Origin of the sequence: Absicoccus porci (assembly GCF_003725415.1) — a bacterium.
Taxonomy (GTDB): domain Bacteria; phylum Bacillota_I; class Bacilli_A; order Erysipelotrichales; family Erysipelotrichaceae; genus Absicoccus; species Absicoccus porci.
The window spans coordinates 551,759-782,444 of the sequence record NZ_RJQC01000001.1; the positions used below are offsets into that span (position 1 = coordinate 551,759).

236 protein-coding genes, 2 pseudogenes and 5 other annotated features (2 of these 243 cut by a window edge) are annotated in these 230,686 nt (G+C 39.5%); of the genes and pseudogenes, 148 read left to right on the forward strand and 90 right to left on the reverse strand.

Features of this window, described 5'->3' with window-relative positions; all coding sequences use genetic code 11:
• The 10 genes from EDX97_RS02800 to EDX97_RS02845 form a co-directional block, all read left to right on the forward strand.
• Positions 1-638, forward strand: the 3' portion of a protein-coding gene (locus EDX97_RS02800) for a DUF4438 domain-containing protein (protein ID WP_128519665.1). 226 nt of this gene lie to the left of the window's left edge; the window shows 638 of its 864 coding nt (coding positions 227-864); its start codon lies off the left edge, out of view; it ends in the stop codon at positions 636-638.
• Between the two features lie 73 nt (positions 639-711).
• On the forward strand, positions 712-2,817 hold the full coding sequence (gene priA, locus EDX97_RS02805; RefSeq protein ID WP_128519666.1) for a replication restart helicase PriA: 2,106 nt from the start codon (positions 712-714) through the stop codon (positions 2,815-2,817).
• 1 nt (position 2,818) lies between these two features.
• A complete protein-coding gene (rsmB, locus tag EDX97_RS02810; RefSeq protein WP_128519667.1) occupies positions 2,819-4,021 on the forward strand; it encodes a 16S rRNA (cytosine(967)-C(5))-methyltransferase RsmB in 1,203 nt (400 codons plus the stop codon).
• A gap of 26 nt (positions 4,022-4,047) precedes the next feature.
• Positions 4,048-5,094: a dual-specificity RNA methyltransferase RlmN gene (gene rlmN, locus EDX97_RS02815; protein WP_128519668.1), complete on the forward strand. Its 1,047-nt coding sequence runs from the start codon at positions 4,048-4,050 to the stop codon at positions 5,092-5,094.
• Entirely contained in the window at positions 5,091-5,828 is a 738-nt protein-coding gene (locus EDX97_RS02820) for a Stp1/IreP family PP2C-type Ser/Thr phosphatase (protein WP_128519669.1), read from the forward strand. Before rlmN ends, EDX97_RS02820 begins: the two co-directional genes overlap by 4 nt.
• Before the next feature lie 2 nt (positions 5,829-5,830).
• Positions 5,831-7,492: a Stk1 family PASTA domain-containing Ser/Thr kinase gene (gene pknB / locus EDX97_RS02825; RefSeq protein ID WP_128519670.1), complete on the forward strand. Its 1,662-nt coding sequence runs from the start codon at positions 5,831-5,833 to the stop codon at positions 7,490-7,492.
• A 1-nt stretch (position 7,493) separates the two neighbouring features.
• Complete coding sequence (gene rsgA / locus EDX97_RS02830; RefSeq protein ID WP_128519671.1) at positions 7,494-8,345, forward strand: ribosome small subunit-dependent GTPase A; 852 nt, start codon at positions 7,494-7,496, stop codon at positions 8,343-8,345.
• Positions 8,335-8,997 (forward strand): ribulose-phosphate 3-epimerase, encoded by a 663-nt coding sequence (gene rpe, locus EDX97_RS02835; protein WP_128519672.1) that lies wholly within the window; start codon positions 8,335-8,337, stop codon positions 8,995-8,997. Before rsgA ends, rpe begins: the two co-directional genes overlap by 11 nt.
• Positions 8,994-9,599, forward strand: coding sequence for a thiamine diphosphokinase (locus EDX97_RS02840; RefSeq protein ID WP_128519673.1), 606 nt, complete (start codon positions 8,994-8,996; stop codon positions 9,597-9,599). The genes rpe and EDX97_RS02840 overlap by 4 nt, the downstream gene beginning before the upstream one ends.
• 13 nt (positions 9,600-9,612) lie before the next feature.
• Positions 9,613-10,836 (forward strand): DUF308 domain-containing protein, encoded by a 1,224-nt coding sequence (locus EDX97_RS02845; RefSeq protein WP_183164241.1) that lies wholly within the window; start codon positions 9,613-9,615, stop codon positions 10,834-10,836.
• Positions 10,837-10,876: 40 nt separating this feature from the next.
• On the opposite strand, the gene rpmB is transcribed toward EDX97_RS02845, so the two are convergent.
• Positions 10,877-11,068 (reverse strand): 50S ribosomal protein L28, encoded by a 192-nt coding sequence (gene rpmB / locus EDX97_RS02850; RefSeq protein ID WP_128519675.1) that lies wholly within the window; start codon positions 11,066-11,068, stop codon positions 10,877-10,879.
• A 147-nt stretch (positions 11,069-11,215) separates the two neighbouring features.
• On the opposite strand from rpmB, the gene mraY reads away from it, so the two are divergent.
• Genes mraY through EDX97_RS02865 form a run of 3 tightly spaced genes read left to right on the forward strand, consistent with a single transcriptional unit; the run spans position 11,216 to position 14,342 of the window.
• The gene (gene mraY, locus EDX97_RS02855) at positions 11,216-12,196 is read left to right on the forward strand and encodes a phospho-N-acetylmuramoyl-pentapeptide-transferase (RefSeq protein ID WP_128519676.1); all 981 of its coding nucleotides are present in this window, start codon (positions 11,216-11,218) and stop codon (positions 12,194-12,196) included.
• A 1-nt stretch (position 12,197) separates the two neighbouring features.
• Entirely contained in the window at positions 12,198-13,514 is a 1,317-nt protein-coding gene (gene murD / locus EDX97_RS02860; RefSeq protein WP_128519677.1) for a UDP-N-acetylmuramoyl-L-alanine--D-glutamate ligase, read from the forward strand.
• 3 nt (positions 13,515-13,517) lie between these two features.
• Positions 13,518-14,342 carry an undecaprenyl-diphosphate phosphatase gene (locus EDX97_RS02865; protein WP_128519678.1) on the forward strand — a complete coding sequence of 275 codons (825 nt, stop codon included), beginning with the start codon at positions 13,518-13,520 and terminating at the stop codon, positions 14,340-14,342.
• 76 nt (positions 14,343-14,418) lie between these two features.
• Here the strand turns inward: EDX97_RS02865 and trpS are convergent, their stop codons facing one another.
• Positions 14,419-15,411 carry a tryptophan--tRNA ligase gene (trpS, locus tag EDX97_RS02870; RefSeq protein WP_128519679.1) on the reverse strand — a complete coding sequence of 331 codons (993 nt, stop codon included), beginning with the start codon at positions 15,409-15,411 and terminating at the stop codon, positions 14,419-14,421.
• Positions 15,412-15,504: 93 nt separating this feature from the next.
• Between trpS and EDX97_RS02875 the strand changes: the two genes are divergently transcribed.
• Positions 15,505-15,990 carry a Spx/MgsR family RNA polymerase-binding regulatory protein gene (locus EDX97_RS02875; protein WP_128519680.1) on the forward strand — a complete coding sequence of 162 codons (486 nt, stop codon included), beginning with the start codon at positions 15,505-15,507 and terminating at the stop codon, positions 15,988-15,990.
• Between the two features lie 12 nt (positions 15,991-16,002).
• On the opposite strand, the gene EDX97_RS02880 is transcribed toward EDX97_RS02875, so the two are convergent.
• Positions 16,003-17,400 (reverse strand): LTA synthase family protein, encoded by a 1,398-nt coding sequence (locus tag EDX97_RS02880; protein WP_128519681.1) that lies wholly within the window; start codon positions 17,398-17,400, stop codon positions 16,003-16,005.
• 135 nt (positions 17,401-17,535) lie between these two features.
• On the opposite strand from EDX97_RS02880, the gene ppdK reads away from it, so the two are divergent.
• From ppdK to ybaK, 3 genes are all read left to right on the forward strand, one after another.
• The gene (ppdK, locus tag EDX97_RS02885; protein ID WP_128519682.1) at positions 17,536-20,166 is read left to right on the forward strand and encodes a pyruvate, phosphate dikinase; all 2,631 of its coding nucleotides are present in this window, start codon (positions 17,536-17,538) and stop codon (positions 20,164-20,166) included.
• Between the two features lie 70 nt (positions 20,167-20,236).
• Complete coding sequence (locus EDX97_RS02890) at positions 20,237-21,424, forward strand: MalY/PatB family protein (protein WP_128519683.1); 1,188 nt, start codon at positions 20,237-20,239, stop codon at positions 21,422-21,424.
• A gap of 4 nt (positions 21,425-21,428) precedes the next feature.
• Entirely contained in the window at positions 21,429-21,923 is a 495-nt protein-coding gene (ybaK, locus tag EDX97_RS02895) for a Cys-tRNA(Pro) deacylase (RefSeq protein ID WP_128519684.1), read from the forward strand.
• Positions 21,924-21,957: 34 nt separating this feature from the next.
• On the opposite strand, the gene EDX97_RS02900 is transcribed toward ybaK, so the two are convergent.
• Positions 21,958-24,045, reverse strand: coding sequence for a glutamine synthetase III family protein (locus EDX97_RS02900; protein WP_128519685.1), 2,088 nt, complete (start codon positions 24,043-24,045; stop codon positions 21,958-21,960).
• 90 nt (positions 24,046-24,135) lie between these two features.
• On the opposite strand from EDX97_RS02900, the gene EDX97_RS02905 reads away from it, so the two are divergent.
• The 10 genes from EDX97_RS02905 (at position 24,136) to ileS (ending at position 35,661) form a co-directional block, all read left to right on the forward strand.
• Positions 24,136-25,296: an AI-2E family transporter gene (locus EDX97_RS02905; RefSeq protein ID WP_128519686.1), complete on the forward strand. Its 1,161-nt coding sequence runs from the start codon at positions 24,136-24,138 to the stop codon at positions 25,294-25,296.
• A gap of 52 nt (positions 25,297-25,348) precedes the next feature.
• The gene (locus EDX97_RS02910) at positions 25,349-25,678 is read left to right on the forward strand and encodes an ankyrin repeat domain-containing protein (RefSeq protein ID WP_128519687.1); all 330 of its coding nucleotides are present in this window, start codon (positions 25,349-25,351) and stop codon (positions 25,676-25,678) included.
• A 9-nt stretch (positions 25,679-25,687) separates the two neighbouring features.
• Positions 25,688-26,617 (forward strand): helix-turn-helix transcriptional regulator, encoded by a 930-nt coding sequence (locus EDX97_RS02915; RefSeq protein ID WP_128519688.1) that lies wholly within the window; start codon positions 25,688-25,690, stop codon positions 26,615-26,617.
• Between the two features lie 24 nt (positions 26,618-26,641).
• Positions 26,642-28,108 carry a DUF2779 domain-containing protein gene (locus tag EDX97_RS02920; protein WP_245977981.1) on the forward strand — a complete coding sequence of 489 codons (1,467 nt, stop codon included), beginning with the start codon at positions 26,642-26,644 and terminating at the stop codon, positions 28,106-28,108.
• 2 nt (positions 28,109-28,110) lie between these two features.
• The gene (locus EDX97_RS02925) at positions 28,111-29,118 is read left to right on the forward strand and encodes a zinc dependent phospholipase C family protein (RefSeq protein ID WP_128519690.1); all 1,008 of its coding nucleotides are present in this window, start codon (positions 28,111-28,113) and stop codon (positions 29,116-29,118) included.
• A gap of 85 nt (positions 29,119-29,203) precedes the next feature.
• Positions 29,204-30,046 carry a sulfide/dihydroorotate dehydrogenase-like FAD/NAD-binding protein gene (locus EDX97_RS02930; RefSeq protein ID WP_128519691.1) on the forward strand — a complete coding sequence of 281 codons (843 nt, stop codon included), beginning with the start codon at positions 29,204-29,206 and terminating at the stop codon, positions 30,044-30,046.
• Between the two features lies 1 nt (position 30,047).
• Positions 30,048-31,433 (forward strand): NADPH-dependent glutamate synthase, encoded by a 1,386-nt coding sequence (gene gltA / locus EDX97_RS02935; protein WP_128519692.1) that lies wholly within the window; start codon positions 30,048-30,050, stop codon positions 31,431-31,433.
• Positions 31,434-31,511: 78 nt separating this feature from the next.
• Positions 31,512-31,955, forward strand: coding sequence for a cell division protein SepF (locus tag EDX97_RS02940; protein ID WP_128519693.1), 444 nt, complete (start codon positions 31,512-31,514; stop codon positions 31,953-31,955).
• A gap of 67 nt (positions 31,956-32,022) precedes the next feature.
• Positions 32,023-32,697: a YlmH/Sll1252 family protein gene (locus tag EDX97_RS02945; RefSeq protein ID WP_128519694.1), complete on the forward strand. Its 675-nt coding sequence runs from the start codon at positions 32,023-32,025 to the stop codon at positions 32,695-32,697.
• Positions 32,691-32,899: a binding site (T-box leader), on the forward strand. Its footprint overlaps the gene before it by 7 nt.
• Positions 32,900-32,931: 32 nt before the next feature.
• Positions 32,932-35,661, forward strand: coding sequence for an isoleucine--tRNA ligase (ileS, locus tag EDX97_RS02950; protein WP_128519695.1), 2,730 nt, complete (start codon positions 32,932-32,934; stop codon positions 35,659-35,661).
• Between the two features lie 226 nt (positions 35,662-35,887).
• Here the strand turns inward: ileS and ilvA are convergent, their stop codons facing one another.
• A complete protein-coding gene (gene ilvA, locus EDX97_RS02955) occupies positions 35,888-37,093 on the reverse strand; it encodes a threonine ammonia-lyase (protein WP_128519696.1) in 1,206 nt (401 codons plus the stop codon).
• Positions 37,094-37,165: 72 nt separating this feature from the next.
• On the opposite strand from ilvA, the gene EDX97_RS02960 reads away from it, so the two are divergent.
• Positions 37,166-38,362, forward strand: a complete 1,197-nt coding sequence (locus EDX97_RS02960) for an ATP-binding protein (protein WP_128519697.1) — start codon at positions 37,166-37,168, stop codon at positions 38,360-38,362.
• Between the two features lie 34 nt (positions 38,363-38,396).
• Here the strand turns inward: EDX97_RS02960 and ilvD are convergent, their stop codons facing one another.
• Genes ilvD through ilvB form a run of 3 tightly spaced genes read right to left on the reverse strand, consistent with a single transcriptional unit; the run spans position 38,397 to position 42,257 of the window.
• On the reverse strand, positions 38,397-40,067 hold the full coding sequence (gene ilvD, locus EDX97_RS02965; RefSeq protein WP_128519698.1) for a dihydroxy-acid dehydratase: 1,671 nt from the start codon (positions 40,065-40,067) through the stop codon (positions 38,397-38,399).
• Between the two features lie 17 nt (positions 40,068-40,084).
• Positions 40,085-40,588 carry an acetolactate synthase small subunit gene (ilvN, locus tag EDX97_RS02970; protein ID WP_128519699.1) on the reverse strand — a complete coding sequence of 168 codons (504 nt, stop codon included), beginning with the start codon at positions 40,586-40,588 and terminating at the stop codon, positions 40,085-40,087.
• A gap of 10 nt (positions 40,589-40,598) precedes the next feature.
• On the reverse strand, positions 40,599-42,257 hold the full coding sequence (gene ilvB / locus EDX97_RS02975; protein ID WP_128519700.1) for a biosynthetic-type acetolactate synthase large subunit: 1,659 nt from the start codon (positions 42,255-42,257) through the stop codon (positions 40,599-40,601).
• A 155-nt stretch (positions 42,258-42,412) separates the two neighbouring features.
• Positions 42,413-42,602 (forward strand) — a binding site (T-box leader).
• 35 nt (positions 42,603-42,637) lie between these two features.
• Between ilvB and EDX97_RS02980 the strand changes: the two genes are divergently transcribed.
• From EDX97_RS02980 to EDX97_RS03015, 8 genes are all read left to right on the forward strand, one after another.
• Positions 42,638-44,311 carry a 2-isopropylmalate synthase gene (locus EDX97_RS02980; protein WP_128519701.1) on the forward strand — a complete coding sequence of 558 codons (1,674 nt, stop codon included), beginning with the start codon at positions 42,638-42,640 and terminating at the stop codon, positions 44,309-44,311.
• A 1-nt stretch (position 44,312) separates the two neighbouring features.
• On the forward strand, positions 44,313-45,590 hold the full coding sequence (leuC, locus tag EDX97_RS02985) for a 3-isopropylmalate dehydratase large subunit (RefSeq protein ID WP_128519702.1): 1,278 nt from the start codon (positions 44,313-44,315) through the stop codon (positions 45,588-45,590).
• The gene (leuD, locus tag EDX97_RS02990; protein ID WP_128519703.1) at positions 45,587-46,084 is read left to right on the forward strand and encodes a 3-isopropylmalate dehydratase small subunit; all 498 of its coding nucleotides are present in this window, start codon (positions 45,587-45,589) and stop codon (positions 46,082-46,084) included. Before leuC ends, leuD begins: the two co-directional genes overlap by 4 nt.
• Position 46,085: 1 nt before the next feature.
• Positions 46,086-47,153, forward strand: coding sequence for a 3-isopropylmalate dehydrogenase (gene leuB, locus EDX97_RS02995; protein WP_128519704.1), 1,068 nt, complete (start codon positions 46,086-46,088; stop codon positions 47,151-47,153).
• Between the two features lie 79 nt (positions 47,154-47,232).
• On the forward strand, positions 47,233-48,261 hold the full coding sequence (locus tag EDX97_RS03000; protein WP_128519705.1) for a branched-chain amino acid aminotransferase: 1,029 nt from the start codon (positions 47,233-47,235) through the stop codon (positions 48,259-48,261).
• A gap of 151 nt (positions 48,262-48,412) precedes the next feature.
• Positions 48,413-48,829 (forward strand): transposase, encoded by a 417-nt coding sequence (locus EDX97_RS03005; protein ID WP_183164242.1) that lies wholly within the window; start codon positions 48,413-48,415, stop codon positions 48,827-48,829.
• A complete protein-coding gene (locus tag EDX97_RS03010) occupies positions 48,810-49,130 on the forward strand; it encodes a transposase (RefSeq protein WP_183164243.1) in 321 nt (106 codons plus the stop codon). The genes EDX97_RS03005 and EDX97_RS03010 overlap by 20 nt, the downstream gene beginning before the upstream one ends.
• Complete coding sequence (locus EDX97_RS03015) at positions 49,127-49,576, forward strand: transposase (RefSeq protein WP_183164244.1); 450 nt, start codon at positions 49,127-49,129, stop codon at positions 49,574-49,576. Before EDX97_RS03010 ends, EDX97_RS03015 begins: the two co-directional genes overlap by 4 nt.
• A 213-nt stretch (positions 49,577-49,789) precedes the next feature.
• On the opposite strand, the gene EDX97_RS03020 is transcribed toward EDX97_RS03015, so the two are convergent.
• Positions 49,790-50,899, reverse strand: a complete 1,110-nt coding sequence (locus EDX97_RS03020; protein WP_128519709.1) for an FAD:protein FMN transferase — start codon at positions 50,897-50,899, stop codon at positions 49,790-49,792.
• A 130-nt stretch (positions 50,900-51,029) separates the two neighbouring features.
• On the opposite strand from EDX97_RS03020, the gene EDX97_RS03025 reads away from it, so the two are divergent.
• The 8 genes from EDX97_RS03025 (at position 51,030) to EDX97_RS03060 (ending at position 57,884) form a co-directional block, all read left to right on the forward strand.
• On the forward strand, positions 51,030-52,307 hold the full coding sequence (locus tag EDX97_RS03025) for an RnfABCDGE type electron transport complex subunit C (RefSeq protein WP_420884678.1): 1,278 nt from the start codon (positions 51,030-51,032) through the stop codon (positions 52,305-52,307).
• 12 nt (positions 52,308-52,319) lie between these two features.
• A complete protein-coding gene (locus tag EDX97_RS03030) occupies positions 52,320-53,471 on the forward strand; it encodes an RnfABCDGE type electron transport complex subunit D (RefSeq protein WP_128519711.1) in 1,152 nt (383 codons plus the stop codon).
• Positions 53,468-53,977 (forward strand): RnfABCDGE type electron transport complex subunit G, encoded by a 510-nt coding sequence (locus tag EDX97_RS03035; protein ID WP_128519712.1) that lies wholly within the window; start codon positions 53,468-53,470, stop codon positions 53,975-53,977. The genes EDX97_RS03030 and EDX97_RS03035 overlap by 4 nt, the downstream gene beginning before the upstream one ends.
• 13 nt (positions 53,978-53,990) lie before the next feature.
• The gene (gene rsxE / locus EDX97_RS03040) at positions 53,991-54,650 is read left to right on the forward strand and encodes an electron transport complex subunit RsxE (RefSeq protein ID WP_128519713.1); all 660 of its coding nucleotides are present in this window, start codon (positions 53,991-53,993) and stop codon (positions 54,648-54,650) included.
• Positions 54,651-54,652: 2 nt separating this feature from the next.
• The gene (locus tag EDX97_RS03045) at positions 54,653-55,228 is read left to right on the forward strand and encodes an electron transport complex protein RnfA (RefSeq protein ID WP_183164245.1); all 576 of its coding nucleotides are present in this window, start codon (positions 54,653-54,655) and stop codon (positions 55,226-55,228) included.
• Entirely contained in the window at positions 55,228-55,413 is a 186-nt protein-coding gene (locus EDX97_RS03050) for a hypothetical protein (protein ID WP_128519715.1), read from the forward strand. The genes EDX97_RS03045 and EDX97_RS03050 overlap by 1 nt, the downstream gene beginning before the upstream one ends.
• Positions 55,413-55,718, forward strand: coding sequence for a (Fe-S)-binding protein (locus EDX97_RS03055; protein ID WP_128519716.1), 306 nt, complete (start codon positions 55,413-55,415; stop codon positions 55,716-55,718). Before EDX97_RS03050 ends, EDX97_RS03055 begins: the two co-directional genes overlap by 1 nt.
• Positions 55,719-56,072: 354 nt before the next feature.
• Complete coding sequence (locus EDX97_RS03060; RefSeq protein WP_128519717.1) at positions 56,073-57,884, forward strand: vWA domain-containing protein; 1,812 nt, start codon at positions 56,073-56,075, stop codon at positions 57,882-57,884.
• 81 nt (positions 57,885-57,965) lie between these two features.
• Here EDX97_RS03060 and EDX97_RS03065 read toward each other — a convergent pair whose 3' ends face one another.
• Positions 57,966-59,600: an Rqc2 family fibronectin-binding protein gene (locus EDX97_RS03065; RefSeq protein ID WP_128519718.1), complete on the reverse strand. Its 1,635-nt coding sequence runs from the start codon at positions 59,598-59,600 to the stop codon at positions 57,966-57,968.
• Between the two features lie 108 nt (positions 59,601-59,708).
• Between EDX97_RS03065 and gmk the strand changes: the two genes are divergently transcribed.
• The 16 genes from gmk to EDX97_RS03145 all read left to right on the forward strand — a co-directional run bounded on the left by gmk (position 59,709) and on the right by EDX97_RS03145 (position 74,849).
• Positions 59,709-60,287 (forward strand): guanylate kinase, encoded by a 579-nt coding sequence (gmk, locus tag EDX97_RS03070; RefSeq protein ID WP_128519719.1) that lies wholly within the window; start codon positions 59,709-59,711, stop codon positions 60,285-60,287.
• Between the two features lie 95 nt (positions 60,288-60,382).
• Complete coding sequence (rimP, locus tag EDX97_RS03075; protein ID WP_128519720.1) at positions 60,383-60,841, forward strand: ribosome maturation factor RimP; 459 nt, start codon at positions 60,383-60,385, stop codon at positions 60,839-60,841.
• A 9-nt stretch (positions 60,842-60,850) separates the two neighbouring features.
• On the forward strand, positions 60,851-62,530 hold the full coding sequence (gene nusA / locus EDX97_RS03080) for a transcription termination factor NusA (protein ID WP_245977982.1): 1,680 nt from the start codon (positions 60,851-60,853) through the stop codon (positions 62,528-62,530).
• A gap of 8 nt (positions 62,531-62,538) precedes the next feature.
• Positions 62,539-62,796: an RNase P modulator RnpM gene (gene rnpM, locus EDX97_RS03085; RefSeq protein ID WP_128519721.1), complete on the forward strand. Its 258-nt coding sequence runs from the start codon at positions 62,539-62,541 to the stop codon at positions 62,794-62,796.
• Positions 62,789-63,094 (forward strand): L7Ae/L30e/S12e/Gadd45 family ribosomal protein, encoded by a 306-nt coding sequence (locus tag EDX97_RS03090; RefSeq protein ID WP_128519722.1) that lies wholly within the window; start codon positions 62,789-62,791, stop codon positions 63,092-63,094. The genes rnpM and EDX97_RS03090 overlap by 8 nt, the downstream gene beginning before the upstream one ends.
• Entirely contained in the window at positions 63,084-64,958 is a 1,875-nt protein-coding gene (gene infB / locus EDX97_RS03095; protein WP_128519723.1) for a translation initiation factor IF-2, read from the forward strand. Before EDX97_RS03090 ends, infB begins: the two co-directional genes overlap by 11 nt.
• Before the next feature lie 5 nt (positions 64,959-64,963).
• A complete protein-coding gene (gene rbfA, locus EDX97_RS03100; protein ID WP_128519724.1) occupies positions 64,964-65,305 on the forward strand; it encodes a 30S ribosome-binding factor RbfA in 342 nt (113 codons plus the stop codon).
• 37 nt (positions 65,306-65,342) lie between these two features.
• Positions 65,343-66,197 (forward strand): carbohydrate kinase family protein, encoded by an 855-nt coding sequence (locus EDX97_RS03105; protein WP_183164246.1) that lies wholly within the window; start codon positions 65,343-65,345, stop codon positions 66,195-66,197.
• A 76-nt stretch (positions 66,198-66,273) separates the two neighbouring features.
• Positions 66,274-67,503 (forward strand): thiolase family protein, encoded by a 1,230-nt coding sequence (locus EDX97_RS03110; protein ID WP_128519726.1) that lies wholly within the window; start codon positions 66,274-66,276, stop codon positions 67,501-67,503.
• 162 nt (positions 67,504-67,665) lie between these two features.
• Positions 67,666-68,805 (forward strand): acyl-CoA dehydrogenase, encoded by a 1,140-nt coding sequence (locus EDX97_RS03115; protein ID WP_128519727.1) that lies wholly within the window; start codon positions 67,666-67,668, stop codon positions 68,803-68,805.
• A 19-nt stretch (positions 68,806-68,824) separates the two neighbouring features.
• On the forward strand, positions 68,825-69,619 hold the full coding sequence (locus EDX97_RS03120; RefSeq protein WP_128519728.1) for an electron transfer flavoprotein subunit beta/FixA family protein: 795 nt from the start codon (positions 68,825-68,827) through the stop codon (positions 69,617-69,619).
• Between the two features lie 15 nt (positions 69,620-69,634).
• The gene (locus EDX97_RS03125; RefSeq protein WP_128519729.1) at positions 69,635-70,666 is read left to right on the forward strand and encodes an electron transfer flavoprotein subunit alpha/FixB family protein; all 1,032 of its coding nucleotides are present in this window, start codon (positions 69,635-69,637) and stop codon (positions 70,664-70,666) included.
• A gap of 15 nt (positions 70,667-70,681) precedes the next feature.
• Complete coding sequence (locus tag EDX97_RS03130; protein ID WP_128519730.1) at positions 70,682-71,524, forward strand: 3-hydroxyacyl-CoA dehydrogenase family protein; 843 nt, start codon at positions 70,682-70,684, stop codon at positions 71,522-71,524.
• Positions 71,525-71,586: 62 nt separating this feature from the next.
• Positions 71,587-72,366, forward strand: coding sequence for an enoyl-CoA hydratase-related protein (locus EDX97_RS03135; protein ID WP_128519731.1), 780 nt, complete (start codon positions 71,587-71,589; stop codon positions 72,364-72,366).
• A gap of 14 nt (positions 72,367-72,380) precedes the next feature.
• Positions 72,381-73,733, forward strand: coding sequence for a butyryl-CoA:acetate CoA-transferase (locus EDX97_RS03140; protein WP_128519732.1), 1,353 nt, complete (start codon positions 72,381-72,383; stop codon positions 73,731-73,733).
• A 72-nt stretch (positions 73,734-73,805) separates the two neighbouring features.
• Complete coding sequence (locus tag EDX97_RS03145) at positions 73,806-74,849, forward strand: threonine aldolase family protein (RefSeq protein ID WP_128519733.1); 1,044 nt, start codon at positions 73,806-73,808, stop codon at positions 74,847-74,849.
• A gap of 5 nt (positions 74,850-74,854) precedes the next feature.
• On the opposite strand, the gene EDX97_RS03150 is transcribed toward EDX97_RS03145, so the two are convergent.
• The 5 genes from EDX97_RS03150 to EDX97_RS03170 are packed head-to-tail and all read right to left on the reverse strand — an operon-like array spanning position 74,855 to position 79,073.
• Positions 74,855-75,931: a metallophosphoesterase gene (locus tag EDX97_RS03150; RefSeq protein ID WP_128519734.1), complete on the reverse strand. Its 1,077-nt coding sequence runs from the start codon at positions 75,929-75,931 to the stop codon at positions 74,855-74,857.
• The gene (locus EDX97_RS03155) at positions 75,910-76,665 is read right to left on the reverse strand and encodes an alpha/beta hydrolase (protein WP_128519735.1); all 756 of its coding nucleotides are present in this window, start codon (positions 76,663-76,665) and stop codon (positions 75,910-75,912) included. Before EDX97_RS03155 ends, EDX97_RS03150 begins: the two co-directional genes overlap by 22 nt.
• A gap of 2 nt (positions 76,666-76,667) precedes the next feature.
• A complete protein-coding gene (locus tag EDX97_RS03160) occupies positions 76,668-77,861 on the reverse strand; it encodes an ATP-grasp domain-containing protein (RefSeq protein WP_128519736.1) in 1,194 nt (397 codons plus the stop codon).
• Between the two features lie 4 nt (positions 77,862-77,865).
• Positions 77,866-78,378 carry an NUDIX hydrolase gene (locus EDX97_RS03165; protein WP_128519737.1) on the reverse strand — a complete coding sequence of 171 codons (513 nt, stop codon included), beginning with the start codon at positions 78,376-78,378 and terminating at the stop codon, positions 77,866-77,868.
• 5 nt (positions 78,379-78,383) lie between these two features.
• Entirely contained in the window at positions 78,384-79,073 is a 690-nt protein-coding gene (locus tag EDX97_RS03170) for an N-acetylmuramoyl-L-alanine amidase (RefSeq protein ID WP_128519738.1), read from the reverse strand.
• Positions 79,074-79,149: 76 nt separating this feature from the next.
• Between EDX97_RS03170 and EDX97_RS03175 the strand changes: the two genes are divergently transcribed.
• The 13 genes from EDX97_RS03175 (at position 79,150) to ribF (ending at position 91,993) form a co-directional block, all read left to right on the forward strand.
• Positions 79,150-79,890 (forward strand): segregation and condensation protein A, encoded by a 741-nt coding sequence (locus EDX97_RS03175; RefSeq protein ID WP_128519739.1) that lies wholly within the window; start codon positions 79,150-79,152, stop codon positions 79,888-79,890.
• Positions 79,883-80,425, forward strand: coding sequence for an SMC-Scp complex subunit ScpB (gene scpB, locus EDX97_RS03180; protein ID WP_128519740.1), 543 nt, complete (start codon positions 79,883-79,885; stop codon positions 80,423-80,425). Before EDX97_RS03175 ends, scpB begins: the two co-directional genes overlap by 8 nt.
• Before the next feature lie 14 nt (positions 80,426-80,439).
• Positions 80,440-81,156, forward strand: a complete 717-nt coding sequence (locus EDX97_RS03185; RefSeq protein ID WP_128519741.1) for a pseudouridine synthase — start codon at positions 80,440-80,442, stop codon at positions 81,154-81,156.
• The gene (locus EDX97_RS03190) at positions 81,153-81,872 is read left to right on the forward strand and encodes an RsmE family RNA methyltransferase (protein ID WP_128519742.1); all 720 of its coding nucleotides are present in this window, start codon (positions 81,153-81,155) and stop codon (positions 81,870-81,872) included. The genes EDX97_RS03185 and EDX97_RS03190 overlap by 4 nt, the downstream gene beginning before the upstream one ends.
• The gene (mtaB, locus tag EDX97_RS03195) at positions 81,872-83,149 is read left to right on the forward strand and encodes a tRNA (N(6)-L-threonylcarbamoyladenosine(37)-C(2))-methylthiotransferase MtaB (protein ID WP_128519743.1); all 1,278 of its coding nucleotides are present in this window, start codon (positions 81,872-81,874) and stop codon (positions 83,147-83,149) included. Before EDX97_RS03190 ends, mtaB begins: the two co-directional genes overlap by 1 nt.
• A 6-nt stretch (positions 83,150-83,155) precedes the next feature.
• On the forward strand, positions 83,156-84,655 hold the full coding sequence (locus EDX97_RS03200; RefSeq protein WP_128519744.1) for a UDP-N-acetylmuramoyl-L-alanyl-D-glutamate--2,6-diaminopimelate ligase: 1,500 nt from the start codon (positions 83,156-83,158) through the stop codon (positions 84,653-84,655).
• A 76-nt stretch (positions 84,656-84,731) separates the two neighbouring features.
• A complete protein-coding gene (gene rpsU / locus EDX97_RS03205) occupies positions 84,732-84,914 on the forward strand; it encodes a 30S ribosomal protein S21 (protein WP_128519745.1) in 183 nt (60 codons plus the stop codon).
• 40 nt (positions 84,915-84,954) lie between these two features.
• Entirely contained in the window at positions 84,955-85,902 is a 948-nt protein-coding gene (locus EDX97_RS03210; protein WP_128519746.1) for a PhoH family protein, read from the forward strand.
• A 49-nt stretch (positions 85,903-85,951) separates the two neighbouring features.
• On the forward strand, positions 85,952-86,677 hold the full coding sequence (locus EDX97_RS03215; RefSeq protein ID WP_128519747.1) for a YebC/PmpR family DNA-binding transcriptional regulator: 726 nt from the start codon (positions 85,952-85,954) through the stop codon (positions 86,675-86,677).
• Positions 86,673-86,866, forward strand: a binding site (T-box leader). It overlaps the preceding gene by 5 nt.
• A 35-nt stretch (positions 86,867-86,901) precedes the next feature.
• The gene (gene hisS, locus EDX97_RS03220) at positions 86,902-88,179 is read left to right on the forward strand and encodes a histidine--tRNA ligase (RefSeq protein WP_128519748.1); all 1,278 of its coding nucleotides are present in this window, start codon (positions 86,902-86,904) and stop codon (positions 88,177-88,179) included.
• A 1-nt stretch (position 88,180) separates the two neighbouring features.
• Positions 88,181-89,923 (forward strand): aspartate--tRNA ligase, encoded by a 1,743-nt coding sequence (gene aspS / locus EDX97_RS03225; RefSeq protein ID WP_128519749.1) that lies wholly within the window; start codon positions 88,181-88,183, stop codon positions 89,921-89,923.
• Positions 89,924-90,193: 270 nt separating this feature from the next.
• Entirely contained in the window at positions 90,194-91,021 is an 828-nt protein-coding gene (truB, locus tag EDX97_RS03230; protein ID WP_128519750.1) for a tRNA pseudouridine(55) synthase TruB, read from the forward strand.
• The gene (ribF, locus tag EDX97_RS03235; protein WP_128519751.1) at positions 91,022-91,993 is read left to right on the forward strand and encodes a riboflavin biosynthesis protein RibF; all 972 of its coding nucleotides are present in this window, start codon (positions 91,022-91,024) and stop codon (positions 91,991-91,993) included. It begins immediately after the preceding gene.
• A gap of 219 nt (positions 91,994-92,212) precedes the next feature.
• Here the strand turns inward: ribF and EDX97_RS03240 are convergent, their stop codons facing one another.
• The 6 genes from EDX97_RS03240 to EDX97_RS12200 all read right to left on the reverse strand — a co-directional run bounded on the left by EDX97_RS03240 (position 92,213) and on the right by EDX97_RS12200 (position 96,251).
• Positions 92,213-93,508, reverse strand: coding sequence for an IS4 family transposase (locus EDX97_RS03240; RefSeq protein ID WP_128519752.1), 1,296 nt, complete (start codon positions 93,506-93,508; stop codon positions 92,213-92,215).
• 280 nt (positions 93,509-93,788) lie between these two features.
• Positions 93,789-94,280 carry an HAD-IC family P-type ATPase gene (locus tag EDX97_RS11995; protein ID WP_245977983.1) on the reverse strand — a complete coding sequence of 164 codons (492 nt, stop codon included), beginning with the start codon at positions 94,278-94,280 and terminating at the stop codon, positions 93,789-93,791.
• Positions 94,274-94,498, reverse strand: a complete 225-nt coding sequence (locus tag EDX97_RS12000; RefSeq protein WP_245977984.1) for a hypothetical protein — start codon at positions 94,496-94,498, stop codon at positions 94,274-94,276. Before EDX97_RS12000 ends, EDX97_RS11995 begins: the two co-directional genes overlap by 7 nt.
• Before the next feature lie 93 nt (positions 94,499-94,591).
• The gene (locus EDX97_RS12005) at positions 94,592-94,822 is read right to left on the reverse strand and encodes an HAD family hydrolase (protein WP_245977985.1); all 231 of its coding nucleotides are present in this window, start codon (positions 94,820-94,822) and stop codon (positions 94,592-94,594) included.
• Between the two features lie 49 nt (positions 94,823-94,871).
• Positions 94,872-95,879: a P-type ATPase actuator domain-containing protein gene (locus tag EDX97_RS12010; protein ID WP_245977986.1), complete on the reverse strand. Its 1,008-nt coding sequence runs from the start codon at positions 95,877-95,879 to the stop codon at positions 94,872-94,874.
• Between the two features lie 90 nt (positions 95,880-95,969).
• Positions 95,970-96,251, reverse strand: coding sequence for a DUF6110 family protein (locus tag EDX97_RS12200; protein WP_221175883.1), 282 nt, complete (start codon positions 96,249-96,251; stop codon positions 95,970-95,972).
• Between the two features lie 111 nt (positions 96,252-96,362).
• Between EDX97_RS12200 and EDX97_RS03255 the strand changes: the two genes are divergently transcribed.
• Genes EDX97_RS03255 through EDX97_RS03320 form a run of 14 tightly spaced genes read left to right on the forward strand, consistent with a single transcriptional unit; the run spans position 96,363 to position 108,832 of the window.
• Positions 96,363-96,692, forward strand: coding sequence for an Asp23/Gls24 family envelope stress response protein (locus EDX97_RS03255; RefSeq protein WP_128519753.1), 330 nt, complete (start codon positions 96,363-96,365; stop codon positions 96,690-96,692).
• Between the two features lie 41 nt (positions 96,693-96,733).
• A complete protein-coding gene (locus EDX97_RS03260) occupies positions 96,734-97,633 on the forward strand; it encodes a 5'-nucleotidase (protein WP_128519754.1) in 900 nt (299 codons plus the stop codon).
• Positions 97,630-98,007 (forward strand): transcription antitermination factor NusB, encoded by a 378-nt coding sequence (gene nusB / locus EDX97_RS03265; protein ID WP_128519755.1) that lies wholly within the window; start codon positions 97,630-97,632, stop codon positions 98,005-98,007. The genes EDX97_RS03260 and nusB overlap by 4 nt, the downstream gene beginning before the upstream one ends.
• A complete protein-coding gene (xseA, locus tag EDX97_RS03270; RefSeq protein ID WP_128519756.1) occupies positions 98,004-99,431 on the forward strand; it encodes an exodeoxyribonuclease VII large subunit in 1,428 nt (475 codons plus the stop codon). Before nusB ends, xseA begins: the two co-directional genes overlap by 4 nt.
• Positions 99,403-99,612, forward strand: coding sequence for an exodeoxyribonuclease VII small subunit (xseB, locus tag EDX97_RS03275; protein WP_128519757.1), 210 nt, complete (start codon positions 99,403-99,405; stop codon positions 99,610-99,612). The genes xseA and xseB overlap by 29 nt, the downstream gene beginning before the upstream one ends.
• Complete coding sequence (locus EDX97_RS03280; RefSeq protein WP_128519758.1) at positions 99,605-100,453, forward strand: polyprenyl synthetase family protein; 849 nt, start codon at positions 99,605-99,607, stop codon at positions 100,451-100,453. The genes xseB and EDX97_RS03280 overlap by 8 nt, the downstream gene beginning before the upstream one ends.
• A 14-nt stretch (positions 100,454-100,467) precedes the next feature.
• A complete protein-coding gene (locus EDX97_RS03285) occupies positions 100,468-102,261 on the forward strand; it encodes a 1-deoxy-D-xylulose-5-phosphate synthase N-terminal domain-containing protein (protein ID WP_128519759.1) in 1,794 nt (597 codons plus the stop codon).
• Complete coding sequence (locus EDX97_RS03290; RefSeq protein ID WP_128519760.1) at positions 102,239-102,970, forward strand: TlyA family RNA methyltransferase; 732 nt, start codon at positions 102,239-102,241, stop codon at positions 102,968-102,970. Before EDX97_RS03285 ends, EDX97_RS03290 begins: the two co-directional genes overlap by 23 nt.
• Positions 102,967-104,604, forward strand: coding sequence for a DNA repair protein RecN (locus EDX97_RS03295; protein WP_128519761.1), 1,638 nt, complete (start codon positions 102,967-102,969; stop codon positions 104,602-104,604). The genes EDX97_RS03290 and EDX97_RS03295 overlap by 4 nt, the downstream gene beginning before the upstream one ends.
• Positions 104,597-105,769: a DNA polymerase IV gene (gene dinB, locus EDX97_RS03300; protein ID WP_128519762.1), complete on the forward strand. Its 1,173-nt coding sequence runs from the start codon at positions 104,597-104,599 to the stop codon at positions 105,767-105,769. The genes EDX97_RS03295 and dinB overlap by 8 nt, the downstream gene beginning before the upstream one ends.
• A 25-nt stretch (positions 105,770-105,794) precedes the next feature.
• Positions 105,795-106,409, forward strand: coding sequence for a tRNA1(Val) (adenine(37)-N6)-methyltransferase (locus EDX97_RS03305; protein WP_183164247.1), 615 nt, complete (start codon positions 105,795-105,797; stop codon positions 106,407-106,409).
• A gap of 44 nt (positions 106,410-106,453) precedes the next feature.
• Positions 106,454-107,359 (forward strand): tyrosine-type recombinase/integrase, encoded by a 906-nt coding sequence (locus EDX97_RS03310; protein ID WP_128519764.1) that lies wholly within the window; start codon positions 106,454-106,456, stop codon positions 107,357-107,359.
• 1 nt (position 107,360) lies between these two features.
• Positions 107,361-108,194 carry an Mrp/NBP35 family ATP-binding protein gene (locus EDX97_RS03315; protein WP_128519765.1) on the forward strand — a complete coding sequence of 278 codons (834 nt, stop codon included), beginning with the start codon at positions 107,361-107,363 and terminating at the stop codon, positions 108,192-108,194.
• Complete coding sequence (locus EDX97_RS03320; RefSeq protein WP_128519766.1) at positions 108,194-108,832, forward strand: M48 family metallopeptidase; 639 nt, start codon at positions 108,194-108,196, stop codon at positions 108,830-108,832. The genes EDX97_RS03315 and EDX97_RS03320 overlap by 1 nt, the downstream gene beginning before the upstream one ends.
• Before the next feature lie 21 nt (positions 108,833-108,853).
• On the opposite strand, the gene purB is transcribed toward EDX97_RS03320, so the two are convergent.
• On the reverse strand, positions 108,854-110,290 hold the full coding sequence (purB, locus tag EDX97_RS03325) for an adenylosuccinate lyase (RefSeq protein WP_128519767.1): 1,437 nt from the start codon (positions 110,288-110,290) through the stop codon (positions 108,854-108,856).
• A gap of 99 nt (positions 110,291-110,389) precedes the next feature.
• Here purB and EDX97_RS03330 point away from each other — a divergent pair, with 99 nt between their 5' ends.
• Both EDX97_RS03330 and EDX97_RS03335 read left to right on the forward strand, forming a co-directional pair.
• Positions 110,390-111,703, forward strand: coding sequence for a DUF1727 domain-containing protein (locus EDX97_RS03330; RefSeq protein WP_128519768.1), 1,314 nt, complete (start codon positions 110,390-110,392; stop codon positions 111,701-111,703).
• A gap of 4 nt (positions 111,704-111,707) precedes the next feature.
• Positions 111,708-112,463 carry a type 1 glutamine amidotransferase gene (locus tag EDX97_RS03335; RefSeq protein ID WP_245977987.1) on the forward strand — a complete coding sequence of 252 codons (756 nt, stop codon included), beginning with the start codon at positions 111,708-111,710 and terminating at the stop codon, positions 112,461-112,463.
• A gap of 13 nt (positions 112,464-112,476) precedes the next feature.
• On the opposite strand, the gene EDX97_RS03340 is transcribed toward EDX97_RS03335, so the two are convergent.
• Positions 112,477-113,025: a DUF1836 domain-containing protein gene (locus EDX97_RS03340; protein ID WP_183164248.1), complete on the reverse strand. Its 549-nt coding sequence runs from the start codon at positions 113,023-113,025 to the stop codon at positions 112,477-112,479.
• 106 nt (positions 113,026-113,131) lie between these two features.
• Between EDX97_RS03340 and EDX97_RS03345 the strand changes: the two genes are divergently transcribed.
• The 3 genes from EDX97_RS03345 to EDX97_RS03355 all read left to right on the forward strand — a co-directional run bounded on the left by EDX97_RS03345 (position 113,132) and on the right by EDX97_RS03355 (position 115,329).
• Complete coding sequence (locus EDX97_RS03345) at positions 113,132-113,983, forward strand: DegV family protein (RefSeq protein WP_128519770.1); 852 nt, start codon at positions 113,132-113,134, stop codon at positions 113,981-113,983.
• A 99-nt stretch (positions 113,984-114,082) separates the two neighbouring features.
• The gene (locus tag EDX97_RS03350; RefSeq protein ID WP_128519771.1) at positions 114,083-114,580 is read left to right on the forward strand and encodes a nitroreductase family protein; all 498 of its coding nucleotides are present in this window, start codon (positions 114,083-114,085) and stop codon (positions 114,578-114,580) included.
• 11 nt (positions 114,581-114,591) lie between these two features.
• Positions 114,592-115,329, forward strand: coding sequence for an alpha/beta fold hydrolase (locus EDX97_RS03355; protein ID WP_128519772.1), 738 nt, complete (start codon positions 114,592-114,594; stop codon positions 115,327-115,329).
• A 782-nt stretch (positions 115,330-116,111) separates the two neighbouring features.
• Here the strand turns inward: EDX97_RS03355 and EDX97_RS03360 are convergent.
• Genes EDX97_RS03360 through EDX97_RS03375 form a run of 4 tightly spaced genes read right to left on the reverse strand, consistent with a single transcriptional unit; the run spans position 116,112 to position 121,426 of the window.
• On the reverse strand, positions 116,112-117,701 hold the full coding sequence (locus EDX97_RS03360) for an ATP-binding protein (protein ID WP_128519773.1): 1,590 nt from the start codon (positions 117,699-117,701) through the stop codon (positions 116,112-116,114).
• 17 nt (positions 117,702-117,718) lie between these two features.
• Complete coding sequence (locus EDX97_RS03365) at positions 117,719-119,896, reverse strand: integrase catalytic domain-containing protein (RefSeq protein WP_183164249.1); 2,178 nt, start codon at positions 119,894-119,896, stop codon at positions 117,719-117,721.
• Positions 119,897-119,913: 17 nt separating this feature from the next.
• Positions 119,914-120,585: a TnsA endonuclease N-terminal domain-containing protein gene (locus EDX97_RS03370; protein WP_128519775.1), complete on the reverse strand. Its 672-nt coding sequence runs from the start codon at positions 120,583-120,585 to the stop codon at positions 119,914-119,916.
• Entirely contained in the window at positions 120,560-121,426 is an 867-nt protein-coding gene (locus EDX97_RS03375; RefSeq protein ID WP_128519776.1) for a TniQ family protein, read from the reverse strand. The genes EDX97_RS03370 and EDX97_RS03375 overlap by 26 nt, the downstream gene beginning before the upstream one ends.
• Before the next feature lie 106 nt (positions 121,427-121,532).
• Between EDX97_RS03375 and EDX97_RS03380 the strand changes: the two genes are divergently transcribed.
• Positions 121,533-122,258 carry a hypothetical protein gene (locus tag EDX97_RS03380; RefSeq protein WP_128519777.1) on the forward strand — a complete coding sequence of 242 codons (726 nt, stop codon included), beginning with the start codon at positions 121,533-121,535 and terminating at the stop codon, positions 122,256-122,258.
• Between the two features lie 277 nt (positions 122,259-122,535).
• Here the strand turns inward: EDX97_RS03380 and EDX97_RS11835 are convergent, their stop codons facing one another.
• The 17 genes from EDX97_RS11835 to EDX97_RS03460 all read right to left on the reverse strand — a co-directional run bounded on the left by EDX97_RS11835 (position 122,536) and on the right by EDX97_RS03460 (position 143,479).
• Positions 122,536-123,858, reverse strand: a complete 1,323-nt coding sequence (locus EDX97_RS11835) for a type I restriction endonuclease subunit R, EcoR124 family (RefSeq protein ID WP_221175869.1) — start codon at positions 123,856-123,858, stop codon at positions 122,536-122,538.
• A gap of 11 nt (positions 123,859-123,869) precedes the next feature.
• Positions 123,870-125,249, reverse strand: coding sequence for an HsdR family type I site-specific deoxyribonuclease (locus tag EDX97_RS11840; protein WP_221175870.1), 1,380 nt, complete (start codon positions 125,247-125,249; stop codon positions 123,870-123,872).
• Between the two features lie 15 nt (positions 125,250-125,264).
• Positions 125,265-125,606: a hypothetical protein gene (locus tag EDX97_RS03390; RefSeq protein WP_183164250.1), complete on the reverse strand. Its 342-nt coding sequence runs from the start codon at positions 125,604-125,606 to the stop codon at positions 125,265-125,267.
• 19 nt (positions 125,607-125,625) lie between these two features.
• A complete protein-coding gene (locus EDX97_RS03395) occupies positions 125,626-126,207 on the reverse strand; it encodes a restriction endonuclease subunit S (protein WP_128519779.1) in 582 nt (193 codons plus the stop codon).
• A gap of 13 nt (positions 126,208-126,220) precedes the next feature.
• Positions 126,221-127,516: a restriction endonuclease subunit S gene (locus EDX97_RS12015; RefSeq protein WP_128519780.1), complete on the reverse strand. Its 1,296-nt coding sequence runs from the start codon at positions 127,514-127,516 to the stop codon at positions 126,221-126,223.
• A complete protein-coding gene (locus tag EDX97_RS03405; protein ID WP_245977988.1) occupies positions 127,513-128,559 on the reverse strand; it encodes a type I restriction-modification system subunit M in 1,047 nt (348 codons plus the stop codon). The genes EDX97_RS12015 and EDX97_RS03405 overlap by 4 nt, the downstream gene beginning before the upstream one ends.
• Before the next feature lie 50 nt (positions 128,560-128,609).
• Positions 128,610-128,921 (reverse strand): DUF6508 domain-containing protein, encoded by a 312-nt coding sequence (locus EDX97_RS03410; RefSeq protein ID WP_128519781.1) that lies wholly within the window; start codon positions 128,919-128,921, stop codon positions 128,610-128,612.
• A 15-nt stretch (positions 128,922-128,936) separates the two neighbouring features.
• Entirely contained in the window at positions 128,937-130,007 is a 1,071-nt protein-coding gene (mcrC, locus tag EDX97_RS03415; protein ID WP_128519782.1) for a 5-methylcytosine-specific restriction endonuclease system specificity protein McrC, read from the reverse strand.
• Positions 130,004-132,400, reverse strand: a complete 2,397-nt coding sequence (locus EDX97_RS03420; protein WP_128519783.1) for an AAA family ATPase — start codon at positions 132,398-132,400, stop codon at positions 130,004-130,006. Before EDX97_RS03420 ends, mcrC begins: the two co-directional genes overlap by 4 nt.
• A gap of 15 nt (positions 132,401-132,415) precedes the next feature.
• Positions 132,416-135,487 carry a type I restriction endonuclease subunit R gene (locus EDX97_RS03425; protein ID WP_221175871.1) on the reverse strand — a complete coding sequence of 1,024 codons (3,072 nt, stop codon included), beginning with the start codon at positions 135,485-135,487 and terminating at the stop codon, positions 132,416-132,418.
• A gap of 3 nt (positions 135,488-135,490) precedes the next feature.
• The gene (locus EDX97_RS03430) at positions 135,491-135,919 is read right to left on the reverse strand and encodes a hypothetical protein (RefSeq protein ID WP_128519784.1); all 429 of its coding nucleotides are present in this window, start codon (positions 135,917-135,919) and stop codon (positions 135,491-135,493) included.
• Positions 135,912-137,207: a restriction endonuclease subunit S gene (locus EDX97_RS03435; RefSeq protein WP_128519785.1), complete on the reverse strand. Its 1,296-nt coding sequence runs from the start codon at positions 137,205-137,207 to the stop codon at positions 135,912-135,914. The genes EDX97_RS03430 and EDX97_RS03435 overlap by 8 nt, the downstream gene beginning before the upstream one ends.
• Positions 137,208-137,219: 12 nt before the next feature.
• Positions 137,220-139,322 carry a type I restriction-modification system subunit M gene (locus EDX97_RS03440; protein ID WP_128519786.1) on the reverse strand — a complete coding sequence of 701 codons (2,103 nt, stop codon included), beginning with the start codon at positions 139,320-139,322 and terminating at the stop codon, positions 137,220-137,222.
• A gap of 77 nt (positions 139,323-139,399) precedes the next feature.
• Positions 139,400-141,676: an AAA family ATPase gene (locus tag EDX97_RS03445; RefSeq protein WP_128519787.1), complete on the reverse strand. Its 2,277-nt coding sequence runs from the start codon at positions 141,674-141,676 to the stop codon at positions 139,400-139,402.
• Between the two features lie 21 nt (positions 141,677-141,697).
• Positions 141,698-141,898, reverse strand: a complete 201-nt coding sequence (locus tag EDX97_RS03450) for a helix-turn-helix domain-containing protein (protein WP_008976224.1) — start codon at positions 141,896-141,898, stop codon at positions 141,698-141,700.
• Positions 141,899-141,939: 41 nt separating this feature from the next.
• A complete protein-coding gene (locus EDX97_RS03455) occupies positions 141,940-142,587 on the reverse strand; it encodes a hypothetical protein (RefSeq protein ID WP_128519788.1) in 648 nt (215 codons plus the stop codon).
• Positions 142,577-143,479, reverse strand: a complete 903-nt coding sequence (locus tag EDX97_RS03460; protein ID WP_128519789.1) for a hypothetical protein — start codon at positions 143,477-143,479, stop codon at positions 142,577-142,579. Before EDX97_RS03460 ends, EDX97_RS03455 begins: the two co-directional genes overlap by 11 nt.
• Before the next feature lie 311 nt (positions 143,480-143,790).
• Between EDX97_RS03460 and EDX97_RS03465 the strand changes: the two genes are divergently transcribed.
• The 42 genes from EDX97_RS03465 to EDX97_RS03675 all read left to right on the forward strand — a co-directional run bounded on the left by EDX97_RS03465 (position 143,791) and on the right by EDX97_RS03675 (position 182,143).
• The gene (locus tag EDX97_RS03465; RefSeq protein WP_128519790.1) at positions 143,791-144,303 is read left to right on the forward strand and encodes a helix-turn-helix domain-containing protein; all 513 of its coding nucleotides are present in this window, start codon (positions 143,791-143,793) and stop codon (positions 144,301-144,303) included.
• 274 nt (positions 144,304-144,577) lie between these two features.
• Positions 144,578-144,892: a DNA ligase gene (locus tag EDX97_RS03470; protein ID WP_128519791.1), complete on the forward strand. Its 315-nt coding sequence runs from the start codon at positions 144,578-144,580 to the stop codon at positions 144,890-144,892.
• 1 nt (position 144,893) lies between these two features.
• Entirely contained in the window at positions 144,894-146,033 is a 1,140-nt protein-coding gene (locus EDX97_RS03475) for a DUF2800 domain-containing protein (protein WP_128519792.1), read from the forward strand.
• Entirely contained in the window at positions 146,026-146,598 is a 573-nt protein-coding gene (locus EDX97_RS03480) for a DUF2815 family protein (protein WP_124984381.1), read from the forward strand. Before EDX97_RS03475 ends, EDX97_RS03480 begins: the two co-directional genes overlap by 8 nt.
• Before the next feature lie 15 nt (positions 146,599-146,613).
• Positions 146,614-146,802, forward strand: coding sequence for a hypothetical protein (locus EDX97_RS03485; RefSeq protein WP_128519793.1), 189 nt, complete (start codon positions 146,614-146,616; stop codon positions 146,800-146,802).
• Between the two features lie 67 nt (positions 146,803-146,869).
• A complete protein-coding gene (locus tag EDX97_RS03490) occupies positions 146,870-147,055 on the forward strand; it encodes a hypothetical protein (RefSeq protein ID WP_128519794.1) in 186 nt (61 codons plus the stop codon).
• Between the two features lie 54 nt (positions 147,056-147,109).
• On the forward strand, positions 147,110-149,050 hold the full coding sequence (locus tag EDX97_RS03495) for a DNA polymerase (protein WP_128519795.1): 1,941 nt from the start codon (positions 147,110-147,112) through the stop codon (positions 149,048-149,050).
• Positions 149,051-149,141: 91 nt separating this feature from the next.
• Positions 149,142-149,561: a DUF7768 domain-containing protein gene (locus EDX97_RS03500; RefSeq protein ID WP_128519796.1), complete on the forward strand. Its 420-nt coding sequence runs from the start codon at positions 149,142-149,144 to the stop codon at positions 149,559-149,561.
• Between the two features lie 3 nt (positions 149,562-149,564).
• Complete coding sequence (locus tag EDX97_RS03505; protein WP_128519797.1) at positions 149,565-149,894, forward strand: hypothetical protein; 330 nt, start codon at positions 149,565-149,567, stop codon at positions 149,892-149,894.
• Positions 149,894-152,167 carry a phage/plasmid primase, P4 family gene (locus EDX97_RS03510; protein ID WP_128519798.1) on the forward strand — a complete coding sequence of 758 codons (2,274 nt, stop codon included), beginning with the start codon at positions 149,894-149,896 and terminating at the stop codon, positions 152,165-152,167. The genes EDX97_RS03505 and EDX97_RS03510 overlap by 1 nt, the downstream gene beginning before the upstream one ends.
• A 139-nt stretch (positions 152,168-152,306) precedes the next feature.
• Entirely contained in the window at positions 152,307-152,588 is a 282-nt protein-coding gene (locus EDX97_RS03515; protein WP_074748517.1) for a VRR-NUC domain-containing protein, read from the forward strand.
• Entirely contained in the window at positions 152,569-153,912 is a 1,344-nt protein-coding gene (locus EDX97_RS03520; protein ID WP_128519799.1) for a DEAD/DEAH box helicase, read from the forward strand. Before EDX97_RS03515 ends, EDX97_RS03520 begins: the two co-directional genes overlap by 20 nt.
• 69 nt (positions 153,913-153,981) lie before the next feature.
• On the forward strand, positions 153,982-154,416 hold the full coding sequence (locus tag EDX97_RS03525) for a hypothetical protein (protein WP_128519800.1): 435 nt from the start codon (positions 153,982-153,984) through the stop codon (positions 154,414-154,416).
• 114 nt (positions 154,417-154,530) lie between these two features.
• Positions 154,531-154,890 (forward strand): HNH endonuclease, encoded by a 360-nt coding sequence (locus EDX97_RS03530; protein ID WP_003508842.1) that lies wholly within the window; start codon positions 154,531-154,533, stop codon positions 154,888-154,890.
• Positions 154,891-155,001: 111 nt separating this feature from the next.
• Positions 155,002-155,556 carry a P27 family phage terminase small subunit gene (locus EDX97_RS03535; protein WP_109771071.1) on the forward strand — a complete coding sequence of 185 codons (555 nt, stop codon included), beginning with the start codon at positions 155,002-155,004 and terminating at the stop codon, positions 155,554-155,556.
• A 2-nt stretch (positions 155,557-155,558) separates the two neighbouring features.
• Entirely contained in the window at positions 155,559-156,341 is a 783-nt protein-coding gene (locus EDX97_RS03540) for an S-adenosylmethionine synthetase N-terminal domain-containing protein (protein WP_128519801.1), read from the forward strand.
• Between the two features lie 11 nt (positions 156,342-156,352).
• Positions 156,353-157,603 carry a site-specific DNA-methyltransferase gene (locus EDX97_RS03545; RefSeq protein ID WP_128519802.1) on the forward strand — a complete coding sequence of 417 codons (1,251 nt, stop codon included), beginning with the start codon at positions 156,353-156,355 and terminating at the stop codon, positions 157,601-157,603.
• 118 nt (positions 157,604-157,721) lie between these two features.
• Positions 157,722-158,408, forward strand: coding sequence for a virulence (locus EDX97_RS03550; RefSeq protein ID WP_128519803.1), 687 nt, complete (start codon positions 157,722-157,724; stop codon positions 158,406-158,408).
• Positions 158,392-158,622, forward strand: a complete 231-nt coding sequence (locus EDX97_RS03555) for a DUF4314 domain-containing protein (protein ID WP_128519804.1) — start codon at positions 158,392-158,394, stop codon at positions 158,620-158,622. Before EDX97_RS03550 ends, EDX97_RS03555 begins: the two co-directional genes overlap by 17 nt.
• 124 nt (positions 158,623-158,746) lie before the next feature.
• Positions 158,747-159,109 (forward strand): DUF7698 family protein, encoded by a 363-nt coding sequence (locus tag EDX97_RS03560; protein WP_118578908.1) that lies wholly within the window; start codon positions 158,747-158,749, stop codon positions 159,107-159,109.
• A gap of 176 nt (positions 159,110-159,285) precedes the next feature.
• Positions 159,286-159,528, forward strand: a complete 243-nt coding sequence (locus tag EDX97_RS03565; RefSeq protein ID WP_128519805.1) for a DUF7678 domain-containing protein — start codon at positions 159,286-159,288, stop codon at positions 159,526-159,528.
• Between the two features lie 108 nt (positions 159,529-159,636).
• Positions 159,637-161,238, forward strand: a complete 1,602-nt coding sequence (locus EDX97_RS03570; protein WP_221175872.1) for a terminase large subunit — start codon at positions 159,637-159,639, stop codon at positions 161,236-161,238.
• A gap of 16 nt (positions 161,239-161,254) precedes the next feature.
• Positions 161,255-162,625 (forward strand): phage portal protein, encoded by a 1,371-nt coding sequence (locus EDX97_RS03575; RefSeq protein ID WP_128519807.1) that lies wholly within the window; start codon positions 161,255-161,257, stop codon positions 162,623-162,625.
• Positions 162,510-163,253 (forward strand): head maturation protease, ClpP-related, encoded by a 744-nt coding sequence (locus tag EDX97_RS03580; protein WP_128519808.1) that lies wholly within the window; start codon positions 162,510-162,512, stop codon positions 163,251-163,253. Before EDX97_RS03575 ends, EDX97_RS03580 begins: the two co-directional genes overlap by 116 nt.
• 15 nt (positions 163,254-163,268) lie before the next feature.
• Positions 163,269-164,447 (forward strand): phage major capsid protein, encoded by a 1,179-nt coding sequence (locus EDX97_RS03585; RefSeq protein ID WP_128519809.1) that lies wholly within the window; start codon positions 163,269-163,271, stop codon positions 164,445-164,447.
• Positions 164,448-164,508: 61 nt separating this feature from the next.
• The gene (locus EDX97_RS03590) at positions 164,509-164,781 is read left to right on the forward strand and encodes a head-tail connector protein (protein ID WP_128519810.1); all 273 of its coding nucleotides are present in this window, start codon (positions 164,509-164,511) and stop codon (positions 164,779-164,781) included.
• Positions 164,781-165,113 (forward strand): phage head closure protein, encoded by a 333-nt coding sequence (locus EDX97_RS03595; RefSeq protein WP_128519811.1) that lies wholly within the window; start codon positions 164,781-164,783, stop codon positions 165,111-165,113. Before EDX97_RS03590 ends, EDX97_RS03595 begins: the two co-directional genes overlap by 1 nt.
• Before the next feature lies 1 nt (position 165,114).
• Positions 165,115-165,498: an HK97 gp10 family phage protein gene (locus EDX97_RS03600; protein ID WP_128519812.1), complete on the forward strand. Its 384-nt coding sequence runs from the start codon at positions 165,115-165,117 to the stop codon at positions 165,496-165,498.
• Complete coding sequence (locus EDX97_RS03605) at positions 165,491-165,808, forward strand: hypothetical protein (protein WP_128519813.1); 318 nt, start codon at positions 165,491-165,493, stop codon at positions 165,806-165,808. The genes EDX97_RS03600 and EDX97_RS03605 overlap by 8 nt, the downstream gene beginning before the upstream one ends.
• 5 nt (positions 165,809-165,813) lie before the next feature.
• Complete coding sequence (locus EDX97_RS03610) at positions 165,814-166,386, forward strand: major tail protein (protein ID WP_128519814.1); 573 nt, start codon at positions 165,814-165,816, stop codon at positions 166,384-166,386.
• A 14-nt stretch (positions 166,387-166,400) separates the two neighbouring features.
• Positions 166,401-166,775 (forward strand): hypothetical protein, encoded by a 375-nt coding sequence (locus EDX97_RS03615; protein WP_128519815.1) that lies wholly within the window; start codon positions 166,401-166,403, stop codon positions 166,773-166,775.
• Positions 166,776-166,951: 176 nt separating this feature from the next.
• Positions 166,952-170,104: a phage tail tape measure protein gene (locus EDX97_RS03620; protein WP_128519816.1), complete on the forward strand. Its 3,153-nt coding sequence runs from the start codon at positions 166,952-166,954 to the stop codon at positions 170,102-170,104.
• On the forward strand, positions 170,101-170,751 hold the full coding sequence (locus EDX97_RS03625) for a hypothetical protein (RefSeq protein WP_128519817.1): 651 nt from the start codon (positions 170,101-170,103) through the stop codon (positions 170,749-170,751). The genes EDX97_RS03620 and EDX97_RS03625 overlap by 4 nt, the downstream gene beginning before the upstream one ends.
• Positions 170,748-172,205: a phage tail spike protein gene (locus tag EDX97_RS03630; protein WP_128519818.1), complete on the forward strand. Its 1,458-nt coding sequence runs from the start codon at positions 170,748-170,750 to the stop codon at positions 172,203-172,205. The genes EDX97_RS03625 and EDX97_RS03630 overlap by 4 nt, the downstream gene beginning before the upstream one ends.
• Positions 172,206-172,219: 14 nt before the next feature.
• Complete coding sequence (locus tag EDX97_RS03635; RefSeq protein ID WP_128519819.1) at positions 172,220-174,034, forward strand: hypothetical protein; 1,815 nt, start codon at positions 172,220-172,222, stop codon at positions 174,032-174,034.
• An 11-nt stretch (positions 174,035-174,045) separates the two neighbouring features.
• Positions 174,046-174,594 (forward strand): hypothetical protein, encoded by a 549-nt coding sequence (locus tag EDX97_RS03640; protein WP_128519820.1) that lies wholly within the window; start codon positions 174,046-174,048, stop codon positions 174,592-174,594.
• A 14-nt stretch (positions 174,595-174,608) separates the two neighbouring features.
• Entirely contained in the window at positions 174,609-176,504 is a 1,896-nt protein-coding gene (locus EDX97_RS03645; RefSeq protein ID WP_128519821.1) for a DUF859 family phage minor structural protein, read from the forward strand.
• A 70-nt stretch (positions 176,505-176,574) separates the two neighbouring features.
• Positions 176,575-176,988, forward strand: coding sequence for a phage holin family protein (locus EDX97_RS03650; protein ID WP_128519822.1), 414 nt, complete (start codon positions 176,575-176,577; stop codon positions 176,986-176,988).
• 1 nt (position 176,989) lies between these two features.
• Positions 176,990-177,976, forward strand: coding sequence for an N-acetylmuramoyl-L-alanine amidase (locus EDX97_RS03655; RefSeq protein WP_128519823.1), 987 nt, complete (start codon positions 176,990-176,992; stop codon positions 177,974-177,976).
• Between the two features lie 530 nt (positions 177,977-178,506).
• Positions 178,507-178,758 (forward strand): SHOCT domain-containing protein, encoded by a 252-nt coding sequence (locus EDX97_RS03665; RefSeq protein WP_245977989.1) that lies wholly within the window; start codon positions 178,507-178,509, stop codon positions 178,756-178,758.
• Between the two features lie 41 nt (positions 178,759-178,799).
• The gene (locus EDX97_RS03670) at positions 178,800-180,581 is read left to right on the forward strand and encodes a recombinase family protein (protein WP_128519826.1); all 1,782 of its coding nucleotides are present in this window, start codon (positions 178,800-178,802) and stop codon (positions 180,579-180,581) included.
• Entirely contained in the window at positions 180,560-182,143 is a 1,584-nt protein-coding gene (locus tag EDX97_RS03675) for a recombinase family protein (RefSeq protein WP_128519827.1), read from the forward strand. Before EDX97_RS03670 ends, EDX97_RS03675 begins: the two co-directional genes overlap by 22 nt.
• A 47-nt stretch (positions 182,144-182,190) precedes the next feature.
• Here EDX97_RS03675 and EDX97_RS12095 read toward each other — a convergent pair whose 3' ends face one another.
• From EDX97_RS12095 to EDX97_RS03695, 5 genes are all read right to left on the reverse strand, one after another.
• Positions 182,191-182,316, reverse strand: coding sequence for a hypothetical protein (locus tag EDX97_RS12095; protein WP_276330005.1), 126 nt, complete (start codon positions 182,314-182,316; stop codon positions 182,191-182,193).
• Positions 182,317-182,332: 16 nt separating this feature from the next.
• Positions 182,333-182,632: a helix-turn-helix domain-containing protein gene (locus EDX97_RS03680; RefSeq protein ID WP_128519828.1), complete on the reverse strand. Its 300-nt coding sequence runs from the start codon at positions 182,630-182,632 to the stop codon at positions 182,333-182,335.
• Between the two features lie 94 nt (positions 182,633-182,726).
• Positions 182,727-183,905 (reverse strand): hypothetical protein, encoded by a 1,179-nt coding sequence (locus EDX97_RS03685; protein ID WP_128519829.1) that lies wholly within the window; start codon positions 183,903-183,905, stop codon positions 182,727-182,729.
• Positions 183,906-184,091, reverse strand: coding sequence for a cytochrome C (locus EDX97_RS03690; protein ID WP_128519830.1), 186 nt, complete (start codon positions 184,089-184,091; stop codon positions 183,906-183,908).
• Between the two features lie 74 nt (positions 184,092-184,165).
• The gene (locus EDX97_RS03695) at positions 184,166-184,885 is read right to left on the reverse strand and encodes a type I restriction-modification system subunit M (protein WP_128519831.1); all 720 of its coding nucleotides are present in this window, start codon (positions 184,883-184,885) and stop codon (positions 184,166-184,168) included.
• 167 nt (positions 184,886-185,052) lie between these two features.
• Here EDX97_RS03695 and tnpA point away from each other — a divergent pair, with 167 nt between their 5' ends.
• From tnpA to EDX97_RS03715, 5 genes and pseudogenes are all read left to right on the forward strand, one after another.
• Positions 185,053-185,430, forward strand: a complete 378-nt coding sequence (gene tnpA / locus EDX97_RS03700; protein ID WP_128519832.1) for an IS66 family insertion sequence element accessory protein TnpA — start codon at positions 185,053-185,055, stop codon at positions 185,428-185,430.
• The gene (tnpB, locus tag EDX97_RS03705; RefSeq protein WP_128519833.1) at positions 185,424-185,777 is read left to right on the forward strand and encodes an IS66 family insertion sequence element accessory protein TnpB; all 354 of its coding nucleotides are present in this window, start codon (positions 185,424-185,426) and stop codon (positions 185,775-185,777) included. Before tnpA ends, tnpB begins: the two co-directional genes overlap by 7 nt.
• A 49-nt stretch (positions 185,778-185,826) precedes the next feature.
• A complete protein-coding gene (gene tnpC, locus EDX97_RS03710) occupies positions 185,827-187,305 on the forward strand; it encodes an IS66 family transposase (protein WP_183164251.1) in 1,479 nt (492 codons plus the stop codon).
• A gap of 106 nt (positions 187,306-187,411) precedes the next feature.
• The coding region (locus tag EDX97_RS12205; RefSeq protein ID WP_420884683.1) for a transposase at positions 187,412-187,845 on the forward strand (434 nt) is incomplete at its 3' end.
• Position 187,846: 1 nt separating this feature from the next.
• Positions 187,847-188,757: pseudogene (locus tag EDX97_RS03715) on the forward strand (IS256 family transposase); the annotation flags it as partial.
• A 341-nt stretch (positions 188,758-189,098) separates the two neighbouring features.
• Here the strand turns inward: EDX97_RS03715 and EDX97_RS03720 are convergent.
• From EDX97_RS03720 to brnQ, 23 genes are all read right to left on the reverse strand, one after another.
• A complete protein-coding gene (locus EDX97_RS03720) occupies positions 189,099-189,281 on the reverse strand; it encodes a hypothetical protein (protein ID WP_128519835.1) in 183 nt (60 codons plus the stop codon).
• A gap of 456 nt (positions 189,282-189,737) precedes the next feature.
• Positions 189,738-190,004 carry a hypothetical protein gene (locus EDX97_RS03725; protein WP_183164253.1) on the reverse strand — a complete coding sequence of 89 codons (267 nt, stop codon included), beginning with the start codon at positions 190,002-190,004 and terminating at the stop codon, positions 189,738-189,740.
• Positions 189,982-190,149 (reverse strand): hypothetical protein, encoded by a 168-nt coding sequence (locus tag EDX97_RS11670; RefSeq protein ID WP_183164254.1) that lies wholly within the window; start codon positions 190,147-190,149, stop codon positions 189,982-189,984. The genes EDX97_RS03725 and EDX97_RS11670 overlap by 23 nt, the downstream gene beginning before the upstream one ends.
• 138 nt (positions 190,150-190,287) lie before the next feature.
• Complete coding sequence (locus tag EDX97_RS03730) at positions 190,288-190,503, reverse strand: hypothetical protein (RefSeq protein WP_128519837.1); 216 nt, start codon at positions 190,501-190,503, stop codon at positions 190,288-190,290.
• Position 190,504: 1 nt separating this feature from the next.
• Positions 190,505-190,732, reverse strand: coding sequence for a hypothetical protein (locus tag EDX97_RS03735; RefSeq protein ID WP_128519838.1), 228 nt, complete (start codon positions 190,730-190,732; stop codon positions 190,505-190,507).
• 766 nt (positions 190,733-191,498) lie between these two features.
• Positions 191,499-191,927 carry a MarR family winged helix-turn-helix transcriptional regulator gene (locus tag EDX97_RS03740; protein WP_128519839.1) on the reverse strand — a complete coding sequence of 143 codons (429 nt, stop codon included), beginning with the start codon at positions 191,925-191,927 and terminating at the stop codon, positions 191,499-191,501.
• 92 nt (positions 191,928-192,019) lie between these two features.
• Entirely contained in the window at positions 192,020-193,147 is a 1,128-nt protein-coding gene (locus tag EDX97_RS03745) for a 5-methyltetrahydropteroyltriglutamate--homocysteine S-methyltransferase (RefSeq protein WP_128519840.1), read from the reverse strand.
• Between the two features lie 87 nt (positions 193,148-193,234).
• On the reverse strand, positions 193,235-193,762 hold the full coding sequence (locus tag EDX97_RS03750) for a flavodoxin family protein (RefSeq protein ID WP_276330006.1): 528 nt from the start codon (positions 193,760-193,762) through the stop codon (positions 193,235-193,237).
• A 13-nt stretch (positions 193,763-193,775) separates the two neighbouring features.
• The gene (locus EDX97_RS03755) at positions 193,776-194,738 is read right to left on the reverse strand and encodes an NADH:flavin oxidoreductase (protein ID WP_276330007.1); all 963 of its coding nucleotides are present in this window, start codon (positions 194,736-194,738) and stop codon (positions 193,776-193,778) included.
• Between the two features lie 113 nt (positions 194,739-194,851).
• The gene (locus EDX97_RS03760; protein WP_128519843.1) at positions 194,852-195,061 is read right to left on the reverse strand and encodes a hypothetical protein; all 210 of its coding nucleotides are present in this window, start codon (positions 195,059-195,061) and stop codon (positions 194,852-194,854) included.
• Complete coding sequence (locus tag EDX97_RS03765; protein WP_128519844.1) at positions 195,058-195,645, reverse strand: radical SAM protein; 588 nt, start codon at positions 195,643-195,645, stop codon at positions 195,058-195,060. Before EDX97_RS03765 ends, EDX97_RS03760 begins: the two co-directional genes overlap by 4 nt.
• A gap of 73 nt (positions 195,646-195,718) precedes the next feature.
• Positions 195,719-195,934, reverse strand: a complete 216-nt coding sequence (locus EDX97_RS03770; protein ID WP_221175873.1) for an ArsR/SmtB family transcription factor — start codon at positions 195,932-195,934, stop codon at positions 195,719-195,721.
• A 174-nt stretch (positions 195,935-196,108) separates the two neighbouring features.
• The gene (locus EDX97_RS03775) at positions 196,109-196,525 is read right to left on the reverse strand and encodes a VOC family protein (RefSeq protein WP_128519845.1); all 417 of its coding nucleotides are present in this window, start codon (positions 196,523-196,525) and stop codon (positions 196,109-196,111) included.
• Between the two features lie 11 nt (positions 196,526-196,536).
• Positions 196,537-197,532 carry a DUF362 domain-containing protein gene (locus EDX97_RS03780; RefSeq protein ID WP_128519846.1) on the reverse strand — a complete coding sequence of 332 codons (996 nt, stop codon included), beginning with the start codon at positions 197,530-197,532 and terminating at the stop codon, positions 196,537-196,539.
• A 112-nt stretch (positions 197,533-197,644) separates the two neighbouring features.
• A complete protein-coding gene (locus tag EDX97_RS03785; RefSeq protein ID WP_128519847.1) occupies positions 197,645-199,072 on the reverse strand; it encodes an IS3 family transposase in 1,428 nt (475 codons plus the stop codon).
• 169 nt (positions 199,073-199,241) lie between these two features.
• Positions 199,242-200,048 carry a protein-ADP-ribose hydrolase gene (locus EDX97_RS03790; protein ID WP_128519848.1) on the reverse strand — a complete coding sequence of 269 codons (807 nt, stop codon included), beginning with the start codon at positions 200,046-200,048 and terminating at the stop codon, positions 199,242-199,244.
• Between the two features lie 10 nt (positions 200,049-200,058).
• Positions 200,059-200,946: an SIR2 family NAD-dependent protein deacylase gene (locus tag EDX97_RS03795; protein WP_128519849.1), complete on the reverse strand. Its 888-nt coding sequence runs from the start codon at positions 200,944-200,946 to the stop codon at positions 200,059-200,061.
• A gap of 27 nt (positions 200,947-200,973) precedes the next feature.
• Positions 200,974-201,609, reverse strand: a complete 636-nt coding sequence (locus tag EDX97_RS03800; protein WP_128519850.1) for an NAD(P)-dependent oxidoreductase — start codon at positions 201,607-201,609, stop codon at positions 200,974-200,976.
• 250 nt (positions 201,610-201,859) lie between these two features.
• Positions 201,860-202,480 (reverse strand): ABC transporter permease, encoded by a 621-nt coding sequence (locus EDX97_RS03805; RefSeq protein ID WP_221175874.1) that lies wholly within the window; start codon positions 202,478-202,480, stop codon positions 201,860-201,862.
• Between the two features lie 42 nt (positions 202,481-202,522).
• Complete coding sequence (locus tag EDX97_RS11850) at positions 202,523-202,666, reverse strand: hypothetical protein (protein WP_221175875.1); 144 nt, start codon at positions 202,664-202,666, stop codon at positions 202,523-202,525.
• Positions 202,667-202,691: 25 nt separating this feature from the next.
• On the reverse strand, positions 202,692-203,318 hold the full coding sequence (locus tag EDX97_RS03810) for an ABC transporter ATP-binding protein (RefSeq protein WP_221175876.1): 627 nt from the start codon (positions 203,316-203,318) through the stop codon (positions 202,692-202,694).
• Positions 203,319-203,592: 274 nt separating this feature from the next.
• Positions 203,593-204,294 (reverse strand): YoaK family protein, encoded by a 702-nt coding sequence (locus EDX97_RS03815; RefSeq protein ID WP_128519851.1) that lies wholly within the window; start codon positions 204,292-204,294, stop codon positions 203,593-203,595.
• A gap of 31 nt (positions 204,295-204,325) precedes the next feature.
• On the reverse strand, positions 204,326-205,612 hold the full coding sequence (brnQ, locus tag EDX97_RS03820; RefSeq protein WP_128519852.1) for a branched-chain amino acid transport system II carrier protein: 1,287 nt from the start codon (positions 205,610-205,612) through the stop codon (positions 204,326-204,328).
• A 117-nt stretch (positions 205,613-205,729) separates the two neighbouring features.
• On the opposite strand from brnQ, the gene EDX97_RS12210 reads away from it, so the two are divergent.
• On the forward strand, positions 205,730-206,163 hold a 434-nt coding region (locus tag EDX97_RS12210; protein ID WP_420884684.1), incomplete at its 3' end, for a transposase.
• Position 206,164: 1 nt separating this feature from the next.
• Positions 206,165-207,075 (forward strand): annotated as a pseudogene (locus EDX97_RS03825) (IS256 family transposase); the annotation flags it as partial.
• Positions 207,076-207,498: 423 nt separating this feature from the next.
• Here EDX97_RS03825 and EDX97_RS03830 read toward each other — a convergent pair.
• The 11 genes from EDX97_RS03830 to EDX97_RS03880 form a co-directional block, all read right to left on the reverse strand.
• Positions 207,499-208,461: a type I phosphomannose isomerase catalytic subunit gene (locus tag EDX97_RS03830; RefSeq protein ID WP_128519853.1), complete on the reverse strand. Its 963-nt coding sequence runs from the start codon at positions 208,459-208,461 to the stop codon at positions 207,499-207,501.
• Positions 208,462-208,481: 20 nt separating this feature from the next.
• Positions 208,482-208,679, reverse strand: a complete 198-nt coding sequence (locus EDX97_RS03835) for a type II toxin-antitoxin system HicB family antitoxin (protein WP_128519854.1) — start codon at positions 208,677-208,679, stop codon at positions 208,482-208,484.
• A 69-nt stretch (positions 208,680-208,748) separates the two neighbouring features.
• Entirely contained in the window at positions 208,749-209,039 is a 291-nt protein-coding gene (locus tag EDX97_RS03840) for an HU family DNA-binding protein (RefSeq protein ID WP_128519855.1), read from the reverse strand.
• On the reverse strand, positions 209,036-210,034 hold the full coding sequence (locus tag EDX97_RS03845) for an NAD(P)H-dependent glycerol-3-phosphate dehydrogenase (RefSeq protein WP_128519856.1): 999 nt from the start codon (positions 210,032-210,034) through the stop codon (positions 209,036-209,038). Before EDX97_RS03845 ends, EDX97_RS03840 begins: the two co-directional genes overlap by 4 nt.
• 9 nt (positions 210,035-210,043) lie before the next feature.
• Entirely contained in the window at positions 210,044-211,351 is a 1,308-nt protein-coding gene (gene der, locus EDX97_RS03850) for a ribosome biogenesis GTPase Der (protein WP_128519857.1), read from the reverse strand.
• Between the two features lie 14 nt (positions 211,352-211,365).
• Positions 211,366-212,025 (reverse strand): (d)CMP kinase, encoded by a 660-nt coding sequence (cmk, locus tag EDX97_RS03855; RefSeq protein WP_128519858.1) that lies wholly within the window; start codon positions 212,023-212,025, stop codon positions 211,366-211,368.
• A gap of 1 nt (position 212,026) precedes the next feature.
• Positions 212,027-212,950 (reverse strand): hypothetical protein, encoded by a 924-nt coding sequence (locus tag EDX97_RS03860; RefSeq protein ID WP_128519859.1) that lies wholly within the window; start codon positions 212,948-212,950, stop codon positions 212,027-212,029.
• A gap of 80 nt (positions 212,951-213,030) precedes the next feature.
• Positions 213,031-213,900 carry a DegV family protein gene (locus EDX97_RS03865; RefSeq protein WP_128519860.1) on the reverse strand — a complete coding sequence of 290 codons (870 nt, stop codon included), beginning with the start codon at positions 213,898-213,900 and terminating at the stop codon, positions 213,031-213,033.
• On the reverse strand, positions 213,897-214,289 hold the full coding sequence (locus EDX97_RS03870) for a VanZ family protein (protein WP_478209478.1): 393 nt from the start codon (positions 214,287-214,289) through the stop codon (positions 213,897-213,899). The genes EDX97_RS03865 and EDX97_RS03870 overlap by 4 nt, the downstream gene beginning before the upstream one ends.
• Positions 214,290-214,566: 277 nt before the next feature.
• The gene (gene efp / locus EDX97_RS03875; RefSeq protein WP_128519862.1) at positions 214,567-215,127 is read right to left on the reverse strand and encodes an elongation factor P; all 561 of its coding nucleotides are present in this window, start codon (positions 215,125-215,127) and stop codon (positions 214,567-214,569) included.
• Positions 215,128-215,399: 272 nt separating this feature from the next.
• Entirely contained in the window at positions 215,400-217,331 is a 1,932-nt protein-coding gene (locus EDX97_RS03880) for an NAD(P)/FAD-dependent oxidoreductase (RefSeq protein WP_128519863.1), read from the reverse strand.
• Positions 217,332-217,457: 126 nt separating this feature from the next.
• On the opposite strand from EDX97_RS03880, the gene EDX97_RS03885 reads away from it, so the two are divergent.
• Complete coding sequence (locus tag EDX97_RS03885; RefSeq protein ID WP_128519864.1) at positions 217,458-218,693, forward strand: PucR family transcriptional regulator; 1,236 nt, start codon at positions 217,458-217,460, stop codon at positions 218,691-218,693.
• Between the two features lie 36 nt (positions 218,694-218,729).
• On the opposite strand, the gene hpf is transcribed toward EDX97_RS03885, so the two are convergent.
• On the reverse strand, positions 218,730-219,257 hold the full coding sequence (gene hpf / locus EDX97_RS03890; protein ID WP_128519865.1) for a ribosome hibernation-promoting factor, HPF/YfiA family: 528 nt from the start codon (positions 219,255-219,257) through the stop codon (positions 218,730-218,732).
• Positions 219,258-219,372: 115 nt separating this feature from the next.
• Here hpf and EDX97_RS03895 point away from each other — a divergent pair, with 115 nt between their 5' ends.
• A complete protein-coding gene (locus EDX97_RS03895; RefSeq protein ID WP_128519866.1) occupies positions 219,373-219,990 on the forward strand; it encodes a hypothetical protein in 618 nt (205 codons plus the stop codon).
• Positions 219,987-220,937: a tRNA modification radical SAM protein MnmL/YtqA gene (mnmL, locus tag EDX97_RS03900; protein WP_128519867.1), complete on the forward strand. Its 951-nt coding sequence runs from the start codon at positions 219,987-219,989 to the stop codon at positions 220,935-220,937. Before EDX97_RS03895 ends, mnmL begins: the two co-directional genes overlap by 4 nt.
• Here the strand turns inward: mnmL and tyrS are convergent.
• Complete coding sequence (gene tyrS, locus EDX97_RS03905) at positions 220,916-222,148, reverse strand: tyrosine--tRNA ligase (protein WP_128519868.1); 1,233 nt, start codon at positions 222,146-222,148, stop codon at positions 220,916-220,918. The genes mnmL and tyrS overlap by 22 nt on opposite strands.
• A 35-nt stretch (positions 222,149-222,183) precedes the next feature.
• Positions 222,184-222,386 (reverse strand) — a binding site (T-box leader).
• A gap of 143 nt (positions 222,387-222,529) precedes the next feature.
• On the opposite strand from tyrS, the gene metF reads away from it, so the two are divergent.
• The 3 genes from metF to EDX97_RS03920 are packed head-to-tail and all read left to right on the forward strand — an operon-like array spanning position 222,530 to position 226,426.
• Positions 222,530-223,411, forward strand: a complete 882-nt coding sequence (gene metF, locus EDX97_RS03910) for a methylenetetrahydrofolate reductase [NAD(P)H] (protein ID WP_128519869.1) — start codon at positions 222,530-222,532, stop codon at positions 223,409-223,411.
• The gene (locus tag EDX97_RS03915) at positions 223,392-224,039 is read left to right on the forward strand and encodes a vitamin B12 dependent-methionine synthase activation domain-containing protein (RefSeq protein WP_128519870.1); all 648 of its coding nucleotides are present in this window, start codon (positions 223,392-223,394) and stop codon (positions 224,037-224,039) included. The genes metF and EDX97_RS03915 overlap by 20 nt, the downstream gene beginning before the upstream one ends.
• A complete protein-coding gene (locus tag EDX97_RS03920) occupies positions 224,039-226,426 on the forward strand; it encodes a homocysteine S-methyltransferase family protein (protein ID WP_128519871.1) in 2,388 nt (795 codons plus the stop codon). Before EDX97_RS03915 ends, EDX97_RS03920 begins: the two co-directional genes overlap by 1 nt.
• A 162-nt stretch (positions 226,427-226,588) precedes the next feature.
• On the opposite strand, the gene EDX97_RS03925 is transcribed toward EDX97_RS03920, so the two are convergent.
• From EDX97_RS03925 to EDX97_RS03945, 5 genes are all read right to left on the reverse strand, one after another.
• The gene (locus EDX97_RS03925; protein WP_128519872.1) at positions 226,589-227,095 is read right to left on the reverse strand and encodes a hypothetical protein; all 507 of its coding nucleotides are present in this window, start codon (positions 227,093-227,095) and stop codon (positions 226,589-226,591) included.
• Complete coding sequence (locus EDX97_RS03930; RefSeq protein ID WP_128519873.1) at positions 227,079-227,492, reverse strand: DUF4430 domain-containing protein; 414 nt, start codon at positions 227,490-227,492, stop codon at positions 227,079-227,081. The genes EDX97_RS03925 and EDX97_RS03930 overlap by 17 nt, the downstream gene beginning before the upstream one ends.
• Positions 227,493-227,500: 8 nt before the next feature.
• On the reverse strand, positions 227,501-229,897 hold the full coding sequence (gene leuS / locus EDX97_RS03935) for a leucine--tRNA ligase (protein ID WP_128519874.1): 2,397 nt from the start codon (positions 229,895-229,897) through the stop codon (positions 227,501-227,503).
• A 32-nt stretch (positions 229,898-229,929) separates the two neighbouring features.
• Positions 229,930-230,128: a binding site (T-box leader), on the reverse strand.
• A gap of 7 nt (positions 230,129-230,135) precedes the next feature.
• Entirely contained in the window at positions 230,136-230,459 is a 324-nt protein-coding gene (locus tag EDX97_RS03940) for a hypothetical protein (RefSeq protein ID WP_183164256.1), read from the reverse strand.
• 34 nt (positions 230,460-230,493) lie between these two features.
• Positions 230,494-230,686, reverse strand: the 3' portion of a protein-coding gene (locus EDX97_RS03945; RefSeq protein WP_183164257.1) for a competence type IV pilus minor pilin ComGF. It continues 203 nt past the right edge of the window; only the last 193 of its 396 coding nucleotides appear in the window; its start codon lies beyond the right edge, outside the window; the stop codon is at positions 230,494-230,496.

Below are 230,686 nucleotides of genomic sequence, written 5' to 3' on the forward strand. Positions count from 1 at the left end.
CCTTGGAAACATTAGCCTGTGTCGGTAATGAAGTCATTTGTTTATCTGGTCCAGCCCAAGGTGCCAAAGGCATTGTGACTGGAACCCACGGTGGTGTTGATCATACCATGTGCTATTTTCCTAAAAAAGATATTGATAAAATGACAGGCCATGAACAATTCTTAGTGAAAGCGTATGGCCAAGGATTAAAACTATTAGATCATGAAGATGTCTATATGATGAATATTGATCCTGATCTTTTGGATTTACTTCCGATTCAAGAAACAGAAACAACGATCCAATTTCCCGTCGTGACAGTGTTACCACCTTATTTGATGGGCGCTGGTTTAGGTAGTGATACGATGATGGAAGGCGATTACGATATCATGACCCAAGATGAGCAAGCAAATGAAAAATATGGTATCAATCAACTTCATTTTGGTGATTTTGTCGCTGTCTTGGATCATGACAGCACTTATGGACCGCATTATAAACAAGGAGCGATTACCATTGGTGTAGTCGTACATAGTGATTCCTTTACAAGTGGTCATGGGCCTGGATTAACGATTGTAGCGACAAGTTCGACACGTGCCATCGAACCTGTTGTGGATACACATGCAAATTTAGCCAATTATACAGATGTATTGTTGAAACGATAAGAAAATGAGCTGTTTCCTGTAAATGGGAAACAGCTTGTTTGACAGTTACGGCAACTAATCAGATAATAACATCATGAATTATGTACAAGTATATATCGAACATAATAGTTTATCTTTAAATCAAACATTTACGTATCAAACAGAGCAGGATGTGTCCGTAGGTTGTCGTGTCAAAGTACCTTTTGGCCATCAAACCTTGATTGGCTTTGTGGATTCAATCAGCAATCAATGTGATCTCGATACGGTAAAATCTGTGCTGGAAGTATTGGATCCAAAACCATTACTCAATGTAGAATTGTTAGATTTGGCATCCTGGATGTCTGATTATTATGTCACATCCAAGATCAGTTGTTTAAAAACAATGTTGCCTCCAGCTCTTAAACCATCCTCATCACATACGCATGTTATTTATGAACAATGGGCGATGAAAGGAAATGGTTCCGGATCTTTGACACCAAAACAAACGACGTTTTTGGCTTCAATCTCGTTTCCTTGTAAATTGTCACAACTACGTAAACAATCTCGTACGATGACACAACGCTTGATTGATCAAGGATATATTGCCATCGAACAACGCCCCAAAGGAATGTCGATGCCTGCTTCCTTGCATGAAAATCATTCTTTTACATTAACTTCCGAACAGAAACAAGCTGTTTTGATCATTTCAAAATCGAACGATACTGTCTTTTTATTACACGGTGTGACTGGTTCGGGAAAGACGGAAGTGTTTCTACAATTAGCCCAGCAAGTTCTTTCAAGCGGAAAACAAGTCCTTTTCTTAGTGCCTGAAATTGGACTGACTCCGATGATGATCAATCAAGTATCTGCTCGTTTTGGAAAACGCATTGCGATTTATCATTCGCAATTGAATGCACAAGAAAAATATGATCAATACCGACTGGTTAAGGAACATAAAGTCGATATTGTCGTAGGTACACGATCCGCTGTTTTTATGCCATTTTCTGATCTTGGATTGATTTTGATGGATGAAGAACACGATTCTTCTTATAAACAAGAAAACATGCCTCGTTATCATACACGGGATATCGTGAAATGGCGTGCCAACTATCATGGATGCAAAGTTGTCTTAGCCAGTGCAACGCCAAGTTTAGAGTCCTATGCTCGTGCTTATAAAGGCGTATATCATTTGGTTACATTGACCCATCGTATTTCGGTTTCCATGCCCATGATTCATTTAGTGGACATGAAAACGCAAAAAACTCATTTTGGATTGTCTCAAGATTTGTTGGATGCGATTTCTATTCGATTAAACCGTCGGGAACAAACAATCTTATTATTAAATCGAAGAGGCTATCTTCCCATTATGCGATGTATGGATTGTGGTCAGATCATGACTTGTCCTGATTGTGGATTGGCTTTATCGTATCATAAAAAAGATCATCAACTGATGTGTCATTGCTGTGGCCGAACCTTTCCCTATGCGAATACATGTCCATCTTGTGGTGGTCATCATTTCTATCAATCCAGTATGGGAACTGAAAAATTAGAAGAACAGCTGCAAACCCTTTTTCCATCAGCACACATCATTCGTATGGATGCGGATACCACGCGTAAAAAAAGAGCACATCAAAAATTATTAAGTGAATTTGAACGCTCTGGAGATATCTTATTAGGGACACAAATGGTTGCGAAAGGATTGGATTTTGCGCGTGTGAGTTTAGTGGGTATCATCAATGCGGATAGTGGTTTAGCTCGTTTGGATTTTTCTTCCAATGAACTAACTTATGATTTGTTGGAACAAGCATCGGGTCGATCCGGACGGCAATCGCAACAAGGCGAAGTCTTTATCCAAACGTTTGATCCCAATCAGTATGTGATGCGTTGTGTCCTTCATCACGATTATCAACGATTTTTTAAACAAGAGATGCAATTTCGTCATCTGGGTATGTATCCACCTTATGTCTATATGTGCACTTTGATTTTTTCCGATGTTGATTCTAACAAAGCAATGAAAAAAGCATCGCAAGCTAAGAAACTGGCTTTGTCGGTAAAAGTGTTAGGTCCTGTTGAAATTTCTATGCGACAGAAAAAAGCACGATGTCGTCTGGTCTTAAAAGCAAAAGATCAAAAAACATTACATGATTGTGTATGGAAAATTGCGAAAGCGATGAAAGGAAATATCGATATCAATATGTATCCGATGTTGTTGGAGGAATAATATGCGAAAATGGGTCTTGAATGCATTAATTGCAGTAAAACTACATGGAGAATATTCCAATTTATATTTGCGTAAACATTTGAAAACGTGTAATCCCAAGGATCGAAATCTGGCCACACGTATATTCTATGGTACGATCCAAAACTGGTCCTATTGTGAATCTTGCTGGCGCACGTATGCCAAAGGCAAGGTCAATGACAAGATTGCGGTTTTATTGACAATGAGTACGTATCAATTATTGTTTTTGGATAAAGTACCAGCTTATGCCATTATCAATGATGCTGTCAATTTAGCTGGTGGTATCCAACCACGATCCAAAGGATTTGTGAATGCCATTTTGCATAAAGTCAAACCATTGGAAGATGAAAAAGATCCGATTGCTTTTCAAACATCTTGTCCGTCATGGATCGTAAAAATGTGGACCAAACAATATGGAAAAGAGAAAGCCAAAACCATTGCTCAATCGTCTTGTCAGATCTTACCGGTTACGATTCGATACAATCCTTTGCGCATCGATGAAGAAACGTTATGGCAAAATGAGAATATCAAAAAGCCAGATATTTACATAGGTCATGATATTGCTTCAGATCCATTGTATACATCTGGAAAAATTAGCGTCCAGGATCGTGGTTCTTTTGCCATTGCCCAATTTATGGATGTACAAGCAAGCGATGTCGTATTGGATTGTTGTAGTGCGCCGGGAACCAAAGCCATGGCCATGGCTGAAATGATGAAGGACGAAGGACGGATCGATTGTATCGATATCCATGCGCATCGGGTACAATTGATCCAACAAGATGCCAAACGATTGGACTTATCTTGTATTCATGCCCAAGTAGGCGATGCGACAAAATTAGATGGTTTAGGCTTGTATACAAAGATCTTATGTGATGTTCCTTGTAGCGGATATGGGGTATTGGCTCGGAAGCCCGATATCAAATTACATATGCAACCGAGTGATATGGATACACTAATTCCGTTGCAGGCCCAAATCCTAGATTGTGCAAGTTCTCATGTCACAAAGGGTGGTATTTTAGTTTATTCAACTTGTACATTAAACAAGAAAGAAAACGAGAAACAAGTTGAGAATTTCTTGCGTTCTCATTCGGAATTTACGTTATTATCTCAAAAAACAATCTTTCCAGATTCCGTGCATGATGGATTTTTTATGGCAAAGATGCAAAAACTAGAGAATTTGGTATAATATGAAAATGTACCAAAGGAGGCAGTATGCAAAGCTTATACGACTTGAATTATGAACAAATGGGCGATTTTGCCCAGTCCATGAGATGGAAGCGATTTCGAGGCCACCAGATCTTTCAGTGGTTGTATCGCGAAAGAGTGACCGATGTGGATGCGATGACGAATTTGTCAAAAGAAACTCGATCCATCTTAAAGGAACGATTTGTGATTGATCCCTTAAAATTGGTAAAAAAACAAGTCTCACATGATGGCACGACCAAATTTTTATTTCAAACCGAAGATGGTTCCTTACTTGAATCCGTTATGATGGTTTTTGATTATGGTCGAAGTGTTTGTGTTTCAAGTCAAGTGGGATGTAATATGGGATGTGCTTTTTGTGCCAGCGGGCTAACCAAAAAGCGACGTGATCTTACGAGTGGGGAAATGGTTGCTCAATTCTTGAATATTCAACGAGAATTGGATAAAGAAGATCAACGATTAAGTCATATTGTCGTGATGGGAACGGGAGAGCCGTTTGATAATTATGAGAATGTGATGAATTTTCTAGCCACTGTGAATCATGATCGTGGTTTAGGTATTGGATCTCGTCATATCACCATTTCGACGTGTGGTGTTGTTCCTCGTATTTATGAGTTTGCGGATGAACATACCCAATATAATTTAGCTGTTAGTTTGCATGCCCCCAATGATGAATTGCGATCTCGATTAATGCCAATCAATAAAGCGTATCCATTGTCGGAATTGATGAAAGCCATTCGTTATTATGGTCAAGAAAATAATCGTCGTTTGACGTTTGAATATATTTTATTAAAAGGTATCAATGATCAGCCACAACATGCCAGACAATTAGCGAAATTGCTTCATGGCTTGAATGCGTATGTGAATTTGATTCCTTATAATTCAGTGGATGAAAAACAATTCAAAAGTGTGACCAGAGAAGCAGCCATGGTCTTTTATGATCTTTTGATGAAAAATCATGTTCGTTGTACGATCCGGAAAGAACATGGACAGGATATTGATGCGGCCTGTGGACAATTACGTATCAACGAAATCAAGAAAGGATTGGGCCAATGAAAGCATTTGGAAGTACAGACATAGGCAATGTACGTCAGGAAAATGAAGATGATTTCTGTTACCTAGAAAATGATCGTGGTGACTGTATTGCGATTGTTTGCGATGGCATTGGTGGCAGTGCAGCCGGTGAAGTGGCCAGTCATATTGCGGTACATACCATCAAAGATGCTTTTATCCAGTCACCTGTATTGGACCATGATTATGAAGTGGATGAATGGATCCAAACAACTTTAAATAAGGCAAATGATGCGATTTATTATAAAGCGCAACATAATAAAAGCGAACGAGGCATGGGAACGACCTGTGTTGGTTTTTTGATGACAAAGAAATCGGCTTATATTTTCAATGTTGGTGATTCACGTGTATATGCCGATTATGCAGAAGGACTGATTCAAATGTCGGAAGACCACAATGTGGTTAGTCGTTTACTGCGTAAAGGCGAAATCACCAAAGAAGAAGCGCGTTGGCATAAACAAAGAAATACGTTAACGAATGCGTTAGGGGTTTGGCATGTGTTTCAAATCGATTTACACAAGATTGAAAATACATTCCAATATATTTTATTATCGAGTGATGGTTTACATGGATATGTCTCCCATAATGATATCCAAAAGATTGTTGAAGATCCACAAATGAGTCTGGAAGAAAAAACCAAGGAACTTATTTCAAAGGCAAATCGTGCGGGTGGATATGATAATTGTACCGTCGTGATCGTTGAGAATGATAGGTTATAACTATGCCGTTAGCTGTACAAGAAGTCGCCAATCGATATGAGATCATTTCGCTGATCGGTCAGGGGGGAATGGCCGATGTCTATAAAGCGAAAGATATCATTTTAAATCGAATTGTTGCCATAAAAATATTACGTGAAAAATTAAGTCACGATGCCATGACATTGGTTCGCTTCCAGCGAGAAGCCAGTGCAGCAAGTCGTCTATCCCATCCTAATGTTGTTGATATCTATGATGTAGGTGAGTCCGATGGCATGCATTATATTGTCATGGAATTTATTCGCGGACGTACACTAAAACAATTGATCCAACAGCGTGGTGCATTGAGTGTCAGTGAATCCATTCAAATCATGACCCAGCTTACCAGTGCTATTGATCATGCGCATAAACACAATATCATTCATCGCGATATCAAACCGCAAAATGTTCTAGTCAAAGACGATGGAACGGTCAAGATTACTGATTTTGGTATTGCGATTGCGAATGATGCTGTGCAATTGACTTTAAACAATGCGGTGATGGGGTCGGCTCATTATTTGGCACCAGAAACTGCACAGGGAAAAGAGCCAACCGCGCAAGTGGATATTTATTCATTGGGCATTGTATTCTATGAATTGTTGACTGGTGATGTTCCTTTTCATGGAAAGACACCAACGGAAATTGCCGTCAAGCATTTACGGCAACCCATACCGTATGTGCGCGATTTTAATCCAGCGATTCCACAAGCGGTAGAAAATATTATTTTAAAAGCGACCGCAAAAGATCCAAAAGATCGGTATTCATCAGCTTATGCGATGTTAGAAGATCTTCAGAACTGTATGAATTGGGAAATGCGGAATGTAGAACGAATCAGTTTTACCACACCAAATATTGCGAAAGTGGATGTCAATGATGGGCATGTAGAAGTTGAATATTCGGATGAGCCCATCGAAACGGAAGAAAAACGGAAATTTCCATGGTTTACGTGGATCATTCGTACGATCGTTATTCTTATTGTTTGTTTGATCCTGTTATTAGGTTTGGTTGCTGGTCATGTGATTCAGGTGGATGGTTTATTGGGTTACCAAACCATTCCGAATGTTGTGAATCTATCGACTTCTCAAGCAAAAAAGAAATTAAAAGCAAAAAACTTTACCCATATTACGATCAAAAAGGTATTGAGTGATTCCGTAGACAAGGGTAAGGTGATTTCCTGCAACTATGATGCTGGACAATCGGTTTATCATGGAAATACCATTGTTTTAAAAGTATCCAAAGGACCGGGGTATCTGGTCGAAGATTTTACTGGACAAACGTTAGAAGAAGCTGAATATACATTGGATAAAGAGGGTGTAAAACTTAATATTGAAGTGAAATATAAAAATGCTGCCGATACCAATCCAGGTGTGATCTTGTCGCAAAAGAAATTAAAAGCCGGTACCCGAATTGATCCAAATGCAAATGAAACCATTCAGTTTGTAGTGAGTCAAAATCCAACGATCGTGATTCCTGAATCTTTAATTGGTATGGATGTGAATGAAGCCAAAGAATCTTTGAATGATCAAGGCATTGCGGTGGTATTATCAGGTAGTGGGGATACCGGTGTTGTTGTGAATGTGAGTCCAAGTGTCGGATCAACATATACACAGGAAGGATCAGACAGTGTCGTTACACTGTATTATCAATAGTATGCAAGGTAGAATTATAAAGATTATTTCGAATCAATATACAATTGAATACGATAAGCAATTTGTGGTAGCTTGGCCACGAGGAAAAATGCGAAAAGGCCAAGCGCCAGTTGTTGGCGATTGGGTTGAATTTTCAGCCATTGATGATCGCTATGTGATTGAAAAGATACTGCCTAGAAGCAATCGTTTATTACGACCAGCCATTGCGAATGTTGACCAAGCACTAATCGTGACTAGTATGAAAGATCCCGATTATGCTTGCCATTTATTGAATCGATTGATTTTTTTGGTGAGCTTATCCCATGTGGAACCCGTTATTTGCATTACCAAAGCCGATCTCGTTGATATGGCCAAGTATCAAGCGGAGATGGCATGGTATGAAAAAGCCGGATATACCATTGTTTATACATATCCTGGCAGTGATGATAAGGATTTAAAAAAGGTTTTAAAAGACAAAATCAGTGTTTTATGTGGTCAGTCAGGAGCTGGGAAAAGTTCTTTGTTGAATCGTTTAGATCCTTCATTTTCTTTGCAGACCCAAGAAATTTCCAAGGCATTGGGAAGAGGAAAACATACTACTCGATATTGTCAGCTTCATCAAGTGGCAAGTGGATGGGTAGCGGATACACCAGGATTTTCAAGCTTAGATTTTTCGCGTATTGATACATCACATTTGGATACACAAATCAAGGATTTTCAACCTTATTTAGGTCATTGTCGTTTTTCAGATTGTATCCACGATAATGAGCCAGATTGTGCGATAAAGGAAGCATTAGAAAAAGGGTTGATTAATCCAAGTATATATGAAGATTATATTCAGATAAAAAGAGAGGAAAAACAGTATGGAAAATAGTCGTATTATTTCACCATCGGTATTATCGATGGATTATTCAAAAATGCCAGAACAAGTGGCTCAACTGAATGCTTCGCCCGCAAAATGGTTACATTTTGATGTTATGGATGGACATTTTGTACCTAATCTTACATTTGGACCGGATATTTTAAAAGGTTTCTGTAAGCTCAGTGATTTAGTTATGGATGTGCATTTGATGGTTTCGGATCCTGCTAAGTATGCACCCATCTTTATTGATGCCGGAGCGAATATGGTGACATTCCATGTGGAAGCTTTAGATAATGATATGGAAAAAGTTCAATCTTTACTGGATGAAATTCATAAATTGGGTGCTATGGCTGGTGTGGTCGTAAAACCGAAGACAGATGTCAAAATCATCCAACCGGTTTTATCAAGTTGTGATATGGTGTTGATCATGACGGTTGAGCCAGGATTTGGTGGTCAATCCTTCATGGAAGATATGATGCCAAAAGTAAAATGGTTAGTGAATCAAAGAGAGGCAAAGCAACTTTCGTATCGCATTGAAGTCGATGGAGGAATCAATGGTACGACTTATAAGACGGCTGTCGATTCCGGTGCCGATACTTTGGTTGCAGGCAGTTTTGTATTTAAAGGAAATATTATTGAAAATGTGAAGGCGTTGTTGAAATGAAAACAGCGCTTTTAATTACACCAAAATCCCAAATTGTACCAGCTATGGAAAATGTAGATTACATAGGTGTGGATGCGGGTGCTTTATTGATTGAAGAAGCTGGCTATCCTTGTCTTTTAGCAATTGGCGATTTTGATTCCATGGATGCAGACGCATTACAAGCATTAAAAGAGCGTATGGAAGTCATTCAGCATCCTGTTAAAAAGAATGAGACCGATAGCGAATTAGCTATTCGTTTATGTAAAGAAAGAGGCTATACGTCCATTATTTTATGGGGTGGACTTTCCAATCGTTTGGATCATACGCTTTTGAATATTCAGTTGTTGAAGCATAACCCAGATCTAGTGGTACTGCAAGATGAAAAACAAAAAGTATCCATTCTACAAAAAGGGGAACATATTCTAAAGAATGCGTATCGACATATTTCTTTTTTTCCTTTGGAAGAATCAATCTTAACTTTAGAAGGTTTGTTATATCCATTGGATCATCGTTTAATAGAGGTTAGTGATTTATATTTGACATCCAATTCATTTGTCGAAAAAGAGGCACATGTTTTGGTGGAAAAAGGAAGCTTGCTTTGTGTAGAATCCAATTATCAATAGAGAAGGAATGTATATGAAAGAATTTGGTTATGGCTTGATCTATCTTTTATGTGGTATTTTTATGATTGGTTGGCCATTACGTTTATTACGAATGATGGATACATGTTTGGCATTTATCTTTTTTGTGAATGGAACAAGAAAGCTGTTAAAACCAGGGAAGAATCATAAAGTAATGGATATTGGATTTGGTTTGTTATCGATTGGTTTTGCGGTTTTTATTTTTAATGACCAACACTTTTCAAATGAAATCATTCGTATGGGTACAGCTGTTTATATGTTGATGTATTGTGTGAGTTGTTTGGTTCAATATTTAATTGATTTAGATACCAAAGAAGGGCATGCTTTGATCGATTTAGGAAATGGGGTCTTCTCTCTATTCATTGGCTTCTATCTTATCATTCATCCGCATTTTGATGTGAATGTGTTGATTATTCTATATGGTATCTATTGTATGGGATTGGCAGGTCGTTCTTTTTTAGATGGTTGGACAGGAATTAAAAAGGATTATCATTGGCAACGAAAACATTACCTTATGTTGCCGGCAATCGTTTTAGCTTTTTTACCAGGCCAACGTGTGCAGCGTCTACAGAAACAAACGGAAACGGAGTTGATGGATCAAAAAACCAATGAAAAAACATTTTTAAAAGTCATGGTCCAAGTCGGTCCACAAGGGTTGCAGAAAGTAGGACATATTGCGTTTGCTTATAAGGATTGTGTGTATAGTTATGGGAACTATGATGCAGAATCGTCAAAATTGAATGGTACCATGGGTGATGGCGTCTTCTTTATGCTTCCTTTTGATGCGTATTTGGATCAAATGTTGCATATGGAAAAGAATTCGGTTTTTGAATATGGAATTTCTATCAGTAAAAAACAAGCAAAATGGATTGAACAAGAAATCAAAAAATTAAAGGAACGGTCAAAACGTTGGTTCTGTGCCATTGAAAGAGAAAATGGTTTTTCACATGCACAGGATTATATGAATGATTATCCGAGTCGGTTGCGTAATGCGACGCAGGTGCAATTTTATAAAATTAGGAAAGGAAAATTCAAAACCTATTGGGCTTTGGGTGATAATTGTGCACAGTTCACCAATATCGTATTTTCCAAATTGGGATCCGCCATATTGAATAGTCGAGGTGTCGTTTCACCGGGTGCGTATTTTGTATGGTTAGAACATGAATTTAAGAAGGCAAAGAGTCCCATTGTTTATCGAAAAATACATATTGCGGCATAAAAAAAAGATGGATTTACATCCATCAATTTTTTTGTCCTTATTAAATAGCGCCTTGTTTCTTCAATGTTCTCAATTCACGAGCACTTACGCGAACTGTCTGAGGTTTTCCGTTGACGTTGATTCTAACCTTCTGCAAATTCACATTCCATTTACGACGAGTAGCACGTAAAGAGTGAGAACGTCTATTTCCTGATAAAGGACCACGTCCAGATACTGCACATCTTCTTGACATCCTGATTGGCCTCCTTTTTTCATTGAATCTTGCTTACGCAATTGCTTAATAATATTAGCATTGATTTATATGTATTTCAAGTGGAAATTTAATTTGTTTGGTTATTCGTATAATGTTATAATAACGGCGTTGATTGGAGAAGTAAACATGCAGATTTCAATATATACATATATATTTGGTGCGATTCTTTGTTTAGGTTTGATGCTTTTGATCATGCCGCATCTGATTACCTATCTACATAAAATCAAATTTGGTCAAACAGAAAGAGAAGAGGGATTGGCTTCTCATAAAGTGAAAAATGGAACACCGACGATGGGTGGTATCGCTTTTATTCTGATACCAACATTGGTTTATTTGGTGTTTGCCTTGTGTCATTTGGTGCCAATTGATATGCGGTCGGGCATTATTTTATTGGCTTTTATTGGTTATGGAATCATTGGATTTATTGATGATTATATCATCGTTGTTCAAAAAAATAATGAAGGATTAAAGCCAAAAGCTAAATTTGCGATGCAAAGTGTTTTAGCGGTTATTTTCTTTTTATTATATATGCGAACCGATGTGGCCATGGATATTTGGATTCCTATCGCAAACATCCATATTCCATTAGGTCCTTTCTATTTTGTGATCATTTATTTAATGTTTACAGCCGAAACCAATGCCGTCAATTTAACCGATGGATTGGATGGATTATGTGCTGGGCAAATGATCATTGCGTTAGTGCCTTTTGTGATTTTCGCCCAACGTGCAAAAATGGATCATATTGCGTTTTTGATCGTATTGTTGATTGCTTCCTTATGGGGTTATTTAAAATTCAACAAACATCCTGCGCAGATCTTTATGGGAGATACGGGTTCTTTAGCTTTAGGTGGTTTCTTTGCAGCCGTAGCCATGGTGTTAAAACAAGAGATTCTATTGATTTTAATTGGTGGTGTATTCGTTGTTGAAGTTTTGAGTGTTGTGATTCAGGTTACACACTATAAACGAACGCATAAACGTATTTTCCGAATGGCACCTTTACATCATCATTTTGAAAAAGGTGGCATGTCGGAAACGCAAGTGGTTCATCGATTTTGGTTCGCTGGTGTTGTTTTAGCCGTTCTTGGATTCTTCATAGGAGTGATGTAAGATGGAAAAAGTTCTTGTTATTGGTGCTGCACGTTCTGGTGTAGCTGTCAGTAAATTACTGAAGAAAAATGGATACGATGTCCTGTTGACAGATGCGAAAGAAGTTCCTGAAAAAGAGGAATTGGAGGATCTAGGTATTCAAGTTGTGGATGGAGGACATCCGGATTGGTTATTGAATACGGAGTATGCCTTTGTTGTGAAAAATCCAGGCATTCCTTATCGTGTGCCAATCATTAAATATTTTGTGGATGCGAAAGTACCGGTATATACCGAAATTGAAGTGGCTTATCGATTTGCTAAGCATTTTAGCTATGGTGCAATTACTGGAACCGATGGAAAGACAACGGTGACCACGCTATTATATGAAATGTTAAAGAAGGCTGGACCGGCTTTAACGGCTGGAAATATTGGTATTCCATTGAGCGAACAAGTTTTGTCGCATGATGATCAAGATACACGCATTGCTTTGGAGTTAAGTAATTTCCAATTGTTAGGTATTGATTCATTCCGTCCACATGTTTCGACAATAACCAATTTGGCACCAGATCATTTGGATTATATGGATTCATTAGACGATTATTATTCTTCAAAGATGCGTATCTATAAAAATACGACAAAAGAAGATTATTTTATTCGCAATGTGGATGATCCCAATATCATGAAATATGCACAAAATATTCCATGTCAAGTCATTGATTTTTCCTTACAAAGACAGGATGTCGATTTGTATGTGAAAGATGGACAAGCATGGTATCAAGATATTTCCTTATTTCATGTCAATGATTTAAAAATTGTGGGTGCATTCAATTGTGGAAATGCGATGATGGCAGCTTGTATGGCATATTTAATGGGCGTATCTTTAGATGATATTCAAGATGTGATTCAAAACTTTAAAGGCGTCGAACATCGAATTGAATATGTCACTACCATTGATGGTGTACGCATCTATAATGATACAAAAGCTACAAATACACATAGTGCTTGTGCAGCATTAAGTGCATTTAAGGAGAATGTAATTCTTTTATGTGGGGGGAAAGATAAACATATTTCTTTTGATGATTTAAAGCAATATGATCATAAAATCAAGCATTGTTTCTCTTTTGGTCAAACGAAAGATCAATTTAAAGATATTTTTACCCATCAAACTTCAGTAGAAACAATGCAGGCTGCATTTGCGGAAGCATGTAAGATTGCCAAACCAGGCGATACCATTTTATTGAGTCCTGCATGTTCGAGTTTTGATCAATTCAAGAATTACGAAGTGCGTGGTGAAATATATAAAAATATGGTACATGCATACGCTAAAACAAGGAGATAATTTATGACCTTTCTATTTGATTTGATCAAAACCATTTGTTTAGGTATCATTCAAGGTATTACCGAGTGGTTGCCAATTAGTAGTACTGGCCACTTATTGATTTTTAATAGTATTTGGCCCATGTTGCCAGCTGAATTCTTTGATGTATTCAAAGTTGTGATTCAGTTTGGCTCTATCTTAGCTGTGTTGTATTTATTTCATCATCGGTTGAATCCTTGGGATAAATCCAAAACGGAAAAAGAAAAGATCCGAACATATAATTTGTGGATCAAAGTTATTGTTGGGGTAATACCTGCCGCTGTGATTGGTTTATTGTTGAATGACATCATCGATGAATATTTATCACAAAACTTTGTGATTGCGGTTGCATTGATTGCCTATGGTATCATTTTTATCATTGTAGAGCAGCATCCAAAAAAACCAACGATCAAGAGTATTTATCGCATGGATTATAAAACGGCTTTAAAAATTGGTTTCTTCCAATGTTTGGCTTTGATTCCCGGAACCTCTCGTTCGGGAGCAACCATTCTTGGAGGGTTGTTATCCGGTTGTACACGTACATTAGCCAGTGAATATTCATTCTTTATTGCGATTCCGACGATGTTTGGTGCTTCTTTATTAAAGGTCGTTAAATATTTGACTAATACGGGGATGTTCACTCTATCACAATTGATATTATTATTGGTAGGAACGGTTGTTAGTTATATAGTCAGTTTGTTTGCGATTCGTGCTTTGTTGGATTATGTAAAAACACATGATTTCAAAGTATTTGGTTGGTATCGTATTATTCTTGGTTGTTTTATCATTTTATTCTTTTATATCTTATAAAAGAGACGCAGAGAAATCTGCGTTTTTATTTATAAAAAAGGCTGTCTCGAGAATGAGACAGCTTGATTTGATGTGATTACTTTTTTGAAATGGTAAAGCCTACTTTTTTATACACTTTACGTATTTTCTTATTGGCAATGTAATTCGCTTTTTCAGCACCTTGGGCAAGGATATCATCAATTTGGCCACTGGCCATAATTTCTTTGTATTTTGTTTGTAGATCTGTTAAGAAATCATAAACGGTTTGGCCAATTTCTTTCTTCAATTCACCATAACCTTTGCCTTGATAACGATTCACGATACTATCGATTGGTTCGTTGGTAAGACAAGATTGAATCGTCAGCAAATTAGCTAGTCCTGGTTGATTTTCTGGATCGTATTGAATGATGCCCAAAGAATCGGTGACGGCCGACATGATTTTCTTACGAGCAGCCGCTGGATCATCTAATAGTTCAATCGTTCCTTTGCCATTTCCTTCCGATTTCGACATTTTCTTTGTTGGATCTTGTAAAGAGTAGATTTTTTGTCCAACTTCGGTCATTAATGGTTCCGGTAATACAAAGGTATCACTATATCGATGGTTAAATCGTTCAGCTAGATTACGCGTCAATTCCACATGTTGTTTTTGATCAATTCCAACGGGAACATATTCTGCATCGTACAAAAGAATATCGGCTGCCATCAAACAAGGGTAGGTGAATAGGCCAGCAGTAATGCCGGTTTCACCATTGGCTGTTTTACTTTTATACTGTGTCATGCGTTGCAGTTCACCCATGTAGGACATACATGTCATGACCCATCCCAATTGGGCATGTGCTGGTACATCCGTTTGCAGGAAAATCGTTGCTTTGGCTGGATCCAATCCAGCAGCTAAATAGAGGGCAATCAGATCTTTTGTATTCTGACGCAATTCTTTTGCTTCGATGGGAATGGTAATGGCATGCTCATTGGCAATAAAAATGAACATTTCATACTCATCTTGCAACTGTACAAATTGGCGAATGGCGCCAATATAATTGCCAAGTGTCATTCGGCCTGTAGGTTTTACAGCACTTAATACACGTTTCATAGTTTATCATCTCCAATGATTCTATTTTACTGATTAAAGAAGGACTTGACAAGGTTGATATAATGAAAAGAAGAAAAGACAAGGAGGTATTCTATGGTCATTATTTATACTTCACCTGGATGTGCGAGTTGTCGGAAAGCAAAACAATGGTTAAAAGATAATCAAATTGAATTTGTAGAAAAAAATATCTTTACTACTTTATTGAATAAAGATGAAATCAAATATATTTTATCAAGAAGTGAAAATGGAACAGAAGATATTATATCGGTTCGTTCCAAAGCATATAAAGCATTGGAAAAAGATATTGACGAATATTCTACAAATGAATTGGTTGATTTAATTCAAAAAAATCCGTCCATCTTACGGCGACCAATCATGATCAGTAAACAAAGCTTTGTGGTTGGCTATGATGATGATGAAATCACAACGATGATGACACCATCGATGCGTTCGAAATTTGATGATGTTTGTGAAAAATCGTGCAACGATTCTTGTCCAAATTATCCTTTATGTGGATCGGTTCGCCAGCCAGGACAATTGGTATTACCAACCGAAGAAAAAGTACAAGCAGAAATTTAGCTTGTACTTTTTTTATAGAATGTGTTCCCAATAATATTTGGATTGTTTACGTAATTCTTTATCAAATCGTTTATAACCTATTTTTTCTGGTATTGTTTTTTGATCACTGAACAGATTGGTACCAAATCCCAATCGATCTCCTTCGATTTTTACACCCATCGCACTTAATACAGTTGGGAAGAAGTCAAAAGAGGTAAACTTTCGATTTTTATTTTGTTTCGGTTTATTTTTCGCATGAATGATCGTATTAAAGGTTGTGCGATCATACGATGGATCGTATGTATGTGAAATATATTCTTCGGCCATACTTGTGTGATCCCCACAAATCACAATGGTTGTATCTTTATAAAAAGGTTGTGCTTGGATCCATTGGATAAATTCACCAATTTTACGATCGGATTCATGAATGATATTGGATAAACGTTCCGGATATTGATTTTGATAGTGTCGATCTTTATAGCCTTTGGGATGATGTGTATCCACCGTCAACATAGAAAAATGAAACGGTTGATCTTTACTTGCCATCTTGGTAATTTCTTCTTTTGCGTACGCAAATAATTTCTCATCTTCAAATCCCCAGAATACCGGATAATTCGCAGGCAATTGATTTTTTACGGTATTGTAATCAAAAATCTTTACAGGACCATGGGTATCAAAATAAAATTTACGACCACCAAAAGCAGCTTGCGAACCAATACAGAATTCTTGTTGATATCCTTCTTCATGGAGAATATCTTGTAATGTTTTGGTTTTTTCTAAGAAAGGTACGCCTTCTTTGAAACGATGACTGGTTAACGGCACGGTCAAGCCTACTCCGGATGTTTGGGCGACAATACCACCAGTTGTCCATCCAGTTCCTGCCAAAACATGAGCTCCACCTAATTGTTCTTGATGGGAAAAATTCAAATGTTCTTTTCCCAATCGAGAAAGACGAGGAATCAAATCTTCAGGATAATCGCCACCATTTTCTTTGGATGTATAAGTTGTTTCTAAGGATTCGACAAATATGTATATTAGATTCTGTTTCTTTTCCGGAAAGGTCATTTTCACTGTATTGGTATCTACAAAATAGGTTTCATATAAATCGGTTTTTCGAAATTGATTGATGATCCATTCAAACATGCCAACTGTATGAGCGGCCCAAATCAGCGAGGCTGCACATAGAATAAAAACGAACGGGTGAGGGAAAAACCAACTTTGGATGAAATAAACAATGATGGTCAATCCCAGAGCTTTAATACCGCATTTCTTTATCCAGTCGGTGATGAATTCGGTATTGGTGCCTTCCAATGGGACTTTTAAATGAAAGATAATTTGTTCAAAACAAGATAAGCCAAAATACGAGAAGGACCATTTCGCAGATACCAATAAAGTTAAACAAACAAATACAGGAATATAGGCTAAAATCATAGAAATAAGTATAGCACAAATGGATCAAGAAAAGAAATTGAAAAGTTTCCGCTTGGCTTTGAAAACTTTTTTTTATGACACTTAAGTTTCTATGTTATAATGGAAAAGCGAAAAGGCTTACAAAGGAGGAAAATAATGACAAAAAAATATACGTACTTGTTCCGTGAAGGTAACGAGCATATGCGTGAGCTTCTTGGTGGAAAAGGAGCCAACCTAGCGGAAATGAGTAATTTAGGAATGCCAGTTCCTTATGGTTTCACGATTACAACGGAAGCTTGTACACAATATTATGAAGATAATGAAACCATCAATGATGAAATCAAAGCGCAAATCTTTGAATATTTAGATATGCTAGAAAAGCAATCGGGCAAAAAATTAGGAGATACAAAAAATCCTTTATTGGTTAGTGTTCGTTCTGGAGCACGTGCTAGTATGCCTGGTATGATGGATACGATCTTAAACTTAGGTATGAATGATACAGTCGTTGAAACAGTGGCAAAACTTACCGATAATCCTCGTTTTGCGTATGATTCGTATCGTCGTTTTGTACAAATGTATTCTGATGTCGTTATGGGTTTAAACAAATCTCGTTTTGAAAAGATCATTGATGATGTAAAAGCAAAACGTGGTATTGAAAGTGATCTAGACCTAACGGCTGATGATATGAAAGAATTGGTTGTTCGTTTTAAAGATTTCTACAAAGACCAATTAAATGCTGATTTCCCACAAGATCCAAAAGACCAATTGATGGGAGCTATCGAAGCTGTTTTCCGTTCTTGGAACAACGAACGTGCAATTTATTATCGTCGTATGAATAATATCCCTTCCAGTTGGGGAACAGCTGTTAACGTACAAATGATGGTATTTGGAAACATGGGTAATGACTGTGGTACGGGTGTTGCCTTCACTCGTAATCCAAGTACTGGCGAAAAGAAATTATATGGTGAATTCTTGATGAATGCACAAGGTGAAGATGTTGTTGCTGGTATTCGTACACCACAGACAATTGATCACCTAAAAGAAGTGGCACCACAAGCCTATGACAAATTCTTGGAAATCTGTGATACCCTTGAAAAACATTATCGCAATATGCAAGATATGGAATTTACCATTGAAAAAGGTCAATTGTTCATGTTGCAGACACGTAATGGTAAACGTACGGCTCAAGCAGCTTTAAAGATTGCAACCGATATGGTTGATGAAGGTGCTATCACAACGGATGAAGCATTGATGATGGTTGAACCACAACAATTGGATTCTTTATTGCATCCAATGTTTGATCCAGAAGCATTAAAATCGGCAACACCAATTACAACAGGTTTACCAGCTTCTCCAGGTGCTGGATCTGGTGAAATTGTCTTCAGTGCAGAAGAAGCAAAACAAGCCAATGATGAAGGACGTAAAGTCATCTTGGTTCGTTTAGAAACAAGTCCAGAAGATATTGAAGGTATGAGTGCTTCGGAAGCTATCTTAACTGTTCGTGGTGGTATGACCAGCCATGCGGCCGTTGTAGCTCGTGGTATGGGTGCTTGCTGTGTAGCTGGTTGCAGTGATATTGATATGCATGAAGACGAAGGTTATTTCGTAGTGAATGGTCAACGTTTCAATCGTGGCGATATCATTTCCGTTGATGGTTCAACAGGAAAGGTATATGGACAAGCTATTAAGAGTGTTCCAGCTGCCATTACTGGTAATTTTGAACGCTTCATGAAATGGGCGGATGAAAGACGTACATTACAAGTTCGTACCAATGCAGATACACCTCGTGATGCCAAACAAGCTTATGAATTCGGTGCACAAGGTATTGGTTTAACACGTACCGAACATATGTTCTTTGAAGGAGATCGTATCAAAGCTATGCGTGAAATGATCGTTTCGAAGACAACGGAACAACGTCGTGCTGCTTTAGCTAAGATCGAACCAATGCAACGACAAGACTTCGAAGGTTTGTATGAAGCTATGCAAGGACAACCAGTAACGATTCGTTATTTGGATCCACCTCTACATGAATTCTTACCAAAAACAGATGAAGAAGTTGCTGAATTGGCGAAAGAAATGAAGATGCCTAAGGAAGAATTGGATGCCGTAATTGCCAATTTACATGAATTCAACCCAATGCTAGGTCATCGTGGTGTTCGTTTAGCAATCACATTCCCTGAAATTGCAGAAATGCAAACTTTAGCTGTGATTACAGCGGCCATCAATGTGCAGAATCGTCATCCAGATTGGCATATTGAACCAGAAATCATGATTCCATTGGTTGGTTCTGTCCATGAATTGAAATTTGTGAAGAACATTGTTTCGAAAACAGCCGATAAATTGATCAAGGATTCCAATGTGGACATGAAATATCATGTAGGTACCATGATCGAAATTCCACGTGCGGCTTTATTAGCAGATGAAATTGCACAAGAAGCTGAATTCTTCTCATTTGGTACGAACGATTTGACCCAAATGACATTTGGTTTCTCACGTGATGATGCTGGTTCATTCTTGTCCGATTACTATGATGACAATATCTTTGATTCTGATCCATTTGCTCATTTGGATACAAAAGGTGTTGGTAAGTTGATCAAGATGGCTGCCGAAGGTGGTCGTAAAACTCGTCCAGATATTAAATTAGGTATTTGTGGTGAGCATGGTGGTGATCCAGCTTCCATTGATTTCTGTCAACAAGTTGGTTTGAACTATGTTTCTTGTTCACCATATCGTGTACCAATTGCTCGATTGGCTGCTGCACAAGCTGCAATCAAATTTGGAAAGTAAATTATACAGATAAGGGACTTCAATTGAAGTCCTTTTTTTTGCATGTTAAAATGCATAGTAGGTGATAAATATGATATATGATTTTGATAAGGTCATTGACCGTAAATATACAGATTCGATGAAATGGGATCTAAAAAATGTCAAAGCTCCGATGTGGGTGGCTGATATGGACTTCCAAGTTGCCCCAGCCATTCAACAAGCGATTTCAAATCGTTTATATCCGCAAGTATATGGTTATACATTGATTCCACCTGCTTTTTATACATCCATTCAAAAATGGTGGTTAGAACGTCATGGCATCCAATTTGAAAGAGAAATGATGCAATATGTAACGGGTGTATTACCAGCTTTAAACGCAATGATTCAACGCTTTACGCAGCCTGGCGATCATATTGTGATCATGACGCCTGGATATCATATGTTCCGACACATCATTGAAAATATGGGTCGTGTTTGTATTGAAAATCCACTTTTATATGTGAATGGATCATATATCATTGATTTTAATGAACTGGATCATCAACTAGCAGATAAAAAAACCTCAATGATGATCGTATGTAATCCACATAATCCAACAGGCAATCTGTGGGATCGTTTAGATTTGGAACATATCGGCAATGTATGTCAAAAACATCATGTCTTAGTTGTGAGTGATGAAATTCATTGTGACATCGTTCAACCAGGATACACATATGTACCTTATGCGAAAGCTAGTGAAACCTGCTGGAACAACAGTATTACTTTGGTCTCGTGTACAAAAGCTTTCAATGTCGCTGGTTTATCCAGTGCTTGTGTGATCATTCCTAATCCGGCATTATGTAAACAAGCCAAGATTGCCTTAGAACAAGCATTGATTACTGGAAATGGCTTTTTCAATGCACAGGTATCCATTGCTGCTTTTGAAAACAGCGGTGATTGGTTGGATGCGATGAATGCATATGTAGCTGAAAATAAAAAAATTGTAACGGAATTTATTCGTGAATCCATTTCAGAATTGCGTGTAGTCGAGAGTTTGGCTACCTATCTTTTGTGGATTGATTGCAGTCAATTGGTAGAGAATACCGATGGATTATGCAAATTATTGTTGGAAAAAGATGGATTGTTCCTATCTAAAGGATCGGATTTTGGTAAGAATGGACAAGCTTTTTTTCGTATGAATGTGGCTTTGCCACGTCAACAATTGTTAGAAAATTTATTATTGCTGCGTTCGGGCTTACACACACGAACAATGCGTCGCTATATAGAGGAGTATGATTGATAATATGTCAAAAAAGAAAGTGCAAAAAACCAATGCGATGCGCTATTTGGATCGTTGTAAAGTAAATTATGATGTGCATACGTATGAACACAAAGATACAGATCCTGTCGATGGAATTCATGTATGCCAAATGTTAGGGCAAGATCCAGTCAATGTTTTTAAAACCTTGGTAACACAAGCTAACACCAAAGAGTTTATTGTATTTATGCTTCCCGTTGCCGAAGAATTGGATCTGAAAAAATGTGCAAAAGTAGCTGGTGTAAAACATGTCGAAATGATTCATGTGAAGGATATCAACAAGATCACCGGATATATTCGTGGTGGATGTTCACCATTGGGCATGAAAAAACAATTTCGAACCTTTATTGATAAAAGTGCATTCGAACAAGCGCATATTTTCTTTAGTGGGGGAAAGATCGGTACACAAATTGAAATGGATCCCCACGATTTAATCAAAGTTATTCCTATGGAAGCTGCTGATTTGATAACGGATCATTAAAAAATGGCTACATCCAATGATGTAGCCACATTTTTTATTCAACCGATTGAAACAAAATGTCATTATAATCTGGAATTGGCCAAGCTTTCTTTGGCATATTCTCTTCAATCGTATCGGTAGAAGCACGAACCGCATTCATCAATGGTAATAACTCATCGGCTGCATAGCGACTGGCTTGATGAGGATCCGTAAAATCTTTCTGATTCATTGTTTCCAATTCATCCAGTTGTTTATCCAATGTCGTGAGTGGTTCGTTGATTTTTTTCAATACTTTGGCTTCCAAGGAAGCTTGGATACCAGCTTCTTTTTTCGTTTGCATGATGGTTGCTAATTCTGCCTCATATTCAAATACGGCAGGTAAGATTTGTTTTCGCAACATATAAGCCATTGTTTTTGATTCAATGTGGATCAATTGATAATAATTCATCAACAAGATGGATTCACGAGCATGTAATTCACTATCGGAATAGACATTGTGTTTCTCAAACAAAGCTAAGTTCTTTGGTTCTGTGTAATGAGGAATCGCATCGGCTGCGGTCTTAAATTCCAACAGGCCACGTCGTAAAGCTTCTTGTCGCCATTCTTCCGAATATCCATTTCCAGAATAGATGATGCGTTCATGTTCATTCAAAGATTTGCGAATCAAAGCGATGATATCTTCGGTTCGATGTTTTGAATCGCTCTTTTCTAATACATCCGCAAATTGCGTGAATTCTTCCGCAACAATTGTATTTAAAATCGTGTTCGGACAAGAAATGTTCAATTCCGAACCTAACATACGAAATTCAAACTTATTGCCAGTAAACGCAAATGGACTTGTACGATTTCGATCGGTCGTATCTTTGGAAATTTGTGGCAGTGAAGAAACGCCTAACTCTAATTTTGTATTGATATGATCGACATATTCTTTACCAGAAGCAATGGCCTGTAAGATGGCCGTAAGTTCTTCACCTAAATAGATTGAAATAATAGCAGGTGGGGCTTCATTGGCTCCCAAACGATGATCATTACCAGCTGTGGCAACACTCAAACGCAACAAATCCTGATATTCATCCACACCTTTGATAATGGCAGCTAAGACAGTCAAGAAACGGATATTGTCTTCTGGGGAATCACCAGGTTCAAGAATGTTTTCGCCTTTATCATCGGAAATAGACCAGTTATCATGTTTGCCCGAACCGTTGATACCATCAAAAGGTTTTTCATGAAGCAAACATACTAAACCATGATGATGAGCTACCTTACGCAATACTTCCATGGTTAATTGATTTTGATCACTCGCATAATTTAAGGAACTATATACAGGTGCTAATTCAAATTGACATGGAGCGACTTCTTTATGTTCCGTTTTGGCATAAACACCCAACTTCCATAATTCTTCATCGACTTCTTCCATAAACGCTTTTACGCGTTGTGTAATGTTGCCAAAATAATGATCATCCAATTCTTGTCCTTTCACGGGTGGACAACCAAATAACGTACGACCAGTGACCATTAAGTCCATCCGTTCTTTGTACCACTTTTCATCAATCAAGAAATATTCCTGTTCTGGTCCGACCGTTACATTTACTTTCTTAGTATCAAAACCCATTAAATTAAACAATCGAACACCGGCTGCATTTAAGGCATCAATACTACGAAGTAAACCAGTTTTCTTATCCAAACTAGAACCATCAAAAGAACAGAATAGAGTAGGGATATACAGTGTTTTGTCTTTCACAAAAGCATAACTTGTAGGATCCCAGGCCGTATAACCGCGCGCTTCAAAAGTAGCACGTAACCCTCCACTTGGAAAACTGGATGCATCCGGTTCACCCTTGATCAATTCTTTGCCTCGGAATTCACTAATTACATTGTTCGGTCCGGCCGGATTGATAAATGCATCATGTTTTTCAGCGGTGATACCTGTCATTGGCTGGAACCAATGGGTAAAATGGGTAGCGCCTTTCTGTGTGGCCCAATCTTTCATCGCATTCGCAACAATATCGGCAATTGAAGCAGGGAGTTCTTTGCCATTTTCCATCACATCCATCATGATCTTATAAACCGAATGTGGCAGATATTTTTGCATAGCTTCGGGTCCAAATACATCACAACCAAAATAATCATCAACGATTTTCATTTCGTAAACCTCCAACTATGTATATTCTAACATGAAATTTGTCCTAATAGAGTGAATGCGTTAAAATGTATCCATAAGGATGGATTTAGTATGTTTCATGTCCCAAAGGAATATCAAAAAAAAGCAAGTTTTTATCAATATATGATCGTATTTGCGGCCATTGTTGTGTTATTAGTCATGTACATTGGCTCCATTGGTCATTTTTTTGCTTGGATCATATCAATCATTTTTCCATTTATCCTTGGTTTAGGTTTGGCTTTTGTCTTTAATATCATCACCAATGCCTTGTTAAATGTAGGAAATCGTTTATTTCATATCAAAGATACGAAAATAAGCCGACGCATTTTAAATATTGTATCCATCTTATTATTTGTATTTATTATTTTGGCGTTTTTCTTTTCTATCGTTCCACAAGTGTTAGGATCGATGGAAAATCTCATTGATAATTTACCATCAACACTTCGGCATGTGAAAGCAACGGCTTTGCGAGTAACTGCTTTTAGTCCAGCATTGCAGCGAATCATTCGTACGATTGATGTAGAATCCATTAATGAAAACAATATTTGGAATCATCTAGCGGAAGTGTCCACTTTTGTGTTTGGTGATAGTAAGATGGTCACACAAGTCAATAATCTCATTTCTACTACGATTTCATGGATGACCACATTCTTTTTGGCTTTTGTGTTCTCGATTTTTGTGCTATTCAATAAAAAACGCTTTTTATCGGATGTGCGTCGCTTTTTTAAAGCCTATTTACCAAGAAATGCCTATGAGCAAGGCAATCACATTTATCATGTATTTAAACATACCTTTGCTCGTTATATTGGTGGGACTATTTTGGAATGTTTGATCCTAGGTACATTGGTTACTGTCTTTAGTACCATTTTCCATTTGCCATATTCATTGCTTTGTGGATTTGTAGTTGCGATTGGGGCTTTGGTACCGATGTTTGGTGCTTTGGTTGCAGCCATTCTTTGTTCTTTATTTATCATGCTGCAAAGTCCCACTCAAGGAATTACTTTTTTGATCATGTTTATTGCTATTCAACAAGTAGAAGGAAACTTTATTTATCCAAATGTAGTGGGTAAATCTGTGGGCATTCCATCGATGTATATCATTGTGGCCATTACTGTAGGGGCCAGTATTGGTGGGGTTTTAGGTATGGTCATCTTCATTCCTTTATTTTCATCCGTTTATCGATTGTTTCAAGAAAACGAAGATAAACGATTGTCAAAAAAAGAATTATATTGACATAAATAATGTCAGTACATTCTTTATGATATCCCTGAAAGAAGGGATTAAGATGTCAAGAAAGCAACTTGCCTTGCGGTTGTTGAATGCGGTTTGGAACGAAAATGAAAGCGAAGTATTATTTTGTCTGAAACAGGGTGCGAATCCAAGTTGGATTTTCAATGGATTTCCGATTTTGATGCATGCCATTTGTACTCAAAATCAGAAAATCATCGAACTATTGATTGATGCTGGTGCGAAACAAACACCGGAAGCTTTTGGTTTTGCGTTAGAACATGGCTATGAATCGGTGATCCAACCCTTAGTCGAACGTGGTATCATTCCCAAAAATTTTCAATCAAAGAAAGGATTTGGTGAATTTCCCCAACGATTTGCCTATTAGTGAGGATGTATGAATCGAACGAGTTTGTGTATAAAAATGTTGTTGCTTCTAAAAGCAAGAGGAAAAATGAATACCCAGCAATTAGCAGCTGAATTAGAAACGAATCCACGAAATATTCGTGAATTCAAAAAAGAGTTGATAACGGCTGGCTACAACATCAAAGAATATAAAGGACGTTATGGTGGATATCGATTGGATGAAACGAATTTATTTCCGGTCTTAGCTTTAACATCATCACAGAAACAAGCCTTAATCGAAGCCAGAGAATTTATGCATGCCCAAGGCTATGAAAATGAAGCAGATTTAAATGCGGCCATTGATAAAGTATTGAATTCTTCCTCTTCTTCACTACCAACGCAAAGAATCTATATGGATGCACCCATTCTTTCCATGACAACCAAAGAAAAAGATATGATGGAAACGATGCAGAAAGCTTTGGAACAAAAGCACTGCGTCCTTTTGACGTATCAAAGTCGCAATCAAGATCATGCCGATACATTTTTGATGGATCCCTATGAAATCATTCATTATCATGATGCCTATTATGTATTGGGTTATTCCCATAAACGCAACGATTATCGAATTTATCGCTTTTCGCAAGAACGGATGTTTTCATGTGTGTTTCAAGAACGAAAGTTTTTGCGTGATTCACATTTTCATATAGAACAATATATTGGCAAAAATTCCTTGATCAAAGGAGAATTTGTTCGTGTATCTGTACATGTAGATCCGGAAATACAGCCACAATTTCGAGAATTGTACTGGGGCATGGATATGCAAGAAAAAGAGGATGTGTTTCAATTTTTAGTGGAAGATTTCTTCACATTTTATCGTCAGTTATTTTCATTTCAAGATCAAGTGGAGATTTTGGCACCAGAAAATATTCGTGAAGAATACCAAGCACAATTGAAATTGATTTTGCGAAAATATATAGGATGAAGTATGATGAGACAGGTGAATACAATGATACATGCAAACGACTTGATTCAAGCGCAACGTTGTCCAAAATTGTGTTGGAATCATAAATATATTTCTATGCCTTATTTTAGCTTCTATCATATGGACATTCCTTTTTCGATGTTATGGAAACAATATCTTCATATCGAAGATCGACCATCGGGACAGACCAATGATACCAATGAAATGACATTGGCACGATTAAAAGAAACGGACGTTCTATTACATGCTCGATTTGAATATCAAGGCTGTCGCATCAAAATTCCGGTATTGAAAAAAATTGAAGAAGGGTATTTAGCCATTTATCCACATTTGAGTGCGTATCCTAAAGAAAGTGAAGCGACACTCATGAAAATCAATCAAATGATTGCTGCAAAAAATGGCATTTCGATTACCCAGCAAAAAATTCTGTACATTAATAAAGATTATGTTCGGAAAGATACGTTAGATTTGGATGCATTATTCTGTGAAAGTGATAAATTATTCAATCGCCGAAATAAATTGCATCACACGATTGCTGAATGCATGGATGCCTGTCAATTTGATCTGGACGAATGGATCAAAAAAACCCAAGAATTATTAGATGTCACGAAACCGCCAAAATATGAACGAACCAAACAATGTACGGCCGGACGTCGTTGTATATTCTATTCGCATTGTTTTGACGAAAGTGATTTACCCGATGATTCGGTTTTATTTTTAACGACATCCCAATATAAATTAGATGCCTATAAAGACAATATTGTTCATATCAAAGATATGCCTTTGAATCAAATGGAAGGGTATCGTCTGCAATATGCACAAGTCATGGCAAGCCGAAATGGCTATTATATGGATCGCATAGCGATGGAACATTGGCTGAAACAAATTCAATATCCCATCTCCTATTTAGATTTCGAATGGGATACCTTTGCGATTCCTCCCTATAAGAATATGAAACCATTTGATGTATTGTGTTTTCAATATAGTCTTCATGTGGAAGATAAAGAAGGAAAATTGATTCATAAAGATTTTTTTGGTGCTAAGGATTGTCGGCAAGCTTTTATTGAATCTTTGATCGCATCGATTCCCCCAACAGGAAGCATATTGGTTTATAATATGGAAGGTGCAGAAAAATTGCGATTAAAACAACTCAGTGAACAATTTCCTGTTTATGCCGAAAAGTTAGATCAAATTTGTTCCCGAATGATTGATCTATCCAAACCATTTGAATTAGGCATTTTCTATGACAACCGTATGCGAGGACACTATTCTTTAAAGAATGTATTGCCTGTTTTCACAAAAGAATATTCGTATACAAAATTGGATATCCAAAATGGCTTGCATGCGGTTCAAGCGTATCGACACTTTGATCAAGAAGATGCGGAAGAACAAGAACAAATTCGCGAAAATATTCGAACCTATTGTTCCATGGATACGTTTGCGGAATATATCGTATATCATGGATTGATCCATTTAGTGAAGGAGGAATAAACATGCCAAATATTTACACGCATGTCATCTTTGCACAAGAACTTGTAAATACGACGATGACATCAAAACAAAAAGATATGTTAGAAAATCGTTCTCAATTGTATGAAATTGGTGCAAATGGACCCGATTATCTATATTTTCATGGAACGACACCAAAAAAGGTAAAAGAAAAAAGTCATGTTCGAACCTTAGGAAAATATTGTCATCGCCGAGGTATCAATGATTTTTATCATCAAGCATTGGAAGTCATTCGCAATGAAAAAGAAGCGGATGTAAAACAAGATGAAATTGCCTATATCATGGGGCATTTAACCCACTGGGCATTGGATTCTACAACGCATCCATATATTTTTTGGCGTACCGGAAGCGGGGATTCCGCAAGTCAATTCCGTCATCATCGTATGGAGTCGTTATTAGATGCCATTGTTTTGAAAATTAAAAAAGGAAAGACCATCAAAGATTATAAGGTTTATAAAGTTTGTGAAGTAGATATCGATGATGTCCGTGCCATTGCTCGTATTTATGTGAATTGTGCAAAAAAAGTATATGGGGTACAAGCCAAGCCTCATGAAATCTTGCAGGCACTTAATGAGTGGGCACAAATTCAAAAGCTTTTATATGATCGAAAAGGAAAGAAGTTAAAAGCTTTTCAAACGATTGAAGAAACCATCAAACAATCGGGTTTGGTTTCGGGTATGATCGTACCGAATGAGCCCGATGATCCATGTGATGTTTGTAATCTTCTTCATAAAGAATGGAACCATCCATGTGATGCCGATATGGTATCGACAGATAGCTTCTTAGATTTGTATGACCATGCTCTAAAAAGAGCGCAAAAAGCCATTGATTTATTTTTAGATGCTGTGGATGATTCGGCCAAAGAAGAAGCTTTCTTGTCGTATTTAAATAATCGCAATTATACAAAAGGATTACCAGATAACCCACCAATGGTATATTTTGATCCCGATTGTGAACGAAATGGAGAATTAATGTTGAAAGAGCAGAAGTGATTTCTGCTTTTTTAATACTTCGTGACGAATGCATGAATTTTTTGTATAATATTTTCAGTCTTATGAAAATGGATGGGTGATAAAAATGTATAAGATTCTAAAAAAAGAGGTGCTGAATCCTACGGTCACCAAACTAGTCGTAGAAGCACCTTTTGTTGCGAAACACGCAAAAGCAGGACAATTCATCATTTTGCGTGTCAATGAAGACAGTGAGCGTATTCCGTTTACGATCGAAGATGCCAATCCCGAAACCGGTGCTGTTTCGATTATCTTCCAGATCGTTGGCGGTATGACGATGCTTCTGAACACGAAAGAAGAAGGCGACTATATCCATGATTTCGTCGGTCCATTGGGAAAACCAAGCGAGATTGATGGCAACAAGAAAGTCGCTATCATCGGTGGCGGTGTGGGCTGTGCCATTGCGCTGCCAACAGCCAAAGCGTTCCACAATGCTGGAGCCGATGTCACTTCGATTACCGGATTTCGAAATAAAGATCTTGTGATCCTGGAGGAAGAATTCAAAGCAAACAGCGATGCATTCTATTTGATGAGCGATGATGGAACAGCCGGTGAAAAAGGATTAGTCACAAACAAGCTGGAAGAACTGATCCAGGCGGGTGAAAAGTTTGATGAAGTCGTAGCGATCGGACCATTGATCATGATGAAGTTTGTGTGTCTGACCACCAAAAAATACGATATTCCAACGGTCGTATCGATGAATCCGATCATGGTCGATGGAACCGGCATGTGCGGCTGCTGCCGATTGAGCGTTGGCGGCCAGATGAAGTTTGCGTGCGTCGATGGACCAGACTTTGATGGCCATCAGGTAGATTTTGATGAAGCCATGTCACGCAATAAGACATATGCCGATTTTGAAGCACATGCCCGTGAGAAAGCATGCAATCTGTTGAAAAAGGAGGTCGAGTAAGATGGCCAATATGGAACCAAAGAAGACAGCCATGCCAACCCAGGATGCCGATGTACGCAAGAACAATTTCGATGAAGTAGCCCTGGGCTATACGGAAGAGATGGCCGTATTTGAATCGACCCGCTGCCTCAACTGCAAGAATCCAAGATGCGTAGCTGGATGTCCCGTGAATATCCACATTCCGGATTTCATTGCGAAGATCACAGAAAAAGATTATGAAGGAGCCTACCAGATCATTTCATTGACGAGTTCTTTGCCCGCTGTCTGCGGCCGTGTGTGTCCGCAGGAAAGCCAGTGTGAAAAGAACTGTGTGCGCGGTATCAAGGATGAACCAGTCGGTATCGGTCGTTTGGAACGATTTGTGGCGGATTATCATCGTGAACACAATAATACACAGGCAGAAAAGCCGGTATCCAATGGTCATAAGGTAGCAATCGTAGGTGCCGGACCAAGCGGATTGACCTGTGCGGGGGATCTGGCCAAAAAAGGCTATGAAGTCACGATCTTTGAAGCACTGCATGAAGCCGGCGGCGTATTGATGTATGGAATCCCGGAATTCCGTCTGCCAAAGGCCATCGTAAAGAATGAGATCGAACAATTAAAAGGACTGGGCGTAAAGATCATCACCAACTTTGTGGTTGGGCGCAGTGATACCGTTGGTGCCTTGATGGAAGAAGATGGCTTTGAAGCGGTATTCATTGGTTCCGGAGCCGGACTTCCACGCTTTATGAATCTGCCAGGAGAAAACCTAAAAGGCGTATTCAGTGCCAATGAATTCCTGACCCGGATCAATTTGATGAAGGCCTATCAGCCAGATGCGAATACACCAATCTATTATCCGAAGAAATGTGTCGTTGTCGGCGGTGGAAATGTAGCGATGGATGCGGCTCGATGTGCCAGACGATTAGGAGCCGAAGTCCATATCGTGTATCGACGCAGCATGGAAGAGCTGCCAGCCCGAAAAGAAGAAGTTGAACATGCCCAGGAAGAGGGTATCGTCTTTGATCTGTTGAACAATCCAGTAGAAGTATTAGGTGATGAAAATGGCTGGGTGAATCAGGTACGCTGCATCAAGATGGAACTGGGCGAACCGGATGAATCCGGCAGAAGAAGACCGGTACCGATCGAGGGCAGTGAATTTGAGATCGATGCCGACTGCATGATCATGGCAATCGGAACGAGTCCAAATCCATTGATTCGATCGACCACAGAAGGATTGGAAGTCAATCGTAAAGGATGTCTGGTCGTGGATGAGAATTTGATGACGACCAAAGAAGGCGTATATGCCGGTGGTGATGCGGTCACAGGTGCGGCTACGGTCATCAGTGCCATGGGTGCTGGAAAGCATGCGGCGGCTTCAATTGATGCGTATTTATCGAATAAATAGGCTTATATATTTTTATTTTACTTTATCTTTTCAAAACAAAGATATGTGTTATAATTATACGCGATAGGAGGTTGTTCCATGGGATTTATGGATAAGATTCATGAATTTGTCAATCCAGAAATGGAAGAAGACGAATACGAAGACGACGAAGAAGTGGTAACAGGTGCAGATACGGAAGAAGAAAATCAAGAAACACAAAACCGTTATGAGCGCCCAAAAAACCGTGCGAATACAAATGCTTTGAGTGCAAGCACCAAGATGGTTCTATTTGAACCCCGTGGATTTGGTGAAGTAGAAGAAGTTGGTACACGTTTAAAAGAAGGACGTGCCGTTGTAGTTAATTTACATAAATTAGATCGTGATTATGCACAACGCACAATTGATTTTTTGACAGGTGTGGTTTTTGCGTTAGATGGTAAAATTCAAAAGATTGGTCAAAATGTCATTTTATGTTCTCCAGCAGCTATCGATGTAGCTGGTTCTATCTCGGTTGACGATACGGACGATCTTGACGAAGAATAGCCATTTCAATAAGAGAGGTCATGAGGAGTTTATCGCAAAGGTTCAAGATGATATAAAATTATCTTCGATGCGATATCAACCGGTCGTGACCTCTTTTTTAACGCCTTCTCAGGCGCAGATGCTGCCTCCCATCGTAGGAAAATCGATGTTTGTGTATATGTCTGGAGGATATGCACAAGCTCAACGAAAAGTAGCTTGTATCAGTCCGTATGAATTGGAGAATGTCGATTATTTTATTGATTGTTTGGTCTCAAAATACGATGCACGATATAAAGTATTACGGCATCCAGATGTGTTAGGGGCTTTATTGCACTTGGGCATTGAGCGAGATCAACTTGGCGATATTCTTGTGAATCAAGAGGAAATTGTACTTTTTTGTACATCACATATGGCTGATTTTATTATGGATGCTTGTATCAAAATTGGTCGATGTCCCATTCATTTTGAAATTGATAATGCTCATGAAGTACAAGGGGTTTCTTATGAGGAAATACGAGTGAATTGTTCGAGTTTACGAATGGATGCGATCGTAGCGCAATTGGCTCATTGTTCCCGTACCAAAGCATCGAAAATGATTGCTTCCGGATTGGTAAAATTGAATGATGTCGTTCTTGAAGAAAATGGGCAATTATGCGATAATGATTACGTTTCAATACGAAAGGTAGGGCGATTCCAATTTAAAGAAGTTGTTGCAACTTCAAAGAAGAATCGATTGATCTTACGTTTCTTGAAATTTCAATAGCGATGATAAAGACACGTTATATGGATGGAGCTATTCAGAGAGCAACAGTTTGGTGAGAAGTTGTATAGGAAGTGCATATAATATCACTTTGGAGCTAATGATTGGAATCGAGTACAGTCATTCGTAGAGCTTGCGTTAAAAGCATTGAGGGATCAAGGTTGACTTGATAACTAAGGTGGTACCGCGTTCAGACGTCCTTAGAAGGGACGTTTTTTTTATGGAAGGAGATCAAATATGGACTACAAAGACACGTTACACATGCCAAAAACGGATTTTGAAATGCGTGGAAATCTAGTAAAAAAAGAGCCTAAAATTCAAAAACGTTGGCAAGACATTGATCTATATGGAAAGATGTTAGAAAAAAGAAAGGATGCACAACCATTTGTATTACATGATGGTCCACCCTATGCGAATGGAGATATCCATTTGGGTCATGCATTAAATAAAATCTTAAAAGATGTGATCAATCGTTCCAGATATATGGCTGGATATAAAGTGCCATATATTCCTGGTTGGGATACCCATGGATTACCAATTGAGACAGCTGTCACAAAAGCCGGCTATGATCGTAAAAAGATGGGTATTGCGGAATTTCGTAAGATTTGTCACGATTATGCGTTGGAACAAGTAGCTCGTCAAAAAGCAGGATTCTTAGCTTTAGGATCGATTGGTGATTATGACCATCCATATATTACGTTACAAAAAGAGTTTGAAGCCAAACAAATTGAAGTTTTTGGCAAGATGGCTTTGGATGGTTTGATCTATAAAGGATTAAAACCAGTCTATTGGTCTCCAAGTAGTGAAACAGCTTTGGCCGAAGCAGAAGTTGAATATAAAGATATGAAGACACCAACCATCTATGTCAAATTCAAAGTCAAAGATGGTAAAGGCTTGTTAGATGATGATACCTATTTCGTTATTTGGACAACAACGCCATGGACCATTCCTGCCAACCAAGGTATTTCCTTAAACCCTCGTATGACATATGCCGTAGTTGATACCGATAAGGGAAAACTGGTTATGTTGGAAATGTTGGTGGATCAATTGTGCAAAGATTTTGGATGTGAACGTTATGAAATTATAAAAACATTCAAAGGACAAGAAGCGGAATATATCACATATGAACATCCTCTCTATGCCAATGATCCAAGTCATGTCAATAGTGAAGGCATCGTGATGTTAGCGGATTACGTTACTGAAGATGCCGGTACTGGTTGTGTCCACACGGCTAGTGGATTTGGTGCGGATGACTTCTATACTGTACATTCTCGTTATAAAATGGACGTTTTAAACAATGTCGATGATCAAGGACGTTTAACCGAAGAAGCTGGTGAATTCTTAGCTGGTCAGTCGGTTTGGGAAGCCAATAAGACGGTTACTGTTAAATTGGATGAATTGGGTGTGTTATTAAAATTAGCTTGGTTGACACATAGTTATCCTCATGATTGGCGTACAAAACAACCTATTATTTATCGTGCGACAACCCAATGGTTCTGTTCGATTGATAAGATTCGTGATCAATTGCTTAAAGAAATTGATAATGTAGAATGGATTCCTAGTTGGGGACAACAACGTATGCATAACATGATTGCCGATCGTGATGATTGGTGTATTTCTCGTCAACGTGCATGGGGTGTACCAATTCCAATCATCTATGCTGAAGATGATACGCCATTGATGGAAAAAGAAATCTTTGATCATGTTGCGAAATTAGTGGCTCAATATGGTTCTAACGTTTGGTTTGAACGTGATGTCAAAGATTTATTACCAGAAGGATATACTTCCGAACATTCACCAAATGGAAAATTCCATAAAGAAATGGATACAATGGATGTTTGGTTTGATTCTGGTTCCAGTCATACCGGTGCCATGATGGCAAGAGGTCTTGGATATCCAGCCGATTTGTACTTTGAAGGTTCGGACCAATATCGTGGATGGTTTAACTCGAGCTTGATCGTTGGTACGGCTGTTCATGGTCATTCACCATATAAACAAGCTTTATCTCATGGCTTTGTTATGGATGAAAAAGGTGTGAAGATGTCTAAATCGCAATGGAATGCCGTTGCTCCAGGACAAATCACAAAGAAATATGGTGCTGATGTATTGCGTTTATGGGCGGCAAGCGTTGATTATCAAGCCGATGTTTCCATGGGAAATAAGATCATGAAACAAATGGCAAATCAATATCGTAAGATTCGTAATACCTTGCGTTTCTGTATGGCCAATTTGGATAATCAAACTTTCACGAAGGAAAACTGTTTACCATTCGGTGAATTAGCTCCATTGAATCAATACATCTTGGTTCGTTTAAAACAAACCATTGATGATGTGGAATTGGCTTATAAAGAATATCGTTTTGCGGATGCCGTATCGGCCTTAACGAATTTGATGACGAATGAATTATCTGCTTATTATATGGATTATACAAAGGATATCTTGTATTGTGATGAAACAGATAGTCGTGATCGTCGTGAAGTGCAAACGGTTTTGTATACAGCAACTGAAGTTTTGGCAAAATTATGGACACCAGTTCTTCCTCATACCATGGAAGAAGTTAATGATTATATGAAATGGAATGATGTTTCCATTCAATTGGAAGACTTCCCAACATTAACATTGGATTTTGATCAAGATGCTTTATTAAAAGATATGGATGTCTTGTTTGAACTACGCAAGAAAGTCTTAAAAGCTTTGGAAGATGCACGTCATGAAGATATGATTGGTAAGGGATTAGAAGCGCAATTGATCTTGCATTTGGATGATGAAACCAAAGGTGTGTTAAATCGTATCGTTCCAAATCCTGCACAATGGTTCATTGTTTCCAAAGTAACATTTGCAGATGCTGGCGATGAAGTTGTCGTAGCCAAAGCGGATGGTCATGTATGTCCTCGTTGCTGGAATGTAACGGAAGCTGATCATGAAGATGGCTTATGCGATCGTTGTCATGCAGTGATGTCTAAGTAATGGTATAAAGCTATGCTCGTAAGAGCATGGCTTTTTTTTATGAAGACGATTCAGCATCAGTAGTTCAGATACACTGTCGTATATTAATAGAAATGCTTATTATTACGGGATCTAGATTGAACAAGATAATTACTATATGTATCCAAACACGATGAAAAGGCTTGAACTCTTGCCAAGCAAGAAATCAAGCCTTAATCTCTATTTAACATTATTAACTTCGTTTCTATTATTGTCTTTCTCTAACAATTTGAAAGCCATGATCATTTAAATCTTTTTTTATGATATTCAAATGATCTTTATTTCTTGTTTCTACTGTAATTTTTAAGAAGCAGTCATTGATAGCCAAATCTGGATCGGCATTATCATAGTCAACCGCAACAACATTACCGCCATTATCGGCGATGATTTTTGATACATCGGTCAATTGGCCTGGCTTATCTGTTAATTGAATGATAAAGCTTGTCTTACGTCCAGAAAGCAATAAACCACGTGTAATGACACGATCAATGATATTGACATCAATATTACCGCCAGAAACAATGCAGACAATATTTTTACCTTGTAGTGGAATCTTATTAAACATAGCAGCAGCAACGGATACGGCACCAGCACCTTCTGCAACTACTTTCTGTTTTTCTAGTAACGTTAAGATGGAAGCGGCGATTTCATCTTCGGTTACAGTAAAGATATCATCGACATAGTTGGATACAATTTCAAATGGAATATCACCAGGATGTTTTACTGCAATACCATCAGCAAATGTATTCGCTGTATCCAATGTGATTTGTTTTCCTTCATGGAAAGAACGATACATACTTGGTGCACCAGCAGCTTGTACACCATAGATTTTGATATCTGGTTTCATGCTCTTTGCTGCAAAAGCAACACCAGAAATCAATCCACCACCACCAATAGGTACGACAATAGCATCTACGGAATCAAGATCTTCTAGGATTTCAAGACCAATGGTTCCTTGGCCGGCAATGACATCTTCATCATCGTATGGATGAACAAACGTATATCCCTTTTCTTCCGCCATTTTAGCAGCTAGTGCATAGGCTTCATCATACGCACCTTGTGCTAAACAAACTTCAGCACCATAACTCTTGGTTGCTTCAATTTTGGAGATAGGAGCATTGTCTGGCATACAAATTGTACATTTGATACCTTCTTGTTGCGCGGCAAGAGCAACACCTTGCGCATGATTACCAGCACTGGAAGCAATGATTCCACGAGCTTTTTCTTCTTCGGTCAATCGGGAAATTTTAAAATAAGAACCACGAATCTTAAAGGATCCGGTACGTTGTAAATTCTCTGTTTTTAAATAAATATGATTGGTATCGCTTAAATCAAAAGCAGGGATTACAGATGTTTTGCGAATTACTTTTTTTAAGACATTTTTTGCTGAATAAACTTTATCAATTGTTAGCATATTTATCTCCTTGTATATCTTCAATTATAGCATAAAATGGTATAATAGACCCATAAATATAGAGGAAGGCCTATGAATATAAAAAATTGGAATTTAGCTTTAAAAACACTTACGATCTTTCGTCATCTACAAGATGATTTGGTATTTTCGTCATTTACGAATTTATTAGATACCGATATAACCGATACGGAAGCTTTCATTGAAAATTATTGTGGATTCGTATCCAATCTGTACCAAAAGAATACTAACTGGACAGATTATCTATATCAATGGATCATCAATGATGAGAATGTCTATGTGCATCAAGTCGCCACACAACGACCCATTTCACCAATGATCCAAGCCACAGTCAAACATGAATTGATGCTTTTAGAAAAAGTATCTCAGTTGACCAGTAAAGAAGTATTAAAAGCCATTGATTATCCAGGTTTTTTACCACAATGGGAAACAAGTTCGATGGATTTTTATACTTCGTATCAAAAATATTTGGAAGATTTGCCATATCGTGGTTATGGTATGTTTAGCAAATATCGTGCTTTCTGCATTCAAAATGGGAAGTTGGTTGGTGTATCGCATCCCGATCCCCAACGACTCTCTGATTTAATTGGATACGAAAGAGAAAGAAAACAAGTCATCAAAAATACGTTGGGGTTCTTACAAGGTTTGGATGCCAATAATGTCTTATTGTATGGGGATGCCGGTACAGGTAAATCTTCTACAGTTAAGGCAATCGTAAATGAATATTATAAACAAGGATTGCGCTTGATTGAAATTAAAAAAGATCAGCTATATGTATTACCAGATATCATGGATAGTTTAGTGGATAATCCATTGCATTTTATCTTATTTATTGATGATTTGAGCTTTAAAGAAAATGATGATGATTTTATTGCCTTAAAGAACATTTTAGAAGGTGGTATTGCCCATAATCAAAAGAACTGTGTTGTTTATGCAACCAGCAATCGTCGTCATTTTGTGCAGGAAAATATGAGAAATCGTGATGGTGGAGAAATCTTCCGTAATGATTCAATCCAAGAAACCATGAGTTTAGCAGCTCGTTTTGGCTTGACGGTTACTTTCAGCAAGCCGTTAAAAGATTTGTATTTGGAAATTGTGATGCAATTAGCGGATTCCTATGGAATACAAATGGATCGCGATGAATTAGCTATTAAAGCCGAAGCGTATGCAATTCGACACAGTGGTCGCAGTCCTAGAACAGCCAAACAATTTATCGAATCAACCAAAATTGATGAAAACACAAAGAATTAAAAAGAGGCTCAAGCATTTGCTTGAGCCATTTCTTTTATTCTAGAATTGCACCAATATCTGCACCTTGTACTAATTTGGCGTATCGTTTTAACCAACCTTCATTGATTTTTGGAGGAAGGATTTTTTGTGTTTTCTTACGTTCGGCTAATACTTCGTCACTGACTTGTACATTTAATTGATGTTCCGGAATATTCAATTCGATCATATCGCCTTCTTCAATCAAACCAATTGGACCACCACTGGCAGCTTCAGGAGCAATATGGCCAACGGAAGCACCACGACTTGCACCAGAGAAACGACCATCCGTAATTAAGGCAACACTCTTATCCAATCCCATACCAGCTAAAGCAGAAGTTGGATTCAACATTTCACGCATGCCTGGACCACCTTTTGGACCTTCATAACGAATAACTACAACATCGCCTGCTTTGATCTTGCCTTCATAAATTGCTTTGATAGAATCATCTTCTGAATCAAAGACACGAGCCGGACCGACATGATGCATCATTTCTGGTGCACAAGCAGAACGTTTTACGACAGCTCCTTTTGGACAGATATTACCATATAGGATCGCAATACCACCATTTGGCGAATATGGATCATCAATTGGATGAATGATATTTTCATCCTTGTTGATCGCATATTTGGTGTTTTCTCCTACGGTTTTACCAGTTACTGTCATACAATCTAAATCAATCAAATCTTTCTTGGATAATTCATGTAATACAGCTTGTAAGCCACCAGCCATATTTAAGTCTTGCATATGGGTTGGACCAGCAGGTGCTAAATGGCAAAGATTTGGTGTTCTGTCACTAAATTCATTGAAAGTGGAAAGTTCCAAATTATATCCTGCTTCTTGAGCAATAGCTAATAAGTGTAAAACACTGTTGGAAGAGCATCCCAAAGCCATATCACAAGTCAATGCATTCTTGATGGAACGTTCATTGATGATATCTTTGATCTTGATATCTTTTTCTAACATATCCATGACAGCCATGCCAGCATGTTTTGCTAGCAACAAGCGTTTATTGGAAACTGCTGGAATCGTACCATTACCAGGAAGGGCAATACCCATAGCTTCACATAGACAAGAAACACTGTTTGCGGTATACATACCAGCACAACTACCACAACCAGGACATACGCCTTGTTCGTATTCTTCTAAGTCTTTATCATTGATCAAGTTGGCTTTACGAGCACCAACAGCTTCAAAAATCTTAGATAAAGAAACTTCTTGACCTTTGACATGACCAGCAAGCATAGGTCCACCAGTACATACGACGGTAGGAACATTAACACGTAAAGCACCCATGACCATACCAGGAACGATCTTATCGCAGCTTGGCACCAATACAAGGGCATCAAAACAATGAGCTTGTGCCATTGTTTCAACACTATCAGCAATTAATTCACGACTGGCCAGGGAATAATGCATTCCTTTATGTCCCATCGCAATACCATCACAAACACCAATCGATGGTACAACAATTGGTGTTCCACCACGCATGGCTACACCCATTTTGATGGCTTCTACCAATTTATCTAGGTGGAAATGACCAGGAACAATATCGCTTTTTGCGGATACGATACCAACCAATGGTTGGTCTAATTCTTCTTTTGTATAACCCATCGCATAGAATAAACTACGCATGGGTGCTTTTTCAACACCTTGGGTTACTTGTGCACTCTTTAATGGTTTTTTCATTCTATATAATCTCCTAATTACTCATTATCATCATCGGTATCAACGGATTTTCGTGAAATACCAGTGATACCTGTTCGACAGATTTCTTCAATGTGGTAACAACTCAACATTTCCAATAAACCATCGATTTTTTCTGGCGCACCAGTCAATTCAATGATCATATTCTGTTTGCTTAAAGAAATGATTTTACCACGATAAATATTGACAATTTCAATGATACCGGAGCGATTGGTTTTATCGCAACTAACCTTTAATAACAATAACTCTCTAAATAAACTCGTTTCCTTGTTTAATAAATACAAATCTTTGACAGGTTCCAGTTTTCTGGTTTGCGTCATAATTTGCGAAAGGGAAGTGTCGTTTCCATCAAACACAACGGTAATACGTGAAATTTTTGGATCATTGGTCGTAGATACGGTCAGGGAGTCGATATTAAAACCACGTCGACCGAATAAACTTGCAATCCGAGTCAGTACATTGGATTGATTTTCTACAAATATACTTAATACTTCTCTAGCCATGTTTTCACCTCTAATCCGTGATCATATCATCAATGGTTCCACCATTCGGAATCATTGGCAATACACGTTCTTCTTTATCAATATTACATTCGATCCAGACCGGACCATTGATCTTTAATGCTTTTTGGAAAGCCTCTTTAAATTCATCTAACGTATTGCATGCGAATCCAGTAGCTCCAAATCCTTCAGCCACTTTCACAAAATCGGTCTTACGATTTAAAACCGTTTGTGAATAGTGTTTATTGTAGAATACGGTTTGCCATTGATAAACCATACCTAGGACTTTATTGTCCATAATGATCGTAATGATTGGCAAGTTATAGGAGACAGCCGTACATCCTTCATTCATATTCATATGGAAGGAACCATCACCGGTAAAGTGAATGACACGTTTATCGGGATTACCAATTTGAGCGCCAATCGCAGCACCATATCCAAATCCCATGGTTCCTAGACCACCACTAGTCAAAAAGTGATGTGTTTTATGATGGCGTACATATTGAGCTGCCCACATCTGATGTTGACCAACATCTGTAACATAGATCGTATCTTTATCGGTTAGATCACAAGTTGCTTCGATCAATTCTTTTGGACGAAGTTTAGCTCCTTCCATTGGAACACGGACGGTTTTTTGGTAGGCAGTTACTTGTTCAACCCAATCGGTGTGTTTGCGTTCTTCAATTTTTGGCAACAAGGCTTGTAAAACGTCTTTGGTGTCGCCAACAATACTATAGTTGATCAAAACGTTTTTATTGATTTCTGATGCATCAATATCAATTTGAATAATGGCTGCTTTTGGTGCAAAACGTTTTGGGTTTAAGGCAACACGATCGGAGAAACGTGTACCTAACGCAATAACTAGATCGGCTTGATCAATGGCTTTATTGGCAGCAATGGTTCCGTGCATACCAATCAAACCTAAATTTTTAGGATCGTCGCAATCAATGACACCAGCAGCCATCATCGTATAGGTAGCTGGAATATCCGCTTTTTGAATCAATTCATATAGTTCTTCTCGTGCATTACTGGCTTCGATACCACCACCAAAATAGATAACAGGTCTTTTGCATTCATTGATGATCTTAGCGATTTGATCTATTTGTGCTTCGGTAAATTTTGGATGTGGTTCCAAAGGCAATGGTTTGTGTGGTGTATAGTCCGTGGTAGCGGCCGTTACATCTTTTGTGATGTCCACCAAAACAGGTCCTTTTCTACCTTCATTGGCAATTCGGAACGCATTCCGTAAAGCATCGGCTAAATTCTCAATCTTATTCACAAAATAATTGTGTTTGGTGATGGGTAATGTCACACCTGTAATACTGATTTCTTGGAATGAATCACGTCCAATCATGTTGTCGGACACGTTACATGTAATGGCAACCATTGGAATACTATCCATATATGCGGTCGCAATACCCGTTACTAAATTTGTTGCACCGGGACCACTGGTTGAAAATACGACACCCGTTTTACCAGTGCTTCGTGCATATCCATCAGCCGCATGGGCAGCACCTTGTTCATGAGCGGTAATATAATGATGGATCTTATCCGAATAATCATATAAAGCGTCATAGACGTTCAATGCAGCACCACCTGGATATCCAAATACAGTGTCTACATTGTGCTCTAGTAAAACTTCCATGACAATTTGTGAACCTGTTCGTTTCATTGTTTTCCTCCCATTCGAAAATAGTAAATTTATTATAACGCTCGTAATCGTATAAAACAACCGTGATGAAACTGTTTTCAGAAATAAAAATGAAAAAATGAGAAATATAATGATTCTTTTATTGAAATGCAAATAATTTTCATTTATAATGCTCGTATCAAGCGATGAACTGAAGTAGTAATTTTTGATGCGCGATGTAGAGAGCAAGTGGCTGGTGAAAACTTGTACCGCTAGAAAATGAACTTGTCAGGGAGCAAGACGCATCTCGGCGTTATCGAGATTTGAGTGTTTCTGTCGATGAAGATAGAAAAACTAAGGTGGTACCGCGTTTACGACGTCCTTAGACTGGACGTCTTTTTTTTATGAAGGAGGAACAAAACATGGACTATAAAAAATATGGCAAAGAGTATTATTTACCCCCAGAACCTTGTTACGATTGGGTAAAGAAAGATTGTGTTGATCACGCACCGACTTGGTGTAGCGTTGATTTGCGCGATGGTAATCAAGCATTGATCATTCCCATGAGTTTGGAAGAAAAGATTCGTTATTTTAAAACATTGGTCCAAGTTGGATTCAAAGAAATAGAAGTTGGCTTTCCTGCAGCAAGTGAAACAGAATATGAATTCTGTCGTCGTTTGATTGAAGACAATTTGATTCCAGATGATGTCACAATTCAAGTGTTGATGCAAGCACGTCCTCATATCATTCGTAAAACATTTGAAGCGATTAAGGGCGCCAAACGAGCCATTGTGCATGTTTATAATTCCACTTCGGTTGCACAGCGTGAACAAGTTTTCAAAAAATCAAAAGAAGAAGTTAAACAGATTGCGGTGGATGGTGCGAAAATGTTGAAAGATTTGGCCCATGAAAGTAATGCTGACTTAACGTTTGAATATTCACCAGAAAGCTTTACTGGCACGGAACCAGAATATGCTTTGGAAGTATGCAATGCCGTCATTGATGTGTGGGAACCAACCCCTGATCATAAAGTCATCATCAATTGCCCAGTGACCGTCGAAATGAGCATGCCACATGTATATGCTTGTCAAATTGAGTATATGAACAAACATTTAAATCGTCGTGATTCGGTCGTATTATCTTTGCATCCACATAATGATCGTGGAACAGGTATTGCCGATACCGAATTGGGCTTATTAGCTGGAGCCGATCGTGTCGAAGGTACATTGTTTGGAAATGGTGAACGTACCGGTAATATCGATTTGATCACCGTTGCGATGAATATGTATGTATTGGGCATTGATCCAAAACTGGATTTCTCAAATTTACCAGAAATTCGTGCGGTTTATGAAGATGTGACTCGTATGAAAGTTTATGATCGTGAACCATATTCAGGTGATTTGGTCTTTGCGGCCTTCTCTGGATCCCATCAAGATGCGATTGCCAAAGGATTTGCACACCACAAAAAACATCCAGAACATTGGAATGTGCCATATCTATTAATTGATCCAGCGGATATTGGACGTAAATACGAACGTGATGTCATCCGTATCAATTCACAATCTGGTAAGAGTGGTATTGGCTTTGTCTTACAACAATATTATGGATACGATCTACCAAAACAATTCCGTCAGGAATTTGGTTATTACATTAAAGATATCAGTGATCATCGTCATGCCGAATTGATGCCACATGAAATCAAAGATATTTTTGATCATGACTTCAATAATTTGAAATCACCATTATTTGTATCGGACTACCATTTCATTCGTAATAATAACGAATATCATGCGTATCTGAATGTCACATTCAAAGATCAACAATATGATATTACGGGAAAAGGAAATGGTCGTTTGGATGCGGTGGCCAACGCATTGCGTCATTTCTTAAAAATTGATTATGATATTGAAGATTATTCCGAACATGCATTAAGTATTGGTTCAACTTCAAAAGCTTGTGCATATATCCAGATGACCGATGAAGATGGAGAACATCGATTTGGTGTAGGTGTGGATGATGATATCATCTTGGCATCTATCTATGCACTGGTCAGTGCAATCAACCGATATTATCGTGAAGGAAAGGGAGAAAAATAGTATGGCAATGACAATGACCCAAAAGATCTTAGCGGCACATGCTGGTTTAGATCATGTTGAAGCTGGTCAGTTAATTCAAGCAAATTTAGATTTGGTCATGGCCAATGATATTACTGGCCCTATGGCTTTACCAATCATCCAACAAATGGGTGGTCATGTATTTAATCAAGATAAGGTCGTCTTTGTACCAGATCATTTTACGCCGAATAAAGATATTAAATCTGCAGAAAATTCAAAAGCTATTTTAGAATTTTCCATTCAAGAAAAACTAACCCATAAATTAATTCAGGGTAAATGTGGCGTTGAACACGCCATATTACCTGAATTAGGACTTACCTATGCAGGTCAATGTGTGATTGGTGCGGATTCTCATACTTGTACGTATGGTGCTTTGGGTGCCTTTTCTACCGGTGTTGGAACGACTGATATTGCGGCGGGTATGGTGACTGGACAAGCCTGGTTCAAGATTCCAACAGCTATCAAGATATATTTACATGGAAAGCCAAATCCTTATATTAGCGGAAAAGATGTCATTCTACATATTATTGGTGAAATTGGTGTCGATGGCGCTTTGTATAAATCAATGGAATTTGTCGGTCCAGGTGTTGCTGAATTAAGCATGGATGATCGTTTTACGATTTGTAATATGGCCATCGAAGCCGGAGCCAAAAATGGTATTTTCCCAGTGGATGATCAAACCATTGAATATATGAAACAAGCCGGGGTAAAAGACTATACCGTCTATGAAGCCGATGAAGATGCCAATTATGAACAAGTGGTCGATGTGGATTTAAGCCAAATTCGTCCAACAGTCGCATTCCCTCATTTGCCAGGTAATGCTCATACCATTGATGAAGTCGAAGCCATGGAACCTATCTATGTCGATCAAGTTGTGATTGGTTCCTGTACCAATGGTCGTATTTCGGATTTGCGAAAGGCAGCTGCCATCTTAAAAGGACATAAAGTTGCTGAAAATGTACGTGTTATGGTTGTTCCTGCAACGCAGAAGATTTTCTTACAATGTGTCCATGAAGGCTTAGTCGATATTTTTGTTGAAGCTGGTTGTGCTTTCAATACGCCAAGTTGTGGTCCTTGTATGGGTGGACATATGGGCGTTTTAGCGAAAGGTGAAAAATGTTTATCAACCACAAATCGTAACTTTGTAGGTCGAATGGGAGATGTCGAATCTTTGATTTATCTAGCGAGTCCAGAAGTAGCAGCAGCTACGGCTATCAAGGGATACATTGCGAATCCAGAACGAATGGAGGAAGGAAAATGAATCAAGCACATGGAACGGTATTAAAATATGGGGATAATGTTGATACGGATGTCATCATTCCGGCACGTTATTTGAATTCTTTTGATGCCAAAGAATTGGCAAGCCATGCGATGGTTGATATTGATCCTACTTTCACAAAACGCGTAAAACCAGGTGATATCATGGTTGCTCGTAAGAATTTTGGTTGTGGATCGAGTCGTGAACATGCGCCTTTGGCATTAAAAACGGCTGGTATTTCTTGTATCATTGCGGATAGTTTTGCACGTATCTTCTATCGCAATGCGATTAATATTGGATTGTCTATTTTGGAATGTCCAGAAGCAGCCGAAGCCATCAATGAAGGCGATGAAGTCAAGGTGGATTTTGAATCCGGTATTATTACGGATGTGACTACGAATCAAACGTTCCAGGCTGTACCATTTCCACCATTTATGCAAGAATTGATTGCCCAAGGTGGCTTGGTCAATTATGTCAATCAAAAGGGGAATAAATAATATGGAAAAACGAATTGCAATCGTACGTGGTGATTATATTGGTCCTGAAATTGTTGGTGAGGCCATAAAAGTTTTGCGCAGCATTGAAGCCAAATATCATCATACATTTATTTATGATGAAGTTTTAGCTGGAGGAGCTGCTATCGATGCGACGGGTGAATGTTTGCCACAAGTTTCTATCGTTGCCTTAAAACAAGCGGATGCCGTATTATTAGGTGCTGTTGGTGGTCCAAAATATGATAGTCAACCTGCCAATAATCGTCCCGAAAAGGCTTTATTACGTATTCGTAGTTTACTTGGATTGTTTGCGAATCTTCGTCCTGCGATTTTATTTCCACAATTGGCGGATGCCAGTCCTTTAAAACCAGAAATTGTGCAAAAAGGTATTGATTTTGTGGTTGTTCGTGAATTGACCGGTGGTATTTACTTTGGCAAGCATGAGACGATTGGTGATCTTGCAGTGGATGAAATGGCTTATAGTGTGGAGGAAATCCAACGGATCGCGAAGGTTGCTTTTGAGACAGCCCAAGTACGTCATCATAAAGTAACTTGTGTTGATAAAGCCAATGTATTGGATACGTCTAAATTATGGCGTAAAGTAGTCAAAGATCTAGCCAAAGAATATCCAGATGTAGAATTGAATTTTATGTATGTAGACAATGCAGCGATGCAGTTGTGTAAAGATCCAAGTCAATTTGATGTGATCTTAACGGAAAATATGTTTGGCGATATTTTAAGTGATGAAGCCAGCATGTTGACAGGAACAATTGGTACCATTGGTTCTGCATCTTTGGGATCCACTTCTGTTGGTATGTATGAACCAATCCATGGTTCAGCACCAGATATTGCGGGAAAAGATATGGCCAATCCTTTGGGAACGATCTTATCGGTTGCGATGATGATGCGTTATTCTTTCCATTTGGAAAAAGAAGCACAAGACATTGAAAAAGCCGTGAATACGATCTTGGATGAAGGCTATCGTACGGCAGATATGATGAGTGAAGGCATGAAACAGGTAGGTTGTCAAGAAATGGGCGACTTAGTTGTGAAACAAATTGAAAATTATTGAAAATATACTGAAAACACTCGTTGACGTGGAAATTCAATGGGTGTATTTTAATTAAGTAGTATATAGGAGGCAGATTTATATGGAGAAGCAAAATATTGATTGGAGCGCACTCGATTTTAGCTATCGCGAAACCGATAAAAGCTACGTATCCAATTTTAAAAATGGAAAATGGGATGATGGTGTTTTAACATCGGATCATACCATTACGATGTCAGAATGTGCAGGTGTCCTACAATATTCGCAATCTGTTTTTGAAGGGATGAAGGCCTATACAACTGTGGATGGTCGAATTGTTACGTTCCGTCCAGATCAGAACGCAAAGCGTATGTATGATTCAGCACAACGTTTGGAAATGCCACCATTTCCACAAGATCGTTTCGTACAGGCTATCTTAGAAACAATCAAAGCTAATGAAAGTTGGGTACCACCTTATGGTTCAGGTGCTACTTTATATATTCGTCCTTACATGTTTGGTTCAAGTGCAGTCATTGGTGTAGCCCCAGCAGAAGAATATCAATTCCGTGTTATCACAACGCCCGTTGGACCTTATTTTAAAGGTGGTGCTAAACCAATTCGTTTGAAATTAGCTGAATTTGACCGTGCAGCTCCTCGTGGAACTGGTCATATCAAAGCTGGATTAAACTATGCGATGTCTTTACATGCAATCGTACAAGCACATAAAGAAGGCTTCAATGAAAACTTGTATCCAGATTCAAGAACACGTACATTGGTTGAAGAAACTGGTGGAGCTAACATTATTTTCATCAAGGGAGATACATTCGTAACGGTTAAATCACCAACGATTTTACCTTCTGTTACACGTCGTTCTTTGGAATATGTTGCTGAACATTACTTGGGATTGAAAGTAGAAGAAAGAGAAATTCCTTTGACAGAATTACCTGAATTTGATGAATGCGGTCTTTGTGGTACAGCTGCTGTCATTAGTCCAGTAGGATCTGTCACGAATACAGTTACTGGTGAAGAAGTTGTCTTCAAATCAGGTATGGAAAAAATGGGTCCAACCATTAAGAAGTTGTATGATACTTTAACTGGTATCCAAATGGGTACAATCGAAGCACCAGAAGGATGGATCTACGAAGTTAAATAATGATTTTAGGATCTGTAACGAGTAATCGTTAATTAGCTCATAAAAAAGACCGATGGTTTTGAACTGTTGTTCATCGCCATCGGCCTTTTTGGTATAATTTTGTTGTGTCAAAATACCTTCTAACGCAATTCAACCGTCATTTTAATTCCCTTTGCGTTTTGTTTACGAAGATTCTATCCCTGATGATGCTATTTCCAGAACCGTGAAAGAGGTCGTAGAAACGATCAATCCATTAAAATATTTCGATCTCTCTCATCGAAATTCGAATGGGTATGACAGTGTGAATATGCTCCAATGTGTTCTTCTCGCTTTTGGCTATGTCTCTTTGCGAAAGCTTGCTTCTCTTTGCCGCTATGACATCCGTTTTCAATTTATCATGGATGGTCAGACACCTTCCCATATGGCTTTTCATCGTTTCATCCATGATGACCTCAAGATGCCCATCGAAGAGATCTTCTATGATCTGAACCGCTATTTTGAAAAGAACGATACCATCGATAGGACGGAACAGTTTTTCATAGACCGATCCGGATGCCACCTTTATGCATATGAAATACGACTATTATAATCATACCAACGTATTCAAGCCCGGATACAATGTACAGATGGGCAGCAGCAACGGCTACATCCGCCATATCTATGTATCCGGTGATGCCAATGACCGGAATACATACATTCCTTTTATGGAAGGATATCACAGAGCCTATGGATGCTTTCCCAGAAAGACGCCGGCCGATGCCGGATATGGCAGCTATGACAATTACTGTTACTGCAAAGAACATGATATCGAACTGTATGTGAAATACATACCATGCACAAAGAACAGGAAAAGGTCACGGACAAGAACCGGTTCAGGAGCTATAGGATGAAGCCGGATGAAGAAGGCAATATCTATTGTCCACAGGGACATGCATTCACGCTGGAACAGACAAAAGAATCTGTCAAAGGCAGATATCCGAGAACGATCCATTTCTATCGCAATGAACATTATGAAGGATGTCCTTTGCGGTCACAGTGTACGCGATCCAAACACGGAAGAACCCTGCAGAGGACCGACAAGCTGGCCGAGATGAAGATCGAGATCAGAGAAAACCTGCTGACGGAGACCGGTCAGGAATTGATGAAGCAGCGGAGCATCCAGGCCGAAGGGATATTCGGACAAATCAAGCAGGATCAGGAATATGACAGACTATGGCGTCGGAAAGAAACCATGGTCAAATTGGAGCTTCTGCTTGTTTCAATCGGTCATAATCTGCGCAAATATCATACGCACCGAATGCAGAAACAGAAAACCAATCAAAAAAAACATTCCTAACATCTACTATACAAACAAAAAAATGCCAGATATGAGCAAGTAGTTTTTGTTCGCTCAAAAATTGGCATTTTTTCATTATCGTATAAAAAGCATAAGCAAGCAGATCGTCAAAATGAAAAAGGAGCCGTTCGCTCCTAGATAAATCCGAAAATTCATCTATTCGTTACAGCCCCTTTTTTTATGCGAGAAAAAAGGGAAATGTGTTATTTCCCTTTAATTTGTGACTAATTTTACTTTCTTTTTGATTTTTTTAGTCATATAAATATTGTATTTTTTTGTTTTTAGATCGGGTGTTTCATTTGGCGAATGATCTTTATCAAAAATCCAAATGGCTTGGACGCCTTCTTTTTTTGCGAGGGCTTTTCCTTGTTCATAATCGAGACAGAAAAGAGAAGTACTTAAACCATCCGCTTTTCCGGAGTCAGAAGTAATGACGGTAACACTACGACAATTGTTGGCAGGATAGCCTGTATCTGGATCAATGATATGGGCATATCGTTTTCCATCCACGGTGTAGTACCGTTGATAGTCGCCACTTGTAACAATGGTTTTATCTTCATCTGTTTCAAAAGAAACAACAGAATTTTGACTATCCGGATCTTGAATGCCAATGGTCCAAGCGGATCCATCGGGTTTTGGTCCTAATAAAACGACGTTTCCTCCGGCATTGATAAAGCCATTGTGAAGTCCAGCTTTATTCAAAGCTTTTTTAGCCAGTTGGGTCGTATATCCTTTGGCAATACCACCTAAATCGATCATCGTATCGGGATCCGTAAAAGAAATCTGATTGCCATTGATTTGAATTTTATCGGTTCCGCCATGACTTAATGCCGTTTGAATTTCTTCATCTGTTGGCAATTTACCATCTTTTCCTTTTTCATTTAATTTCATGCCTTCTTCTCGATAAGTATGCCATACATCCATCACATTGCCATAACTGATATCAAACTTGGGACAAATTTCATGTATTTGGAGAGCTAATTTGATACAGTCCAATGTGGTATCATCCACCGCAACGGGTTGCGAACCTGCTTGGTGATTGATGGTATAGACATTATTGATGCCTGAATATGCATTATATTGATCAAATCGTTTATTATTTTCTTTAAATACTTGTTTTAAAATTTTTGTGTATTTTTCAAAATCTTCTTGTGAGCATTGGGCTTGAAAGGTGACGGGGGTATCAAACCCCACATCTGTTAGGGTAATGTTTTGTTGATCTTGATTGGTTGATTGTCGAGATTGTATGAAAAAAATAATGGAAATAATCAATAAAAGGAAGCAAGAAGATAGGATCAACCAGCTTTTAATATTCTTTTTCATGGGGTCATTATAGCTTTTTTGATGGGTTTTGTCGAATGATAAAAGCTTGAACTCCCTTAGAAAATGGATTAATATAAATTTTGATTATAGGAAGGAGAGAAATAGGTCTATGTCATTGTTTTTAGGATCTATGAGACAACATATCCCTGGACATAAAGAGTTGACAGAGAAATCAGAAGTTTTGCATCTAATGCCAAAACAAAATGTGTACATTCCATTGGTGCATGGTCGTAGTACAGATAAAGATTTCAATGTCTTGGTTTCAGAGGGAGATGCTGTAAAGGTTGGAACAAAACTTGCTGAAACAAAAGCCGGTTTGTATGTTCCTATTTATTCCAGTGTTTCAGGAACGTATAAGGGTACAGAGAAACGAATGCACAGTTCGATGCGTCCCCAAGTACATATGGTGATTGAAGCAGATGGTAAACAGGAAAGTATCCAAGCTTTTGAGCCACAAGATTATACAAAGTTAAGTCGTCAAGAGTGTGTTGATTTTGTTCAACAGGCTGGAATTATTGGTTTGGGAGGCGCTGGATTCCCAACGTATGTTAAATATGGAAAACCAAACGGTGTCGATGTGGTTTTGATCAATGCCGTTGAGTGTGAGCCTTTTATTACAGCAGATTATCGAAATGTCATGGACGATCCACAAGATTTAGTAACCGGTTGTCTTATCATGAAAAAGATGGCCGAAGTGGACCAAGTGTATATTTGTATCAAAGAGTCTCACCCCGATTTAATTGAACAAGTAAAAAAGGCTTGTGCCAATGCACAAGGTGTTGATGTTCGTCCTGTCCCTGATGTATATCCAATGGGTTGGGAACGTGTTTTAGTTCGTGAAGTACTACATAAAGAATATGGTAATTTACCTGCGGAGGCAGGAGCAATTGTCGATAATGCGACAACAGCGATTGCGATGGCGCAGGCTTTTACACGTGGACAAGCCATTACGCAAAAAACGGTTACGATCAGTGGAAATGGTATCAAAAAACCAAGCAATGTTAGTGTTCCTGTAGGAATGCCCGTCAATGAAATTATTGAAGCTTGTGGTGGATACAGTTGCGATAGTGTACGTGTCATTGCAGGTGGACCAATGATGGGAAAAACATTGATCAAAGATGAATTTGTGATTGATCGTGCTATGAATGCCATTACGGTATTAAAACATGTAGAAGACGATGCCATTGAATGTTTACGTTGTGGTCGTTGTTCGGATCATTGTCCAGCTGGTTTGCAACCCGTTCGTATCAGTATGGCAGTAAAAGCCAATGATGTGGATGAAATGATCAAACGTGGTGCATCGAGTTGTATTGAATGTGGACTTTGTACTTATGTTTGTCCAAGTCATATCAATGTAACTGAAAATGTGCGAAAGGCAAAACGTGTCATTGCCTTGAAGAAGAAATAGGGAGGGCCAGTTATGAAGTTGAATTTTCATGTCAGTCCAAGTCTGAGAGGTCCTTTAACGACACAACGAATCATGAAAGAATTGACTTGTGGTTTGTTGATCATCTTTGTCTTGGCAGTTATTAATTATACAAATCTATATGGAAGTGCATATGGACTGCAATGTGTTTGGATCTTACTTTGTTCACTAGTTACAATGTTTATTTGTGAGTATCTATTTGCGAAGATTCGCAAAAGAGATCCAAAAAAAGAAATTAAGAATAGTTTTGGATGGGTTACTGCCATCATCTTATCTTTGATGATGCCTGTATCTGTTCCACTTTATGCTGTTATCGTGTCTACGATTTTTGCTATTGTATTCGCAAAAATGATCTTTGGTGGATTTGGCCATAATATCTTTAACCCCGCAGCTGTCGGTCGTGCCGTTATCTTTGCCTCTTTTACAGGAGCAACAACTGATTTAGTAACAAGTGCAACACCAACTGCTTATATCGCTAGTACATATGGTTGGTTACCAGCTAATGAGAATGTATTGGATGCTTTTTTGAAAAACTATGGTGGATGGAAAGGTTTATTCCTTGGAACATATCCAGGTGCTTTGGGTGAAACATTTACCTTAGCCATCGTAATCATCGGTATTTTCTTGATTGTACGCAAGATCATTGATTGGCGTGTACCTGTTGTTTATTTAGGAACCATTTTTGTGATGACAGCTATCATTGCGATTATTACAGGTGTTGGTTCTTATCATGGAATCCCAGGTTTCTTATGGTATCCAGTTCTTCATTTATTGTTGGGTGGTGTTGTCTTTGGTGGATTCTTCATGTTGACAGATCCTGTGACTTCACCTACAAGTGCAGCGGGTCGTACGATTTTTGCGTTAGGTGCAGGTATCTTGACTGTATTGATTCGTATGACAGGTAACTTACCTGAAGGATGTTTATACTCTATCTTATTGATGAATATGATGACGCCATTGATTGAAAGTGCTTTGGATGGAAAACAATTGGATATCCTTAAAAAAGCAAAACATGGTTTTATCTATCTTTGCATCGTTGGCTTAGCTTTGACTATTTTTGCTGCTTGTAAAGTACATCCAGTCACAAATCCAAAAGGTGAATCGGAAGCCAAGGTTGTTGAACAGACGGAGGTGGATGTTCTATGAATAAAGTTGCACATTTAACTGTATTCTTGTCTGTTATTTCTGCCATTGCTGGTGGTGCATTGGCTTGGGCCAATAATATGACAGCACCAGTCATTGCTGCGAATAACTTGAAACAAGAAAAAGAATCGTTACAAGAAATGTATCCAGATGCAAGTTTAAATGATTTTAAACAAGTGAAGTTGGATACCGATTCAACCACGATCCAAAAAGTTTATACATACGAAGACAAAGTCATCTTTAACATGTCAGTTAGTGGATATAAAGATGGAACAACTTTCTTGGTTTCAATCAATAAAGGTGATGGAACCATCGATAAATATTTGGGATTAAGCAATGGAGATACTAAAGGTTTAGGATCCCAAGTATTGGATAAACCATTTAGAAAAAGCTTGGAAGGAAAGAAAGCCAGTGGTCAGTTAGATACGATTTCTGGCGCAACGATTTCTTCTAGTGCAGTTACAGCTGGTATCAATGAAGCAGCTGGCTATGTGAAAGATGTAAAGTGAAAGGAGAATAGGTATGAGTAAATTTCAAAGTTTCAAAAATGGACTTTTAAGAGAAAATCCTGTATTCTCTTTGTTCTTAGGTATTTGTTCCACTTTAGCCATTACCACTTCCGTCGATAATGCCATTGGTATGGGAATTGCCGTTATTTTCGTATTGATCATGTCCAACGTGATTATTTCTATCTTGCGTAATATCATTCCAGATGAAGTACATATTCCTGTGTATATCGTTATCATTGCGACTTTGGTTAAGATCGTACAGATGATGATCCAAGCATATGCCCCTGCATTGAATGATAGTTTGGGTGTGTTCATTCCATTGATCGTTGTTAACTGTATTATCTTAGGTCGTGCCGAAGCCTATGCTTGTGATCATGGTCCTTTAGATTCCGCATTGGATGGTCTTGGAATGGGATTGGGTTATACTTTAGCTGTATTATCAATGAGTTTCATTCGTGAAATCATTTCAACGGGTGGATTCAAGATTTCCAATCCATTAAATACTTCACAAGTATTTGTGAATGTAAAATTCTTCTCCAGTACTTGGACAATTAATATGTTCTCTATGCCAGTGGGTGCATTTATCACATTTGCTTGTTTAGCTGCATTTGTTGCTTGGTACAAAGATCATGCGAGCAAAAAGGAACAAGCTGCTGCAAAGGAGGCTAAATAATCATGGCTGAATTATTTGGATTATTATTTACCAGTTTGATTATCAATAACGTCATCTTGACGCAATTCTTAGGTATGTGCCCATTCATGGGTGTTAGTAAGAAACGTTCGAGTGCGTTAGGTATGGGCGTTGCCGTTGTCTTCGTCATTGTTGTAGCGGCTATTGTTACTTATGGTTTGTATTATCTTGTATTAGTACCATTAGGACTTGAATTCATGGATTTGATTACCTTCATCTTGGTTATCGCATCTTTGGTTCAGTTGACAGAAATGTTTATCAAAAAGAAAAGTCCAACTTTGTATAAGAGCTTGGGTGTGTATCTTCCATTGATCACAACAAACTGTGTTGTATTGAATGTATGTTTGGTCAACATTCAAAATCTTTATGATTTCCCACATATGTTGATGTATTCTATTGGTACACCTCTTGGATTTGCTTTAGTTTTGTATATTTTCTCTACTATTCGTGAACGTTTGGAATTAAGTGATGTGCCCGAATTCTTTAAAGGTAACCCAATCGCATTGATTTGCGCTGCCATCATGTCTATGGCATTTACGGCATTTGCAGGAGTTATCTAATGCGAATCATTGCAGGCATCCTCTTTGTAGGTGCTTTGATTGCGATTTATATTTGGGCATATCTAAACAATAAAAAGACCCCTTTGCCAAAGGGATGTGAAAATTTAAAAGCCGACTGTGATGGATGTAAATTGGTTTCTTGCTCTTTGCATCCAGATCATGGCAAGAAGAAGGAGGAAATATAATGGTTACAGCTATCATTATGATGCTGATTCTTGGTGCAATTCTAGGACTCGGTCTTGGTATTGCGGACAGCAAGTTAAAAGTTGAAGTAGACGAACGTGTTGAGCATGTGACTGGAATGCTTCCAGGATATAATTGTGGTGGTTGTGGTTATCCAGGTTGCTCAGGATTTGCGGAAGGAATGGTTTCTGGAGAAGCCGATCATTGGCTATGTAAACCTTCAAAGCCAGATCAAAAGGCAGCCATCATCCAGTACTTGGAAGAAACACCAGGTCCGGATGGCAATACCATTCATGTAAAACCTTAAATTGTAGATCAAACGATATGTTTACCATTGTGAATGTCAAATACATATTTGTACATACACAATGGTTTTTTTATGGGAATAGCTATTGGGACAGATGCAAAATTTTTGCATCCATTAATTAATTATGATAAATATTTTACATATGTAATAGAATGTAGTCGTTATTTGGAGTATAGTAATATTGAACAGGGTAATATCTAATCTAAAAGCAATTAGATACGTAATGATGTGAGTACAGAGAGAAAGGTCATTTATATTTGGAAGTACAATCTTTAATAGAACACTGGAGCCACGCCAATTGCTAATTTATTTCAATCTGTGACCTTCATACTTTGTTCTAGAAAGGAGAGAGAAATGAGAAAACGTATTTATTTACCTTTATTCATAATGGGATTCTTGTTTGGATTTGCGTTCTTATTTAATAGTCAAACTACAACCATTTTTGCACAGGAACCAACGAATACGGAAACCGTATCAACCGATGTTGTAGATAGTCCATCACAAGATGATACAAATGCAAGCTCCAATGAAGAAACAACAAGTACGGAACCAACGAATACAGAAGATCAAAATTGGCAATATTCCAAATCCAAAACAGCAACAGATCTAGATGAAAACAAGGAATCAGAAGTGACCATTTCATTACCATCCACCGAAGAAAAATTAACAACAGAAGTTGCTTTTGTATTGGATGAATCGAGTTTTTCTGATACACAAGATCGTGCTATGAATTTATTGGATACGTTAAAACAACATGCGGATCAAACCGGCGCCAAAGTGCAAGTCGATGTTATTGGCTTTAAAAGAGCAGCCTATGATCATGGCTCTTTTGATTTAACAACGCAATATGATCTATTAAAAGAAGCGTTTAAGAAACAAAATTCGGGCGGAAGTAATATTCATGCAGGTTTACTTTTAGCCCAACAAATTCTAGCCAAAAATACAGCAATTCCAGATGATCGTAAATATATGATCTTGGTTTCCGATGGTGATACCTATCTGTATTGCAAAGACGGTGACTACAAAACCCCTTATTCTCGATCGTATATACCTTTAGATAGTGCTGGAGGAACAGCGTATGGTGGCTATTATGATGAAAGCTGGTATTATCCAAGTGCACCATATGGCAACAATGTAAAGCGACCAGATACAGCGGATCCAATACTTTGGGATGCGTATTTAAAAGATGTGGCTGCGCGTAATCAAGAAAGCAATGGTGATGCATACGAATATGTATGGAATTACTATGATAAATTATGGATGGTTACAAAACCAACAAGTAAAGAATTTAAAACACAGCCAGCTGTACCAAGATCAGCATCAAATATGGATATGGCCTTTATGTATGCAGCCAATGTTTATAAAGATTTAGCTAACAAGTATCATTGTTATTCTGTAGCTGTACAGAGCTTAAATCAATCGGATGGTGGCCATAAGGCTTTTATGGATTATCTGAATGGTGGAAAAACAGCTGATTTTGACTCTATTCAAAATGAAATCCTATATTATTTAAGTAAAGGTAGTATTGTAGAAGATTATATGGGATATGAAGATGGTAACTATGATTTTGATTTAGTTGATCCATCTGCGATTCGTGTTGTGATCGATAATACCGGTACCCTTACAACGTACAATGCAGAACGCATTAAAGATAACCATTATGGATTTAAGAAAAACGAAGATGGAACATACGATTACGAAGTTATTTATGTTCCTGGTAATAAGAAAGACGATGAACATTTTATTTGGCTATTAAATACGCCAGTTACAAATTTTGAACATGTTATGTTAAAGTATGGGGTCAAATTGATCCAGGGACAAACTAAGCCAGGAACTTATACAGCTTATACAAACACAAAAGCTACTTTATATCCTGTAAATTCAGAAGGTGTCAAGGGAGAAGCAGAAGACTTTGAAAGACCAATGGTAACATATACAGTAAAAGAAGCTGTGAAAGAACCAGAAAAAACAAGTGATCAAAATACATCGAAACAAACAGATATCCAAACAAAAAATTCTTCTATGAAAGAAACAACAGTTTGCCAAGCATCGGCATCAACTGGTTATGAAAATCACGAAATGCTCTGGTTTATCACATTGGGATTAAGTGTATTATTGGCAATGATGTCTATCTTCCAATCTCATAAAACAAGAGAGTTTAAATAATTTAGATTCGAATAAAAGATCCAAACGGCAATGGTTTGGATCTTTTTTATGTGTTCTAGTCAAACGATCAAGAATGAAAAATTATTTTTTATATTTGCGAATCCATTTTTCAATCTGTTCACGATCTGGATCGATATAAATGGTCTTATACGATTTCATAGTTACAAAACCAACAGGAGCACCTGGCACTTTCTTCAGTTGACTGACGGGGCAGTAATCCACCGGTACAGAACTGGACATCTGTCCTTTGGAATAATAAGCTGCCAACATAGCACACATACGAATTAGTGCTTCATTGGGTTGTTCGCATTTACACAACACGTGGGAACCATGATAGTCTTTGACATGGAACCAAATATCTTTCTTACGGGATAAATGATGGGTAATATAGTTATTTTGTAAGTTATTTTTACCAACATAAATATCAACATTTTCTACTTGTAGATGTAATACATTGGGCTTGTTTTTGTGTTTTGCCTGTTTACGAGAACGCTTATGCATCATGACATGGGTATTGACCAATTCTTGGCGTATTTCTAAAGCATCCATGACGGTGCAATGTTGTAGTTGTTCGTGCAATTGTTCAAAGTAATCAATTTCTTTTTTACAAGCTTCAATTTGTTCTTGCAGAATCGATTGTGAACGTTTCATTTTATGATATTTTTGATAATATTTATTGGCATTGCCTTTAATATCTAAACGCATATCGATTGGAATGCTGACGTCTTGTCCTGTTTCAAAATCAGGAACATGGACGACTTTTTCTTTTTTTATTTGATGCATGTACGCAAACAATAAATCACCATATTGTTGATATTTCTTATAGTCATAAGATTTCTCTAGACTCGATTGTAATTTTGGCAATTTTTTCTTTGCTTTCTTTAATTCTTTATCCACGGTACGAAACACATCACCACATTGTTCTTTAATGCGAATCTGTTGCTCATTGGCTTGGTAAAGATGATCCAGACCAACCATTAAAGGATATACATCGGCTTTTTGATGCAGATGGGTCAATTCAATACAATGATATTCATGCGGATACACATAGAGCGATTGACTATTGAGTAGTTCCTTTAAAATATCTTGGTAGGTTTGACCATTGGCCATACGATACTGAAATTCTTTGGATAATAAAGGGGAAAAACCGTAAATCTGGTCAACCAAACTTGTATCCATATCCACCTTTGTTACTTCCGTAGGATTCACTTTTTTAACTTGTTTTGGCAAAATATAGGTCGCTCCTGGATGAATGGTTCGTTTGGCATTTTCATAGACAGGAATGCGTTTGAGCGCATCGATAATGATGCCTTCTTGATTGACCAAGATCATGTTGGCGTATTTGCCCATACATTCTACATATAACTTGTTGTTGGTATAATCACCTAATTCATTACGACATTGTAGATGTAAACAAAGGACACGATCATAATGAATTTGTTCGATGAATTCAATGATACATTGCGCACATTGTTTTCGTAATACCATTACAAAGTTAGTTGGTTGAGACTGTGAAGTTTCTGTTTTTTGTGTAATATAAATACGATTGGTATTGGAATGTACATTGCATACCAATCGTACGGTTCCTGCGTTTTTTGTATGGAGTTGAAAAACGATTTCTTCATCACTTAAATTTTGAATTTTATTTAATTTACAAGGACAATAGGTTTGTAGTTGTTTGGTGATGGTAAACAGTAATAAACCATCCATTGCCATAAGATCACCTCGCTAGTCCAATTTTAGCATATCGATAAAATCTTTGACAGACTTATCGTTCATGATACAATAGGAGAAAGAAAAGGCTTTATATTTGGGAGAATTTGAATGAAACGTGGATTATTGATTATATTGAGTGGGCCCAGTGGAGTTGGTAAGGGAACGATTCGAAAGTATTTTGAAAAAGACGATCGATTGAATCTTGCCTATTCAACTTCAATGACAACGCGTAGCCCGCGTCAAGGTGAAAAAGATGGTGTCGATTATTTCTTTACAACAAAGGAAAAATTCGAAGAAGCCATAAAAAATGGAGAGTTGTTGGAGTATGCTGAATTTGTCGGCAATTACTATGGAACACCTTTAAACGAAGTAGAGCGTTTACGCAATGAAGGTAAGAATGTCTTACTTGAGATTGAAGTACAGGGTGCAACACAAGTCCAGAAACGTTGTCCGGATGCGTTAAGCATTTTTATCATTCCACCATCAATGGATGAATTGGAACGCCGTATCCGCGGTCGTCGCAGTGAGCCAGAAGAAATCATTCAACAACGATTAGCAAAAGCAAGTCACGAAATGAAAATGATTCCAAATTATAAGTATATTGTTTGTAATGATGATCCCAAATTAGCAGCCGAATTAATAAAAACGATCATCTTACGACATATGGAATTGGAAGAGAATAAATAGGTGCTTGCAGTTTATTGTAAACTGTGTTATATAAATAATATACGTTAAGAAGGAGTGGGTAAAACCACTCCTTCCTTTTGGAAGGGAGATTCTACATGGATGATCTAAAACAGTGGATTGAACCAATTCTAGCTGAAAATGGATGTCGTTTATATGCATTAGAATGGCTAACTAATGAAAAGCCACCTTTACTTCGAATTTCCATTGAAAAGCTAAAAGGTCCAGTCGATTTAGATACCTGTGCTATATGTAGTGATGCGATTGGTACGATGCTCGATGAAAAAGATTGGTATCAAGCAGAGTACAATTTGGAAGTATGTTCACCTGGAGCAGAACATGAATTAACAACGGATGAACAAATTCAGGCAGCGATTGGTTCGTATGTCTATGCCAAACTTAAAGATCCAAAACAAGGTGTCGATCATGTATTGGGTGATTTGGTTTCGGCAGATACAGATTCAATAGTCATTGCGTACAATGTTAAGGGGCGTAAGAAAAAAATCGAAATAGAACGTTCGAATCTCGCAATGATCATGACAGCGGTTAAAGTATAGGAGCAGAAAATGAAAATTAAAGTAGATGATTTACAAAAAGCACTTTTAGGGGTTGAATCCGATCGTCAGTTATCACCAGAAATTGTAGAAGGTGCTTTAAAAGAAGCATTGGCGAAAGCGTATCGTAAACATGAAAATATTCCGGATGGATATGTAAATGTTGCTATTGAAGATGGTCATATTCATATTTATCCACAACGTATGGTTGTTGAAGAAGTTGAAGATGATGCTTTAGAGCTTTCTGTAGAAGATGCCCATAAGATCGATCCCCAAGCAAAGATTGGAGATCTAATCAATGAACCAGAAGTTGATTTTAAAGATTTTGATCGGGCAGATGTTAACTTAGCGAAAAGTGTCATGAAACAAAAAATTCGTGAAGCTGAAAAACAATTGATTTACGAAGAATATCATGATAAAGAAGGCGATATGATCTTAGGTACCGTAGAGACGGTCGAAGCCAAATTTGTTTTGGTCAATATTGGTAAGACTGTTGCCATGTTGCGCCATGTGGATCAGATTCCGACCGAACACTATTATGAAGGACAAACTTTAAATGTTGTGATTCGTGAAGTCAATAAAGAAACGAAGGGTGCTCAAGTTCTTGTTTCACGGGCTACGGATGTATTTGTTCGTCGTTTGTTTGAAAAAGAAGTGCCTGAAATTTATCAAGGAATCGTGGAAATCAAAGCCATTGCTCGTGAACCTGGTGAACGATGCAAAATTGCCGTTTATTCTCATAATGAAAACATTGATCCAATTGGTGCATGTATCGGACCTCGTGGGCAACGTGTGCAAGCTATCATCAATGAATTGAATGGTGAAAAAATTGATATTTTTGAATGGTCAGACAATATTAGTGTATTGATCAAAAATGCTTTGAGTCCAAGTGAATCGATTGCGGTATTCCCAAATCCGAATGTAAAAGATGGTTTGATCGTTGTCGTACCAGATAATCAATTGTCATTGGCAATTGGAAAACGTGGTAAAAATGCACGTTTGGCTGTTCGTTTAACCAATCATAAGATTGATATCAAATCTGTTTCAGAAATGGAAGAAGCAGGTATTGATTATATGGCTTTGGCTCAAGAAATGAATGAACAATACGAAGAGAAGAAAGCAGCGGAACGGGCTTATAAGCAACAACAACGTATTGAAGAATTAAAGCAGGAAGATGAAAATATCGAAACAGTCGATATTGCTGATTTTGATTATGGAGATGAAGAAGAAGTTGAATTCATTCCTGAACAAGAAACAGCAGAATCCGAACAAGAAGAAGCGGTAGAAGAGGAACAAACGACTTCTGAGCCTGAACCTCAACAAGTTTCTGAACCAGAACCAAAACCTGAAAAAGAAGAAGATGAAATGGAAAAGGCAGCTCGCATTGCGAAAGAGCAACGTGGTAAAGAAAGAGCTGTGGAAGTGAATACATTCCATTCTAAATTCGAAGATTTTGCGGATGCTTCACATAAAGAAGAAAACGAACCAAAGAAATTTAAGAAAAAACCAGAGGATTCTAAGAAACAAGAAGAACAAGAGCAAAAAGCAGCGGCAAAACAACAATTCGAACAAATGAAACCAATTTATTCAGAAGAAGAATTGGCAGAAATCGAAGAAGAACAAGAATATGAAGATGAAAGCCGATGGGATGATGATGTCGATTACGAAGATTTCGACAAATATTATGATTAGGAGAATATATGCGTAAAGTTCCTATGCGAAAGTGTGTTGTGACTCAGGAGCGATTTCCTAAAAACGAATTGATTCGGATCGTTCGTACGCCAGAACAAACGGTGGAGATTGATCCAACGGGAAAACGCAATGGGCACGGGGCCTATGTTTCCAAACGGAAAGAAACGATTGAAAAGGCACGTAAAACACATATATTAGATAAAGTCTTAGAAATACATGTTCCTGATGAAATCTATGATGAGTTGATGGAGTTAGTTCATGAATAAAGAAGTCCAGTTATTACAATTGGCCATCAAGGCAGGGAAAACGGTATCTGGTGATCGATTGATTCCAGCGATTCAATCCCAAACTGTTTGTCTTGTTTTGATGAATCGTACTTGTGGCAACAATCGAAAAAAGAAATTACGTAATAAGTGTGCGTTTTATCAAATTCCTTTGATAGAATGGGATGCATCTTTATTTGATCAAATTTCTTGGAAGGTGATCAATGCGTATGGCATTACTGACGATTCGTTTGCCCAAGCTTTTATGAAAGAAAGGACCGGTGACGTGGATGGCATATAAAGCAGCAAAACCACAACATAAAAAGAAGCCAAATAAGCACAACAAGAGCAATAAACGGAATACGCAACATTCCAATAAGCAAACTGTTCGTAAAAAAAGAGAACCAGAAGTAAAGGAAATTACGTATTCGCAACCATTGACTGTTGGCCAATTGGCGAATTTAATGCATCGTAATAGTTCGGAGATTATTAAGTTCTTATTCTTGCTTGGCAATATGTCTACGATCAATACGGTATTATCGGATGATGATATTGAATTGGTTTGTGCTGAATTTAATGTGGAAGCACATAAAGAAGTTGTAATTGAAGAAGATGATATCGAAGATCAATTAGAAAATATCGAAGAAGATGAATCACAGTTAGTACCTCGTCCTCCGGTTGTTACCATCATGGGACATGTCGATCATGGTAAAACCACATTGTTGGACACAATTCGAAATACCAATGTAACAGGTGATGAATTTGGTGGAATTACCCAACATATTGGTGCCTATCAGGTACAAGTTGGTGATCGTAAAGTTACTTTCTTAGATACACCCGGACATGAGGCATTTACCGCTATGCGTGCTCGTGGAGCCCAAGTTACGGATATCGTAATTATTGTGGTTGCTGCGGATGATGGTGTTATGCCACAAACCAAAGAGGCAGTTGACCACGCTAGAGCAGCGGGTGTTCCAATTGTCGTTGCTGTTAATAAAATTGATAAACCAGGAGGTAATCCAGATCGTGTCATGAGTGAAATGGCCGAACTAGGTGTTATGCCAGAAGAATGGGGTGGCGATACGATTTTCCAAAAAGTATCTGCTAAAACAGGTGAAGGTGTTCATGACTTATTGGAGACCATGTTGTTGGTTGCCGATATGCAAGAATTAAAAGCCAATCCAAATACCAATGCTTCCGGTACCGTTATTGAAGCGAAATTGGATAAAGGTCGAGGACCTGTTGCGACCCTATTGGTACAACGTGGTACTTTACATGCTGGTGATAGTGTTGTTGTTGGTACAGCCTATGGTCGTATTCGTAAGATGACCAACGACAAAGGAAAAGAAATCAAAGAAGCTGGTCCAAGTATGCCAGTAGAAATCATTGGTCTAAATGAAGTCCCTCGTGCTAGTGATGTATTTATGGCTTATGATACATACAAACAAGCACAAAGCATTGCGCAAACGCGTGAAGAAAAACAAATTGAAAAAGAACGGAATGCATCCAGTGCCATGTCTTTGGAAGATTTAGCTCGTAAGATTTCGGAAGAAGATATGAAAGAAATCAATGTCATCATTAAAGCCGATGTACAAGGTTCTGCCGAAGCTTTGGCAGCATCCATGGAAAAACTGGAAGTTGATACGGTCAAAGTCAATGTCATTCGTTCTACCGTTGGTACCATTTCAGAATCTGATATCATGTTAGCCAGTGCTTCCAATGCGATTATTTATGGTTTCAACATTCGTCCTACTGCGGCTATTCGTAAAAAAGCGGAAGAGGAAGGTGTTGAAATTCGTTTACACAACATCATCTATAAAGCCCTTGAAGAATTAGAAGGTGCGATGAAAGGTATGTTGGCTCCAGTTTATGAAGAGGTTGTGATTGGTCAAGCAGAAGTACGTGAGACATATCGAGCTTCAAAAGTTGGTACGATTGCTGGATGTAAAGTGACAGATGGTGTTGCGAAACGTGATGCGAAAGTTCGTTTAATTCGTGATGGTATTGTCATTTATGACGGTAAACTTGGTTCATTACAACGTTTCAAAGATGCTGTTAAAGAAGTCCAGACTGGTTATGAATGTGGTATGACCATTGAAAACTTTAATGATATTAAAGTGGGCGATATCCTTGAATTGTACGAAGATCAAGAGGTTGAACAATAATTTTTATGTCACTCAAAAGAGAACGATTAGATATGATCATTCAGCGTGAGATTTCCAATATCTTGCAATTTGATTTAAAAAATCCTAAATTAGGATTTGTGACAGTGACGGATGTGCAATGTTCGAAAGATTTATCGGTTGCGAAAATTTATGTATCTTTTCTTGGTAAACAAGAAAGAAATGATGCAGGATTGCGCGTATTAAATCATTCGAAAGGATACATTCGTACGGAGCTTTCGAAACGATTGAAGATTCGTAAAACACCCGAACTTGTATTTATTCAAGATAAGAGTTTGGAACAGGGAAATCGCATTGAAAAGATCTTACATGAAATTGGTGAGGAATAGCTTTGAGCTATTTCTCATTTTTTTGTATATTGTAAGTATGAGCATATTAGGTATTGGACAATCGGTATATGATATGGTTTTGCCTGTTGATCATATACCAGAAAATGAAAAAATACGTATTTATCATAGTGTATCTTGTATGGGCGGTCCGGTTTCTTGTGCAATGTATGTTTGTGGAAAATGGCATGCGGATACACACATCATGACACGAGTTGGGAATGATGTATGGGGTAAAGAAATCATAAAAACTTTACAAGAAGTGAATATTGATGTTTCTAGTATGGTGATTGATCCATCTATCACCACTTCGCAAAGTCATATTTTGGTATTTCCTTCGGGAGATCGTACGATTTTAAATGTACCGATTCAAAAGGAATCAAGTATGGAGCCTATGTGGCCAGACCAAGTCGATGTGATCTTAATGGATGGTCATGAAGTGGAATGGTGTAAAGAGGCTATGAAGCGTTATCCGTCTGCCATTACGATACTGGATGGCGATAAATATAAGCCAGAAACAGAGGATTTGATTCACCAGGTGGATTATTTAATTTGTAGCCAGCAATTTACAAATATGTTGGATATTCATTCTTATCATCAACTAGTAGCATTAAATCCTTCCAGTATTTGGACACAAGGATCGAAGGGATGTATCTATCAAAATCAAGTATATCCAAGTTATCCATGTAAGGTGATGGATACAACAGGAGCTGGTGATGTTTTTCATGGAGCTTTTGCGTATGGTATGGATTCTGGATTTGATATTCCTTCTTGTATTCGCATATCGAATATGGCTGCAGCGATGGTTTGTGAGGGACTGGGTGGCGTTCTTTCGGTACCAACATGGGAATCCGTTAATGAACGGTTATCTATTTGTGAAAAAAATCGCAAATAATTTGTGAAAATATTGACAAGGCTATTCTTTTATGGTAATTTTAAACACGTAAAATGATTATATACGGAGGTAAATCATGGAAACAAAAGATGTAGTCATTGTCAGTGCATGTCGTACTGCCATTGGTAAATTCTTGGGTGAATTTAAGAATATTTCTGCCCGTGAATTAGCTATCGAAGTTGGTAAAGAAGCTATCAAACGTGCTGGTATTCAACCAACGGATGTAGATGAGATCGTTATGGGTCAAGTATACGGTGGTATGCAAGGTTCATTACCAGCTCGTCAAGTATCGATGCGTATTGGTATGTCTAAAGAAAGTAACGCGGTTACTGTAAACCAAAACTGTGCATCTGGTATGCGTGCATTGGAAATTGCATGTAACGATGTACAATTAGGAAAAACGGAAATTGGTTTGGTTGTTGGTGCCGAAAATATGACACAAGCTCCATTCTTGTTGCCAAAAGCACGTATGGGATATCGTATGGGAAGTATTCCTGCTGCTGGTCAAGCTGAAATGTATGATTCATTGTTGCATGATGCATTATATGATGAATTATCTCAAGGACATATGGGATGTACAGCTGATAATGTTGCTAAATTATATGGAATCACTCGTGAAGAATGTGATGAATTAGCTGTTATGTCACATTCACGTGCATGCAAAGCTACAGATGAAGGTAAGTTCAAGGATGAAATGATTCCAATTATTGAACATACACGTAAAAAAGGTGATATCGTTCATGATACAGATGAACATATGATTCGTGGATGCAACATGGAAACAATTTCAAAATTGCGTCCTGTATTCAATAAAGATGGTGTAACGACAGCTGCCAATGCTTCTGGTATCAATGATGCTGCCGCTGCTGTTATTGTTATGTCAATGGATAAAGCCAAAGAATTAGGTATCAAACCAATGGCTAAAATGATGTACATCTGTGGAAAAGGTGTAGATCCTAAATACATGGGTCTTGGACCTGCTGTTGCAATTCCAAAGTGCTTGGATGCTGCCGGTGTTAAATTCGAAGATGTTGATTACTGGGAAGTAAACGAAGCGTTTGCTGCTCAATTCATTGGTGTAGAAAGAAAATTGAAAGAAGATTACGGATATATCGTAGATCGTAACAAAACGAACTTGAATGGATCAGGTATTTCTTTAGGACACCCTGTTGGATGTTCCGCATTGCGTATCACAGTTACGTTATTGTATGAAATGATTCGTCAAGATGCCAAGATTGGTTGTGCTAGCCTTTGCGTTGGTGGTGGACCAGCTATGGCCGGTTTGTGGACACGCGATTTCGACTAATCAAAACAGAAAGAAGATAGGTGAATGCTTATCTTCTTTTACTTGTAAATAAATTCACAAAGTCATTGACTACCGCTAATATTATCGGTACAATTACATCGTATGAATGGGTTTCATACCAAATTTGAAGTTGAACAATAAGGAAAGGAGAACTTTAAATTTATGGATTTCAATTTAACAGAACAACAACAAATGATGCAAACGTTGTTCAGAGAAGTTGCTGAAACTGTCGTTAAAGATAACGCAGCGGATGTAGACGAACAAGAAAGATTCCCTAAAGAAAACGTAGAAGCTATGCGTCAAGCAAAGATGTTGGGAATCCCATACCCTCGTGAATATGGAGGAGCAGGTGCTGATTATTTAAGCTATATCTTAGCTGTTGAAGAATTAGCTAAGAAATGCTGTACAACATCTACTGTATTAAGTGCTCATACTTCATTGGGTACTTGGCCAATCGCTGCTTTTGGTACAGATGAACAAAAAGCAAAATATTTAACTGACCTTTGCACAGGTAAGAAAATTGCCGCTTTCGGTTTAACAGAACCTAATGCCGGTACAGATGCAGCTGGTCAACAAACAACAGCTGTTTTAGATGGTGATCATTATATCTTGAATGGTACTAAGATCTTTATCACGAACGCTGGAGAAGCTGATGTTTATATCATCTTCGCTATGACAGATAAAACCAAAGGAAATCATGGTATTTCTGCTTTCATCGTTGAAAAAGGATGGGAAGGATTCACATTCGGTCTTCATGAAAAGAAATTAGGTATTCGTGGTTCAGCTACTCGTGAGTTGATCTTCAACAATGTTAAAGTACCAAAGGAAAACTTGTTAGGAAAAGAAGGACAAGGATTTAAAGTTGCTATGAAGACATTGGATGGTGGTCGTATTGGTATCGCCGCTCAAGCTGTTGGATTGGCTCAAGGTGCTATTGATGAAGCCGTTCCTTATGTAAAACAACGTAAACAATTTGGACGTCCTATTGCTCGTTTCCAAAACACTCAATTCCAATTGGCAGATATGCAAACAAAAGTTGATGCTGCTCGTTTGATGGTTTACAAAGCTGCTATGGCTAAAGAAACTGGTCAACCTTATACAGTATTAGCTGCTGAAGCTAAATTATTCGCATCAGAAACTGCTATGGAAGTTACAACAAAAGCTATCCAATTATTAGGTGGTTATGGATATACTCGTGACTTGCCAGTTGAAAGAATGTTCAGAGATGCTAAGATCACTGAAATCTATGAAGGTACTTCTGAAGTACAAAGAATGGTAATTTCAGGATCAATGTTACGATAAGAAAGGATTGAAGACTCATATGAAAATCGTTGTTCTAGAAAAACAAGTTCCCGATTCAACAGAAATCACAGTTGATAAAAAGACTGGTGCATTGGTTCGTGATGGCGTTCCTGCAATCACTAACCCAGATGATTTAGCTGGTTTGGAAGCTGCATTGGAAATTAAAGATAAAAACCCTGACACTGAAGTTGTTGTAATGACAATGGGATTGCCAAAGGCTGCCGATATGTTGAAACAAGGTGTAGCTATGGGTGCTGATAAAGGTGTCTTATTAACAGACCGTGTATTAGGTGGATCTGATACATGTGCTACAAGTATTGCCTTAGCTGCTGCTTTGAAAAAAGTTGGATTTGACCTAGTTATCGCTGGTCGTCAAGCTATTGATGGTGATACAGCTCAGGTTGGACCTCAAACAGCTGAACGTTTAGGAATCCCTCAAGTTACTTATGTTGATGAAATCATCGATGTAAATGATGAAACAATTACAGTTAAAAAATCATTGGAAGATGTTGAACAAATCGTTAAGGTTAAATTACCTTGCGTTATCACAACATTATCTGAAATGAATACACCTCGTTATATGCAATGTGACAATATCGTTGACTTATGCAAAGAAAACAAAATTGAAACATTGACAAATGCAGACTTAGGTGTAGATCCTAACCGTGTTGGTTTCAAGGGTTCACCTACATCTGTTAAGACAACATTCACAAAGGATGTTTCCGATAAGACTGAAACATTTACATTATCAGAGCAGGAAACTGCAGATATGATTGCTAAAACTTTGAAAGAAAAGCAAATCATTACGAAGTAGGAGGGAAGAAACAGAATGGCTCGATTTGAAGAATACAAAGATGTCTTCGTTTTCGTTGAACAAGAAAACGGAAATGTAGCTGAAGTAAGTTATGAACTTATTTCAGAAGCAAGAAAACTAGTTGCTTCTATTCCTGAATTCGGATACAAAGTAGTTGGTGTATTGCTTGGAGAAAATGTAAAAGAAAAAGCACAAGAAGTAATTGCACATGGTGCTGATAAGGTAATCGTTGTTGATGATCCTCTATTGAAAGATTATTCAACTCAATTCTATGCTGATGCATTAACACAAGTTGTCAATACTTACAAACCAGATGCAATGTTAACAGGTGCCACTCCATTAGGACGTGACTTAGCACCACGTGTTGCCGCTCGTTTAAATGTTGGTTTGACTGCTGATGCTACGAAGATTGAAGTAGATGTTGAATATGCGAAAGAAACAGGCGAATCTTTGTTAGACGTTACTCGTCCAACATTCGGTGGTAACTTATTTGGTACAATCGTATGTAAAGATACTCGTCCACAAATGGCTACAATTCGCCCAAAAGTCTTTGAATTGGCTCCAGTTGACGAATCTCGTCAAGGTGAAGTTGATGAATTCAAACCAACTTGGACAACAACTGAACCACAAGTATTTGTTGAAAAGGTAATCGAAAAAGTTAAATCTGATGTAGATATCACAAAAGCTGACATCTTAGTTGGTGCTGGTCGTGGTGCAGAAAACTGCTTGGATTTAGTTCAACAAGTTGCTGATGAATTAGGTGGTGTTGTATGTTGTACACGTGCCGTTGTTGAAGATGGATACATGGACAAAGATCGTCAAGTTGGTCAAACAGGTAAGACTGTACGTCCTTCTTTGTATCTTGCTTGCGGTATCTCTGGTGCCGTTCAACACTGTGCAGGTATGGACAAATCTGACTTGATCATCTCTATCAACCGTGATCCTCAAGCTGAAATCTTTACAATTTCTAACATGGGATTTGTTGGTGATGTAAACAAAGTTCTTCCTTTGTTAGTACAATCAATCAAAGACGCAAAATCAGAGTAAAGGAGATTAAAATACATGAGTAAAATTGGTGTAATTGGTGCCGGTACAATGGGTCAAGGCATTGCTCAAGCCTTTGCTGCTGCTGGTAATCAAGTCACAGTATGTGATATTAAAATCGAATGGGCACAAAATGGTATCAATAAAATTGGTGCTAAATTAGATAAATTAGTTTCTCGTGGCAAAATTGCTGAAGATGCTGCTAATTCAATCAAAGCAAACTTAACTGCTGGTGAATCTGATTATTCTGGATTAGCAGATGTTGATTTTGTTGTTGAAGCTGTCTTGGAACAAGTTAAAGTAAAACAAGATTTATTCAAAACATTAGATGGTATTTGTAAAGATTCTACAATCTTCTGCTCAAATACTTCTAGTTTATCAATTACTGAAATCGCTAATGGTGTTAAACATGAAGTAATTGGTATGCACTTCTTTAACCCAGCTGATCGTATGAAATTGATCGAAGTTATCCGTGGTGGTGCTACAAAAGACGAAACCGTACAAGCTGTTAAAGAATTATCTGAGCAAATTGGTAAGACACCAGTTGAAGTAAATGAAGCACCTGGTTTTGTTGTAAACCGTATTTTAGTCCCTATGATCAACGAAGGTGTATTCGTATTACAAGAAGGTGTTGCTAGTGCGAAAGACATCGATACAGCCATGAAGTTGGGTGCTAACCATCCAATGGGACCACTTGAATTAGGTGATTTAATTGGTTTGGATATTGTATTGGATGTTATGGATGTTCTTTACAACGAAACAGGCGATTCTAAATATCGTGCATGTACATTATTAAGAAAGATGGTTCGTGCTGGTAAATTAGGACGTAAAACTGGAGAAGGATTCTACAAATATAACTAGTTGTAGGATTGATCGAGGTGGGACATACATTCCACCTCTTTTTTAGAAAGGATATATAAACAATGGAAAACGTTTTATTTGAAAAGCAAGGTCATGTATCGATTATTACGATCAATCGTCCAAAAGCTTTAAATGCTTTAGCAACAGCTGTATTAAAAGATTTAGAACAAGCTGTAAAAACTGTAGAAGATGATATGGATACATATGCAGTTATTATCACCGGAGCTGGAACAAAGAGCTTTGTTGCTGGTGCTGACATTGTTGAAATGAAAGACAAAACTGTAGAAGAAGCCGCTGAATACAGTGCATATGGAAACAGCATCTTCCGTCGTATTGAACAATTACATTGTCCAGTCATCGCTGCAGTAAATGGATATGCACTTGGTGGTGGATGCGAATTATCAATGGCTTGCGATATTCGTTTAGCTAGTGAAAATGCTGTATTCAGTCAACCAGAAGTAGGTCTAGGAATTACACCAGGATTTGGTGGTACACAACGTTTAGCTCGTTTGGTTCCTGCAGGAATTGCTAAAGAAATGATTTATACAGCTCGTAATATCAAAGCGGATAAAGCCAAAGAAATTGGTTTGGTTAACGATGTAGTGGCACAAGAAGATTTAATGGCAACGGCTATGAAATTAGCGAATCGTATTGCTGCCAATGCACCTATTGCTGTTGCACATTCGAAGAAAGCTATCAATGAAGGTCTTCAAAAGAATATTGATGATGCTGTTAAATTGGAAGTATCTGAATTCTCTGAATGCTTCAAGACAGAAGATCAAAAATATGGAATGGAATGCTTTGTCAATCGTGTAAAAGACAAAGAATTCAAGAATAAATAAGGATGGCGATACATATGGATTTTGCAGCTGAATACGCCGCTAAATTAACAACGGCAGATGAAGCCGTTCAATGTATTCATAGTGGAGACTGGATCGATTATGGATTTGGTCTTGGTATTGTTGATACATTGGATAAAGCCTTGGCTAAACGTATGCCTCAACTAGAAGATGTCAAGATCCGTGGTGCCATTTTATTGAAGCGACCTGCTATCTTCGATATTGAAGATGCACCGGCTCATTTCTGTTGGAACTCTTGGCACATGTCAGGCATTGAAAGAAAAGCATGTACAGAAGATATCGCCTATTATAGTCCTATTCGTTACTCGGAATTACCAAGTTATTGTTTATATGAAATCGATGATATCCAAGTTGCCATGTTCCGTGTTGCACCAATGGATCAATTTGGTTATTTCAACTTTGGACCCAACGCATCCCATCAATATGCGATCCTAAAGCGAGCTGATAAAGTAATTGTAGAAGTCAATACAAATATGCCTCGTTGCTTAGGCGGATGGGGAACGGGTGTTCACATTTCCAATGTTGATATGATCGTTGAAAGTGACAATGCTCCTTTGGAAACCATTCCAAAAGGTGGAGAGCCATCGGAAGTGGATCAAAAAGTAGCTGAATTGATCGTTAACGAGATTCCCGATGGCGCTTGTTTACAGCTTGGTATTGGTGGTATGCCAAATGCAGTTGGTGCCTTGATTGCTAAATCAGACTTGAAACACTTGGGCGTACATACAGAAATGTATGTAGATTCTTTTGTCGATATGGCTAAGGCCGGCAAGATTGATGGATCAAAGAAGAATTTGGATCCAGGCCGTCAAGTCTATGCCTTTGGACAAGGTAGTAAGGAAATGTATGATTATTTAAATGACAATCCAGAATGTATGATGGCTCCGGTTGATTACACCAATGATCCACGTACTATTTCTCAAATTGATAATTTCATTTCCATCAATAATACGGTCGATATCGATTTATTTGGTCAAGTCAGTGCCGAAAGTTCTGGTATTCGTCAGATTAGCGGTGCCGGTGGACAATTAGACTTCGTATTAGGTGCTTACTTATCAAAAGGTGGTAAATCATTTATTTGTTGTTCAAGTACATTTACCAATAAAAAAGGACAGACATTCTCTCGTATTTTACCTGTTTTACATCCAGGATCTGCTGTTACCGATACACGTGCCAATACACACTATGTCGTAACAGAATATGGTATGGTCAATTTAAAAGGAAAGAGTACTTGGGAACGTGCGGAAGGATTGATTTCCATTGCACATCCGGATTTCCGTCAACAATTGATCGAGGAAGCAGAAAAAATGCATATTTGGCGTAAACATAATGCCCATGTAAATGTCTAAATTTTACGGCTATATGAAATATAGCCGTTTTTCTATGTTATACTAGAGATATGATGAAAGGAGGAAATCACCATGTTATATTTTAGAAATGATTATCAAGTTGGATGTATTCCTGAAATAATGAAAGCATTAGAGGCTAACAATTCCAATATATATATGCCACATGGCCAAGATGTAGAATGTCAAAAAGCCAAAGATGTCCTGCAATCAAAAATGCCCGATGTGCATATTGATGTTCATTTTGTCAGTGGAGGTACAATTGCGAATGCCACGATTTTTAAGGCTATCTTAAAACCATATGAAGCTGTGATTGCTTGTAAAACAGCACATATTGCGACAAGAGAAGCGGGTGCAATCGAAGCAACTGGACATAAAGTTATTATCGTCGATGATAATGATGGGAAGATTACGCCGGCAGCTATTGAAAAAACATTCAATCAACATATGTTAGGATATGGCATGATGGTCTATCCAAAAGCTGTTTTTATTTCGAATGCAACCGAAATGGGAACAATTTATTCAGAAGATGAACTTCATGCTATCCATGATAAATGCAAAGAATTAGGTCTATATTTAATATTAGATGGGGAAAGACTTGGCGTTACTTTGATGTCTGGTGTTGGATATACCTTGAATGATATCGCAAAGTTGTGTGATATCTTTACCATTGGTATTTCCAAAAATGGTGGCTTATTTGGTTCTGCAATCGTTATCACAAATCCAGAACTAGAAGATGGTTTTCCTTTTGTGATGAAACAAACGGGTGCCATCATGGCAAAATCTTGGCTGATTGGCTTACAGTTTCAAGTCTTATTTCAAGATGATACATTCTATCAATTGGCCAAACATGAGGATGAATTATCGATTCAACTACAAAATGCTTTGCATAATTTAGGCTATCCTTTATTGATGAAAGCTTACACCAATCAAGTGTTCCCAATTCTAACAAATGAACAATTTGAATATTTATCCGAACGAGTGGATTTTGACATTTGGGATGAATGGGAAGGACAATATATCATTCGCTTGGTCACTGGATTTACCACAACACAGCAAGATATCAATGATTTATGTGAAGTATTAAAGGAAACCGCAAAAATCAAATTAAAAAAATAGCCAATCTACAAATGTAGATTGGTTTTATATGTCCAACCAAGGATTCCATTTTTTTTAATTTGTGCTTTATCATCATAGGTGCATACCAATTTTACGGTATCGCCTTTTTTTAATGGCATTTCATAGGTTGTATATTCATTGGCTTTGCCATGTTGAATAAATACATTGGGGACCCAGAATTTTCGTTTTAAATAGGAATTATATACCAAGGAATGCGTTGATGTTTTCTGTAAGATATCCACTTTTCCTTCATTCCAAGTTACAAAAATGGGCAATTGGGTACCCGGTTCTACATCTTTTATGACTTGTACTTCAGGTAATTCATCAATGGATTCCGTTTGAATGGTATGTCCATCAAATATCAATGCATTCAATTGACCCGATTGTTTTTTTACAATATTGCCACCATCGATACTATAGACATTCATTTTTGAATCATAGATTGGATCAAAATTTGCAATACGATGGCAATATTCCGTCACTGGCATATGTCCCACAACTACACGTTTGGGAAAATAAATATTCCGTTTTAAAAAGAAAGATTGATTGATGACTTCCTTAAAATCCGATCCATAATGTTCTGGATCAACCAAAGCTGCATGAACATAGATGGTATCGGGTGTTTCAATCACATGAGGAAGATCATTCACAAAACTTAATTCCTTTAGAAAATATTTACGCATCATTTGACAATAATCAGCCATGTCTACATTTTCATCAAATGTATAATGAATTTCGGCTTCCATTTCATGCATGACACTTGCTTTACGCATCAATAAAATATAGCGTAAAAATTCCAAGCGATAGGAATACAAGACATTTTTGCATGTAAAATCGCAATTACCCATCAATACATGGACATCTTCCGTTTCTGCTTGATGCATGATATAGCGCAAAAGTAACAAATTTTTTGGCCCTTTTTCAATAAAATCACCCACTAAAATCAATCGATCTTGATTTGGCCTATAATGAATCTTTTTTAATAATGCAAGATAACGATCATAGTTTCCATGAATGTCACTGATAGCAATCGTACGACCAGAAGTTGCTTCTAGCTTTTTTACTTTGACGGATCGGTCCATAAGAATTCACAAATTGCTGGGATTTCGGCTTCCCAGTCCCTTTCACAATGTTCTCCATCCGGTTTTACATTGAAAGTAATACGATGGCCTCTTTGACTTAATAAAGTCGCTAAATCAAGAATATCCTTGGTTTCTTCCACAAAGCCATGGGCTCCCATTTCTTTGGCCCCCCAAGAAAAATAAAAATCAGTGGATTTTCTAATTTTTGTGTTTTGTGTATCCCGATACAGCTGATTGATCGTTGGCAGAAAATAAGGTGAAACACAAACAGCTTTCGAGTAGATAGCACTATATTTCATACCTGCATAGTAAGCCATCAAACCGCCACAACTGGAACCACCAATCCATGTATTTTTACGGTTGGGAAGGGTTGGATATTCTTTATCAATCAAAGGTTTTAAAGTTTGGGTAAAGAACTCCATGGTCTTATCACCCCAGCCATCAAAGGATTGATCGATGCCAGGAGCATAAAAAGGATAGGGGCCATATTCACTTAAACGATCATTGTTATGATGTGAACATTCTTGACCCACAACAATACATTCTCTATGTAAACGTTCTAGATTATCTCCCCATCGCCAAGATCGGCCATACGTGGCATCTTGGTCAAAGAATAAATTGTGACCATCAAACATGTATAAAACCGGATACCGCTTATTTGTATCCGGCATATACACATGAATGGTTCGATTGTCCTGAAAAGGGGGCATGAAACATTCAAATTTTTGATACATTATCAACTCTCCTTTGTTTCTAATGCTTTCTGAAAGAATTCTGCACGGGATTTAGCATCGGAAAAACGAGCAATGATGGCTTCATCGCCCATAGCCGAAGCAAAAGCTGGCGACAAATAAACCGTTTGGATCCATTCTTCAGGGAATAGCTCCTTAATTTCATTGGCCGTATATTTATAATGGATACTGTTTCGACGTCCCGCAAAACCAGCGGAGAAACGTTTTAGTTTCGAATAAGAAGCTTGTTGTGTCAACAACACTTCTGCCCATAAATCATAAACATCTAAATTACCAGCATAGTTCATTAAGTCTGGCGAAAATCCTCCAGGTGGACGGAAATTCAATTCAAGGCCAATGATATCGCCTTTTTTGCCAAGTCCTTCTTGGTCTTTTCGCAATCGAAAATACTCTCCATGGAAGAAGCGATTCTTGATGCCAAATGCATGTACGACTTTTTGGGCAATTTCTTGCTCTTTTTGGCCAATCTTAAATTCTGTATAACAACCAATACTTAAATGATAAACGACACTGTCCATGACATTGCCTACATATTGTAAGGAATTTAAATAACGGATCGTTCCATTGGCATCGGCAATACCATCTAAGGTGAAAATATCACCATCAACAAATTCTTCGATGATCATTTGGTATTGCTTGGTCATCGCGTAGATTTTTTTCAATTCATGAATCCCATCAATCTGATAGGTAAAACTAGCACCCACACCATGATCGGGCTTTAATACAACGGGATAACCGACTTCATCGACAAAATCGATAGCATCTTGTAACGAATGCACCAAGGCATAACGAGCAGTTTTCAATCCGGCTTTTGCATAATATTTTTTCATAGCAGCTTTGGATTGATATTCAGTGATCGTTTTGAAATCAAATCCAGTTGTTACATGGAAATCATCACGCAAGCGTGCATCCAACTGCATCCACGCTTCATTATTGGATTCGATCCAATCGATTTTTCCATATTTAAAGGTAAAATAACCACAAGCTTTCAAAATTGCTTCATAATCATAAAAATTATCGACTACATAACATTCATCCACATTGGCTTTTAGATCATTGGATAAACTATCATACGGTTGATCGACGATGGCAAGAACAGTAGCGCCATATTTTTTTAATCCTCGACAAAACATCCAATAATGTTCTGGATAATTGGGACTGATAAACACAAAATTCATAAAACTACCTTCTTTCCAAAAGCGCATGTTGTATCGCTAAGATGGTTTTGGCATCGATAATTTTACCATCTTTGATCCATTGTTGCGCTGTATCTAAATCGATCCACAAAGTTTCAATATCTTCATCTGGATCACAGTCTAATTTTACTTTAGCGATTGATGGATCAATGGCTTCATAGATCCAAATTTTCTCATCACAAAATCCAGGTGTCGACACCATAGAAACAATCAGTTTCAAGTCCTTAGCAGTAAAACCCGTTTCTTCATTAAGTTCACGCATGCCGGCTTCATAAGGATCTTCGCCATATTCCAATTTACCAGCTGGAATCTCAATGGTCTTTTGATTGATGGCAGGACGCATTTGTTGCACCAGTAAAAGCTTGTTTTCATGGATCAATAGAATACCTACACCACCAGGATGATGAATGATATCGCGTTGCACTTGCATACCATTGACCTTCACTTGTTTTTGAGTCAAGGTAAAAATGGCACCTTTATATATTTCTTTTTCTTCCATATGTATCACGAATCCTTTTCTTGGGAGATATGTAAGACAAAACCTCGAGCAATGGCAGTGGCAATCTTATCTTGTGTTGCTTCATTCGTTAAAGCGGATACATCTTCGGTATTGCTTGTATAACCAACTTCCAATAAAATAGCGGGCATGTTGGTATTAGTCAAAATGGGAAAGTTCTCATAATGATCGGAGTCCAATCCTTGATAATCGGTGTAATTGACACTTTCTAATTCTTCCGCAATATCTGAACCTAAATTAATAAGATTTGTATTTTGTTGAGTCATGATCGAAAACCCTTTTTGTAAGGTATCGGTATCATTGGTCGTTGTGATCGATAATAAATAATCGGCCTTATCATTACGAGCCAGGGAAAGTCGTTCATCATTGGATAATGTCGTTGCATCTTGACGTGTATAGACAACTTGAAAACCAGAATCTTCCAATTTTTTACCAATTGCTTCCGCCATGGCTAAATTAATATCTTGATCCGAACCACTTTGCTGAGCAGCATCTACACAAATCGTAATGTCTTTGACATCGGCTTTTAATTCAATAGTATCATTGGTTGCTGGTGTCCCATTGGTTGTGTTCGTAGGAACGCGCTGATCTCCTTGTGAGAGATTTCCGCGTATGTTTGGTTGGACGATCAAAGCAAGAAAAACCGCGAATATCAGATAAATCAATGTTTTTTTCATGTTCTCATTCTATCACACATTTTGTATTGTAATATATTTTTAACCCAAAATTTGTTATACTCATTGAGGTGATAAAATGAAGTTTCATGTATCGATTGAACAATTCGATGGTCCATTGGATTTAATGCTCCATTTGGTCAAAGAAAACAAATTGGATTTATTTGATTTAGATATGGATGTATTGGCTAGTCAATACATCGATTTTATTCATGAGATGCAGACACTGCATTTAGAAGTAGCCAGTGAATATTTAGAAGAATTAGCTTCTTTGATCGAATACAAATCCCGTAAATTATTACCACGTGAGAAAGTAGAAGTCGAAGAAGAATATGAAGAAGATCATCGTGAACAATTGGTGCAACGTCTATTAGAATATCAACAATATAAAGAAGTTAGCCAAACATTAAAATTAGATTATGATCAACGTCAACAACATTTTACCCGTCCGGCTTCTTCATTGATTGAACAATGGCAAAAGAAAGTCGAACAAGGACCATTAAAAGATCAGTCGGTCTATGAATTGATGAAAGCGATGAATCGTGTTATAAAACGACATATGATCTTGGAACCTTATGAAACCAAGGTGACCATCAAAGAACTATCCGTAGAAGAACGAGTGGAACAAATCCAACAACGCATGACAACCTTGTCCGATCCGGTTTCTTTTGAAATTTTGTGTCAAGATTGTACAAATTTACATATGATCGTCGTTACTTTTCTAGCCATCCTAGACTTGATTCATCAACGATGGCTTGTTTATCTTCAGAAAGGAAAGAATGATGAAATCTGGGTCATGAAAGGAAATATGGATGAATAATCAAAAAGCATTAATTGAAGGATTGATCTTTTTGGCGGGCGAAGATGGTTTAACTATTACCCAAATACAACATGCCCTTTCGCAAGAAGACATCACTTCTATATATAAAGATATTAAAACCTTAAAAAAAGAATATGCACAAACAGATCGGGGCATTGAATTGGTTGAATATGCGAATCGATTTAAATTCGTCACCAAAGAATTTGTGTATCCTTATGCAGAGACATTGTTTCAACAAGAAAAACCAGTTCATTTATCACAAGCTGCACTTGAAACTTTAGCAATCATTGCGTATCGACAACCCATCACTCGAGTGGAAATTGAAGATATTCGTGGAGTAGGTTGTGAAGTGATGTTAAAGAAGCTGCAAGCACGAGGTTTGATTGAAGCAAAAGATCATTTGGATACCGTAGGGAAGCCATTATTGTATACGGTGACCGATGCTTTTTTAGATGCCTTTCAGTTAGAAACCTTAGACGAATTGCCAGAATTACCAGAACATCAACAAGATGATGATTTGTTTCATGAAGAATAGATAGGAGGACATCAATGGAACGACTACAAAAACGAATGGCGCAAGCTGGTCTTTGTTCAAGAAGAACAGCTGAAAAATGGATCTTAGAAGGACGTGTCAAAGTCAATGGTGTGGTTTGTACCACATTAGGTACACAAGTTTCTGGTGATGATGTAGTGGAAGTCGATGGTCATCCTATTGAACGAGAAGAATATGCCTACTATGTATTCTATAAACCCAAAGGATGTATCTGTTCGGTTCACGATGAAAAAAATCGAAAAACAGTCATGGACTATATGCCCAAAGATCGTAGAATTTATCCCGTTGGACGCTTGGATTATGATACAAGCGGTGTGTTGTTGATGACTAATGACGGACAATTTACCAATGAGATGACACATCCTCGGTATCATCTTCCCAAAAAATATATTGTGAATCTCCAAGGCATACTAGATAAAGAAGACATTCGCAAGATCCGTAAAGGATTTTCCATTTATCAACCAGCTAAAGTACATATGTTGGAAACAGATATCACACGCGATCGATGTCGATTTGAATTAACGATTTTTGAAGGCAAAAATCATGAAGTGAAAAATATGATGGAAGAATTAGGACATCATGTACAACGTTTGCATCGTGCAGCCTTTGGAGAAATTGAATTGGGTGATCTTCATCCGGGTGAATATCGAATCTTAAAGCCATATGAAGTCAAACAATTAAAACTTTTAGCCCAACAAGGAGAGAATCTATGAAACAAATATTTGTAGATCAAAACTTGGAACTCCATCAACACATTATTTTAGATGAAAGCCAAGCCCATCATCTATTTGATGTATTGCGCATCGAAAAGAAAGAAACTGTTCGCGTTATCGGATCCAATGCTTCTTTTTTAGCTCATCCAGAAAAAAGACCATATTTATATTTGTTTAATCAGATTACGACAGAACAAGTCATGCATCACACAACGCTTTGTGTGGCCTTGATCAAACAAGATAAATTTGAATGGATGTTGCAAAAAGCTTGTGAATTGGGCGTAACTCGTATTGTTCCTTTCGTATCTCGTAATTGTGTGGTTCGTTTAGATCCACAACGGGAACAAAAAAAATTGGAACGCTGGTCCAAGATCATCTTAAATGCATGTCAACAATGCAATCGGAATGATTTAGTCGAAATTACTCCCATACAAAAAATTGAAACTTTAAAAGATTTTCAAAACGAGATGAATTTGGTTGCTTATGAAAAAACGAGTACTAGTGAACATTTGGCAAAGTATTTACATGCCAATCCAAAATCAATCACTGTTTGTATTGGACCAGAAGGTGGATTTGAAGATTTTGAAATTGATCATTTATTAGATGATCATTTTATGCCATGTTCATTAGGAAATAATATTCTTCGTGCGGAAACAGCGGCTTGTTACGTATTATCCGCCATTGAATACCAGCACCATGTAAAGGAGGAAGATTGATGCGATTTAGTATCACGACACTCGGATGCAAAGTCAATGCCTATGAGTCACAATATTATGCCCAAGAATTAGAAAAATTGGGTTATGAAGAAGTATCGGATCATGAACAAGCCGATATTTGTATCATCAATACTTGTACGGTAACCAATACAGCCGCGCATAAATCTCGTCAAAAGATTCATCAGGCAAAACGTTTGAATCCAAATGCCTATTGCGTAGTCGTTGGTTGTTATGCGCAATTTGCGAAAGAAGAAGAACGCGATCACTTAGGTGCTGATTTGATCATTGGTGCAAACCATAAAAATCAATTGGTGCCTTTAATTCAAGAAATGGTCAATCAACATACACATAAAGATACGGTATCGGATATTGTACAGTTCAATGATTTTGAAGCGATGCCCATTCATTATTTTGAATCCAAACATCGTGCTTTTTTGAAAGTGGAAGATGGCTGTAATCAATTTTGTTCTTATTGTGCCATTCCCTTTGCACGAGGCAGGGAACGATCTCTACAATATGATCAAGTCATTCGTATTGCGAAATCATTGGTCGAACAAGGTCATTCGGAAATTGTATTGACAGGCATACATACGGGACGATACCACGATGGTGATAAAACATTGGCCGATTTATTAGCGGGATTGCTGGAAAATACACCGGAACATGTGTATTATCGGATTTCCAGTATTGAAATAACCGAAGTCGATGATGCACTAATCCATTTGATGAAAACCAATCCACGCATTTGTCATCATTTACATATTCCCATTCAATCGGCTTGTGACAAAACCCTTGAACGAATGAATCGTCCATATACAGTGGCGCAATATAAGGAACGATTGGAATACATTCGTTCACAAATTCCTGACATATCTGTCTCTACGGATGTGATTTGTGGTTTTGTACAAGAAAGCGAAGAAGAATTTCAAACGACGATTGAAAATCTCAAAGATTTGCAATTTTCCTTTTTACATGTTTTTCCATACTCAAAACGAGATGGAACCAAAGCCTCTTTTATGAAAGGGGAAGTGAACGGAAAAATTGCCAAACAACGGGTTTCCGCGTTATTATCTATGTCGAAAGAGTTGAGAAAAAAGGATATGGAACGATTCCAACCCGTTCAAGTTTTGATTGAAACCCATAATGGTAATACTTATACGGGTTATACCAATCACTATCATCCCATCACGATAGAAAGTGAAACACCTCTTTCAGGACGAATTACCGTACCTTGGGATACAATCACTGAAAATGGATATTATGCAAGAAAGGTCTGAGTTTTTATGCGATTAAGCAAGTTATTTAAAAATGCACCTACCACGAATGTGACTGGTTTGTGTTTTGATTCACGGAAAGTCCAACCGGGAAATGTATATTTTTGTTTGCCAGGCATGACCCACGATGGTCATGAATTTATCAAGCAAGCCGTGGAAAAAGGGGCTATTTGTATTGTACATTCCAAAGAATTGAAGCCAGAAGAAATGCCAGTGGGTGCTATTTATATTCGTGTAGCCGACACAGTGGATGCGATGAATCAAGCCGCTCGTATTTTTTATTCCAAACCGAGCGATAAAATGTTGATGTATGGTATTACAGGAACCAATGGTAAAAGTACTATTGCGAATGTGATTCGCAATATTCGAAATAAAAAAGAACCAACTGGCTATATTGGTACGATTGCGATCGAATATGGCAATGTTCGTCTGCAACCGGACTTAACGACACCCGATGCTTTGTTTCTACAGGAAAAATTATCGGAAATGGTTCGACATGGCATGAAAGCTTGTGCTTTGGAAGTTTCCAGCCATGGTTTAGCACAACGTCGTGTGGATGGTATCAATTTTGACGTTGCTATTTTTACAAATTTGACCTATGATCATTTGGATTATCATGGAACGATGAAAAGTTACTTTGAAGCGAAATCCTTGTTGTTTTCCGAACGTGTCAAACCAACCGGTAAATCCATTTTAAACATTGATGATGCTTGTTTTGAAAAATTACAACGAATTTCACAGGCACCCGTAATCACATATGGTATTGAACACGAATGTGACTATCGTGCTATCAATGTACAAATTTTGCCGAAACAATCAAAATTTGATTTAGTATATCAAGGCAAAACGTATCCGGTTGTTACAAATTTAGTGGCTACGTATAATGTCTATAACTTATTAGCTGCAATAGCCGCTTTACATGAAACCGATATGGATCTGGATGTGATCTTGGAAGCTTGTAAGAACTTGCCACAAGTCGATGGACGTTTAGAACAAATTGATATGGGACAACCATTCCATGTGATCGTGGATTTTGCGCATACCCCCGATGGTATGAAAAAAATGTTCCAGTTTGGTCGTCAGATTGCTCAAACGCATAAATTGATCAGTGTATTTGGTTCTGCCGGAAAGCGTGATGTCGCAAAACGGAAAGTATTTGGTGAATTAGCGGATCAATATTGTGATTACATCATTTTAACAGAAGATGATCCGCGTGATGAAGATCCAGCCGTGATTGCGGATCAAATCGAAGAAGGCATTGAAAGCAGTAATCATGTCTTTATCGAAGATCGTTATGAAGCCATTCGTCAGGCTATCGAAAGTGCCAATCCTGGAGATTGTGTATTGTTGCTTGGAAAAGGTGATGAGCCATATATCTATCGTGAAAATGGACGTGCACCTTATAAAGGTGACAATGTGATTGCCAAAGAATGTATATCTAAATACTGTCGTCATATCAATGAAGCCGTTGATGATGTCAATGAAGACGAAAGCTTCATCGAAGAATAAAAGAAAGAGTTGCTTTTTTGAATATAGTCATATATAATCTTAATGCAAAATGAACTCGGGAAGGGAGGTTTGTGGCATGCCTAAAGTTATCGTTAAGGAAAACGAGCAATTGGATGACGCTTTAAGAAGATTTAAACGTCAGGTTTCTCGTAACGGAACCCTTGCTGAGGCACGTAAGAGAGAATTTTACGTTAAACCAGGTGTGAAGAGAAAGTTAAAATCTGAAGCAGCACGCAAGGCTCGTAGAGGTAAGAAATAAATCTGCATTTTTATGCAGATTTTTTTATGAGGTGATAAATATGTACACAATGGATTTATCGGAACATTCTATCGATGATTTACAACGTTTTGTGGGTCAAAATGATGAAAATCTTCATATTATTGAAAAAGCGTATGATGTTTCTTTTTTCTTGCGTGCATCCACTTTAAAATGGGAAGAAGATGCCAATACACAAGAAATTCAAGATGTTGTGAATGCTTGTTTTGATTGTATTGATGTGCAAAAAAAATTGGAATCACAAGATGTGCATTATTTGATTTCATTGGCCAAACATCATCAATTGTCCCATTTTCATCCAAGCCAGCGAAAAGCAATTGGACAAACCAAAACAGGGAAGATCATCTATCCCAAAACTTTGGGACAAGCGCGGTTTTGTAATGCGTTGTATCATAACGATATTATTTTTGCGACGGGTGTGGCCGGTACGGGAAAAACATATTTGGCCGTTGTTTATGCTGTCAGTCAATTAAAAAGAGAGAAAATCAAACGCATCATCTTAACAAGACCTGCCGTAGAGGCTGGTGAATCCTTGGGCTTTTTACCAGGTGATATGAAAGAAAAAGTGGATCCGTATTTGCGACCTTTATATGATGCTTTATATGAAATGCTTGGACAAGAAACCGTTGAACGTTATTTAGAGAAACAAATCATCGAAATTGCGCCTCTGGCATTTATGCGTGGTCGTACCTTGAATGATGCCGTGGTTATTTTGGATGAAGCACAAAATACGACGCAATCACAAATGAAGATGTTTTTAACACGAATGGGGCAGCATTCACAATTGATCATCAATGGGGATGTGTCACAAATTGATTTGATCAAAAAGTCAGATTCTGGTTTGCGACAAGCTTGCCAGATTTTAAAGGGAATTTCTGGTATTGCGATCGTGCAATTGTCAAAATATGATGTTGTACGGCATCCATTGGTACAAAAAATCATCGAACGTTATGAAGAGATTGAAAAATAATAAGGGAATTGCTATAATAGACAAGAAATTTGGAAGGTGAAATATAAGTATGGGAAGACACTTTGAGGTGCGTGCAGCCGCTATGCAAAAAACGGCAAACGCCAAAGCAAAAGTATATTCAAGATATTCAAAAGAGATTTTGGTTGCTGCAAAGAATGGTGATCCAGATCCAGACATGAATCAATCATTAAAAAAGGCTATTGAAAGAGCAAAAGCCAATGATGTACCGAGAGATGTCATCAAGCGAGCTATTGATAAAGCAAAATCCAGTGCGGATGAAAGCTACAATGCGAAACGCTATGAAGGATTTGGAAATGCTGGTTCAACGATCATTATTGATTGCTTAACCGATAATGACAATCGTACGATTGCTAGTTTACGAGCTGCTTTCAACAAGGCACATGCTAAATTAGGTGTAGCCAATTCTGTATCTTTTGGTTATCAACATTTAGGTGTCATTGTCATCAAATATGAAGATGAAGATGCCATGATGGAAGCTCTACTAGATGCTGGCATTGAGCTACAAGATATTGAAGTCGAAGACGGTTATATGACAGTGACTGTCGATCCAACACAGTTGGACGATGCGAAAGTTGTTATCGACAAGTTGATTCCAGATGTGAAGTATGAAGTGTTTGAAGATCGCATGGTTGCAGATGATACTGTTCGTCTAGAAGGTACAGATAAAGAATTATTCAAACGTTTACTTACTTTACTAGATGATGTGGATGATGTACAAAATGTATATCATAATGTTGAAAATATTAACGAATAATCCGTTGAAGAAAAGAAGGTCAATGATATCAAAATAGAGAGCAGTCGGGTGGTGCAAGACTGGATGATTCTTGACTGGGACACTTTGGAGGAATCAAGTGCAAAGCTTGATCGTTGGTCGCGTTAAGACTAGAGCGTTCAAGTGATAACTTGAAAAATAAGGTGGTACCGCGTGATAAACGTCCTTATATAGGGCGTTTTTTTATTTATTTGAAGGAGGAAATCATGAGTTATCAAATTCCAAGAGGATGCCAAGATATATTTGGTGACCGTTCTTACCAGTGGCAAGCATTGGAAAATATCTTACGTCATATTTGTGAACTATACAATTATGATGAAATTCGTACACCCATTTTTGAACATACCAATGTTTTTAAACGAGAAAACGATTCCAGCGATATGGTCAATAAAGAAATGTATACATTTACTTTGCCAAATTCAAAAACATCATTGACCATTCGTCCAGAAGGAACGGCTGGTGTAGTTCGTAGCTTTGTTGAAAACAAAATGTATGCCAATCCAGACCTACCAGTAAAAATGTATTATATGGGACCTATGGCACGGCATGAACGTCCCCAAAAAGGACGTCTTCGTATTTTTAATCAATTTGGTGTTGAAGCATTAGGTGAAAAATCACCGTATGTAGATGTTGAAACGATTGCTCTTGCCTATACGATTTTAAGTACGGTAGGATTAAAGGACATTAAAGTATGTATCAATACCTTAGGTGATGATGCATCTCGAGCTGCGTATCGCAGTGCGTTAAAAGCATATTTTAAACCACATTACGACGAACTTTGTTCTGATTGTAAACGTCGCTATGAACAAAATCCATTGCGTATCTTAGATTGCAAGGTCGATCATGACCAACCATTCATGCAACAAGCACCAAGCATGAAAGACTATTTGAATAAAGAAAGTAAAGCCTATTTCCAAACGGTATTGGATTTATTGGATACATTGGAAATTCCTTATGAGATCGATGATAAACTGGTACGTGGTTTGGATTATTATACCCATACCGTATTTGAAATTGTTTCGATGAATAAAGAAATGGGTGCACAATCTACCGTTTTAGCAGGTGGACGATATGATGGTTTGATTTCTTATTTTGGTGGTCCAAAAGAAATGAGCGGCATTGGCTGGGCGTTAGGTGAAGAGCGATTATTGATTGCCCTTGAAGCCGAAAATGGACCATTGGCACAAAAACCAGGATTGGATGCCTATGTGATGTGCTTAGACGAAAGTGCACGTACTTATGCATTTGAAATATTGACCCAACTTAGAGCGTATGGCTATCGTTGTGAAATGGATATGCAAGGTCGTTCGTTTAAATCACAATTTAAAGCGGTTGATCGAATGAAAGCTAAGACGGCTATCTTAATTGGTGAAACCGAAAAAGCAGCTAATCAAGTGGCGGTAAAGAACTTAGAAACACGAAAACAAGAAAGCATTGATCGAGAGGATTTGATCAATTATTTAGATTCATTGATGGAGGATTAACATGTTACGTACGATAGAAAATGGTAAATTACGATTGGAACATGTCGGACAATCGGTTGAACTGGTTGGTTGGGTAGCTAAAAAAAGAAACTTTGGACAATTGGTTTTTATTGATCTACGTGATCGAACAGGTATATGTCAATTGGTTTTTGATGAAAGCTTTTCCGAAAAAACTAAGTCGATCCGTAACGAATATGTCTTACATGTAAAAGGAAGCGTTCATCAAAGAAAAGATGCGAATCCAGATTTAGCAACTGGTGAAGTCGAAGTTTTGGTTACGGAATTAGAAATCATCAATAGTGCAAAAACAACACCATTGATCATTGCAGATGAAACCGATGCACTCGAAGATACGCGAATGCAATATCGGTATCTGGATCTACGTCGTCCAATCATGCAAAAGCGTTTAATGATGCGTCATGCCATTACGCGCAGCATGCGTGATTATTTGGATCATCAAGATTTCATTGAGATCGAAACACCTATGTTAGGTAAAAGTACACCAGAAGGTGCACGTGATTATCTGGTTCCTTCCAGAGTCCATCCTGGACAATTTTATGCCTTGCCACAATCTCCACAGTTGTATAAACAATTGTTGATGATTTCCGGTTTTGAACGCTATTATCAGTTTGCCCGTTGCTTCCGTGATGAAGACTTACGAGCTGATCGTCAAACGGATTTTACCCAGGTTGATATTGAAACTTCGTTCTTAAGTGAAGTCGAGATTCAAACGATGATGGAAGAAATGATGGTCAAATTGATGAAAGAAGTGAAGGGAATTGATATTCAAGCCCCATTCCCACGTTTAACGTATGAACAAGCGATGAATCGTTTTGGTTCCGATAAACCAGATAATCGATTTGGCATGGAACTACAAGACATCACAGATATCTTCACAAATTCATCTTTTAAGGTATTCCAAAATGTAATAGAATCCAAAGGTTCGATCAAGGCCATTGTTGTGCCTGATTTTGCACAAGGATTGTCTCGTAAGAAACAAGATGCCTATACAAATTATGCGAAGAAAAATGGCGCCAAAGGATTGGTTATCTTAAAAGCGGATGAAAAAGATCTGACAGGTTCTGCTCGTAAATTCTTATCCGATGAAGAAGTTCAAAACTTATTTGAACGCTTGGAATTGAAAGCCAATGATGCTGTATTTATTGTCAGCGATACATGGTTGAAGACTTGCACGGCGTTAGGTGCTTTACGAAATCAGATTGGTTCCCAATTGGGTCTGAAGAAAAAGAATGAATTCTCCTTCTTATGGGTCATTGATTTCCCAATGTTTGAATGGAGCGAAGAAGAACAAAGATATCAAGCTTGTCATCATCCGTTCACACAACCCAAAGCAGAAGATATTCCTTTGTTGGATACAGATCTATCCAAAGTCAAAGCAAATGCGTATGACATTATCTTAAATGGTTATGAATTAGGTGGTGGAAGTTTACGTATCCATGATAACCAGTTACAGAAAAAGATTTTTGAGATCTTGGGTTTAAGCGATGAAGAAATTCGTAATAAATTTGGCTTCTTCATTGATGCTTTCCAATATGGTACACCGCCACATGGTGGCTTAGCATTTGGTTTGGATCGTATCGCGATGATCTTAAGTGAAAGTGATTCCATTCGTGATGTAATTGCTTTTCCTAAGAATGCGTCTGCATCGGATCCAATGTCTAAAGCCCCATCGAATGTTGATCCAAAACAACTGGAAGAATTACATATCGAAATCACAAAATAGACCGGAAACGGTCTTTTTTGTATGAAATTTGGTCTAGACAGTTTTTTTTAAATATGCTTACTTGCATTTGATGTTAGGGTTGATATATTATGAAGATAACCTAAGGATGTATAACATTTTTCCTACACTTAGAGATACGGGAGATCGGACGTTGTCTTTCTGTGTTGAATACCTTTTCATTGATCAGGGATCCTAATGACTGACACAGATCACCCACCTGGATATACCGGGAAAGATCTCTCGTCCTTAGGGTTTTTTTTGGTTACAACTATGGATGGTATTTTAATTATTAATAAACCCAAAGGCATGACGAGTCATGATGTCATCAGTCGATTACGAAAACTCTATCATCAAAAGAAATTTGGTCATACGGGTACTTTAGATCCAGATGCTACTGGTGTTTTAGTTGTGCTTTGTGGGAAAGCTTGTAAAATCAATCAATTTCTAGCAGATACAGATAAAAAATATATTGCGAAGATTCAATTGGGGTATTCTACTACTACCGATGATATTCATGGCGATGTTTTAGATCGAAAACCTATTGATGAAAATTTTGATTTTGATTCGGTCATTTCTTCCTTTCAAGGACCTTGTCATCAACGTGTGCCAATGACATCGAATAAAAAAGTCAATGGTATGAAACTATTGGACTATCAAAGAAAAGGGTTACCCGTACCAGAAGTTTATCAAGATGTAATGATTTATGCGATCAAACCTCTAGAGGATCTTTCCTTTGAAATAGCTTGTTCTTCGGGAACCTATGTGCGAAGCATATGTCGTGATTTTGGTCCATTGACAAACAATTTAAGTTGCATGGCTTCTTTGGTTCGTACGCAAGTTGGTCGTTTTACTTTATCGCAAGCCCAGGATCTCGATAATCTAGCCAATGGAGAAAAGCCGGTTTTATATTCGATACGATCGGTCTTGGATCATTTACCTATGATTGCCTATCCGGATATCCATGCGATTTATCAAGGAAAAACCATTCATTTAGATACCGATTATGATCGTGTTTGTATCGTGGAAAATAAGGAACCCATTGCGATTTATGATCGAATCGAAGAAGATATTTTTCATTCCAAAAGGGGGCTATGGTAAATGCAAGTCATTCAAATTGATGTCAATCAAATACCAGAATTAGAAGAAACAGCGGCTTGTATCGGTTTTTTTGATGGCATGCATAAGGGACATCAAGAATTATTAAAAAGAACAAAGAAAACGGCGAAACGAAAACAAATACAGAGTGCAATCATTACATTTGAACCCGATCCATGGGCTGTCTTTTATCCCCAAAAAGAACTGCATCATTTATTCACATTAGCTGATAAAGTGCATTTTGCCGAGTATATGAAATTTGATTTTGTTTATGTGATTCACTTTACCAAAGAATTAGCAAGTCTGGACATTAATCAATTTCATGAAATGTTGTATCAAATGCATATTCATTCTTTAATTTGTGGCTTTGATTTTCGCTATGCAGCCAAGAATACAGGAAATGTTCAAACATTACGAGAACAATCATATTTTGATGTGATCGTGGTGGATAGTATCAATGATCGTTCTATCAAGATTTCCAGTTCTCGTATTGAACCATTGATCCTGCAAGGGCAGGTCTTAAAAGCCAATCGATTATGCGGATTTGCCTATTCCATTGAAGGGATTGTCTGTCACGGATTTAAACGAGGATCGACGATATTAGGAATCCCAACGGCTAATTTAGATGTGAACAATGAATATGTCGTACCTGTTGTTGGTGTATATGCTGGTATGGTTTCCGTCGGTGATCAAATGTATGGTGCCATGATCAATATTGGCAATAATCCAACGTTTGAAAATAAAATTCAAACCATTGAAGCCAATCTATTTAATTTTAATGATGATATTTATGACCAAACCGTACGTTTTTATTTTTTAGATAAAATTCGGGACGAAAAGAAATTTTCCAGTGCGAAGGAATTAAAAACACAGTTGCTTAATGACATCGAGCGATCAAAAAAACGTTTGATTGCTTTAGAAAAACTATGTAATAAAACATGTGATGTCTGGCAAAAACAATATTTTCAATTTTAGAAAAAGACGAAGGTTAGATGCCAATGTCATTAAGTTAAGCTAACGGGATAGTGGCAGTGATAAATTCTTATTAAGTTAAGCCTGGATACAATTCTATATCCAGGTCTTTACTTACGTTACAGTTAAAAATGTGGTATTTAAGGCATGACGAAAAGGCAAATTTTTGCACTTCAAAAAAATTTGCCTGTGACTCATATATGAAATATAATCAGTGTAGCGCTATGATGCTTTTGTATTAAATGGTATAGCCGATTTAGGTTTCATATTGCGCTGATATTTTCTATCTGGTCTTACCGGGGCCAGATATTTTTTTATTCTTTTTATCATTTCTTTTGTACAGATTATTTTTCTTAACCAAAGCCTCATATTTGTTACGGCAGTAGATAAATTCACTTTGTAATGATGTTTCCTTTTGTCAGATTGTTCTACTTCGATTCTCTCAGTAATGATATTTGTTAAACAATGTAATAGAATTGCTGCATAGATTTCCTGTTGTATGAAATTACGTTTTTTTGAATGAAATGACATCATTCCGATGATGTATTTCAACATTTTAAACGCAGTTTCTATATTCCATCTCATGTGATACATCTTCTTTAGTTCATTTAAATCGAATTCATCTCTCGTTAAATTTGTTACCAGACATTCATAGGTTTCCTTTGTAATCTTAAAACGAACTACTCTTAGATTCAATTCATAAAACCCATCATCATCAAAATAATCAAAATCCGATTCTTTTTTCATAATGGTAAATTTATCTTTATTATTCTTCGTTTCATTTGTTTGTTTACGAGTCAGTATTTTAGTAACATCTAAATCAAATTCTTCATGTGGCAAATTCAGATTTGAAAGAATTGAACCAAATACATTTATATCTTTAATACGAAATACAAATTTCTGATTATTTTCTATACAACATGCCATTAGATTGTATTTTTCATAACCTCTATCAGCCGTAATAATCGAGTTTACAGGATAATCATGTCTCATAATCATTTTCATTAAAGCAGCACATTCTCTAGTCTTAGTAGCTGTATCAATACTTGTATCCCAGAAAACATGATTAATACAGTCATATAATCCGTTGATATGAAGCTGACTGAATGGTTTATTATTGCCGTTCTGTCTTTTAGTATCTTCATCCTTTTCATCATAGGCAATATTTACATCCGAACCATCGCAAGCTAGAACATGGTATCCTTTCCAAGTCTTGTAGTCATCAAATGCATTCACAAACAGATGCATAATTCTTTGGAAAGCACTGATATCAAGCTTGTCTCTTTGCTGGCAAAGAGCCGAAGCAGTAGGCAAAGAATCCAAGTCTGTAAAATATTCACACAACTCGGAGTTTAGACTTTTAGACTGCATCTGAACAATAAAGTGTATCAGAGTTTCAGCAGGCAGTTTTCTCTTACGAGTAAAATCACTAACAGGGTCATTGCAGTAACAAGCGATGTTGCTGCAAACCATTTTAATAGAACGATTAAAAACATTTAAAATCTTATCTGGAATCATAGGTAAAAATCCTCCTCTATAATTCCTTCGGATTATGTTTAAAATTCCGCTTTTTGGCTTGTCAAGTGTTTTTTACACTTCTTGCACAAAAAAANTGGAATCATAGGTAAAAATCCTCCTCTATAATTCCTTCGGATTATGTTTAAAATTCCGCTTTTTGGCTTGTCAAGTGTTTTTTACACTTCTTGCACAAAAAAAAGAGCCCTACCTATTTATAGGTAAGACTCATAAATTTAAGAATTGTCTTAACTTAATGACATTGGTTAGATGCCTTCGTCTTTTAAGATAGTAATAATGATGGTTGTTGTTCTTTAGCCGTTAAGCCTGTCATACAATTTAAGGAAATACCAATGATTGATGCATTATGGAGTAGGGCAGTCATAGATGGCTGTAGGATTCCAAACATACCTAGATTGATCAATCCAGAATTAAATCCCATGATGAAATCATATGTGTGCTTATTTCGCTGGTTGAGCGCATTGCATAATTGACGTAATGTCACAAGTGCTTGTAAATCATTTTCGGCAATGGTAATATCTGCGACTTCACGTGCAATAGGCGCTCCTGAGGTAATCGCGATACCAACATCGGCTACAGAAAGTGCCGGAGTATCATTGATGCCGTTACCAACCATGATAACTGTATGACCCAATGCATGTTCTTGTTCGATAAATGCAGCTTTATCTTCTGGTAATACTTCTGAACAATAATCATCCAGTCCTAAACGAGAAGCAACGGCTTTGGCTGTTCGATCACTATCACCCGTCAACATGACAATTTTTTAAATCCAACATCATGTAATTGGTGAATGACTTGTTTGGCTTCTTCTTTAATTGGATCTTCGATTAAGATTACAGCCGCTAATTGTCCACCAATCGATAAATACAAGTGGGAATATTCATCTGGCAAGTTATCGAATTTTTCTTGTTCACCTTCAGGTATGGTGATACCTTCATCTTCAAAGATGAAATGATAACTGCCAATTCGCAATAAGACGCCATTGATATCACTCGCAATGCCATGTGCGACAATGTATTTGACTTCGGAATGTTCTTCTTCATGACGAAGATGCAGTTCATCCGATCATTTGACTACCGCATTGGCAATGGAGTGTGGATAGTGTTCTTCCAAACAAGCTGCCAAACGCAACATTTCGATAGGCTCATGATCTCCAAAAGCAATCACATCTTTTACTTTTGGTTCGGCTTTGGTCAAAATACCGGTCTTATCAAAAACAATGGTTTTCGCTTGCGTATAATCTTCCATCACTTTGCCGCCTTTTACGGTAATTCCTTCTAGACTTGCATCATGCATGGCGCTTAAGAAGGATATTGGCATCGAAAGTTTCAATGCACAACAGAAATCAACCATCATGATCGAGTAAGCACGGGTCACATTTCGTGTGAACAGATAGGTCAGAGCTGTTGCCGCAAATGTTACCGGAAATAAGTGATCTGCAAGATTGGATATTCGTGTTCCGGTATTTGATTTTAATTTTTCTGAATCTTCGATCATACTGACCGGAACCGGAAACTTTGGTTACTTGGATGACCAATTGACCTTCATCCATCACTGTTCCTGCAAAGACTGGCGCTCCTTCGGATTTATGAACCGATAGTGGTTCACCCGTAATGGAAGATTGGTTGACCATCGCATCACCACTTACAACAAGACCATCCAACGGAATCATGTTGCCAGTACGTACGATAATTTGATCATTCAGTTTAATTTCCATGATAGGTACTAATGTATTGGTATCTTTTTCTTTACGCCATACTTTATCAATGTGCAAAGACATCGCATTGGCCAGATCGTCCACCGATTTACGATGGGTCCACTCTTCCATGATGTCGCCAACACCTAATAGGAACATCACACTGCCAGCTGTATCAAAATCTTGACGAATCAGAGCAAAGGTAACGCTTGTCTCATCCAATACATGCACATCTAGTTTACCTTTGGACAACGATTTCAAGCCATGTAGAACAAATGGAACGGCTTTGATCAAACGGATGGAACTTCGAATTGGAACTGGTAAAAACCATCGAATAATGATCCTTGCGGCGATGTGATCAAACATTTTATCTTCATAATATCGTTGAATCTCTCGTCCTGTATGTTCGGCTACTTTGGGCTTACAAGTTTTATAGTCAAAAGAAGATAGACAATCAATAATTCTTTGACGTGTATCTGTTTTTCCATCATAAAGGATCGTGGCATCGGCGGTTCGATCGTATACTTTTACACGATTTACACCTGCTAATTCTTTGATCCAGTATTCTACTTGATCTGCTTCAGGCAGTGTCATATAACATTGATGTAAATGAATACGTAAGCGACCTAAGGATTCATGTTTTATTGTACAATCCAAAATATTTCTCCTTTCTAAAAAAGATGCGTTTAAGCCGCATCTTCTTGTGCCAATAGAGCTTTCGCATCGGCAATTTCTTTTTCACGTGCTTCAAATAGCACGTTTTTGATTGATATCATTCGCATCCGCATTGACATCTTCACAGTTTTCTTTTAGGGTGGTCAATGTCTTTTTTACACTGTCACCACCATGCTTTACAGCAGCTGTTACATGGGTATAAACATTTTTTGCATCTTTTGATGAAAGAATCGATACACCAGCTGAACCTAAGAGAAAACCATAGCTAATTAAGCGTGCTGTTTTCCATGGACTTATTTTATATATCTCCTTTAATAGTATATGTTCTATATAACTGTGATAGACATGGCTAATTTAAATGTCAAAATTTATTTGTTTATCGAAATGATGTGAAAATATGGGATAAGTATTTCTTTATTGCCTGTGGGAAGTTTGTTATAATAAAGAAGAAATGAAGGTGAAATTATGGCCCAAGAATATATAACATTAGAACCACAAAATGAATATGGAACGGTTCAATTAAATAAATCCGTGTTTTCAAGTATCGCTCTGAATGTGATTGAAGAGAATGACCAAGTGCAATTGGTTGAAGGCAATCGTCCTTTGAAGGGTGGTATCCAAACAGTGATTGACCACAATACATTAAAATTAACAATTCCTGTGAAAATGAATTATAAAGCGCATGTGACCGATACATGTGCTGAACTTCAAAACAAGATCTTTGAAAGTATTTCTTATATGACGGATTTCAAACCAGAATCAATTGAGATCCAGGTGGTTGGTTTTATTTTTTAGGAAATCTTTTGTGATTTCCTTTTTTTAAAAGGAGTAGATCTATGAGTGTATCTTTCCATGATTATTTAGTCATTGGAATTTCATCCCGTGCTTTATTTGATTTAGAAGAAGCCAATGAAATCTTTGAAACACAAGGACTGGATGCATATCGGGAATATCAGTTTGCACATGAAGAAGATATTTTAAAACCCGGTTCGGGCTTTCCATTAATCAAGAAATTCTTGGATATTAATGCCAAGATGAATAAAAAACTGGTAGAAGTCATCGTGATGTCTCGTAATTCAGCAGAAACATCATTACGAATCATCAATTCTTTGGAACACTATGATCTTGATATTGGTCGTATGGTCATGAGTGGTGGGGAAAATATTTCGCGTTATTTAAAAGCATTTGATGTCGATTTATTTTTATCCGCCAATGCCAAAGATGTAGAACTAGCTATTGAAGATGGGTATCCAGCTGGATTGATTTATCCACATGCGAAATATGATTTGCCATCCGATCAAATTCGTATTGCTTTTGATGCAGATGCAGTATTATTTTCGGATCAATCCGAACAGATTTATAAAGCCAAGGGATTGGATGCATTTGTAGCCAATGAAATCAAAAATCAAGATACGGCCATGGAACAAGGGCCGATGGCACATTTCTTATTTCGTCTGGCCCAACTTCAAAAAGCTTGTGCCAATACGCATTATTTACGTACTGCCATCGTAACAGCACGGGATAAAAATGCGGGTATTCGTGTCATCAAGACCTTACGTCAATGGCATATTATCGTAGATGAGATCTTTTTTCTACAAGGAGCTAAAAAAGCAGATATATTGGCAAGCTTTGGTGCGGATATCTTTTTTGATGATCAAGATATTCATGCTGGACCAGCCAGTGAAGTAGTTCCGAGTGCCCGTGTATTACCAACCAACAATAAGGAGAAAACATGAAACGACATGAACAGAGAGAAATCGCACTAAATAGTTTATATCAACATTTATTGCTGAATAAAGACATACGAAAATGTGTATATGAAGCCATGCATGGTACCAATGAAATTGATGGGTATCTATATAGCATCACCGTCGATACGGTGGCTCATGAATACAATTATATTCAAACAATTAATCATTTATTACGTAAAGATTGGACATTCAACCGGTTAAGTGTTTTGGAACAAGCTATTTTATTGATGGCTTGTCAAGAAATTTTAGTTAATCAAACACCTAAAGCGGTTGTTATTGATGAAGCCGTTGGACTGGCCAAAAAATATTGTGATGATGATTCTTATAAATTGATCAATGGGGTATTGGATCGACTATGACAGATGAAATGGTTGTGAGTGTATCCCATGTTCTTTTACGTATCAAAACAACCTTAGAACAACAATTGAATCTTCATGATGTCTGGATCAGTGGTGAAGTTTCCAATTTGACCAAACATCGATCCGGTCACTATTATTTTTCTTTAAAAGATGAACGTGGCGCTATGAGCTGTGTGATGTTTGCGAGCTATGTCAAACATTTGCGTTTTGATTTAGAAGAAGGCATGAAAGTTTTAGTCAAGGCCAGCGCCAATGTGTATCCTCAAAGAGGCTCTTTACAATTATATGTTACGTCAATGCGACCCGATGGTTTAGGCGCTCTTTTCCTGGAATTAGAACAACGAAAAAAACGTCTTGAAGCACAAGGCTATTTTGATCCTACACATAAAAAAACCAAACCGGATGTGATTGAACACATTGCGATCATTACGGCCAAAGAAGGAGCGGCCATTCAAGATGTGATCACGACTGTACGGAAGCGTTGGCCGATGTTGAAGATGACTTTATATCCAGCCCTTGTACAAGGTCAAAAAGCAGCTGAAACCATAGTGGCTCGATTAAAACAAGCTGATGCCAAAGGGTATGATGCAATCTTGGTTGTACGTGGTGGAGGTTCTTTTGAAGATTTATTTTGTTTCAATGATGAAGAACTTGTAAAAACAATATATCACTGTCAGACGTATATTGTTTCTGGTGTCGGTCATGAAGTGGATACGACATTATGTGATCTTGTTGCTGATCATCGAAGTGTAACACCAACGGCAGCCGCGCAATGGGTCACACCCGATCAAAAAGAAGTATTGGCTCGTTTGGAGCAAATGCAGGCTACACTAAATTTTCAGATGCATCAACACCTCCAAAGTGCTAAGAAGCAATTGTACACCTATCAATCCAATCGATATCTTTCCGATCCGAACACATGGATCATTGATAAACGATTACGATTGGATAATTTAGAACAAGCTCTGTCTCAAACAAAAGAGAAGATTACTGGCTTTGACAGTGATATCCATCACTATCAACAATCTTTGCAACAAGCTATGGGTGCAAAAATAAGAAAAGAAACGCAATTGTGTACCACTTATTTTCAACAATTGATGCAAGCTGGAAAGATATATACGCAAAAGCAGACACAAGATTTAAATCATGCCAAAGAGCGTACGCAAGATGCTTTAAAACATTATATAGAAAATCAACAAAAACACTTAATCAAAAATGTTTCTTTGCTCGATGCCTATTCTCCTTTAAAGGTCATAGAGCGTGGCTATTCCATCACGATGGAAGATGGACAAGTGATCCATTCCATCCATCAAGTACAAAATGGAAAAGTCATTCAAACGCAAGTAAAGGATGGTACCATTCTTTCCATGGTTACCGAATGTCAGGAGGAATCTCATGCCAACAAAAAAACTGAAATTTCATGAAGCGATGAATCGTTTAGATGAAATTGTTACGGAATTAAATCGTGATGATCTTGAATTAGAAAAAGCGATGGATTTATTTACAGAAGGAACGAAATTAGCTGCTCAATGTGAGACGCAATTGAAAGAATTTGAACAGAAAGTAGAACAATTATCCAATCAAAAGGAGACTACCAATGATTGATCTTGATGCATTTGAATCCTATCTTCAAACCAAAGTCAAAGAAGGACAAGAAGGTCGTGTAAAATCGGCCATGGCCTATTCCTTAGTCAATGGTGGAAAGCGCATGCGTCCGCAATTGCTTTTTGCGACTTTGCAACTATATGGTTTTGATCCAACCATTGGTTTTCCTTGTGCCAGTGCAATTGAAATGATTCATACCTATTCATTGATTCATGATGACTTGCCAGCTATGGATGATGATGATATGCGACGAGGACAGCCAAGCTGCCATGTTCAATTTGATGAAGCTACTGCTATTTTAGCTGGTGATGGTTTATTGACACGAGCATTTGATGTTGTCTTAGAGACAAATGTCGATGCAGAAAAAAAAGTCGGTCTTGTTTCTGCATTAAGTAAATATTCAGGTGTCGATGGCATGATTTATGGACAAGAATTGGATCTTAAAGCAGAATCAGCAAAAAATCTAACGTTAGATGATGTATTTTCTATTGATACGTATAAAACCGCAAAACTTTTAACTTTACCATTTGTCTGTGCTGCCATCATTGCAGGTAAAGAAGAGGATATTCCTACTTGGCAAAAAATTGGTTATGCACTAGGTATTCAATTTCAGATTCAAGATGATATTTTGGATCAAACCCAATCCAGTCAGGCTTTAGGAAAATCAACAAGTGATAATGAAAATCATAAACAAACATTTGTTTCCTTGATGGGATTAGAAGCAGCAAAAAAGAAGGTTCTTTCTTATCAAACGGAAATTGAAACCATGCTTTCTAGCTTTGAAGGAGATTTATCTTACTTACAAACATTGATTGATTTTATGACCAAACGTACATATTGAAATGAGGGAGATATATGCGTCTATACGACATTGAAACGCCAGAACAAATCAGGAATTTATCGGAAGAGCAATTATCGACTGTAGCCGATGATATACGTGATTTTATCATTCAAACCATTGCCCAAAAAGGAGGGTACTTGGCGGATAATTTAAGTGTTGTGGATGCGATGGTTGCCTTACATTTTGTTTTTCAAACACCCCAGGATCAATTATTGATCGATGGCGGACATCAATGTTTAGCCCATAAAATTCTAACGGGTCGTTCACCCACGTTTTCAACCTATCGCCAAGCCAATGGTTTAAAAACGTATTGTTCTTGTGATGAAAGTACCTATGATACTTGGAATAGCATGCCTATTGGCAGTTCGCTTGCAGTGGCTTTTGGATTGGCTTGTGCTCGCGATAAAGCCAAAGAAACGTATCAGATCATCGATTTCATTGATTCAAAAGGCATAATTACAGGCTCTAGCTTAGAGGCTCTTTACCAAATTGGATATGCTCAACATGGCATGGTCATCATCTTTAATGAAATGATTCAGACGAAAACAAAATCGAATCGAATTATCGAAACATTATCGTCCTTTCGTTCCAGCAAAGCGTATCGCAAAGCGAAGGAAAGCGTCAATGACACCTTGCGTTCCAATCGAATTGGCAATGGTGTGGCAAGTGCTTTTGGATCTGTGAAAGATCATATCAAAGATAATTTATTGAATGATAATTTATTCCAAAATATGGGGTTTGATTATCTAGGACCTATCGATGGACATGACATGCATGCTTTGATCAATGCTTTCCAAGCAGCTAAAGCATCCAGTCGTCCTATTGTTGTCCATATTCAAACGCATCCTTCCTATGGATATCCATATGCGCAGGATCAAAATGGCTGGCAAGAAGTGATGCCTTTTCATCAAGATACGGGAAAATCCAAACTTTTAGTTTCCAAAGACCAATGCAGCTGGGAGACATGGATCGATACTTGTATCACTGTATTACAGAAACAAAATCCCAAATTATCAAAGATTGATCCATCACTTTCGTCTCGTCCCAATCTAGCCTTAGGAATGGCGGCAGGAATTGCGAAAAAAGGATATCACCCTTTTGTTCAGATTCAAGCCAAAGATATTGGCCAATGCATCGATACCATTCAAGCCCATTTAGCCAATATGAAAAGTCCCATCATTGTCGGTGTAAATAATGCAGGTATTGCGGATGGTAAAGGCGATATTCAGCAGGGAATCTATGATATCCGGCTTTTATCTTCGATTCCGGATATTATGATTTCCCAGCCAAAAGACAGTCAAGAAGCATTAGATTTATTATATACAGCTTCACAAACCCAAAATCCTTTTTTCATTCGCTATCCATTTGGTATTGTGAGTAAACCATCCGAACAAATAGGTCATTTATTGCCAATTGGTTCTTGGTCACAATTTCAAATTGGCTTGGATCCAAAATGTATCGTGATTACCTATGGACAAGAATTTGATCGTATTGTTTCCAAGGCCAAAGAAAATCAATGGGATATGATCGTGATCAATGCACGATTCTTTAAACCCGTCGATGAAAAGATCCTCAAACAAATGTTTTTAATGCAGTTGCCTATCTATATTTTTGAACCCGATGCAAAAGGCTCTTTATCCGCTTTAGTGATGCAAGTGTATACCAAAATAATGAAACCGGTACATGTCCTTGGTATTGAAAATCATTTTGTTCAACAAGGATCCGTACGTTCCATCCGTATTCATGAACATATTTCAGTGAATGCCTTGTTTAAGGAAATCGATCATGAACAACATGCGGTTAGATAAAGTCTGTGCCATTCAGATTGGTTCGCGAACAAAAGCCCAAGATCATATCAAAAAAGGTTTGGTCGAAGTGAATGGGAAAGTCATTCAAAAATCAAGTTTTTTGGTTACGGAACAGGATTCCATCGTAATAAAGAATGATGGCTATGAATTTGTATCAAGAGCTGCCTATAAATTATTAGGAGCTATGGATACTTTCCATATTGATATTTCTCATCAGGTAGTTTTGGACATTGGTGCAAGTACCGGAGGTTTCACAGATGTTTGTTTACGGCATGATGCAAAAAAAGTATATGCGTTAGATGTGGGACATTTACAGTTGTCACCGAAACTAGAAACGGATCCTCGCGTTATTAAGATGGAAGGAAAGAATGCTCGTGAATTAGAAGTCAGTTGGTTTGATGAGCCAATCGATTTTATTTGTATGGATGTGAGTTTTATTTCTTGTCAAACCATTTTGGAACATGTATTCACACAAATGATTCCTTCTCATTTGGTGGTATTGGTCAAACCTCAATTTGAGTGTGGACCACAGGCATTAAATAAACACGGTGTTTTAAAAAATGAAAAATTAGCAAAACAAATTATTGCACAAAAAGAAGCATTTCTGAAAATGTATTATAAAAATGTGGATGTCATGAAAAGTCCCATTCAAGGTCGTTCCGGTAATCAGGAATATGTTGTTTATGCCCAAGAAAGGAGATCGAAATGATTGAACAATTGATGGTGAAAAACTATATCTTATTTGATCATGCTTTAATCGACTTTTCTACCGGTATGAGTGTTATTACAGGAGAGACAGGTGCAGGGAAAAGCTTATTGATTGATGCGATTGGATATCTTTGTGGCAAGCGTTGTACTTCCAATATCGTACGGAAAGGAAAAGACAAAGCCACCTTACAAATGGTTTTATCGTGTGAAGATCCAACGTTAAGGCAGTATTTGGAAGAAAATGATTTTGATGTCGAAGATGAATTAATCATCACCCGAACGATTACAACCAATCAGAAGAGTACAATTCGAATCAATCAACAAGTCACTACTTTGGGGTTTGTACGTCATTTGATGACGCAATTGATTGATATTCATTCGCAAATGGATACCTATCAATTGATCAAACCGGAAACACAATTGGCAGTTTTGGATGGATATGCACATACCGATGCTTTAAGAAAACAAGTATCGGTTGTCTATCATACCTATAAAGAACAAAAAGATGCGTATGATTCGTTAGTGAATGAAACGTTATCGGATGATGAATTGGATTTTGTGACCAATCAATACAATCAAATATGTGAGGCCGATGTGCAACCTGAAGAATTGGATACGTTATTAGCACAAATCAAACAAAAAGAAGATGCATTGCGTAATCAAGAAATGTATATGGAGAGTTTACGTTCTTTAGAAGAAGAGCAGGGCATCTTAGATCGTTTGTATGCTTTGTTTAAATCGCTACAGAAAAGTGATGCGATGCAAGAACAAGCGGATCAAATTCGTGATATGTATTATCAATTGGATGATATCAAAGAAACCTTACATCAACAGATTGAGGGGACGGATGATTCCGTATCGTTGGATGATCTGCAAGCTCGTGTCTATACCATTCGTGGTTTGTATCAACGCTATGGTGGTTCGTATGAATCGTTGATGGAAAAGAAAACAGAATTGGAGCAACAAATTGATCGAATCTTACATCGGGAAACAGTTTTGGAACAAAGTAAGGCAAATCTAGAAAAAGCAGAAAAGGAATATGCGACTTTAGCTCAAAAGTTATCGAAACAACGCAAAGCTTGTTTTGCGGAATTGGAATCGAAGGTCATGTCTCATTGTAAGGATTTGATGTTGGAGCATTGTCAGTTTCAAATTAAACAAGAAACAAAAACTTATGCAGAGGATGGAATCGATACGATTGCTTTCTATGTTTCGATGAATCCGGGTCAACCATTTGTTCCACTCAAAGATAGTGCATCCGGTGGTGAATTGAGTCGATTGATGTTGGCTTTAAAGGTTGTGTTCCAAACTCAAAAGGGTATTGAAACAATTATTTTTGATGAAATTGATACCGGTGTGAGTGGTCGTGTGGCTTATGCGATGGGGCAAAAAATGCATACCATTGCTAAATCGTATCAAGTGTTGTGTATTACGCATTTGGCAAGTGTGGCAGCTTGGGCGGATACACATTATTGTGTGCGAAAAAGCAGTCAGAAGGATTCTACATTCACTTCGATTGAAGAACTAGATGAGGAATCCAGCTTGATTGAATTAGCAACCATGAGTGCAGGAAAACCAACACCAGCAGCTATTCAAGCTGCCAAGGAATTAAAGGAGCGTGTATCACATGGCTAGAGTGATCTTCCATATTGACATCAACGCTTTTTTTGCGTCTTGTGAAGAAAATCGTCATCCTGAATTAAAGGGAAAACCGGTCGCTATTGGTTCCTTATCGCGGCGAAGCGTCATTTCAACGGCCAACTATAAGGCCAGAGAATATGGCGTACATAGTGCCATGCCTGTCTATGAAGCGTTGCGTAAATGTCCAGACCTTGAATTAGTGGAATCGGATTATGCCTATTATCGATCTTGCAGTCGGGCTTTTTTTCATTATTTATATAAATATACAAGAGCCATTGAACCGGCAAGTATTGATGAATGTTTTATGGATGTCACCGATATTATTATGAAATATCCTCGTCCTTTGGATCTAGCTTTTCAAATTCAACAAGGTGTATATCAAGAAACCGGTTTGCATGTTTCCATTGGCGTAGCACCAACCAAATTCTTAGCGAAGATGGCAAGTGATATGCGTAAGCCACATGGGATTACGGTTTTACGGAAAGCGGAATTGGCCCAAAAACTTTGGCCTTTACCTATTGAATCGATGGTTGGGATTGGTAAACGATCGGTACCTAAACTGCAAAAAATTGGCATTTATACGATTGGTGATTTTGCGAGTCCAGAAAATGAGAATAAGATCTTGCGTATACTTGGTCCTAGTAGTTTTTCTTTGATTCAAAAAGCACAGGGAAAAAGTAGTGATCGTTTGTCGTATTCCACTACGCATAAAAGTGTTTCGATTTCTGAAACTTTTGAAAATGATTTATATGCGATGGATGAAGTATTATCACAAGCTCGGCATTTAACGTTTGCGTTATCGCAAAAAATGAAGAAAGAAAATTATATGGGAAAAATGATTTCCTTAACGATGCGTGATATTCATTTTCATAATATTGTTCGTTCGCAGACGTTTCGTGAATATACAAACAATGCTAATATCATGTATGAAGCCATTCGTAATTTGATTGATCAAAATTTTGAAGAGGATCTTGGCTATCGTCATTTAGCTATTCATATGGGTTCTTTAAAAGATGCGAAAGAAATTATTGTGCAACCAACGATGTTTGAACAGCCAAAGGAAACGACGGATATGATTTTGTCGCAGTTAAATCGTCAAATTGAGGGTATTCATTTGATAAAAGCAAGTGATTTATTGAAGGAGCCAAAGGATGCGTAAGGATTATTTTTTAAGGGAGGATCTAGTGTTGTATCAAGATCAGGACGCTTTTTGTTTCAATACAGATACAAAGTTTTTAGCTCGTTTTATGGAGTTAAGAAAAAATGAGGTTGTCTTAGATATCGGAACAAATAATGGCGCTTTATTATTAGCAGCCGATCAATACCCGATTCAATTGATGATTGGGGTCGAAGTCTTAGAAGAAGCAGCAAAGCTAGCACAATTGAATGCGGATACATTTTTTACCCATCCAACAACGATCATCAATCAACGGATTCAGGATGTACAAATAAATCCTGTGGATGTGATTGTCTCCAATCCGCCTTATTTTCGTGATGAAGCAACCAATCCAGGGGTAAAGATGAATCGTCGACAGATGGGACGCATTGAAAAGAATCTGACGTTGGTTGAATTGATTGAAAATGCGAATCGACTATTAAAGAGCAATGGGCGTTTTTATTTTGTGCATCGATGCAACCGTTTGAATGAAATCGTACAGTGTTTATTTGCACATCATTTTTGTATCAAACATATACAAATTGCTTATACAAAAGAGAAACAAATAGCGAAAACTGTCTGTATTGAAGCCATTAAAGAAGGACATTGTGATTGTGAGGTCTTACCGCCTTATTTTATCTAGGTATTAGATTGGTCTTGAATTGGTAAGCGTGTTAAAATATGGACATGAAGCTAAAAGAGGCAATCGATGATTACTTGATCAATGGTAGGGTCGTAGCTCAAAAAAGTTCAAAAACAATGGATGCGTATCAACACAATTTGGTTGTATATGCAAAGTATCTGGAAAACGAATCGATCATCAATGTTGAGGATATTACCATATTGCAGATTGATTCCTTTTTGAATGTATATGCACTGGATCATGTAGCAAGCAGTGTCAATCAAATGATTGCGACGTTACATTCGTTTCATAAATTTACGTCTTTGAATCATCCGGAATATAAAGATCCAACGACGAGTTTGCGTGGTATCAACAACAATCGGCATTTACCGGTGTATTGTTCCATAGCGGATTTAAAAAAGTTATTTGAATCGTTTGGTTCTTCCAATCAAGATATTTATCATAAGACCATTTTAGTGGTTTTGTACTCTTGTGGGCTTCGTGTGAGTGAATTATGTGATCTTCGATGCAATGATGTACATCTATCGCAACAAATTGTCAAAGTCAAAGGGAAGGGTGATAAAGAAAGAATTATCCCAATGGCGTCTGCTTGTTGTGAACAGATTGAAGAATATATGCGTTTGGTACGATGTGACTGGGATAAAAAACACATCCCTCAATTGTTTGTGAATCGATTGGGTCATCCTTGTACGCGTCAATATGTGCATCATCTGATCAAAGAGAAAGTCAATGCGTTGGATTTGGATCCACGGATTTCAGCACATAGTTTTCGGCATAGTTTTGCGACACATCTGTTGGATGGCCATGCTGATTTGCGTATCGTGCAGGAATTATTAGGCCATAGTGATATTCAAACGACGCAGATTTATACACATATTCAATCCGATCGCTTAAAAAATACGTATGATTCATACTTTTTATGGACGGATAAAAAAGAGGAGGAAAAATAGTATGTCTTGTGAAGGTTGTCCAAATGCTGGAAATTGCAATAAGGATGCAAGTACTTGTGGTGTAGAAACAAATCCAAAAAATCATATTAAAGATGTAGTAGCTGTAATGAGTGGTAAGGGTGGTGTTGGTAAATCAACCATGACTGTCCTTTTAGCGAAATCATTAGCTGCACAAGGGAAAAAAGTGGGTATCATGGATGCCGATATCACGGGGCCTAGTATTCCTCGTTTAATGGGGGTTGAAGATCAGCATGCATATGGCACCAAAGAGAATGAGATCTTACCGGTAGTTGTCGATGACATCAAATTAATGTCTTTAAATTTCATGGTAGAAAATGAAAGTGAACCCGTTATTTGGCGAGGTCCGATCGTGGGTAATGTTGTCAAACAATTTTATACCGATGTTCTATGGGAAGATCTGGATGTTTTATTGATCGATATGCCTCCAGGAACGGGAGATGTTGCCTTAACGATCATGCAGTCTTTGCCTTTAAAAGGTGTTGTGATGGTATCTACACCACAACCAATGGTTTCCATGATTGTTGAAAAAGCTATCCATATGTGTGAAAAGATGGATATCCCTGTCTTGGGTCTCATTGAAAATATGGCATATTTGGAATGTCCAAATTGTCATGAACATATTGATTTCTACAATAAAGAAGAATTGGATACGTTCTTGAAAAAGGTTAAGGTGCCTTGTTATGGTATGTTGCCACAAGTGGATCTATTGCGTGATATCAATATGTATAGTCAAAGTTATACCTTAGAGCAACAAGAAAAGACTATGGATCTGATGAAAGAGATTGCGCAAAGAATGTGTGATGATCTGCAATAATGGAATATCAGTGGATCAAAAATAAACGTTATAAGAATGTTTCCCTACGAATAAAAGATGGACAAATCATTGTCACAAGTCCTGTGCAAACTTCCAAAGAATTTGTGGATACTTTCGTTAACCAGCATACCCATTGGATTCAAAAACAATTGGCTGCCTATGAGGCTATACCAAGAATTCGTCCAGGCATGACTTTGTTTATTTTGGAACGTCCATATAAAGTGGTTATGGGTGATGTTTGTGCTATTAACTTGGATAAAGAAACCATCACGATCGATGGCAATGAGAAACATTGGCAAGTTCTCTTAAAAGAGATTGCCCAAAATCAAATCACGCCGCGTTTTCATCAGTGGGAACAGGCCATGGGCTATTCGAATTTGACGATTCGTTATGGCTATTATGCATCCAAGTGGGGAAGCTGTCGAAAGGATATGGGTGTGATTGCACTTAGCACAAAATTATTATTTGTGGATTGGGAAGAAGTGGATTCCGTTATCGTTCATGAATTGTGTCATATGAAATATCCCAATCATTCCCAAGCTTTTTACCAAGAAGTTTTAGATTGGATGCCAAATTATTGGGAAGTTCATAAACATTTGATTCATCATTGCATTCCTGTACTTGAAAAGAAAGGATGACCGTTTGGTCATCCTCATTTTTTATACATTGATTTGTGCTTCAATACCTAATTCATCACTATGCTTTGCTAAGATTGGATCGATATATTCAGCAAAGAATTCTTCGGTTTGTTGAACCGAACGACCAACATAATGGATTGGTTCCATATGGGATTCGATTTGTTCTTTGGTCATACCGAATTTTGGATCATTCGCAATACGATCAATCAAATCATTTGGTTTTCCTTCTTCTTTAACAACTTTACCTGCTGCCATCGAATGTTCACGAATCAATTCATGTAATTCTTGGCGATCACCACCAGCTTTTACGGCATCCATCATGATATTTTCTGTGGCCATGAATGGTAATTCTTTCAATAAATCGGCTTCCACAACTTTTGGATAGACGACCATGCCATCGGTAATATTTAAATATAAATCTAAGATACCATCGGTTGCTAAGAAAGCTTCCGCGATACTGATTCGTTTATTGGCAGAATCATCCAGCGTTCTTTCAAACCATTGTTCACTGGCTGTCATAGCAGGGTTTAAAGAATCGGCAATGACATAACGGGCTAAGGAACCCATACGTTCCGAACGCATTGGATTACGCTTATAAGCCATAGCGCTTGATCCGATTTGACCTTTTTCAAATGGTTCCTCGACTTCTTTCATGTGTTGCAACAAACGAATATCATTGGAAAATTTATGTGCACTTTGTGCAACGCCAACCAAGGCATTGATGACTTGCGTATCATATTTTCGGGTATAGGTTTGTCCAGAAACAGGGAAGTAGTGATCATATCCAAGCTTTTCACAGATTTTCTTATCCAAAGCTTTCACTTTATCGGTATCATTATTGAATAATTCCATGAAACTGGCTTGAGTTCCGGTTGTTCCTTTGCAGCCTAATAATCTTTTATTTTCTAATAAGTGTTCAATTTCTAAATAGTCCATGTATAGGTCTTGGGCCCATAGAGATGCTCGTTTTCCAATCGTTGTAGGTTGGGCTGGTTGAAAATGGGTAAAGGCCAAGCATGGCATATCTTTGTATTCTAAGGCAAATTTTTTTAATTGTGCCAATACATTGACGATCTTTTTTTGTACTAATTCCAAAGCTTCATGCATGATGATCAAATCTGTATTGTCCCCTACATAACAGCTCGTAGCACCTAAATGAATGATTCCTTTTGCTTTTGGACATTGTACACCATAGGCATACACATGACTCATAACATCATGACGAACGATTTTTTCACGGGCTTGAGCGACATCGTAGTTGATATCGTCTTTGTGGGCAATCAATTCTTCAATTTGTTCATCGGTAATATCGAGGCCTAATTCTTGTTCGGATTGAGCTAATGCGATCCAAAGTCTTCTCCAAGTACGAAATTTTTTATCATTTGAAAATAATGCTTGCATTTCTTTTGACGCATATCGTTGCGACAAAGGGGATTGATAATATGCAGTTTGTGCCATTTGTTTTCCTCCATTACAATACCTTTATTATACGTGAGTACAAATACCAATTCAATTTAATTTCGTGTATAATTAGGGACGTATAAAAGGAGAAGCCAAATGAAGCATCTTTCTATTTTAGCAACGAAAATGAGTTCATCCTTATTACATCTGATTGGCCATGGTGGTTCTATGCCTGGTGAAATCGGTTTGAAATTGGATAAAAATATATTATCGAAATTAAAAATCAATGGTCCGGTTATCTTAGTAACTGGAACAAATGGAAAAACAAGTACTGCTAATATGATCACTGATTTATTAGTAAACGATGGATATGATGTCATTTCCAATCGTAAAGGTGATAATTTGAAAGCTGGTATTACAACAACCTTATTAACGAATAGTTCTTTATCTGGAAAGGTGAAAGCCAATGCGATTGTCTTGGAAGTGGATGAATTAAATGTTCGTCATATTCTACCTTATCTTCCCGTTACTGCATTAGTCGTAACCAATTTTTTCCGTGATCAACTGGATCGTGCCCGAGAAATGGAACAATTGATTCTTTCCATTGAAAAGGTATTGCCAAACTATCAGGGAGAATTGATTTTGAATGGCAATGATCCCAATGTAGTTCGTTTAGCTTATAAAGCATCAAAAGCACATGCTACCTATTTTGGTATGGATAAAAATAAATATAGTGTAGATCATACCAATGAGGCCAGTGAAGGGAAATTCTGTCCGCTTTGTGGCCATAAATTAGAATATGCATATTATCAATATTCCCATATTGGTAAATTTCATTGTAGTGCTTGTGATTTTCAAACGCCGCCATTGGATATTGAATTACAAGATATTGATTTAGATAAAGAAACATTTACGTGTGATGGCATTGATTTTCACTCGCCGTATGAAGGTATGTATTCGATGTATAATTGTGCAGCTATCTTAGCTGTAGCTAAGGTATGTAAGATTTCCATGGATGTAGCTAAAAAAGTATTTGCCCATGCACCACAACCGAAAGGAAGAAATGAGAAGTTTGAAAAGAATGGACATTTTTGTATCTTAAATTTGGTGAAAAATCCAACGGGTGCCAATGAAGTCATGAAAGTCATTGAAAGAGATACAAATCCAAAAAAAGTTTGTATCGTATTAAATGATCGTGAACAAGATGGTACCGATGTATCTTGGATCTATGATACCTTCTTTGAAAAGATCATTACAGATGAAACCAAAGAAATTGTTTGTACGGGATTACGTGCCAATGATATGGCTTTACGTATTTATTATGGCGGTTATCAAGGATCGATTCGTGTAATATCCCAGCTGCAAGATGCGATTCATCAAGCTTTTCAGGATATTGATCGAACCTATGTGGTCGCAACGTATACGGCTTTGTTGCCAGCTCGTGGAGCCATCGTAAAGGAGATGGAATGAATCTATGGAACAAGTAATGAAAGTTTGTTGGATGTATCATGACATCATGGATCTATATGGAGATAAAGGAAATATCATGACCTTAAAGAAACGGTGTTTGGATCGTGGAATTGGTTTTGATTTGCATACTTGCGGGATTGGTCAACAAGATGATCTTTCCACCTATGATTTGATCTTTTTAGGTGGTGGTGCCGATAAAGAACAAATTTCTTTAATTCCGGATCTCTTGCAACGAAAAGAAAACATCCAAAAAGCAATGGATGAAAATACGTTTATTTTATTGATTTGTGGTGGTTATCAGTTGTTTGGTCAATATTATATTGCCGCAAATGGTGAAAAAATAGCGGGTCTCGGTTTTTATCCGTATTATACAGATACTGGAAAAATGGGCTCTCGTTGCATTGGTAATATTGTGATCGATGCTCAATTGGATGAAATTCATACAAAAATTATTGGTTTTGAGAATCATGGTGGTCAAACTTTGGGTGTCACAAAGCCATTGGGAAAAGTATTGTCTGGATATGGAAATGCGTTTGATGCAGGATTTGAAGGTTTCTATGACGGTAAAGTCTTAGGTACGTATTTACATGGTCCTTTGTTGCCAAAAAATCCGGATGTTGCAGATTTTGTTATTTATAAAGCATTGAAGAAAAGAAATCCAAATATGCAATTTAAAGATTTGACACCACTGACCAATCCTTATGATCAAGCAGCTCGTGAAGTATTACTGACCAGAATGCATATTGAAGAAGATAAATAAAACGCAGGGGCATTTAAGCTTCTGCGTTTTCAAATGTTAAAATTTCTAATTCCGTAAACATTTTATATACAACGGTTTTAATGACTGAGATCATTAATTGTGTTTCATCATTCATATGTTCAGGTTGAAATTCTTGTTTGATCATGCCAAATTGAAGGACTTGATGAAGGTAATGATCAAAACAATCACTGAAAGAATTATAAATGGTCGCAATACTACTGGTGGTATCATCCGGTTCTAAGCGTCTTACAATTTCAATCATGGTTTGTATTTCGGTCAATGAATAACATTTTTTTAAAATACAAACAGCAATTAAATAGGCTAAATGATATTGTTTGTAGTGTTTTTTTATAGGTGGATGCACAATACTGTTTTTCACATAATTATTGACCATATTAGAAGTTATAACTTTATCAGCCTTATCTTCTAAAAAGAATAAAGGCGATAACCGATCATTGATAAAGAAGATGACTTGATCCATATATACATCAAAATCGGGTAATTGCTGCCATTTTGGACATTGAAAATTTTCTAGATCTTGTTTAATTTGTGCGATTTCCATACACATAGTTTATCATAATATAAAAAACGTGACAATGTAGTTTTAAGAACTAGATTTATTGACTATATAAATCAGTTACGCTACAATAGAAATACGAGGATAGTTTATGATAAAAATAGTTACAGATAGTGCTTGTCAAATGTCACCAGCACAAGCAAAACAACACGGTATTTATGTAGCTCCTTTGATGATCACTATAAATAATCATAGTTATCGTGATTTTGAACAAATAACCGATATTCAATTATTAAGGATGATCAAGAATGGCGCGGTTCCTTCAACTTCGCAACCATCCATTGGTGAGAAAACAGAAATCTATAATCAAATTATTGCTGAAGGCAATGAAGTGATTGATATCACGATGGCAGATGGTTTAAGTGGAACTTATCAATCCGCTTTATTGGCAAAAGATACATGTGACGATCCAGACAAAGTATCCGTTGTCAATGCACAGACCTTATGTGTGCCTCAATATGTTTTGGTCAATCAAGCCCAAAAGATGGCTGCATCGGGTGCCAGCAAGGATGCTATTTTAACGATGTTGGAAAAAAGTATTCCAACTTCAGAAAACTTCATGATTCCAGTTGATTTTGATTTCTTGGTTCGTGGTGGACGTTTATCCAATGCTTCTGGTATATTAGGTGGTTTATTAAAACTGATTCCAATCATCCGTGCAAATAAAACGTGTACAAAGTTAGAAAAATTTGCGATTGTTCGTACGTATACCAAAGCGTTAAAAATGATGTTGGATACATTTGAAAAAGATGGTGTAACGAATGAATATACATTCTGTTTATCACATGCACATAATGAAGAATGGGCCAATAAAGCAATACAGTTGATCCAGAAACGTTTTGAAAATGCAAAAGTTGTTATTTTACCTATGAGCCCTGCCTATATTTGTCAAGGGGGTCCCGGCTGCATTGCATTCCAAGCCATTCATATCATCAATGATTAGAGTTTCTTAGGAAGCTCTTTTTTTGAGCATATGATTTGTTTTTCTATTTTGTTTTTGTTATATTGAAAACTGATTATATTATGGTAAGGAGAACAAAGAATGAATGCCATTTTTCATCGAACCAGTGTTCGACAATTTCAAAATAAGCCAGTAGAAGAAGAGACAATTGAACAAATCTTACGAGCTGCCATGGCCGCTCCATCGGCCGGAAACCAACAACCATGGGAGTTTTATGTGATCACCAATCCAAAAACGATTCAAAAATTATCGCAATGTAGTGTCTATGCTGGATGTGCTGCAAATGCACCCGTCGTTCTTGTTCCATGTTTACGAACCGAGGGGTTGATATTTCCGCAAATGGGCGAAATCGATATGGCAATTGCAACAGAAAATATCCTTTTAGAAATCACAGAATTAGGTCTTGGCGGTGTTTGGCTAGGCATTGCACCATTGACTGATCGAATCGAAAAGGTAGATTCTATTCTTGATTTAAAGGATAAATTGCATGCTTTTGCATTGATTCCAATTGGTTATCCAGTACAACAACATTCGCAACAAGATCGTTTTGATATCGATCGAATTCATTTTATTCGATAATAAAAGATCTCATGAAAAACAAAAATAAAATCTTTAAACGAATTTTTGTAGTTGGTATTGTATGTGCTATTCTTGGATGCATTCTTTACCTCCAAGATGGATATTCGATGGATTCCGTGGCAAAAAATGCATTGAATTCAACATCTACCGTCATCGTAAAAGAAGAACCTTCTGCGACTCTTTTTCAACCAAATCAAAAAACGGAGACAGGTCTTATTTTTTATCCAGGTGGAAAGGTAGAATATCAAGCATACGCACCCTTGATGCAAGATTTAGCTGAAAAAGGTATCTATTGTGTATTAGTAAAGATGCCTTTGAATCTAGCCGTATTTGATATCAATGCCGCCGAATCATATATACAAACAACAAAAGATATTTCGAATTGGTATATTGGTGGACATTCTTTGGGCGGTGCCATGGCAGCTAAATATGCAGACCAACATCCACACGATTTGAAAGGACTCTTGTTACTAGGCGCCTATAGTACACAAGATTTGTCGGATACAAATCTATCTTGTTTAGCTATTTATGGTAGCCACGATCATATCATGAATCGGAATCATTGGCACAAATATCGTCATGATCTTCCTGAAAATACAATCATAAAAATCATCAAAGGTGGAAATCACTCACAATTCGGATCCTATGGTTTACAAAAGAATGATGGAAAAGCTACCATATCGCCAGTAAAACAACAGCACGAGACCGCAAAAGAAGCAATAAAATTCATGTATATTAAGAAGCATTGAATTGCTTCTTTTTTTGTGAAAACTTAAAAAGAATGAACTTTTCATGAGATGTTTAAAATAAGCTTTAAGTAAAGTATAAATGACGTTTAATCCACAATCTGAAAAATAAACTTTTAAAAATGATAAACTTTTCATTTTAAACATGAAAAGTTCAATTGAAATAGTAATTATTTATTATTCAAAAGTACGAATTAAAGGAAGTTTAATATCGAAGTTTAATATCATAGAATATTCTAGAAAGATGGAATATGCACACCAGAACTTGTGCCACTCATTAACAGCATCGTATCGTTAAAAAGCTTGACGAATTACTTCCATTATGTGAAACTCTAAAAGAAGATTAACAACTTTATAAAATAATAACTTGATCTACAAAAAACATGTACCATATTTACGATGATACATGTTTTTTTAATGTATTATTTTTTTGAAAAGTACATTTTTATTAGATTTTTTAATTTTATCTTTTTTTGGTTTAAATGAGGATAAAGTTCATTTTTGAGAAAATTTGAGAAAAAAATTTTTTTGGTTTTAAATTTAAGAATGAAACTCAGCGAAAAAAATATTTTTGTTACATAATATATATTATGCGAAGTAATATTTTTTTGTTACATTTCCGCCGTGCGTGAACTGTTTTGATACAACTAGTTACCACATTTACCAACTAGCTAACACATTTATGAAAATATTCTACTTTTCTTACTACAACTAATTAACGCAAAAGATAAAGTAAAGAAATAAAAACGAAGAAATAGAAATACTTCTTCGTTAACAAATTGATTCTATAAATCAAGATAAGCAGTAATATCTTTTGATGTTGGTTTCTTTTTACTTGTACGACGTTTCTTTTTCACCGGTTTGTGCTGCAGGATATCGAGCGTTTGCTGTGCAATCTCATAAGTACGCAACTTATGGTCTTGATCCCTTTCAATCACCTGTTTTGTGGCATCACCTATTGAATCGGAGTCAAATTGAGGAAACATTCGATGGACCATCTCGATAACCTCGGCAGTGATCTTTGCTTCATGCATTGGATCAAGGGATGAAATATCTTCGGGTTCATAATTTTGATTGGATATTCCTTTCGCTGCATCAATGATCTTTTGATCTTCCTGCTGTTCGATTTGCTGCTGTACCATAAGATCTAATTGGCTCTTCATATGTCTAAAATGTTTGTCGTTGATCTTACGGATATAATCGCAATCGACAACGACATTTTGACCGTTTGCCTTCGCTTCGATATATTCCAGATTCATCCATTTATAGATCCAGATCAATTGATTGATCAATCCCTTTGAACATTCAAGCAAGGTATCACTTAATTCCTGAGTCCATCTAACTGGTTCATCAAACCATTGCCATTGGAACATGATCCAAGTGAGCTTAGAGAAGAATTTTTTGTCCTGAGTATAAGCTGAAGCATCAATGTACTCTCCACTTCGTCTAGCGTTTCGAAGTCTAGAAAAAAGCAGATTATATGCATCTTCTGTACCGACAACGCTCAATGCGACTTTTGTCTTGTTGACGATAGATAAAAGAGCTTCATAGGTGTTATCTTTATTTTTTGAGAAATTTACAAGCTGAATTTCATCAAAAACAATCGTACCGATGGAAAATTTCTCGATCAGTTCACATACTTTCATCTGCATGTCGCCCAAATTTCTTTGTTTAGCGATAAGAAGTTCATAACACGGTTCTGCATTTCCAAGTGCAAAATCGATAGCTTCTCCAATCTCTTTATATAGAACTTTAAAATTACTGTTCGGCACACATGGGACGACGATATATGTAATTTGCGGAATGATCATGCCTGGTTCAGGATGATGAGCAATTAATTGCGGCATATTACTAAAAAGCTCTTTGATTGCGGTGGATTTGCCACAGCCAGATGCTCCCAATAAAGAGAAGCCGCTAGGCGCTGAATCCTCTACCCTGCCTTTTGATTTGGTCTGCATCTCAAAATCATTTTGTTCAATGGTTTCATCAAACACATGGTTATCCCAGTAATAAATATTTCGCAATGAATAAGAATAGGTCATTACATCATAATTCACAAATTCAAGCTCTTTTTGAAAGGATAATGGAAGACGAAGATTTTTTAAACTCAACACATCTTCCTTCTTTTTTTCTATGGTCAGATCTTTAAATTTTAAATGATCGACAGGTGCAATCGGACGGAAATAAGGACTGCTTTGTTTCATATTTCTTGGCCGTGGTAAGGCTTCGATAAATGGATTTCCATTAAATCCAGGATTGCCTGATTCGATATATTTTGCATCAACAAATCCATTTCTTTTACATTCTTCAATCGTATATTGATTTTGGTTTTCATCAACATCTTCGTATTTGTATTTCCATTTAAAAATTTTCATTGAAGCTCAGCTCCTTTCTACCACATTTCGTTGTTTATTTGTTTAAGAATATTTTCAATGCTGGTCTCATTTTCCAGATCATACTCATTCTTAACTTTTTCTTCAGTTTTCTTTTGTTTAGATGCATCAATCAATAAGTCATTCGATTTGGATTCGATGGCTTTGGTTTCATTCTGAAGACGACTTTGGATACTGTTTTTTTCCAAATTGGTTTCTGATTCCAATTTTCTGGATTCACGGATACCTTTTGTCTTATCTTTTGAAACAGGAATATTGGCAACTGCCTGTCTGGCATTATTGACGGTTGCTTCCAGTCCCATACGGCGCGCAACACGGATTTCTTCATCCTTGTGCGCATTTTCAGCAATGAGCTGTTTCTTAGCTTTCTTGAATTCTTCATAAGCACGTAAAGACATACCGTTATATTCAGCATTTCCGTTTCGCATCATATTCAGTTCGGCTACTTCTATACGGCCATCATTGATATACCATAAAGTGCCGATATCGCGTTCATCTACACGGCAGGAGAATGATTCTTTGGTGTTGCCTAAGACCTGTATCCGATCCAATAAACGTACATCAGAATTGTTGTAATAATACAGACCATTCCAGAAAATACCTTTTCTGCTTAATTTGGCTGTTACAGGTTTACGGATGATGTATTCAAACTGTTTCTTGTCGATCATTGGTCTAGGGGCGCCGAACTTTGTACATCCGTAATTCCAGATCTCCAGTGGATTTGGATGAACTTTCTTACGGATCATATCCTTTGTCAATGGATATTCTTTCATCGTCAGCATATTATGTGCAATCGTCTGATTGATCACAAAGATCCAGATATCATTTAATGTCAACACCGCGTTGTTATGGTGATTGGAATCATGCCTTTTCGTGATCAAGCCGTTTCCTTCCAATACATCATTCTGGACGGAATGATACTGATGAAAAAGCTGTTCAACTTGCCCTTTCATCGAACCCATAGCGGGCGGTTCAAGATCCAATGTAATACCCAGTTCTCTGAATATACGTTTTGCTTCTTTTGAACGGTATTCCGAACCTCTGTCTGAACGGATCTTATTAGGGATGATGTTAATATCCCATAGACCATCCTTCAATTCCAGACCGAAACGGCGGCATAATGCTTTGTTGTCTTCAGCAAGGTTGATCAGACAGTTGGTCAAGCCTAAAACTGAGTTATTTTCCAATGAAACCGATACGGCGATGATCATTCGTGAATAGATATCAATCATCACATGCACAATTGGACGTCCAATCACCTTGGTTGGATCTGCTTCACTGACCAACGATACATCCATTTCGACCTCATCCATCTCAACGACATCACCTGGACCATGCACATTGTAAAGATTATCACTGACCAACAGTCGTTTATTGTTGCGATATTCACGCCTTGATGTCTTGGCAATATCTCTTTGTTTCTTGGTCGTATGTTTTCGAATATAGTTCTCCATCTGGCGTTTGGTTGGACGCTGGTCTATAGGGAGAAGCTTATATTCATAAGACTTTCCGTATTTATCTTCTTTCTCTATTCTTTGAACAAAGTAGGTTGCACACATCCAATCGTATACATTTTGGTAGGTTTTTTCTCTTCCAGATAGATATTTTTTAGTTGCTTCATCAAATATTTTTATGATATCACCAGTCAAAGTAACACCCATATTTCCGTACGTTGATTTACGCCCGGTTTTCGATTGATATTTTATATTAGAAGAATCATGTTCACCTTTTTTTGAGAGAAGTGAATATTCGTTCATTCCTGCAGATAAATATGCTTTTAAAGTATAAATTACTGCACGAGGTTTTATATTATATTTTTTACTCAATTCTTTGATCAAAGGTTTTGGTTTTCGGGTCATCAGTTCAAAATAACAAGGTCCATATTCTTTTTCTACTTGATTGACTATATCACGATTTCTTTCGTAGATTGCTCTGTTCTTTTCTGATAAAGCATCCGGATCAAAGTATTTGAAGTTCGGCTCACGAACAGCAACTAAATGGTTTTTGACCATCTCTAGCAGTGTATTCTGATCAAACTCATCGATTTCGAATTTTCCATCCCGTTCGGTCATCAGAATAGCTGCAATGTAATTGTTTGCTTTGTAAATGATGCGGTAATCTTTATCTTCATCCATATCGTGGATCACATAACCAATATCCAGTTTTACTTTTGCCATATTGTTTCTCCTTTCCATCAGTGATTGTTGAATGACATCAATGTATTTGCATAGGTTTCAAGCAATACGGGGATATCCAGCAATTGTGTTTCCATGTCTACCTTGATCTGCTTGGTTGCAATCAGATGCTTCAACAGTGAAACTTTATCAAACACTCTGGATCGATCATAATATACACAGACAAAGCGAATGTTTTCAGCTAATATCTGGTTCATTTCGTCCTTGAAGACGACCTCATAATCGATATTACGATACTTTTTCCAGTAACAGGCCTCAACAGAAAGCTTTTCCTTGGTACGTTTTTTCTTCAGCACATTTCTTGAATTCTTGACACTGAAGATCTTTTCGGTCCCATCTTTATATGTGACATAAAAATCACTGGTCATATATGTTTTTCGATCATGCGGATGTTTGATGTTGAAGTCATCGCAGATCTTCAATGTCGTTTCGATATCCAAAGGGTATTGTTCCCGAATGTCGTCTACTGTGTCATCCCATCGTAGGATATGCCAGAAAATGGATTCTCCCTGCGATAACAATTCAACGGTACGACCTGTTTTCCAGTCTATAGGATTCGAGCATGTTCCAATGCTTGATACTTCCCTTGTTTCGATCCAAGGTTTGTATTCAGCACCATGTCCCTTTCCTCTTCCTTCTTCCAATTTATAGACGTTTGTCTTGGTGAGCATATAGCACACTTCCTTTCATAGCCAGAATATCCATCAGATCGATGTAGGCAGGTCTTTTCCGGTTCTTTAATCGATCGATCAAATGGATATATGAATGATAATCGTCAAATAAACATTTGAAGATGTATGTTTTCGTTGCTTCATCTTTTATATGGGCATGTTTTCCTTTAACAACATCAAACAACAGTTCCGGTACATCATCAAAACGATCCATATATTCTGCATTTAACGGTATGTCTGATGGTTGGTTTATATCATCTAGATTTTTATCTGTTTGCTTCATAAGGATCCAGATCTGATATCGTATCAACTCTTCAAAGAGCATTTCCGGATCATCGACAAGCGACAGGATCTGCTGTTCTTTATTCGGATCATAGATTCCCCGATCAGGTTGTAAATGGGGATCTTTCTCAAAAATCAGATAATCTATCGGATCAATCGAAGCCAGATTGCAATGATGTTTCCAGCACGTATGTGCTCCAATATAATGATGCTGCATATGATAGTAGAACTGTCCATATTGTTGTAATTCTTCGTTCAAGCATTGTGGACAGATATAAATTTTCTTTGTTATCATGTTATCGATCAATAAAGATGCTTTTTTTACTTCATCTTGATATGATTTGATCCATTCTTGGTCGTAAAGCATTTTTGCGACATCTTTCCAATGATCAGATGATGGATAGTCGTATGGTTTAGAAATAATGCCAATAATATGCATCATCTCTCTAAGGTCATCAAATCCATTGGCAAGTGCCATTCTCTGCATCCAGCTGAGCGGCATCTCATCATTGAATGGTCGAAATTGTACAGGAAGCAGCATCATCATTCCTTCTTTCATCTATATCCTTCTATAATTATCGTATATCAAGAAATTAATAATATCAATTGATTAATATATGTTTAAATACTTGTTTCTGCATTATTTCTATTATAAAATGAAATATATGAAGATATATTATTATTGTCCAAAGGATAGAAAACTGACAGAAGCTATGAAAGTGCTCGCAAATGCTTTGTATGCATCTCATGAAGATATCGAATTTACTGATCTGAAGCCATGGGAAAATTTGGATACTTTTAGAGACACGACCGTATGTTTTTACGATGCGATAGACTTGTTTCCAGAAGCATTTCCATATATCGGTATTGGAGCAAAACATGACTTTTTAATTGCCCAAAGAGAGGATCTGGGAGATCTTGATATTTCAAAATTAGCGGATCGCTGTCTGCAATTATTTCAAAATCAAACTAAGGTCATATTTGAACGCGGTTCGCAATGCAATATGGACTTTATCATGAAATTGGAAGCAGACTTTGATTCAAGAAACAAGGTCTATTCCAATCAAAAAAAAGACAGATATAAACAGCTGCTGGAATATATGATCCGTCACTATCTGTTAGAAAAGCAGCGTCTCTCAGCGTATATACTGACAAGAAAAGTTGCATCGGAACTGAACGAAAGCCATATGGGAATCAAAAAAGGACAGCGGCTTACGACCAAAAAATCCGTATTGATGAAAAAACAGATCCTGCAATTAAGCAAAGATTTCAATGGAAGCTTGCCCGATACAGAATTGATGAAAGAATTAGGCATCGCCAGAAACACGTATTATAAATACAAGCGTGAGCTTCGCAAAGAATCAGGAAATACTCACAACAAAGAACAATAACTGCATTATCTGTTTTAGATGCTATTTCTATCAATGCTGTATGATCTTTACAATTTGAATCAATATCGTCTCTTTACATATATATTATTTCTCTTATTTTTTGTGAAAACAATGGATCATTTTATGTGTGTCCAAAATTCTACACAGATAGTCATGTATAATTAATATAATATTGACTTTATGAAAAAGACGTGATTTGTGTGAGTAAAGCTAAGCATAATGCGTAAGGCAACAAGTAAAAAAGCATAGCACTCAACACGAATGCTATGCCATATTTTTATATCGTTGGTGCGATACCTTGATATTTATTAAAGAATCCTTTTAATTTGTCGATAACAACATGTTTTTTCTTGGCTCGATTCCCTCCACCGCCGAAACGGCTCATTGGCGGCATCAGAGAATCAATGCCTGTACCCGTCTCTTTGATCATGCCATCGGAAAATGAATTATGGATAAATTTTTCTGTTTCTTTTGGCTTTAACCGTTCATCCGCAACGATCTGATCCAGATCCTTTATCATTTGTTCACTGACATAGGATTTCCAGGACGAAATGACATCATCAACCTCATTGACAGTACTGATAAAATCATCGATCAATTCTTTCTTGCTTCGCAGTTCTGAACTGGAATCTACTGCTTTACGAATCGTGATCAATAGATCCTTGTCTTCACAATGATCTTCTTTATATTTTTCGACAAGCATCAGGATGTAATCAATGTTGACCTCGATCTGACGGATCAATTCCGTTTCGAAAACCAGATCATCAGCAATGTCTTTTTTATCTTTTATCTTTGGAGTCAATGAATCATGGATATCCTGATATCTTCCCATATAATCCTGGAAATCACGTTCAGAAATGATCTCATTTCCTTTAAAATCATCGAATGATGAAAGCAAATTCCGCATACGAAGAATAGCACCAAATAATGTGACAAATTCTTTCTGATTGTTTTCACCAGTAATTCGTGGATCAGATAATGGAAATTTACTGCATAATTTTTCGATCATCTCTACATATCCTGGATTGTGTTTGCCATTTTCATCAAATCCATTGTAGTAATCGGTGAATCGTTTCATCAATACGATACCGCCAGCATCTTTATCGCCAAACAACGAGATCGCATCATCAACTTCTTTTTGCAGATTACGGAAACAAACGATATTTCCAAATGTCTTGATCGAATTGAGGATACGATTGGTCCGGCTGAATGCCTGGATCAGTCCATGCATCTTCAAGTTCTTATCGACCCATAATGTATTCAATGTCGTTGCATCAAAACCGGTCAAAAACATATTGACCACGATCAAAAGGTCCAGTTCCCTATTCTTCATGCGAAGAGAAACGTCTTTATAATAATTCTGGAATTTATCACTGGATGTATCATAATTCGTGTTGAACATCTCATTATAATCTTTGATCGCATTTTCCAAGAAATCACGGCTTGATGCATCCAGATTGTTCGTATCTTCTGAATTTTCTTCATCCAGAGCACCGATCATCTTCACTTCTTCATTGGGAGCATAACTGTATATTGTTGCGATACGCAATTTCTTGGAAGGGTCTTTTGCCATCTGCCGTTTGAATTCTGTGTAATACATCTTTGCTGCATCTACGAATGAGTAGGTGTGCCTGTAAAACCAAACAAATGATACTTCTTGAAATTCTTAACGATCAGCTTATGCATATCACCAAACTGTGACCGATGACATTCATCAAAGATCACAACGATATGTTTAGAATAGACCGGATGTTTGGGATTCTTCTTGCAGAAAGTCGATAATTTCTGGATCGTTGTGATGATGATCTTCGCATTTGGATCTTCCAGTTGCCGTTTCAACACAGCCGTTGAAGTATTGCTGTTGGCAGCTCCTTTTTCAAAACGATCGTATTCTTTCATTGTCTGATAATCCAGATCCTTACGGTCTACAACAAACAATACCTTATCGATATACGGAATCTGTGTTGCCAATCGGGCTGTTTTGAATGAAGTCAATGTTTTCCCCGATCCGGTTGTATGCCAGATATATCCCCCACCGGCAACCGTACCGTATTTCTTATAATTATTCGCAATCTCAATACGATTCAAGATCCGTTCAGTTGCCGTGATCTGATAAGGACGCATGACCATCAATAAATTTTCAGATGTAAAGATGCAATATTTTGTTAATACAGCCAACAATGTATGCCGATTAAAGAAAGTTCGTGTAAAATCAAACAAATCTGGAATGATCTTATTGTTGGCATCTGACCAGAAAGATGTAAATTCAAAGCTGTTGCTTGTTTTATTCTGTCTGGTTCGGCTGGATCTGGCATCACTGATTGCATTGGAACGCGTACTATTAGAGTAATACTTGGTATTAGTACCATTCGAAATGACAAAGATCTGTACATATTCATACAGACCACATCCAGCCCAGAAAGAATCTCGTTGATAGCGATCAATCTGATTGAATGCTTCGCGAATTGGTACACCACGCCTTTTCAATTCAATATGAACCAAAGGCAATCCATTAACAAGAATCGTTACATCATAGCGATTATCGTATCTTGCACCATTTTCTTTTCCATTCTCATACTGATTGATGACCTGTAGATAATTGTTCTGAATATGAGTCTTATCGATCAAACGAATGTTTTTTGATGTACCATCATCACGTTTTAATACTTGTACATAGTCTTCCTGAATTTTCCGAGTCTTTTCTATGATATGTTCGTTTGGATTAGCAATTGATTCATTAAAGAATCGTTTCCATTCATCCGAAGAAAATTGATAGTCATTCAATCTTTCAATTCGATCTCGCAAATTATTGATCAAATCATTTTCAGAATGAATGGGTAAATAATCATAACCCTGTTCGGTCAACATCTGGATAAATTCTTTTTCTAGATCTGCTTCATTTTGATAATTATTGACCCGTTTTTTATTTGATTTATATTCAGTAATGACTGTATTTTTCGTCGTTTCAGCAACAATATTAAAATAGGACATGGACATCACCTCCAATTAAATCAATGACATAATCACTAAAACTCTATAAATAAATAATTCTATTGTTGCAATAAATCCGAGCCACATAAAGACTTTATTGGCTATTTTACCTGCTATAGAATTACAAATACCCCATTTAAAGAAATGGTCCAGAACAAAAACAATACCCAAAGTTCCGAATGCTAATAATTCTCCAATTAATGCATCTGCATGATAATCATTATCTAATGTATCAACATCCGCTAAAACTCCTCCGATAGCTCCACCAGCAATTGCTATCGCACATTCAGCTGGAGTATTTATACTTGTAAAGGCTAAAGCATCTGCCATACCTACAGTTAGATGGGTTTTAGACATCATAATTCATTATCACCTTTCATTTTAATTCTTTAAATGTCAATAATTGATTTCGATAGTATTCATATCGCTTTTGATTGGCTTCAATCTCTGCAGGAATTCCAGCACTTAGATCATTGCAAAGGTCATCAAATTTATCGAGAATTGCAACAATCTCTTTTTGTCTTTCTATGGTAGGAATTGTAAATGTGTAATTCATTACCGCTTTTTTATCTCCACGCGGCATTTTAGCACCCTTTGCATATTGCATATCATAATCAAAAAACGACTCAGAAGACAAAACATAATATAGAAATTTTGAAGTTACTATTTGATTATTTTTAATTGTAATATCTAAAACGTCACCGTTTGTACCACCATCGTTTTTGGCCAGCCATATTTTTCTTAAATATGGTCTGATATTACCAATCAACACATCTCCTTTGTGATAATTAATAAGTCTTCCCTCTGTAGGAACATATTCTGATTTTTTGATTCCTGCCTTGTTTTGAAGTAAATTATCAACCCCAACATATGTTGAAGCATCCAAAAGTGAAGCATCAATTCGTTCCTTTTGATATTCAGCTATATCACTTAATAAAACATTTGCATATCCGAACACGTACTGAAGCAACTTAATCAGATTCCTTCGTTGTTCGTTGTTCGTTGTTCGTTGTTCGTTGTTCGTTGTTCGTCAAGATGGTGTTGCCATTCTCAGCGAATGTCAAGAGCTGATTACGATAAAATTCATATTGTTTTTGTCGTGCTTCTATTTCAGCAGGCAAACCAATATTCAAATCAGAACAAATAGAGTTAAAGTTGTCGAGAACTTCAACTAGACGATTTTGTACCTCCAAAGAAGGTAAAGGAACTTCAATATTGGCTAATGTATTCGGAGTAACTTCAATTACTTTTGTGCCATGTGCTAGTTTTTTCTTTTGCTTGAAGAAAGCATTTGAAGAAAAGTAATAAGACAAATATTTAGCATTTTGTTGATGACTAATAATTGCTGTATGTCCGCTAACAGCTATATCTTTATCTCCTAACCACGCTACAGATTTGCAAACATCTTCAATATTTTCACTTGTAACAGCCATAACAATATCATTTTTCTTGGCTTTTTTTGAATTGCTATATGCTTCTTCATTGATTGTTGTCAATGTTGTATCAGCATATGTTCCATAATGGGTATAAATTTGACCATAATGAATACAAGGTAAACCATTATCAACAAAGTCTTTCTTTTGAAAATTACCTCCACGACTAATTACAGCAAATTCTCCTAATTTTATTTTAGGAATTTCTGCATTATTATTTAGCAAAGTATCTCTATAATATTCATACTGCTTCTTCCGAGCTGCAAGCTCGGCTGATAGCAGCGTGAACTCGTCCAATATACGGACAATTTCACGCTGTACCGGCAGGGCCGGTAGCGGAACCTTAACTCTACTCATTTTATCTTTCGAAACATTAAAACGAGTAACTCCATTTGCAGTTTTCCTAATTTGATAGCGTAGATTATCAGATCTAAACAAGTGTTTAGCAAAATCTGGAATTAATATTTCAGGATTATCTAATCTAAAGAAAAAACAAAAACTATTTAAATATAAAGGTTCAGTCGGTTGTTCGGTAATAACCGATGAAAATCCGCATTCATCCGGCGTTTCAGAAGAACCAGTAAAAATAATGTCTCCTAACTTTAACGTTCTTTGGTTTTCTTCTTCTGATATTTTTACTCTATCAGAAGGATGAATATCCAAAGCAGGGTTTTGATAAACATTTTTATATGAAATAAAAACAGCATTTCCATCAACAAAATCTTTCTTTGACTTACCAGTGATTCCACCATAAAAATGACCTAATTCACCAAGCGTTTTAAATTTCACGCCATCCGGACAGTATTCCTGAATTAAATCGTCTAATCTACTCATAATGTCTCTCCATTTTCGATCTCAGCAATGATCTTATCGATCTCATCACGTAGTTTCTGCTCACGAGCAACAATTTCTTTTATTTCAGCATTCAATTTAACGATATCAACCTTTTCTCTTGTATCTTCTGGTTCTACATAAGTTGATACAGATAAGTTATATTCATTTTCCTGAATTTCTTTGCCAATAGCCAAATGAGCAAAGTGCTCTACTTCTTCCCTTTTGGCAAAGGTTTCTACAATCTTATCGATATTTTCATCGGTTAAAATATTATTGTTTGTTGCTTTTGTGAATTCATTTGAAGCATCAATAAATAAGATATTTGAATCCTTTTTATCTTTCTTTAAGACCATGATGCAGGTAGCAATCGAAGTACCAAAGAAAAGATTACTTGGTAGCTGAATTACGCAGTCAATGAAGTTTCCATCTACCAAATACTGTCGAATCTTCTTTTCTTTACCACCTCGATACATAATGCCAGGAAAACAAACGATTGAAGCAACGCCATTAGGTGCTAACCATGACAAACTATGCATGATAAAAGCCAGATCCGCTTTGCTTTTTGGTGCTAATACACCTGCAGGAGAAAATCGAGGATCATTGATCAGTGTTGCATCATCATCCCCTACCCATTTTATTGAATAAGGCGGATTGGAAACAATCAGTTCAAACGGTTCGTCATCCCAATGTTTTGGGTCAATCAATGTATCACCACACTGAATGTCAAACTTATCAAATTCGATATTATGAAGGAACATGTTGATGCGACAAAGATTGTATGTTGTGATATTGATTTCTTGTCCAAAGAAACCTACACGAACAGCATCTTTGCCTAATACTGCTTCAGATTTAAGAAGTAGCGACCCTGAACCGCACGCGGGATCTATCAAGACGCAATCTTTGATACAAGCATATATGTAGTTGAAAGCCCAGAAACAGCGTGAAATAGCGCTATTTCTGGGTTCTTTCCTGTATGTAGGGCCACTTTGATAGCAGCCCATTTTGGCATTTTGTGTTCGGTATGCTGTTGTTTCTGCTACCAAAGCGACACCTCTTTTATCAATAATTAAAAAGTATGGCAAAATTAAAAGGTTTAATCCTGCAAAGTTTCAACCATACGTTCCAACAAGGAATCAACCTGACCGGCCTGCTTTCTTCTTGCAAAAGAGCCATTACTAAAATGGTCTTCTCTCAGCAAAGCAGTAAGCAATGCTGTACAAAGCTCATAATCAGCAGTAGGGACACGCTGAAGTTCCTCATTGCAGTTAATTGGTTCAGTTACCATATAATCAGAATAATTTACCTTTAGGTCTCCTAACTGTTCTAGCAGGTCGTAATAAACAGACTCATTTCCCGGATGGGACAAAACTGCTTGAATAGCTTTTATTTTATCTTGATTGTTCACAAGCCGTCCTCCCATCTAATTAGCTTTTATAATGCCGGTAAAGTGTGCTTCCGCAATTCTATCCATCTGTGCGGCAATCTCTGAAAACGGTAGATTCAAATCAAGCGTCTTTACACTTATTTGACTACCGTGCATCTGATACACGTTGTCCGGCTGGATTTCTTCTTCCGTTTTAGCATAAAGAAGCATACCTGAAACTGTATTATCTTCTTCTCCAAATTGATAGCTGCGATTTTTTACATAGGTAAAAATCTGATACAGGTTGTTTGAATGAAGAGTATGCTTATCAAACTGGACTTGTGTCGTGTGGCTATAGTATTTTGCATCAATGATAAGCACCGTATTTCCACGCTGTAGATGAATATCACTTTGCATAACCGGAAGCATAGTCCCAACGCCATCATCAAGTGCCCACGGAATCTGTGATGCACTGACAGACAAAGCTGGATAATGTCTGCTGTAATACTCCAGAATAAATTTTTCATACAGCCTGCACATACGCTGCTCATCTACAAAGGATGCCAATCTATAATCACCTGCATCTGTCGTAATAAGCATTCCTTCAATAATCAACTGACAGATACTAACCAGCATTCTATACGTTTGATTATTACGCTGAAAACGAATGGACGACCATTTTATCCCTGTGGGCTCAATAACATCCACATTGGAAAAGTACAGCATTTTTTTCTTCAAGTCATCCTTGTACTTTGCTTGCACTTTTCCGTTTCGCAGAAGGAGCATCACTGTCGTTTTCAGGATTTGGTTTAACGTATTATTTTCTGACAGTTCATCAAAATCGCAGGTGAGCACTCTTTCATGTGCCAGCTTATTTTTTATTGTACCCGGCATATTTATTTTACCACGCATAACAGGCAGCTCTTCCTGACGGCTTATATATTCTCTGTATAGGCCCTGCTTTAACTGCAACCCTATGCCTTTAGCTAGGATTGCAGCCAGCAGATTATACATTTCATCAAAAGACTCCACTGCAACATCATCGTAGGTCTCCTGATTCAGCGTCTGAAAGGCGTAAGAAAGCATGTGATAAATATTATTGATTAGAATGCTTTTATCCTTTGTCATTGAAATACACCATGCAAAATATTCTCCCAACGCTGCAGCTTATCGGCATCGTCAAACCAGTATTCTGCTAACATTGGTAGCACATCAAAATCAACCACATCTTGCATCCACTCATCTGTGCATTCATCCACATTGCAGAAATAACTATGACCAATGCAGAATCCCTTACCCAACGATTTGTCTTTTGCAATTTCTCTGTTCAGTTCCTTAATGCGGTCAATCAGAGTATTGAATGTGTCATTTGCGAATCCTTCCTGATACTTAATAAAGCCTTCCGAATCAAAGCCCGGTTCCATATCAAAAAAGCTAAATCGGCGGCGAAGTGCATAATCAATCATCGCCAAACTTCTATCAGCAGTGTTCATCATACCAATGATATGCAGACGTTTTGGAACAGAGAAGCTGAGACCGTTATAGGCCAATGTTGCCTTTGTTTCTCTGTAATCCGCTTCAATCAACATCAGCAATTCACCGAAGATTTTACTCATGTTTCCTCGGTTAATCTCATCAATGATAAAGAAATAATCCTTATCTGGATGGTTTGCTGCTTTCTGACAGAACCTATAGAAAATACCATATTTCAGTTCAAAACCATCCTCGACTGGCTTATAACCCATCATGAAATCTTCATAGGAATAGTTCTGATGGAATTGCACAAACTCGATGCGGTCATCATCTTTCTCACCCATAATCGAATAAGCCAGACGCTTAGCTGCATAAGTCTTTCCGACACCGGGTGCACCCTGAAGGATGATGTTTTTCTTCTTTGTGAGAACAGCTACAAGACGGTCATATTTTGCCTCGGTCATATAAACCTGTTCTAGGAATTTTTCTTTCGAATACTCATCTTTCGTCTTCTCAGATGTAGGCGCTGGATTCTCTTCACGAATCAGGTCGATGATAAATTCGTATTCACCCTTTGTTAATTTGAACAGACTACCCTGAGTGATACTAAAGTATTCCATCTTCTCAAGCTCAGGACAAGCCTTCAATGTTGCAAAATCTATCGGTGATGATAAGCCTTCCAGCTTCTCGAAATAGATTCTCTGTCCATCCTGCTCTGCGCTTACACGGAATACAGCTACAATCTGCTTCACTGGAGTGGACTCATAGCCAATAACCATATCACCGGCTTTTGCGTCAATGAAGTTTTGGAAGATTCTACGCTTGTTTCCATTATCGTTAAACAAGGTATAATCCTGAACTTCTCCCACCGGCATGCTGGACATGCTCCACATTTTCGGATTCGCATTTAAGAACCAGTAGTGCTGTCCATCTTCTCCTTCAGGTAGCTGTGCGTATAATGGGACATTTGTCAAATCTACGTGGTCAAGAGCTGATGCTAACTCATCTCGAAGTTTCCATACATAAGAACCTTCTTCATCCTTATTAGCATCTTTACCAACATATAAAACCGGCCACAAGCGAGAACTTTCATCATCTCTAGCCATAACAGGGCATCCCGTTTTTGCAATTACACGTCTTGCAAGAGCCTGAGAACCGCTGTTATAAAAGTTCTTTGTTTCACCATACTTTACAGCAAGCTGAGTACAGGTTGCCTTACCGCCGTAGTCCTTCATTCTTTTCATAATTTCGAGACTACTGTCATTGAACACTTCTGAATCACCGAGAAGTCCAATCCAATCTTCGACTGTTAATGCCGGAGTATAGTCAGTCGGCCACCACTCGTCAGCTTTAGGCCCTTCTTCCTCTTTGTTCCAATAGCGAGAAATGAAGAATCCTACATCAATTGTCAGTGTGCGTAACTCTGGGTCAGGATAGCATGTAGATGTAATCTGGGAATTAAGCAGATTTCTAAGCTCATCATCCTGCTGCAGTTCAGCGCATATCTCATCATAGAATGCCACAAAGTTTCTGATGTTATCCGCATAGGCTCCCTTCTTGAAACGATAATCGCTTTCAAGTTCCGATGAGACAGCTTTCACTTCGCTCAATTTATAGATGTAATATTTATCCGGATAACGCAGCCACAAATATGTCATTATCGCATTCTCATACTGATAATGCTGCGCTGCTCCGTTTCCGTAGCGCTCTAACAATGTATTAGATTTATTTTTGAAGTTAGCCACTCTCTCGTATAAATCTTTACTCTCATCATAGAGTTCGATATACATCGAGCGCACTTCTTCCGGAGCAATCTCCGCAAACTTTGTAATCATTCTTGCTGGGAAGTTGTTCACAGACGCAAGCAAATTAGCAGTCTGCGCAAGAGCCTTTGTAAGCATCTGCGCAAAGTCATCTGAATTAACATCCCAATTCAACTGGAAGCATTGTACAGCTTCCCATTTATATTTTTCATTAGGCCACTGCTGCTGTACAAAACGCTTTTTATACTCTACCAGCACCTCTTTTAGTCGAAATTTGTCGAACACTGTTTTTCACCGCCTTTACAATGATTCTCTGAGACTCTTATAAATCTCCCCTGAGAAAATACCCAGCACCTGACGTTTCATTTCATCATTCGACAGCAGCATTGAGAAGAAGTCTTGATTCTGCGATAATCCCTCAATGAGCGCATCATCAATATCATCGAAATAAGAGAACTCGAAGTCTTGCTGCGTATTATTTTTAGCACTGGTCTTGAGCTTGTCTGATTTCATCAGGATATCTCTAATCTGCAGCATAGCCTTTACAACAACATCATTATCATAGTTCTTGCCGGTTCTGCTATTAATTTCGTCAATAATTTCAGACAGTCTCTTTTCCTTATCCTCCGTGAGGCCAAAATGCTCCGCCGTTGGTAGTTTCATTACAGGCTTTGCTACGAGGTCAGAAGAAAGATGTTCTTCGCCCTTTTTCTGGACAAATTGGGATGCCTTAATCTTACCATCCAAATTGAATCCACCGCCCGGATGCTTGATATTGATATAAGCTAACAGGTACGAGATGAAGTTGTACTTCTTATGCAAATCAGTGTCTTCAAAGCTGGAAACCTGAAGAAGGAACTCATAGTAGCGAACAAATCCACGCATATCCGCCACAGCCTGACGCTGGGTTTCATATTCATAATGTTCCAGCAGCTTCTTACTTTTCTGAAGGAAGAATGTCAATCTCTGCTTCTGCTTTCCTGTCACTTTCTGTGAATAGAGAATATCATTCGCAGCTTCAATATCTGCCGGGTCAAACAGTGCATAGGCATCGATAGTCGCTTCCAAATCATAAATGGCATTTGGCGTTACCGAATTTGCCAACAGTGTCGTTGTGTAGTACGGAGCAAACGCTGCTTTGATATCTTCATATGTATTTACGAAGTCCAGTACAAAGGTCTTCTTATCATACGGAGCACAGATACGATTCAGTCTGGAAAGAGTCTGAACAGCATTTACACCCTTCAACTTTTTCAGCACATACATCGCACACAGCTTTGGCTGGTCAAAACCGGTCTGATATTTATTTGCTACCAAAAGCACCTGATAGTTATCTGTATCGAATTCTTTTGTTAGTCTATCCTCTGGGAATCCATTGATAGATGCTTCGGTATACTCTTTATCATCATCCGGAAGTTTTACTTTTCCAGAAAATGCAACAAGCGCATGAATTCCATCATAACCTTTCTTAGTGATGTACTCCTCAAAAGCCTGACGATATTTCACAGCGCCCTGTCTTGAGGCTGTGATAACCATTGCCTTAGCCTGTCCGCCGAGTTCCTGCATTACTGTTGTACGGAAATGCTCAACAATTACCTCAACACGCTGTGCGATATTGGTTTCGTGTAGTTCTATGAAACGAGCAATCTGTCTCTTAGCAGCATTTGTTTTACAACGAGGGTCATCTTCGATTTCCTTGTTAAGCTGATAGAAGGTTGAATACTCTGTATAGTTCTGGAGAACATCAAGAATAAATCCTTCTTCGATAGCCTGCTTCATTGAGTAAACATGGAATGCTTCTCTCTGTCCATGCTTATTCAAGCGTCCAAACAACTGAATTGTCGTCGGTTTAGGTGTTGCTGTGAATGCAAAAATCGATACATTGGCCTGCTTACCGTTTCTCTTAATTTCACTGGAAATCATGTCTTCAACATCTGCCTCAGTCTGGTCACCAGAACCAAGAGACATTGTAACTGCTGCCATATCTTTACCAGCAGTAGACGAATGCGCCTCATCGATGATTACAGCAAAGCTCTTATTTTCAAGTCCTTTTACGCTATCCACGATATAAGGGAACTTTTGTATTGTCGTTGCAATTATCTTTGTATTACCATTCAATGCAATCGCAAGGTCAGCAGAGTTGCACTTATCATCCATAACACGAATCAGTCCAGCCTTATGCTCCATTCCCATGATTGCTTTCTGGAGCTGGCGGTCAACAACAACTCGGTCAGTTACAATGATAATATTATCAAAGATAATCTTGTTCTCTGCGTCATGAAGAGAAGTCAAACGGTGTGCCAGCCATGCGATTGAATTTGTTTTACCGGAACCAGCACTATGCTGAATCAGATAATTCTGAGAAGTACGATTTTCTCTAACATCAGCGAGTACTTTTCGGATGACATCAAGCTGATGATAACGAGGGAAAATCAAATTTTCAGAACGCTTGATTTTTCCGGTTTTATCATCAACTTTTTCTTTTGTCTCAACAAAAATAAACTTGCTGATTAAATCCAGAATCGTATCCTTTGTCAGGATATCTTCCCACATGTAGGATACGCTATATTTATCTTCGAATACCGGATTACCAGCACCTGCAGTTACGCCCTCTCCGTTACCCATATTGAATGGAAGGAAGAACGTTGCATCACCTGCAAGTTTTGTCGTCATATACACTTCTTCCAAGTCCATTGCAAAGTTTACGAGAGTACCTGCTTTGAACATAAAAAGACGGGTCTTAGGACTACGGTCAGTTCTGAACTGGTAAATCGCATCCTGATAAGACTGACCTGCTGCGTTACACTTCAACTCGAATGCAATGATAGCTAATCCATTCAGGAAGATAACAACATCGATTCGTTCCTTATCACTGGCCCACACTTCTTCCATTGCAGAGAAAATATTCTGACCATACTTTCTGGTCAAATCAGGATTGAATGTAGTTGCTGGTTTTGTATACATCAATTCCAGCTTCTGATTGGAAATTTCAATTCCATGCTTCAGCACATCCAAAAGACTTCCACGAGTCTTTGTTGCTTCTGCATTGATAAAGCTGACAATGGTATCCTCCAAATCAGCCTTATATATTTTTCTCAAGTAATCCATCGTTTCGTGCTGTGTATCTTCAAGAAACTTGAACAGAATCTCACGGTCGACTGCAAAGTATCGGTCAAAGTTACTCGCCTTACGAATAATGTAGCCATTATCCTTTTCCAATCTCTCAAGAAGAAACTTCTGATATTCCTTTTCAGAAACGATTGATGTGTGATGAATAAGCATCTCGCTATAAGCAGATACTCGCTTTGCTGTATTTTCTGCATGTTTTTCTGCATCAAATTCTGTAGTTTCAACAGTTATATTCTTATCCATCGCTCACGCCTCCTTCCTGATATGCTCTCCGGTTTCGAGATTGATAAATTCATTCAACTTTATCTTTCCTTCGAAATCGGCTCCGTATTCACCAGCTCTTGTCTGGTCATCAAATTTAAAACTATTGTTATAGTATCGACCCGATTTAGTCTTGCGAATCAAATCATGCTGAATCATAAAGTCGATAACACGGTAATGATTCTCTATATCGTCACCATTAAGGTAAAAACAGATAACTCCAGTATCCATCATCTGCACTTCCATATCTGTGCATTTGCATTCATAGCAGGCACCTGCTTCAATCGCTGCTTCGCATATTTTCTGAGCGAACTCTTGGTCGTCAAAAAAGTACATCCATTTGCCACATTTATGCTTTTCCAGCTTGTCCTCTTGCCCGGACAGGTACCAACACCATCCGCCCATTTTAAGCATCAGCTGGCACCTCCTTCTTGCCTGTGACATACTCGTAAATCATTGTTTTCTTATATTCATCCAGTGTTTCAAGCTGTTCTCTTTTCGCTGTGATTACAGCATCAACTTTGCAAAGCACACTATCGATATGTTCCACAATTCTGTTTTGCTCATCAACTGGAGGAACAGGATAAAACAATTCTGATAGTTTGTTCCATCTCAAGTCACAAGAACGAACACGAATACCGGTTGACATAGCTAAGAAAACATCACTGTATGCCATACTTCTTAAATAATACATAATGTATCGTTTGTTCTGCTCTGTATCCAGCACATTTAAAACTGGTGATGCTTTTCCTCTAGAGTCAGAAATTCCAATCGCTCCAGCAAAACCATCCATACCGTGAACAACTAAATCACCAACATCAATTCCTTGATAGCCGATTTCTTTATCAGCCATTGTAAATCCATCTTCTCTACGATTACTTCTAAGAGTCACTTCTCCATCTCTAAAGCAGGTAATTACACCATCATCTTCTCGAGTTGTTTTCTGAATATACTTAAGAATGTATTTCCCTCGAACACATTTCCAGTGATTTGGCATCTTTCCAATCCATTGAATGTTGGTTTCTTTATAGTCAACACTCTGATTAAGACCTTTAGTCACACACTCTGTGATTACGGTTTTCTTATATGATTCCAATACCTCAACCTGTTGCTGAATGTTTGCTATTAGTGCTTCAATTTTTTCACATTGAATATCTAAATAGTCAGATATCCTTCTTTGTGTTTCGATTGGAGCCACAGGAATATACAAACCCCCAAATTTATCCATAGGGATTCGCATCCTAATCGTATTCAATTTACCATTGTTCGATTCTTTCATTAAAATCCCGTTTCCCAAACCAAACAAACTCCTCTGAAATATAGTTGTTTGGAAAATATAATTATAAAATCGAACATCTTCGTTGTTACGAAGCGGTCTCAACATATAATAAACTGGACTAACACATCCAAAATATTTAGATAATCCAACCGAACCAGAGAGTATGTTCATGCTGTTCATGACTATATCGCCCGGATAAGCCAAACGATAACCACTTAAATCTTCTTTAGGCTTGTTACCGCCTCCTTCTTTTTGGTCATGCGGAATGACTCCTTGTTTAGCAGTTAACGAAAGAATATCACTTGTTTGGACAGGATTATTTTTTTCGATTCTTTCCTGAAGGCAGTATTTTATTTTTTTTAGCTTCCATGAAGCCGGATATTTGCCCAGCCATTGGATTCCACTTTCAATCATTGCATCCATTTTTGCACCACCTTACCCGAACAATTCTTCAACTTGTTTACTAACGGATTGTTCTAATTCCGTGAAACGATTTTCTAGTACCTCACTTGTAGCTGGTGCCTGATATCTATAAAAAGTTCTAGTAAATGGAATCTCTGCACCAGTCTTTATAACAGGTTTCTTTGCTGTAAGGTTTTCTTCAAAGAATGCTGTTGCATCCGGAATATATGGAAGTACCTCTCTTTCCATATAACTATTAATATCCTCTTCATATGGAACTATTTCTGTATCCTTAGTTTCTTTATCAAAGAGAATATTTCCTTTTCTATCTTTTTGTATTACTGCTTTCTTATCCATAGTGGAAAGACCATCAGCAATTTTATCAAGCAGTTTCTTATCTGTGGTGATTGCGGCAAGCACCTTTCGTAGCACTGGATTAAACTCACTCGGTGAGTAATAGATATCGTTAGAAACCGAGTCCTCTAACGCTTCTAAAATAGCATCATATGTATCTTTATTTTCAAGGAACTGCTCCAACTTTTTCTGCTCTTTTCCACTTAATTCTTCTGCATTCTGGAGCTCATTAACTTTGCCTTCATCATACAACGAAGAAAGAGCTCCCTTTGTAAGCATAGCCATAATTCTATCATGCGTAATGCTGTAGCTTCTCTGCAGCGGCTGCATAACAACATACTCTTTATATATAAATTCCTCATTTCTGAAAATTCTACTAAACTCATTCTCTTCAAAATTGGCATATAGTTTAGTGATTTCAGTTCTATCTTCAGGAGAGATTTCGTTTCTTTTGTCTCCTAGCGCTTTACGTAATCTATGGCAAAATGAAGATGCATCAATAAGTTGTACTTTACCCTTTCTTTCAGGACGCTTATTTTTTGAGAGCACCCAAATATAAGTGGCAATTCCAGTATTGTAGAACAAATCGACCGGAAGGCCTATAATCGCCTCAATCAAATCATTTTCCAGCATCCATTTCCTTATCTGGCTCTCACCAGAAGATGTACCACCATTAAAGAGTGGGCTACCGTTTTCAATAACAGCTGCTCTACCAAAATTGTCATCCATCTTGTCAATAGCTGACTGAAGGAACAACATCTGCATATCACCGGAACCCGGAAGTCCAGCGCCCCAGCGTCCGTCAAATCCCTTGGCATATTCGTCATTAACAGCCTTTTCTACACCTTCAGCAGCATCTTTACCGCCCCAAGGTGTACCAAAAGGAGGATTTTCAATTACGAAACGCATCTTCGTTCCCTCAAAGCGGTCCTTCTTCATGGTATCCTGATAACAGATATTTTCCGCATTCTGTCCTTTGATAAGCATCTCTGCAAGACAAATAGCATAAGATTCAGGATTAATTTCCTGACCAAAAAGGCGCACGTCAGCTGTCGGGTTATAACGCTTGATGAAGTTGTATCCCGTGGAAAGCATACCGCCGGTTCCGCACGCTTGGTCCAAAACTGTAATAACTTTACCGTCATCGAAAATATCGTCGCAGCCTTCAGCCAAGAGAATGTTTACCATCAACTTGATAATGTCACGGCCAGTATAGTGGTCACCAGCCTCTGCATTTTCAGAGAATCTACGGATGAGGTCCTCGAAAATATATCCCATCTTTACATTGTCGATAGTACGAGGATTCAAATCCAATTCAGAGAAAGCCTTAACAACACTGAGCAGACGATTGTTCTTATCCATCTTGTCAATTTGCTTATAAAAGTCGAGACCTTTCTCAGCAGATACAATAATCTCCTGAACATTCGGTGAAAAGCTCTGCAAATATGCTTTGAAGTTTGCAGCCAAATGGTCTGCATCATTAATCAGCTCGGCCAGTGTAAACTCACTAGTATTGTAGAACTGAAAACCAGAAATACGATACATCGCCTTTGCCGGATAGTTCGGATTCGCTTTGAACTGTGCTACCACCTTGTCCTTGGTAGGTTCCAGTGCACACTCAAAACGTCTGATGATAACCATTGGAATGATTACATCCTTGTATTTATCACTCTGGTATGTACCACGCAGTTTGTTTGCGATGGACCAGATAAAATTGACCTCTGTTGATACATCGATAGGGGAATCATCCCACATTGCATCGATTGTCTGCTTTTGTGCCATTATATTTTCCTCCATTCAGACTAAGAGCTTCTTAGTCAATGTTAATTTTATATTTTTAGATATCCAATAATCAGGACTTAGTCCTCGATTCCCATCATCATCTTATAGTGCTGTTCCTGATGCATAGCGGTGAAAATCAGCTCAAACACCTTCTTGCACTGTTCCACATCACTGCCATCATCAATATAGTTGAAGCCATCACTGATAACAGCCGGGCCGTCATTCATATATGTGAGCATGCTTGAAGCAAGATTATATCGGTCGTAATTCGGCTTCTGTCCTTCCACTTCATCCACAAACAACGGCTTATTCTGTTCCAGAACAATCTTGTGAAGGTCATTTCCTTCGTAGCCACATATCTGAATAAAGTAGTATTCAAGAATATGGCGGATTACATTCTTCACGGTATTTGCCGTTTTCAGCTCCTTGTATTCATCCCAAAGAGCTGCATACGAGTTCTGAATCGGATTATAGTTTTCTTGCTCGGTAGGCACCCTCTGGCTCTGACGCACACAAAGTTTTACAGAAGAAATGTTTTCTACCTTTCGAATCATATAAAACGAAACACTGTGGTATCTCTTTGCTTGGTGATGAGTAATTTCCTTATGGAAATAAACATTGTGAGTCAGAATGAAAACCTGCTTAATATAGTCGCCATCGACCTTATTGCTTCGGTAGTCTGTATTGTTGTAACAAACCTCAATCATCTCTCTGACCAAAGCACTGACGATGAACAGTGCTCCACTATCCATACTGGATACCGGGTCATCGATAACAACTATTTTATCTTTTACAGCTTCGCTGCTAAGGCTTCCTTTCACAAGGTGATAATAATACAAGAATGCAATAAAGTTTCTTTCACCCTCGCTCAGTTTTTCTGCAACAGTTCCATCCGGACGAATGACCTCATATGTATTTGCTACACCATCCTTTGCACGAAGGTGGAAACCTTCAAAGCCTGAATTATCAAGCAGCACATTGATGCTATCGATAGTAGCCTCAGTATTCACAATCTGTTTGTTTAGTTCATTGGCCTCTTCCTTCTTAGCAGTAGCATCCTTTTTTAGCTGCTCCATTTTACCTTTCAGTGATTTGATTTCAACATCCAAATCAGTCAAGGCCTTGTTGTACGCAGCAACGTCGGTTTTCAAAAGCTCTGCAAGATACTCCCACACCTGCTTTTTGCATAGAACCTTCTTTGTTTTGAGGTCTCTGACTATCTCATTATTTTCTTTGATTTTCTTATTAAAGCCATCAATCAGAGTGCCAATCTCAATGAGCAAACTATCAGTGTCTTCTAAGGAAGCAATGGATGTCGGCTCTTTAATCTTTGCTGCAATTCTCTGTTTATTAATGGTTATCGCATCCACAAGAAGCTGAACTTTTACTTCATATTCCGACAAGTCTAATCCCGGCATAGCAGCAGATACATTGCCCTCCAGCGTTGCTACAACGGAATCCATCTCTGATTCATATGTTCTTTGAAAAGCATTAATCGCAGAGATGTCATCTTGATACTGTGCGTCGAAGCATGCAGCTATTTCTTTATCAAAGTTAGACGGGAGTTTTTGCTGGCAATATGGGCACTTTCCGTCTGTCTGGCCAGCAAAATGAGTATGACCACTTCGTACCCAATCAGTAGCTTTTAGGGCTTTAATAAATTTTGCAAAGTCCGTATCACTGCTGCTGGAGATTGGTTTGCCCATCAATTCATATCCCGGCAAGGATGCATAGGTAACTTTACCTGCCTTAGACAGCATGTTGTACTGCTGTGCATCGCCAGAAAAAACGGTCCCATATAGAGTTTTTAAATCTTCAACATCATGAGCAACCGGCGTAATTGCTAAAATTTCTTGAGCGAATAATGCAGCCTTTTTCTTACCCTTAATAGCTTCATCAAATAGTGTTCTGGCTTCCGCACTCTTGCTCCAGCAGTCTGATTGAAATGTCGATAAAGCGGTATTCTTATCCGCTGTTTTCTGGTCTATAGCGGCCTTATGTCCGTTATATTCCTCACCCATTTTCTTGCGTTCTGCATTGAGTGTATCGACCTGCTCTTGAATAGCAATATTAGTTTCGTTCACGGTGAATACACCAGCAAGATTTCCATAGTTACGCAAGTTAGCATTTATAAAATCTGTATCATACACAAGAACATCATATTCAGTTGATGCCCTCCCAGCTTGCCACTGTAAATGTTCATCGTTTGCCTTAAACGTTCGTGCAATGGTAGATTTGCCTGCACCATTCTTCCCATAGAAGAAATTTACATACGTCGGTTCTATAACCTCATTGGAAAATGTGGCATCGTTTAACGTTATTTTTTCTATTGCTGATTTCATTTTAGGGTTCATATGCAAATCTACCTCCTGCTTCTATTCTTTAATTTTTCCTTCTCTGACCCATTCGTCAACTTCAGAGATTTTGAATTTATATCGTTTTCCAGCTTTATATACAGGTAATTTTCCTTCTTTTATCCAAGTACGGACTGTATCCTGACTCAAACTTAGGTGTTCTGCTACATCTTCAAGGTTTACCCATTTTTCAACTTGCATGTTTTCATATTCTGCACTCATATTATTCCTCCATGTTCGATTCCAGATGAGTGGTTGCGTATTTATAAAGAAAAGACTTGTATCCCAGCTTCTCTTAATACCTCTACTGCATTTATCTTTTTTATTGCCCAGTGCATACGATTCAATTCATTCGTTCCGCTGCAGCCTTCGATTCCGAGTTCAAACCGAAGTTCATTTATTTTCTGCTGTGGTATCCAGTTGAGTATTTGATAATATACTTTGATACCATTGTCCTGAATTTTCACATCAACAATCAACCCATAAGCTGCATAGTGGTCTGCGTCCGTTTTTCCATAAGCGTGGTTCTCAGTCGCAATAATTGCTGGATAGGTTTTCAACACCGAAATTGCATCATCCGACAAAGTCGCATAAGCTGCTTTCAATTCTTTTGACGTACTTTCCGTTATTGCTCTATCCTTACGAACAAGGCAATGACAGTACTGAGGATTTAATTCATCATCCCCGACAACCAGAAGATTATAAAAATCTGTATTTAATGCAATGGTATGCGCTGCGTTAGGACTTCCCGGCATGGGTGGTGCTCCACCCACCATCATTACACTATAGGTATTATTCACTGCGTCCGTATGAGCTACTAACGTATTATTGTTACCGGGCAAATTAAATGTTGTATTCGGTGTTTGCGTTTGCAAAGCTCCCGGTTGTGATGGCTGTAATTTATTCTCCATCTTTTTTCTGCCCTCCATAATAATTGTTCGTAATGCTATCGACATGCTGAATGAAACTATTATTATTTCCAGTCACATTAAAGTTGAAAACCATTTGCTGTTTTGACTTTGCTTCCTCCTGACGAGGTTCTTCATAGACTTCTTCAACGATAATATCATCTGGCGATTTATCTGCTTTATTATCGGCAACGCCATCATCTTTAGGTTCAACGTAACTCAGTTTAATATCAACAGGCCAATTAACACCAATATCTCCAGTGTAAGCCCTTTTACCTCCACCTGAGGATGGACACCAAACATCAAATGTTTTTGCCCCTACTGTATTATCAACATTACATACAGCGTAATGAAATACTCCTAGCAGGAATGGCTGCAGGGAAATCTCTTTCATAGCAACAACATCTTTCTTCTGCATTGTTGCTCCATCTTCCTTAACATAAAAGGATTGACTTTCATCTATGCAATTATCTAACGATATTAGTTCGACGAGTGCTTTCACGAGCAGCTCGTCTTTTTTTATATCTCCTCCGGCATCAATGAATCCCTCTACAAAGCAGCACATTTTTCTCAAGGTATCGGCATACTCATTCTTCACTCTTTCGTCAAAAACTCTCAATGCTGTTTTATCACCGAACGGAAAGTAGCCTCCACCTGCATTCTTGCATTTTTTATATTCTGATGCGTTACCTTGAATCGTCTTGATTTCAGTCGGCATCGGTGTCGCTAAATCTGAACGTATCACTCTAGCCAGACCAATCAAAGTTTCATATTCAGTTAATCCATCTTTTTTCCCTGCGTAGTGTTCATTTGCTCCCAGCAGTTGCTTTCTTGCCTCTAAAAGTAAGGTGAAGAATGTACCGCCACACAGTCTTAAATTTTCATTTTTTGTCATTGATTGTCCCTCTAATCAAAGTTACCTACTCAACTTACTCAACTGTGAATGGCAGGCCTACTCAACTTACTATTTTCTATCCCTGTGAAAAGCCACAGGGATTTTTTGATGTCTGTTGACCGTTGAATCTGATGAACATAAATCAGAACAACCCCAAACAAACCCCACTAAATCATTATAACACTTTCTGACATTATTTTCAATGTAGTGAACATGAACGAACAATGAACTCTACAGCGAAATATGCCGGAAAACTCTGTTTCCACCTGTGGCTGGTCACAAATCTACGCCAATCACAGGAGGAAAAAATAATGGCAAAAAACGTAAATCAGAGTAAACAGTACCGTATCTATTTGAAATCCACCAAGGAATGGGTGGAAGTCCCTGAAGAGTTCTATCGTGAACAAACCCGTTATTACGACACGTTTCGACATCGCATGCAGGAGCACGGACAGTGCAGCTGCCCCAAAAGTAAGTTCTGGCTCTGCGATGGTGACTGCTTAACCTGCGAGTTTCGCTGTGCAGGAGATATGCTGTCTCTCGACTACGAAACTGAGAACGATAGCGGCGATACTTGTTCGATGCTTGACAGCATCCCCGATACTGCTCCTCTTGCAGCAGATATCATTGCGGACAAGCTCCTTCTGGAACAGCTGGTTCAGCGCCTGCACGAACTTGACCCAGATGCCGGTCTCATTCTCCAGCTTCTCAAAGACGAAAAATCTGACCGTGCTATCGCTGAGGCACTCGGCAGACCACAGAGAACCTTTGCACACCAGATGAAGCGATACCGTGATGAACTGCGAAATATCCGTGGGTACTAAGACCTAACCGAAAGCTGTTTTATCAACTTTCAAAATTTTTTCAAAAATAATGGCTCAATCCGGCAGCTCACCTCCATTGGTAAGTGTAAGGCACAGAACAAAACACCTTACAGAATGGAGGTGACTACCGTGAAGCAGTCTCATTACAGAAACAGCCGAGGCGATGCTGAAGTAATTCAGGTTTTAACCGCAATTAGCATCGTGTCCGGCAGAATGGCAAGGAACATGAGCGTCCTCGCCGCACACAGACAATCCGAGGAAGGAGGAACAGTAAATGTCAAAAATGAGCGATATGGCTATGACCATCGAAGAGCTGAGAAATGCTGCCGCTGCTATTAACGACGCAGCAAACTGGCTCGCACAGCAGTTTGGAGGAGTATTCGAAGCTGCTGAAACAGCAGAAGCCCCTGCTGCTCCTGCGAAACCTGCATTGACACTTGAGGAGGTTCGAGCTGTTCTGGCTGATAAATCTCGTGCCGGTCATACAGCTGAAATTCGAGAACTTCTTAAAAAGTACGGTGCAAGCAAGTTGTCACTCGTAGACCCGAAACATTATGAAGCCCTGCTCAGGGAAGCGGAGGTGCTCTAATATGCCACCTAAAGGACATGCAATCCTCTCCGCATCCTCTTCTGACCGCTGGCTCCACTGTCCACCGTCAGCAAGGCTCTGCGAAACCTATGAGGATAAAGGCAGCAACTATGCTGCAGAAGGCACCGATGCCCACTCCCTTTGTGAGTACAAGCTCCGCAAGGCACTCGGCATGGAAGCTACAGACCCGACCGAGAATCTCGACTGGTACAACGCTGAGATGGAGGATTGCGCTACCGGCTATGCCAGCTTCATCATGGAGCTTTTGGAAGAGGCCAAACAGACTTGCTCTGACCCTGTTGTTCTGATTGAACAGCGAGTGGACTTCTCTCACTGGGTGGAACAAGGCTTCGGAACCTCGGATGCCATTCTCATCAGCGACGGCACCATGCACGTGATTGACTATAAACACGGTCTTGGAATTCTCGTATCCGCTGAGGACAATCCGCAGATGAAGTGCTACGCCCTTGGTGCATTGGAACTGTTCGATGACATCTACGACATCGATACGGTCAGCATGACCATCTACCAGCCTAGACGTCAGAACGTTTCCACCTACGAAGTCAGCAAGGATGACTTGTACCAGTGGGCCGATGAAGTTTTGAAGCCTACCGCAGACCTTGCCTTTGCCGGTGATGGAAACTTCCTATGTGGTGAATGGTGCGGATTCTGTAAAGCAAAGCATGAATGCCGAGCTAGAGCTGAAGCCAATCTCCTACTCGCACAGCACGATTTCAAGCTGCCGCCACTGTTGGAGGATTCGGAAATTGAATTCATCCTCTCCCGTGTCGACGAACTAGTCTCTTGGGCAGGTGACATCAAGGAGTATGCACTCCAGCAGGCAATCAGCGGTAAAGAATGGACTGGCTGGAAGCTGGTCGAGGGTCGCTCCAACCGCAGATACACCAGTGAAGACGCCGTGTCGAAAGCTGTCGAAGCTGCTGGTTTTGACCCTTACGAAAAGAAACTGCTTGGTATCACAGCCATGCAAAAGCTGCTCGGTAAGTCTCGCTTCGAAGAGCTCCTTGCAGCATATATTGAAAAGCCACAAGGCAAACCTACTCTTGTGCCGGAGAGCGATAAGCGCCCGGCAATGAACACAGCAAAAAATGATTTTATGGAGGAATACGACAATGAGTAAGAATGTAAAAATGACAAATCCCATGAAGGTTATCACTGGTCCTAACACACGCTGGAGCTACGCCAACGTCTGGGAACCGAAATCAATCAACGGCGGCACTCCGAAGTACAGTGTCAGCCTGATTATCCCGAAGTCTGACACCAAGACTGTCGCTAAGATTGAAGCAGCTATCGAGGCAGCCTACCGTGAAGGCGAATCCAAGCTCAAGGGCAACGGCAAGTCTGTACCGGCGCTTTCCGTACTTAAGACTCCTCTTCGTGACGGAGACCTTGAGAGACCGGATGACCCTGCATATGCTGGCAGCTACTTTGTAAATGCCAACGCCACTTCTGCTCCGGGCATCGTGGATGCAGACCGCAATCCTATCCTCACTCGTTCTGAGGTTTACTCCGGAGTCTACGGTCGTGCCAGCATCAGCTTCTATGCTTTCAACAGCTCTGGTAATAAGGGCATCGCCTGCGGCCTTAACAATCTGCAGAAGATTCGTGATGGCGAGCCTCTTGGCGGTAAGGCATCTGCTGAATCCGACTTTGCAACTGATGACGATGATGATTTCCTTGATTAATGGAGGTGACAAACTATGGAGACAATCATGATTAGTACGATTCTTGTAAACATCTGTATCGGCTGCTTCGCTTGTGTGGGACTTGCTACTGCGGTCTCTATCATTCAGAGCATCATCAATGACCACAAGCGTGAAAAGCGTGAACAGGAAAAGGACAAGCGTGACCTCGAATACCACGAGAAGCGCATGAGGGACTTTAAGTAATCTATCAACCCGATGGCGGTGGCCCCCACTGCCGCCATCGACATTTTTCGACAAAAGGAGACAATCTATGAATGAATTTGTAGAAACATTGAATCTCTTTATTGGCAGTGTCATCGCCTATACCTTTTTGGTAGCGGTATATGGTTTCATCATCTACAACGTAGGAAAAGTCATTCTCTACCTTATCCGCTATGCGGTATACCATATCCGCCGTGACATCAATAAATACAAATCCAATAAAGATAAACAGTAACACGGCAGGCGGCAGGGATTTCTCTGCTGCCTGTTTTGTAGAAAGGACAACCTCATGAAAACACTCAGTATTGATATTGAGACCTACAGCGATGTGCCTCTTCAGAAGACCGGTGTCTATCGTTATGTAGAATCTCCCAATTTTGAAATCTTACTCTTTGCCTACAGTGTCGACAGCCAGCCCGTTCAGGTTATCGACCTCGCCTGTGGTGAACAGATTCCCAAAGATGTCCTTCTTGCCTTGGAGGATGAAACTGTCATCAAGTGGGCCTTCAACGCTACTTTTGAACGTATCTGCCTCTCTCGCTTCTTAGGTTATCCGACTGGAGAATATCTGGAGCCGGAAAGCTGGCGTTGCTCCATGATATGGGCTGCCACGATGGGACTCCCACTCTCCTTGGAAGGTGTCGGCGCTGTTCTGGGTCTGGAAAAGCAGAAGCTCTCAGAAGGAAAAGACCTCATCAAATACTTCTGCCAGCCTTGTGCTCCCACAAAAACCAATGGGCAGCGTACAAGAAATCGCCCTTCCCATGCTCCGGACAAATGGGCCATGTTCAAAAAATATAATATCCGTGATGTGGAGACCGAAATGGGTATCCAGCAGAGGCTTGCGAAGTTTCCAGTACCAGCTCAGGTCTGGGATGAATACCACATGGACCAAGAAATCAACGACCGTGGTGTACGTTTGGATATGGAGCTTGTTGCTGCTGCCATCGAAATGGATACTCGCTCCAGAACGGAACTGACCGAAACCATGAAGAAAATCACGGAGCTGGAGAATCCTAACTCCGTCCAGCAGATGAAGGCTTGGCTTTCTGACAATGGTTTGGAAACAGATACTCTTGGCAAAAAGGCTGTGGCAGAGCTCCTAAAGTCTGCTCCTCCAAAGCTCTCACAGGTGCTTACTTTAAGACAGCAGCTGGCTAAGTCTTCCGTCCGTAAATATCAGGCGATGGAAAAGACCGTGTGCGCAGATGGTCGTGCTCGTGGCATGTTCCAGTTTTATGGTGCCAATCGAACCGGCAGATTCTCCGGTCGTAACATCCAGCTGCAGAACCTACCGCAAAACCATCTTTCGGACCTTGCAGAGGCTCGTTCTCTGGTGCGCTCCGGCAACTTTGAAGCTGTGGAACTTCTCTACGAAGATGTGCCGGATACACTTTCCCAGCTCATCCGTACCGCCTTTATTCCCAGAGAAGGCACTAAATTTCTTGTAGCTGACTTTTCTGCTATCGAAGCCCGTGTCATCGCATGGTTTGCCGGTGAAAAATGGCGTCAAGAGGTCTTTGCCAAAGGCGGAGATATCTACTGTGCTTCTGCCAGCCAGATGTTCAAGGTCCCTGTCGAGAAGCACGGTATCAATGGTCACCTCAGACAAAAAGGCAAAATCGCTGAACTTGCCCTCGGTTACGGAGGCTCGGTCGGGGCCTTAAAAGCTATGGGAGCATTGGATATGGGGCTCACTGATGAGGAACTCCCACCACTGGTCGATGCATGGAGGCAGTCCAACCCGAACATCGTTAAATTCTGGTGGGATGTGGACCGAGCTGTCATGGAAGCCGTAAAGTTCAAGCACACCACTTCCGACTATGGTCTGACCTTCTCCTGCAGGAGTGGTATGCTCTTTATCACTCTCCCGTCGGGAAGAAAGCTCGCATATGTGAAACCGAAGATTGGAACAAATAAGTTCGGTGGTCAGTGTATTACCTATGAAGGTGTCGGCGGCACCAAGAAGTGGGAGCGTCTCGATTCCTATGGTCCGAAATTTGTCGAGAACATCGTGCAGGCAACGGCCCGTGATATTCTCTGCTATGCCATGCAGACACTCCGCTGCTGCTCCATTGTCATGCACATCCACGATGAAGTGGTCATTGAAGCAGGCCCTCTCATGTCCTTGGATGCGGTCTGTGAACAAATGGGCCGTACTCCACCTTGGGCCAAGGGGCTACTTTTAAGAGCCGATGGCTATGCGACACCTTTTTATAAAAAAGATTAAATATATGTGGCTCAAATTAGGCGTTCACCTCCATTGGATATTAGAGGTGGACGTCCTTTTTATATGTCCATCCGGAAAGGAGGAACCTGACGTGTCAATCAGCAAATACAACAGCGAAGGATATTCTGACCCTACTGCTTACGGCGCTCTTTGCTCTATCGAGAGTGAGACCCGTGCACTGCGTGCTTTCAGACCAATCGTATATATCTGCTCTCCCTTTGCCGGAGACACCGAAAAGAACGTAGCTGCTGCCAGAGCCTACAGCCGCTTTGCAGTGGAACAAGGATACATCCCCATCGCACCACACCTGCTGTTTCCACAGTTTTTGAATGATACCGACCCGAAGGAACGTGAACTTGGTCTTTTCTTCGGAAATGCCATCATGAGCAAATGTTCTGAGGTCTGGGTCTTTGGAAGTCATATCTCTTCCGGCATGGAAGCAGAAATCAAACGAGCCAAGTGGAAGAATTACCGCCTGCGCTATTTCACTGAGAATCTTGAGGAGGTTTAACACATGTACGAAGTAAAAGAAAATTCAAGAATATTAAAAGACGGAACCGAAATCACGACCTATAGCAGAGATGTCGTCAGCTGCAACATTTTAGAGGTCGAAGCAGGAACCACCGGCTATCGTGGTGGTGATACCGGTCATGGTGGTCGCACCTATTTCCGTATTCAGGATGCAGCCTGTACGGACATGGAAATCCATAGCTATACTACTCGCTGCGGCAGTAACGGTTTTGAGGTTTGCCTCGGTGGTGACTGCGAGCTGGAGACTATGATTCGAGCTTTGAAATTTATCACCAAGGTTCTGGAAGAGGAATCCAAGGAGGTGTATGACTAATGTTCACCATTTATTCTGCGGACGTTACCGGTAATCCCGGTAACTGCTCCTATCCGCATAAGCATGTCATCTTAGATGAGGACAGTCTGAAAGCTGCCATCTGCCATGACTATGTCTGCGCCGAATATAAAAACAGCTACCGCAATGGTGATAACTTTATCGGCAGCGACTGCCTTCCTGTAGATTGCGATAACGACCACTCTGAGAATCCGGATGACTGGGTCACTCCCGACGATATCATGCAGGCCTTTCCGGGTGTCAGCTTTGCTATCCACTATAGCCGCTACAACAACCGTGAGAAAAACGGAAAGGCTGCAAGACCAAAGTTCCATGTCCTATTCCCAATCGAATATGTATCCGATGCCTCTCTTTACAGCGATATGAAGAAGCTGGTCAATTCCATCTTCCCATATTTCGATACGCAGGCACTGGATGCCGCACGATTCTTCTTTGGAACGACTACAGCAGATGTCGCTCTCTATCCGGGCCGCATGAATCTGACTGAGTTCTTGGATGAGGACCTGTTTGATGAAGATTTACCGGACGGTCAATACGACGGTGCTGCTATTCCTGAAGGAAGCCGCAATGCCACCATGTCCCGTTTTGCCGGTCGTGTCATCAAAAAATACGGAGACAGCGACAAGGCATATCAGGCATTCATCGAAGAATCAGCAAAGTGCGTACCTCCGCTGGAGGCATCCGAGCTTGCTACCATCTGGCACAGTGCCCAGCGCTTTTATGCAAGACTCTCCCAGCAGGATGGCTACATTGCACCGGAAGTATATAACGACCCTTCCTGTTACAAACCGGGAGACTTCTCCGATGTTGGACAGGCTGAGGTGTTAGCCAAATACTTCTCCGGCGAGCTCCGCTATTCTCCGGCCACCCACTTCATCCGATACTCTGACCATTACTGGCAGGAATCCGAACCGGGTGCGCAGGCAGCGGCTCACGAACTTACAAGAAGACAGCTGAAGGAAGCTGGCAATGATATGCTCGAAGCACTCGATAAGCTGAAGAACTCCGGCGCACAGTCTCTGCTTGATTCCATGACAAAGAACAAGGCAGAGCAGTTGATGAACGAGGACCAGCTGGAAGCCTATCAGGAATTTCTGGCTGCAAAGGCATATCAGCAGTTTTCTGTAAAGCGCAGGGATTCCAAGAACATTACTTCTACGCTGAAGGAATCTCGCCCGATGCTGGAAATCTCGCCTCGTGACCTTGATGCTGATTGCTTTGCTATGTGTACACCGGAAGCAACTTATGACCTGCGTAAAGGAATGGCCGGTGCCAGAGAACACCTGCCGGAGGATTTCATTACCAAAATCACATCGGTGTCACCGAACTACAAGGGCCAGCAGATTTGGCTGGACTGCCTTGACCTCATCTTTCAGGGTAATCAGGAACTCATCGATTATGTTCAGATGATTTGTGGTCTGGCTGCTATCGGCAAGGTCTATGTGGAAGCACTCATCATTGCCTACGGTGATGGACGCAATGGTAAGTCCACCTTCTGGAATGCTATCTCCAGAGTGCTCGGTCTTTACTCCGGTAACATTTCTGCAGATACGCTCACTGTCGGATGCCGAAGAAACATCAAGCCGGAAATGGCTGAGGTCAAAGGTAAAAGACTCCTCATTGCAGCCGAGATGCAGGAAGGTGCTCGTCTGAACGATTCCACCGTCAAGCAGCTCTGCTCCACTGATGATGTCTTTGCAGAAAAGAAATACAAGGACCCGTTCTCCTTCAAGCCTTGCCACACACTGGTGCTTTACACCAATCATCTGCCCCGTGTCTCCGCATCCGATGATGGCATTTGGAGACGACTCATCGTCATCCCGTTCAATGCCAAGATTACCGGCAGCAGCGACATCAAAAATTATAGTGAGTACCTTTACGACAACGCTGGCGGCAGCATTTTGGCGTGGGTCATCGAAGGTGCCAAGAAGGTCATCGAGTCTGATTACCAGATTCCCGTGCCGGACCTAGTGCAGAAAGCCATTGATGAATACCGTAGCCAGAACGACTGGTTCGGTCACTTCCTTGCAGATAAATGTGAGGTCGACCCGTCTTATAAAGAAAGCTCCTCTTCTCTTTATCAGGCGTACCGCAACTATTCTCTGGACTGCAACGAGTATGTGCGCAGTACCGCTGACTTCTACTTTGCTCTGGAGAAGGCTGGCTTTGAGCGAATCACCGTGAGCAGAAAGCGTTACTTTAAGGGTCTGCGCTTACGTGAGGACACTGGTGCAGACGAGGATTTTATGAATTAAGGCCATAAATGACAAGGTGTATCAATGTGTTATATAAAACTTTTCTTAGGCCTATAAAAATATCAATAAGAAAAAGTATGGAAAATACCATTGATACACCTTGCACCTCTTCAAATTAACGGCCTGATGGAGGACAAGTATGTTAGAAAAAACGATAGAAAAGAAATTGACAACCGCAGTAAAAAAGGCTGGTGGTATCGCACCGAAGTTCGTGTCTCCTTCTTTCGCAGGGATGCCCGACCGCCTTATCTTATTACCTGATGGGAAGTTTGCCTTTGCAGAATTAAAGGCACCAGGAGAATCCCCACGCCCATTGCAAAAAGCACGTCACAGGCTCCTTCGCTCTCTGGGCTTTCGTGTGTATGTGATTGACAGCATAGAGCAGATTGGAGGGATGATTGATGAACTTCGCACCTCATGATTATCAGGCCTACGCCATCGATTATATTGAGACACATCCTGTGGCAGCAGTCCTGCTCGATATGGGTCTTGGAAAGACGGTCATCTCCCTGACTGCCATCGCAGACCTTCTATTCGACAGCTTTGAGGCCCATCGCATTCTGGTAGTCGCCCCACTTCGAGTTGCCAGAGATACATGGCCTGCAGAAATCAGAAAATGGCAGCACCTAAAATCTCTGACCTTCGCCGTCTGTGTGGGGACACCAAAAGAGCGAAAAGCAGCTTTGATGGCAGGTGCAGACATCACCATCATCAACAGAGAAAACCTGCAATGGCTCATTGAGTCCAGCGGCTTTCCCTTTGACTACGATATGGTGGTCATCGACGAGCTCTCATCCTTCAAGAATCACAATTCTAAGAGGTTCAAGTCCCTGTTGAAGGTAAGACCAAGCGTCAAGCGTATCATCGGTCTGACCGGAACCCCCTCTTCCAACGGTCTGATGGATTTATGGGCCGAGTTCCGACTGCTGGATTTAGGAAAACGCCTCGGACGCTTCATTACAGAGTACCGAAACAACTACTTTGTGCCGGACAAGAGGAATGGCCAAATTATCTATTCCTATAATCCGCAGCCTTATGCTGAAGAACGCATCTATAGCCAGATTTCTGATATCACCATCTCCATGAAATCAACAGACCACCTGAAGATGCCAGAGCTCATCTCCTCCGAATATGAGGTCCATTTATCCGATGATGAAGTGACCCGATACGAGGACTTGAAGCAGGAGCTGGTGCTGGAGCTCCCTGATGGAGAAATTACTGCTGCCAATGCTGCTTCTCTCACCGGAAAGTTATCCCAGCTTGCCAACGGAGCTATTTATTCGGATACCGGTGACACCATTGAGTTCCACGACAGAAAACTGGATGCTCTGGAGGATATCATCGAATCCGCAAACGGCAAACCGGTCCTTGTGGCTTATTGGTTCAAGCACGACCTCTCCCGTATCAAGAAACGCTTTGATGTGAGAGAAATAAAATCCAGCAAGGACATCACCGACTGGAATGCCGGAAAGATACCGGTAGCAGTCATCCACCCAGCCTCTGCCGGTCATGGACTTAACCTGCAGGCTGGTGGTTCCACCCTCATCTGGTTCGGGCTGACATGGTCACTGGAATTGTATCAGCAGACCAACGCCCGTCTCTGGAGACAGGGCCAGACTTCCGGAACCGTGGTAATAGAACACATCATCACAAAAGGAACCATTGATGAGCGCATCTTAAAGGCTCTCTCCAAAAAGGAGCTGACCCAGAACGCCCTTATCGATGCAGTAAAAGCAAACCTATGACAATCTTCGACAAAATACGACAATCCGTGCCAATCCGAGGGAAATCTATTTTTTCGGAGGTACCAATCAATGACTGCAAAAGAATACTTATCTCAAGCACGCTACTTGGATAATAGAATCAAAAGCAAACTGTTACAGATAGATTCCTTAAATGAATTAGCTACCCGTTGCACACCGTCCTACTCCGATATGCCAAAGAGCCCTAACCGTGAAGGCTCTCGAATGGAATCCGCCATTCTTGACATCATCGAGCTGGAGGATGAAATCAGTAAAGACGTCGTAGAACTTGTGGCATTAAAGAAGGAAATCGTAGAGGTTATCAAACAGGTCGGCAATACCGAATACCAGACCTTACTTGAGGAACGCTACCTCTGCTTTATCACATGGGAGCAGATTGCTGTTGATATGGGATACGAGCTTCGTTATATCCACAAACTTCATGGAAAGGCACTGGAAGAAGTAAAAGTTCCGGCTTTCTATGAAGGTGGACATGAAATGACATAGAAAGACACTAAGCTCTTCTGATATTATTATACTAGCGAAAGTGAGAATCGCAGAAAGCCTTGTGGGACGAGTCCTGCAGGGCTTTTCTTATACCCAAACGGAAGGAGGAATACGATGCCAAGAAAACCAAAACGTCCCTGCTCCTATCCCGGCTGCCCAAATCTGACAGACGGACGCTTCTGTCCGGAGCATGAAAAGAAGGAAGCCAAACGCTACGAGAAGTACGACAGAGACCCGAATGCCAAGCGTCGCTACGGGCGTGCATGGAAACGTATCCGTGACAGCTATGCTGCTGCCCACCCTCTTTGTGAGAGGTGCCTTGAGAACGGTGTCTACACACCAACCGAGCAGATACACCATGTGAAGCCCCTCTCCCAAGGCGGCACGCACGATAGAGAGAACTTGATGGCTCTTTGCAAATCCTGCCATGCCAAGATTCATGCGGAACACGGCGACCGCTGGCACAACCGGTAGGGGCGGTCCACTTCTCTACGGTGAAGTCACCGGGGAACGGGCGTGGGGTCTCACGCACAAAGTCGCAATTTCAAACGGGGTATATAGGCCCCTGAACTGGAGGTGTAAAAAATGGCTAAGGACGGTACCAACCGTGGCGGCGCTCGTATCGGCGCTGGAGCCAAGAAAAAGCCCTTAGCTGAGAGAATCGCTGAGGGAAATCCGGGCAAACGTGAGTTGACTGTCATCGACTTTACAGACAGCACCGTCGATTTAGAAGGTCAGCCGATGCCCAAACCATCCAAGATGCTATCTGCCAAGCAAAAGAACGGCAAAAAGCTCGTTGCTGCAGATGTCTACAAGAAAACATGGAACTGGCTGCATGAACGTGGCTGCGCTGCTCTCGTCTCTCCGGAGCTTTTAGAGCGCTATGCCATGAGTGTTGCTCGTTGGATTCAGTGTGAGGAAGCCATCACAGAGTTTGGATTCCTTGCCAAGCATCCGACGACCGGCAATGCCATCCAGTCTCCCTATGTGGCCATGAGTCAGAACTTCATGAGCCAGACCAATCGTCTCTGGATGGAGATATACCAAATCGTAAAAGAAAATTGTGCCACTGAATATAACGGCGCTACTCCACAGGATGATGTGATGGAGCGTCTCCTACTGGCACGGAAAGGAAATTAACTATGATTGAAAAAGTAAATCCAGCGCATCCGGATAAGATTGCAGACAGGATTGCCGGAGCCATCGTCGACCTTGCTTATAAAACAGACGATGCTCCTAAAATCGCTGTTGAGGTTCTCATCGGACATGGCTATGGTCATGTCGTTATCGAAACCTCTGCTCCTATCGATAAGACGGATGTCGCTTTTATCGTAGAGCGTCTTGCTCCCGGCATTCGTGTCTTCATTCAGATTGTTCCGCAGGATGCCCATCTTGCTAAGAATCAGGCCAAGGACATCCGCTGCGGTGATAACGGCATCTTCAAGGGCATGCCGCTTACAGAGGAACAGAAGGAAATCTCGAAGATTGCCAGAGAAATCTACAGCACCTATCCCTTTGATGGAAAGTATATCCTCGACGAAGCAAGACTCATCCTCTGTCAGAGCCATGCAGCTACTTCGGAACTAAAACAGAAATATCCGCATGCTGAGGTAAATCCGCTCGGTGATTGGACTGGCGGCATTGATGTGGACAGCGGTGCTACCAACAGAAAGCTCGGAAGTGATATGGCTGACTCTGTTACTGGCGGTGGCCTTCATGGGAAGGACCTGTCAAAGGCAGATGTCACGCTCAACATCTACGCTTTCCTAAAAGCTCAGGAAACTGGACAGCCGGTAACCATCTGCTGCGCTATCGGTGATGACACGATTGATGGTCATCCCTACAGTGAGCTGGTGGCTATCGCTGCGGAATATATAAAATCCATCGGCGGATTTGAAAAGTTCGCTGAATGGGGATTGTTCTAAGGAGGAATACCATGCAGATTGAAAAGAAAAACGTCTCGCAGCTTCTTCCTGCGGATTACAATCCCCGTAAGGATTTGAAGCCCGGTGACAAAGAATATGAAAAACTGAAACGCTCCATCGAGCAGTTCGGATATGTGGAGCCGGTCATCTGGAACTCCACCACTTCTCGTGTCGTTGGTGGTCACCAGAGATTGAAGGTTCTCATCGATATGGGCATTACCGAGGTGGAATGCGTCATCGTCGAAATGGATGAAGAGAAGGAAAAAGCTCTGAATGTTGCGCTCAACAAAATCAGCGGTGAATGGGATAACGACAAGTTGGCCCTCCTCATTGCTGACCTGCAGGGTGCAGACTTCGATGTCTCCCTTACCGGTTTTGAGCCAGAAGAACTGGAGGACCTGTTTAGAGAAGATACAAAGAAAGGTGTTCAGGATGATGACTTCGATGTGGATGCCGAGCTTGCAAAACCTACCTTCTCCAAGGCTGGTGACCTGTGGCTCCTTGGTGACCACCGTCTGGTCTGTGGCGATTCCACAAAGTCTGAGACCTATGAGCTTCTGATGAATGGTAAGCTGGCAAATCTGGTCGTGACGGACCCTCCGTACAATGTCAATTACGAAGGAAGCGCCGGTAAGATTAAGAACGACAATATGGAAAACAGTGCCTTCTATCAGTTCCTACTGGATGCCTACACTCGCATGTATGAGTCAATGGCGGATGACGCTTCTATCTACGTCTTCCATGCTGACACCGAGGGTCTTAACTTCCGCAGAGCATTTGCTGATGCTGGTTTCTACCTTTCTGGCTGCTGCATCTGGAAAAAGCAGTCCCTTGTCCTCGGACGCAGCCCTTATCAGTGGATGCATGAGCCTTGCCTCTTCGGATGGAAGAAATCCGGCAAACATCAGTGGTATACCGGACGCAAGGAAACAACCATCTGGGAATTTGATAAGCCCAAGAAGAACGGCGACCATCCGACCATGAAGCCTATCCCTCTTCTGGCTTATCCGATTATGAATTCCAGCATGACCAATTCTCTGGTCCTTGACCCATTTGGTGGTTCTGGCAGCACGCTTATCGCCTGTGAACAGACCGGTCGTATCTGCCACACCATCGAGCTGGATGAAAAGTTCTGTGATGTTATCGTCAAGCGCTACATTGAGCAGGTCGGTTCCTCTGCAAAGGTCTCCGTCATCCGTGATGGCTTGACCTATTCCTATGATGAAATCGCACCGAAAGCTGAGGATGCCACTCTTTTGTAAGTAGGTATAGTACACAATCCAGAAGGCACATATTTGTCGATGTTTTTCTTCGATATCGCTTGCTATTATGTGCCTTCAGAGTGATATATGTACTACCAAAACAAAGGAGGATACCTACATGAACATCATCTTAAACGTAACCGAAAGAAAGCCGCTGGCAGCCCTGCTTGGCGAGTACAAGAACACCAAACCGAAATACCTGAGAGCCCCTTCCTATGGCTACCAGATTGGTGACCTTCTTCTGACACGAGAAGGAAACATCGAAGGCCCGGACACCATGACCAAGGAAGAATTCGACGAGCTTCTGACCCTCTTGGATGCAGGCGGCTATCGTCCGGAAGAGACAGACTTCCACCCGGCTGAGGAACCGGAAGCTGAAGAAGCTCCTGCAGAAAAGACTGGACTTACCATTACCCTTCCACTTGACAAGGTCAAGGTCGGAAACCTCACCAACCTTCTAGATGCCAAAGGCTCCCTCATCAAGCATGCCCTTCACATCGAGGACCTGCGCTTTGAACTGAACGAGGACAGCATTTCCTTCCCTTGGTTCAAAGAACTTCCTGAGCCGGATGAGATTCACGCCTACAGCGCACTGATTGCAGCCCTTTGCAAAATGAGCAAGGAGCAGAAACGAATCAGCGCTACTGCAAAGCCGGTGGACAATGAGCGCTACGCTTTCCGCTGCTTCCTTCTCCGCCTCGGCTTCATTGGTGACGAGTACAAAACAGACCGCAAAATCCTGATGAGACATCTTCCGGGCAACAGCGCATTCAAAGGAGGTGAAGGCCATGCAATTTCCAAGTAAGGAACAGGTGGCCCGTCAGCGCCGCCTTTACCCAGCAGGCACCCGTGTGGAGCTGGTCCAGATGGACGACGCACAGGCCCCACCAGTGGGCACACGAGGCACCGTCATTGGTGTCGACGATACCGGAAGCATCATGGTAGCTTGGGACAACGGCTCCGGACTCAACGTCATTTACGGCGTTGACCACTGCAAAAAGGTTCCAATCGACGACTAAAATACACAGATTTTCCTACGGATATTTGTGTACTATATGGCTCGAATTGACTTGCTATTATGTGCCTTTAGAGTGATATATAGTACTACCAAAAGGGAAAACACATTTTTAGGAGGAACCTACCATGAAAGAAATCAGAACATTTGAAGAAGCCATCGAGCAGAATGCAAGAAGCCTGAAGGAACTCGGAATCAACGGAACCTTATTCTGGGCTTACAGAACCAGCAAGGAAACCGGAAACGAGCTCATCGACTTCAACGAGGTCATTTGGGATTACGACATCGAAGAAATCGCCCAGACCTTGAGAGCCAACGACATCACCGAATTCACCATCAGCTCCACCTTCTCAAGCCTCATCGAAACCCTCGCAGCCTTCGAAAAGCAAGGAATCAGCATGGCAGGCCTTACCACGGTAAAGGCACGCTACACTGATTGGAAGACCGGCGAACATGCCCTCATCCCTGCAATTAAGATGACGGTAAAATAACAACGCCTTCTGCCGAAGGAAGCAGATCTCAGGACCTGTTTTCCTCGTTATAAATTACACAGTTTTTCCCTCAGATATTTGTGTACTATATGCCCCAAATTAGCTTGCTATTATGTGCTTTTAGAGTGATATATAGTACTACCAAAAGGAAAGAAACACACAAGGAGGACAAACATATGTGGAAAGAAGGAATCATCGGAATCCCAACAAAGGACGGAGAATACAAGAAGGTTAAATACTGGGTCAAGCACTTTGATGAGCCAAGCGAAGACTACGGCATCAACGGCGGTAAGATTTCCAAGCTCAGCCTGAAGATGGACGGCGAGTGGATTGCCAACTACGACAGAGGTTGGGACGTTAAACCAACCTGCAAAGAAGCAGAAATGGCGCTTTGCATTCTTCTGAACGAACACAACTAACCACCTGAAAAGAATATCAGGCAGGACGGTCCCGGATGGGGCTGTTCCTCGTTATAGACGTCGCCACCGGGCGGCTATTTTTATTTCTGCGAAAGGAGGCGCATACATTTGCGTAAACTTGAAAACTACACACCGACACGCTTCATGGCTGCGGACTCCACCTATAGTAAACAGATGGCGGATTACGCAGTCAATTTTATTGAGTGTCTCTGCCATACCAAAGGCACGTGGGCCGGTAAGCCCTTTGAGCTCATCGACTGGCAGGAACAGATTATCAGAGATATCTTCGGAACCTTAAAGCCAAATGGCTATCGCCAGTTCAATACTGCCTATGTAGAAATTCCTAAGAAAATGGGAAAGTCCGAGCTTGCTGCTGCCGTCGCCCTGCTTCTTACCTGTGGTGATGGTGAAGAACGAGCTGAGGTTTATGGCTGTGCAGCTGACCGCCAGCAGGCAACTATCGTTTTTGATGTAGCTGCCGATATGGTGCGTATGTGTCCTGCACTGAATAGACGAGTAAAAATCCTCGCTTCCCAGAAGCGTATCGTCTACCAACCGACCAACAGCTTCTATCAGGTACTATCTGCAGAAGCCTACTCCAAGCACGGTTTTAATATTCACGGAGTTGTTTTTGATGAGCTGCACACTCAGCCGAATCGAAAGCTCTTTGATGTTATGACCAAGGGCTCCGGAGATGCCAGAACACAGCCTCTCTACTTCCTTATCACGACAGCCGGAACAGATACCAACAGCATCTGCTATGAAACGCACCAGAAAGCTAAGGATATCCTAGAAGGCAGAAAGATTGACCCGACCTTCTATCCTGTCATCTACGGTGCCGATGAAACCGATGACTGGACGGACCCAGAGGTCTGGAAGAAAGCCAATCCTTCTCTTGGTATCACAGTCGGTATCGATAAAGTCGAAGCTGCCTGTGAATCTGCCAAGCAGAATCCCGGTGAGGAGAATTCCTTTAGGCAGCTTAGGCTCAATCAATGGGTCAAGCAGGCTGTCCGCTGGATGCCGATGGAGAAATGGGATGCTTGCTCCTTCAAGGTTGATGAAGAATCCTTGGAGGGCCGTGTCTGCTATGGTGGTCTGGACCTATCTTCCACAACGGATATTACTGCCTTTGTGCTGGTCTTCCCTCCGGTGGATGAGGATGATAAGTTCTGCATCCTTCCGTACTTTTGGATACCGGAAGATACGCTGGAGCTTCGAGTCCGACGAGACCACGTTCCTTACGATGTCTGGGAACGACAAGGCTTTCTGGAGACCACCGAAGGAAATGTCGTCCACTATGGTTATATCGAGAAATTCATCGAGCGACTTGGAGAACGCTTCAATATTAGAGAGATAGCCTTTGACCGCTGGGGAGCTGTCCAGATGGTACAGAACCTTGAGGGCATGGGCTTTACCGTTGTTCCTTTCGGTCAGGGATTTAAGGATATGTCCCCACCGACCAAGGAGCTCATGAAACTGACACTGGAACAAAAGCTGGCCCACGGTGGTCATCCGGTGCTCCGCTGGATGATGGATAACATCTATATCCGTACTGACCCGGCTGGCAATGTAAAAGCCGACAAAGAAAAATCCACAGAGAAAATCGACGGTGCTGTCGCTACTATCATGGGACTTGACCGTGCTATCCGCTGTGGAAATAATACCGGTGCTTCTGTCTACGATGACAGAGGCATTTTGTTTATCTGAAAGGAAGTGATGACCTATGGGATTCTTATCAGGACTGTTTCATTCCAGAGACAAGCCCACCAATAGCACCAATGGTAGCGCCTACCGTTTTCTCTTTGGTGGCAGCAGCTCTGGCAAATCCGTCAATGAACGAAGCGCTATGCAGATGACTGCAGTCTATGCCTGCGTCAGGATTCTCTCCGAGTCCATCGCTGGCCTGCCAGTCCATGTGTATCAATACACCGGCACCGGTGGCAAAGAAAAAGCTATCAAGCATCCACTGTATCGACTGATTCACGATGAGCCAAATCCGGAAATGACCTCCTTTGTCTTCCGAGAGACCTTGATGACACACCTGCTCCTTTACGGAAATGCCTATGCGCAGATTATCCGAAATGGCAAAGGTGAAGTCGTCGCTCTCTATCCGCTGATGGCCAACCGAATGAGCGTAGACCGTGACGATAAAGGTCACCTCTACTACCAATATCAGATGCAGGACTCCGATGCACCTACCATGAAAAATGGAACGGTCATCCTAAAGCCGTCGGATGTGCTCCATGTTCCGGGCCTCGGCTTTGATGGTCTGGTCGGTTACTCTCCCATCGCTATGGCGAAGAACGCTATCGGTCTTGCTATCGCCACGGAGGAATATGGTGCTAAGTTCTTTGCAAACGGAGCCACACCGGGAGGCATTTTGGAGTATCCCGGTACCGTTAAAAATCCGGAAGCTGTCAGAGAAAGCTGGACCAAAGGCTTCTCTGGAAACAACTCTCATAAAGTGGCAGTTTTGGAAGAAGGCATGAAATATACTCCTATCTCCATCTCCCCGAATGAAGCACAGTTTTTGGAGACCAGAAAATTTCAGATTGATGAAATAGCTCGAATCTTTAGAGTGCCGCCCCACATGGTCGGTGACCTAGAGAAATCGAGCTTTTCTAATATTGAGCAGCAATCTCTCGAATTTGTGAAGTACACCTTGGAACCTTGGATTGTCCGTTGGGAACAGTCCATTAACCGTGCCCTTCTATCTGAATCTGAGAAGGCTGCTTATTTTGTAAAGTTCAATGTCGACGGCCTCTTACGTGGCGATTACCAAAGCCGTATGAACGGTTACGCCACTGCAAGGCAGAACGGCTGGATGTCCGCAAATGATATCCGTGAACTTGAAAACCTAGACCTCATCCCACCGGAACTTGGTGGTGACTTATATCTCATCAACGGAAACATGACCAAGCTGGAGGATGCAGGAATATTCGCAGCGACCACTGCTGCTGGAAAGGAGGACGAGAACGATGAAGAAGTTCTGGAAGTGGAAGAATCAGACGGTGACCAATCAGGAGACGCAGGAGCAGACACTGGAGAGGACGCTGTTTCTAAACGGCACCATCGCAGAGGAAAGCTGGTTTGACGATGATGTCACACCTAAGCTCTTTCGAGATGAGCTGTTTGCCGGAAACGGAGACATCACCATTTGGATTAACTCTCCGGGAGGAGATTGTGTGGCCGCAGCCCAGATTTACAACATGATGATGGAATATCCCGGCAATGTCACCGTAAAGATTGATGGCATCGCAGCCTCTGCTGCATCCGTCATCGCTATGGCAGGCACGAAGGTGCTGGTATCTCCGGTATCCATGCTCATGATTCATAACCCGATGACGGCTGCTATGGGCGACACTACTGAGATGCAGAAGGCTATCGCCATGCTGGATGAAGTCAAGGAATCCATCATCAATGCCTACGAAATCAAGACTGGTATGAGTCGTGCCAAGCTCTCCCATCTCATGGATGCAGAGACTTGGATGGATGCACATACGGCCATTGATATGGGCTTTGCGGATGAAATCCTGACAAGACCAGCAGAAACACCGGTAGAAAATAACGCTACTGGTCCGATGCTCTTCTCCCGTGCAGCTGTGACCAACTCCCTTATGGATAAGCTGGCTGCCAAATGCCGTATCAAGAAACCCGAAACACCGGAACGCTCCGTAGATACACTCATGGAGCGTCTTGACCTAATCAAACAACACATTTAATGGAGGTATTCGATTATGACTATTTTAGAACTGCGTGAAAAGCGCAACACTGCATGGAATGCTGCAAAGGCATTTCTTGATTCTCACCGTACCGAGAAAGGTACTCTTACTGCCGAGGACGATGCGACCTACTCCAGAATGGAACAGGAAATCGCTGACCTTGGCAAGGAAATCGCTCGTCTTGAAAGACAGGAAGCACTGGAGGCAGAGCTCAATAAGCCGGTAAACAAGCCTCTCACTTCTAAGCCTGTTACTGCTGCTGAAAAGCCTGCAAAGACCGGTCGTGCTTCTGATGAATATAAGACTGGCATGCTTCAGGCACTTCGTACCAACTTCCGTCAGGTATCTAATATCCTGCAGGAAGGTGTCGATGCCGATGGCGGCTACCTTGTTCCGGAGGAATATGACCATCGTCTTATCGATGTTCTGAATGAAGAGAACATCATGCGTAAGCTGGGCCATAAGATTACCACTTCCGGCGAGCACAAAATCAATATTGCGGCGACCAAGCCTGCTGCAGCATGGATTGAGGAAGGCGGCGCACTTCAGTTTACGGATGCGACCTTCGACCAGATTTTGCTGGATGCCCACAAGCTCCATGTCGCTATCAAGGTAACCGAGGAACTGTTGTATGATAACGCCTTCGGTCTTGAGAATTACATCATCGACCAGTTTGGTAAGGCTCTGGCCAATGCCGAGGAGGATGCCTTCCTCAATGGTACTGGTAAAGGTCAGCCTCTTGGCCTTTTCGCTGAGACTGGTGGCGGTACCCTTGCTAAGACCGTAGCTACTCCGAAGCCGGAGGATGTCATCGACCTCATCTATGCACTGAAGCGCCCTTACAGAAAGAACGCATCCTTCATCATGAACGATGCAGCTGTTGCAGCTATCCGTTCCTTCAAGGACAACAACGGTGCTTTCATGTGGCAGCCTTCCTGCGTTGCCGGTGAGCCGGACAAGCTCATGGGCTATGACATCTATACGTCTCCGTTCTGCCCTGCAAACATGATGGCCTTCGGTGATTACAACTACTACAACATCGGTGACCGTGGTACCCGTTCCTTCAAGCAGCTCACTGAGCTCTTCGCAGGTAACGGTATGATTGGCTTCGTGGCCAAGGAGCGTGTCGATGGTAAGCTCATCCTTCCGGAGGCTGTTCAGATTCTGAAGGTTACTGGTTCTTCTAAGGGCTAAGGATAAAGGTGGCGTCATCTCCGGGTGGCGCTGCCTCATTTTATGATTGGAGGCGATAACGATGATTGTCACTTTAGAAGAAATGAAACAGTATCTCCGAGTGGACTTTGACGATGACGATTCCCTCATCGAAACGCTCATCACATCGGCTACACGCCTCTGCATGGATATCACAAGGCAAGATGAAGATGCCTTTGAAGAAAGCGAAAACGCAAAGCCCGCAGTCTATTATGCTGTGGCCTATCTCTACGAGCACCGTGAGGAAGCAGACCATCATGCTCTGACACTGACTTTGCGCTCTCTTCTCTTCGGTTCCAGAAAGGAGGCCTTCTGATGAATATCGAGCTACTCAATGTCCGTATCTTCATCCAGAAGAATGAGGTCATCTCGGATGCCATCGGAAATCGAAAGAACGCTTGGAAAGACTACTACACCTGCTATGCCACTGTTAGTGCGGAAGCCGGAAAGGAATCCACTGATGCCGGTCTTGTGGTCGATGATTCTAAGATTGATTTCACTATCCGCTACTGTAAGAAAGCTGCAGCCCTCACCTCTACTGGTTACCGGGTGCAATTTGGAAGCGAGTTATACGACATCTTGGCTGTAGACCACATGAATTTCAAGAGGAAATGCATCAAGCTCTCCTGCCAGAAAGTGAGGCGATGACATGGCCCAGAAAGTTAAGATTGATGGCCTTGCTGATGCCGTTATGAAGGAACTGACCGAATATGCAGACCTCGCCACAGTAGATATGAAGGCCGCTGTCAAAAAAGCCGGTAATACGGTAAAGAAGCAAATCCAAGGTTCTGCTCCAAAAGACACCGGTGCCTACAGCAAGAGCTGGTCTGTGAAGAACACCAAGGAAACCTCCAAATCGCTGGAGGTCACGGTGTATTCCAGAAATCGCTATCAGTTAGCCCACCTTCTGGAATTTGGTCATGCCAAGCGTGGCGGTGGTCGTGTGGCTGGTCGTTCCCATATCGCTCCTGCAGAGGAAGCTGGTATTAAAGAACTGGAATCTGAAATTGAGAGGTGTCTGAAGAATGGATAGATTACTGCAAATCCTATCGGAGATGGCCCTGCCCTTTGCCTATGACCACTTTGCTGAGGGCGAATCGCCAAATCCACCCTTCATCTGCTACCTGCTTCCGGGAAGCGATAACTTCTCCGCAGATGGCCGTGTCTACTACAAAGTAAGTGAGGTCCATATCGAGCTCTACTGTGATAGTAAGGACCCAGCATTGGAAGCAACACTGGAAGCTGTGCTTGATGAGCACGGCATTTTTTATAATAAAACAGAGGTCTGGATTGAGAGCGAGAAGCTCTATGAAGTCCTCTACACATTTGAAATGGAGGTTTAATCAACATGGGTAATAAAGTCAAATATAACCTGAAAAATGTTCATGCCGCCAAGCTCACTCGTGGCGAGGACGGCTCCTTTACCTACGCAAAGCCGAAAGCTATCCCCGGCGCAGTCAGCATCAGCTTGGATGCCGAGGGTGATAGCTCTCCGTTCTATGCTGACGGTATTGTATATTTCCGTTCCACTGCAAACAACGGTTACAGCGGTGATTTGGAAATCGCACTCATTCCTGAATGGTTCCGTACAGAAATCTTGAAGGAAGAACTGGACAACAATGGCGTGCTTATTGAGAACGCAAACATCACCGAGCTTGAGAAGTTTGCTTTGCTCTTCGAGTTTGATGGCGATGTCAGAAGCATCCGTCATGTGCTCTATAACTGCACTTCCTCTCGTCCGTCCATCGAGTCTGAGACCAAGGAAGATACCATCGAACCGGGTAAGGAGAAGCTCACGCTTACTGCTGACCCTAGAGAAGATGGTCTTGTAAAGAGCCGCACCGGTGATGAGACTGACGCAGAAACCTATAAGAATTGGTATCAGCAGGTCTATGTGCCGGTACCTAAGACAGAAGGATAAGGAGGACGCAAGACATGTTAGAAAAAACAATCGCTATCGGTGATAAGCAGGTCAAGTTCCGTTCCTCTGCTACCATCCCCAGACTCTATCGTATGAAGTTCAAGCGTGACATCTTCAAGGACCTTTCACGCCTTGAGTCTTCCTACAAGGGCAATTCGGATGATGGTTCTTCCTTCGAGATTGAGGACTTGGAGATTTTCGAGAACGTGGCCTATATCATGGCCTATCATGCAGACCACAGCATTCCTGCCACCATTGAGGACTGGCTGGATGAATTCGAGATGTTCTCTATCTACGAGGTGCTTCCAGAGATTCTTGAACTCTGGGGCATGAATCTTCAGACCGAAATCGAATCTAAAAAAAACTTCATCGCAGTAGCAGGGAAATGACCACACCGTTGTTCCTCCTGCGTTGCATAGAAATCGGTATTTCCATCCGAGACCTTGACCTTCTAACCATCGGAATGGTGATGGACATCTGGACGGAAAAGGCAAACGACGATGTGAAATATCAGCAAATCGCAACACAGGAGGACTTCGATAAATTCTAAGGAGGTGACGTACACGTGGCAAACCGAATCAAAGGTATCACTGTTGAAATCGGCGGTGATACGACCGGCCTAGATAAAGCCTTAAAGTCGGTCAATACTTCAATCAAATCCACGCAGTCTGCCCTGAAGGACGTCAACCGCCTCTTGAAGCTGGACCCTTCCAATACGGAACTACTCTCTCAGAAGCAACGACTCTTAAAAGATGCCATCGGAGCCACAAAAGAAAAGCTGGATTCCCTCAAGGCAGCACAGGAGCAGGCAAAACAACAGCTGGAAAACGGCGAACTCGGTCAGGACAAATATGACGCTCTCCAGCGTGAAATCGTAGAGACTGAGGAAGAATTACGACGCCTGCAGCAGGAAGCTGCCACTACAAGCACTGCGCTTTCTAAAATAGATGTGGCTGGTCAGAAGATGGAGGCCGTTGGTAACTCCATCGCTGGTGCTGGTAAAAAGATGATGGGCGTCACCACTGTAATTGGTGGTGTTGGTGTCGCCGCAGTAAAGACAGCAGCTGACTTTGACTCCGCTATGAGTCAGGTGGCTGCTGTTTCTGGTGCTACAGGTAAGGACTTCGATGCCCTTCGTAGCAAAGCCCGTGAGATGGGTTCCAAAACCAAGTTCTCTGCAACAGAAGCAGCCATTGCCATGAACTACATGGCAATGGCTGGCTGGAAAACGGAGGATATGCTTGGCGGTATCGAAGGTGTCATGAACTTGGCTGCTGCCTCTGGTGAAGACCTAGCAACAACCTCTGACATCGTGACCGATGCCCTTACTGCTTTCGGACTTTCTGCAAAGGACTCCGGCCATTTTGCTGACATCCTCGCTGCAGCATCTTCCAATGCAAATACGAACGTATCCATGATGGGTGAAACCTTCAAATACTGTGCTCCTATCGCTGGCGCACTTGGTTTCTCTGCTGAGGATACAGCTGAAGCTATCGGTCTTATGGCCAATGCCGGTATCAAGTCTTCTCAGGCAGGTACCGCCCTTCGTACTATCATGAATAACCTTGCCGGTGATGTAAAAATTAGTGGTAAGGCTATCGGAGATGTCACAATCGCCACCACAAATGCGGATGGCTCCATGCGTGACCTTTCCGATATTTTGGCTGACTGTCGTTCTGCTTTCGGAAACCTAACGGAATCTGAAAAGGCACAAGCTGCAGAATCCCTTGTCGGTAAGAATGCCATGTCTGGCTTCCTCGCTCTGATGAATGCTGGCGAGGGCGATATCGAGAAGCTATCCTCTGCAATCGATAACTGTGACGGTTCCGCAGAAAAGATGGCTATGACCATGCAGGACAATCTTGCTGGTCAGCTCACCATCTTAAAATCACAGCTTCAGGAGCTTGCCATTTCCTTTGGTGATATCCTGATGCCTGCCATCCGTTCTATCGTCTCGAAGCTCCAAGGCTTCGTCGACAAGCTAAACGGCATGGATGAAGGAACCAAAAGGACCGTTGTTACCATTGCGCTTTTGGTCGCCTCCATCGGACCACTGCTAATTATCATCGGAACGACCATATCGAAAATCGGTGTGGCAATGCAGGGATTCGTAAAACTGGCCAATGGCGTCAGCAAATTAAAAGTCGCCATCCAAGGCGGAACCGGTGTCCTTGGTAAGCTGGGCGCTGCACTTGGTGGAGTCTCTGCTCCCGTGTTGGCAGTTGTTGCAGTCATCGCTGTTTTGGTGGCCGCCTTTGTTCATCTTTGGAGGACCAACGAAGGTTTCCGTGATGCCATTATCGGAACATGGAATCGTATCAAAGATACTATTTCTGGCTTCTGTCAAGGAATCGTAGACAGACTAAATGCGCTAGGATTTCAGTTTACAGATATCGTAGATGTACTAAAAACAGTCTGGGATGGATTTTGTCAGATTCTCGCTCCTATCTTTGAAGGAGTGTTTAATCACATCGCCAATATCCTCTCCACGGTGACTGGTGTCATCACTGGTATCCTTGATGTCTTTATCGGTATCTTTACCGGAAACTGGTCTCAGGCATGGACTGGCGTGAAGGAAATCTTTTCTTCCATCTGGAACGGAATCAGCAGCTTCTTCACCAATATCCTGAATGTCATCAAGGGTGTTGCAGATGTCGTACTCGGCTGGTTTGGCACTAGCTGGAATGAGGTCTGGACCAATATAAAGACCTTCTTTGAAGGAATCTGGAATGGCATCGTTTCCTTCTTCACTGGAATCTGGGAGATCATTAAAAACGTCGTTCAGACAGGCATCATGCTGATTGGTTCTATTCTGGAAGCTGCGGTTGATATCATCACTCTCCCATTCCGCTTTATCTGGGAGAACTGTAAAGAAATTATCATCGCAGTCTGGGATGCTATTAAATCCAAGGTAACAACAGTCATCAATGCAGTGGCATCCGTTATCAGCACCGTGATGAATGCCATCAAGACCGTTTTTACTACCGTATGGAATGCAATAAAAACGGTGGTGACCACAGTCGTCAATGCCATCAAATCTGTCGTAACGACGGTATTCAATGCGATAAAGAGCATAGCGACCACCGTGTGGAATGCAGTAAAAACTGCAGTCACGACTCCGGTCAATGCTATCAAGTCGACGGTCACCAGTGTATTTAATTCCGTAAAGAGCACTGTCACCAGTATCTTTAATGGAATTAAATCGACCGCCACCTCGGTATGGAACGGTATAAAATCTGCTATCACTACTCCTATCGAGGCTGCAAAGAACAAGGTCAAAGGTGTGGTGGATGCCATCAAAGGATTTTTCTCTGGCATGAAGATTTCACTGCCGCATATCAAGCTGCCACATTTCAGGGTATCCGGTAAACTTTCCATCGCTCCGCCTTCTGTTCCTCACCTTTCTATCGATTGGTATAAGGAAGGTGGTATCATGACCAGCCCTACCATCTTTGGTATGAACGGTTCTTCCTTGATGGCTGGTGGTGAGGCCGGTGCAGAAGCAATCCTTCCTCTGGCCGGTTTCTACAAGCAGCTGGAAGCGATGATTTCCAATCATCTCAATACCAGTGCAATGGAAAAATATCTGGCGGTCATCGCAGATAATTCCAGCAAGGGTATCTACCTTGAGGACGGTACACTCGTAGGCCATCTGCTCCCGGCAATCGACGGTGAGCTTGGCAAAGCCCAAAAACTACAAAGGAGGCTCAGTCTATGACACCTGATATCAGATTAAACGGAGCATCAGTCGCTGGCATGGGCTGGCTCCGAGAAACTATCTCCTTTCCCGTGCCGCAGTCGCAAACCAATACGATTGTGGTGCCGGGAAGGAATTCTCCCATTCGTTATACAGAAGCTCTGGGGCGTGTATCGTATCAGCCTCGGAGCTTTTCTTTGACGTTTTCCATGCTGGGAACCAGAACAAAATATGACCAGATGATTGCTGAGATAGCAAACCGCTATGCCGGTCAGCTCGTAAAGGTATCGACCAGCGAAGAACCTGAGCTTTATGCTATCGGAACCTTGGAGATTACTTCGGAATATGACCCTATCTCCGGAAAAGGTCAGCTGGTGATTGCCAGTGAGGATGCCGACTCTTATCGCTATCACATTGATGAGACGGTCGTTAACCTGACTGGTTCCGGCACTCTTATCATCGAAAATGACTTTATGCCTGTGGTCCCAGTCATCACGACCACAGCAGAAACAGCTCTTAGCTGGAGCATCGGCAGTGATACTTTTAGGAAGTCTCTCAGTGCTGGCACTTGGACGCTTCCAGAATTTGAGCTACAAGCTGGCAGGAATACCGTCACCATCAAAGGAACCGGTACGACGACCTTCCGCTTCAGGGAGGGACGCCTATGAGTATCTTTCGTATATATGTTGATGGTCAGCTTTTCTATCATCCGCAGTTATCCCAGCTTGCTATTACAGAAGCAAAGATGACCGAGGATGCAGAAAACATCGACAGCCTGACACTGTCTGCCCCTTTTAATCATCCTTATCTGGATTCCATCCACCCGATGGCATCCACCATTGTTTGCAAAAAGGATGACAACACCGTATTTGAAGGCCGTGCTCTAAATGACGGCAGCGATTTTTACAATACGCATACTTGGACCTGTGAGTCGGCTCTTGCCTATCTCAAGGATAGTCAGCAGCCGCCCTTCTCCTATAAGGGGACCCTCGAAGGCCTGCTGGAGTATTTCCTGTCCGTGCACAATAAGGCCGTTGAAGAAAAGAAGCGTTTCAAACTTGGTAATATCACCGTCACGGATAACAACGACTATATCAGCTACAGCAATTCCGAGTATTCCTGCACATTGGATGCCATCAAAAGTAAGCTCATCAATACGCATGGCGGCTACTTGATGGTCCGTTACACAGATTCCGGGAAGATTCTGGATTACCTTGCTGAGTTCAATGTTCATTCTATCCAGACTGTGGAATATGGCAAAAACCTCATGGATGTCAAAATTACCCGTGACCATACAGAGCGAATCACTGCTCTCATCCCACTTGGGGCAAAGAAAAAGACCACCGATGAAGAAGGAAATGAGGTCGAATCCGATGAACGTATCGACATCACCTCTGTAAACGGTGGCCAAAATTATATCTACGATGATGCCGCTGTAAAAGAAATCGGCTGGATATGGACCACGGAAGTCTGGGAAAATGTCACGCTTCCGGGAAACCTGCTCCGCAAAGCCAATGCTCGTCTGGCAGAGCTTATCGCCGGTATCACAAGCATGGAGCTGACCATTGTAGATGAATCAGACACCGGAGCTGATATCGGCAGCATCCACGCCAGACAATTTGTGGACTGCCTGTCTCTGCCTCATGGCATTGATGGGCGCTACGCCTGCATGAGCAAGACCGTAGATTACTTAAATCCTTCTGGCAACACCATCACCATTGGAGCCAGCGGTATCAAGCTGACTACGATTTCTGCAAAGCAAAATGAAAACCTTACAGCCATCGAAGATGAACTGCTCGGTCAGACTGCTACTATTGAGGGTATTTCCGGTAAGGTCGATGGCATCGCTGCTTCTAAGATGTACCGCACGGAGCTCATCGTGGATGGCGTCAGCATCTTTAAGGACAAAGACCAGAATAGTCGTCTTTCCTGCAAGGTGTACTCATGGGATAAGGATATCACTGCAACTCTTCCGGATACTGCTTTTGTCTGGCATAGGAAATCCGGTAATGAGGAATCGGATGCACAGTGGGATTCCACCCACACTGGAATGAAATCAATCATCGTAACCACAGAGGATGTACAGGATAATGCATCCTTCTACTGTGAAGTATCTGTATAAAGGAGGGCCAGAAAATGCCTACAATCTTAACTTCCAGCCAGCAGACCTTCGTGGACATTACAGACCAACGAAAGCTGTCGGCTTATATCACTTCCAATCTGCCTAAGACGCAGAGCGAAAACCCGAATGTGCTGCCTCACACCTACGCACCAAGCTGGGTCAGCACAAATCTTACACTGACGCCGGTCGTTTTCCTTGACCAGACCAATGTGGCTCTTAACTCCTCTGGTCTGACTATTACATGGAAACGTAAGGACGGAAGCGGCGCTGAGACAGCACTGAATTCCAATGAGAAAGTTACCGGAGGAATCCTGAAGGTCAACAGCAATGTGCTGGCTACCTCTTCCACCGGGATGATTACCTACATCTGCTATATCAGCTACTACGATTCCGAGACCAAGAACACGGTCAATATCACATCGGATATTACCTACACTTTGGTGCGCAATGCAGAGAACGCAAAGCTCGCCTATGTGACAGCGGATACCTATGTATTCAAGTACAATGCTTCTTCTGCGCTCGTTGGTGCTTCTCAGGCAACCTTGACAGCTCAGATTCAGGGTGTCTCCATTTCCAAGTGGCAGTATAAAAACAGCTCTGGTGCATGGGCAGATTATCCGACAACCTCCGACAATACCAGCATCACGGGTGGAACGCTCGTCGTAAAGCCTGCGCACACCGTATTCGTCGATAATGTCGCTCAAATCAAGCTCCTTACAGACGATGCAGATGTTTATGACACCATTTCTATTACCAAGATGTATGACGGCAGCAAAGGCTCTCCGGGTTCTCCGGGTGCAGCAGGAACCGGCGGACTTTCTATCATTCTCGGTAATGAGGCCCAGACCATTGCGTGCTCCTCTTCTGGTGCAGCAACTGCAGCTCTTGATATCACGATTCCGTTTACCGGATATGTTGGCATCACACAGACTGCCTGTACCTGCTCCGTTGGAACGCTGCCTTCTGGTATGACCCTAAAGACCAATACTGCGGCAACTGCATCTGCTGCTGGTTCCATCGTTCTTTCTGTTGCAGCATCTGCTACACTCGGCGGTGCAAATGTGGTCAACGGTACCGTTGATTTGACCTTCACTATCTCTGGAAAAACAGTTGTGAAGAAGTTTGCATGGGCCAAGTCCACCAGAGGAAGTAATGGTACCAGTGCTGTTGTCTTCTCCGTTTATGCGCCAAACGGCACTATCGTGATGAACCAGTCCGGCAGCCTGTCACTTGCAACCTCTGCCTATTCTGGAACGACTGCTATCACCAGTGCTACTTATCAGTGGGCAAAGTACACTGGCGGCAAATGGACCAATATCTCCGGTGCGACCTCCGCTACCTTGACGGTCTCTGGAAGCGACATCGTAAACATTCAGTCCTACCGCTGCACGATGACCTATGGCGGCAAGTCCTATGTAGATGTCATCACTGTTGAAGATAAATCTGACCCGTATGTATCTGAGCTTCTTTCTATCGGAGGCTTTACGGTAAAGAACAATCAGGGTGGTGTCTGCCCTTACGTTATCGTCCGCACCAATCAGCAGGAAGTGGATGCGCTGCTCGGCCCTATCAGTGAGACAGCACCTTCCAATCCTGCGACCGGTGCCTTCTGGTATAAAATCAGTCACTCAGCAAAGACCGTCACGCTCCAGAAATATTCTGGCAGCGCTTGGGCGGATGCCACAGAAAAGCAGTCTCTGACCTATAACTGGTATGCACAGGATAAGGATGGCAATGCAGTCACCTTTGGTAAGACTGGCAAGGTCATCTATCTCTCCGCTGCCGATATCGACAGCTTGCTGACACTGCAGTGTGATATTTCCAACTAGGAGGTGGTCCTATGGCACTTATCACTTCCTGTCAGGCCTCTTTCCAGAATGTTGCTGGATACGAGGATGACATCGCAGCCCTTCAGGAAAATGTGCGTGAGTGCTATTCGGAGATTTCAAAATCCTCAGAGCAGATTCGTCTCGCTGTCCGTGAAGATTATATCTCACGCTCGGAAATGGCAACTATCCAGCAGGATTTCCAATCTACGATTACACAAAACAGTAGCGAAATCCGTATGGACTTCTCCACTATCACAGACGAACTGAAGGACAATATCGCTACCAATCAAGAGCTCCTTGAAGAATATATCCGCTTCAAAGGAGCTCTTATTGAGCTTGGCAAGGTCGGAAACGCCTTCACTGCCGAGCTCTCCAACAATGAACTGGCCTTCAAAGAGAACGGTCAGAAAATCGCATATATCTCCAATAACAGCTTGGTCATCACCAATGCGGAGATTCGTAACAAACTATCCCTTGGAAATGAGACCAGAGGATGGTTTGATTTTATCCCAAGAAGTAACGGTAACCTCTCTATCAAATGGAGAGGCCCGGCATCGTAAAGGAGTGATTCATTATGGCTTCCAGCGGAAGTATTACAACCGGCCAGAAAGAAGGCCGCTCTGTTACTCTCTCTTGGACATTGTCCAGTCAGAATATAGCAAACAATACATCAACTATTGCATGGACCCTCAAAGGTTCTGGCTCTGCAAGCGGCTGGGTCATGTCTGGTGGATTTAAGGCTGTTATCAATGGTACTACGGTTTATTCATCGTCTACGGATAACCGTATCCAGCTGAAAAATGGCACTGTTGTTGCCTCCGGCTCTTTGACCATCGCTCATAATTCGGATGGTACAAAATCCTTCAATCTGAGTTGCGAGGCCGGTGTTTATACCTATGCAGTCAGTGTTTCAGCAAGTGGAACACATACGCTGAATACCATTCCAAGAGCCTCCTCGGTAACAGCCACCTCAGTGAATATGGGAAGCGCCACAACGATTACTATCTCAAGGGCTTCTTCCTCCTTCACCCATACGCTGACCTATGCCTTTGGCAATTCTACAGGTACCATCACGACAAAGACCACCTCTACCTCGGTATCATGGACACCAGCTCTCACACTGGCAAATCAGATACCAAGCACGACAAGCGGTACTTGTACGATTACCTGCGATACCTACAATGGCTCATCTAAGATTGGAACCAAAACCTGCACGCTAACTTTGACGGTTCCTTCCTCCGTCAAGCCTACCATCAGCAGTCTGACTGCTACTCGTGTGGACGGCTCTGTCCCTGCCGCTTGGGGTATCTATGTGCAGTCGAAGTCGAAAGCAACGCTAACGATAAATGGTGCTGCTGGAATCTACGGTTCCACTATAAAGTCCTACAGTATCAGTGGTGGCGGCTACTCTGGAACACAGAGTTCACTCACGACAGGCTTCCTTAACTCATCCGGAACGATTACCTTCACAGCAACCGTAACAGACTCCAGAGGAAGAACCTCTGCTGCAGCAACCGTGTCGATTTCTGTCATTGCCTACAGTCCACCTTCTTTTAGTTCCTACAACTCACAGCGTTGTAATAGTGGAGGCACGCTCACCGATGATGGAACCTACATCAAAGGAACGGTATCCTACAGCTTTGCTTCCTGCAGCTCCAAGAATACAGTGACTCGCTCCACCTACTACCGAGTCTCCGGAAGCAGCACGTGGACCAATGCCTCTGCCAGCTTCAATTCCGGTACGGCCTTCACCTTTGGTGGCGGTAAGATTTCCACCGAGACCTCCTATGAGGTCCGCTATGATTTGAAGGATGCATTCTCAACTATCAGCATCACTGACATCGTATCTACGGCATCGGTAGTCATGGACTTTAAAAGTGGTGGCAAGGGTGTGGCCGTTGGTAAGGTATCTGAAACAGACAATTGCTTTGAGGTATCTGAAAAATGGGATGTAAAGGTCTACGGCAAATTGCTGAAGGATTACATCAAGGAATTCACAGGTGCTCTTTATCCTGTCGGAAGTATCTACATGAGTGTCAAGAATACCAACCCTTCCACCTACTTTGGAGGCACTTGGGTGGCTTGGGGAACGGGCCGTGTTCCAGTCGGTGTGAATGCAAACGACACAAACTTTGCAACAGTAGAAAAAACAGGTGGTGCTTCTACTGTCACACTGACCACAGCGCAGATGCCTTCTCATACGCATGCAAAAGGTACGCTGGCAACAGCAAACGCTGGTGGGCATACCCATGACTTAAAGAACCAGAAAGCCTCATGGGGTACCAGCGGTGGCAATCGAGTGCTTATCGACGCCACTTCCGGCTATACTGCTGTCAGCAACAAGACAACTACCAGCGCCGGTTCTCACTCGCACACTGTCTCTGGTTCCACTGCCGCAGCTGGTTCCGGCAGTGCCCACAATAACCTGCAGCCCTATATCACATGCTACATGTGGAAAAGGACTGCTTAATTTTTATCCGCAGCTATCAGATGGTAGCTGCTTTTCTTATATCTAATTTCAGAAATGGAGGTACTTATCAATGAAAGAATTCTGGAACACGATTCAACTCGTCTTTACCGGCATTGGCGGCTGGCTCGGCTACTTCCTCGGAGGTTGGGATGGATTGCTCTACGCACTCATCGCATTTGTAGCCATCGACTATGTCACTGGCGTCATGTGCGCCATTAGTAATCACACCCTCTCCAGCGAGGTCGGCTTCAAAGGTATCTGTAGAAAGGTGCTTATTTTCTTGCTCGTTGGCATTGGCAGTATTCTTGATGCTCACGTCATCGGCTCTGGCAGTGTTCTTCGTACAGCGGTCATCTTCTTCTACATTTCCAATGAAGGTGTCAGCATTCTGGAAAACGCTGCTCGTCTCGGACTTCCGGTCCCTGAAAAAATCAAAGTCGTATTAGAACAGCTTCACGACAGAAGCGCAAAGGATGGTGAATAAAATGAAGCTCGTACAATCTATTCTTACAAAGAACCCCTGCTATACCGCAGGAAGAAAAATCACTGTAAAAGGACTTATGCTCCACTCCGTCGGATGTCCTCAGCCAAGGGCATCCGTTTTCATTAACAACTGGAACAGCCCTAGCTACAATAATGCCTGCGTCCACGGTTTTATTGATGGTAACGATGGCACTGTCTATCAGACACTTCCTTGGAATCATCGTGGCTGGCATGCAGGTGGTGCAGCAAACAATACTCATATCGGTGTTGAAATGTGTGAACCTGCCTGCATCAAATACACCGGTGGCTCTACTTTTACCTGCAGCGACCTTGCAACTGCAAAGGCTTCTGCAAAGAGAACCTACAACGCTGCCGTAGAGCTTTTCGCAATGCTCTGCAAGCAGTATGGGCTGAATCCTACTGCTGATGGCGTCATCATTTCTCATAAAGAAGGTCATGCCCGTGGCATTGCCTCCAATCACGGAGACCCGGAACATCTCTGGAGAGGTCTTGGCCTTTCTTACACGATGGCTGGATTCCGTAAGGATGTAAAAGCAGCTATGGGCTCTGGCTCTGCTCCTTCTGATGGAGGTACAAAGCAGCCAGCAACTCAGATGTACCGTGTCCGCAAAACTTGGTCCGATTCCAAGAGTCAGCTGGGTGCCTATAAGGTACTGGCCAATGCCAAGAAAAAAGCAGATGAGAATTCCGGTTACAAGGTATTTGATGCTTCCGGCAATGTTGTCTACCCAGCTGTATCCACACCGGCACCCACTCCTTCCAAGGATACTTCCTATAAAGTTCAGATTGATATCTCTAATCTGAATATCCGCAAAGGACCGGGTACCAACTATGGAAGAACCGGTCAGTTCACTGGCAAGGGAATCTTTACAATCGTTCAGGAATCCAAGGGTGAAGGTGCTACCCTCTGGGGCAAGCTGAAATCCGGAGCTGGATGGATTTCTCTCGATTTTGCAAAGAAGTTATAAGGCACACCTTTTCACAGGGTCTGTGGGAGTTTTCTCCTGCAGGCCCTCTTTTTTTATTTTTGATGGCTCAAAAGCTCACTTCACCTCCATTGGATAGTGGAGGCAGATAATTTTATCTTTTTTTCGGCCAAACCGCTATCTCGCCTCCATTTAGTAGTGAGGAACTTCCTCAGATTGGAGGCAAGCTATGACAAGCGAACAGAAACAACAGATACATCTTCTAAGAGAGAAAGGATACGGCTATGCCACCATCGCTGAAGCTCTCGGTCTTACGAAGAATCAGGTGTCAGCCTATTGCAGAAGAAATAATCTCTCCGGTACAAAAGCAGAACGCACAGTTAGTAGTCGTCCAGATAGTGATTGCTGTCTTTGCTGCGGAAAGCCGCTGACCCAGACTCCCGGAAGAAAGCCTATCAAGTTTTGCAGCAATGAGTGCCGTGTTAAGTGGTGGAACAGCCATCAGGATATGGTGAATAAGAAAGCCATCTACTCCTTTACCTGCGCCTGCTGCGGAAAGGAGTTTACTGCTTATGGCAATGCAAAAAGAAAATACTGTTCTCACGCCTGCTACATCACCGACCGATTCGGAACCGGCAGCACCAATGACTGATGAACAATTCGAGCGTGAAAAACGCTATCAGGCAAGCATGAATCTCTTCCAGAATATGCTCAACAAGGGCCTCATTACCCCTGAACAGTACGCCATAATTGATACAAAGATGCTGGAAAAATACCAGCCACTATTGGGTACATTATTTGCCACAGATGGCTTGACTATATAGCCTTTTAGAGTGATGTATAGTAATGGAAAGGAGCTGATTTCATGCGAAAAATCAACAAAATCGAGCCAAAGATACCGACGCTGCCGACCAGAAAAAAGGTCGCTGCATACGCCAGAGTTTCAATGGAAACAGAGAGGCTCCACCATTCTTTATCAGCTCAGGTCAGTTACTACAGTGAACTGATTCAGCGCAATCCTGAATGGGAGTACGTTGGCGTATATGCAGATGACGGTATCACCGGCACACAAACAAATCGAGAAGAATTTCAAAGGCTTATGGCAGATTGCGAAGCTGGCAAGATAGACATTATTCTTACCAAGTCCATCTCCCGTTTTGCAAGAAACACCGTAGACCTTCTCCAGACAGTCCGTCACCTAAAGGAGCTTGGAATTGAAGTCCGCTTTGAAAAGGAACACATCAATTCACTCTCCGGCGATGGCGAGGTCATGCTGACGCTTCTGGCATCCTTTGCACAGGAAGAAAGCATCAGTATCAGCAACAATGTCAAATGGGGCACCAGAAAACGTTTCGAACAGGGAATTCCAAACGGTCGCTTTATGATTTACGGCTATCGCTGGGAAGGTGACCATCTTGTCATTGAACCAGAAGAAGCCAAAATCGTAAAACTCATCTTCAACAATTTTCTCAAAGGTCTCTCCGCTGAGGCCACAGAAAAGCAGCTCGAAGAAATGGGTGTAAAGTCCTATAAGGGACAGCACTTTGGAAATACATCCATCCGCCAGATTCTTGGAAACATTACCTACACTGGTAACCTTCTCTTTCAAAAGGAATATGTGGTTGACCCACTGACAAAGAAAACCAGAAAGAATAAGGGTGAGTTGCCACAGTATTATGTTGAGAACACCCACGAGGCTATCATCGACAAAGAAACCTTCGATACGGTCCAAGAAGAAATCAAAAGGCGCAGGTCCCTTGGTGTGTTTGCAAACTGGAGCATTAACACCACCTGCTTTACCAGCAAGGTAAAATGCAGCAAATGCGGCATGAGCTACCGACGCAGTGGAAAGCGCCAACGCAAGAATCCGGACGAAGTTTACTATGTCTGGATATGCCGCAGCAAGAGCGACAAAGGTGCGAAGGCCTGTAGCGCCAAAACTATCCCGGAAAAGACGCTCAAACAGTGCTGTACTACTGTTCTTGGCCTTTCAGAATTTGACGAGGATGTCTTCTTGGATAAGGTTGAAAAGATTGTAGTTGTTGGTGACGACCAGCTGGACTTCTACTTCTATGATGGCCATATTGTAAACCACAAGTGGAAATCCACTGCCAGAACAGATTGCTGGTCTGATGAGCGTCGTAAGGCTTGGGGCGAACTTCATAAAGGTAAGAACTTCAGGAAAAAAGACCAGAATCCATTCACCGGCTACTTCCGCTGCCCTAACTGTGGCGGTAACTTCCGAAGACAATCCAGAACCTATGTGGATGGCACAAAATTCACTTACTGGCATTGTGTAAACGGAACCAGCTGCGGAAATAAAAGCAAGCTGCCAGAAGAGACAGCAAAACAATTTATAGCCGATGCTGCTGGTACACCCGAATTTGACGCTGATGCCTTCCACGATAAGATTGAAGCCATTTATATGACCGATACTTATGAGGCGACCATCCACATGAAGGATGGAAGCAAAATCGTCAGGACATGGGAGCCATTAAAGCGTCGAGGCCACAAGCATACCGAGGAATACAAAGAGCATATGCGACGGCTCATGAAGGAGCGCTGGACAGATGAGCGCAAACAAGAAATGAGCGACAAAATGAAAAAGATAAGGAGTGAGAAATATTGGGCGTCAACAGGAAAGTAAAAACCATACCGGCTACGCTGACAAAGTTTACAGCTACGCCGATTACAGAACAGAAAAAGCGCAGGACTGCTGGATATGCCCGTGTTTCCACCGACCATGATGACCAGTTCACCAGCTACGCTGCGCAGATTGATTATTATACCAACTACATCAAAGGCCGTGACGATTGGGAGTTCGTGGATGTCTATACCGATGAAGGTATCACCGGAACCAGCACCAAACGTCGAGAGGGCTTCAAGAATATGATTGCTGATGCCCTTGATGGCAAGATAGACCTAATCGTCACCAAGTCGGTCAGCCGATTTGCCAGAAACACGGTAGACAGCTTGACTACCATCCGTAAGCTCAAGGAAAAAGGCGTAGAAGTCTACTTCGAGAAGGAAAACATCTGGACCTTCGACAGCAAAGGCGAGCTGCTGCTTACCATCATGTCCTCACTGGCACAGGAAGAAAGCCGCTCCATTTCAGAGAACTGTACATGGGGCCAGCGAAAGCGATTTGCAGACGGTAAGGTCACCGTTCCCTTCAAGAGATTTCTTGGCTACGACCGTGGCCCAGACGGAAACCTTGTAGTAAATCCAGAACAGGCCGTTACCATCAAACGAATTTACAGTATGTTCCTTCAGGGAATGACCTATCACGGGATAGCAAAACAGCTCACCGATGACGGCATCCTGACACCGGGCGGCAAAACAAACTGGAACCAATCAGCTGTAAAAAGCATTCTCACAAACGAAAAGTACAAAGGTGATGCCCTTTTGCAGAAGTCCTACACTACTGACTTCCTTACTAAGAAGACCAAGGTCAATGAAGGAGAAATCCCACAGTATTATGTAGAGAATAACCACGAAGCCATTATCGAGCCGGAAGTATTCGAAATGGTCCAGCGTGAGATATTGAAGCGAGGTCGAGGCAAGAAATACCACAGTGGAGTTCACATCTTCTCCACTAAAATAAAATGCGGCTGCTGCGGAAGCTGGTACGGCTCAAAGGTCTGGCATTCCAACAGCAAATACCGTAAGGTCATCTGGCAATGCAATCACAAATTCGATAATGATGAGCGCTGCGATACGCCTCACCTTTACGAAGATGACATCAAGGCAGCATTCCTTTCCGCAGCAAACCAGCTGCTCTCCTGCAAGGACAGTGTCATTGCCGATGCTGAAGAAATGATGTCCGCCATCCTTGATACCACAGTATTGGAAAAAGAACAGGATGAGCTGCTCGAAGAGACACAGCTTATTTCCGAGATGGTCCAAGCCGCCATTAGAGAAAATGCTACCGTTGCCCTAGACCAAACCGAATACCAGAAACGCTACGACAGCCTTTCGACAAAATTCGACAAATCAAAAGCAAGGCTCGAACAGGTCATGGCCGACCTGCAACAGATGCAACTACAAAGAGCTGAATACGAATCCTTCCTCAAAACCTTCAAGCAGCTGCCGGACTCCTTGGAAGAGTTCAGCATTGACAGCTGGAATAGTCTTGTAGAATACGCAACAGTCTACAGCACTGACGACATCCGCTTCACCTTCAAGAACGGTCAGGAAATCAAGGCATAAAAGTACAGCCCCACCACTGGATTTTACTCCAGTAGTGAGGCTGTTTTTTACTTCTGTTCAATCTGAGGATTTGCAGGCAACGTCCTCTTTATTAGCTCAAGGATAATTTCCTTGACACTATCAACAATTTTAATAGCTACTTCATCACTAAACACATTTCTTTTTTCTTCCATAGGATAACCTCCGCAATTATATTTTTTCCAAGTTGTCGATAAATACTTGAAGTCCAGCAAGTAAACCCGGATATTTTTTCAAGAAATCATCTGGTTGCTTCTTTTTCAAATAGTTCAATTCGTCTTCAAAAAGCGCATCGAGTGAGATGTCGAGTTTAGCCGCCAGAACGAGTAGCTTCTCTACTTCTGGATAACCACCGTCACGCTCCCATTTAGATACAGCCTGACGGCTAAAGTTCTCACCGAAGAAATCGGCCACGTCGTCTTGGGACAGTCCTTTTTCTTCTCTTCTGGCTTTTAGCTTCTCACCAAACATATCAATCACCTCTCTTTCTGATTACATTTTACTTGCTATGGAAGAAAAAATCGAAAACCTGAATTTGCATCTAGCAACTTGAAGTTGCTAATCTCTATTTTGAATCTTGTTCGTTCTCATCATGTTCAGGCAAAGCATATCCACCAGTCATATCTGATAAAAATGGATAATAGTGGAATGGCTCATCCTGACAGATAGCCATAAACATTTCATGCTCATATCCAGTGGTTTGTGGCGTGTATTTTCGATAATATACTTCTTTTTCATCCTTAATGCTTAATGACACTCCATCGTCTGGCTTCATTATCCCAACAATTCTTTCGGACGCAGAGTCTCTAAGCATAATAATTGGATACGGAGAATTGAATACCTCAATGCTCTCCTCCTCCGAACCGTTCATTCGGTCGCAGACAAGAAGGACTTGATATGAATCTTGAATATTGGCTGCATCCACCTCTATATAGTGATAATGATTAACTGGGGAGCGCATAGCCTTATAATCCTCTTCGCTTCCAAAGAATAAATAAGTTTTCGGGTTATATAATCTATGTGCAACATGTTGATTGTCTACATTGGCGAAAAAGGTCTCTATGTATGTCTTGGAATCGTCCAAGATACTGCTGCAAAAATTTATTTTCTTTTTCAACAAATCAAGCGCATTTTCTTTGACATGCGGTCTTCCGTCTTTTTCAAACTCTGGTACTGCAACGCTCCCTTTGACTGCTAAAATATCAAACTTGTTTTCAACATATATCTGACGTCTATGCTTTAATGTATTGTTATAGTCAGCAATATAGAGATACTCCTGATTAGTTGGCAGCGCAATTACGTCCGTTATAAATTGTCCTGTATATTCAGGGAAAGAAGCCATCTTTCCTGCAACCTTTGTAAGCGATACTCGCTCCATCGGTAATCCATCTTCTGCAAATAGACTTGCATTTAACCACTGAGCAAACGTGTCAAAGAAATTATGCAATAAGCTCAATATCTCCATTGTGAGCTTATCCATAATCACTGTGGGAGATGCTTCCACTCCTAAATAATTAACACTATTGGTATGCGCAGAATATGTTCCTTTACCTTTCGTGGCTGCATCTCTATAAAATTCTTCTGCCACATCTGTTTCTTTTTTCTGATAATCTGCAACAACATTATTTAATGCCGATAGGCTCAATTGGGCCAAATACAATTTATAACTACATGCTTCATAATACTGATATGCATCAACCATCTTCTTATCTTTCAAAAATTTTATAAACTTGTAATCTGTCATCTAAAACACCCCTTCACTTTTAAATTTTGCGTATATCTCTAGCATCTGCTTCCCAATGACTTCCGGTTCACACTTGTTAGCTTCGCAAATCATCCTCAAGCCATCCGGTGTAAGTATTCTTCCGTATGTCCTATCTTCACACAGTTTATTATAATCTTCCAGCTGCTTCTTTGTAATTGTTGGCATGTATAAAACCTCCGTATAAAAAAATAAGCCGGTACGGGACCGACACCTCAAACGACACCCCGACACCTCAAGGGTTATGCAACATTAAATTGTATTAAATAGCGAGTCTTAATTTCGTAAACTTTATTGATAGATGTTTTGCCTACAGTTCCCAATTTTGTCAAAAGTACTGAAACCTGTGAAGGTGTGAAAAACTCACCTCCAGACTTACCTGCATTAGACGCATACATAGACATCAAATATTCATAAGCATCTCCAAACGCATCAATATCATGATCTGAGATAGAACCCAGCTTCATATCGCGAATACCAATCAGCAATTTAGCAAGTCGTTTGTTTCTTTGTGCAACAGTATTTCCCAATTTATTGCTATTAACATCAAAATCATCAAACAATCCAGAAAAATCAGCTTCTGATTCTGTACCAGATGCGGATTCTTCAATATGTCGGAATACTTTTTCTAATGTTTCGTTTAAGTTTTCATCTTTTTCAGCACGACTACAAACATTGGAAAAAAGTTCACTTGGCAAGATAAAATATCCCTTTTCATTTACCAGTCCTTCTCGTGCTTCTTCTGCTTCATCATCTGACATTTTTGCATAATCAAAATCGGTGTTTCCTGCATCCCATTCGCCCTGATTGATATAATATGTCAAATCTTCTGATATATAACGATAAAACATCGTGCCAAGAACATAATTTTTAAAATCCCAACCATCTACGGCTCCTCGTAGATCATCAGCTATGCTCCATATAGCACGATGTAATTCTTCTCTTTGATTATTATTTGGCATTGTACTCTCCCTTTATATGTTATTAAATGTTCTCTTTAATGTAAGCGTCAGATAAAACAGTGGATTCCAATTCATCAATAAATCTCCGATAATTTTAGTGAATTCAATTAGAGTTTTTAGAGCTGCTCCAAGAACTTTAAAAAATTCTAGATCGGAGTCTAAATTATATGAAGGCTGAATTATCTCCTGTGAAACAGGTGAAGATCGAATACTGGCTTGAAGTGATCCATAAGTGCCGGGCCAGTGGTCTCACAAATACAGAATTTTGTAAACAGAACAATATCAGTGAAAAAAGCTATTACTATTATCTGGCCAAGATTCGAAAGATGGCGATCGAAGATATCCCGAAGAAAAATTCAAATCTTCCAGTTGACTGGTCATCAAAAAATAAAAATACCTGTTTTGAAGAAATACCTGTATCTTCATTGCCTGCTGCACATACTGATTCCATATCTATCCATATCGGTAATGTGGATATCGAAATGTCAGAAGATGTATCGGAAGAATTTCTGATCAAATTATTTAGAGCGGCATCAAAATGTTAGATCTAAACAAACTCGATCACATCTATTTAGCTTGTGGTCATACCGATATGCGAAAGTCAATTGATGGTCTTTCCGCCATCGTCCAGGAAGAATTTCAATTGGATCCGTTTTCAAGCAGTCTGTTTCTTTTTTGTGGAAGGAAGAATGATCGGATCAAGGCATTGTATTGGGATGGTGATGGTTTTCTTTTGATGTATAAACGTTTGGAAGACGGACGGTTCAGATGGCCTAGAAAACAGAAAGAAGTCAAAGATCTTACACATCAGCAGCTTCGATGGCTGCTGGAAGGATTAGAGATCGAACAGCCGAAGGTCATCAAAAAAGTCAGTCCAAAAAGTGTGATATAAATCGCTCAAAAACGCGATATATAAAGCATATTATGGTATAATATAGATGATGAAAACAGGCCAGATCAATGATCAAGACTACAAAGAATTATATCTTCAGACAAAGCAGTTATATGCAGATATGATGACTGTATATGATGAATTGAAGAAACAGGTTGAACTGCTTCAACAGGAAAATTTCTTATTGAAGGAAACCAATGAATATTACCGAAAAAAACTGTTCGGAACCAAAAGTGAGACGGCAAGGTCACTTGGTTTTGAGCAGCTTTCTTTATTTGATGAGGCCGAAACGATACTGGGAGAGAATCCCGGATATGTGGATATCACCTATAAACGCAAGAAGAAACATAAAAAAGTGCCTGGCGAGATCAGTGCAAAATTTAAGAACCTGCCAAAGATCAAACGACTGCTGGATATCCCCAAAGAAGACCGGTACTGTGAACAATGTGGATCTGAGATGGTCCGTGTCGGTGAAGAGTTCGTACGCAATGAATTGAAGTTCACACCGCCAAAACTGGAACTGGTCGAAGTATATCGAACGACATATGAATGCAGAAACTGCAGGAAACATGGCAAGCCCCATATGATTAAAGCAGAAGTACCGGCCAATGTGATACCGCACAGCTATGCATCCGCAGACAGTGTGGCATATATCATGGTACAGAAGTATGTGAATGCAGTGACACTTTACCGGCAGGAGCAGACATGGAAGCACCTGGGAGCAGAATTGAGCCGTGCCACCATGTCAAGCTGGATGGTCATTGCTGCCAGAGAATGGCTATATCCTTTGATTCGCAGGATGCATTCCATATTGATTGATCAGAAGTATATCCATGCGGATGAAACAACGGTCCAGGTGCTCAAAGAAAAAGACAAGAAGAATACTTCAAAGTCATATATGTGGGTATATACAACGCATAAATATTCGAAGACACCGATACGATTGTTCGATTATCAGCCGAACCGGAAAGGTATCCAGGCAAAGGAATACCTGGAAGGATTCAGTGGATCATTGATCACCGATGCGTATGCAGGATATGATCAGATCAACGGAGTAGAACACTGTTACTGCTGGGCACATCTGAGAAGATATTTCACCGATGCCCTGCCAAAGGATCTGAAGTCAATGAATGCCACCTATCCAAAACAGGCCATCGAGAAACTGCAGAAGATCTTCCATGAAGAAGCATTATTAGAAGATCTTGATGCAGAGACCAGACAAAGGAAACGGAAAGAGATACAGGCGCCAATGGTCGAAGAATTTTTTGCGTGGATAGAAACAAATAAGGACAAAGTACTTGCGTCATCAAAATGCGGAAAGGCTTTTCATTATGCTCTAAACCAGAAAGCAGGACTCATCAAATATCTGGAAGATGGAAATATACCAATGACCAACAGCATAGCTGAAAGAGCTATACGGCCATTCACGGTCGGCAGAAAAAACTGGCTGTTCAATGGAGGACCACAAGGAGCGAAAGCGAGTGCAGCGATATACAGTATCGTCGAAACAGCGAAAGCGAGAGTGTAATCTAAACTGTGTAAGTTAGTTAGATGCGTACGGCTAACTAATGAACACAGTTTTTATTATGCCTATCTCATGATATGGTTGAAGGAGAAAAAGGAAAATGAATGAAATGAGTAAAATTAAAAGAAATCCCGCCGCTGTCAAGATTGCCAATGAAATCCTTAAAGAATATGACTGTGATTCATTAACCGATATGCAGGATGCTCTCAAAGAAATCTTTGGTCCATTGTTTGAAGGCATGCTTCAGGGGGAAATGGACAATCATCTTGGTTATAAATCCAATTCAAAAGAGCCAAAATCTACAAAGAACAGAAGAAATGGTTCCAATCCCAAAACTTTAAAAACCACAATGGGAGAAGTAGAAATCAATGCGCCAAGAGACAGGAATGGATCCTTCGAACCAGTCATTGTTCCCAAACGATCAAAGGATGTTTCCGATATCGAAGGAAAGGTATTATCCATGTATGCACGTGGAATGTCACAACGTGATATCTCATCAACGATCGAGGATATTTATGGTTTTAAAGTATCACATGATATGATNTCGAAGGAAAGGTATTATCCATGTATGCACGTGGAATGTCACAACGGGATATCTCATCAACGATCGAGGATATTTATGGTTTTAAAGTATCCCATGATATGATCTCGGATATAACCAATGCTATCCTTCCGGAAGTGGAAGAATGGCAGAACAGACCGCTCAAAAAATGTTACCCATTTGTTTTTGTCGACTGTATGTATGTTTCTGTCAGAAACGATTATGAAGCCAAAGAAGAAGCCGTTTATGTGATTCTTGGGTATGACCTGCAGGGACAAAAGGAAATTCTTGGTTTGTGGATGGATTCCACGGAATCAAAGAACTACTGGATGCAGGTATTTGATGAGATCAAGGCACGAGGAGTCGAAGATATCTTTTTCATTTCTATGGATGGCGTATCCGGTCTTGAATCGGGTGCCAAAGCTATTTTCCCCGGAGTTGTCGTACAAAGATGTATCGTTCATCTGATTCGGAACTCCATCCGATATGTACCAACCAAGGACTACAAAAAATTCACTGCCGATCTTAAAAAAGTATATGGAGCCTCTTCACTAAAAGCAGCTAAGACTGCGTTCGACACATTCTGCGACAACTGGAAACAATATCCTGGAGCGATCGAAGTATGGAAAAGGAATTTCCTTCATGTAGAACAGCTGTTTGATTATGGATCTGCTGTTCGAAAAGTCATGTATACGACAAATGCGATCGAATCGGTAAATTCCTCCTTTCGAAAAGTGACGAAAAAAGGGTCATTTCCAAATCATGAAGCTGTATTCAAGCTGCTCTATTTACGGGTGAAGGAACTACAGAAAAAATGGGACAAAGGACATTTGAATAATTGGTCGATGGTATTGAATCAATTGTTGGTCAACGATCAGTTTAAGGATCGTATCGAAAAGTACATTCAATACTGAATCTTGAAATGATATATATTCCANATAATTGGTCGATGGTATTGAATCAATTGTTGGTCAACGATCAGTTTAAGGATCGTATCGAAAAGTACATTCAATACTGAATCTTGAAATGATATATATTCCAATTTCCTTGTTTACAATGAGACTCCGCCCCTAAGAACCCGAAAAAACGGCCAGTCAAAAAAATCAATTTTCAGCTGGCCGTTTTAAGCATACCTTAGGGTCGATCATTATAAACAAGTTTTCTCGGCATAAAACATCATTTTAAAAACAAGATCGAGAACTTATCAAAATCGACTATAAAATATTAAATACACACTTTTCTTGACAAACCCATATCAATCGTACTTTTTCATTTTGCTTTTTTTGTACTCTTCCGGAAATGTATAAGAATTATATTCATCCATGGCCTTTTTTGCATTATCTGGGCATTCTTCAGTTGGTATAAACATATGCCCCAATTCATGTGTATACCACTCTGGATGTCCACAAAATTTTCTTAAGTTATGGTCTGCTCTCATAATTTAACACCTGCCCTTTTAAAACGTCATCTGCGTATTATGATTTCGTCACATTCTGTGCATTATTTACATCTGGAACTAATTCCAAACGAGAATTCCAGTATCTATTACTTGTATGTTTTAGCACATACTTGGTCACTCCTGATTACAACATTCAATACCAAAAGGCTTCATAACGGTCCTTAAATCGCCTTCTGGGTAATAGTCAAATTCGACAATATTATTCGTTTGTTTAACGTTCTTTATGATTACCATATACGACCTTACCTTTTTAGAATAATCATACAACTTTTCTATGGATTACAGAGGGGGCTTATATAAAAATTTCTAAAACTGAAGACGGTTCAGGAACGTCGATATGGTGACTTCTCTTCATATCTAATTTCTATTATATATAGAACTAGAACGTTGATTTTTATATCAAAAACAGTAGCAATCAATGTGACTTTGTAAGTATCAATATTCGATATCATCATCTAAAGTAAGATATCCAGCCTCATAGACATCTTTCTCTTGCTTTAGGCAATCGTCTATAATTTTGATAATTTCATCATCTTCGTACCCTATAAATATCATGGTCGGAAAACCGCCAAACCTTTTATCATATTCTTTGATTTTTTCATCTAGCATTGTAATCACTCGACTTTCCTTATGATATCGGTAACTAATTACTCTTTTTCCGCCTAGTTGGCTGTTTTTTTTAAAGTCCACATTCTTTTGCAATTTTCTTACATTCCTCATCGACTTTTCGGTCGAGTTCCTTTGTATCAGGGAAATTTGCTACTTCTTCTGGTGATGGCATCTTGCTATCATCTAAATAATATGACCATATTTCTTCGGGTTTTATATTCTTTTTTTGGTTTTCCATATCATTGCCTCCATATAATAAACATCCAGCCATTTAGAAAATTGACGATCAATTGCATTATATTTTCTGAGTTAACAGATCGTCCATTTTCAACTTGTTAATAACAAGATTAAAATAATCCAATATCAGTAATTCTTATTATCTTTCATACTTTTTGTCTAGATTATTTTCACAATTCAAACATATAGATCTGAAGCCTATTATTTCTCGAATTTCATTAGGTAGTATTCTTTCTTTAATGTGACGCGCTGCTACTTCTTGAACGTCTATACAAGCACCGATACCAATTGTTTTCTTATACAATGGACATTCAACATATTCAGGTATTTCATCCGACTTATTTACTTCTTGCATTTTAATTATCACCATCCCATTTAGGCCAGTCATCGTCATCGTTAGCAATCCGATCCATGATAGCTTCCGCCTCATATGTTTTTTGAGTAGGTTCATCATCGCGTGTCATTGCTGCTACAGAATAGTCACATAATGCGCCTATCACATCATTTGGATTTTTCATATTGATGATTTTTTCACCATTTGGTACATTCTTTAGTATCCATTTCTTTTCTTCTTCTAATAGCATGATCTCACCTTCTTCTTTTTTGAGTGGCAAGGACACGGGCTTAAACTATGCTACGATGCATAACTAAATGGCTATGATCCTTTCAAGATTTCTATAATAATTATAACCTTTTGACATTAGACTCACAAAACATATTTCAAATACGCTCCATATTGCAATTATTTTTTGAATGAAATTTTCCTTTAATAGCCACGAGTAGACTCATTACTGCTTGTAGCGTTTATTCATTATTAAAAAATCAATCCATTTTAAAATCACGTTTCCCCTTTTTAGTTGTACTTTTTGGATCAATCTAGACTTTGTCATTTTCACAAAAGCCCCTTATAGTTGTACGAAATCATCAAAAAATGCTTATTTTGAGCACATCTTCTTCCTTTATTAGTTGTATCGAAACATGAACTGTTTTTGTTAAATTAAAAAGGGCAAAAAGAAATTAAAGAGGGCTTTTAGTGAAAACACCTTCTTTCTAATATTAAATAAAAAAGGGCAAATATTATTTTGATTATGAAGCAAGACAACATACATAAAAAAAAGAAGAAGTATTTCTACTTCTTCAGAAGGTGCAATTCTATAAATCAAGATAAGCGGTGATATCTTTTGATGTTGGTTTCTTTTTACTTGTACGACGTTTCTTTTTCACCGGTTTGTGCTGCAGGATATCGAGCGTTTGCTGTGCAATCTCATAAGTACGCAACTTATGGTCTTGATCCCTTTGAATCGGAATCAAATTGAGGAAACATTCGATGGACCATCTCGATAACCTCTTTCAACCCTCCATTAAATTGTCATAAGCTCGCGATAAAAAGTCTTTAAAACATTGTATTTCGGTTTTGGTAAATCCTTTTAATAAGGTTGTTTCATTGTCTTCGGCATTTTTATTTAATTGATCATAGATAGAAGGATCTCCCCAAATCAACGTCACTAAATTGGCACGTCGATCCTGTGGATTCTTTTGAATCTTGATCATTCCCTTCCGTTCCATGCTCTTTAATAAATTGAGAGTTGTTGTATGTGCTACGCCCAACAATTCCATAATCTCTGTTTGAGTGGCCGTATAGTTTGTTTGATCCGCTAAATAAATAACCACCAATCCTTGCGATTGGGTCAAATGATAGACCGCATTTTGTTCGTTGATTCGTCTTTCGATGGCTGTATTGACCATTTTAATAGATGGCCTAATGACATACTTTTTCATATATTTCTCCGTTATGTAGTTAACTACTTATAAAAGTAGCTAGCTACTATTATACATAGTATGATCATTTATTCAACAAAAAAATGCCGATTTTACTCGACATTCTTTGGCCATACCTCTTGGGCAATTTCTTTGACCAATTTCAGTTTTGACCATTGTTGCTCTTCGGTTAGTTTATTACCAATCTCACAAGAAGCAAAACCACATTGAGGACTTAAATATAAACGATTCAATGGAACATATTTTTCGGCTTCATGAATACGTGCAATCACTTCTTCTTTGTTTTCAAGTTTTGGTGACTTGGTTGTTACTAAACCCAATACGACTTTTTTATCATCGGATACTTTTGCTAGTGGCTCAAAGCCACCAGAGCGTTCATCATCAAACTCCAAATAGTAGGCGTTCACATTTTCCTGACCAAATAAGACATCGGCTACAGGATCGTAAGCACCACTATTGGCATAGGTTGAATGGAAATTACCTCGACACACATGCGTATTGATGATCAAATCTTTTGGTGCATTCGCAATCACTTGATTATTGATATCTTTATGTGTCTTTTGGATATCCAATAACCCTTCTTGTGAAACGCCATATGCTAAATGGCCGGAATGATCTGCCATCATTCCCCAGGTGCAATCGTCCAACTGAAGATTGCGACATCCTGCATCATAAAGATCTTGAATGAACGCTCCATAAGCAGCGACTATATCGGATATCAAATCGGTATCCGAATCATAGTATTTTTCGGTTGCGATTCGATTGAAAGGCATTGTGAATTGAGCTAAAAATTGTGCCGGTGCCGGAATCGTTTGTTTAGCTATTGTATTTTCATCTTCAAATTGTTTTACAAACTTAAAATGATCTATAAATGGATGTTTCTTAGAAAGACCAACTTTACCGGTTAAATAGGTATCATCGATCATTGCTGCTTCATCATGAAATGGCAATCCAGTTTTGGTTGGCGTATGGCCAATGCCATCAAATCCCCACATGAAGTCAAGATGCCAAGTGGCTCTTCGAAATTCCCCATCGGTGATCACATGATAACCAAGCGATTTAATTTTGGTAATCAAATCTGTAATGGCTTGGTCCTCCACTTCTTTTAATTTGTCGTATGTCAGCAACCCTTGATCAAATTGGGCTCTTGCCGCTTTTAGTTTTTCTGGCCGTAGGAAACTTCCTACATAATCGTATCGAAATGGTGTTTGTAGACTCATATAACATCCTCCTGTTGTTGGGATTATTATATTTTATCGATTTCTTTTTGTATAATACGAAAAAACTAGGTCTATCATAGTTTTAAACTATATATTCTTTCCCGTTTGATAAGCAATCCCTAGTTGTGGATGATTGGCAATGTTGCCATCCGTCGTTGTGCCACCTGCAAATACATGACCAACCAGTTTTGCTTTAGAAAAAACACGAAGCCAACCTTTCAAACCATTTACCGCATTGTTTGGTGTAGAAGGATCTGTTGCTTCAGCTGTTGTCAAAAGATAAATGTCTTTGAAATGATAATTTGCTGTATATAAACAATTGGTGCGATCCAATAAGACTTTCATTTGACCACTCATTTCATAGTAATAAATAGGTGTGGCAAACACTAAAACATCGGCATCTTTCATTTTCTGTACAATCCAATCGGCATCATCATGAATAACACAACGATGTGTTTTTAAACAGCCCCAACATCCGAGACAAAAACCAATCTTTTTTCCCACTAAAGAAATGGTTTCTACTTCGTGACCAACTTCTGTTGCACCTCGTGCAAATGCTTGTGCTAACATATTGGAATTACCATGAATACGAGGACTTGTTTCTAAAATTAATATATATGTTTCATGATTATTTCTCCGATGTCTTTAAAAAGTCAATATTTTGAATAAATGGTCTCGCAAAGCCAAAATAGGAGATACCAGCTTTTGTAGCCTTCTCTATATCCTCTCGATTGCGTAAACCACCCGTTAAGATAATATCCGTTTTTACCTCTTTCTGTAATCTAGAAGCCACATCAAAATAATACGCATGTTCTTTGAAAGGATGCATTTGCCATTTATTACCATTCACTTCAATCGCATTCATTCCTTGTTGGACTAATTGTTTCCCCATCCAAATAAAATCATCATTTGATAATCCACCTGGTTCTTCATCGGATGAATTGAGTTTGATCCATACCGGATAATCCGCACCTACACGTTGACGGATGGCTTGATAGACTTCATCCAAGAAACGAAAGCGATTTTCAAGCGAACCACCATACGCATCTCTACGATGATTGAATAGTGGTGAGATGAATTGCGATAACAGGTAGCCATGAGCCGCATGTATTTCTACCCCATCAAACCCAGCTTTCTTGACACGTTGGGCAGCATCCGCAAATAACATTGTTACTTGATGAATATCTTCCATTGTCATTTTTTGCGGAACAAGACCTGAATCTGGATTGGGAATAGCAGATGGCCCTAAAATACATGCCTTTTTTGGATATCCCTGACTAAGCGATGATCCATGAACGATCTGCATCACGATCTTCCCTCCATGTTGATGGACTTGTTCTGTTACTTTCTGATAATCCGGAATCAAAGCATCCGAATAAATACCCAATTGATTTTTATTGGGTTGTTCATAATCTGTAATATACGTATAACTCGTGATAATTGTACCAACATGATGATCTGCTAGATTTGTATATAATTTTGCAATTGCTTTGGTAGGACGTCCATCCGATGTAGCCATACCTTCCATAGTGGCCGATCGAACAAAATGATTACGTACCGAAATACCACCTAATTCTGTTTTTGAAACCAGTTGTTCATTCTTATGTCTCCTTTCTTAAATATATTGTGTATTGACTCGTCTTACCTTCCATAGTTCTTCATCTTGTATGGAAAAACGTCGAATATAACTATCCAAAGCTTCCATTAATGAAGTCTTTTCTTTTGGAAGATGGGCAACAAAAAAACCGAACTGCTAGATGTTTCACTATCAACCACGATTGGATTTTTTAATTGCGCAATCAATTCGCAAATTTCCAATAATCGTTCTTTTTCCGTACTTTCGACAAATTCACCATTTTCTCTTTGTTGATAAAGCTGGGTTCCTGGCATAATGGTTACATTGGTAATGATCATATAGTAAGGATGAATCTGATTGAATATATGTGCACTTTTTCGAGCACTTTGAACAAGTTTCCTTTTCCTGCCAATCTACCTAAATAAATCATACGATGAGGAAACGTAGCCTCATCTAATTTCTGACATTCCGTTACAATATCTTTAGCTATATATCCTTTATTCACAAAAGATAAAACCGCATCATCCCCTGAATCGATTCCAATCATCACATCATCAATACCGCTAGCATGAATCGCCTTCAAGTCTTCGACTGTTTTTTGAAAAATATCATCGATACGTGCATACGTAGATACAATCGCATCTGGATAATACTTAGAAATCAACTTTCCTAAAGCAATTAGTTTTTCAGTGCTAAGCGCAAATGGTTTTCCTCCACTTGCCCATACCTTTTTGGCATTTGGATAGGCTTGTTTCGCTTCTTGTAGATCTTTTTCAATTTGTTCAAAAGGAGCAACATAAAAAGGTGTATCTCTATAGAAATTACAAAAAGTACAACCATTATGTGTACATCCAGCTGTTACCTCAATAAAAACACTATCTGCATCGGTTCCTGGTCGAATAATAGGTCCATGAAATTCCATTGTATATCCTACTATATTTCGCTAATTGTAGATATGTAAGAAACAAAAGATAAGCAGGGCCGATTCCCTGCCATCACAATTCCTGTTTGATGTAGTCACCAAGCTGCTGGATGAAATCTTCCTTTCTTCGATAATAGGTCCATTTTCCATAGTGACCCGATTCCAATAAGCCAGCTCTTCGCATCATTTCCAAATAACTGGAAATAGTGGATTGCGAGATTCCCGCTTTTTCAGTGATACTACCAACACATACACCACAATCAAATGATTCCCCTTCCGGAATATACATTTCCTGTGGTAGAAAGTATTTTTCCGGTTCTTTTAACTATGTTAGAATATGTAACCGAGTCTCATTTGAAAGTGCTTTTGCAATCAATACGATATCCATAACTTTAACCGATATGTTAATATATATTTTTTTTACACGTAAAAAGACTGGATTTCCTACCAGTCCCATGTCAAATTATTCTGTTTTTGGTGTACCAAATCCCTGGAAGAACTCAATCTCTTCACCAACGGGACCTATACAAAATGCCATTCGTAATTGATATGGCGGATCACTTGGAAGCACAAGCGTATCCGGTCCTTTCGTGATTGGATATCCAGCTTTTTGTACGGCTGCAACACAACCATCCACATCATCTGTAGCCAGGGCAAAATGGCGAATGGCTCCCTGTGGAAGGTCTTCGACATCTTCAGTAAAAACTTCAATACCACCATTTCCTGTATCAAACGTCGCATATGGATGTTCTTCATCACCCCAACTTCTCAGGATATCCATACCTAAAATTGTCGTATAAAATTCGGTTACTTTCGCAAACTCTTCTTTATCCTTGCATTTGATGCAAATATGTTCAATGCCTTTAATCAGATTTGTCATATCTATTCCTCTCATTCATTCACAAATGGTACAACATCAGCAACGGCTTCTTGCGTAGAAATCTGTTTTCTATCGTGATCCAAATCAATCAAACGATAACGATTGTTACCCATACCCATTTCTTTCATATACGATAATTGACGTAAACCATGGCGACTTTCAATTCGTTCGACTAAATCATGATGATCTTCTTCTTTCATCGCATAGACTAAATCCACACAAGCTTGATCGATAGCCAGAATATCACGTGAAGCTAAGATACCTACATTTGGCGTTACAACCGGTTGTGCATGAATACCTTCACAATCACAGGATACCGACATATTACGCATCACATTAACATAGAGGATATGATCTTTGAAATAATCAATGGTCGCTTTGGTCGATTCTGTAATTCGTTCCATAAATTCTTCTTTCGCAATGGACCATTGATCTTGTCCTTCATAAGTATGGATCCACTTCTTACCAATGTGGCCATCGGCACAACCAATGCCAATATTCTTATTGGATCCACCAAAACCACCTTGCGTATGACCTTTAAAATGCGTTAAGATGACCATCGAATCATAATCCAACATATGTGATCCTACCGACATTTCTTTCATCCATTTACCACCATGAATAGGTAAGAGTGCTGTTCCCTCTTCATCCATAATATCCACAGGACAAAATGTCCAACCATTAACTTCTAATGTTTTCCGATGCTGAGGTGTTGTATATCGATCTCCTTCATAATATGTATTGGTTTCTACAATAGAAGCATCTTTCAATTCCTTTTCTGTTTCCATTAAGTATTTTACCCAATCATGGGGAATGATATTAGGTCCATGTTGCTCACCTGTATGCAGTTTGATACCTGTCTTACCTGTAATATTTCCATTCACACTTTCGTAAGCTTTGACAAGACCTTGGGCCGATAGATCACGCGTAAAGAATACATCGGATTCTTCACCCGTACGATCTTCATATGGTACATAAATACTTCCATCTTTTTGTAGTTCATTCATTGGGTCTTCATCTCCTCATTTATCTGTTTATATTTTACCACCTACTTTTTTAAGTCGTCTATAATAAAAAAAGATGCCAAAAGCTGTAGTGAACCCCAAATTTTGAACAAAGCTAAATAGAGATTAAGGCTTGATTTCTTGCTTGGCAAGGGGTCAAGCCTTTTAATCGTGTTTGTATGCGCTCTGTATTGTAATAGTCTATGTATTCTTTAATTGCGTTGCGTAGTTCATCTATTGTTGTAAATTCATATTCATGTCCATAAAACATTTCATTTTTCAACTTCCCAAAAAAGTTTTCCATGACACAGTTATCCAGGCAATTGCCTTTCCTTGACATGGATTGAATGATTCCTTTCTCTTCCAGTCTTTTATGATAGGCCTGCATCTGATATTGCCAGCCTTGATCAGAATGGAAGATCAATCCGTCCAGATTGAGATGTTTCTGAAATGCTTTATCCAACATGTCTGTTATTTGTGCAAAGTTAGGGCTTGTGGATAAATTATATGACACGATCTCATGACTATACATATCCAGGATTGGAGATAGATACAATTTGCCGGCTGCTATATGAAATTCCGAAACATCGGTTGTCCATTTTTCGTTGACGGTCTTTGTCTTGAAATTGCGAGTGTAGTATGTTTTATGTTCTTCTTCATCCACTACCTTATCTAGCAGTAAATTCTTTACTGTCCCATTCATATCTCCTTTATATGACCGATATTTCGCCCGTGGTGTTGCTCCGGCTAATCCCATTTTGTTCATCAATCGTTGTATTAATTTATGGTTTACATGGAATCCAGCATTTGATAGAGCCAGTGTTATTCGTCTATATCCATATCGTGTTTTATGATCATAGAAAATGGTTATTATCCTGTTCATCAGTTCATCATATTTCCAATCTGGATCCGAATGAGTACACCAGTAATAATAATCACTTCTACTGATATGCGGCAGTGTATCTGAACTGTTGATCGCATTCAATATAAATGACAATGAACGCTTTGTTTCCTGCCTTAGCTCCGTTACTACCTGTGCTATTTCTTGTTTTCTCGCTTTTCTTTTGCCGTAACTAAGGCATCTAATTTTTTTAAGTATTCTTGCCGTATCATAAGAATCTCGTTCTGCTTGCGTAACTTTGCATTCTCTTCCTTCAGTGCTTTGTTCTCCGCTTGCAGATTGTTCGTCTTCTTTTTCATGAGACTTTCTCCCTCGTTTCTTTACAACAACAGTATACTCATTTTCTTCGAATTCTTTAATCCATCTTGTTAAAGTGCCTTTGTCTGATAATCCAAGATCAATAGATACAGACGTTATACTTTCATCATTTATTAATACTCTATTAATTGCAGTTAATTTAAATTCTGAAGCATAGTGATGTGAACAATGCTTCGTGCTTTCTAGACCATGTGCATCGATCAGACGAATAAGATAATTGATACGCGATTTATTTACTTCGTACTCTTCAGAAAGTGAAGAAACGGTCTTCCCGTTTTTACGTTTTTGATAAATTTCTTTTTTCTGTTTTTCTGTCAATTTCATAGAAAAAGTGAACCCTCCTGTTGAACTTCATTTTGTCCAACTTTCTGGGTTCACTACATTAGGCTACNATAAATTTCTTTTTTCTGTTTTTCTGTCAATTTCATAGAAAAAGTGAACCCTCCTGTTGAACTTCATTTTGTCCAACTTTCTGGGTTCACTACAAGCATCTTCATTTACATAATAAGTTTTGATAAATCTTACGATCTGAATCCTTGAACACATTAAAGATGACCTGTTTTAAAGAATTATTTGGATGTTCATCTAACCATTCTTTTACTGTCTTTACCGCAATCTCTGCTGCTTTATCTTGTGGAAATAGAAATACACCTGTTGATATACAACAAAATGCGATATTCTTACAACCATTTTGAGCAGCTAGATCCAAACTGGCTCGATAACATGCAGCCAATTGTATTTTATGTTTATTCATCAGATAGGGATATACAATAGGTCCCACGACATGAATGATATATTTGGATGGTAAATTATAGGCAGAAGTGATCATTGGTACAGCCGTTGGCTGTTCATATTCTTGCCCATATTTTTCTTTCATTTCTTCCATTTTTAGATATGTATCATATCGTAACTGACAACCTGCAAAACTACCCACAATGTTGTCTTCACAATTATGAAGCGGACGATAACATCCAGTCATCTGGTTATTGGCAGCATTGATGATGGCATCACATGCTAATGTAGTGATATCCCCTTGCCATAGATATAGGCGTTCATCTGTTTCTACTGGTTTTAGATCATCGATTTTTGTGATGCCCTTTTCAATGGCTCGTTGGGATAAGTAGGCATCTTGTACTTCATAAAAAGTAGAAGAAGCAGGAGCTGGTAAACGAATATTAAATAAAGCTCGAAGCAAATCTTTCTGATCCTGTTCATTGATTGGAATGGTATAGTCACGATATTCGGGCATTTTTTTCTGTAGAGCTTGAATTAGATAGATTCTTCTTTCTTCTTGTGTCATGGCTAACCTCCTACAACAATTCTTTGATCACTTTGCCAATATCATCATTGATACAAATGGATTTGGCATGTATTTCACGTGGTGCACCCGCTTGACCCAGATTCAAACAAGCATATGTTCCATCAGGCCATTCGTAGGTCATCTGCCAAAATCGATATTTGATGATACCTGGGGTATTGTTGCCCACACCTATCTCTAAAAATAATGTTTTCAAATGACGATGTCTTCTCAAAAAATCGGCATATCGATCATTGGCTTGATACCATCCATCATCTTGGACAAAAGTATCATCACAGCGAAGATTGGTAGTCATCAAAGCTCCATCATCCGGACATGTAGGTACCAATTCCGACGGTATCTTCATTTGGATCTTCTTATTTTCAGGAATGATGAGTTCTCCATTCTCGCTAATTTCAAAACTTTCTGCAAGTATCATTTTCTTAATGATCTCATAATTATCATAGGTTTTGGTTCGTGTGATTTCATTTGGTTTACTGCTTTGGAACAAACCATAATCACCTTGCGTATAGAAAAGACGATGCTTATCAAATCCACTCTTTTGGAAACAATGATCCACATTGGTCGTTAAGACAAAATAATCTTTATCTTTTACTAAATCAAACAAATTTTGATAAACCGAAGAAGGAATGGGTGCATATCGATTGATCCAAATGGATCGGCACCAAAAGCCCCAGAATTCTTCCATAGAATCATATGGATAGAAGCCTAAAGAATACATGTCATGATATCCGTATTTTTCTTCAAAATCCCAAAAATATTGTTTAAAACGCGAACCGGAATATGTCAATCCGGCCGATGTTGATAAACCAGCTCCTGCACCAATCACAACAGCATCGGCTTCTTTCAATACTTTTTTTAATGCATCGATTTTATTCATTGTGTGCACCTTCCTTCTATATATCCTTTACGCGCGAACGATCGAAATTCGTTCTTGTCGATGATTTCCTATTTCGATTTCATCGACCATGGCAATCGCATAGTCTGCATAGGAAATGATGGACTCACCACGATCATTTAATTTTAATTCTTCACCACCTCGTAAATAGAGTTTGGTTCTTTTGCCATCGGCTTGGAAATCAGCAGCCGGTGAAATATAAGTCCATTGTACATCGTTGCGTTGACGAAGTTCCCCTAAAGCTTTCGCCATGGCATTGGCCAATGGTTGAAATGCATTCGGAAAATCTGGTGTTTCGGATAGAGTCATAGTGTGTTCGGGATTCACGTATAAGGAACCGGCTCCACCAACAATCAATAATCGAACTTGCGTTCCGGATACAATATCACAAAGATGAGCTAAAGTTGTGGAATGTTGTGGAAGGGTTTCTTCTGTCCATGCACCAAAAGCATCCACGACTGCATCAAATCCAGCAAGATCTTCTTTCGTCAAATCAAAAATATCTTTCTTTATATACGTTTGCGCTTGGGTATGATTTTCATCTTTACGACCAAAAGCGGTTACATCGAAACCACGATTCACGGCTTCACTAATAACTTTATTGGCAACACGGCCTCCTGCGGCTACAATTGCGATTTTTTTCATTGTTTTGTCCTCCTATAGCATTGTCACTATTTATATGACAATTGGAATTTATCATATCACATTTAATATATCAATATTTTTATTACATTTATAAATATAAAAAAAGCTGATGAATTTCATCAACTTTCTAATGATTGTAAACCATACGATCAAACCGTTTCATCGCAATGATTCCCATACCACAATGCCAATCATCGTCATGGAAAGAGGTAAACTTAAAGTTTATGGTGTTAAGATTGCCCGAATCGCTTCATTGATCCAAGTCAATGGATCGATAAAGGGTAATTCCCTGCATCACTGGTAATGGTGCCAGTTGATTCCAAGTATAGAAGATACTACCAAGAAAGACGACAGGCATCAAAAATCCAGGAAACATAGCAGCAATTTGACTTGGTTTCACAATAGTACCAACCAAAAGTCCAAGTGCAGCAGAAGCCATAGCTGTAAGAACTAAAACGAGTATCAAGAGTGGAAGACTAGACAGTGTCATTTGAATCGTTATTTTTGATCCCATGAAAATCAAAGAAATGGGTAAAACGATCAAACCACCAATGAACGATTCTAAAATTCCGACAAACATCTTGGCATAAGCTACAGTACGAGTAGATACAGATGCTAATAAACGATCCTCAATTTCACGTAAATTATGGAAGTCCATAGAAACAGGAACGTCTGTTCCATGAATCCCTGTAATCAACATCGACATACCAATCATGCCACAAAACATATGTGTTGGGAATGTTGCTGGTAAAATGCCAACAGTCGGAAGCATAAATCCATACACCAAAATCAAAATGAATGGTAACATGGCAACACGGAAAATAAATTCTCCTTTATCGCGCCATTGTACCAAAAGGTCTCGTTTGACCATGGCTCAAAAAGCAATTCTCGTTAGTTTTTTCTCATCCATTTCTTATTCCTCCCCATTTGCACTCTTACGATCATCGACACCATCACAATTGGTCAAAACTAGGAATACATCATTTAATGAAGTTGTACCCGACTGTTCTTCCAATTCGTTGACCGTACCATACGCCAACATTTCACTTTTTTTCATGATAGCAACGTGTTGACAAAAATTTTCAACCTCTTCCATATAATGTGTCGTAAGAATAATGTGTCGTAAGAAATATCGTTGTTCCTTCTTTGTTCATCTTCAACATTTGATCCCATAAGATCTTTCGATAGTTAGGATCTAGACCTGTTGTTGGCTCATCCAAAAATAAGATTTCTGGATCATGCAACATAGCACGGGCAATTTTCAATCTTTGGGCCATACCACCATAAAAACTCTTTACATAATCTTTGCGACGATCCCACAGGCCAAATTTCTTTAATAATTCTTCTGATCGTTCTTGTATCGTTTGGGGATCCATACCAAAATATCGACCATGAAAATATAAATTGTCTTCGACATTCAAGCCGCGCTCTAGGTTGCTGTGTTGGGCTACAACTCCAATCTTCCGACGAATACCCACAACATTGGATGTCATATCCTTTCCGTCGTAAATAATTTGTCCAGAGGTAGGCAATAGCTGGGTTGTTACCATGTTGATGGTCGTAGACTTACCTGCGCCATTGGCACCAAGAAATCCAAAAATTGCTCCTTTCTGAACATGAAATGAAATGCCCTTCACGGCATCCGCCGTGCCATTTTTTGTATGATATTGTTTCTTTAAATCTTTAACTTCCAAAACATTTTCTGCCATTTAATATCCTCTTTTTATACCCTGGTAGGGTATATTGTAAGTACTTTTTCTGTTTATAAACCAAAAACAAGGTAAATGATTGCCCTTGCTTGGTAGTTATTTACGATATTTCCACTATCTACTGGACAAGGGTCTTATCACATTGACCTCGTTTTTCTCATTATTTTTAAATCTACGTATATGCAATCAAATAGATTCTGTAGCTTTAATGACAATGCTCCCTTAAATAAAAAAAGGTTGCACTGTCATTAACAGTACAATCCTGTCTTATCAATCAATGTCCATGTGGCACTTGTTCTAAAGATTCCATATGTACATCTTCTTTAATAAATTGGCTCAACAAGATTCCTAATGGAATCAATGTTACCCATATCGCCCGGCCCAAAAACAAATGACACAATACAGTACCAATCGTCGCACCAGATAAGAAACAAAGCAACATACGAATATGTTTAAATAATTTCTTTCGATGCGTTGTATCTTTTCCCTTAATTTCTTTTGCGATGCCAATGCCAATTTGACGAATATGATTGGTCGCAAATGTTGTGGCCATGGGCGTTCCTTGTGCTTGCCGAAAGGTATTATATTGCATTGAAGCAATAAAATTAATGGCTACTTGTGAGATTTGTACAGGTGCACTCTCCGGAATGAATCCCAACCCCAAAACAACCAACATTTCGATGAACAACAATAAAGTATCCCAACGAATCGAAAGTGTATGTTTGATAGGATTTGGCAATAGTTCCGAAACCAAAGATCCCAACATATATGCACCAATCGGAATGAGATAGTATAATCCATGACGGATATTCCCGGATCCCAATGCCATGCCCATCAAAACAACATTCCCTGTTTGTGCATTACAAAAAACATTACCTCGCAATACATACGTAAAGGCACCATAATATCCAGAAATGAGGATCAGCGTATAAAAAACCCAATTTTTTTCACACATCAAATACTCTTCTGATTTCATTGATTCTTTTCACCCCGCATGAAATATCCTATCATATTTTATTTTCTTTGCGTTTCTTTTTTTTAAAGATACATCCAAGGATCAAACCTATCAACATAGGGTAGAGCCAACCAAAACCAATTTGAAATAAAGGAATATGTGCATTCGCATAGGTGATCCATCCAAATGAAAAGGGTAAGGTCCGGATGCATTCAATCAAAGAACCAATCAAAGTTCCGCTCATGGTCCATCGTGCAACGACTTTCGATGTTCGAGTTAAAGAGAGCAACACCAACATAATGGCTAAAGGATATAACAACATTAAAATAGGGACCGAATATTGAATAATGGTGTCCAATCCCAAATTCGCAATCAACAACATACAACCGCTAAAGAAGATAACCCATTGTTTGTAGGAAATGGATGGAAACATCTCATGAAAGGTCGTTGAAAAACTGGTTGCTAATCCAATATCTGTTTTCAGGCAAGCAAACAACACAATGGTTGCCAAAAGGATCATTCCTTGTTGAGAAAAAAAGTGAACCGCAATATGAGATAATACGATGCCTCCATTGTCGGCTAAGGTGGAATATCCTAGGCTATATGCGCCAACCACAGCCGTTAAGATGTAGATGATGGCCATCATCACCGAACACAAGATACCTGCTTTTAAGGTATTGTTCGCTATTGCTTTCGGATCGGTGATTCCATATTTTTGAATGACCTGAACTACAATAATACCAAATGCTAATCCAGCCAAAACATCCATCGTATTATATCCGTTTAAGATGCCTTGCATCATCGGCGCCGTGGCATACAGTTTAGTGGAAGGATGTAATGGATAAGGATGCGATAAAGCCTGAATTAAAAGAATGGATAAGATGAACAAAAATAATGGATTTAATAATTTACCGATCCAATCCATAATTTTACCGGGACGAAGACTAAACCAAAGCATGGCTCCGGTAAAGAGAAAAGAAAATAGAAACAGAGCCAATTGTGGTGATATCCGATGGGTAAATAAAGTATTGAATCCCATTTCAAACGGGACCGTTACACAGCGTGGTGCTGCAAAAAAAGGCCCAATCGTCAAATACAAAAGACAAGTAAACAAGAAGCCAAATCGAGGATGGATTCGTGAACTCAGATCCAATAGACCATGACTACCAGTGATTCCAAGTGAAGCAACCGCCAATAAGGGCATTCCAACGCCTGTAATTAAAAAACCAATTACAGCGGGTACGATATGCGTTCCCGATTGCTGGCCTAGATATGCAGGAAAGATCAAATTTCCTGCACCAAAAAACAATCCAAACAACATGCTGGATAATGTGATCATTGAGAGTGTAATCTAAACTGTGTAAGTTAGTTAGATGCGTACGGCTAACTAATGAACACAGTTTTTATTATGCCTATCTCATGATATGGTTGAAGGAGAAAAAGGAAAATGAATGAAATGAGTAAAATTAAAAGAAATCCCGCCGCTGTCAAGATTGCCAATGAAATCCTTAAAGAATATGACTGTGATTCATTAGCCGATATGCAGGATGCTCTCAAAGAAATCTTTGGTCCATTGTTTGAAGGCATGCTTCAGGGAGAAATGGACAATCATCTTGGTTATAAATCCAATTCAAAAGAGCCAAAATCTACAAAGAACAGAAGAAATGGTTCCAATCCCAAAACTTTAAAAACCACAATGGGAGAAGTAGAAATCAATGCGCCAAGAGACAGGAATGGATCCTTCGAACCAGTCATTGTTCCCAAACGATCAAAGGATGTTTCCGATATCGAAGGAAAGGTATTATCCATGTATGCACGTGGAATGTCACAACGGGATATCTCATCAACGATCGAGGATATTTATGGTTTTAAAGTATCCCATGATATGATNTCGAAGGAAAGGTATTATCCATGTATGCACGTGGAATGTCACAACGGGATATCTCATCAACGATCGAGGATATTTATGGTTTTAAAGTATCCCATGATATGATCTCGGATATAACCAATGCTATCCTTCCGGAAGTGGAAGAATGGCAGAACAGACCGCTCAAAAAATGTTACCCATTTGTTTTTGTCGACTGTATGTATGTTTCTGTCAGAAACGATTATGAAGCCAAAGAAGAAGCCGTTTATGTGATTCTTGGGTATGACCTGCAGGGACAAAAGGAAATTCTTGGTTTGTGGATGGATTCCACGGAATCAAAGAACTACTGGATGCAGGTATTTGATGAGATCAAGGCACGAGGAGTCGAAGATATCTTTTTCATTTCTATGGATGGCGTATCCGGTCTTGAATCGGGTGCCAAAGCTATTTTCCCCGGAGTTGTCGTACAAAGATGTATCGTTCATCTGATTCGGAACTCCATCCGATATGTACCAACCAAGGACTACAAAAAATTCACTGCCGATCTTAAAAAAGTATATGGAGCCTCTTCACTAAAAGCAGCTAAGACTGCGTTCGACACATTCTGCGACAACTGGAAACAATATCCTGGAGCGATCGAAGTATGGAAAAGGAATTTCCTTCATGTAGAACAGCTGTTTGATTATGGATCTGCTGTTCGAAAAGTCATGTATACGACAAATGCGATCGAATCGGTAAATTCCTCCTTTCGAAAAGTGACGAAAAAAGGGTCATTTCCAAATCATGAAGCTGTATTCAAGCTGCTCTATTTACGGGTGAAGGAACTACAGAAAAAATGGGACAAAGGACATTTGAATAATTGGTCGATGGTATTGAATCAATTGTTGGTCAACGATCAGTTTAAGGATCGTATCGAAAAGTACATTCAATACTGAATCTTGAAATGATATATATTCCANATAATTGGTCGATGGTATTGAATCAATTGTTGGTCAACGATCAGTTTAAGGATCGTATCGAAAAGTACATTCAATACTGAATCTTGAAATGATATATATTCCAAGTTCCTTGTTTACAATGAGACTCCGCCCCTAAGAACCCGAAAAAACGGCCAGTCAAAAAAATCAATTTTCAGCTGGCCGTTTTAAGCATACCTTAGGGTCGATCATTATAAACAAGTTTTCTCGGCATAAAACATCATTTTAAAAACAAGATCGAGAACTTATCAAAATCGACTATAAAATATTAAATACACACTTTTCTTGACAAACCCTGATCATTTCTTTTTTTGTCAAATGTTTTTTCATTCCTGCCTCCATGAAAAAATGGACCAATTCTGATCCATTTTTATTCTTCGATCATAGTACAGTTTGAATCCAAGTCAAATTGCCACTCATTTCATACTTGCCATCTTGTGCCGGGATAAAAACCGAATCTCCTTTTCGTAAAGGAAGGACTTGATCATCATAGGATAGGGCCCCTTGCCCATCCAATATGGTAAGACCTTGAAAACTCATTTTTGTGACGGTTTCCGTATAGGTTGTATCCACATGATATTTTGTACAAGTAAAATAATTATTTTTGGTTAAAACTTGTTCTGTATACCCATTCTTCTGGATCAAAGGTCCCTCTGCTTCTCCATTTTTACCAGATGGCGTTAAATTAGAAACATCAACAGCTTTATCAATATGCAATTGGCGTGGTTTGCCATCTTTACCAACCCGTCCAAAATCATAAACACGATAAGTTGAATTGGACGATTGTTGAATTTCAGCAATCATCAATCCGGCACCAATCGCATGGATCGTACCTGCTTGAATAAAGAAACAATCCCCTTTTGTGACATGTACTTTATTCAAATAATCACAAATCGTATCATCTTGAATATGCGCTCGATATTCTTCTTTTGTCATTGGTTCTTTTACACCATAATATAAGAAAGAATCTGGATCTGCTTCCATGACATACCAAAATTCATTTTTGCCAGGTTCATGTTCATGTTCCCATGCATACGTATCATCCGGATGCACTTGTATGCTCAATGGTTGTTTCGCATCAATAAATTTGATCAAGATAGGAAATGTTGCATCCTTGGCTACTTTTGTGCCCCACAGATCTTTTGCATGTTGATCAATATAATCTTTAAACAACATACCATCGTAGGCACCCCCAACAATGGTACTGCTCCCATCTTTATGAGCCGATAATTCCCACGATTCAGCCACCGGATCACAATCTGCTTTCTTATCATATTCATCAACTAAGCGACGACCACCCCAAAGATAATCTTTGAATGCGGGTCTTAATTGTATTACTTCCATAAAAGAATCCTCCTAAAACATTATAGAAATAAACATGCAGAAAAACAAGCAAATCCTGAATGCATCGCACCTTGCTTCCAAATGCTTAATTCATGATAAGCTTTTTCAATGGCACCAGTCATTGTTTTACTTTTGGACATACAACCTGGCAAACCATCAAAATACACGATAAAACCACCAGTATAGGGATCTTCTTTGATAATTAGATTATATTCCATGATCATCACCTCTACCGATACTATATCTGTATTTTTAACACTATTTATGTCAAAAAAAGAAGTAGATGTCTACTTCTCATTACATTTATTCTTTAATGTTTGTGACGGACGAAACTTTGGCAATTTCGAAGCATGGATCATCATCTTTTCTTTCGTAATCGGGTTGATTCCCATACGTTCTTTACGATGGAAAATTTCAAACTTTCCAAATGATGTAATATCCACATTTCCATCATCCTGCAATGCTTCACTCATTTCATCAAAAATGATATTAACTGCCTTTAGTCCATCTGCTTTGGAAAGATTCAATTGCGTCGAAACACTCTGTGCAAGTGAATCTTTATTCACAAATTTACTCATCGAAACTCCTCTTTTAAATCACGCAACATTAAACTATCTGCACACGTATCTGGTTTTTTATGATTGTATAAAATTTGATAGACTTCCTCACAAATTGGCATAGAAATATGATTTTTTTCAGCTACCCGATGTACGATCTTAGCGGTACGAACACCCTCGACTGTTTTGGTGTTATTTGCCCAAAAATTATCCACTGTATTTTCTTGACCAATTTGATATCCACACTCAAAATTACGCGAATGCTTACTTGTACAAGTAACAATTAAATCACCAATTCCAGTCAGTCCCATGAACGTACGTTCTTGACCACCAAAGAACGTTCCATAACGAACCATCTCTTGAAGACCCCGTGTAATCAATGCCGCTCTCGTATTATCCTGATAGCCAAGACCCGATAAAATTCCGGAAGCGATAGCCATGACATTTTTTAAGGCGGCTCCTAATTCACTGCCAATTTCATCCGATCCGGTATAAATACGAAAATAGCGATTTGAAAACAACATTTGTACCTGTTTGGCATCTTCCATCTTTAAACTGATGGCATCAATCGTCGTCAATTGACGAATCACAACTTCTTCCGCATGGGAAGGACCAATCAAAGAAACAACCGAACTTAGTTTATTCGATGAAATGGAACGTCGAATGACATCACTCATTCTCTCATTCGTTTCTGGATGAAAACCTTTGGACACATTAATGACGATCGTATTCGGCTTTAAATATCCATCAATTTTCTTGCACATATCCTCAATCGCAATCGTCGGAACGGCCAATAGAACAAAATCAGCCCCTTCTACAACTGACAAATCCTGTGTAGCTGTCAATAATGGATTTAATTCCGTCTCTTTAAAATACTTGGTATTATGATGATTTTCATTGATATCACTGACTTCCGCTTGATTACGACCATAAACGATCACATCCTGTTGGTTATCTGCCAATACTTGTCCTAAAGCCGTTCCCCAGCTACCACTACCTATAATCACTGTTCGCATATAAACCTCTTATGTTCTAGCCCGTGCCAAAATTTTGATGGGCGTACCCGTAAACAAAAATGCTTCTCTTAGTTTATTTTCGATATACCGTTTGTAACTAAAATGCAGTAATTCCGGATCATTCACAAATAATACGATTGTTGGTGGTTCTACTGCCACTTGGGAAGCATAATAAATCTTTAATTGACGACCATTATGTGGTTTTGGTGGATTCAACATTTGTGCATCCAAGACGACATCATTCAATACATTTGTGGGAATTCTCAAACAACATGCATCATGCACTTCATTGATCAAAGGCAATAATTGATTGACTTTACTATGGGTTTTGGCTGAAACAAACGCAATCGGTGCATAATCCAAATACAAAAACTGATTACGAATCTTTGTTTCGATTTCATGCATCGTTCTCTCGTTTTTATCAACCGTATCCCATTTATTATAAACAATAATGACGCCTTTGCCGGCATCATGTGCCAATCCAGCCACATGTTTATCTTGCTCCCGTATACCTTTTTCACCATCAATCAAAAATAAAGCCACATCAGAACGATCAATTGCCTGCAATGCACGCAATAAAGAATATTTTTCAATATTTTCATAAATCTTACCACGCTTACGAATACCTGCTGTATCAATAATGATGTATTCTTGTCCATCGTATGTAAATGGGGTATCGATAGCATCTCGTGTAGTTCCTTCGATGTTCGATACAATAACACGTTGTTCATGCAATAAGGCATTGACCAAAGAACTCTTTCCTACATTTGGTTGTCCAATGACACAAAATGAAGTAATACCTTCGTACGGACGAATCTGTTTTTTAGGTAGTAACTCCATAATTTTATCTAAGACATCCCCAATTCCAATACCATGGGCACCTGATAATACCATTGGATCTCCCAGTCCCAATTGATAAAAATCATATTGCATCATTTGTAAGGTTTCATTGTCGGATTTATTGACAGCTAAGATTACTGGTTTATTCGCTTTTTGCAACTTTCTAGCAATCAAGACATCATCCGAAGTCACACCTTCTTTGGCACTGGTGATAAACAAAATCACATCGGCTTCTTCAATCGCAATATCCACTTGCATATTGATTTCATCACCAAATGCCTGATTTACCAATTGAATACCACCTGTATCAATGAGTCGAAATGATTGTGTCAACCATTCCACTTCGCCATAGATACGATCACGAGTTACCCCCGGAGTATCATCGACAATGCTTTTGCGTTGACCAATCAAACGATTAAAAATCGTTGATTTTCCCACATTGGGACGACCAACAATAGCGACTGTTCCACGTAACATAGCGAATCTCCTTTCTATGCATCCACTGGTATCAATTTTAATACAGCTTCTACAACTTGTTGTATACCCATGTTTGATGTATCAATTTCTGTTGCATCTTCCGCTTTTTTTAAAGGACTAATGGCACGATGACTATCTTGATAATCTCTTTGTTCGATATCATGCAAGATTTCATCATAGTCCGCATCGATTCCTTGATTGATATATTCTTTGTATCGACGATCCGCACGAGCCGATGGACTGGCCGACATAAAGATCTTGACTTCTGCATCTGGTAAAACCACGGTACAAATATCCCGACCATCTAAGATATATCCTTTTTCTTTGGCAATCTCTTGTTGAAGGGCAACCATTTTTTTACGAACCGGTTCTAAAGCTGCAACTTTGGAAGTTGCCATGGAAATTTCATTCGTACGAATTGCTTTGGATACATCCACATCATTCAAATAAACAACTTTATCATCAAAACGAATATGAATGTCATGTAAAGCTTTTTCTAAAGCAGTAGAATCCTGAATATCCACATGATTGGAAACCAAGTAATATGCAACGCAACGATACATGGCACCGGTATCCAAATGTGTCATATCTAGTTTTTGAGCAACGATATCCGCAATCGTACTTTTTCCTACGCCACTGGTACCATCAATCGCAATATTAATTTTGTGATTCATATTAAGCACCTAAATTTTTCATCATCATATACGTTGCCGCAATCGCAATCACTAACAAAATCACTAACACGATCAATACAACATTTAAAATGGTACCTGTTCTATTTTTCGCTTTTGGTTTTGCTTCCTTGGCCGGCTTCTTTTCTTTGGCCTTTTTTTGTTTCTTGACCTTTTTCTTCTTTACCTTCTTTGGCTTTGTTTTGGGTTTTGGTTTTTTTACCGGTTTTTCTTCTTCAACCGTATCTTCTTCTATTCTTTCGGAACGTGCAGGAACATCTTCATCCTCATCGAAATCTTGACTGTCAATATCATCCTCATCAAAATCAAAATCATCATGAGTTAAAACGATTTTTTCTTTGGTTGTTTGTTTATCTGTTTCTGGTTCTGGTTTTGGTTCTTCAACTGGTTCATCTACCACAGGATGTACAGGCAATGGTTCATCTCGCATAGGTAAAATATCGGTACCATCTTCATAGTCAGCGGCTTGTTTCTTTGGCTTTTCATTGACCTTTTCTTGAATCTTTGAAACCGGTAATTCCATGGTCGATCCCAAATCTTCTTCTTGTTGCTCCATGGGCATGAAATGCTCATTACGATGCATTACTTGTGTGCCATCCAATTGTTTTAAGATATTGATTTGGGTATCATCCGATACCGTATTGCCATTTTCAATATTGTATTGTTTGACCTCATCAAACAAATGATCCATCACTGGACTGGTTGGTAATTCTTGTGTGACCGTATGCAAATTTTCTTCTCTTTTTCTTTGTGGTTGATCTGCATGCGATAAGGTTTGATTGGCCGAAGCAACACGACTCAATCGTTCTAAATTTTTATTTGTAGAAGGTTGTTGCGTTTGTGTCGTTTCACGATCTAACGATTCCCGCAATCCTTGATAACGTTTCATTCTTGAATATTTAGCCATAATGACCTCCCGATTTCATCCCATTAATTATACGAAAAAAATAACTATATATAAAGGAAAAAAGCCTTTTTTCAAGGCTTCTAGCGAACAGTCGTTCCTTCCACGATTGGTGCATATTGCATCGCAACCGATTTCATTCCCGCATGTGCATTGATGACTGGTGATAAAACATCTTCTTGCCAAACGGCCGTTGGAAAATACTTTTTCAACTCTTGTCGAGCCACTTCTTTTCCTTCAGGATTGCGTGAATCCATCAAAAAGAAAACATAATTATCCGGATCATCCACATCTTCGCAACAAAACTTAACAGCTGTCTTGACCGATTTTGTCATCGTTCTAACTTTCGCTCGCATTCCTACTTTTCCTTGGGTGCGATACGAAACTTCACAAATTGGTTTAATTTGCAGCATACCCGCAAATTTCGCTGCAAACGGTGTCAAACGACCACCCTTAGCTAAATGATTCAGATCATAGGGTTCTAAATATCCTTTGGATTTTTCGATGGAAACATTTAAACGACGCACGATCTCATCAGGATCTACCCCTTTTTCAACAAGCTCTCTGGCAGCTTTCGCCCAATATCCCTCAACCGCTAATGTTGTATAGGTATCCATCGTATGTACTTTTATACCATATTCACGTCCTGTGGATTCAACCAAGGCACGAGTCCCAGATAGTCCTGGTGACATATGAACAGCAACAACATCCGTGACACCATCTTTGACATATTGTTCAAATAAAGCGCGAGCACGAGCTGGTTTTGGCTGACTTGTCATCGCATACGCTCCCGTATCCATGATATCAAATAAACCTTCCGTCGTTATATCGATACCATCATCATAGGTTTTATCACCGATATAGATTTGCATGGGCAAAATATCAATATCATATTGTTTTCCTTGTTCCTGTGTCAAACAGCCGCCACTTTCAGTAACAACGCGAACTTTCATACTTCTTCTTTCCCTTCTTTATTTTCATGATCACTTTTTTTATGTGCACATACATAAATAATTCCACCAACAAAACCACCTAAGGTGTTGTAGAATAGATCAGATAATTGAAATGAACCCAGTTTCAATAATAATTGTAATAATTCAATACAAATCGAAAATAAAAACGAATAGGTAATGGAATGAACCAAGATCCAACGCGTTTTATATTCTTTCATTTGAGAAATCATCCAAAAATATAAAATGGTGAATGGAATAAATAAAATAAAGTTTTCAATTCCTTCCGTCTGTATATGTCCTTGACTGTCATATAAGCTCCAACTACCTAGTACATTATTCAATGGATCAACCCATAATTGTCGACATAATAACGTTCGGAATAATATCATTGCACAATAAAAAGCAAAATAGAAAATATATCGATAACTTTTATGTTTTTGAAAATTGATAAAAAAAATCTTGATTGCTCGCTTATATCCCCCATTTTGTTGCGCGAACATATATAAAAACATAAATAAAAAAGCAAAAACCAATGCACTGAAAAATTCTTGGTATAAACTTGCCAAAACATTGGTAAGAACACTACTAAAAATTTGCATTTTATATCCCCCGTGGTGCTATCTTATCATTATTTTCCTCAAAAAAAAAGGTCATGCATGACCTCAATTATTTTGCACGACCCGAATACTTACCATCTGATGTATTGATGACGATCATTTCATCTTGATTGATAAACAAAGGTACTTTTACTTGTAAGCCTGTTTCCAAAACCGCATTTTTCAATGCAGATGTAGCTGTATCACCTTTGACAGCAGGTTCAGCTTCCACAACTTGTAAAGTTACTTTATCTGGTAATTGAACCCCTAAGATCTCTCCTTCATAACTTGTGATATTGACGGTATCTTCTGGTTTCATGAATTGACGCTCCCAAGTTAAACGATCCTTTGGAATTTCAATTTGATCATAGGTTTCATTGTCCATGAAAACCAAAGAATCTTCTGTATCATATAAATATTGCATCTCGCGCTTTTCAATTTCGGCTGGTTGTACCTTTTCGCCACCACCCCAAGATAATTCAACATTGCTGCCAGTACGTAAATTACGTACCTTTGCCTTAACGACCATTGCACTACGAGCTGTTTTGTTTTGAGATGTATCTAATACAACATAAATGTCATTATCTACCGCAATTGTTTGTCCGGGTTTCAAATCATTTGAACTAATCATATTCTTTTCTCCTTAACCTTTTCCATTGTATAAAATACGTTTTATTTGTCAACTCAAAACTTTCATGCAAAGTAAAAGACGTCCAAAGACGTCTTTTACAATACCGAAAGGAATCGATATGAATAAATATCCCACATACGTTAAGGAAGGATGCGTCGCATGTGAGCATTTGAGATTGAGCCTGATCTCAAACTTTATCCATTCACATAATACATTATTTTTTTAAAAATGTAAACACTTACACTAGAAATAAATAAAATATACTTAAAAAATCATAGGTGGAATGCTACAGCTGCCGCTTCTTCGGTTGCCTTGTTGGCTTGTCCAGCTAGTGAAGCATCACCAATCACATAAACTTCTGGACATAGATCTTTTATCTCGGCTTCCAGTGGATTATAGGATTTGGATCCCATCGCAATGATGATACTATCAAAGCCAGTCGCTTCTTTTTCTTTATGATCCTGTTCATAGACAACGCCATCCTTTGTGAACTTTTTAATGGTAGCTCCCAAAATATAGGCGGTATCATTGGAATCAAGACGTGCTTTTAAGTGTGTGCCCACACCCAATACACCATAATTGATGGTAGGGATCTGATCGATGATGGTACTATGACGACCGGCCCGCTCTCTTAAGAAATCGGCACATTCCAATCCAACCAAACCACCGCCGACGATCAATACATTGTGACCGACACGAACTTTACCCTCAATGACATCATTGGCCATAAAGACATGTTCACCATCAATGCCTTCAATTGGTGGTTTTGACTGTTTTGCACCTGTCGCTAACACAACCGCATCGGGATGTAAATCGGCAATCAATTCTTTTGTAGCTGTGGTATTGGTCATATATTCAACGCCTTGTTTCTTTCCTTCTTGGATCCAGAAACGCAATGGATTGGCCAACAAAGATTTAGCTGGTGGCAATGCGGCAATGCGGAATTGACCACCCAATTTTCCTTGTGCTTCAATGACCTTCACTTGATGTCCTTTTTTGCTGGCAACATAGGCTGTATACAAGCCAGCTGGACCAGAACCAACAACAACCACATTTTTCGGATGATCCACTGGATCAAATGTATATTCTGCTTCATGTCCTACACGTGGATTGACCAAACAACAAGCTTGTAAATGATTGGGATCCGTCATATATCCCATACAAGATTGTAAACAATTGATACAAGGAGAAATTTCAGAAATTCTTCCCTCCTTCGTTTTATTCGGAAATTCAGGGTCAGCTAAAGATTGTCTGGAAATGGATACAAAATCGGCTTTGCCTGTTTCCAAGATATCTTCGGCAATTTCTGGGGTATTGATACGATTGATCGCAATCACCGGAATATGTACACTTTCGCGAATGGCTTTGGCATTGTTTGCATTAAATCCCATCGGTTCATCTTCTGGTGCGGACATCCAATCTAAAGATGCATAGGTACAAATTGTCACTTCGATGGCATCATATCCAGCTTCCTCGAAATATTTTGCAAAGATCTTGGTATCGGAAATCGTCATTCCTCCAGGTACTTTTTCTTCACCCGACAATTTGATGATGACAGGATAGTCGTCTCCACATTTGCGTTTGACATCCTTGCAGATTTCACACGCAAAACGAGCACGGTTTTCTAAACTACCACCAAATTCATCAAATCGTCGATTGGTAAATTGAGATAAAAATTGTTGGACTAAATAGCCATGGCCAGCATGAATTTCCACACCATCAAAGCCTGCTTTTTTTGCTCGCAAAGCAGCATCACCAAACATATGGATATTATCCCAAACTTCTTCTGTCGTGAGTTCATGGGGCACTTCATCAAAGATTGGACAGGCTAATGGAGAAGGGGCAGATACTTCATGTCCTAATATGGTTTTTGTATATTGTCTTCCTGGTTGATGCAATTGTGGAAATACACAAGCTCCCTGCTGATGGATCGCATCGGTGACTTCCTTCCAAGCTGCAATATGCTTATCATCACCTAACGAAGGCTCAAATGGTGTACAAAATTCACTATCTTGTACACGTGTGACCTCAGTGATGATCAAGCCATATCCCCCTTTGGCACGTGCTTCATAATAGGCTTTTGTTCGTGCAGTCGGGGTACCACCCAATTCAGCAAAACCAACACCCATGGCTCCCATCACAAAACGGTTTTTCAACTGTAAAGAACCAATTTGACCGGGTTCAAATAATTTGTCAAAATTCATTTTTATACCTCCTGTTGATTGAACTATACCTATTTTAATATTCTTGTTATTTTTTTCACATGTTAAAACAAACGAATTGTTCTATAATATTTGTGCAATTTGCACAAATGAAAGGAATAAATTTCTATGCTCGAAAAAGAAAAGATTGCCTTATTTGATATGGTGACTACCGATTTAAGTTTTTCTTCTTTGATTGAAAATATTCAAAAAAAGATATTTGATAATCCCATCATGATCACAAATACCTATTTTAAAGTGATTGCCATGAGCACCGATACCGATTTTAATGACGATGTCTGGAATTATGCGAAAAAGTATCATTGCTGTTCAAAAGAATCCATTCTTTCCTTTCGAGAAGATTCTGCATCCAAACGATTGTTTTCTCAAAACAAATCCTTTTTATATAAAACAAATCTAGGAAAGAACATTCCACGGATCTTAGGTCGGATAGCTAAAAATAATGTTGTATATGGCTATATTATTATTTTTGAGATCAATCATAAACTGGAAGACATCGATATACAAAAATCAAATTTGGTATGCAAGGTCTTGTGCCCTCTGCTTGCCAGCAAAACAACAAACGATTCCATTTACAATTCACGTAGAGAATACTTTTATTTGAACTTATTGCATATCAACGAAAACAATAAATTAGAGATTGAAAATGAGATTCTTCAATTTCAATGGGATTTTAAAAGTTATTTTCAAGTGTTATCCATCATTTGTCCAACGGATAAAAGCCACTATATTTATTTAAGCAATGAAATCAATAAGATTGCACAAGATGTCACTTCTTTTATCTATGCAGATCAGATTTTGACCGTGCTTAATTTTAATGATGAAAATATAAAAAACACATACATAAAACAAATTCAACAACTTCTGATCGACTTTCCAGTAAAAATCGGAATCAGTCGAACCTTTTATGATTTATCCGAGCTCAAAGTATATTTTCATCAAGCCCTACGTGCTCGAGAACTTGGTGTATTGATCCATAAAAATGAAATCTTGTATCCATTTTATCAATATGAATATTATGATATGATTGCACATTATCCATCAAAAGAATGGCCTTCTTTGATATGTAACGAATATCATTTATTAAAAACATATGATACGGTCAATCACACACAACTCCTACAAACTTGTATTACCTATTTTTTAACTGGATCCAAGGTATCAAAAGCCGCACAAGAATTGGGAATTCATAGAAATACTTTGTTATATCGTTTATCCACGATTGAAGAAATCATCCATAAAAACAGCAGTGATGTTAAAGTATTAGATCTAATTTATCATTCCCATTTGATCGATCAACTGATGCAAGTTCGGGATAGCAGCATCTATGACCCGGATTCTTAGAAAGTTTCAAAAAAAAGAAGTAGAGGAAAAATTCCTCTACTCCGTTTCAATCAATCCATAATCGCCATCTTTACGTTTATAGACAACCGCTATCTTTTCTGTTTCATCATCGGTATAAATGAAGAAATCATGTCCTAATAATTCCATTTTCATGATGGCTTCATCCAAGCTCATTTCTTGCGGTTCAATGGATTTTGTTTTGACAACTTCATCAATATCATCTCCTGCAGATTCCTCTTCATCAAGGAATGCCTCTGCTAAAGATAATCGATTCTTTCTTTGCAGACGTGTTTTTTGACGACGAATCTGATCTTCTAGTTTGTCAATGGCTAAATCAATGGCAGCATACAAATCATCATCTACAACTTCAGCACGTAATATTGCATATTTTGTTGGAATCGTGACCTCGATTTTCTGGCCAACCGGATAGGTCCGAATCAACACTTTGGCAGTGACGTTATCGTCGATCAAGAAATACTTCGTCAAGTGATCCAGCTTTTTGTTGACCTTTTCGGCAATAGCCGGTGTAACCTTCACGTTTTTTCCTACAATATTAACTTTCATAATAACACCTCCCAAAGTTGTTATTGTTTCTATAAAAAGTATACCATATTTCATTGGGTATGACTACATTCTACAAGGACTAGCTTAATTCAACATTAGTTGTTATAGTTGAAACATGAAACAAAAAAGATTCATAGATATTTTATTAAGCATTGGCTTACTCCTTTTAATGGGTTATCAATTTTTTGGGGATACATTCCATGAAGTGATTGGTGCAATCCTCTTTGTATTATTTATTGTGCATCAAATTCTCAATCTAACTTGGTATGCCCATCTTTACAAAGGAAAATATACTCCATTACGAATCTATTTCTTGTTGATTGACGGAACCGTTATTGTACTGATGTTGATGCAAATATATAGTGCAATGGTTATTAGTCGCCACGTTTTTGCCTTTTTAGATATTCATTCCGGATCCGCTCTTGCTCGTATATTACACATGTTAGGAGCCTATTGGAGTTATGTTTTGATTAGTATGCATATTGGCAATCATGTCCATCTCTTTTCAGATTCCAAATGGAAGAAAGACAGTGTAATCCTGATTTCCATCTATGGTATCTATGCCTTTATCCTTTGTCACTTTATCCGGTACATGCTTGTAATGAATCTCTTTGTCTATATGGATTATTATGAACCCATCTGGCGTTATCATATCAATTATATCGCCATTGCAATTTTATTTATGACGATCAGCCAAGGTATATCGAATGGCTTAAGGAAGGTGAAACAATGAAAAATCCCTACCCCTATTCCGATGACAATAAACGCTACCAAACGATGAATTATTACTTCAAACACACCTATGGACATAAAGTAGCCAAAGTTCCCTTAAATGCAGGATTTACCTGTCCCAATCGAGATGGTACAAAAGGAATGGGTGGTTGTACGTTTTGTTCGGCTTTGGGTTCTGGAGACAGCATTCTTCATTTTCAAGATACTCTTTCGATTCAATACCAAACGGGTCTAGAGCGCATGCGACAAAAATGGCCCCATTGTTTAGGTTTTGCCTATTTCCAATCCTTTTCCAATACGTATGCACCATTGGATGTTTTACGATCCATCTATGATCCATTTTTTAATGATCCGACGGTGACAGGTGTAGCCGTCGCCACACGAGCCGACTGTTTGGAACCCGATGTTCTGGATTATCTCGCTAAACAAGCTTCAAAAAAAGAAGTCTGGATCGAATTGGGCTTACAAAGCATTCATGAAAAAACTATGAAACATCTCAATCGTTGTCATGGTACACAAATTGTCTGGGATCAACTAGCAAAGATTCGGCATACACCCATCAAAACATGTGTCCATTTAATGAATTCGTTACCTGGTGAATCCAAAGAAGATATGATTGACAGTGCCACAGCCGTTGCTGCTCATCATCCCGATGCGATCAAGATCCATATGTTACATCTATTAAAAGGAACCCAATTAGCCAAAGAATACGAAATCCATCCCTTTCCGATTCTTTCTTTAGAAGACTATGTAGATATTGTAGTATCGCAATTGGAAGTCTTACCACCCGATATGATCATTGAACGATTAACAGGTGATGGCTTAGCCGATGAATTGATCCTGCCCACTTGGACAATAAAAAAGACCATCGTTCTCAATGAAATTGATAAACGAATGGCCCGTTTGGATACTTATCAAGGTAAATATTATTGTAGTTCCAAGCAATAGTAACGTTTCTTTCCTCGGCGAATGATCACACAACCATCCACATAGGCATCTTTCGAAGAAATGATGGCATGCACATCTTGTACTTTGACACCATTGACACTGATGGAATTTCCTTTGATCCATTCACGTGCTTCTCGTTTGGAAGAAGCAATATGTGTATTGACCAAAACATCTTCTAAGATTTGGTTATCTGGACAAGATGTTTTTTCCATATTCTTGACTGCATCATGACGTTCGGATGTATCCAAATCCGCCAATTTTCCTCGGAATAAAGCATTGGTAATCTTTAATGCCGAATCCAAAGCTTCTTGACCATGCAGATCACGGACAACTTCACTGGCTAAGGCTTTTTGTGCTTCTCGTTTATGAGGTGCCTCTTTTAAGGATACTTCTAAGGCATCAATTTCTTCTTTGGTAAGGAAGGTCAATTTCTTTAAATATTCAATAACCTTGGCATCTTCCGTATTAAATAAGAATTGGTATAAATCATATGGACTGGTTTTTTCTGGATCCAACCAAACCGTTCCCGTTTCACTCTTACCAAACTTCGTTCCATCGGCTTTGGTGATCAAAGGCATTGTCAAACCATACGCTTTGGCATCGGCTCCGCATTTTTTACGAATCAATTCCAAACCGGATGTAATATTGCCCCATTGATCTTGTCCACCAATCTGTAAGGTACAATTCTTCGTTTTGTATAATGTATAGAAGTCTAATGACTGCAAGATCATATACGAGAATTCCGTATAAGAAATACCCGATTCTAAACGTTTTTTAACGGTTTCTTTATTCAACATATAGGTGATATTGAATAATTTTCCATAATCACGTAAAAAATCAATGATTGTAACATCTTTGGTCCAATCCAAGTTATTGACCATCTCAAAACCAAACAATTTTTGAATCTGATCATGGAGGGCATCAAAGTTGTGCTTTAGAACTTCCGGGGTCAACATTTGTCGCTCACCGGTTGCTTTTGGATCTCCAATAAAACCTGTCGCACCACCCACTAACATAATGGGATGATGGCCATGTTGCTGCAAACGTTTTGCCATTAATAAGCTTGAATAATGACCAATATGCAAACTATCGGCTGTTGGATCAGTACCAATATAGAATGTCACCTTTTCATTGTTGATGACATCTTTAACTTCAGGACTTGTGACATTATCAATCAAGCCACGCCATTCTAATTCTTCAAAAAGTTCCATGTCTGTCTCCTTCTCATAAAAAAAGAACATATCATCCAAGGGACGAAATGTTCGTGTTACCACCCTAATTTATCTAAAGATCACTCTTTAGACCTTCGTGACTGTTTCCAGTTCATCCTTTAATGCAGGATATACAAGCAGCTCCCAAGCTGTATTCCATAGCCGATAGACAGTTTTTCACCAACCAACTGTTCTCTAAACTATCCTTTCTATGCCTTGTCTTGTTCTTTGCCTTGGTTGCATCATAACATATTCATTCTCACAAACGCAAACACTTTTCTATTTTGGTATAGATTTTATATATGAAACATCTAAAAAAATTTAATATTCTTTTTAAACGTTATTTCATCGTATAATAGGAAAATAGAAAGAAGGAAATATATGTCTATCATTGATATTTTAAATAATAATAAAGTAACCATTTCTTTTGAGGTCTTCCCTCCCAAAAAAGAAACCAATTTTGATGAAGTAGAAAAAGCAGCCCGTCAAATTGCGGATTTGCATCCAAACTTCATGTCGGTAACCTATGGAGCTGGTGGCACCAATAATAAAAACACCGCCCACTTAGCGGCAGATATCCAAAATAAGACATCTACCCCTGTACTCGCTCACTTAACTTGTGTGTCTTCGACAAAAGAACAAGTGGCATCCGTCGTCCATACCTATGAAGATTTAGGCATTGACAGTATCATGGCTTTACGTGGCGACCTACCAAAAGACGGTAAAGTGAGTCCCGATTATACCCATGCGATTGACTTGATTCGTGATATCAAAGCAATCAATCCCAACCTATGCATTGGCGGCGCTTGTTATCCAGAAGGTCATGTGGAATGTGAAAGACAATCCGAAGACATTCAACATTTAAAAGAAAAAGTGGATGCTGGTTTGGATTTTTTAACAACGCAAATGTTTTTTGATAATGATACTTTCTACAATTTTATGTTTAAGATTCGTGAAGCCGGTATTACCGTTCCCGTGTTAGCGGGTATCATGCCTATTACGAAAAAGCGCCAAGTTGCTCGCAGTGTGGCTTTGAGTGGTGCAACCATCCCACATAAATTCCGTCGTATGGTCGATCGTTTTGGCGATAGTGAAGAAACCATGAAACAAGCCGGTATCATTTATGCTTCCGAACAAATTATTGATTTGATTTCCAATGGAATCAATCATATCCATGTATATTCTATGAATCGTCCCGATATTGCTGCTGGTATCATTCAGAATTTGTCTTCTATTATTGATTATGATCGAATTAAAAAATAGTGAAATCCAACGATATCTTGGCTATCAAAAAATCCAACCCGATAAACAAATCAATACGTTGATCGAACGTTGCAAAAAAAACGTCATTCAACGTTCCACGCCAAGAAAAAGCGTCCGTGTCTTCCCACTTATTTTTCAAGAAGATACATTAGTTATTGAAACCATGCATATCCAATCGAAAAGTTTGTATCGAAATTTAGCTGGATGTGACAAAGTGTGTCTAATGGGCGTGACCATTGGTCCTGCCATTGATCAATTGATTCGGCGAGCAGAAATTTCCCATATGGTAGAAGTTGCGATTTACCAAGCCATTGGAGCTGCCTATGCAGAAGCCTGGGCCGATACGGTCAATCAAGAAATCAAAGAAACCATGTTAGGTCAAGGCTATTATTGTCGCCCTCGATTTTCACCTGGATATGGCGATTTTGATTTAAGTTTTCAAACCCAATTCAGCCAATTATTAGATTTACCTCATACAACTGGTATAACGCTGACCGATACCTTATTGATGATGCCATCGAAATCTGTAACTGCATTGATTGGTTGTTCAACCAAAGAAGAACCTTGTATCTTGGCTGGCTGTGAAGTCTGTGAGAAAACCAATTGTTCGTTTAGGAGGAATACATAATGAAAACATTTTTGGATCGTTTAGGAAAAGAATGGCTCTTTTGTGATGGAGCGACGGGTACGATGCTGCAAGATATGGGACTGGCAAGCGGCGAACTACCAGAAACATGGAATTTGACCCATCCCGATGAAGTCCAATCGTATATGGAAGCGTATTTAAAAGCAGGTTCAACCATCATCAACACAAACACATTTGGATTGAATCGAATCAAATTTGGAAAGGATACGCAAAGGATTACCAAAAAAGCCGTAGAAATTGCGAAAGCAGCACGTGATGCAATCAATCCCGATGCCTTTGTTGCTTTAGATATTGGTCCTACGGGTAAATTATTAGCACCCATGGGTGATCTTGCGTTTGAAGAAGCTGTCTCTATTTTTGGTGAAGTCATTCAAGCCGGGGCACAAGCCGGAGCCGATTTGGTTTTGATTGAAACAATGAATGATAGCTATGAATCCAAAGCTGCTGTATTGGCAGCCAAAGAAAATTGTGATCTTCCTGTATGTATCACCAACACCTATGATGAAAGTGGAACGTTGATGACCGGTGCAACCGTTGAATCCATGGTTGCCATGTTAGAAGGTTTAGGCGTGGATGCCCTAGGCGTCAATTGCGGGGTAGGCCCTATTCAAATGAAAGGTGTCATTCAACGTTTAATTGATGCTTCTTCTTTACCTATCATTGTGAATCCCAATGCAGGCTTACCATCGCAGATTCATGGTCGTACCGTCTATGATCTAAAAGCGGAAATGTTTGCTTCAACGATGGCCGAAATTGCCGATATGGGTGTACAAGTTATGGGTGGTTGTTGTGGTACGACTCCAGAATATATTGAACGCATGATCCATATGGTCAAACAGAAACCATTCCAAACAAACACAAAGAAAAATCGCAGTGTGATTTCTTCGGGTTCGCAAGTCGTAGAAATTGGACCGAAACCAGTTATCATTGGTGAACGTATCAATCCAACCGGAAAGAAACGTTTTAAACAGGCTTTACGTGATCATGATATCAACTACATTTTAGGCGTTGGCTTAAAACAAGAAGAAGATGGCGCTATGGTCTTGGATGTCAATGTGGGTCTTCCCGATATTGATGAACCCAGTATGATGTGTGAAGTCATGACCAATCTTCAAAGCATTACTTCCCTTCCTCTACAAATTGATACGTCGGATCCGATTGCTTTAGAAAAGGCTTTACGTTTATATAATGGCAAGCCAATGATCAATTCTGTGAATGGAAAGCAAGAAAACATGGATGTAATTTTTCCTTTGGTGAAAAAATATGGCGGTGTAATCGTTGGTTTATGTTTGGATGAACAAGGCATTCCCGAAACAGCACAGGATCGATATGAAGTAGCACAAAAAATTGTAAATACAGCAGCTACTTATGGAATCGAAAAAAAGGATATCGTATTGGATGCGTTGGCTATGACCATTTCTTCCAATACGGCCAGTGCCAAAATTACCTTAGATACGATTCGTATGATCACGGAACAACTGCATTGTCATAGTATTTTAGGTGTTTCCAATATTTCATTTGGTTTACCACATCGCGAAATCATCAACTCGCATTTTTTGACCATGGCCATCAACAACGGTCTATCTTGTGCCATTATCAATCCGGGCAATGAAAGTATGATGCGTGCGTATCGTGCGAGTTGTGCCCTATTAAATATGGATCCACAATGTATGGATTATATTTCTACCTATGCAGATGTCCCGGATGAAAAGATAGAAACGATCCATTCGGCTAAAAAAACAAAACAGAATGTTGAAGAAACGTTATCCAGTGCGGTTCAACATGGTTTGGTTGAACAAGCCAAAATCTTATGTGAAAAAGAAATCCAAACTAAAAATGGATTGGATATCATTGATCAAGAATTGATTCCGGCCTTGGATATTGTGGGACAAGGATTTGAAAAGAAAACCATCTTTTTGCCACAGTTGTTGATGAGTGCGGATGCCGCAAAAGCCGCGTTTGAAGTCATCAAACAATCGATGGCGGATACCCCGCAAAAAATTAAGGGACGAATTATTTTGGCAACGGTCAAAGGCGATATTCATGATATTGGCAAAAACATTGTGAAAGTCATGTTGGAAAATTATGGCTATCAAGTCATTGATCTTGGTAAAGATGTAGACCCGGAAGTTATTGTTGATACAGCGATTAAAGAAAACATTTCTTTGGTTGGTTTAAGTGCTTTAATGACAACAACAGTTGTCAGCATGGAACAAACCATCCAATTGCTTCATGAAAAGAAACCCGATACCAAAGTCATGGTGGGTGGTGCTGTCATGACCCAAGAATATGCGGATGCGATTGGTGCAGATTATTATGGTAAAGATGCTATGGAAAGTGTCCGTTATGCCAATTCTCTCTTTGGATAATAAAAGGCAGAAATGAGTTTTACGCTCGTTTCTGCTTTTTTAGGTGCTTTAAATTATAGCGGGGTATGATCCAAAATCATTTTTTAAACTTGGCGAGGTAATCAACCTCGCCAGGAATTTAAAGGTGGGGGTCAACCCCGCTATTATTTAATATATCTTTTTTTATTGTTTAATTAAAAAATGATCCATGACTTTACAGACAGGCTTATACAATAAGAAGACCATCCAAAAATTGCTGATGCCATGAAGAATATCGAAAGGAATGCCGCTGATCCACCAAGAAATCATCATATTGAAACCACCAATAAAGAAATAGACAAGTGCACACATGGCGCCAAAGAACAGGCCAAAAGCGGCGGCAAGGATACTAAACGTAATGGTAGAATCCCAGCGTTTGAGTTTCATGACCAAAAAAACAAGAAAGGGCCAAATGTAGAGGTACATAAAGACCCATACATTAAAGCCCCAAATCATTGTTTCTAGAAGAATGTAGACCGCTACGATCAATAATGTCTTCCATCCAAAATAAAGCGTGTAAACAATCAACAACAAGGTTACAGGCTCTACATTCGGAATGGCTGCCATCGCCATCTTGGAAGTTTCTAAGATGGCGGTCAGCAATGCCATCAAAACCAATGTATGTGTATCCCAATTAGTTGCCTTTTTCATAAACAAGACGGAATTTATCGTTCTTCTTTACGGTTTGGGAATCCACACCATTTTGACCATATTTACCATTGACATAAATAGACCAATAAGCCTTATCTTTATTATAATCAGCTTTTAAGCCATTGACCGTGGTGATATACGTTCCGTATTCACTCTTGGTTCCTTTGATGGAGAATTCATCGGAATTTTTATCCAATTCCTTCAAGGCCGCTCCTAGATATTTCTTATCTGTAGATGCTTCATATGTCTTTTTGTTTCCTTTATCATCCACAACCGTTACCGTATATTCTTTGGAACCCACCATTGTGGTTGGTTGATTGGCTTTGTAGATACCAAAGAAGACAGCGGCGATAACGACTAACGCAATAATAAGACCAATTATTTTTTTACGTTTCATTCTATCACCTACTTAGCAACAATGTTGACAACTTTACCTTTGACAACAATGATCTTCTTGATTTCTTTGCCTTCCAATTGTCGTTGTACATTCTGCAATGCCAAAGCTCCATCTTGTAACGATTGATCATCACTGCCTACTGGCATTTCAAATTTACCACGTACTTTACCATTAACTTGAGCAATAACAGTAACGGATTTTTCAACCAACTTCGATTCATCATAGGTTGGCCATGGTTCATACGCAATGGTATCTTTATGACCAAATACGGTTGCCCATAATTCTTCACCTAGATGTGGTGCAAAACAACTGAACATCTTCACAAAACCTTCGGCATATTCACGAGGAATGGATTTGGCTTTATAGGCATCATTGATGAAAACCATCATTTGTGAGATAGCGGTATTAAAACGCAATGCATCGATATCATGACTGACTTTCTTAACGGTTGCGTTGTAGCTCTTATCTAGAGCACCATCGTTTGTATCGGTGATATTGGCAACTTCCGTAAAGAAACGATTGACACGTTCCAACCATTTACGTGTACCATCTAGACCTGTTGTTGACCAAGGTAAAGCAGATTCCAAAGGTCCCATAAACATTTCATATACACGTAAGGCATCCGCACCATGAGATTTGACAATATCATCTGGATTAACAACATTGCCACGAGATTTACTCATCTTTTCACCATTGGATCCTAAAATCATACCTTGATGGAATAATTTTTGGAAAGGTTCTGGTGTAGGAACTACACCACAATCGTATAAAACTTTGTGCCAGAAACGAGAATACAATAAGTGCAATACAGCATGTTCAGCACCACCGACATATAAATCAACTGGTAACCAGTGTTTTAATAGTTTTGGATCTGCTAAAGCTTTATCATTATGTGGATCGATATAACGTAAATAATACCAGCAAGAACCAGCCCATTGTGGCATCGTATTGGTTTCACGTTTTCCTTTCACCCCATCGATTTCGACATTGACCCAATCGGTTAAATGTGCCAATGGACTTTCGCCATTATCGCTTGGTTGATAATTATTTGTAGCTGGTAATTCCAATGGCAATTCATCCAATTCAACAGCGCGTTGCGTACCATCTTCCATATTGATGATAGGAATTGGTTCTCCCCAATATCTTTGTCTAGAGAATAACCAATCACGAAGTTTATAGGTTGTTTTAGCTTCACCACAATGATGTTCTTCCAACCATGCCAACATCTTCTTAATGGCATCTTCTTTGTTCAAACCATCCAACCATTCGGAATTGATATGTACACCATCTTCGGTATAGGCTTCTTTGGAAATATCACCACCAGCCAATACTTGAATGATTGGTAAATCAAATTTTTTCGCAAATTCATAGTCACGTGTATCATGGGCAGGAACAGCCATGATAGCTCCGGTTCCATAGCTTGCCAATACATAGTCAGAAATCCAGATTGGGATCTTCTTTCCGTTGACTGGATTAATGGCATATGCACCAGTAAATACACCGGTCTTATCTTTGTTCAGATCTGTACGTTCCAAATCGGATTTGGTTGCACAAATCTTTTTATAGGCATCAACGGCTTCTTTTTGTTCTGGTGTCGTGATTTCATCGACAAATGGATGTTCCGGAGACATAACACAATAGGTAGCTCCAAATAATGTATCACAACGAGTGGTGAAGACCGTAAATTCTTTGTCGTATCCATCAATCTTGAAAATAACATTCGCACCTTGTGATTTACCAATCCAATTTTTTTGCATTTCAATGGTGGATTGTGGCCAATCCAATAATTTCAAATCATCCAATAAACGTTCGGCATAGGCTGTGATTTTTAATACCCATTGACGCATGGGCTTACGAATCACTGGATATCCGCCACGTTCGCTCTTACCATCAATGACCTCTTCGTTGGCTAAAACGGCTTTTAATTCTGGACACCAGTTGACGGGAATTTCATCAACATAGGCTAGACCTTTCTTATACAACTGCAAAAAGATCCATTGTGTCCATTTATAATAGGATGGATCGGACGTATTGACTTCACGATCCCAATCGTAACTAAATCCTAAGGATTGGATTTGGGTACGGAAATGATCGATATTTCGTTTCGTAAAGGTAGCCGGATGATGTCCTGTCTGGATGGCATATTGTTCAGCTGGCAAACCAAAGGCATCCCATCCCATTGGATGCAGAACATTATATCCTTCCATTCTTTTTTTACGAGCAATAATATCAGTTGCCGTATATCCTTCTGGATGACCTACATGTAAACCTTGGCCACTTGGATACGGGAACATATCCAATACATAATACTTTGGCTTAGAAAAATCAGATGTATCACATTTAAATGTTTTCTCATCTAACCATCTCTTTTGCCATTTTTTCTCAATTGTCTGATGATCGTACATTTTTCTCCTCCTACAATAAAAAAACGCCCTTATCTAAGGACGTTTGAAACGCGGTACCACCTTAGTTATCAAATATAACATTTGATCACTCAACTCTTTTAACGCAAGAGAACGGATAACATTACTTATCAGCTCCTTAGCAAGTTCAAGGTCATTTCTTCCTGATTTTCACCAACCATCAAGTCTCTACAAACAAATGATACCTTTACTACTCTAATTCTTCGCCTATGCTTCGATTTTACCTTTTTTTTAAAACAGAGTCAATATCCATCGAAATGATTGCTTGATCATCATAATAAATCTTCATGGTCACGATACGATTGGCTTTGGCATAGGTACATTCCACATAGGTTTTATGATCGTGGAAGGAAACCGATATGCCATCAATAGACACATTCTTTTCATCCATTCGCGACGTTCCACAACGCAGAGCCATTTGGTTTTGACGTATCATGGCCTTAGCGTAAGATATACACGATAAATCAATCACATTTTGTTTTCCACATTGAACCAAAGCAACTTGCTGTAAAGTCTCTAAGGATAAAACACTCATTATTTGCATCAATAACACAAAACAAACCAATGCGATCCAGGTGCTATACCCATTCATAGATCTGATAGGTTTGTTTGTTTCCTTGCTGATCAATCGTAAGATAAATTCCCTTTTCTTGTTTCTGAAATGTTGCCCCATCAATATTCTCCATCCATATTTCATAGCCTGGTTGTTTGACCAAACGATGCTTATCATAACCGATTTGATAGGTTTCATGGTTCATATCAATAATCAAT

Excerpts from the sequence above, each read along its gene's own strand:
- EDX97_RS03780 (WP_128519846.1), bottom strand. The coding sequence starts at position 197,532 with ATGAATGAACTACAAAAAGATGGAAGTATTTATGTACCATATGAAGAT.
- EDX97_RS03470 (WP_128519791.1), top strand. The coding sequence starts at position 144,578 with ATGTCAAAAATGAGCGATATGGCTATGACCATCGAAGAGCTGAGAAAT.
- rpe (WP_128519672.1), top strand. The coding sequence starts at position 8,335 with ATGGAAAATAGTCGTATTATTTCACCATCGGTATTATCGATGGATTAT.
- EDX97_RS03000 (WP_128519705.1), top strand. The coding sequence starts at position 47,233 with ATGGAGAAGCAAAATATTGATTGGAGCGCACTCGATTTTAGCTATCGC.
- EDX97_RS03375 (WP_128519776.1), bottom strand. The coding sequence starts at position 121,426 with ATGAAAGAAGGAATGATGATGCTGCTTCCTGTACAATTTCGACCATTC.
- EDX97_RS03800 (WP_128519850.1), bottom strand. The coding sequence starts at position 201,609 with ATGAAAAAAATCGCAATTGTAGCCGCAGGAGGCCGTGTTGCCAATAAA.
- EDX97_RS03185 (WP_128519741.1), top strand. The coding sequence starts at position 80,440 with ATGGAACGACTACAAAAACGAATGGCGCAAGCTGGTCTTTGTTCAAGA.
- mnmL (WP_128519867.1), top strand. The coding sequence starts at position 219,987 with ATGAAAAATCCCTACCCCTATTCCGATGACAATAAACGCTACCAAACG.
- EDX97_RS03150 (WP_128519734.1), bottom strand. The coding sequence starts at position 75,931 with ATGGACCGATCCGTCAAAGTAAAAAAGCTAGAAGCAACTTCTGGTCGT.
- tnpB (WP_128519833.1), top strand. The coding sequence starts at position 185,424 with ATGTTAGATCTAAACAAACTCGATCACATCTATTTAGCTTGTGGTCAT.
- EDX97_RS03670 (WP_128519826.1), top strand. The coding sequence starts at position 178,800 with ATGCGAAAAATCAACAAAATCGAGCCAAAGATACCGACGCTGCCGACC.
- EDX97_RS02820 (WP_128519669.1), top strand. The coding sequence starts at position 5,091 with ATGAAAGCATTTGGAAGTACAGACATAGGCAATGTACGTCAGGAAAAT.
- EDX97_RS03130 (WP_128519730.1), top strand. The coding sequence starts at position 70,682 with ATGAGTAAAATTGGTGTAATTGGTGCCGGTACAATGGGTCAAGGCATT.
- EDX97_RS03575 (WP_128519807.1), top strand. The coding sequence starts at position 161,255 with ATGGGATTCTTATCAGGACTGTTTCATTCCAGAGACAAGCCCACCAAT.
- EDX97_RS03505 (WP_128519797.1), top strand. The coding sequence starts at position 149,565 with ATGTACGAAGTAAAAGAAAATTCAAGAATATTAAAAGACGGAACCGAA.
- ileS (WP_128519695.1), top strand. The coding sequence starts at position 32,932 with ATGGACTACAAAGACACGTTACACATGCCAAAAACGGATTTTGAAATG.
- EDX97_RS03605 (WP_128519813.1), top strand. The coding sequence starts at position 165,491 with ATGGATAGATTACTGCAAATCCTATCGGAGATGGCCCTGCCCTTTGCC.
- EDX97_RS03355 (WP_128519772.1), top strand. The coding sequence starts at position 114,592 with ATGAAAAACAAAAATAAAATCTTTAAACGAATTTTTGTAGTTGGTATT.
- EDX97_RS03145 (WP_128519733.1), top strand. The coding sequence starts at position 73,806 with ATGTTATATTTTAGAAATGATTATCAAGTTGGATGTATTCCTGAAATA.
- EDX97_RS03690 (WP_128519830.1), bottom strand. The coding sequence starts at position 184,091 with ATGCCAACAATTACAAAGAAGCAGCTGGAAGATTATAATAAACTGTGT.
- EDX97_RS03510 (WP_128519798.1), top strand. The coding sequence starts at position 149,894 with ATGTTCACCATTTATTCTGCGGACGTTACCGGTAATCCCGGTAACTGC.
- ilvB (WP_128519700.1), bottom strand. The coding sequence starts at position 42,257 with ATGAAACGAACAGGTTCACAAATTGTCATGGAAGTTTTACTAGAGCAC.
- purB (WP_128519767.1), bottom strand. The coding sequence starts at position 110,290 with ATGGCACAAACTGCATATTATCAATCCCCTTTGTCGCAACGATATGCG.
- mcrC (WP_128519782.1), bottom strand. The coding sequence starts at position 130,007 with ATGACAAAGGATAAAAGCATTCTAATCAATAATATTTATCACATGCTT.
- EDX97_RS03845 (WP_128519856.1), bottom strand. The coding sequence starts at position 210,034 with ATGCGAACAGTGATTATAGGTAGTGGTAGCTGGGGAACGGCTTTAGGA.
- EDX97_RS03165 (WP_128519737.1), bottom strand. The coding sequence starts at position 78,378 with ATGGAAGAAAAAGAAATATATAAAGGTGCCATTTTTACCTTGACTCAA.
- ilvD (WP_128519698.1), bottom strand. The coding sequence starts at position 40,067 with ATGAAAAAACCATTAAAGAGTGCACAAGTAACCCAAGGTGTTGAAAAA.
- EDX97_RS03680 (WP_128519828.1), bottom strand. The coding sequence starts at position 182,632 with ATGTTTGGTGAGAAGCTAAAAGCCAGAAGAGAAGAAAAAGGACTGTCC.
- EDX97_RS03765 (WP_128519844.1), bottom strand. The coding sequence starts at position 195,645 with ATGGAATTTCATGGACCTATTATTCGACCAGGAACCGATGCAGATAGT.
- ilvN (WP_128519699.1), bottom strand. The coding sequence starts at position 40,588 with ATGGCTAGAGAAGTATTAAGTATATTTGTAGAAAATCAATCCAATGTA.
- rpsU (WP_128519745.1), top strand. The coding sequence starts at position 84,732 with ATGCCTAAAGTTATCGTTAAGGAAAACGAGCAATTGGATGACGCTTTA.
- rlmN (WP_128519668.1), top strand. The coding sequence starts at position 4,048 with ATGCAAAGCTTATACGACTTGAATTATGAACAAATGGGCGATTTTGCC.
- xseB (WP_128519757.1), top strand. The coding sequence starts at position 99,403 with ATGCCAACAAAAAAACTGAAATTTCATGAAGCGATGAATCGTTTAGAT.
- EDX97_RS12095 (WP_276330005.1), bottom strand. The coding sequence starts at position 182,316 with ATGGAAGAAAAAAGAAATGTGTTTAGTGATGAAGTAGCTATTAAAATT.
- dinB (WP_128519762.1), top strand. The coding sequence starts at position 104,597 with ATGGCTAGAGTGATCTTCCATATTGACATCAACGCTTTTTTTGCGTCT.
- EDX97_RS03335 (WP_245977987.1), top strand. The coding sequence starts at position 111,708 with ATGGAACAAGTAATGAAAGTTTGTTGGATGTATCATGACATCATGGAT.
- EDX97_RS03175 (WP_128519739.1), top strand. The coding sequence starts at position 79,150 with ATGAAGTTTCATGTATCGATTGAACAATTCGATGGTCCATTGGATTTA.
- EDX97_RS03140 (WP_128519732.1), top strand. The coding sequence starts at position 72,381 with ATGGATTTTGCAGCTGAATACGCCGCTAAATTAACAACGGCAGATGAA.
- ybaK (WP_128519684.1), top strand. The coding sequence starts at position 21,429 with ATGTCAAAAAAGAAAGTGCAAAAAACCAATGCGATGCGCTATTTGGAT.
- EDX97_RS03830 (WP_128519853.1), bottom strand. The coding sequence starts at position 208,461 with ATGGAAGTAATACAATTAAGACCCGCATTCAAAGATTATCTTTGGGGT.
- EDX97_RS03090 (WP_128519722.1), top strand. The coding sequence starts at position 62,789 with ATGAATAAAGAAGTCCAGTTATTACAATTGGCCATCAAGGCAGGGAAA.
- EDX97_RS03515 (WP_074748517.1), top strand. The coding sequence starts at position 152,307 with ATGTTAGAAAAAACGATAGAAAAGAAATTGACAACCGCAGTAAAAAAG.
- EDX97_RS03685 (WP_128519829.1), bottom strand. The coding sequence starts at position 183,905 with ATGACAGATTACAAGTTTATAAAATTTTTGAAAGATAAGAAGATGGTT.
- EDX97_RS03170 (WP_128519738.1), bottom strand. The coding sequence starts at position 79,073 with ATGAAAAAAACATTGATTTATCTGATATTCGCGGTTTTTCTTGCTTTG.
- EDX97_RS03430 (WP_128519784.1), bottom strand. The coding sequence starts at position 135,919 with ATGCTTAAAATGGGCGGATGGTGTTGGTACCTGTCCGGGCAAGAGGAC.
- EDX97_RS03120 (WP_128519728.1), top strand. The coding sequence starts at position 68,825 with ATGAAAATCGTTGTTCTAGAAAAACAAGTTCCCGATTCAACAGAAATC.
- EDX97_RS03795 (WP_128519849.1), bottom strand. The coding sequence starts at position 200,946 with ATGAATAAAATCGATGCATTAAAAAAAGTATTGAAAGAAGCCGATGCT.
- EDX97_RS03060 (WP_128519717.1), top strand. The coding sequence starts at position 56,073 with ATGAGAAAACGTATTTATTTACCTTTATTCATAATGGGATTCTTGTTT.
- EDX97_RS03740 (WP_128519839.1), bottom strand. The coding sequence starts at position 191,927 with ATGAAAAAGTATGTCATTAGGCCATCTATTAAAATGGTCAATACAGCC.
- cmk (WP_128519858.1), bottom strand. The coding sequence starts at position 212,025 with ATGAATCACAAAATTAATATTGCGATTGATGGTACCAGTGGCGTAGGA.
- EDX97_RS03215 (WP_128519747.1), top strand. The coding sequence starts at position 85,952 with ATGGGAAGACACTTTGAGGTGCGTGCAGCCGCTATGCAAAAAACGGCA.
- EDX97_RS03330 (WP_128519768.1), top strand. The coding sequence starts at position 110,390 with ATGAAGCATCTTTCTATTTTAGCAACGAAAATGAGTTCATCCTTATTA.
- rsgA (WP_128519671.1), top strand. The coding sequence starts at position 7,494 with ATGCAAGGTAGAATTATAAAGATTATTTCGAATCAATATACAATTGAA.
- EDX97_RS03050 (WP_128519715.1), top strand. The coding sequence starts at position 55,228 with ATGCGAATCATTGCAGGCATCCTCTTTGTAGGTGCTTTGATTGCGATT.
- leuS (WP_128519874.1), bottom strand. The coding sequence starts at position 229,897 with ATGTACGATCATCAGACAATTGAGAAAAAATGGCAAAAGAGATGGTTA.
- EDX97_RS03280 (WP_128519758.1), top strand. The coding sequence starts at position 99,605 with ATGATTGATCTTGATGCATTTGAATCCTATCTTCAAACCAAAGTCAAA.
- EDX97_RS03785 (WP_128519847.1), bottom strand. The coding sequence starts at position 199,072 with ATGAAATTGACAGAAAAACAGAAAAAAGAAATTTATCAAAAACGTAAA.
- EDX97_RS11995 (WP_245977983.1), bottom strand. The coding sequence starts at position 94,280 with ATGTTGACGGGTGATAGTGATCGAACAGCCAAAGCCGTTGCTTCTCGT.
- EDX97_RS03525 (WP_128519800.1), top strand. The coding sequence starts at position 153,982 with ATGACTGCAAAAGAATACTTATCTCAAGCACGCTACTTGGATAATAGA.
- EDX97_RS03295 (WP_128519761.1), top strand. The coding sequence starts at position 102,967 with ATGATTGAACAATTGATGGTGAAAAACTATATCTTATTTGATCATGCT.
- EDX97_RS03520 (WP_128519799.1), top strand. The coding sequence starts at position 152,569 with ATGAACTTCGCACCTCATGATTATCAGGCCTACGCCATCGATTATATT.
- EDX97_RS03360 (WP_128519773.1), bottom strand. The coding sequence starts at position 117,701 with ATGAAAATTTTTAAATGGAAATACAAATACGAAGATGTTGATGAAAAC.
- brnQ (WP_128519852.1), bottom strand. The coding sequence starts at position 205,612 with ATGATCACATTATCCAGCATGTTGTTTGGATTGTTTTTTGGTGCAGGA.
- EDX97_RS03350 (WP_128519771.1), top strand. The coding sequence starts at position 114,083 with ATGAATGCCATTTTTCATCGAACCAGTGTTCGACAATTTCAAAATAAG.
- EDX97_RS03730 (WP_128519837.1), bottom strand. The coding sequence starts at position 190,503 with ATGCAAGAAGTAAATAAGTCGGATGAAATACCTGAATATGTTGAATGT.
- EDX97_RS03720 (WP_128519835.1), bottom strand. The coding sequence starts at position 189,281 with ATGAGAGCAGACCATAACTTAAGAAAATTTTGTGGACATCCAGAGTGG.
- EDX97_RS03925 (WP_128519872.1), bottom strand. The coding sequence starts at position 227,095 with ATGAAAAAGGCAACTAATTGGGATACACATACATTGGTTTTGATGGCA.
- EDX97_RS11840 (WP_221175870.1), bottom strand. The coding sequence starts at position 125,249 with ATGTCCTATTTTAATATTGTTGCTGAAACGACGAAAAATACAGTCATT.
- tnpA (WP_128519832.1), top strand. The coding sequence starts at position 185,053 with ATGAAGGCTGAATTATCTCCTGTGAAACAGGTGAAGATCGAATACTGG.
- EDX97_RS03550 (WP_128519803.1), top strand. The coding sequence starts at position 157,722 with ATGAACATCATCTTAAACGTAACCGAAAGAAAGCCGCTGGCAGCCCTG.
- EDX97_RS11835 (WP_221175869.1), bottom strand. The coding sequence starts at position 123,858 with ATGTATTACACAGAATTCAAACGGCAGATGGCAAAAGACCCTTCCAAG.
- EDX97_RS03065 (WP_128519718.1), bottom strand. The coding sequence starts at position 59,600 with ATGGCAATGGATGGTTTATTACTGTTTACCATCACCAAACAACTACAA.
- EDX97_RS03885 (WP_128519864.1), top strand. The coding sequence starts at position 217,458 with ATGCTCGAAAAAGAAAAGATTGCCTTATTTGATATGGTGACTACCGAT.
- EDX97_RS03105 (WP_183164246.1), top strand. The coding sequence starts at position 65,343 with ATGAGCATATTAGGTATTGGACAATCGGTATATGATATGGTTTTGCCT.
- EDX97_RS02910 (WP_128519687.1), top strand. The coding sequence starts at position 25,349 with ATGTCAAGAAAGCAACTTGCCTTGCGGTTGTTGAATGCGGTTTGGAAC.
- EDX97_RS03320 (WP_128519766.1), top strand. The coding sequence starts at position 108,194 with ATGGAATATCAGTGGATCAAAAATAAACGTTATAAGAATGTTTCCCTA.
- EDX97_RS03635 (WP_128519819.1), top strand. The coding sequence starts at position 172,220 with ATGCCTACAATCTTAACTTCCAGCCAGCAGACCTTCGTGGACATTACA.
- EDX97_RS02840 (WP_128519673.1), top strand. The coding sequence starts at position 8,994 with ATGAAAACAGCGCTTTTAATTACACCAAAATCCCAAATTGTACCAGCT.
- rbfA (WP_128519724.1), top strand. The coding sequence starts at position 64,964 with ATGTCACTCAAAAGAGAACGATTAGATATGATCATTCAGCGTGAGATT.
- EDX97_RS03865 (WP_128519860.1), bottom strand. The coding sequence starts at position 213,900 with ATGAAAGTTCGCGTTGTTACTGAAAGTGGCGGCTGTTTGACACAGGAA.
- tyrS (WP_128519868.1), bottom strand. The coding sequence starts at position 222,148 with ATGGAACTTTTTGAAGAATTAGAATGGCGTGGCTTGATTGATAATGTC.
- EDX97_RS03450 (WP_008976224.1), bottom strand. The coding sequence starts at position 141,898 with ATGAGTGCAGAATATGAAAACATGCAAGTTGAAAAATGGGTAAACCTT.
- EDX97_RS03455 (WP_128519788.1), bottom strand. The coding sequence starts at position 142,587 with ATGGAGAATAAATTACAGCCATCACAACCGGGAGCTTTGCAAACGCAA.
- EDX97_RS03920 (WP_128519871.1), top strand. The coding sequence starts at position 224,039 with ATGAAAACATTTTTGGATCGTTTAGGAAAAGAATGGCTCTTTTGTGAT.
- EDX97_RS02875 (WP_128519680.1), top strand. The coding sequence starts at position 15,505 with ATGGTCATTATTTATACTTCACCTGGATGTGCGAGTTGTCGGAAAGCA.
- EDX97_RS02920 (WP_245977981.1), top strand. The coding sequence starts at position 26,642 with ATGATACATGCAAACGACTTGATTCAAGCGCAACGTTGTCCAAAATTG.
- EDX97_RS03340 (WP_183164248.1), bottom strand. The coding sequence starts at position 113,025 with ATGGAAATCGCACAAATTAAACAAGATCTAGAAAATTTTCAATGTCCA.
- EDX97_RS03695 (WP_128519831.1), bottom strand. The coding sequence starts at position 184,885 with ATGCCAAATAATAATCAAAGAGAAGAATTACATCGTGCTATATGGAGC.
- EDX97_RS02980 (WP_128519701.1), top strand. The coding sequence starts at position 42,638 with ATGGACTATAAAAAATATGGCAAAGAGTATTATTTACCCCCAGAACCT.
- EDX97_RS03260 (WP_128519754.1), top strand. The coding sequence starts at position 96,734 with ATGAGTGTATCTTTCCATGATTATTTAGTCATTGGAATTTCATCCCGT.
- rsmB (WP_128519667.1), top strand. The coding sequence starts at position 2,819 with ATGCGAAAATGGGTCTTGAATGCATTAATTGCAGTAAAACTACATGGA.
- EDX97_RS03625 (WP_128519817.1), top strand. The coding sequence starts at position 170,101 with ATGACACCTGATATCAGATTAAACGGAGCATCAGTCGCTGGCATGGGC.
- EDX97_RS03610 (WP_128519814.1), top strand. The coding sequence starts at position 165,814 with ATGGGTAATAAAGTCAAATATAACCTGAAAAATGTTCATGCCGCCAAG.
- EDX97_RS03870 (WP_478209478.1), bottom strand. The coding sequence starts at position 214,289 with ATGATATTATTCCGAACGTTATTATGTCGACAATTATGGGTTGATCCA.
- EDX97_RS03790 (WP_128519848.1), bottom strand. The coding sequence starts at position 200,048 with ATGACACAAGAAGAAAGAAGAATCTATCTAATTCAAGCTCTACAGAAA.
- pknB (WP_128519670.1), top strand. The coding sequence starts at position 5,831 with ATGCCGTTAGCTGTACAAGAAGTCGCCAATCGATATGAGATCATTTCG.
- EDX97_RS03805 (WP_221175874.1), bottom strand. The coding sequence starts at position 202,480 with ATGGTCAAACGAGACCTTTTGGTACAATGGCGCGATAAAGGAGAATTT.
- EDX97_RS03480 (WP_124984381.1), top strand. The coding sequence starts at position 146,026 with ATGAGTAAGAATGTAAAAATGACAAATCCCATGAAGGTTATCACTGGT.
- EDX97_RS02900 (WP_128519685.1), bottom strand. The coding sequence starts at position 24,045 with ATGAAAATCGTTGATGATTATTTTGGTTGTGATGTATTTGGACCCGAA.
- EDX97_RS03860 (WP_128519859.1), bottom strand. The coding sequence starts at position 212,950 with ATGGCTAAATATTCAAGAATGAAACGTTATCAAGGATTGCGGGAATCG.
- EDX97_RS03160 (WP_128519736.1), bottom strand. The coding sequence starts at position 77,861 with ATGAATTTTGTGTTTATCAGTCCCAATTATCCAGAACATTATTGGATG.
- EDX97_RS02915 (WP_128519688.1), top strand. The coding sequence starts at position 25,688 with ATGAATCGAACGAGTTTGTGTATAAAAATGTTGTTGCTTCTAAAAGCA.
- EDX97_RS03600 (WP_128519812.1), top strand. The coding sequence starts at position 165,115 with ATGGCCCAGAAAGTTAAGATTGATGGCCTTGCTGATGCCGTTATGAAG.
- EDX97_RS02940 (WP_128519693.1), top strand. The coding sequence starts at position 31,512 with ATGGGATTTATGGATAAGATTCATGAATTTGTCAATCCAGAAATGGAA.
- EDX97_RS03630 (WP_128519818.1), top strand. The coding sequence starts at position 170,748 with ATGAGTATCTTTCGTATATATGTTGATGGTCAGCTTTTCTATCATCCG.
- murD (WP_128519677.1), top strand. The coding sequence starts at position 12,198 with ATGGAAAAAGTTCTTGTTATTGGTGCTGCACGTTCTGGTGTAGCTGTC.
- EDX97_RS03290 (WP_128519760.1), top strand. The coding sequence starts at position 102,239 with ATGAACAACATGCGGTTAGATAAAGTCTGTGCCATTCAGATTGGTTCG.
- scpB (WP_128519740.1), top strand. The coding sequence starts at position 79,883 with ATGAATAATCAAAAAGCATTAATTGAAGGATTGATCTTTTTGGCGGGC.
- EDX97_RS03535 (WP_109771071.1), top strand. The coding sequence starts at position 155,002 with ATGGCTAAGGACGGTACCAACCGTGGCGGCGCTCGTATCGGCGCTGGA.
- EDX97_RS03255 (WP_128519753.1), top strand. The coding sequence starts at position 96,363 with ATGGCCCAAGAATATATAACATTAGAACCACAAAATGAATATGGAACG.
- EDX97_RS02905 (WP_128519686.1), top strand. The coding sequence starts at position 24,136 with ATGTTTCATGTCCCAAAGGAATATCAAAAAAAAGCAAGTTTTTATCAA.
- EDX97_RS02930 (WP_128519691.1), top strand. The coding sequence starts at position 29,204 with ATGTATAAGATTCTAAAAAAAGAGGTGCTGAATCCTACGGTCACCAAA.
- EDX97_RS03545 (WP_128519802.1), top strand. The coding sequence starts at position 156,353 with ATGCAGATTGAAAAGAAAAACGTCTCGCAGCTTCTTCCTGCGGATTAC.
- EDX97_RS03815 (WP_128519851.1), bottom strand. The coding sequence starts at position 204,294 with ATGAAATCAGAAGAGTATTTGATGTGTGAAAAAAATTGGGTTTTTTAT.
- tnpC (WP_183164251.1), top strand. The coding sequence starts at position 185,827 with ATGAAAACAGGCCAGATCAATGATCAAGACTACAAAGAATTATATCTT.
- EDX97_RS03015 (WP_183164244.1), top strand. The coding sequence starts at position 49,127 with ATGAAGCCGGATGAAGAAGGCAATATCTATTGTCCACAGGGACATGCA.
- EDX97_RS12015 (WP_128519780.1), bottom strand. The coding sequence starts at position 127,516 with ATGAGTAGATTAGACGATTTAATTCAGGAATACTGTCCGGATGGCGTG.
- EDX97_RS02865 (WP_128519678.1), top strand. The coding sequence starts at position 13,518 with ATGACCTTTCTATTTGATTTGATCAAAACCATTTGTTTAGGTATCATT.
- EDX97_RS03425 (WP_221175871.1), bottom strand. The coding sequence starts at position 135,487 with ATGGATAAGAATATAACTGTTGAAACTACAGAATTTGATGCAGAAAAA.
- EDX97_RS03580 (WP_128519808.1), top strand. The coding sequence starts at position 162,510 with ATGAAGAAGTTCTGGAAGTGGAAGAATCAGACGGTGACCAATCAGGAG.
- EDX97_RS03590 (WP_128519810.1), top strand. The coding sequence starts at position 164,509 with ATGATTGTCACTTTAGAAGAAATGAAACAGTATCTCCGAGTGGACTTT.
- EDX97_RS03540 (WP_128519801.1), top strand. The coding sequence starts at position 155,559 with ATGATTGAAAAAGTAAATCCAGCGCATCCGGATAAGATTGCAGACAGG.
- EDX97_RS03285 (WP_128519759.1), top strand. The coding sequence starts at position 100,468 with ATGCGTCTATACGACATTGAAACGCCAGAACAAATCAGGAATTTATCG.
- EDX97_RS03045 (WP_183164245.1), top strand. The coding sequence starts at position 54,653 with ATGGCTGAATTATTTGGATTATTATTTACCAGTTTGATTATCAATAAC.
- EDX97_RS03440 (WP_128519786.1), bottom strand. The coding sequence starts at position 139,322 with ATGGCACAAAAGCAGACAATCGATGCAATGTGGGATGATTCCCCTATC.
- EDX97_RS03940 (WP_183164256.1), bottom strand. The coding sequence starts at position 230,459 with ATGCAAATAATGAGTGTTTTATCCTTAGAGACTTTACAGCAAGTTGCT.
- xseA (WP_128519756.1), top strand. The coding sequence starts at position 98,004 with ATGACAGATGAAATGGTTGTGAGTGTATCCCATGTTCTTTTACGTATC.
- EDX97_RS03495 (WP_128519795.1), top strand. The coding sequence starts at position 147,110 with ATGAAAACACTCAGTATTGATATTGAGACCTACAGCGATGTGCCTCTT.
- EDX97_RS03880 (WP_128519863.1), bottom strand. The coding sequence starts at position 217,331 with ATGAATTTTGACAAATTATTTGAACCCGGTCAAATTGGTTCTTTACAG.
- EDX97_RS03485 (WP_128519793.1), top strand. The coding sequence starts at position 146,614 with ATGGAGACAATCATGATTAGTACGATTCTTGTAAACATCTGTATCGGC.
- EDX97_RS11670 (WP_183164254.1), bottom strand. The coding sequence starts at position 190,149 with ATGGAAAACCAAAAAAAGAATATAAAACCCGAAGAAATATGGTCATAT.
- leuD (WP_128519703.1), top strand. The coding sequence starts at position 45,587 with ATGAATCAAGCACATGGAACGGTATTAAAATATGGGGATAATGTTGAT.
- priA (WP_128519666.1), top strand. The coding sequence starts at position 712 with ATGAATTATGTACAAGTATATATCGAACATAATAGTTTATCTTTAAAT.
- metF (WP_128519869.1), top strand. The coding sequence starts at position 222,530 with ATGTCTATCATTGATATTTTAAATAATAATAAAGTAACCATTTCTTTT.
- EDX97_RS03915 (WP_128519870.1), top strand. The coding sequence starts at position 223,392 with ATGATCGAATTAAAAAATAGTGAAATCCAACGATATCTTGGCTATCAA.
- aspS (WP_128519749.1), top strand. The coding sequence starts at position 88,181 with ATGTTACGTACGATAGAAAATGGTAAATTACGATTGGAACATGTCGGA.
- EDX97_RS03365 (WP_183164249.1), bottom strand. The coding sequence starts at position 119,896 with ATGGCAAAAGTAAAACTGGATATTGGTTATGTGATCCACGATATGGAT.
- EDX97_RS03775 (WP_128519845.1), bottom strand. The coding sequence starts at position 196,525 with ATGACAAATCTGATTAAAGGCATTGAACATATTTGCATCAAATGCAAG.
- EDX97_RS03930 (WP_128519873.1), bottom strand. The coding sequence starts at position 227,492 with ATGAAACGTAAAAAAATAATTGGTCTTATTATTGCGTTAGTCGTTATC.
- gltA (WP_128519692.1), top strand. The coding sequence starts at position 30,048 with ATGGCCAATATGGAACCAAAGAAGACAGCCATGCCAACCCAGGATGCC.
- EDX97_RS03475 (WP_128519792.1), top strand. The coding sequence starts at position 144,894 with ATGCCACCTAAAGGACATGCAATCCTCTCCGCATCCTCTTCTGACCGC.
- EDX97_RS03640 (WP_128519820.1), top strand. The coding sequence starts at position 174,046 with ATGGCACTTATCACTTCCTGTCAGGCCTCTTTCCAGAATGTTGCTGGA.
- ppdK (WP_128519682.1), top strand. The coding sequence starts at position 17,536 with ATGACAAAAAAATATACGTACTTGTTCCGTGAAGGTAACGAGCATATG.
- nusB (WP_128519755.1), top strand. The coding sequence starts at position 97,630 with ATGAAACGACATGAACAGAGAGAAATCGCACTAAATAGTTTATATCAA.
- EDX97_RS03240 (WP_128519752.1), bottom strand. The coding sequence starts at position 93,508 with ATGATTCCAGATAAGATTTTAAATGTTTTTAATCGTTCTATTAAAATG.
- EDX97_RS03460 (WP_128519789.1), bottom strand. The coding sequence starts at position 143,479 with ATGACAAAAAATGAAAATTTAAGACTGTGTGGCGGTACATTCTTCACC.
- EDX97_RS03035 (WP_128519712.1), top strand. The coding sequence starts at position 53,468 with ATGAATAAAGTTGCACATTTAACTGTATTCTTGTCTGTTATTTCTGCC.
- gmk (WP_128519719.1), top strand. The coding sequence starts at position 59,709 with ATGAAACGTGGATTATTGATTATATTGAGTGGGCCCAGTGGAGTTGGT.
- EDX97_RS03115 (WP_128519727.1), top strand. The coding sequence starts at position 67,666 with ATGGATTTCAATTTAACAGAACAACAACAAATGATGCAAACGTTGTTC.
- EDX97_RS03490 (WP_128519794.1), top strand. The coding sequence starts at position 146,870 with ATGAATGAATTTGTAGAAACATTGAATCTCTTTATTGGCAGTGTCATC.
- ribF (WP_128519751.1), top strand. The coding sequence starts at position 91,022 with ATGCAAGTCATTCAAATTGATGTCAATCAAATACCAGAATTAGAAGAA.
- EDX97_RS03055 (WP_128519716.1), top strand. The coding sequence starts at position 55,413 with ATGGTTACAGCTATCATTATGATGCTGATTCTTGGTGCAATTCTAGGA.
- EDX97_RS03465 (WP_128519790.1), top strand. The coding sequence starts at position 143,791 with ATGGCAAAAAACGTAAATCAGAGTAAACAGTACCGTATCTATTTGAAA.
- EDX97_RS03810 (WP_221175876.1), bottom strand. The coding sequence starts at position 203,318 with ATGGCAGAAAATGTTTTGGAAGTTAAAGATTTAAAGAAACAATATCAT.
- EDX97_RS12005 (WP_245977985.1), bottom strand. The coding sequence starts at position 94,822 with ATGCATGATGCAAGTCTAGAAGGAATTACCGTAAAAGGCGGCAAAGTG.
- EDX97_RS03435 (WP_128519785.1), bottom strand. The coding sequence starts at position 137,207 with ATGGATGCAATGATTGAAAGTGGAATCCAATGGCTGGGCAAATATCCG.
- EDX97_RS03210 (WP_128519746.1), top strand. The coding sequence starts at position 84,955 with ATGTACACAATGGATTTATCGGAACATTCTATCGATGATTTACAACGT.
- EDX97_RS02960 (WP_128519697.1), top strand. The coding sequence starts at position 37,166 with ATGAATATAAAAAATTGGAATTTAGCTTTAAAAACACTTACGATCTTT.
- rpmB (WP_128519675.1), bottom strand. The coding sequence starts at position 11,068 with ATGTCAAGAAGATGTGCAGTATCTGGACGTGGTCCTTTATCAGGAAAT.
- leuC (WP_128519702.1), top strand. The coding sequence starts at position 44,313 with ATGGCAATGACAATGACCCAAAAGATCTTAGCGGCACATGCTGGTTTA.
- hpf (WP_128519865.1), bottom strand. The coding sequence starts at position 219,257 with ATGAAAGTTAATATTGTAGGAAAAAACGTGAAGGTTACACCGGCTATT.
- EDX97_RS02925 (WP_128519690.1), top strand. The coding sequence starts at position 28,111 with ATGCCAAATATTTACACGCATGTCATCTTTGCACAAGAACTTGTAAAT.
- EDX97_RS03025 (WP_420884678.1), top strand. The coding sequence starts at position 51,030 with ATGAGACAACATATCCCTGGACATAAAGAGTTGACAGAGAAATCAGAA.
- EDX97_RS03585 (WP_128519809.1), top strand. The coding sequence starts at position 163,269 with ATGACTATTTTAGAACTGCGTGAAAAGCGCAACACTGCATGGAATGCT.
- mtaB (WP_128519743.1), top strand. The coding sequence starts at position 81,872 with ATGCGATTTAGTATCACGACACTCGGATGCAAAGTCAATGCCTATGAG.
- EDX97_RS03840 (WP_128519855.1), bottom strand. The coding sequence starts at position 209,039 with ATGAGTAAATTTGTGAATAAAGATTCACTTGCACAGAGTGTTTCGACG.
- rimP (WP_128519720.1), top strand. The coding sequence starts at position 60,383 with ATGGATGATCTAAAACAGTGGATTGAACCAATTCTAGCTGAAAATGGA.
- EDX97_RS03345 (WP_128519770.1), top strand. The coding sequence starts at position 113,132 with ATGATAAAAATAGTTACAGATAGTGCTTGTCAAATGTCACCAGCACAA.
- EDX97_RS03110 (WP_128519726.1), top strand. The coding sequence starts at position 66,274 with ATGGAAACAAAAGATGTAGTCATTGTCAGTGCATGTCGTACTGCCATT.
- EDX97_RS03200 (WP_128519744.1), top strand. The coding sequence starts at position 83,156 with ATGCGATTAAGCAAGTTATTTAAAAATGCACCTACCACGAATGTGACT.
- EDX97_RS02845 (WP_183164241.1), top strand. The coding sequence starts at position 9,613 with ATGAAAGAATTTGGTTATGGCTTGATCTATCTTTTATGTGGTATTTTT.
- EDX97_RS03645 (WP_128519821.1), top strand. The coding sequence starts at position 174,609 with ATGGCTTCCAGCGGAAGTATTACAACCGGCCAGAAAGAAGGCCGCTCT.
- EDX97_RS03650 (WP_128519822.1), top strand. The coding sequence starts at position 176,575 with ATGAAAGAATTCTGGAACACGATTCAACTCGTCTTTACCGGCATTGGC.
- trpS (WP_128519679.1), bottom strand. The coding sequence starts at position 15,411 with ATGAAACGTGTATTAAGTGCTGTAAAACCTACAGGCCGAATGACACTT.
- EDX97_RS03030 (WP_128519711.1), top strand. The coding sequence starts at position 52,320 with ATGAAGTTGAATTTTCATGTCAGTCCAAGTCTGAGAGGTCCTTTAACG.
- EDX97_RS03310 (WP_128519764.1), top strand. The coding sequence starts at position 106,454 with ATGAAGCTAAAAGAGGCAATCGATGATTACTTGATCAATGGTAGGGTC.
- EDX97_RS03565 (WP_128519805.1), top strand. The coding sequence starts at position 159,286 with ATGTGGAAAGAAGGAATCATCGGAATCCCAACAAAGGACGGAGAATAC.
- EDX97_RS03895 (WP_128519866.1), top strand. The coding sequence starts at position 219,373 with ATGAAACAAAAAAGATTCATAGATATTTTATTAAGCATTGGCTTACTC.
- rsxE (WP_128519713.1), top strand. The coding sequence starts at position 53,991 with ATGAGTAAATTTCAAAGTTTCAAAAATGGACTTTTAAGAGAAAATCCT.
- leuB (WP_128519704.1), top strand. The coding sequence starts at position 46,086 with ATGGAAAAACGAATTGCAATCGTACGTGGTGATTATATTGGTCCTGAA.
- EDX97_RS03735 (WP_128519838.1), bottom strand. The coding sequence starts at position 190,732 with ATGCTATTAGAAGAAGAAAAGAAATGGATACTAAAGAATGTACCAAAT.
- EDX97_RS03125 (WP_128519729.1), top strand. The coding sequence starts at position 69,635 with ATGGCTCGATTTGAAGAATACAAAGATGTCTTCGTTTTCGTTGAACAA.
- EDX97_RS03190 (WP_128519742.1), top strand. The coding sequence starts at position 81,153 with ATGAAACAAATATTTGTAGATCAAAACTTGGAACTCCATCAACACATT.
- der (WP_128519857.1), bottom strand. The coding sequence starts at position 211,351 with ATGTTACGTGGAACAGTCGCTATTGTTGGTCGTCCCAATGTGGGAAAA.
- EDX97_RS03390 (WP_183164250.1), bottom strand. The coding sequence starts at position 125,606 with ATGTCTAAAACCCATCTAACTGTAGGTATGGCAGATGCTTTAGCCTTT.
- infB (WP_128519723.1), top strand. The coding sequence starts at position 63,084 with ATGGCATATAAAGCAGCAAAACCACAACATAAAAAGAAGCCAAATAAG.
- EDX97_RS03835 (WP_128519854.1), bottom strand. The coding sequence starts at position 208,679 with ATGGAATATAATCTAATTATCAAAGAAGATCCCTATACTGGTGGTTTT.
- nusA (WP_245977982.1), top strand. The coding sequence starts at position 60,851 with ATGAAAATTAAAGTAGATGATTTACAAAAAGCACTTTTAGGGGTTGAA.
- hisS (WP_128519748.1), top strand. The coding sequence starts at position 86,902 with ATGAGTTATCAAATTCCAAGAGGATGCCAAGATATATTTGGTGACCGT.
- EDX97_RS03760 (WP_128519843.1), bottom strand. The coding sequence starts at position 195,061 with ATGATCATTACCAATGTAACCATTATGCCAGGAACCCAGCTTTATCAA.
- EDX97_RS03155 (WP_128519735.1), bottom strand. The coding sequence starts at position 76,665 with ATGTATCAAAAATTTGAATGTTTCATGCCCCCTTTTCAGGACAATCGA.
- ilvA (WP_128519696.1), bottom strand. The coding sequence starts at position 37,093 with ATGCTAACAATTGATAAAGTTTATTCAGCAAAAAATGTCTTAAAAAAA.
- EDX97_RS03530 (WP_003508842.1), top strand. The coding sequence starts at position 154,531 with ATGCCAAGAAAACCAAAACGTCCCTGCTCCTATCCCGGCTGCCCAAAT.
- rnpM (WP_128519721.1), top strand. The coding sequence starts at position 62,539 with ATGCGTAAAGTTCCTATGCGAAAGTGTGTTGTGACTCAGGAGCGATTT.
- truB (WP_128519750.1), top strand. The coding sequence starts at position 90,194 with ATGGATGGTATTTTAATTATTAATAAACCCAAAGGCATGACGAGTCAT.
- EDX97_RS03745 (WP_128519840.1), bottom strand. The coding sequence starts at position 193,147 with ATGAGTCTACAAACACCATTTCGATACGATTATGTAGGAAGTTTCCTA.
- EDX97_RS03555 (WP_128519804.1), top strand. The coding sequence starts at position 158,392 with ATGCAATTTCCAAGTAAGGAACAGGTGGCCCGTCAGCGCCGCCTTTAC.
- EDX97_RS03665 (WP_245977989.1), top strand. The coding sequence starts at position 178,507 with ATGGCAATGCAAAAAGAAAATACTGTTCTCACGCCTGCTACATCACCG.
- EDX97_RS03595 (WP_128519811.1), top strand. The coding sequence starts at position 164,781 with ATGAATATCGAGCTACTCAATGTCCGTATCTTCATCCAGAAGAATGAG.
- efp (WP_128519862.1), bottom strand. The coding sequence starts at position 215,127 with ATGATTAGTTCAAATGATTTGAAACCCGGACAAACAATTGCGGTAGAT.
- EDX97_RS03615 (WP_128519815.1), top strand. The coding sequence starts at position 166,401 with ATGTTAGAAAAAACAATCGCTATCGGTGATAAGCAGGTCAAGTTCCGT.
- EDX97_RS02890 (WP_128519683.1), top strand. The coding sequence starts at position 20,237 with ATGATATATGATTTTGATAAGGTCATTGACCGTAAATATACAGATTCG.
- EDX97_RS03655 (WP_128519823.1), top strand. The coding sequence starts at position 176,990 with ATGAAGCTCGTACAATCTATTCTTACAAAGAACCCCTGCTATACCGCA.
- EDX97_RS03010 (WP_183164243.1), top strand. The coding sequence starts at position 48,810 with ATGAAATACGACTATTATAATCATACCAACGTATTCAAGCCCGGATAC.
- EDX97_RS02945 (WP_128519694.1), top strand. The coding sequence starts at position 32,023 with ATGCGATATCAACCGGTCGTGACCTCTTTTTTAACGCCTTCTCAGGCG.
- EDX97_RS03560 (WP_118578908.1), top strand. The coding sequence starts at position 158,747 with ATGAAAGAAATCAGAACATTTGAAGAAGCCATCGAGCAGAATGCAAGA.
- EDX97_RS03135 (WP_128519731.1), top strand. The coding sequence starts at position 71,587 with ATGGAAAACGTTTTATTTGAAAAGCAAGGTCATGTATCGATTATTACG.
- EDX97_RS03370 (WP_128519775.1), bottom strand. The coding sequence starts at position 120,585 with ATGCTCACCAAGACAAACGTCTATAAATTGGAAGAAGGAAGAGGAAAG.
- EDX97_RS03020 (WP_128519709.1), bottom strand. The coding sequence starts at position 50,899 with ATGAAAAAGAATATTAAAAGCTGGTTGATCCTATCTTCTTGCTTCCTT.
- EDX97_RS03315 (WP_128519765.1), top strand. The coding sequence starts at position 107,361 with ATGTCTTGTGAAGGTTGTCCAAATGCTGGAAATTGCAATAAGGATGCA.
- EDX97_RS02880 (WP_128519681.1), bottom strand. The coding sequence starts at position 17,400 with ATGATTTTAGCCTATATTCCTGTATTTGTTTGTTTAACTTTATTGGTA.
- EDX97_RS03380 (WP_128519777.1), top strand. The coding sequence starts at position 121,533 with ATGAAGATATATTATTATTGTCCAAAGGATAGAAAACTGACAGAAGCT.
- mraY (WP_128519676.1), top strand. The coding sequence starts at position 11,216 with ATGCAGATTTCAATATATACATATATATTTGGTGCGATTCTTTGTTTA.
- EDX97_RS03770 (WP_221175873.1), bottom strand. The coding sequence starts at position 195,934 with ATGTATATTCCGGAAGGGGAATCATTTGATTGTGGTGTATGTGTTGGT.
- EDX97_RS11850 (WP_221175875.1), bottom strand. The coding sequence starts at position 202,666 with ATGAAAAAAAGTGAAATGTTGGCGTATGGTACGGTCAACGAATTGGAA.
- EDX97_RS03445 (WP_128519787.1), bottom strand. The coding sequence starts at position 141,676 with ATGAACCCTAAAATGAAATCAGCAATAGAAAAAATAACGTTAAACGAT.